The 230,686-nt window shown below is 44.0% G+C and carries 195 protein-coding genes and 7 tRNA genes (1 of these 202 cut by a window edge); 86 read left to right on the plus strand and 116 right to left on the minus strand.

All coding sequences use genetic code 11. From position 1 onward, the window contains the following. Positions 1-342: 342 nt before the first annotated feature. Complete coding sequence (locus LAQ65_RS18365; protein WP_224118475.1) at positions 343-1,896, minus strand: hypothetical protein; 1,554 nt, start codon at positions 1,894-1,896, stop codon at positions 343-345. 205 nt (positions 1,897-2,101) lie between these two features. On the opposite strand from LAQ65_RS18365, the gene LAQ65_RS18370 reads away from it, so the two are divergent. The 13 genes from LAQ65_RS18370 (at position 2,102) to LAQ65_RS18430 (ending at position 22,765) form a co-directional block, all read left to right on the plus strand. Continuing rightward, positions 2,102-3,268, plus strand: coding sequence for a 2-isopropylmalate synthase (locus tag LAQ65_RS18370; RefSeq protein ID WP_224118476.1), 1,167 nt, complete (start codon positions 2,102-2,104; stop codon positions 3,266-3,268). A 14-nt stretch (positions 3,269-3,282) separates the two neighbouring features. Further along, positions 3,283-4,665: an ATP-binding cassette domain-containing protein gene (locus LAQ65_RS18375; RefSeq protein WP_224118477.1), complete on the plus strand. Its 1,383-nt coding sequence runs from the start codon at positions 3,283-3,285 to the stop codon at positions 4,663-4,665. Positions 4,666-4,675: 10 nt separating this feature from the next. After that, positions 4,676-5,791: a 3-isopropylmalate dehydrogenase gene (leuB, locus tag LAQ65_RS18380; protein ID WP_224118478.1), complete on the plus strand. Its 1,116-nt coding sequence runs from the start codon at positions 4,676-4,678 to the stop codon at positions 5,789-5,791. Between the two features lie 257 nt (positions 5,792-6,048). Beyond that, positions 6,049-6,951 carry a branched-chain amino acid transaminase gene (locus tag LAQ65_RS18385; protein ID WP_224118479.1) on the plus strand — a complete coding sequence of 301 codons (903 nt, stop codon included), beginning with the start codon at positions 6,049-6,051 and terminating at the stop codon, positions 6,949-6,951. 3 nt (positions 6,952-6,954) lie between these two features. Further along, the gene (gene ilvD / locus LAQ65_RS18390; protein ID WP_224118480.1) at positions 6,955-8,640 is read left to right on the plus strand and encodes a dihydroxy-acid dehydratase; all 1,686 of its coding nucleotides are present in this window, start codon (positions 6,955-6,957) and stop codon (positions 8,638-8,640) included. Between the two features lie 27 nt (positions 8,641-8,667). After that, positions 8,668-10,422, plus strand: coding sequence for a biosynthetic-type acetolactate synthase large subunit (gene ilvB, locus LAQ65_RS18395; RefSeq protein ID WP_224118481.1), 1,755 nt, complete (start codon positions 8,668-8,670; stop codon positions 10,420-10,422). Between the two features lie 102 nt (positions 10,423-10,524). Next, positions 10,525-11,121 (plus strand): acetolactate synthase small subunit, encoded by a 597-nt coding sequence (ilvN, locus tag LAQ65_RS18400; protein WP_224118482.1) that lies wholly within the window; start codon positions 10,525-10,527, stop codon positions 11,119-11,121. Positions 11,122-11,182: 61 nt separating this feature from the next. Then, positions 11,183-12,241, plus strand: a complete 1,059-nt coding sequence (gene ilvC, locus LAQ65_RS18405) for a ketol-acid reductoisomerase (RefSeq protein WP_224118483.1) — start codon at positions 11,183-11,185, stop codon at positions 12,239-12,241. 83 nt (positions 12,242-12,324) lie between these two features. Next, positions 12,325-13,575 (plus strand): threonine ammonia-lyase, encoded by a 1,251-nt coding sequence (ilvA, locus tag LAQ65_RS18410; protein ID WP_224118484.1) that lies wholly within the window; start codon positions 12,325-12,327, stop codon positions 13,573-13,575. Between the two features lie 106 nt (positions 13,576-13,681). Further along, complete coding sequence (gltB, locus tag LAQ65_RS18415; protein ID WP_224118485.1) at positions 13,682-18,199, plus strand: glutamate synthase large subunit; 4,518 nt, start codon at positions 13,682-13,684, stop codon at positions 18,197-18,199. Positions 18,200-18,257: 58 nt separating this feature from the next. Further along, complete coding sequence (locus LAQ65_RS18420) at positions 18,258-19,760, plus strand: glutamate synthase subunit beta (RefSeq protein ID WP_224118486.1); 1,503 nt, start codon at positions 18,258-18,260, stop codon at positions 19,758-19,760. Positions 19,761-20,126: 366 nt separating this feature from the next. Further along, entirely contained in the window at positions 20,127-21,524 is a 1,398-nt protein-coding gene (locus LAQ65_RS18425) for an ammonium transporter (protein ID WP_224118487.1), read from the plus strand. A gap of 110 nt (positions 21,525-21,634) precedes the next feature. After that, positions 21,635-22,765, plus strand: coding sequence for an outer membrane beta-barrel protein (locus tag LAQ65_RS18430; RefSeq protein ID WP_224118488.1), 1,131 nt, complete (start codon positions 21,635-21,637; stop codon positions 22,763-22,765). A 63-nt stretch (positions 22,766-22,828) separates the two neighbouring features. Here the strand turns inward: LAQ65_RS18430 and LAQ65_RS18435 are convergent, their stop codons facing one another. From LAQ65_RS18435 to LAQ65_RS18450, 4 genes are all read right to left on the minus strand, one after another. Beyond that, entirely contained in the window at positions 22,829-24,985 is a 2,157-nt protein-coding gene (locus tag LAQ65_RS18435) for an FN3 associated domain-containing protein (protein WP_224118489.1), read from the minus strand. A gap of 17 nt (positions 24,986-25,002) precedes the next feature. After that, entirely contained in the window at positions 25,003-26,454 is a 1,452-nt protein-coding gene (locus tag LAQ65_RS18440) for a DUF1501 domain-containing protein (protein ID WP_224118490.1), read from the minus strand. Between the two features lie 27 nt (positions 26,455-26,481). Beyond that, positions 26,482-28,806 carry a PSD1 and planctomycete cytochrome C domain-containing protein gene (locus LAQ65_RS18445; RefSeq protein WP_224118491.1) on the minus strand — a complete coding sequence of 775 codons (2,325 nt, stop codon included), beginning with the start codon at positions 28,804-28,806 and terminating at the stop codon, positions 26,482-26,484. 314 nt (positions 28,807-29,120) lie between these two features. Then, positions 29,121-31,706: a phosphoenolpyruvate carboxylase gene (locus tag LAQ65_RS18450; protein WP_224118492.1), complete on the minus strand. Its 2,586-nt coding sequence runs from the start codon at positions 31,704-31,706 to the stop codon at positions 29,121-29,123. A 329-nt stretch (positions 31,707-32,035) separates the two neighbouring features. On the opposite strand from LAQ65_RS18450, the gene thrA reads away from it, so the two are divergent. The 4 genes from thrA (at position 32,036) to LAQ65_RS18470 (ending at position 37,941) form a co-directional block, all read left to right on the plus strand. Continuing rightward, the gene (gene thrA, locus LAQ65_RS18455) at positions 32,036-34,480 is read left to right on the plus strand and encodes a bifunctional aspartate kinase/homoserine dehydrogenase I (RefSeq protein ID WP_224118493.1); all 2,445 of its coding nucleotides are present in this window, start codon (positions 32,036-32,038) and stop codon (positions 34,478-34,480) included. 11 nt (positions 34,481-34,491) lie between these two features. Next, positions 34,492-35,442: a homoserine kinase gene (locus tag LAQ65_RS18460; RefSeq protein WP_224118494.1), complete on the plus strand. Its 951-nt coding sequence runs from the start codon at positions 34,492-34,494 to the stop codon at positions 35,440-35,442. 35 nt (positions 35,443-35,477) lie between these two features. Continuing rightward, complete coding sequence (gene thrC / locus LAQ65_RS18465) at positions 35,478-36,788, plus strand: threonine synthase (RefSeq protein WP_224118495.1); 1,311 nt, start codon at positions 35,478-35,480, stop codon at positions 36,786-36,788. Between the two features lie 196 nt (positions 36,789-36,984). Beyond that, entirely contained in the window at positions 36,985-37,941 is a 957-nt protein-coding gene (locus tag LAQ65_RS18470; RefSeq protein WP_224118496.1) for a DMT family transporter, read from the plus strand. Here the strand turns inward: LAQ65_RS18470 and LAQ65_RS18475 are convergent. The 14 genes from LAQ65_RS18475 to LAQ65_RS18540 all read right to left on the minus strand — a co-directional run bounded on the left by LAQ65_RS18475 (position 37,927) and on the right by LAQ65_RS18540 (position 55,025). Next, positions 37,927-38,535: an HAD family hydrolase gene (locus LAQ65_RS18475; RefSeq protein ID WP_224118497.1), complete on the minus strand. Its 609-nt coding sequence runs from the start codon at positions 38,533-38,535 to the stop codon at positions 37,927-37,929. The two genes, LAQ65_RS18470 and LAQ65_RS18475, sit on opposite strands and share 15 nt — an antisense overlap. Positions 38,536-38,564: 29 nt before the next feature. Then, complete coding sequence (locus LAQ65_RS18480) at positions 38,565-39,950, minus strand: GHMP family kinase ATP-binding protein (protein ID WP_224118498.1); 1,386 nt, start codon at positions 39,948-39,950, stop codon at positions 38,565-38,567. Positions 39,951-39,959: 9 nt separating this feature from the next. Continuing rightward, positions 39,960-41,150, minus strand: a complete 1,191-nt coding sequence (locus LAQ65_RS18485; protein WP_224118499.1) for a DegT/DnrJ/EryC1/StrS family aminotransferase — start codon at positions 41,148-41,150, stop codon at positions 39,960-39,962. 16 nt (positions 41,151-41,166) lie between these two features. After that, a complete protein-coding gene (locus LAQ65_RS18490) occupies positions 41,167-42,000 on the minus strand; it encodes an SDR family oxidoreductase (RefSeq protein ID WP_262901536.1) in 834 nt (277 codons plus the stop codon). Further along, positions 41,897-42,190 carry a hypothetical protein gene (locus LAQ65_RS18495; protein ID WP_224118994.1) on the minus strand — a complete coding sequence of 98 codons (294 nt, stop codon included), beginning with the start codon at positions 42,188-42,190 and terminating at the stop codon, positions 41,897-41,899. The genes LAQ65_RS18490 and LAQ65_RS18495 overlap by 104 nt, the downstream gene beginning before the upstream one ends. A gap of 110 nt (positions 42,191-42,300) precedes the next feature. Next, positions 42,301-43,194, minus strand: a complete 894-nt coding sequence (locus LAQ65_RS18500) for an OmpA family protein (RefSeq protein WP_224118500.1) — start codon at positions 43,192-43,194, stop codon at positions 42,301-42,303. 74 nt (positions 43,195-43,268) lie between these two features. Continuing rightward, the gene (locus LAQ65_RS18505) at positions 43,269-45,245 is read right to left on the minus strand and encodes a S9 family peptidase (RefSeq protein ID WP_224118501.1); all 1,977 of its coding nucleotides are present in this window, start codon (positions 45,243-45,245) and stop codon (positions 43,269-43,271) included. 109 nt (positions 45,246-45,354) lie between these two features. Further along, positions 45,355-49,158, minus strand: coding sequence for a DNA-directed RNA polymerase subunit beta (gene rpoB / locus LAQ65_RS18510; protein WP_224118502.1), 3,804 nt, complete (start codon positions 49,156-49,158; stop codon positions 45,355-45,357). Between the two features lie 272 nt (positions 49,159-49,430). Then, complete coding sequence (locus tag LAQ65_RS18515) at positions 49,431-50,726, minus strand: ABC transporter permease (RefSeq protein ID WP_224118503.1); 1,296 nt, start codon at positions 50,724-50,726, stop codon at positions 49,431-49,433. 1 nt (position 50,727) lies between these two features. Next, on the minus strand, positions 50,728-51,462 hold the full coding sequence (locus LAQ65_RS18520; protein ID WP_224118504.1) for an ABC transporter ATP-binding protein: 735 nt from the start codon (positions 51,460-51,462) through the stop codon (positions 50,728-50,730). 19 nt (positions 51,463-51,481) lie between these two features. Continuing rightward, a complete protein-coding gene (locus LAQ65_RS18525) occupies positions 51,482-52,483 on the minus strand; it encodes a BtrH N-terminal domain-containing protein (RefSeq protein WP_224118505.1) in 1,002 nt (333 codons plus the stop codon). Positions 52,484-52,501: 18 nt separating this feature from the next. Further along, positions 52,502-52,915, minus strand: coding sequence for a hypothetical protein (locus tag LAQ65_RS18530; RefSeq protein WP_224118506.1), 414 nt, complete (start codon positions 52,913-52,915; stop codon positions 52,502-52,504). Positions 52,916-52,920: 5 nt separating this feature from the next. Further along, on the minus strand, positions 52,921-54,057 hold the full coding sequence (locus LAQ65_RS18535; protein ID WP_224118507.1) for a beta-ketoacyl-ACP synthase III: 1,137 nt from the start codon (positions 54,055-54,057) through the stop codon (positions 52,921-52,923). 44 nt (positions 54,058-54,101) lie between these two features. After that, positions 54,102-55,025 carry a hypothetical protein gene (locus tag LAQ65_RS18540; RefSeq protein ID WP_224118508.1) on the minus strand — a complete coding sequence of 308 codons (924 nt, stop codon included), beginning with the start codon at positions 55,023-55,025 and terminating at the stop codon, positions 54,102-54,104. 129 nt (positions 55,026-55,154) lie between these two features. On the opposite strand from LAQ65_RS18540, the gene LAQ65_RS18545 reads away from it, so the two are divergent. From LAQ65_RS18545 to LAQ65_RS18555, 3 genes are read left to right on the plus strand one after another with little or no spacing between them, the layout of a single operon-like run. Then, a complete protein-coding gene (locus LAQ65_RS18545; RefSeq protein ID WP_224118509.1) occupies positions 55,155-55,412 on the plus strand; it encodes a phosphopantetheine-binding protein in 258 nt (85 codons plus the stop codon). 3 nt (positions 55,413-55,415) lie between these two features. Then, a complete protein-coding gene (locus LAQ65_RS18550) occupies positions 55,416-56,624 on the plus strand; it encodes a beta-ketoacyl-[acyl-carrier-protein] synthase family protein (RefSeq protein WP_224118510.1) in 1,209 nt (402 codons plus the stop codon). Then, positions 56,617-57,687, plus strand: a complete 1,071-nt coding sequence (locus LAQ65_RS18555) for a beta-ketoacyl synthase chain length factor (RefSeq protein WP_224118511.1) — start codon at positions 56,617-56,619, stop codon at positions 57,685-57,687. The genes LAQ65_RS18550 and LAQ65_RS18555 overlap by 8 nt, the downstream gene beginning before the upstream one ends. A 61-nt stretch (positions 57,688-57,748) precedes the next feature. Here LAQ65_RS18555 and rplL read toward each other — a convergent pair whose 3' ends face one another. The 15 genes from rplL to rpsU form a co-directional block, all read right to left on the minus strand. After that, on the minus strand, positions 57,749-58,120 hold the full coding sequence (gene rplL / locus LAQ65_RS18560) for a 50S ribosomal protein L7/L12 (RefSeq protein ID WP_224118512.1): 372 nt from the start codon (positions 58,118-58,120) through the stop codon (positions 57,749-57,751). Positions 58,121-58,226: 106 nt separating this feature from the next. Beyond that, positions 58,227-58,793, minus strand: coding sequence for a 50S ribosomal protein L10 (gene rplJ / locus LAQ65_RS18565; protein ID WP_224118513.1), 567 nt, complete (start codon positions 58,791-58,793; stop codon positions 58,227-58,229). Between the two features lie 45 nt (positions 58,794-58,838). Next, the gene (rplA, locus tag LAQ65_RS18570; protein WP_224118514.1) at positions 58,839-59,531 is read right to left on the minus strand and encodes a 50S ribosomal protein L1; all 693 of its coding nucleotides are present in this window, start codon (positions 59,529-59,531) and stop codon (positions 58,839-58,841) included. A gap of 26 nt (positions 59,532-59,557) precedes the next feature. Further along, entirely contained in the window at positions 59,558-60,001 is a 444-nt protein-coding gene (rplK, locus tag LAQ65_RS18575) for a 50S ribosomal protein L11 (protein ID WP_224118515.1), read from the minus strand. A 193-nt stretch (positions 60,002-60,194) separates the two neighbouring features. Then, complete coding sequence (gene nusG, locus LAQ65_RS18580) at positions 60,195-60,761, minus strand: transcription termination/antitermination protein NusG (RefSeq protein WP_224118516.1); 567 nt, start codon at positions 60,759-60,761, stop codon at positions 60,195-60,197. Next, complete coding sequence (gene secE, locus LAQ65_RS18585; RefSeq protein ID WP_224118517.1) at positions 60,761-60,955, minus strand: preprotein translocase subunit SecE; 195 nt, start codon at positions 60,953-60,955, stop codon at positions 60,761-60,763. Before secE ends, nusG begins: the two co-directional genes overlap by 1 nt. 125 nt (positions 60,956-61,080) lie before the next feature. Further along, a tRNA-Trp gene (locus LAQ65_RS18590) sits at positions 61,081-61,151 on the minus strand. A gap of 88 nt (positions 61,152-61,239) precedes the next feature. Then, on the minus strand, positions 61,240-62,427 hold the full coding sequence (gene tuf, locus LAQ65_RS18595; protein WP_224118518.1) for an elongation factor Tu: 1,188 nt from the start codon (positions 62,425-62,427) through the stop codon (positions 61,240-61,242). Between the two features lie 192 nt (positions 62,428-62,619). Then, positions 62,620-62,691: transfer RNA gene (locus LAQ65_RS18600), tRNA-Thr, on the minus strand. Positions 62,692-62,728: 37 nt separating this feature from the next. Next, positions 62,729-62,801, minus strand: a tRNA-Gly gene (locus tag LAQ65_RS18605). Positions 62,802-62,901: 100 nt separating this feature from the next. After that, positions 62,902-62,984 (minus strand) — tRNA-Tyr (locus LAQ65_RS18610). An 11-nt stretch (positions 62,985-62,995) separates the two neighbouring features. Next, positions 62,996-63,068, minus strand: a tRNA-Thr gene (locus LAQ65_RS18615). Positions 63,069-63,273: 205 nt separating this feature from the next. Next, the gene (locus tag LAQ65_RS18620) at positions 63,274-63,576 is read right to left on the minus strand and encodes an HPF/RaiA family ribosome-associated protein (protein ID WP_224118519.1); all 303 of its coding nucleotides are present in this window, start codon (positions 63,574-63,576) and stop codon (positions 63,274-63,276) included. A 177-nt stretch (positions 63,577-63,753) separates the two neighbouring features. Beyond that, entirely contained in the window at positions 63,754-64,662 is a 909-nt protein-coding gene (locus tag LAQ65_RS18625) for a tyrosine-type recombinase/integrase (RefSeq protein WP_224118520.1), read from the minus strand. A gap of 73 nt (positions 64,663-64,735) precedes the next feature. Then, positions 64,736-64,999, minus strand: a complete 264-nt coding sequence (rpsU, locus tag LAQ65_RS18630; RefSeq protein WP_224118521.1) for a 30S ribosomal protein S21 — start codon at positions 64,997-64,999, stop codon at positions 64,736-64,738. A gap of 73 nt (positions 65,000-65,072) precedes the next feature. Between rpsU and LAQ65_RS18635 the strand changes: the two genes are divergently transcribed. From LAQ65_RS18635 to LAQ65_RS18655, 5 genes are all read left to right on the plus strand, one after another. Further along, on the plus strand, positions 65,073-66,374 hold the full coding sequence (locus LAQ65_RS18635) for a hypothetical protein (protein WP_224118522.1): 1,302 nt from the start codon (positions 65,073-65,075) through the stop codon (positions 66,372-66,374). Positions 66,375-66,409: 35 nt separating this feature from the next. Further along, a complete protein-coding gene (locus LAQ65_RS18640) occupies positions 66,410-67,006 on the plus strand; it encodes a riboflavin synthase (protein WP_224118523.1) in 597 nt (198 codons plus the stop codon). Between the two features lie 66 nt (positions 67,007-67,072). Then, entirely contained in the window at positions 67,073-67,789 is a 717-nt protein-coding gene (locus tag LAQ65_RS18645) for a glycosyltransferase family 2 protein (protein ID WP_224118524.1), read from the plus strand. Continuing rightward, positions 67,786-68,532, plus strand: a complete 747-nt coding sequence (locus LAQ65_RS18650; RefSeq protein ID WP_224118525.1) for a class I SAM-dependent methyltransferase — start codon at positions 67,786-67,788, stop codon at positions 68,530-68,532. Before LAQ65_RS18645 ends, LAQ65_RS18650 begins: the two co-directional genes overlap by 4 nt. A gap of 1 nt (position 68,533) precedes the next feature. Then, complete coding sequence (locus LAQ65_RS18655; RefSeq protein WP_224118526.1) at positions 68,534-70,231, plus strand: LIC_10190 family membrane protein; 1,698 nt, start codon at positions 68,534-68,536, stop codon at positions 70,229-70,231. 1 nt (position 70,232) lies between these two features. Here the strand turns inward: LAQ65_RS18655 and hscA are convergent, their stop codons facing one another. The 3 genes from hscA to LAQ65_RS18670 are packed head-to-tail and all read right to left on the minus strand — an operon-like array spanning position 70,233 to position 78,397. Beyond that, a complete protein-coding gene (gene hscA, locus LAQ65_RS18660; RefSeq protein WP_224118527.1) occupies positions 70,233-72,101 on the minus strand; it encodes a Fe-S protein assembly chaperone HscA in 1,869 nt (622 codons plus the stop codon). A 38-nt stretch (positions 72,102-72,139) separates the two neighbouring features. After that, entirely contained in the window at positions 72,140-77,263 is a 5,124-nt protein-coding gene (gene porU2, locus LAQ65_RS18665) for a putative type IX secretion system sortase PorU2 (protein WP_224118528.1), read from the minus strand. Positions 77,264-77,293: 30 nt separating this feature from the next. Continuing rightward, the gene (locus LAQ65_RS18670) at positions 77,294-78,397 is read right to left on the minus strand and encodes a putative type IX sorting system protein PorV2 (RefSeq protein ID WP_449536202.1); all 1,104 of its coding nucleotides are present in this window, start codon (positions 78,395-78,397) and stop codon (positions 77,294-77,296) included. A 131-nt stretch (positions 78,398-78,528) separates the two neighbouring features. On the opposite strand from LAQ65_RS18670, the gene tyrS reads away from it, so the two are divergent. Beyond that, positions 78,529-79,812: a tyrosine--tRNA ligase gene (tyrS, locus tag LAQ65_RS18675; protein WP_224118530.1), complete on the plus strand. Its 1,284-nt coding sequence runs from the start codon at positions 78,529-78,531 to the stop codon at positions 79,810-79,812. Positions 79,813-79,834: 22 nt separating this feature from the next. Here tyrS and LAQ65_RS18680 read toward each other — a convergent pair whose 3' ends face one another. Next, a complete protein-coding gene (locus LAQ65_RS18680; RefSeq protein WP_224118531.1) occupies positions 79,835-81,136 on the minus strand; it encodes an aminotransferase class V-fold PLP-dependent enzyme in 1,302 nt (433 codons plus the stop codon). A 121-nt stretch (positions 81,137-81,257) separates the two neighbouring features. On the opposite strand from LAQ65_RS18680, the gene LAQ65_RS18685 reads away from it, so the two are divergent. Together LAQ65_RS18685 and LAQ65_RS18690 are read left to right on the plus strand one after the other, a co-directional pair. After that, positions 81,258-81,328, plus strand: a tRNA-Gln gene (locus LAQ65_RS18685). A gap of 44 nt (positions 81,329-81,372) precedes the next feature. Continuing rightward, positions 81,373-81,705 carry an MmcQ/YjbR family DNA-binding protein gene (locus LAQ65_RS18690; protein WP_224118532.1) on the plus strand — a complete coding sequence of 111 codons (333 nt, stop codon included), beginning with the start codon at positions 81,373-81,375 and terminating at the stop codon, positions 81,703-81,705. A 9-nt stretch (positions 81,706-81,714) separates the two neighbouring features. Here the strand turns inward: LAQ65_RS18690 and LAQ65_RS18695 are convergent, their stop codons facing one another. The 8 genes from LAQ65_RS18695 to LAQ65_RS18730 are packed head-to-tail and all read right to left on the minus strand — an operon-like array spanning position 81,715 to position 89,653. Beyond that, the gene (locus LAQ65_RS18695; protein WP_224118533.1) at positions 81,715-82,338 is read right to left on the minus strand and encodes a hypothetical protein; all 624 of its coding nucleotides are present in this window, start codon (positions 82,336-82,338) and stop codon (positions 81,715-81,717) included. A gap of 48 nt (positions 82,339-82,386) precedes the next feature. Then, positions 82,387-83,274 carry a dTDP-4-dehydrorhamnose reductase gene (rfbD, locus tag LAQ65_RS18700; protein ID WP_224118534.1) on the minus strand — a complete coding sequence of 296 codons (888 nt, stop codon included), beginning with the start codon at positions 83,272-83,274 and terminating at the stop codon, positions 82,387-82,389. 4 nt (positions 83,275-83,278) lie between these two features. Continuing rightward, the gene (gene rfbC, locus LAQ65_RS18705; RefSeq protein ID WP_224118535.1) at positions 83,279-83,833 is read right to left on the minus strand and encodes a dTDP-4-dehydrorhamnose 3,5-epimerase; all 555 of its coding nucleotides are present in this window, start codon (positions 83,831-83,833) and stop codon (positions 83,279-83,281) included. Positions 83,834-83,835: 2 nt separating this feature from the next. Beyond that, the gene (gene rfbB / locus LAQ65_RS18710) at positions 83,836-84,900 is read right to left on the minus strand and encodes a dTDP-glucose 4,6-dehydratase (RefSeq protein ID WP_224118536.1); all 1,065 of its coding nucleotides are present in this window, start codon (positions 84,898-84,900) and stop codon (positions 83,836-83,838) included. Continuing rightward, on the minus strand, positions 84,900-86,186 hold the full coding sequence (locus LAQ65_RS18715; RefSeq protein WP_224118537.1) for a nucleotide sugar dehydrogenase: 1,287 nt from the start codon (positions 86,184-86,186) through the stop codon (positions 84,900-84,902). Before LAQ65_RS18715 ends, rfbB begins: the two co-directional genes overlap by 1 nt. Beyond that, the gene (locus LAQ65_RS18720) at positions 86,186-87,169 is read right to left on the minus strand and encodes a UDP-glucuronic acid decarboxylase family protein (protein ID WP_224118538.1); all 984 of its coding nucleotides are present in this window, start codon (positions 87,167-87,169) and stop codon (positions 86,186-86,188) included. The genes LAQ65_RS18715 and LAQ65_RS18720 overlap by 1 nt, the downstream gene beginning before the upstream one ends. A 3-nt stretch (positions 87,170-87,172) precedes the next feature. Then, the gene (locus tag LAQ65_RS18725) at positions 87,173-88,498 is read right to left on the minus strand and encodes a UDP-glucose dehydrogenase family protein (RefSeq protein ID WP_224118539.1); all 1,326 of its coding nucleotides are present in this window, start codon (positions 88,496-88,498) and stop codon (positions 87,173-87,175) included. Between the two features lie 27 nt (positions 88,499-88,525). After that, the gene (locus LAQ65_RS18730) at positions 88,526-89,653 is read right to left on the minus strand and encodes a DegT/DnrJ/EryC1/StrS family aminotransferase (RefSeq protein WP_224118540.1); all 1,128 of its coding nucleotides are present in this window, start codon (positions 89,651-89,653) and stop codon (positions 88,526-88,528) included. Between the two features lie 97 nt (positions 89,654-89,750). Between LAQ65_RS18730 and LAQ65_RS18735 the strand changes: the two genes are divergently transcribed. Next, the gene (locus LAQ65_RS18735) at positions 89,751-91,019 is read left to right on the plus strand and encodes a 3-deoxy-D-manno-octulosonic acid transferase (protein ID WP_224118541.1); all 1,269 of its coding nucleotides are present in this window, start codon (positions 89,751-89,753) and stop codon (positions 91,017-91,019) included. Here LAQ65_RS18735 and LAQ65_RS18740 read toward each other — a convergent pair. Next, the gene (locus LAQ65_RS18740; protein WP_224118542.1) at positions 90,992-91,690 is read right to left on the minus strand and encodes a hypothetical protein; all 699 of its coding nucleotides are present in this window, start codon (positions 91,688-91,690) and stop codon (positions 90,992-90,994) included. The genes LAQ65_RS18735 and LAQ65_RS18740 overlap by 28 nt on opposite strands. 91 nt (positions 91,691-91,781) lie before the next feature. Here LAQ65_RS18740 and LAQ65_RS21230 point away from each other — a divergent pair, with 91 nt between their 5' ends. The 5 genes from LAQ65_RS21230 to LAQ65_RS18765 all read left to right on the plus strand — a co-directional run bounded on the left by LAQ65_RS21230 (position 91,782) and on the right by LAQ65_RS18765 (position 95,239). After that, on the plus strand, positions 91,782-92,072 hold the full coding sequence (locus LAQ65_RS21230) for a hypothetical protein (protein WP_224118543.1): 291 nt from the start codon (positions 91,782-91,784) through the stop codon (positions 92,070-92,072). 113 nt (positions 92,073-92,185) lie between these two features. Next, positions 92,186-92,836, plus strand: a complete 651-nt coding sequence (locus LAQ65_RS18750) for a heme exporter protein CcmB (RefSeq protein WP_224118544.1) — start codon at positions 92,186-92,188, stop codon at positions 92,834-92,836. Positions 92,837-92,879: 43 nt separating this feature from the next. Further along, positions 92,880-93,548, plus strand: coding sequence for a cytochrome c biogenesis protein CcsA (gene ccsA / locus LAQ65_RS18755; protein WP_224118545.1), 669 nt, complete (start codon positions 92,880-92,882; stop codon positions 93,546-93,548). Beyond that, the gene (locus tag LAQ65_RS18760) at positions 93,541-93,768 is read left to right on the plus strand and encodes a CcmD family protein (protein WP_224118546.1); all 228 of its coding nucleotides are present in this window, start codon (positions 93,541-93,543) and stop codon (positions 93,766-93,768) included. The genes ccsA and LAQ65_RS18760 overlap by 8 nt, the downstream gene beginning before the upstream one ends. A gap of 52 nt (positions 93,769-93,820) precedes the next feature. Continuing rightward, positions 93,821-95,239: a Glu/Leu/Phe/Val family dehydrogenase gene (locus tag LAQ65_RS18765; protein WP_224118547.1), complete on the plus strand. Its 1,419-nt coding sequence runs from the start codon at positions 93,821-93,823 to the stop codon at positions 95,237-95,239. Positions 95,240-95,246: 7 nt separating this feature from the next. On the opposite strand, the gene LAQ65_RS18770 is transcribed toward LAQ65_RS18765, so the two are convergent. Continuing rightward, positions 95,247-95,690 carry a type I restriction enzyme HsdR N-terminal domain-containing protein gene (locus tag LAQ65_RS18770; RefSeq protein WP_224118548.1) on the minus strand — a complete coding sequence of 148 codons (444 nt, stop codon included), beginning with the start codon at positions 95,688-95,690 and terminating at the stop codon, positions 95,247-95,249. Between the two features lie 80 nt (positions 95,691-95,770). Here LAQ65_RS18770 and LAQ65_RS18775 point away from each other — a divergent pair, with 80 nt between their 5' ends. The 4 genes from LAQ65_RS18775 (at position 95,771) to LAQ65_RS18790 (ending at position 100,523) form a co-directional block, all read left to right on the plus strand. Continuing rightward, a complete protein-coding gene (locus LAQ65_RS18775) occupies positions 95,771-96,541 on the plus strand; it encodes an AMP nucleosidase (protein WP_224118549.1) in 771 nt (256 codons plus the stop codon). Positions 96,542-96,551: 10 nt separating this feature from the next. Then, on the plus strand, positions 96,552-98,273 hold the full coding sequence (locus tag LAQ65_RS18780; RefSeq protein WP_224118550.1) for an ABC transporter ATP-binding protein: 1,722 nt from the start codon (positions 96,552-96,554) through the stop codon (positions 98,271-98,273). A gap of 149 nt (positions 98,274-98,422) precedes the next feature. Beyond that, positions 98,423-99,472 (plus strand): tRNA preQ1(34) S-adenosylmethionine ribosyltransferase-isomerase QueA, encoded by a 1,050-nt coding sequence (gene queA, locus LAQ65_RS18785; protein WP_224118551.1) that lies wholly within the window; start codon positions 98,423-98,425, stop codon positions 99,470-99,472. A 112-nt stretch (positions 99,473-99,584) separates the two neighbouring features. Next, a complete protein-coding gene (locus LAQ65_RS18790) occupies positions 99,585-100,523 on the plus strand; it encodes an alpha/beta hydrolase (RefSeq protein WP_224118552.1) in 939 nt (312 codons plus the stop codon). A gap of 43 nt (positions 100,524-100,566) precedes the next feature. On the opposite strand, the gene LAQ65_RS18795 is transcribed toward LAQ65_RS18790, so the two are convergent. The 3 genes from LAQ65_RS18795 to LAQ65_RS18805 all read right to left on the minus strand — a co-directional run bounded on the left by LAQ65_RS18795 (position 100,567) and on the right by LAQ65_RS18805 (position 103,510). Continuing rightward, entirely contained in the window at positions 100,567-101,886 is a 1,320-nt protein-coding gene (locus LAQ65_RS18795) for an aspartate kinase (RefSeq protein WP_224118553.1), read from the minus strand. A 51-nt stretch (positions 101,887-101,937) separates the two neighbouring features. Then, a complete protein-coding gene (locus LAQ65_RS18800; protein WP_224118554.1) occupies positions 101,938-103,017 on the minus strand; it encodes an Ldh family oxidoreductase in 1,080 nt (359 codons plus the stop codon). Positions 103,018-103,078: 61 nt separating this feature from the next. Next, entirely contained in the window at positions 103,079-103,510 is a 432-nt protein-coding gene (locus tag LAQ65_RS18805) for a single-stranded DNA-binding protein (protein WP_224118555.1), read from the minus strand. A 183-nt stretch (positions 103,511-103,693) separates the two neighbouring features. On the opposite strand from LAQ65_RS18805, the gene mnmA reads away from it, so the two are divergent. Beyond that, positions 103,694-104,800 (plus strand): tRNA 2-thiouridine(34) synthase MnmA, encoded by a 1,107-nt coding sequence (gene mnmA, locus LAQ65_RS18810; protein ID WP_224118556.1) that lies wholly within the window; start codon positions 103,694-103,696, stop codon positions 104,798-104,800. 13 nt (positions 104,801-104,813) lie between these two features. Next, the gene (locus LAQ65_RS18815; protein WP_224118557.1) at positions 104,814-105,587 is read left to right on the plus strand and encodes a hypothetical protein; all 774 of its coding nucleotides are present in this window, start codon (positions 104,814-104,816) and stop codon (positions 105,585-105,587) included. Here the strand turns inward: LAQ65_RS18815 and LAQ65_RS18820 are convergent. From LAQ65_RS18820 to LAQ65_RS18835, 4 genes are all read right to left on the minus strand, one after another. Further along, the gene (locus LAQ65_RS18820; protein WP_224118558.1) at positions 105,584-107,749 is read right to left on the minus strand and encodes an outer membrane protein assembly factor BamB family protein; all 2,166 of its coding nucleotides are present in this window, start codon (positions 107,747-107,749) and stop codon (positions 105,584-105,586) included. The genes LAQ65_RS18815 and LAQ65_RS18820 overlap by 4 nt on opposite strands. Before the next feature lie 236 nt (positions 107,750-107,985). Then, the gene (locus LAQ65_RS18825; protein ID WP_224118559.1) at positions 107,986-109,152 is read right to left on the minus strand and encodes an RsmB/NOP family class I SAM-dependent RNA methyltransferase; all 1,167 of its coding nucleotides are present in this window, start codon (positions 109,150-109,152) and stop codon (positions 107,986-107,988) included. A gap of 6 nt (positions 109,153-109,158) precedes the next feature. Further along, positions 109,159-110,703, minus strand: a complete 1,545-nt coding sequence (odhB, locus tag LAQ65_RS18830) for a 2-oxoglutarate dehydrogenase complex dihydrolipoyllysine-residue succinyltransferase (protein WP_224118560.1) — start codon at positions 110,701-110,703, stop codon at positions 109,159-109,161. A 56-nt stretch (positions 110,704-110,759) separates the two neighbouring features. Continuing rightward, on the minus strand, positions 110,760-113,504 hold the full coding sequence (locus tag LAQ65_RS18835) for a 2-oxoglutarate dehydrogenase E1 component (protein WP_224118561.1): 2,745 nt from the start codon (positions 113,502-113,504) through the stop codon (positions 110,760-110,762). A gap of 146 nt (positions 113,505-113,650) precedes the next feature. On the opposite strand from LAQ65_RS18835, the gene rpsT reads away from it, so the two are divergent. Beyond that, positions 113,651-113,911, plus strand: coding sequence for a 30S ribosomal protein S20 (gene rpsT / locus LAQ65_RS18840; RefSeq protein ID WP_224118562.1), 261 nt, complete (start codon positions 113,651-113,653; stop codon positions 113,909-113,911). Positions 113,912-114,090: 179 nt separating this feature from the next. Here rpsT and LAQ65_RS18845 read toward each other — a convergent pair whose 3' ends face one another. Next, positions 114,091-114,813, minus strand: coding sequence for a head GIN domain-containing protein (locus LAQ65_RS18845; RefSeq protein WP_224118563.1), 723 nt, complete (start codon positions 114,811-114,813; stop codon positions 114,091-114,093). Positions 114,814-114,908: 95 nt separating this feature from the next. On the opposite strand from LAQ65_RS18845, the gene guaA reads away from it, so the two are divergent. From guaA to LAQ65_RS18865, 4 genes are all read left to right on the plus strand, one after another. After that, the gene (gene guaA / locus LAQ65_RS18850; protein ID WP_224118564.1) at positions 114,909-116,444 is read left to right on the plus strand and encodes a glutamine-hydrolyzing GMP synthase; all 1,536 of its coding nucleotides are present in this window, start codon (positions 114,909-114,911) and stop codon (positions 116,442-116,444) included. Positions 116,445-116,466: 22 nt separating this feature from the next. Further along, a complete protein-coding gene (locus LAQ65_RS18855; RefSeq protein WP_224118565.1) occupies positions 116,467-117,660 on the plus strand; it encodes an amino acid ABC transporter substrate-binding protein in 1,194 nt (397 codons plus the stop codon). Positions 117,661-118,148: 488 nt separating this feature from the next. Next, on the plus strand, positions 118,149-119,594 hold the full coding sequence (locus LAQ65_RS18860) for a c-type cytochrome (protein WP_224118566.1): 1,446 nt from the start codon (positions 118,149-118,151) through the stop codon (positions 119,592-119,594). Positions 119,595-119,610: 16 nt separating this feature from the next. Then, the gene (locus LAQ65_RS18865; RefSeq protein ID WP_224118567.1) at positions 119,611-122,073 is read left to right on the plus strand and encodes a ligase-associated DNA damage response DEXH box helicase; all 2,463 of its coding nucleotides are present in this window, start codon (positions 119,611-119,613) and stop codon (positions 122,071-122,073) included. Here LAQ65_RS18865 and LAQ65_RS18870 read toward each other — a convergent pair whose 3' ends face one another. Then, positions 122,074-122,562 (minus strand): hypothetical protein, encoded by a 489-nt coding sequence (locus LAQ65_RS18870; protein WP_224118568.1) that lies wholly within the window; start codon positions 122,560-122,562, stop codon positions 122,074-122,076. It lies immediately after the preceding gene. 57 nt (positions 122,563-122,619) lie between these two features. On the opposite strand from LAQ65_RS18870, the gene pdeM reads away from it, so the two are divergent. After that, complete coding sequence (gene pdeM, locus LAQ65_RS18875) at positions 122,620-123,279, plus strand: ligase-associated DNA damage response endonuclease PdeM (protein ID WP_224118569.1); 660 nt, start codon at positions 122,620-122,622, stop codon at positions 123,277-123,279. Further along, positions 123,276-124,193: a histone deacetylase family protein gene (locus LAQ65_RS18880; protein ID WP_224118570.1), complete on the plus strand. Its 918-nt coding sequence runs from the start codon at positions 123,276-123,278 to the stop codon at positions 124,191-124,193. Before pdeM ends, LAQ65_RS18880 begins: the two co-directional genes overlap by 4 nt. 87 nt (positions 124,194-124,280) lie before the next feature. Here LAQ65_RS18880 and LAQ65_RS18885 read toward each other — a convergent pair whose 3' ends face one another. Next, positions 124,281-125,030, minus strand: a complete 750-nt coding sequence (locus LAQ65_RS18885; RefSeq protein WP_224118571.1) for an XRE family transcriptional regulator — start codon at positions 125,028-125,030, stop codon at positions 124,281-124,283. A 103-nt stretch (positions 125,031-125,133) separates the two neighbouring features. On the opposite strand from LAQ65_RS18885, the gene surE reads away from it, so the two are divergent. Genes surE through lpxB form a run of 3 tightly spaced genes read left to right on the plus strand, consistent with a single transcriptional unit; the run spans position 125,134 to position 127,358 of the window. Next, complete coding sequence (surE, locus tag LAQ65_RS18890) at positions 125,134-125,922, plus strand: 5'/3'-nucleotidase SurE (RefSeq protein WP_224118572.1); 789 nt, start codon at positions 125,134-125,136, stop codon at positions 125,920-125,922. Continuing rightward, complete coding sequence (locus tag LAQ65_RS18895) at positions 125,922-126,221, plus strand: hypothetical protein (protein ID WP_224118573.1); 300 nt, start codon at positions 125,922-125,924, stop codon at positions 126,219-126,221. Before surE ends, LAQ65_RS18895 begins: the two co-directional genes overlap by 1 nt. A 33-nt stretch (positions 126,222-126,254) precedes the next feature. Then, positions 126,255-127,358, plus strand: a complete 1,104-nt coding sequence (lpxB, locus tag LAQ65_RS18900; protein WP_224118574.1) for a lipid-A-disaccharide synthase — start codon at positions 126,255-126,257, stop codon at positions 127,356-127,358. A 6-nt stretch (positions 127,359-127,364) separates the two neighbouring features. Here the strand turns inward: lpxB and LAQ65_RS18905 are convergent, their stop codons facing one another. Next, positions 127,365-127,538: a DUF6728 family protein gene (locus LAQ65_RS18905; RefSeq protein WP_224118575.1), complete on the minus strand. Its 174-nt coding sequence runs from the start codon at positions 127,536-127,538 to the stop codon at positions 127,365-127,367. Between the two features lie 93 nt (positions 127,539-127,631). Here LAQ65_RS18905 and LAQ65_RS18910 point away from each other — a divergent pair, with 93 nt between their 5' ends. The 4 genes from LAQ65_RS18910 (at position 127,632) to LAQ65_RS18925 (ending at position 129,903) form a co-directional block, all read left to right on the plus strand. Beyond that, entirely contained in the window at positions 127,632-128,099 is a 468-nt protein-coding gene (locus tag LAQ65_RS18910; RefSeq protein WP_224118576.1) for a hypothetical protein, read from the plus strand. A 41-nt stretch (positions 128,100-128,140) separates the two neighbouring features. Beyond that, positions 128,141-128,752 carry a hypothetical protein gene (locus LAQ65_RS18915; protein WP_224118577.1) on the plus strand — a complete coding sequence of 204 codons (612 nt, stop codon included), beginning with the start codon at positions 128,141-128,143 and terminating at the stop codon, positions 128,750-128,752. 119 nt (positions 128,753-128,871) lie between these two features. Next, positions 128,872-129,681 (plus strand): sulfite exporter TauE/SafE family protein, encoded by an 810-nt coding sequence (locus tag LAQ65_RS18920; protein ID WP_224118578.1) that lies wholly within the window; start codon positions 128,872-128,874, stop codon positions 129,679-129,681. Positions 129,682-129,690: 9 nt separating this feature from the next. Beyond that, positions 129,691-129,903: a hypothetical protein gene (locus LAQ65_RS18925; RefSeq protein WP_224118579.1), complete on the plus strand. Its 213-nt coding sequence runs from the start codon at positions 129,691-129,693 to the stop codon at positions 129,901-129,903. On the opposite strand, the gene LAQ65_RS18930 is transcribed toward LAQ65_RS18925, so the two are convergent. Continuing rightward, positions 129,875-131,047, minus strand: a complete 1,173-nt coding sequence (locus tag LAQ65_RS18930; RefSeq protein WP_224118580.1) for a phospholipase D-like domain-containing protein — start codon at positions 131,045-131,047, stop codon at positions 129,875-129,877. The genes LAQ65_RS18925 and LAQ65_RS18930 overlap by 29 nt on opposite strands. Positions 131,048-131,132: 85 nt before the next feature. Between LAQ65_RS18930 and LAQ65_RS18935 the strand changes: the two genes are divergently transcribed. Continuing rightward, complete coding sequence (locus tag LAQ65_RS18935; RefSeq protein WP_224118581.1) at positions 131,133-131,381, plus strand: YtxH domain-containing protein; 249 nt, start codon at positions 131,133-131,135, stop codon at positions 131,379-131,381. A gap of 41 nt (positions 131,382-131,422) precedes the next feature. Here LAQ65_RS18935 and LAQ65_RS18940 read toward each other — a convergent pair whose 3' ends face one another. Then, positions 131,423-132,433 carry a metal-dependent hydrolase gene (locus LAQ65_RS18940; protein ID WP_224118582.1) on the minus strand — a complete coding sequence of 337 codons (1,011 nt, stop codon included), beginning with the start codon at positions 132,431-132,433 and terminating at the stop codon, positions 131,423-131,425. A 140-nt stretch (positions 132,434-132,573) separates the two neighbouring features. Between LAQ65_RS18940 and LAQ65_RS18945 the strand changes: the two genes are divergently transcribed. Continuing rightward, positions 132,574-133,089, plus strand: coding sequence for a 5' nucleotidase, NT5C type (locus LAQ65_RS18945; RefSeq protein WP_224118583.1), 516 nt, complete (start codon positions 132,574-132,576; stop codon positions 133,087-133,089). A gap of 5 nt (positions 133,090-133,094) precedes the next feature. On the opposite strand, the gene LAQ65_RS18950 is transcribed toward LAQ65_RS18945, so the two are convergent. Next, positions 133,095-133,946, minus strand: coding sequence for an endonuclease/exonuclease/phosphatase family protein (locus LAQ65_RS18950; RefSeq protein WP_224118584.1), 852 nt, complete (start codon positions 133,944-133,946; stop codon positions 133,095-133,097). A gap of 109 nt (positions 133,947-134,055) precedes the next feature. On the opposite strand from LAQ65_RS18950, the gene LAQ65_RS18955 reads away from it, so the two are divergent. Together LAQ65_RS18955 and LAQ65_RS18960 are read left to right on the plus strand one after the other, a co-directional pair. Further along, complete coding sequence (locus LAQ65_RS18955; RefSeq protein WP_224118585.1) at positions 134,056-135,003, plus strand: helix-turn-helix transcriptional regulator; 948 nt, start codon at positions 134,056-134,058, stop codon at positions 135,001-135,003. Between the two features lie 67 nt (positions 135,004-135,070). Beyond that, entirely contained in the window at positions 135,071-135,568 is a 498-nt protein-coding gene (locus tag LAQ65_RS18960; RefSeq protein WP_224118586.1) for a DinB family protein, read from the plus strand. Here the strand turns inward: LAQ65_RS18960 and LAQ65_RS18965 are convergent. The 7 genes from LAQ65_RS18965 to LAQ65_RS18995 form a co-directional block, all read right to left on the minus strand. Further along, complete coding sequence (locus LAQ65_RS18965; protein WP_224118587.1) at positions 135,565-136,734, minus strand: Gfo/Idh/MocA family protein; 1,170 nt, start codon at positions 136,732-136,734, stop codon at positions 135,565-135,567. The genes LAQ65_RS18960 and LAQ65_RS18965 overlap by 4 nt on opposite strands. 25 nt (positions 136,735-136,759) lie before the next feature. Next, positions 136,760-138,238: a glucoamylase family protein gene (locus tag LAQ65_RS18970; protein WP_224118588.1), complete on the minus strand. Its 1,479-nt coding sequence runs from the start codon at positions 138,236-138,238 to the stop codon at positions 136,760-136,762. A 61-nt stretch (positions 138,239-138,299) separates the two neighbouring features. Continuing rightward, positions 138,300-138,725 carry a DoxX family membrane protein gene (locus LAQ65_RS18975; protein WP_224118589.1) on the minus strand — a complete coding sequence of 142 codons (426 nt, stop codon included), beginning with the start codon at positions 138,723-138,725 and terminating at the stop codon, positions 138,300-138,302. A 163-nt stretch (positions 138,726-138,888) separates the two neighbouring features. Then, positions 138,889-138,965 (minus strand) — tRNA-Ala (locus LAQ65_RS18980). A gap of 110 nt (positions 138,966-139,075) precedes the next feature. Next, positions 139,076-139,603 (minus strand): YceI family protein, encoded by a 528-nt coding sequence (locus LAQ65_RS18985; RefSeq protein ID WP_224118590.1) that lies wholly within the window; start codon positions 139,601-139,603, stop codon positions 139,076-139,078. Between the two features lie 81 nt (positions 139,604-139,684). Further along, positions 139,685-141,010, minus strand: coding sequence for a citrate (Si)-synthase, eukaryotic (locus tag LAQ65_RS18990; RefSeq protein WP_224118591.1), 1,326 nt, complete (start codon positions 141,008-141,010; stop codon positions 139,685-139,687). 103 nt (positions 141,011-141,113) lie between these two features. Next, on the minus strand, positions 141,114-142,205 hold the full coding sequence (locus LAQ65_RS18995) for an LptF/LptG family permease (RefSeq protein ID WP_224118592.1): 1,092 nt from the start codon (positions 142,203-142,205) through the stop codon (positions 141,114-141,116). Between the two features lie 373 nt (positions 142,206-142,578). Here LAQ65_RS18995 and LAQ65_RS19000 point away from each other — a divergent pair, with 373 nt between their 5' ends. Continuing rightward, positions 142,579-143,013, plus strand: coding sequence for a hypothetical protein (locus LAQ65_RS19000; protein ID WP_224118593.1), 435 nt, complete (start codon positions 142,579-142,581; stop codon positions 143,011-143,013). A 4-nt stretch (positions 143,014-143,017) separates the two neighbouring features. On the opposite strand, the gene tgt is transcribed toward LAQ65_RS19000, so the two are convergent. After that, a complete protein-coding gene (gene tgt / locus LAQ65_RS19005) occupies positions 143,018-144,157 on the minus strand; it encodes a tRNA guanosine(34) transglycosylase Tgt (RefSeq protein ID WP_224118594.1) in 1,140 nt (379 codons plus the stop codon). A 121-nt stretch (positions 144,158-144,278) separates the two neighbouring features. On the opposite strand from tgt, the gene LAQ65_RS19010 reads away from it, so the two are divergent. The 3 genes from LAQ65_RS19010 to LAQ65_RS19020 all read left to right on the plus strand — a co-directional run bounded on the left by LAQ65_RS19010 (position 144,279) and on the right by LAQ65_RS19020 (position 146,752). Continuing rightward, positions 144,279-145,412, plus strand: a complete 1,134-nt coding sequence (locus tag LAQ65_RS19010) for a glycosyltransferase (protein ID WP_224118595.1) — start codon at positions 144,279-144,281, stop codon at positions 145,410-145,412. After that, on the plus strand, positions 145,382-146,032 hold the full coding sequence (rsmG, locus tag LAQ65_RS19015) for a 16S rRNA (guanine(527)-N(7))-methyltransferase RsmG (protein WP_224118596.1): 651 nt from the start codon (positions 145,382-145,384) through the stop codon (positions 146,030-146,032). Before LAQ65_RS19010 ends, rsmG begins: the two co-directional genes overlap by 31 nt. 66 nt (positions 146,033-146,098) lie before the next feature. Then, the gene (locus LAQ65_RS19020; RefSeq protein ID WP_224118597.1) at positions 146,099-146,752 is read left to right on the plus strand and encodes a response regulator; all 654 of its coding nucleotides are present in this window, start codon (positions 146,099-146,101) and stop codon (positions 146,750-146,752) included. A 185-nt stretch (positions 146,753-146,937) separates the two neighbouring features. On the opposite strand, the gene LAQ65_RS19025 is transcribed toward LAQ65_RS19020, so the two are convergent. The 8 genes from LAQ65_RS19025 to LAQ65_RS19060 all read right to left on the minus strand — a co-directional run bounded on the left by LAQ65_RS19025 (position 146,938) and on the right by LAQ65_RS19060 (position 154,162). Beyond that, positions 146,938-148,818, minus strand: a complete 1,881-nt coding sequence (locus LAQ65_RS19025) for a M1 family metallopeptidase (protein ID WP_224118598.1) — start codon at positions 148,816-148,818, stop codon at positions 146,938-146,940. A gap of 127 nt (positions 148,819-148,945) precedes the next feature. Beyond that, entirely contained in the window at positions 148,946-149,599 is a 654-nt protein-coding gene (locus tag LAQ65_RS19030) for an OmpA family protein (protein WP_224118599.1), read from the minus strand. An 18-nt stretch (positions 149,600-149,617) separates the two neighbouring features. Further along, a complete protein-coding gene (locus LAQ65_RS19035; protein WP_224118600.1) occupies positions 149,618-150,457 on the minus strand; it encodes a tetratricopeptide repeat protein in 840 nt (279 codons plus the stop codon). A 139-nt stretch (positions 150,458-150,596) separates the two neighbouring features. Beyond that, a complete protein-coding gene (locus LAQ65_RS19040; protein ID WP_224118601.1) occupies positions 150,597-151,046 on the minus strand; it encodes a PepSY-like domain-containing protein in 450 nt (149 codons plus the stop codon). A gap of 58 nt (positions 151,047-151,104) precedes the next feature. Beyond that, a complete protein-coding gene (rsmI, locus tag LAQ65_RS19045; protein ID WP_224118602.1) occupies positions 151,105-151,806 on the minus strand; it encodes a 16S rRNA (cytidine(1402)-2'-O)-methyltransferase in 702 nt (233 codons plus the stop codon). Positions 151,807-151,835: 29 nt separating this feature from the next. Then, complete coding sequence (purS, locus tag LAQ65_RS19050) at positions 151,836-152,081, minus strand: phosphoribosylformylglycinamidine synthase subunit PurS (protein WP_224118603.1); 246 nt, start codon at positions 152,079-152,081, stop codon at positions 151,836-151,838. After that, complete coding sequence (locus tag LAQ65_RS19055) at positions 152,078-152,842, minus strand: CDP-alcohol phosphatidyltransferase family protein (protein WP_224118604.1); 765 nt, start codon at positions 152,840-152,842, stop codon at positions 152,078-152,080. The genes purS and LAQ65_RS19055 overlap by 4 nt, the downstream gene beginning before the upstream one ends. A gap of 30 nt (positions 152,843-152,872) precedes the next feature. Continuing rightward, on the minus strand, positions 152,873-154,162 hold the full coding sequence (locus LAQ65_RS19060; RefSeq protein ID WP_224118605.1) for an aminopeptidase P family protein: 1,290 nt from the start codon (positions 154,160-154,162) through the stop codon (positions 152,873-152,875). A 297-nt stretch (positions 154,163-154,459) separates the two neighbouring features. On the opposite strand from LAQ65_RS19060, the gene pckA reads away from it, so the two are divergent. Both pckA and LAQ65_RS19070 read left to right on the plus strand, forming a co-directional pair. Then, positions 154,460-156,064 carry a phosphoenolpyruvate carboxykinase (ATP) gene (gene pckA / locus LAQ65_RS19065; RefSeq protein ID WP_224118606.1) on the plus strand — a complete coding sequence of 535 codons (1,605 nt, stop codon included), beginning with the start codon at positions 154,460-154,462 and terminating at the stop codon, positions 156,062-156,064. Between the two features lie 121 nt (positions 156,065-156,185). After that, positions 156,186-156,722, plus strand: coding sequence for a DUF922 domain-containing protein (locus tag LAQ65_RS19070; RefSeq protein WP_224118607.1), 537 nt, complete (start codon positions 156,186-156,188; stop codon positions 156,720-156,722). Between the two features lie 5 nt (positions 156,723-156,727). Here the strand turns inward: LAQ65_RS19070 and LAQ65_RS19075 are convergent, their stop codons facing one another. The 5 genes from LAQ65_RS19075 to trpS all read right to left on the minus strand — a co-directional run bounded on the left by LAQ65_RS19075 (position 156,728) and on the right by trpS (position 162,863). Continuing rightward, entirely contained in the window at positions 156,728-158,896 is a 2,169-nt protein-coding gene (locus LAQ65_RS19075; protein ID WP_224118608.1) for a peptidase domain-containing ABC transporter, read from the minus strand. An 8-nt stretch (positions 158,897-158,904) separates the two neighbouring features. Beyond that, positions 158,905-160,059 (minus strand): HlyD family secretion protein, encoded by a 1,155-nt coding sequence (locus tag LAQ65_RS19080; RefSeq protein ID WP_224118609.1) that lies wholly within the window; start codon positions 160,057-160,059, stop codon positions 158,905-158,907. Positions 160,060-160,557: 498 nt separating this feature from the next. Then, on the minus strand, positions 160,558-160,749 hold the full coding sequence (locus tag LAQ65_RS19085) for a hypothetical protein (protein WP_224118610.1): 192 nt from the start codon (positions 160,747-160,749) through the stop codon (positions 160,558-160,560). Between the two features lie 429 nt (positions 160,750-161,178). Continuing rightward, entirely contained in the window at positions 161,179-161,814 is a 636-nt protein-coding gene (locus LAQ65_RS19090; protein ID WP_224118611.1) for a deoxynucleoside kinase, read from the minus strand. A gap of 41 nt (positions 161,815-161,855) precedes the next feature. Next, positions 161,856-162,863 carry a tryptophan--tRNA ligase gene (trpS, locus tag LAQ65_RS19095; RefSeq protein ID WP_224118612.1) on the minus strand — a complete coding sequence of 336 codons (1,008 nt, stop codon included), beginning with the start codon at positions 162,861-162,863 and terminating at the stop codon, positions 161,856-161,858. 40 nt (positions 162,864-162,903) lie between these two features. Between trpS and gatC the strand changes: the two genes are divergently transcribed. Genes gatC through LAQ65_RS19110 form a run of 3 tightly spaced genes read left to right on the plus strand, consistent with a single transcriptional unit; the run spans position 162,904 to position 164,531 of the window. Continuing rightward, the gene (gene gatC, locus LAQ65_RS19100) at positions 162,904-163,194 is read left to right on the plus strand and encodes an Asp-tRNA(Asn)/Glu-tRNA(Gln) amidotransferase subunit GatC (RefSeq protein WP_224118613.1); all 291 of its coding nucleotides are present in this window, start codon (positions 162,904-162,906) and stop codon (positions 163,192-163,194) included. A 1-nt stretch (position 163,195) separates the two neighbouring features. Next, complete coding sequence (locus LAQ65_RS19105; RefSeq protein ID WP_262901523.1) at positions 163,196-163,909, plus strand: ABC transporter ATP-binding protein; 714 nt, start codon at positions 163,196-163,198, stop codon at positions 163,907-163,909. A 58-nt stretch (positions 163,910-163,967) separates the two neighbouring features. Further along, positions 163,968-164,531 carry a cob(I)yrinic acid a,c-diamide adenosyltransferase gene (locus LAQ65_RS19110; protein WP_224118614.1) on the plus strand — a complete coding sequence of 188 codons (564 nt, stop codon included), beginning with the start codon at positions 163,968-163,970 and terminating at the stop codon, positions 164,529-164,531. Positions 164,532-164,536: 5 nt separating this feature from the next. Here LAQ65_RS19110 and LAQ65_RS19115 read toward each other — a convergent pair whose 3' ends face one another. Further along, on the minus strand, positions 164,537-165,187 hold the full coding sequence (locus tag LAQ65_RS19115) for an ABC transporter ATP-binding protein (RefSeq protein ID WP_224118615.1): 651 nt from the start codon (positions 165,185-165,187) through the stop codon (positions 164,537-164,539). Between the two features lie 125 nt (positions 165,188-165,312). On the opposite strand from LAQ65_RS19115, the gene LAQ65_RS19120 reads away from it, so the two are divergent. Beyond that, a complete protein-coding gene (locus LAQ65_RS19120) occupies positions 165,313-165,534 on the plus strand; it encodes a DUF2795 domain-containing protein (protein ID WP_039131553.1) in 222 nt (73 codons plus the stop codon). 156 nt (positions 165,535-165,690) lie between these two features. On the opposite strand, the gene LAQ65_RS19125 is transcribed toward LAQ65_RS19120, so the two are convergent. The 5 genes from LAQ65_RS19125 to LAQ65_RS19145 form a co-directional block, all read right to left on the minus strand. Next, a complete protein-coding gene (locus LAQ65_RS19125; protein ID WP_224118616.1) occupies positions 165,691-166,506 on the minus strand; it encodes an enoyl-ACP reductase FabI in 816 nt (271 codons plus the stop codon). Between the two features lie 78 nt (positions 166,507-166,584). Next, positions 166,585-168,240 (minus strand): DNA repair protein RecN, encoded by a 1,656-nt coding sequence (gene recN, locus LAQ65_RS19130; RefSeq protein ID WP_224118617.1) that lies wholly within the window; start codon positions 168,238-168,240, stop codon positions 166,585-166,587. Between the two features lie 107 nt (positions 168,241-168,347). Further along, complete coding sequence (locus LAQ65_RS19135; protein WP_224118618.1) at positions 168,348-169,337, minus strand: sterol desaturase family protein; 990 nt, start codon at positions 169,335-169,337, stop codon at positions 168,348-168,350. 160 nt (positions 169,338-169,497) lie between these two features. Next, on the minus strand, positions 169,498-170,253 hold the full coding sequence (locus LAQ65_RS19140; protein WP_224118619.1) for a zinc ribbon domain-containing protein: 756 nt from the start codon (positions 170,251-170,253) through the stop codon (positions 169,498-169,500). Between the two features lie 14 nt (positions 170,254-170,267). Continuing rightward, complete coding sequence (locus LAQ65_RS19145; protein ID WP_224118620.1) at positions 170,268-171,431, minus strand: Nif3-like dinuclear metal center hexameric protein; 1,164 nt, start codon at positions 171,429-171,431, stop codon at positions 170,268-170,270. Between the two features lie 105 nt (positions 171,432-171,536). Between LAQ65_RS19145 and LAQ65_RS19150 the strand changes: the two genes are divergently transcribed. The 6 genes from LAQ65_RS19150 (at position 171,537) to LAQ65_RS19175 (ending at position 179,934) form a co-directional block, all read left to right on the plus strand. Then, entirely contained in the window at positions 171,537-173,069 is a 1,533-nt protein-coding gene (locus tag LAQ65_RS19150) for a carboxypeptidase M32 (protein WP_224118621.1), read from the plus strand. Then, on the plus strand, positions 173,066-173,473 hold the full coding sequence (locus LAQ65_RS19155) for a hypothetical protein (protein WP_224118622.1): 408 nt from the start codon (positions 173,066-173,068) through the stop codon (positions 173,471-173,473). The genes LAQ65_RS19150 and LAQ65_RS19155 overlap by 4 nt, the downstream gene beginning before the upstream one ends. Before the next feature lie 84 nt (positions 173,474-173,557). Beyond that, positions 173,558-177,898, plus strand: coding sequence for a PKD domain-containing protein (locus LAQ65_RS19160; protein ID WP_224118623.1), 4,341 nt, complete (start codon positions 173,558-173,560; stop codon positions 177,896-177,898). Between the two features lie 4 nt (positions 177,899-177,902). Next, positions 177,903-178,937, plus strand: coding sequence for a PorP/SprF family type IX secretion system membrane protein (locus LAQ65_RS19165; RefSeq protein ID WP_224118624.1), 1,035 nt, complete (start codon positions 177,903-177,905; stop codon positions 178,935-178,937). Positions 178,938-178,952: 15 nt separating this feature from the next. Then, positions 178,953-179,483, plus strand: coding sequence for a redoxin domain-containing protein (locus tag LAQ65_RS19170; RefSeq protein ID WP_224118625.1), 531 nt, complete (start codon positions 178,953-178,955; stop codon positions 179,481-179,483). A gap of 127 nt (positions 179,484-179,610) precedes the next feature. Continuing rightward, positions 179,611-179,934, plus strand: a complete 324-nt coding sequence (locus LAQ65_RS19175; protein ID WP_224118626.1) for a T9SS type A sorting domain-containing protein — start codon at positions 179,611-179,613, stop codon at positions 179,932-179,934. Between the two features lie 21 nt (positions 179,935-179,955). On the opposite strand, the gene LAQ65_RS19180 is transcribed toward LAQ65_RS19175, so the two are convergent. Next, a complete protein-coding gene (locus tag LAQ65_RS19180) occupies positions 179,956-181,128 on the minus strand; it encodes a class I SAM-dependent rRNA methyltransferase (RefSeq protein ID WP_224118627.1) in 1,173 nt (390 codons plus the stop codon). Between the two features lie 141 nt (positions 181,129-181,269). Between LAQ65_RS19180 and LAQ65_RS19185 the strand changes: the two genes are divergently transcribed. The 7 genes from LAQ65_RS19185 to LAQ65_RS19215 all read left to right on the plus strand — a co-directional run bounded on the left by LAQ65_RS19185 (position 181,270) and on the right by LAQ65_RS19215 (position 195,454). Continuing rightward, positions 181,270-181,857: a nucleotide exchange factor GrpE gene (locus LAQ65_RS19185; protein WP_224118628.1), complete on the plus strand. Its 588-nt coding sequence runs from the start codon at positions 181,270-181,272 to the stop codon at positions 181,855-181,857. Positions 181,858-181,879: 22 nt separating this feature from the next. After that, a complete protein-coding gene (gene dnaJ, locus LAQ65_RS19190; RefSeq protein WP_224118629.1) occupies positions 181,880-183,040 on the plus strand; it encodes a molecular chaperone DnaJ in 1,161 nt (386 codons plus the stop codon). A gap of 43 nt (positions 183,041-183,083) precedes the next feature. After that, on the plus strand, positions 183,084-183,695 hold the full coding sequence (locus LAQ65_RS19195) for an HD domain-containing protein (RefSeq protein WP_224118630.1): 612 nt from the start codon (positions 183,084-183,086) through the stop codon (positions 183,693-183,695). A gap of 41 nt (positions 183,696-183,736) precedes the next feature. Beyond that, positions 183,737-186,490, plus strand: a complete 2,754-nt coding sequence (locus LAQ65_RS19200) for an MFS transporter (RefSeq protein ID WP_224118631.1) — start codon at positions 183,737-183,739, stop codon at positions 186,488-186,490. 11 nt (positions 186,491-186,501) lie between these two features. Then, positions 186,502-186,957, plus strand: a complete 456-nt coding sequence (locus LAQ65_RS19205; RefSeq protein ID WP_224118632.1) for a Crp/Fnr family transcriptional regulator — start codon at positions 186,502-186,504, stop codon at positions 186,955-186,957. Between the two features lie 2,688 nt (positions 186,958-189,645). Then, a complete protein-coding gene (locus tag LAQ65_RS21235; protein ID WP_394369743.1) occupies positions 189,646-193,392 on the plus strand; it encodes a S8 family serine peptidase in 3,747 nt (1,248 codons plus the stop codon). A 130-nt stretch (positions 193,393-193,522) separates the two neighbouring features. Beyond that, positions 193,523-195,454, plus strand: coding sequence for an adenylate/guanylate cyclase domain-containing protein (locus tag LAQ65_RS19215; RefSeq protein ID WP_224118634.1), 1,932 nt, complete (start codon positions 193,523-193,525; stop codon positions 195,452-195,454). Here LAQ65_RS19215 and LAQ65_RS19220 read toward each other — a convergent pair. The 6 genes from LAQ65_RS19220 to LAQ65_RS19245 form a co-directional block, all read right to left on the minus strand. Then, entirely contained in the window at positions 195,428-197,161 is a 1,734-nt protein-coding gene (locus LAQ65_RS19220) for a vWA domain-containing protein (protein WP_224118635.1), read from the minus strand. The two genes, LAQ65_RS19215 and LAQ65_RS19220, sit on opposite strands and share 27 nt — an antisense overlap. Before the next feature lie 95 nt (positions 197,162-197,256). Next, entirely contained in the window at positions 197,257-197,799 is a 543-nt protein-coding gene (hpt, locus tag LAQ65_RS19225; RefSeq protein ID WP_224118636.1) for a hypoxanthine phosphoribosyltransferase, read from the minus strand. 1 nt (position 197,800) lies between these two features. Then, entirely contained in the window at positions 197,801-198,982 is a 1,182-nt protein-coding gene (locus tag LAQ65_RS19230) for a glucosaminidase domain-containing protein (RefSeq protein ID WP_224118637.1), read from the minus strand. Between the two features lie 5 nt (positions 198,983-198,987). Further along, entirely contained in the window at positions 198,988-199,626 is a 639-nt protein-coding gene (locus tag LAQ65_RS19235) for an O-methyltransferase (protein WP_224118638.1), read from the minus strand. 45 nt (positions 199,627-199,671) lie between these two features. Further along, positions 199,672-200,367, minus strand: coding sequence for an LOG family protein (locus LAQ65_RS19240; protein WP_224118639.1), 696 nt, complete (start codon positions 200,365-200,367; stop codon positions 199,672-199,674). A gap of 101 nt (positions 200,368-200,468) precedes the next feature. Beyond that, positions 200,469-201,923: a sodium:solute symporter gene (locus tag LAQ65_RS19245; protein WP_224118640.1), complete on the minus strand. Its 1,455-nt coding sequence runs from the start codon at positions 201,921-201,923 to the stop codon at positions 200,469-200,471. Between the two features lie 67 nt (positions 201,924-201,990). Here LAQ65_RS19245 and LAQ65_RS19250 point away from each other — a divergent pair, with 67 nt between their 5' ends. Next, complete coding sequence (locus LAQ65_RS19250) at positions 201,991-202,530, plus strand: LOG family protein (protein ID WP_224118641.1); 540 nt, start codon at positions 201,991-201,993, stop codon at positions 202,528-202,530. A gap of 4 nt (positions 202,531-202,534) precedes the next feature. Here LAQ65_RS19250 and LAQ65_RS19255 read toward each other — a convergent pair whose 3' ends face one another. The 11 genes from LAQ65_RS19255 to ygiD form a co-directional block, all read right to left on the minus strand. Then, positions 202,535-203,119, minus strand: a complete 585-nt coding sequence (locus LAQ65_RS19255; RefSeq protein ID WP_224118642.1) for a hypothetical protein — start codon at positions 203,117-203,119, stop codon at positions 202,535-202,537. Between the two features lie 10 nt (positions 203,120-203,129). Then, on the minus strand, positions 203,130-204,668 hold the full coding sequence (locus LAQ65_RS19260; RefSeq protein WP_224118643.1) for an FAD-binding oxidoreductase: 1,539 nt from the start codon (positions 204,666-204,668) through the stop codon (positions 203,130-203,132). Beyond that, positions 204,619-205,662, minus strand: coding sequence for a PorP/SprF family type IX secretion system membrane protein (locus LAQ65_RS19265; protein ID WP_224118644.1), 1,044 nt, complete (start codon positions 205,660-205,662; stop codon positions 204,619-204,621). Before LAQ65_RS19265 ends, LAQ65_RS19260 begins: the two co-directional genes overlap by 50 nt. Positions 205,663-205,679: 17 nt before the next feature. After that, on the minus strand, positions 205,680-209,342 hold the full coding sequence (locus tag LAQ65_RS19270; protein ID WP_224118645.1) for a DUF7948 domain-containing protein: 3,663 nt from the start codon (positions 209,340-209,342) through the stop codon (positions 205,680-205,682). A gap of 47 nt (positions 209,343-209,389) precedes the next feature. Beyond that, on the minus strand, positions 209,390-211,510 hold the full coding sequence (gene recG, locus LAQ65_RS19275) for an ATP-dependent DNA helicase RecG (protein WP_224118646.1): 2,121 nt from the start codon (positions 211,508-211,510) through the stop codon (positions 209,390-209,392). A gap of 32 nt (positions 211,511-211,542) precedes the next feature. Continuing rightward, entirely contained in the window at positions 211,543-212,712 is a 1,170-nt protein-coding gene (locus LAQ65_RS19280; protein WP_224118647.1) for a glycosyltransferase, read from the minus strand. 168 nt (positions 212,713-212,880) lie between these two features. Further along, positions 212,881-214,041: a sugar transferase gene (locus LAQ65_RS19285; protein ID WP_224118648.1), complete on the minus strand. Its 1,161-nt coding sequence runs from the start codon at positions 214,039-214,041 to the stop codon at positions 212,881-212,883. A gap of 31 nt (positions 214,042-214,072) precedes the next feature. Then, the gene (locus LAQ65_RS19290; RefSeq protein WP_224118649.1) at positions 214,073-214,477 is read right to left on the minus strand and encodes a response regulator; all 405 of its coding nucleotides are present in this window, start codon (positions 214,475-214,477) and stop codon (positions 214,073-214,075) included. Between the two features lie 303 nt (positions 214,478-214,780). Further along, the gene (locus LAQ65_RS19295; RefSeq protein ID WP_224118650.1) at positions 214,781-215,974 is read right to left on the minus strand and encodes a glycosyltransferase family 2 protein; all 1,194 of its coding nucleotides are present in this window, start codon (positions 215,972-215,974) and stop codon (positions 214,781-214,783) included. A 34-nt stretch (positions 215,975-216,008) separates the two neighbouring features. Continuing rightward, entirely contained in the window at positions 216,009-216,920 is a 912-nt protein-coding gene (locus LAQ65_RS19300) for an ROK family protein (protein ID WP_224118651.1), read from the minus strand. A 159-nt stretch (positions 216,921-217,079) separates the two neighbouring features. Next, positions 217,080-217,913, minus strand: a complete 834-nt coding sequence (gene ygiD, locus LAQ65_RS19305) for a 4,5-DOPA-extradiol-dioxygenase (protein ID WP_224118652.1) — start codon at positions 217,911-217,913, stop codon at positions 217,080-217,082. 79 nt (positions 217,914-217,992) lie between these two features. Between ygiD and LAQ65_RS19310 the strand changes: the two genes are divergently transcribed. Beyond that, on the plus strand, positions 217,993-218,652 hold the full coding sequence (locus LAQ65_RS19310; RefSeq protein WP_224118653.1) for a class I SAM-dependent methyltransferase: 660 nt from the start codon (positions 217,993-217,995) through the stop codon (positions 218,650-218,652). On the opposite strand, the gene LAQ65_RS19315 is transcribed toward LAQ65_RS19310, so the two are convergent. Further along, positions 218,630-220,036, minus strand: coding sequence for an aminopeptidase P family protein (locus tag LAQ65_RS19315; RefSeq protein ID WP_224118654.1), 1,407 nt, complete (start codon positions 220,034-220,036; stop codon positions 218,630-218,632). The two genes, LAQ65_RS19310 and LAQ65_RS19315, sit on opposite strands and share 23 nt — an antisense overlap. Positions 220,037-220,108: 72 nt before the next feature. Here LAQ65_RS19315 and LAQ65_RS19320 point away from each other — a divergent pair, with 72 nt between their 5' ends. Further along, a complete protein-coding gene (locus tag LAQ65_RS19320) occupies positions 220,109-221,299 on the plus strand; it encodes a DUF3179 domain-containing (seleno)protein (RefSeq protein WP_224118655.1) in 1,191 nt (396 codons plus the stop codon). Between the two features lie 10 nt (positions 221,300-221,309). On the opposite strand, the gene LAQ65_RS19325 is transcribed toward LAQ65_RS19320, so the two are convergent. The 7 genes from LAQ65_RS19325 to LAQ65_RS19355 all read right to left on the minus strand — a co-directional run bounded on the left by LAQ65_RS19325 (position 221,310) and on the right by LAQ65_RS19355 (position 228,491). Continuing rightward, positions 221,310-222,023: an NIPSNAP family protein gene (locus LAQ65_RS19325; RefSeq protein ID WP_224118656.1), complete on the minus strand. Its 714-nt coding sequence runs from the start codon at positions 222,021-222,023 to the stop codon at positions 221,310-221,312. Between the two features lie 18 nt (positions 222,024-222,041). Next, positions 222,042-223,469, minus strand: coding sequence for a sialate O-acetylesterase (locus LAQ65_RS19330; RefSeq protein WP_224118657.1), 1,428 nt, complete (start codon positions 223,467-223,469; stop codon positions 222,042-222,044). 88 nt (positions 223,470-223,557) lie between these two features. Beyond that, complete coding sequence (locus LAQ65_RS19335; protein ID WP_224118658.1) at positions 223,558-223,980, minus strand: hypothetical protein; 423 nt, start codon at positions 223,978-223,980, stop codon at positions 223,558-223,560. 281 nt (positions 223,981-224,261) lie between these two features. Beyond that, complete coding sequence (locus tag LAQ65_RS19340; RefSeq protein WP_224118659.1) at positions 224,262-225,446, minus strand: DUF1624 domain-containing protein; 1,185 nt, start codon at positions 225,444-225,446, stop codon at positions 224,262-224,264. Positions 225,447-225,480: 34 nt separating this feature from the next. Beyond that, the gene (locus LAQ65_RS19345; RefSeq protein WP_224118660.1) at positions 225,481-225,912 is read right to left on the minus strand and encodes a DUF2141 domain-containing protein; all 432 of its coding nucleotides are present in this window, start codon (positions 225,910-225,912) and stop codon (positions 225,481-225,483) included. A gap of 57 nt (positions 225,913-225,969) precedes the next feature. Next, complete coding sequence (locus tag LAQ65_RS19350) at positions 225,970-227,199, minus strand: glycoside hydrolase family 172 protein (RefSeq protein ID WP_224118661.1); 1,230 nt, start codon at positions 227,197-227,199, stop codon at positions 225,970-225,972. Beyond that, the gene (locus tag LAQ65_RS19355; RefSeq protein ID WP_224118662.1) at positions 227,196-228,491 is read right to left on the minus strand and encodes a DUF3472 domain-containing protein; all 1,296 of its coding nucleotides are present in this window, start codon (positions 228,489-228,491) and stop codon (positions 227,196-227,198) included. Before LAQ65_RS19355 ends, LAQ65_RS19350 begins: the two co-directional genes overlap by 4 nt. A 163-nt stretch (positions 228,492-228,654) precedes the next feature. Here LAQ65_RS19355 and LAQ65_RS19360 point away from each other — a divergent pair, with 163 nt between their 5' ends. Together LAQ65_RS19360 and LAQ65_RS21080 are read left to right on the plus strand one after the other, a co-directional pair. Next, a complete protein-coding gene (locus tag LAQ65_RS19360) occupies positions 228,655-230,190 on the plus strand; it encodes a S10 family peptidase (protein ID WP_224118663.1) in 1,536 nt (511 codons plus the stop codon). 15 nt (positions 230,191-230,205) lie between these two features. After that, positions 230,206-230,337 carry a hypothetical protein gene (locus LAQ65_RS21080; RefSeq protein WP_262901525.1) on the plus strand — a complete coding sequence of 44 codons (132 nt, stop codon included), beginning with the start codon at positions 230,206-230,208 and terminating at the stop codon, positions 230,335-230,337. Positions 230,338-230,638: 301 nt separating this feature from the next. On the opposite strand, the gene LAQ65_RS19365 is transcribed toward LAQ65_RS21080, so the two are convergent. Next, positions 230,639-230,686 carry the 3' end of an aldehyde dehydrogenase family protein gene (locus tag LAQ65_RS19365; RefSeq protein WP_224118664.1) on the minus strand. Its footprint extends 1,326 nt past the window's final position, so the window shows 48 of its 1,374 coding nt (coding positions 1,327-1,374); its start codon lies off the right edge, out of view; the stop codon is at positions 230,639-230,641.

A 230,686-nucleotide genomic window follows, 5' to 3' on the forward strand; every position in this document is an offset into this window, starting at 1 on the left:
GCTGTACTGATTGATAATTATTGCATCTTTAGAACATAGATCGGCTGTGTCGGAATAATTATCAATCTGCACAGCGCATTGAAAAATAGAACTTTGAAAAATTGACACAGTTTATTTTACACTCCCCGGATACCTGGATGCCGATTTTTTAATCCAATTCAAGACATGAAAACTAATCCAGGTAGCAAAAACCAATCGAAATTTCCGGACGTGTAACTATGCAGGGAAAGTCGGAAAAGAATACTTTTTAAGAAACCATGATAATCAATCGTTCATTTATGGAATTCACTAAAACTTGGCCACATAGTATTAGCATTTTTACATTTCCAACTACTTTACCCCTCACCCCCTCTTCTTCTTCCCATTCTCACTTTTCCGCCTGATCACCTCCTGCACCGGCACGCCCTCTACCTTACTCTCCAGCCAGGAAATCACATCCAGGTAAGCAAAAGTCCGCGTTTCCCGCGGGTCATTCTCATAGGCTTTGATCTTCTCCAGCAAATGCGCAAAGGCCGCCTTCTCTGATCCTGCAGAAAGCGCCAGGGAATTCCGCAAAAACCGGAACATCTCCTCTTCCACCGGGCTCAGGCTGTTCATCTTCGCCATAAAACGGTACACCGATTTGATCAGGTATTCCAGGATCTCGGTATTGCCCAACTCGTAATGTGCTATCAGGTGCAGCAGCCGCGCGTAACACTGCAGGTCGGTGCGCAAATCCACCTTCCAGTTGATGATCTTCTGCAGATAATCGATCGCACGCTCATTGTCGCCGCTGCCGAAATACAAACAGGCGATCTTATAGTAAAACACCAGCACCCGGTGCCGGTCAAGTTGCAAATGGTATTCTCCCAGCTTCTCTTCCAGGTAGGGGATCAGCTTCAGTCCCTCGGTAAAGGTCCCTTTCAAAAAATGGTGGTTGATCCTTGCCAGTTGCAAGTACACAAAGGCCTGGATCCGGTTGTTATCGTTGGTCTGTACCACCTCGCTCTTCTCCAGCTCCTCGAACAAATGCAGGGTCTTCGAAAAGCCTTCTTCGTTGCGCAGGTCGAAATGCGCACTCAGGAGGTTGTGGATGCCCTTGATGTACTGCAGGGTCTCTACCTTGATCATCTCGGGGTGCTTCTGGAAGATTTCCACCCACTTGCTCGTGTACCGGTAATACATTAAAAAATCCTGGCGGATGAAGGCATACCAGCAATAACTCTGGCTTCGGTACAACTGCTCATAAAATCCGCGCCCCTGCTCCGACTTCTCCGGCAGGTGCTTTTCGAAAAAAGCTTCCAGTTCGGCCTCGTCCTTTTTATTGCGGGCGTGCCCGTGCCTTATATACCAGTCGTACAAGAGCAGGGACAGGTTCGAACTCCGGTTGATCCGATCGATCCGGCTGGCCACTTCCTCGCTCTCCTTTACCAGGGTTGCCGCCCGGTAATCCGAACTGCGGGTGATATGCAGGGCCTCGATTTTCTTCTCGAAAAAGATGGCCTGCATCAAAAAACTGACCTGGTTGTGCTGGCGCGCCAGGTCCTTCAGCTTGTCCAGCAGCTTCAGCGCCTGCAGGTATAGTCCCTTGTTATAGAGTATCCGGGCAAAGCCCAGCTGCTCATGTAACTGGATATCAATGTTTTGTTCATCACGGATCAGCAAAAGGCTCGACAAGATCAGCTTGTACAAATGGGCTTTCAGGTTGGATAACTGCTGTTTTTTGATGCCCGGGGTCTTTTTCAGCAGGTTCGCTTCGTCGTATTCGGTCAGTTTGTCCAGCGCATCAAATAATTCGATCACCTTCAGCTGCTCGGCCGAGGTATTCCGGGTCACATATAGCTTAAAATTCCTCTTTTCACTCTTTTCGAGGCTTTTTACCAATTGGAACAAAGTATCTACTGATCTGTTGGGCATCGTAATTCTTTTGTGCTAAAATCCTTGCCTGCACTGCGTTTCCGGGTTAAAAAACCCTGTTACCCAGTGTAATATACAGGGCATTTTAATTTCCAATCCCCCTATTCCCGGGGTATTTTCGGTTTTGCAGGTCACTGACTATCAAATTTATAGCAAGCAATTGGAAAGTCAGCGGCCTGCTTTTGTATACAAATTCACACACCATATGGATCAAAAAATCTTCATTTTCGACACCACCCTTCGCGACGGCGAACAGGTGCCCGGATGTAAGCTGAACAAAAAGGAAAAGATCGAACTGGCCCTCGAACTTGAGGCCCTTGGCGTTGATATCCTCGAAGCCGGCTTCCCTATCTCCTCACCCGGCGACTTCGATGCCGTACACGAGATCGCTACCCTGCTGAAAAAGACCGTGGTATGCGGACTTAGTCGCGCCGTGCAAAAAGATATCGAAGTAGCTGCTGCGGCCCTGAAACCCGCCGCCCGCAAAAGGATCCATACTGGTATCGGCACTTCCGATTTCCATATCAAAGCCAAGTTTAACTCCACCCGCGAAGAGATCCTGCAGCGTGCCATACAGGCCGTTAAATGGGCGCGCAACTTCACCGACGACGTGGAATTCTACGCCGAAGACGCCGGCCGTACAGATAACGAATACCTGGCACGGGTTGTTGAGGCAGTCATCGCAGCCGGTGCAACCACGGTGAACATCCCCGATACCACCGGTTATTGCCTGCCATACCAATACGGCGAAAAGATCGCCTACCTTATTAATAATGTCCCGAATGTAGATAAGGCCGTGCTGAGCTGCCATTGCCATAACGACCTTGGCCTCGCTACTGCCAATTCCATCGCAGGCATCATCGCCGGTGCCCGCCAGATCGAGTGCACCATCAACGGCCTGGGCGAACGCGCCGGTAACACTTCCCTCGAGGAAGTGGTGATGATTATCAAACAACACGGCCACCTGGGCTTCTTCACCGGCATCAATGCCAAAGAACTGAACCCCATGAGCCGCAAGGTTTCCGATACCATGCGCATGCCCGTGCAGCCGAATAAAGCGATCGTGGGCGCCAACGCTTTCTCGCACTCCTCCGGTATCCACCAGGACGGGTTCCTGAAAGACACGACCACATACGAGATCATCGCCCCCGAAGAAGTGGGTGCTGATAGTTCAAAAATCGTGCTGACTGCCCGCAGCGGCCGGAGCGCACTGGCTTATCGTTTCAAGAACCTGGGCCACGATTTCAACCGCAACGATATCGATTTCCTTTATGAAGAATTCCTGAAAGTGGCCGATACGCAGAAAGAAGTGTACGACGAAGACCTGGAAAAAATGGTGAAAGCCTACCAGGGAAAAGCGATCGCCGTTTAACCAATAATGAAAGCATGACCCCAATCGCTTCCATAGCCCAACAAATCACCCTGCAGCCTGGTAACCACCTGTTGGTTACCGGTCCGTCTGGCAGCGGCAAGACCCTGTTGGCTAAAGCGATCGCCGGTTTGCCCGGTACCGGTAAAAAGATAGTGCTGGTAGAACAGCATTATAATTTTACCAACCGCGCGCATGTTAACCAGTTTTACTACCAGCAGCGTTTCAACAGCATCGATGCCGATGATTCCGCAACCGTGCAGGAAGAGCTCGATGCGCTGGATGCCGATGCTGCGGAAACCGCTACCCTGCTCGATATCTTCGGTATGTCTGCCCGCCGTTCTGCAGCCCTGCTGCACCTTAGCAGCGGCGAGCACAAGCGCTTCCAGCTGATCAAAGCATTCGGGCAGAACCCGCAGGTACTCATTCTCGATGAACCATTCACAGGCATGGATACCCGCAGCCGCGGATTACTGAAAGACTTCATGGCCCAAAAGGCCGCAGCCGGTTGCCAGTTCATCATCATCTGCCCAATGGCAGAATGTCCTTCTTTCATAAACCAGATGCTGTCCCTCAATAAAGGCAGCATTTCGTTTTTTGGCGATATTGAAGCAGGTAAACTCATCAACGTTGATGAAAATCCGAACGGCAGTTTCACCGCACCGGCGCACCTGCAGCCGCTTACAGCGGTTGCTGACACTATTGTCCAGCTGAACGATGCGCATATCCGGTATGGTGAGAAAGTATTACTGGAATCCATAAACTGGACGGTGAAAAATGGTGAACGCTGGTGGCTGAAAGGCGTGAACGGATCAGGTAAATCCACTTTGATCAGCCTGCTCACCGGTGATAACCCCAAAGCCTATGCGAACAACCTGGTATTGTTTGGCAGCAAAAGGGGCAGCGGTGAAAGCATCTGGGATATTAAAAAACAGATTGGTTTTGTATCGCCCGAACTGCAATGGTATTTCGACCGCAACCAGACGGTGTTCAGCGCTGTTGCTTCCGGTTTATTTGATACGATCGGCTTGTTCCGCCAGGTCAATGAAACGCAGCAGGAGCTGGTGATGGGCTGGCTGGAAGCCTTCGGGCTGACTGCAATAAAAGGCCGCCTGCTCAGCATGTTGTCTGCCAGTGAACAAAGGCTCACACTTTTAGCCCGCGCCATGGTGAAGAACCCGCCCCTGCTGATCCTCGACGAACCCTGCCAGGGCCTCGACGACCACCAGCGCGAAGCTTTCGTTAAAATTGTGGACAGGCTCTGCGAAGACCCGAACCGCACCTTAATTTACGTAACCCACTACGAACAGGAATTACCCTACTGCATCAATAAGAAAATCGAACTGCAAAATGGCCAGGCCATTTGCTGCGCTTACCAATCTCAATTAATACCTGCTTAATACCACAACCATGGAAAAAAAGATAGCTGTCATATTAGGAGATGGAATTGGGCCGGAGGTTACGCACCAGGCCATCCGTGTACTGGAATCTGTAGCCATTCACTACAGGCACAAATTTTATTTTGAATATGGACTGATGGGCGCTGATGCCATCGACAAAACTGGCTTCCCCCTGCCCGATGCAACCATCGAGCTTTGCCTGAACAGCGATGCGATCTTATTGGGCACCATCGGCCACCCCAAATACGATACTGACCCAAGCCTTACGGTAAGACCCGAACAGGGTTTGCTGAAGCTGCGCAAGTCATTGCAACTTTTCGCCAATATCCGACCGGTCAGCACATCTGCTGCCTTACATCATTTATCCCCATTGAAAACAAAAGTCCTCGAAGGCGTAGACCTGCTCATCTACCGCGAACTGACAGGCGGGATTTATTTTGGTAATAAATTCCTTTCAGATGATGGCAACCAGGCCTCTGATGATTGCATTTACTCAGCCGCGGAAATTGAAAGAATTGCGCACCTCGCTTTCAAATCCGCGCAGCAAAGAAAGAAAAAACTCACATTGGTAGACAAAGCTAACGTGCTCGAAACCTCGCGCCTCTGGCGCAGGGTGGTGCAGGGCATGGCCTCCCAATACCCTGATGTGAAAGTTGATTTCTTATTTGCAGACAGCGCCGCCATGCAGCTCATTATTTACCCTAAACATTTTGACGTGATCCTCACGGATAACTTGTTTGGCGACATCCTGAGCGACGAAGCCAGCGTCATTACCGGTTCTTTGGGGCTACTGCCATCGGCCTCGATCGGTAATGGCGGTGCTTTGTTTAAGCCCATCCATGGCTCTTTCCCGCAGGCGGCAGGAAAAGATATTGCAAATCCAGTGGGCTCCATATTATCTGCTGCCATGATGCTCGACCATTTCGGCTTAACTACCGAAGCGGCCAAAGTACGCGCATCAGTGCAGTGGACCCTTGAGAATGGATTTGTGACGAAAGATATTGACCCGGTGAATTTTTATTTCACCTCAACCATCGGTGAACTGATCAGCGACCTCGTGCAGGACAAGATCCCCACCGAATTGCATCCTGAGAATATCCAGCTCAGAAAATCGACGATTATTTAAAAAATAATCGGAGTTCTTTTTTTATTGGAATGGCGGCGTTATCTTCGGAGTACAAACGGCCCCCGTGTCAGGAAAAAACCTACATACCATTATTACTTTGATCACAGTCATTATTGTGGTGGTGCTAGTCATTCCTGTCATTCACGGAGGTGCTTATTGTATGTAAAAATCTAAACAACGAATACAAACGGTCCGCCTCCAAAAAAGGCGGACCGTTTTTTTTATGTCAAAATCAAACACCGCAAAAAACAACGACTATGGCACATTATTATGATAAAGACACGATCCTCTACCTCGACGGGGCTTTGGTAAAAGCCAGCGAGGCGAAGATCGACCTGTACAGCCAGACCATGCATTATGGTTATGGTGTGTTCGAAGGCATCCGTTCCTACCGTACGCAAAACGGCGAAACGAGAATCTTCAAGCCGGTGGAACACTATGTACGGCTGGAGCGTTCGGCTAAACTGCTGAACCTGCCTTACACCTATAGTGTGGAAGAACTTATAGAAGCCACTTACCAGGTGCTCGATAAAAATAATTTGCAGGATGCCTATATCCGTCCGCTTGTTTACGCGCCGGCGAACATGAGCTTCGTACCCAATACAGAATCGCATATTACCATCCAGGTATGGAAAATGGAACCCTTCCTGGGTGAAAAGCTGTTGCGCGTAATGAGCTCATCTTACCAAAGGCCCAACCCCAAAGGCTTCCATATTGAAGCAAAGGCCTGCGGGCATTATGTGAATTCCATCCTCGCCAGCCAGGAAGCCAAGGCTAACGGATATGATGAAGCGCTGTTAACCGATATGAACGGGAATATCGCAGAAGGTCCGGGTGCCAATGTATTCTACGAGAAAAACGGCCAGCTGTTTACGCCTTCATTAGGAAATATTTTGCCGGGCATCACCCGTGCTACGGTATTTGAATTAGCAGCCGGACTGGGCATCCAGGTAACAGAAAAAAGGATCACCACTGAAGAACTCAAAACCGCCGATGCGGTCTTCTTCTGTGGCACGGCCGCCGAAGTGATTGGCTGGGATAGCCTTGATGGCAGTGGCTTCGCAAAGAACTGGAACGACTCATTAGGAAGGAAAATCCAGAAAGCCTATATGGCTTTGGTAACAGAAACATCAATAAAAGAAACAATCAACTTAGTATAAGCTATGTCCAACGAACTGAACAAATATTCAAAGACGATTACGCAGGATCCAACACAACCCGCAGCTCAGGCTATGTTTTACGGTATCGGCCTTACTGACGAAGACCTCAAAAAAGCGCAGGTCGGCGTAGTGAGTATGGGTTATGATGGCAACACCTGTAACATGCACCTGAACGACCTGGCCAAAACCATCAAGCAAAGCATCTGGCAGGAGAACCTGGTAGGACTCATCTTCAACACCATCGGCGTGAGTGATGGTATGAGCAATGGTACAGATGGTATGCGTTATTCTTTGGTAAGCCGCGATATCATCGCCGATTCTATTGAAGCTGTTTGCGGGGCGCAGTATTATGATGCCGTAATTGCCGTTCCGGGTTGCGACAAAAACATGCCGGGCTCCATCATGGCGATGGGCAGGCTGAACCGTCCTTCTATTATGGTCTATGGCGGAACCATCGCACCGGGCCATTACAAAGGCCAGGACCTGAATATTGTATCAGCATTCGAAGCACTTGGACAAAAAATTGCCGGGCAGCTCAGCGAAGCCGATTTCAAAGGCATCGTGATGCATTCTTGTCCGGGTGCCGGCGCCTGTGGCGGTATGTACACTGCCAACACCATGTCTTCAGCGATTGAAGCATTAGGCATGAGCCTTCCCTACTCTTCTTCAAACCCAGCCTTAAGTGAAGAAAAACAACAGGAATGCCGTGATGCCGGAAAAGCCATCAAACTGCTGATGGAAAAGAACATCCTGCCAAAGGACATCATGACCCGCAAGGCATTTGAAAATGCGCTGGTAACCATCATGGTGCTCGGCGGATCTACCAACGCGGTATTGCATTTGATCGCGATGGCGAAATCTGTGGATGTGGTATTAACACAGGATGATGTACAGGCCGTGAGTAACCGCATCCCTGTACTCGCCGATTTCAAACCAAGTGGAAAATACCTGATGCAGGACCTGCACGAACATGGCGGGGTTCCATCAGTGATGAAATACTTATTGTCGAAAGGATTGCTGCATGGCGATTGCTTAACCGTAACCGGGAAGACCATTGCAGAAAACCTTGCCAATGTACCCGATCTCGATTTTGAAAAGCAGAAGATCATATATCCTCTTGAACAACCTTTAAAAGCAACCGGTCACCTGCAGATCCTGTACGGAAACCTTGCAGAAAAAGGCAGCGTAGCGAAGATCAGCGGAAAAGAAGGAGAAAGGTTTGTTGGTCCGGCCCGCGTTTTCGATGGCGAGCAGGAACTGATACATGGTATAGAATCAGGCCGCGTGCAGAAAGGTGATGTGGTGGTGATCCGCCAGGTTGGACCGAAAGGCGCTCCGGGAATGCCCGAAATGCTGAAACCAACATCGGCCATCATTGGGGCAGGATTAGGAAAATCCGTAGCACTGATCACAGACGGAAGGTTCAGTGGCGGCACCCATGGCTTCGTCGTCGGACACATCACTCCAGAAGCGTTTGTAGGTGGGACGATAGCGCTTGTGCATGACGGTGATACCATTGAGCTGGATGCCACAAACAACACCATCAACCTTAAGGTGAGTGATGAAGAAATCGCCAGACGCAGGGCCAACTGGAAACAGCCTGCGCTTAAAGCAACAAAAGGAATCCTGTATAAATACGCGATGTCGGTGAAAGACGCGAGCGAAGGCTGCGTAACTGATGAAGCGTAAAATTTTTGACCATCTTATTGAATATATATGAGTACTGTAAAAGAACTGGAAAAGCAACCACAAGCCTCAACGCCAGTGGCACCGGCAGCAACTACATCCATCAGCGGGTCAGTAGCTGTGCTGGAAGCCTTCATCGCAGAAGGTGTGGAAACAATCTTTGGGTATCCTGGCGGCGCCATCATGCCGATCTATGATGCCTTGTACGATTACAACGACAAACTGGAACATATCCTTGTCCGCCACGAACAGGGTGGCATACACGCTGCACAGGGTTATGCCCGTACATCGGGTAAAGTGGGTGTGGTATTTGCCACCAGTGGTCCGGGTGCAACCAACCTGGTAACCGGCCTCGCCGATGCCATGATCGATTCTACGCCACTTGTGTGTGTAACCGGCCAGGTATTCGCGCACCTGCTCGGAACAGATGCTTTCCAGGAAACAGATGTAATCAATATCACCACGCCGGTAACCAAATGGAACTACCAGGTAACTGACGCTACTGAAATTCCGCATGTACTGGCCAAGGCCTTTTACATCGCTGCAAGTGGCAGGCCCGGTCCCGTTCTGATCGATATCACCAAGAACGCGCAGTTGCAGAAATTCGATTATGCGGGTTATCAGAAATGCACGCATATCAGGAGCTACAGGCCCAAGCCCATCATCCGCAGGGAATTCCTGCATGAAGCCGCGAAACTGATCAACAGCGCGCAGAAACCATTTATCTTATTCGGACAGGGTGTTATCCTCGGTCGTGCTGAAAAAGAGTTCAAACAATTTGTAGAAAAATCAGGAATACCTGCAGCCTGGACCATCCTTGGATTAAGTGCATTGCCAACAGACCATCCACTGAATGTAGGCATGCTGGGCATGCATGGCAACTACGGTCCGAATGTTCTCACCAACGAATGTGATGTGCTGATCGCCGTGGGTATGCGCTTTGATGACCGTGTAACCGGCCGCCTCGATAAATATGCAAAGCAGGCGAAGGTGATCCACCTCGATATTGATCCGGCGGAAATAGACAAGAACGTAAAAGCAACGGTACCGGTATGGGGCGATTGTAAAGAGACCCTGCCGATGCTGACCGACCTTATAGAGCAGAAAGTATATCCGCAGTGGCTTGCAAAATTCAATGAATTCAGGAAGCAGGAAGAAGAGATCTGTATCTATCCGGAGATGCATCCGAATGATGAAACGATGAGTATGGCTGAAGTAATTAACCTTCTGAACGAGCTGACCAACGGAGACGCGGTAATGGTTACCGATGTTGGTCAGCATCAGATGGTTACCTGCCGCTATGCAAAGTTCAACCAGTCGAAGAGCAATATCACTTCCGGCGGATTGGGTACGATGGGCTTCGGCTTACCGGCAGCCATCGGCGCGAAATACGGTGCACCCGATCGCACGGTAATCGCAATCATCGGTGATGGTGGTATCCAGATGACCATCCAGGAACTCGGCACCATTATGCAGTTTGGCGCGGCGGTGAAGATCATCATCCTGAACAACCAGTTCTTAGGCATGGTGCGCCAGTGGCAGCAGCTCTTCCACGACAAACGCTATTCATTTGTAAATATAACCAGTCCCGATTATGTCATGGTGGCCAATGGTTACCACATCCCTGCCCAGAAGGTAGAACACCGCGAGCAGCTGAGGAAAGCCCTCACTGATATGCTGGACCACGATGGTGCCTACCTGCTGGAGATCATGGTAGGAAAAGAGAACAATGTGTTCCCCATGGTACCGCAGGGATGCAGTGTGTCGGAGATCCGGCTTAAATAAGTAAGCGGTGAACGGTAAGCAGTAAACGGTGGATCCCCAATGTGCTCACCGCTTACCGTTCACTGCTCACCTAAAAATTAAGAACGTCAAAAACATCAGAACATGACCAAACAAGAATATACGCTCACCGTGTACACCGAGAACCAGATCGGTCTGCTTACCCGTATCGCAATTATATTTTCGCGGCGCAAGATCAACGTGGAGAGTTTGAATACTTCACCGTCGGAGATAGAAAATATCCATCGCTTCAATATTGTGATCAATGAGACTGAAGAAGTGGTGAAGAAACTCTGCCGCCAGATTGAAAAGCAGGTGGAAGTATTGAAAGCCTATTACAGCAGCAATGACGAGATCATCTGGCAGGAGCTGGCACTGTACAAAGTGCCTACACAGGAAGTAGCCGAGAAAATGCAGGTGGAAAGGCTGCTGCGCCAGTATGGTGCAAGAGCTGTGGTGATTCGCAGCGACTATACCGTATTTGAGGCTACGGGTCACCGTGAGGAAACCGATAAGATCCTGGAGATCCTCGGGCCATACGGACTCATTGAATTTGTTCGCAGTGCGCGGGTAGCCATCATCAAAAAGAGCAAAGGCTTCCATGAGAAGTTGCAGCAGTTCGAAGAAAGGCAGCCTGGTGAAGAAGTGATAGAGAATGAGTATTTGGGCGATAAGTCGGCTTCGTCGGTTTTCTCGATGTGAACGGCAAACGGTAAGAAGTAAAATTTTAAAAAATATAAAATCCTTAAATCAATCTACAAAAATGGCAAAGTTAAATTTCGGCGGCGTGGAAGAAAATGTTGTAACTCGTGAAGAGTTCCCGCTCGCAAAAGCACAGCAGGTATTAAAAGATGAGGTAATTGCTGTGATTGGTTACGGCGTTCAGGGTCCGGGCCAGGCATTGAACCAGCGTGATAATGGTATCAACGTAATCGTTGGCCAGCGTAAGAATTCCAAGAGCTGGGATAAAGCCGTAGCAGACGGATTTGTTCCTGGTGTTTCCCTTTTCGATATTGAAGAAGCGTTACAACGCGGTACCATCATTTGTTACCTGCTGAGCGATGCTGCACAGATCGCTTTGTGGCCTACAGTGAAAAAACATTTAACGCCGGGTAAGGCTTTGTATTTCTCCCATGGCTTTGGCATTACATTCAAAGAGCAAACCGGTATCATTCCCCCGGCTGATGTGGATGTATTCCTGGTTGCACCAAAAGGAAGCGGTACCTCACTGCGCCGTATGTTCCTGCAGGGCCGCGGACTGAATAGTTCCTTTGCCATTTTCCAGGATGCAACAGGTAAGGCAAAAGACCGTGTAATCGCCCTCGGTATTGCTGTAGGAAGTGGTTACCTGTTCGAAACAGATTTCAAGAAAGAAGTATTCTCTGACCTGACCGGCGAAAGGGGAACCCTCATGGGTGCTATCCAGGGCATCTTCGCTGCACAATACCAGGTTCTGCGTGATAATGGGCATACCCCAAGTGAAGCATTCAACGAAACCGTTGAAGAACTCACCCAGTCATTGATGCCATTGGTAGCTGAAAATGGTATGGACTGGATGTATGCCAACTGTTCAACTACCGCACAGCGTGGTGCATTGGACTGGTGGAAAAAATTCCGTGATGCAACTGCCCCGGTTTTCAGGGACCTATATAACAGTGTTGCAACCGGCAAGGAATCACAGCGGTCCATCGACCTGAACAGCCAACCCGACTACCGCGAAAAACTGGAAGTGGAACTGAAAGAACTACGTGACAGCGAAATGTGGCAGGCAGGAAAAACTGTACGCAGTCTGCGTCCGGAGAACCAGGCGCCAAAAGGGTAAGCGGAAAGCGGTAAGCCGTAAGCGGGAAGAAACACCTGGCTTACGGCTTCCCCGCTCACCGCTCACCGCTTACCGCTTACTATATGCACTATTCAACCGCAGCTATATTAAACTTCCATCAAGCAGCCCTTCGCCTCAAAAAAGTGGTGAAGAAGACGCCTTTGATGCGAAACCATAACCTGTCGGAACGTTACCAGGCGAATATTTACCTGAAGCGCGAAGACCTGCAGGTGGTGCGGAGCTATAAGCTGCGGGGTGCATACAATATGATGAGTACCCTTCCGCCTGAGCAGCTCAACAATGGCGTGGTATGCGCCAGTGCGGGCAATCATGCGCAGGGATTCGCTTACAGCTGCAACAAGCTGAAAGTGAAAGGCGTGATCTTCATGCCGATCATCACCCCCAACCAGAAAGTGCAGCAGACCCGGATGTTTGGTAAAGACTGGATCGAGATTAAACTGGTGGGTGATACTTTCGACGACTGCGCCATCGCTGCGAAGGCCTATACCGCTGAACGCGGGATGACCTTCATCCCGCCTTTCGATGACGATAAAATCATCGAGGGACAGGGAACAGTTGGCGTTGAAATCCTGGAAGAACTGAGCGATATAGATTATGTGTTTATCCCGGTAGGCGGCGGCGGACTCAGTGCCGGCGTCGGGCAATACCTGAAAACCTATTCGCCAAAAACAAAGATCATTGGTGTGGAGCCGGAAGGTGCCCCATCCATGCTGAAAGCCCTGGAAGCAGGCGCCCCGGTAACCCTTGAAAACATAGAAAGATTCGTAGACGGCGCGGCGGTGAAACGCGTAGGCGATAAAACCTTCCGTATCTGTGCCGAAGTGCTCGACGATATGTTGCTGGTTCCGGAGGGAAAGATCTGCTCTGTAATCCTGAAGCTGTACAACGAAGACGCCATTGTGGTGGAACCCGCAGGCGCTTTATCGATTGCAGCGCTGGACCAGTACGCGGACCAACTAACCGGCAGGAATGTTGTTTGTATTATCAGCGGAAGCAATAACGATATCGACCGGATGCAGGAAATAAAGGAACGGTCCCTGCAATACGAAGGACTAAAGCATTTTTTCCTGATCCGCTTCGCACAGCGTCCCGGCGCCCTGAAGGAATTTGTCAATTTTGTCCTGGGCCCCAACGACGATATCGTCCGATTTGAATACATGCAGAAGCACAACAAAGAAACGGGCCCGGCCCTGGTAGGCATTGAACTGAAGAACCGGGAAGATTATGTTATCCTTTTGAAACATATGCAGCAGTATAATATCAACTACACAGAACTGAATAAAGACGACAATCTTTTCGGCTACCTGGTGTAATTAAAAAGTTATTTGCGTATATTTATAAGCTGCTTGCTGCATATATTAAATTCCATATAGGAAAAGGCATATTTTATTGAATAATTTCTAAACTTCGTACACAACGATGGCAAGCAACCTGGGATTATACGACCCTTCATTTGAACATGACGCCTGTGGCATAGGGTTCGTAGCAAACATCAAAAGCAACAAATCGCACCAGATCATATCTGACGCGCTCACTGTTTTGGAGAACATGGAGCACAGGGGAGCCTGTGGCTGTGAAGCCAATACGGGCGATGGCGCGGGATTGATGATCCAGACTCCCCATGAGTTCTATTTCGACGAATGCGTGAAACTGGGTATCCACCTCCCCGCTTATGGCCGTTATGGGGTTGGTGTGATCTTCTTCCCCCGCGAAATCCGCCTGCGTGAGGAATGCCGCGATATCTTCAACCGTTCCGCCGAGAAACTCGGGCTGGAAGTGCTGGGCTACCGCAAAGTGCCCGTAAACACCGATGGTATCGGCCCGACAGCCCTCAGCGTAGAACCGGAAATGGAGCATGTTTTCGTGGCTTGCCCCGATCACATCACCAATCCCGATGACTTCGAACGCAAGCTATTCATCCTGCGTAACTACGCCAGCCACACCATCGACAACACTGTAAAAAAAGATGCGATCGGCTTTTACATCGCGTCTTTATCCTATAAAACCGTGGTCTACAAAGGCCAGCTGACCAGCAAACAGGTTCGTGGTTATTTCCCCGACCTGGGCGACAAACGCATGGTGAGCGCCTACGGACTGGTCCACTCCCGTTTTGCCACCAACACCTTCCCATCCTGGAAGCTAGCACAGCCCTTCCGGTATATCGCCCATAACGGTGAAATCAATACCCTGCAGGGTAACCTGAACTGGTTGCGAACCAGCGAAAAAGGATTCACCTCCAGCTTTTTCAGCAAGGAAGAAATGGATATGTTATTGCCCATCGTCACCGAAGGACAATCAGATTCAGCCTGCCTGGATAATGTGATCGAATTGCTGACCCTCACTGGCCGCTCCCTGCCCCATGTAATGATGATGCTGATCCCCGAAGCCTGGGATGGCAATGAGCAGATGGACCCGGTGAAAAAAGCTTTTTATGAATTTCACGCAGCGCTTATGGAACCCTGGGACGGCCCTGCTTCAATTTCGTTTACAGATGGCCGTATTATCGGTGCCACACTCGACCGTAACGGACTCCGCCCTTCGCGCTATTGCATAACAACGGATGACCGCGTGATCATGGCCTCTGAAACCGGCGTACTGCCTGTGGATCCGGCTATGATCAAGGAAAAAGGCCGCCTTCAGCCAGGTAAGATGTTTGTGGTAGACATGGAACAGGGCCGCATCATCAGCGACGAAGAACTGAAGCAACAGATCTGCACACAGAAACCATATGCAGAATGGTTGAATAAATACAAGATCAGGCTGGAAGAACTGCCCGAACCAAGGGTATCTTTCACCCACCTTGAACACGACCAGGTATTCAAATACCAGAAAGCATTCGGGTATTCCACCGAAGACCTCGAAAACATCATTGCGCCAATGGCAGCTGATGGTAAGGAACCGATTGGCTCCATGGGAACCGATACCCCGCTGGCCGTATTGAGCGACCAGCCGCAGCACATCAGCAATTACTTCAAGCAATTGTTCGCGCAGGTAACCAACCCGCCGATCGATCCCATCCGCGAAAGACTGGTAATGTCGCTCGCCACATTCGTTGGTAACAACGGTAACCTGTTGCTCGAAGACCCACTGGCAGCTCACTGCCTGGCATTGAAGCACCCGGTGCTAAACAACCACGAACTCGAAAAGATCCGCAGTATTGATACCGGTATCTTCCAGGCTAAGACCTTGCAGACCTATTTCCGTGCTGATGGAAAAGCAGGTTCATTGCAAAAAGCACTGGACCGTCTCTGCCGGTATGCAGTAGACGCAGTCCAGGATGGATTTGAAGTATTGATTTTATCAGACCGTGCGATTGACTCAGACCATGCACCAATCCCTTCTTTACTGGCGGTTGCAGCAGTGCACCACCACCTGATCCGCAAAGGGTTCCGTGGGCAGGTCGGACTGGTTGTTGAAGCCGGCGATGTTTGGGAAGTGCACCATTTCGCCTGCCTTATCGGCTTTGGCGCAACGGCCATCAACCCTTACCTGGCACTGTCTTCCATCCGCGACATGAAGCTGATGGATAAACTGGATTCTCCACTGGATCCTGAGCACCTGAAGAAAAATTATATCAAAGCCGTGAACGAAGGCTTGTTGAAAGTATTCTCTAAAATGGGAATTTCAACCTTGCAATCCTACCAGGGTGCGCAGATATTCGAGATCATCGGTATTAATAAAACCGTTGTCGATAAATATTTCACCGGCGCCACATCGCGCATTGAAGGCATGGGCCTTGATGAGATCGCGAAAGAGGCACTGGCAAAGCACTACCTGGCCTTCAGCAAAAAAGATATCCCGGTAGATCGTTTACCCGTAGGCGGTATATACCAGTGGAAACGCAAAGGGGAATTCCACCTTTTCAATCCACAGACGATCCACCTGTTGCAGTATTCAACCAAAATGAACGACTATGCAACATTCAAGAAATATTCCAAGGTCGTAAACGACCAGTCGGAAAAAGCCTGTACGCTGAGAAGCCAGCTGCAATTTAAGGTCAACCGTTCGCCTGTTTCGATTGACGAAGTGGAACCAGCTACAGAGATCATGAAACGCTTTGCAACAGGCGCCATGAGCTTCGGTTCTATTTCACATGAAGCACACTCCACGCTGGCCATTGCGATGAACCGCATCGGTGCAAAAAGCAATACCGGTGAAGGCGGTGAAGACGAAATGCGTTATACCCCATTACCGAATGGCGATTCCATGCGCAGTGCCATCAAGCAGGTAGCATCCGCACGTTTTGGTGTAACCAGTCATTACCTCACTATGGCCGATGAACTGCAGATCAAAATGGCGCAGGGCGCTAAACCCGGCGAGGGCGGGCAGTTACCCGGACATAAAGTTGACGAATGGATTGGTAAAGTGCGTCACTCCACACCTGGTGTTGGATTGATCTCACCGCCACCCCACCACGATATTTATTCTATTGAAGACCTGGCGCAATTGATCTTCGACCTGAAGAATGCCAACCGTGCCGCAAGGATCAGCGTGAAGCTGGTAAGTAAAGCCGGCGTAGGCACAATTGCTGCAGGTGTTGCCAAAGCCAAGAGCGACGTGATTTTGATCGCGGGCTTTGATGGCGGAACAGGTGCATCACCGGTAAGTTCTATCAAGCACGCCGGGTTACCCTGGGAACTTGGACTGGCAGAATCGCACCAGACCCTGGTGAAAAATAAATTGCGCAGCCGCGTGGTATTGCAGGCCGATGGCCAGATGCGTACCGGCCGCGATATCGCCATCGCCACCTTACTGGGTGCAGAAGAATGGGGTATTGCAACTGCAGCGCTGGTTGTAGAAGGTTGTATCATGATGCGCAAATGCCATATGAATACTTGTCCAGTTGGTGTTGCCACCCAGGACCCGGAATTGCGCAAGCGCTTTACCGGCAATGCCGACCATGTGGTAAACTTCTTCCACTTCATTACGGAAGAACTGCGGGAAATCATGGCTGAGCTTGGCTTTAGGACCATCAATGAAATGGTGGGACAGGTTGAATGCCTGGAGCAGCGCACTGATGTAACGCATTGGAAATACAAGGGACTTGACCTTTCGCCAATATTGTACAAAGAGCCGGCCTCCATGTATACCGGCTTATACAACCGCGAAGAGCAGGATCATTTAATGAGCGAAGTGCTCGACTGGAAACTGCTGGCAGCTGCCAAGCCCGCCATCGATAACCAGTCCAAGGTATTCGCTGCATTCGATGTGAAGAATACCGACCGCACGATAGGAACCATCCTGTCAAACGAAATCTCCAAAGTATACGGGGAAGACGGGTTGCCGGATGATACCATACATTTCAAGTTCACAGGAACAGCCGGACAAAGTTTTGGCGCATTCAATACCAATGGGGTAACCCTTGAGCTGGAAGGCGATGCCAATGACTATTTCGGGAAAGGATTGAGCGGGGCAAAACTCATCGTTTATCCATCACTGAAAGCAGCTTTTGTTCCTGAAGACAATATACTGATCGGTAATACTGCTTTCTATGGCGCAACCTCCGGAACCTCGTATATAAGGGGTAAGGCCGGTGAACGCTTCGCTGTACGTAACTCAGGTGCAACGGCGGTTGTGGAAGGTGTTGGTGACCATGGCTGTGAGTATATGACCGGAGGTAAAGTGGTGATCCTTGGCGATACCGGAAGGAATTTCGCCGCAGGTATGAGTGGTGGTATTGCCTATGTATATGATGTAAAAGGGCAGTTTACCACCAATTGCAATACCGAGATGGTTGATCTAGACCCGGTATGCGATGAAGACATCAATGAACTGCAGGAGATTATCAAGCAGCATTATGAATACACAGGAAGCACTGTGGCACAATTCATCCTGAAAGACTTTGACAACCAGTTACGGAATTTCATCAAAGTGTTCCCGAAAGATTATAAGAAAGTGTTGCAGGAAAGGACGAAGGGTGCGAAGGTGGGGAAGTGAGCGGTAAGCAGTGAGCCGTGAGAACAAAATTTTTAAAACAAAAAACTTGATTTGAGATATGGGTAAGCCAACCGGATTTATGGAATTTACCAGGGAGTTGCCTGGCAAAAGGCCAGTGGCTGAGCGTTTACACGATTACAAAGAATTCGTGCAGCGGTATACCGACCAGCAACTGAACAACCAGGCAGCCAGGTGTATGGACTGCGGGGTACCTTTTTGCCACAATGGATGTCCATTAGGAAATGTGATTCCCGAGTTTAATGATGCTGTATACCGCAAAAACTGGGAAGAAGCGTATGACATATTAAAGTCAACCAACAACTTTCCTGAATTCACCGGGAGGATTTGTCCGGCCCCCTGCGAAACAGCCTGCGTACTGGGTATTAACCAGCCAGCCATTACGATAGAAGAAATCGAAAAGCACATTATTGAGATAGCTTTTGACAAGGGATTGGTGAAAGCGCATAAGCCTAATATGCGCACTGGGAAAAAGGTAGCTGTGATCGGTTCCGGTCCCGCAGGACTTGCAGTTGCTGCGCAACTGAACTATGCCGGTCACCAGGTAACCGTATTTGAGCGAGATGAGAAGCCTGGTGGTTTATTGCGGTATGGCATACCCGATTTTAAGTTAGAGAAATGGGTGATCGACAGAAGGATCGCTTTAATGGAAGAAGAAGGCATTGTGTTCAAGTGCCATGCGAATGTGGGTGTAAATGTGCGGGTGAATGACCTCTTGCGCGAATACCAGGCAATTGTACTGGCGGGCGGATCAACGGTTCCCCGTAACCTCGATATCCCCGGAAGGGAACTGAAAGGCGTGCATTTCGCGATGGATTTCCTGAAACAGCAGAACAAGCGCAATGACCATAAGGATCCGCTGGGCCATGCAGACGTGGAAAGTAATATTTATCATGAACAGCTACTGGCAGGCAAAAAGCATGTAGTAGTTATAGGCGGAGGAGATACCGGCAGCGACTGCGTTGGAACTTCAAACCGCCAGGGAGCACTTTCTGTAACGCAGTTTGAGTTGTTACCCAAGCCGCCGGAAGGCCGTACTCCCTATATGCCTTGGCCAACTTACCCGATGGTGCTGAAAACCTCCACTTCACATGAAGAAGGTTGTGAGCGCGAATGGGCTGTTGCCACAAAGAGTTTCATTGGTGATGAGAATGGCAACCTGAAAGCACTACGCATTGTGAACCTCGAGTGGACCAGCAGTGCAGATGGCCGACCGGCGCAGTTTAAGGAAGTGGAAGGCTCTGAAAAAGAGATCCCCTGCGAATTAGCGTTGTTAGCTATGGGCTTTGTGCATCCGCAGCAGGCAGGTTTACTGGAAGAACTGGGTGTAGAATTAGACGAACGGGGCAATGTAAGGGCCACTGAGAAAGCTTACCAGACGAGCATCCCCAAGATATTTACAGCGGGGGATATGCGCCGCGGGCAGAGCCTTGTCGTTTGGGCCATCAGTGAAGGCCGGGAATGCGCCAGGAAGGTCGACCAGTTCCTTATGGGACAGTCTGTACTCGAAACAAAGGACGCAATGTTGTCTATAGCACTCTAATAGATTATATTTTTTAAACATATCAATAAAAAAAGCAGCTTAAGCTGCTTTTTTTGTTTTACGGCTTGAAAAAATAATATCATGGAATTTCCTGTCCCGTTCGTATACTTTTTTTAATATGACTTAACATGGTTAAAATAGCTTGTGATAAGCTGATATTTAGCAGATTGACAGTCAATATTTTAGGATTTCGTTAAGATTATAAGATTAAATCTGTGATATTAATAGCTCTCACCAGAAACCATTATTAATATTAGTTTTTATTATATGTGAATATTTATGGTATACTCATACTGTTTTTATGTTTATTTTAGGTTAACGATTTCAATTATTGATTTTTTTAATGTTCACTAAAAACAAACAGAAATGAGTAAACTGACAACCAAACAGGTTGCCCCCTTCCTGGTTCTGGCAGGAGTAGCAATTGCCTCTTTATTTATTCCTTCTTTGCCAAACTTCGATGATGGTGGTAAACTGTACAATTCGGCCGACATTGCCTGGATCATTGTGGCTACAGCCCTTGTATTCCTGATGACCCCCGGACTCGCCTTCTTCTATGGAGGAATGGTTCACCGTAAAAATGTGATCTCTACTATGATTAAAAGCGTAGTAGCAGCTGGTGTGGTGAGTATCCTCTGGATTGCAGTAGGCTTTAGCCTTTGTTTTGGTGATTCCATTGGTGGTTTTATCGGCAACCCAACCACATTCGCCTTTTTTAAAGGCGTTAGTTCTGGTGCCCCCTGGAGCCTGGCTCCTACCATTCCCCTCACCCTGTTTGCCTTGTTCCAGCTGATGTTTGCAATAATCACGCCCGGACTGGTAGTAGGTGCTGTTGCAGAAAGGATCCGTTTCACAGCCTATATCCTGTTCATAGCTTTGTTCAGCTTGCTGGTGTATGCACCAATTGCACACTGGACCTGGCATCCTGATGGATTCCTGTTCAAAATGGGGGTTCTGGATTTCGCCGGTGGTACTGTTGTACATATATCTGCCGGTTGTGCCGCCCTTGCTGGTGCACTGGTATTGAAGCGCAGGCAATCACATATTGAAAACAGGGAAATCCCTCCTGCTAATATTCCTTATGTATTGATCGGTACCGGCCTGCTATGGTTTGGCTGGTTTGGTTTTAACGCAGGTTCTGCCCTGGGTGCAAATGCCCTTTCAGTTTCTGCTTTTGCAACAACCAATACTGCCGCTGCTGCTGCTGGTCTAAGTTGGATGTTCTTTGATGTATTGAAAGGTAAAAAACCATCTGTACTTGGATTCTGTATAGGAGCTGTAGTTGGATTGGTTGCTATTACCCCGGCCGCCGGTTTCGTAGCGATCCCTCAAAGTATTTTCATTGGTGTATTTGCTGCAATCGTTTCTAATGTAGCTGTTTACTACAAACAAAAATCTACTTTGGATGATACCCTCGATGTATTCCCTTGCCATGGTGTTGGTGGTATGGTGGGTATGCTGATGACTGGCATTTTCGCTACCAAAGCAGTAAATGGCGCTGGCGCTGATGGCCTGTTCTATGGTAACGCTTCTTTCTTCATTACACAATTAAAAGCGCTGGCAATAGTTGTGTCTTACAGTTTCGTAATGTCTTACGGCATCTTCAAATTCATCAACTTCATCCTGCCACTTCGTGTAACTTCTGAAGAAGAAGAAATGGGTCTTGACGAATCCCAGCACAACGAGAAATATACTCAGGGTACTTTGATCCTGTCCAAGAACGGAAAATTGCATGAAGAAGAAATGCCCGTTACCAGTTTTTAATTCAAATAATGAATGATGCTTATTGAAATAGAAAAAGGTACAGCTGATTGATAAACTTCTGACCAAGTTCATCGCCGTACCCTTTCCCTTAACACTTAAAATGTTCAGCAATGTTACAAAAAATATTTGCAACAGGCATCGCTATAGCCTGTTCAGTCTCGGGATTCGCGCAATCTCCTGATACAGCTTCGCTGATTGCGTCTGCCTCTCAAACCACAGCTGCCCCCTTAGCCCCGGCACCCCCTGAAGACAAGAAACCGTTCCTTACAATTTCCGGTTCCGCGGATGTTTATTACCGCCTGGACTTCAGCAAACAGGCTGCTAATAACAAGACCAGTTTCACCGGTACCCACAACACGTTCGCCCTCGGGATGGCGAGCGTTAAGCTGGAACATAAAACCGATAAACTGGACATGGTTGCTGATCTCGGCTTCGGTCCCCGCGCCAAGGAATTCGCCTATACCGATGAAGGGATTACCCAGGCTATTAAACAATTGTACATCAGCTACTCTGCTACCAACTGGCTGAAATTCACTGCAGGAACCTGGGCTACCCACGTGGGCTACGAACTGCTTGACCCGCAACTGAACCGCAACTACAGCATGTCTTACATGTTTACAAACGGCCCGTTCTCCCATACCGGTGTGAAAGCTGAAATTTCGAAAGGCAAAAGCGGGTTCATGATCGGTGTAGCCAATGCCACCGATTACAGGACTCCGCCAGCCGGGCAAATCAACAAGAAATTCCTGATCGCCCAGTACAGTTTCGCAGCCAGTGATAACCTGAAATTCTACCTGAACTATGTTGGGGGCAAGAACCCGGATACTTCCAAAACCAGCCAGTTTGACCTGGTAGCTACCGCAAAACTGAGCAATGCATTCAGCCTTGGGTTTAATGGTACCGTAAACACTACCCAAACCTGGGATGGCAGCAAAAATGAAAGCGGTAAATCATGGTGGGGTTCTGCGTTATACCTGAACCTTGACCCTAAACCCTGGTTTGGCCTAACACTGCGCACAGAATACTTCAGCGACGAAAAACAAATGAAAATTTATACCGGCACAGATAAAGGGGCCAATGTTTTTGCCACCACCTTATCTGCCAATTTCAAAACCGGTGGGTTCATCTTTATTCCTGAATTCCGTATCGATAATTCAAGCCAGGACATCTTCATAGATGCAAATGGCGCACCTAAAAAGTCTGCCGGCAGTTTCCTGCTCGCAGCAATATATAGCTTCTAATCTCTGTTTCACATATGGCAAGCAATCGTTGAGCGTCCCCTGTTTCTACAGGGGACTATCTTTTTAATTAAGGAACATCTCATCAACCAGCAGCAGGTGTTCATCTTTCTTTTGCTTGTGGGGTTTGGCTATAATTTTAAGGTACGAAACACTATGCGGCTGGAAGGAGCCTTCAACAATTTTCAGGGAAGGTTTCCCGCCTTTTGCGGGAGGGGAAGGTTTGATAGTCAATAGCAGTTTGGCCTGCTTCTCATTTTCACCACCCCAAACTTCTACCAGTGCCGGCGGGTAAATGCCTGTATTTTCTTCAAGCATATAATGCAAGCCTACAGACTTCAGGGTAATGGGTTTGTTAAACAGGGAAACGAGCACCATATCCTTACTCCTTGCACCAGCCCAGTAATTGGCCCATGCAGGATTATTGGCGCCTATCACACCCAGTTTTTTATTAAAAAAGGTATGCGCGCCTTCAGCCTGGTGAACATCATTTAGGGGGAATAATAATTGTACGCTATCCGGTATAAAAGAATTTTTCAGGAAATCAAAAGTGGCGACATCACTGGAATACCATCCTGCTTTAAAAGCTTTTGCCTTGACCGTAGTATTTTTATTGATGACAGTATTACCGTCGAATACCGGGGAATGGATACTGTCCGGCTCTGTACCATCTGTTGTATACCTTATCTGAACACCTTTAATCGGATGCCTTAACTGTACGGCAAGATCCTGGTCAAAAACCATCACAGCATTTTTTACCTGGGGCGGATTAAGCTTGAGCGAATCCTTACCATCGTCCCTGAATCCTTCAATGAACGTAATTTCCTTATTGCCCTGCTTTAATGCTGCAATATCAGTGGAAGCGATCCCGGTGTTCCACAAGGAAATTGTTTTCAGGTTTTTAAAGGCGGCAATCTTTTGTTTCAAACCACTATAGGTAATTTTCGTTCCGGAGAGGGAGAGCGTATGCAGGTGCTTTAAGGGGATAAGGGCATCCAGTGCCTTATCGGTGATATCAGTGAAATTCAAATCAAGCCTGCGCAGGTTTTCAAACTGGCTAACGGATTTAAGGTCTTCATCCTTCACAGGCATTTTATTCAGGTTCAATGCAACAACCTGTTTTTTTATATCACTCATCTCCTCCAGTTGCTTTACCGAGTAGGCGCTCCTGTTGTAAATATTCACATCCAGTCCGGGTGACTCGATGGCAATTGGCGCAATCGTGCGGTAAAAAGTATTCAGCTTTGCAATTGTTTTTTCATCAGCAGCAGAAAAGTCGAATTTTTCCGTACCCTCATCTTCAGGCTTCAGCACAGCAGTGGCCATCAACCGCAATGAATCACCAGCTTCCAGGTCGGTTACTTTTTTATGGAAGTCAGCATCATCCTTTATCCATAATGCAAGCAGGTCAATTTCCTCTTGTGTAAGCTGGGGCTTGCCTGCCGGTGGCATGTGCTTTTTTTCTTCTGGTGAAAGGTGCACGCGTTCCAGCATTAAACTGAGGTCGGGATTGCCGGGCACAAATAACTTACCTGACTTACCGCCTTTAAGCATTGACAAAGAGTCTGTCAATGCCAGTTGTCCTTTTAGTTTATTGGTATTGTGGCAGCCGGTACATTTCTTATCCAAAATAGGCTGGATAACATGCTCGAAAACAATCGCCTTTTCAATGGGTACAACGGGTGCTTTTATATTGGCGATAATAGGTTGCAGGATAAAGTCTTCCCCATGAGATAAAGTTGCGCCGTAGTGCCCGGTCATAATGAGTGCGGAAACCATTACAAAAGCGCATAGCCACGCTGCCGGGGCTTTATACCACTGCTTTTTGCTTACCATGTATATCAAAGAAGCAATATAAAAAATAGCAACACCTGTCCATTTATGCAATACCAGTGTATCGCCTTCATAACCTTCTTCCCTGGAAAGGAATAAACCCATAATAACGGTAATGCCGGAAAGCAATGCACCACCCAGTAAAAACCCCTCTGCATATTGCCGGTAGGGACTTGTTGCATCGCTGCCATAACTGAACCTGAATAGTTCGAATATCATCGCCAGGATAAGGAGCACGATCGGGAAATGCAGCAGGAATGGATGCATCCTGCCTACAGGCTGCAACCAATATGGCAATACCAGTTTGTCTGCAAACAGTACCAGGAATGCGATAAATATATTGAGGACGATCAATAGCTGTTCTGCAAAGAACCTTACTTTCTTATTCATTGAAAATCGGGAAAAAGTTAACTAATAATACCCTTCACCACTTCACCTGAAATATCGGTGAGCCTGTAGCGACGTCCTAAGTGTTTAAATATAAGTTTCTTGTGGTCCAGCCCCAACTGGTTTAAAACAGTTGCCTGGAAATCGTGCACATGCACAGGATCCTTAATAATATTATAGCCCAGCTCATCTGTTTCACCATATACAATTCCTGGCTTTACACCGCCACCTGCCATCCAGATACTAAAGCAGCGAGGATGATGGTCACGCCCATAATTATCCTTCTCCAGCGTGCCCTGGGTATAGCTTGTCCTGCCGAATTCGCCGCCCCATATCACCAGTGTTTCGTCGAGCAGTCCGCGTTGTTTAAGGTCAGTCACCAATGCCGCCGATGCCTGGTCTACATCTTTCGCCTGCTTTGCAATTTCAAAAGGAAGGTTACCATGCTGGTCCCATCCCTGGTGGTAAAGCTGTACAAATCGTACGCCGTTCTCTGATAATTTACGTGCCAGCAAACAGTTGGCTGCAAATGTTCCGGGTACCAGGCATTCAGGTCCGTATAACTTTACAATATCATCCGGCTCTTTGGAAAGGTCCATTACTTCAGGTACAGCCGTTTGCATACGGTAGGCCATTTCATATTGCTTCACCTTTGCTGCTATTTCGGGGTCGCCGAACTCCTGGTAAGAAAGCTCATTCAATTCAGCAATATTATCCAGCATGTCTCGCCTGGCTTTCCGGTCCATACCTTCCTGGTCGCGCAGGTACAATACGGGGTCTTCCCCTTTACTGAACTGCACACCCTGGTGTATGGAATCAAGGAAACCATTGGACCATAATTTAGAATATACGCCCTGGCCATTACCAACGCCGCGGGAAAGCAACACGGTAAAAGCAGGCAGGTTCTTATTTTCATTACCCAGCCCGTAACTGAGCCATGCGCCCATACTAGGCCTGTTGCCCTGCTGCGAACCGGTTTGCAGGAAAGTGAGGGCCGGATCATGGTTGATCGCTTCGGTATACATTGACTTGATGATACAAAGCTCATCAGCAATTTTAGCCGTATAAGGCAAAAGGTCACTTATCCATGCACGTGAGTTACCATATTGTTTGAAATCAACAAAGGAACCTACCAGCGGGAAATGGGCCTGGTTTGCCGTCATACCGGTCAGTCGCTGGTTTCCGCGCACGGAAGGGGGCATTTCCTTGCCGTTCATTTCCCGGAGTTTAGGCTTATAATCAAAAAGCTCCTGTTGTGAAGGCGCACCATTCTGGAACAGGTAAATTACCCGCTTAGCTTTAGGCGCGAAGTGAGGTATTCCCGGCGTTAGTCCTTCTTCTATACCACCATTACTGAACAGGTCCGGCATTAATAATGAGCCTAATGCCAGGCTGCCTACTCCCATACCCATGGTAGAAAGAAAACGTCTCCTGTTCCAACTAAAACCATGTTCTAAAATTTCTTTATCCATCTGGAACGCTTTGGGTTATTGTGTTTATCAGGATTTTGTTATAGTTTCTTCAAGGTTGTAAATGGTTGTGACCACCCGCATAAATGCCGCAAGCTTTTGGGAATCGATGTTTGCGGGGACTGGGTACTCACCTACCGCAAGCATTTTTTCCGCTGTTGGCTGGTCAATGCTTTTTACCTCCTTGTTATAATAATTCGTCAATACTTCCATTTCCTTTGCTACCGGTTTCCTGCAAACGATTAAGCGGAACGCTTTATCAATTTTATCTTTTGTATCAGTTTTCTCCAGTAGCAATTTTGCTGCTAAAACCCGTGATGCTTCCAGCACGGTTGGATCGTTCATCATTACCAATGCCTGCAATGGGGTATTGGTCCTTAACCTTCTTACTTCACACATATCGCGGTTGCTCGCATCAAAAATGACCATCGACGGAGGCGGTACTGTTCTTTTAATTAAGGTGTACATTCCGCGACGGTAAAGCGCCGGGCCATGGTCCTGGGTATAGATAGACAGTAAGCCGCGGCCTGATGTAGCCCCTTCCCACAAACCCGCAGGCTGGTATGGTTTCACACTTGGCCCGCCTATGGTTGGATTCAGTAAGCCACTGCTCGACAATACCAGGTCCCTGATCAGCTCGGCAGCGATGCGGTAACGGGGGCCTCGGGAGAGTAATATATTATCCGGGTCAACTGCGAGCTTTTCTTTCGTAAGGACGGCCGATTGCCTGTAAGTTGCCGAGGTTACCATTTGCTTCACCAGCCTTTTGATATCCCAGTTATGCTCCATGAAATCAACTGCCAGCCAGTCCAGCAATGCAGGATGGGAAGGCAGTTCACCCTGCATACCAAAATCACCCGAAGTTTTCACAATGCCCCTTCCAAAAAATTCCTGCCATAATAGATTCACGTACACCCTTGCAGTAAGGGGATTCTGTTTGTCGAATAACCATTCAGCCAGTCCCAGCCTGTTCTTTGGGTACGCATCATTGAAAGGCAGGATGGCTTTGGGTGTACCCGGCTCCACTTCTTCTGCCGGTGCGTCATATGCACCACGGCGCAGGATATGCGTTTTACGGATAGTATCCTGGTCGCCCATTACAGAAACGATCAGCTTGTTTGTATCAGGCTTATTAATAAACGTGAGGATATTTTTCACATCATTGTTGCTGATCTCTATGAGCGGCTTCTTGGCATAAGTTTCCGGGCCACCGATCACCGATTCAATGCCCACTTCTTTTATGTTATTAAAAAAGGCGAACATCTGGTAATATTCCTTTTGGGAAAAAGGGTCGTATTTGTGGTCATGGCAACGTGCGCATTCCAGTGTAACGCCCAGGAATCCTTTCCCGAACAGGTCATTACGGTCTACCACATACATGGTCCTGTATTCTTCAGGTATCACCCCGCCTTCTTCAGTTATTTTATGGTTCCTGTTAAACCCTGTTGCCAGTAACTGCTCCTTGGTTGCATTGGGAAGCAGGTCACCAGCCAGTTGCCAGGTTACAAAGTCGTTGTAATGCATATTCTCATTGAACGCATGTATCACCCAATCGCGCCATGGCCATTGCGTGCGGTAACCATCATCCTGGTACCCATGTGAGTCGGCATACCTGGCAAGGTCAAGCCAGTGGATTGACATTTTTTCCCCGTAGGCTTTATCTTTCATCAGCTCATCCACCACTTTTTCATAGGCATCCTGGCTTTGGTCCGCCAGGAAGGCATCCATCATTTGCAGGGTGGGTGGTAAACCAGTAAGGTCGAGACTGACACGCTTCAGCAACCTTTCCTTATCCGCTTGTTCATTAGGTGCTAAACCTTTTTGTTCCTGCTTCGCGAGAATAAAATAATCAATTTCATTCCGTGGCCATTTGTCCTGGTTGACCTTTGGCAGCGCAGGTTTTTTGGGCGGGGTGAAAGCCCAGTGCTTTTCATATTTAGCCCCTTGCTGAATCCATTTTTTGATGAGGTCAACTTCACGTTGTGATAATTTCAGATTGGATGCAGGGGGTGGCATCAGGTAGGAAGTATCTTTTGAAGCGATACGCAGGTAGGCTTCTGAGAACTCCGGTTTAAAGGCAACGATAGCGTGGGCATTTGGATTTTCTTTCAGGGCACTGTAAGCACTATCAGCGATATCCATTCTTAGTCCTGCTTCGCGTTTGTTGGCATCGGGACCATGACAGGCCAGGCATTTATCGGAGAGGATGGGCCGTATATCAAAATTATAACTGACCGAATCAGGCAGCGAAGCGGATGCAATTGGGTCTGCCCCTTTGCTTTTACAGGCCTCGGACAAAGTGATGATTAAAATTACCAGAAATACCGGGTAATTTAATTTTCCGGATAACATCATATGGCAGCAATACTTTTACACTTAAACAAAAGAGGCGAAAAAAGTACTGAAAAATAACAGGTTAACCGTCCTGTCCTGTCCTGAGGACATTCCTTATCTTTCAGTGCTTCAGGAATTTACGAAATAAATATTATTGAATCAACCCAATAATTAATAATCAGGCACAATAATTGATGCATACTCCGCATCCAATATCCGATATCAAAAACTGAAAATCCAATATCAGAAAACCATTAGAAATCCACTGGCTGGTACTCTAAAGAAAAAAATAAGTCCCGCAATTGCGGGACCTTTTTTTTATAACATTTAAGGCCTTATGCAGAATTCCTGCCGGCATTGATAATACCAAATGAACACCGCATCACCAGTTTTTCATACGTCGCTTTCAAAGCTGAAGTAGCTGCCGAAGCATTTCCATTTTCCATATCACGGACTTTGGCAATGGCATATTGCTGAATTGTGGTGAGGGGCAATACAATCCTTTCACGCATTGACACCGACAATTGCTCAACAGGGTAATCGGCCATCAATTCATTCTTGCCCGACAGTAAAAACAAATACTTGCGGGTCAGTTCATACTCGCGGTAGATCATGTTCCAGATCTCACCGAATGAAGGATGCGTGCTCAGGTGAATCGTCAGCGGGAAATAACATTTCAGCATGGCCATCTCGCAGTTATCAATAAGCGTCCGGAAAAACAGGGACTGCTGGTACATTTCTTTCACCTGCTTCCATTCCCCCCTTTGCTCCGCCTTTTGTAAAGCGGTTCCGACCCCGTAGTAACCGGGTACATTCTGTTTTAACTGGCTCCAGGCGCCTACAAACGGTATAGCCCGCAGTTCTTTCAAACTTAACCGCGACGCAGTTCCTCTTTTAGCCGGGCGTGAACCGATATTGGTTTCGGCATAGAAACGCACCGGGCTGGCATGCGTCAGGTAATCAACAAACATGGGGTGTTCCTTCAGTTGCACATAAGATGAGAACCCGTCTTTTGCGAGGTGCTGCAGCAATTCCTGTTGTTCTTTTTCGAGCGTTGGCTTTTCAGGGTGTTTCAGGAAGCCACTTAGTCCCGCGTTCAGCAACTGTTCCATATTATATTGGGCTGCATCGATAGTGCCGAAATTTGAGCTGATGGTTTGTCCCTGCACTGTTAACTGGATCTCCTTGCCCGACACATCATTACCCATGGAAGCATAAAACTTCTGGGTCTTGCCGCCACCTCTTGCAGGGGGACCACCGCGGCCATCAAAGAACAGTACATCGATACCATATTTCACTGACAGGCTGGTGAGCATTTGCTTTGCGTGCAGGATGCTGTAGTTCGCCATCAGGTAACCCCCATCTTTTGTACCATCGGAAAAGCCAAGCATAATAGTCTGGCGGTTTCCCCGGTGCTGCAGGTGTTGGCGGTAAACCGGCATACTATATAATTTCTCCATGATATCACCTGCGCGGTTCAGGTCATCAATGGTTTCAAAAAGCGGAACGATATCAATAGTGAGTTTATCTTTTTTCCAACCCGATAACAGGAATAAGCCAAATACTTCCATCACATTCAGGGCGCTGTTGCACTGGCTGATAATATAACGGTAACAACCTGTCTCCCCGTTCTTCTGCTGGATTTTTTCAATCGCCTTAACGGTTTCGATAGTATCAGCATGAAGCGGGTCAGTTAAAGCAGCGGTTGATTCCAGCGGCAGCAGTGTGGCCAGCACATTCATTTTCCCAACTTCATCCAGGTGGTCATATTCCTTGGGCAAGGCCACTGCATTTGCAGCAAGCACTTTATACAAAGCCGCATGCACGGAACTATCCTGGCGTACATCCAGGGATGCATAAAACAACCCGAATGCAGTCATTTTCTGGATCAGATTATCAACTATACCGGCGAATAAGCCATTGTGCTGGTATACGAGGGTATCACGGATCTGTTTCAACTGCCTGATCATATCGGGGGCGGAAAGGTTTTGCTGGATATCTTCCCCGAAAACTTCATTGTATAACAATTTCTCGAGGTTGGCGATCAGCTGGTCGGTCTCCTTGAAAGTAAGCCTGCGTTTGAGCCTGCGCACATCCAGGTAATAAGATTTCACGATGCTGCTCCTGAGTGCCGCAGCTACCTGCAAGGTGGTGGAAGCTGTTACAAAAGGATTGCCATCACGGTCACCGCCTGGCCAGAAACCCATTTGCAGCAAAGGCTTTTCGCTGTGCAGCCAGGGTTTCAGTTCATTATCGGTATATGTGAGTATGCGACCAACAGCAGGATAAAACACATTATCCAGATACCACACCAGGCTCATGGCTTCATCGAAAGGTGTGGGTTTTTGTTTTTTGAAGAAAGGCGTCTTACCCAGCTGCTGCAGGTAGGTATTCACCAGGCTGGTATTGTTTTCCTGCAGGGCCTTAGATAAATCGTGGATAATACCCAATACTGACCCCGGGTAAAACTGGGTAGGATGAGCCGTTAAAACCATCCGCACGCAAAATGCCTCATCTTTTTCAGGGGGCGGAATTGGCCCCGATTGTTGTAAAAACCCTTTCAGTTGTTTTAAGGTACCTGGTCCTGATAAATCATTGATCTTACTGAATGCGGCATCTTCCAGCGCATCAAATAAAACCACCTGCCTTTCGACATACTGGACAAAACGGAACAACAAATCAGTTTGTTCCTGTTCCAGCCGATAACTGGTATGGCTGGCGAAAAATTCATCCATGATCTGCACCGGGCTCTTCTTTTTCTTATAACCCTCCTCGCAAACATTCAGCAACATAGACAGCAATATACCCGTCTTCTCAACGCGGTGAAAAGGCAAAGACGTGAACAAACTATTGTACAGCTGAAATTTTAAGGCAACCTCACTTTTAAATTGTTGCAGGGCTGCCGGGTCCATACTAGGCATGATTCGTTGTTGGTTTATTGTCAAACAGTGTGTGGCAGCAATCGGGCCATGAATATAAGAAATCAGCGCCAAAGAGCGGCCCTGCAGGCCATATCCGGAAAAAAATAAAAAACTAACGATTGTTATTTATCGGATGCTTTGTAATTTCAACCCTCGAAAAAAAAGTAGTGGCTAACCATTTTACATATATTTCCCCCGTTCCACCCGTTGTCTCTACATCGGCTACAACCACTATTACCACTACAACAACCCGTTAGGGTTGTACATTTCCATATCACCATTGGGCCTTTGGCTATTTATTCAACTTCATCATTTTCAGAACTTTTTATATGCAGGTATTAAAATTTGGCGGTACATCAGTAGGCAGTCCCGAAGCAATTACCCAGGTCATTGATATCGTTACCCCGAAAAGCAGGATTGAGCCCATTATTATCGTGGTTTCAGCATTTGGCGGCACAACGGATGCCCTATTGCAATGCGGCGCACTGGCTGCCAGCGGCGATGAACAATACAAAGAACAGGTGAACAATATTACTTCCCGGCACCTGAATGCCGTGAAGCAACTGATTCCGGTGCAACAGCAGAGCAGTATGCTCAGTGCGGTTAAGAAATTGTGTAACGAGGTGGAAGACCTCTGTAATGGTATCTTCCTGCTTGGGGAAACCACGGCTCGCACCAAGGATAAACTGGTGAGCTATGGTGAACTGATCTCTTCCCAGGTGATCGCAGCAGCTTTCAAAGCCCGGGGCGAAGAAGTAGCCTGGTGGGACAGCCGCAAAATGATCCGCACTGATTCCGGCTTTGGTAATGCAGTGGTGGATTTCAACACTACCCGCAGTAATTTTTCACAGGAGCTGGCAACATTAAAAAATGCCATTGTTGTGATGCCCGGGTTTATAGCCGCTGACGCCACAGGCACTACTACTACCCTCGGACGTGGCGGATCTGATTACACTGCTGCCATCGCTGCAGCATGTGTGGATGCCAGTGCCCTGGAAATCTGGACCGACGTAAGCGGCATGATGACTGCAGACCCGCGCTGGGTACCCAATGCTAAAGTGATCCCACAGATCTCTTACCAGGAGGCCATGGAGCTTTCACACTTCGGCGCGAAAGTGATCTACCCGCCAACCATCCAGCCGGTGATGAATAAAAATATCCCGGTATGGATCAAGAATACATTTGCACCAAATGATGCAGGCACGGTTATTAAAAATGACAGCTACCAGAACGGGAATCCCATCAGGGGCATTTCCAGCATCAACCATCTCGCCTTACTGAGCCTCGAAGGCAGCGGTATGATAGGCGTTCCCGGCTTTTCCCGACGCCTGTTTGAAGCGCTTTCTTCCAGGAAGATCAATGTGATCCTCATCACCCAGGGTTCTTCCGAGCACTCAATTTGCGTTGGAGTAGAGGCCGTTTCGGCTGACCTGGCAAAACTTGCTGTTGACGCGGCTTTCGAGCCGGAAATCAGCCTGCAGAAAGTGGAGCCGCTGATCGTGGAGAAAGACCTTTCCATTGTCGCCCTTGTGGGTGAACAGATGAAAAGCCATCCTGGCATAAGTGGTAAAATGTTTGGCGCACTGGGTCGCAACGGAGTGAATGTCCGGGCCATTGCCCAGGGTTCTTCCGAAAGGAATATTTCTGCGGTTATATCTACCCGTGATGTGCGCAAAGCCATCAACTTATTACACGAAGAATTTTTTGAATCCACCTATAAACAGATCAATTTATTCATTACTGGCGTGGGCAATGTTGGCAGCCGCCTGTTGCAGCAACTGGCCCAGCAACAACAATATTTATTGCAGCACAGCAGGCTGCAGTTGCGGGTAGTCGGACTCGCCAACAGCAAGAAATTCCTGATCAATGAGGAAGGGATTAACCTGGCTGACTGGAAAGCTTCGATGGACAAAGCATCTGAAGGAAACGTTCACCAGTTTATTGATGGTGCTATACAGCGTAACCTCCGGAATTCCGTATTTGTAGATGTCACAGCCAGTGCTGAAGTTGCCGGCGTATATGGCAAACTGTTAGAAAAAAGTATTGCGGTTGTGGCTTGCAATAAAATCGCATGTTCATCGCCGTATGCCAGATACCGTTCGCTGAAAGATAAAGCACATGAATTCAATACCACATTTTTATATGAAACAAATGTTGGCGCGGCACTGCCCATTATCGGCACACTTAACGACCTGTTGAAAAGTGGCGACCGGATCCACCGGATTGAAGCAGTACTGAGTGGTACCCTGAATTTTGTGTTCAATAATTACAACGGCAGCCGGCCATTTGCAGAAGTTGTGAGGCAGGCACAGGATGAAGGCTATACAGAACCTGATCCCCGCCTCGACCTTAGCGGCATTGATGTAATGCGTAAAATCATGATCCTGGCCAGGGAAGCTGGTGAAACCCTGGAAATGGAATCCATAGAAAATACCAGCTTCATGCCTGAATCCTGCATGCAGGGTTCAGTGGAAAATTTCTATGCGGAAATGGCCCGCCACGAAGAGCATTTCAGGGCCATCTATGATGCCGCCGCAGACAATGGCTGCAAACTGAAATTTGTGGCCACCTTTGATAATGGCAAAGCGAAAGTGGGACTGCAGCAGATTGCGCCGGGCCACGATTTGTACCACCTGTATGGCAAAGACAATATCGTGTTGTTCCAGACAGACCGCTACCCACAACAACCGCTGGTGATCAAAGGTGCCGGGGCGGGTGCAGAAGTCACTGCCTCGGGTGTATTTGCTGATATCCTCAGAGCCACTTTAAATTAAACGTTCCCAAAATGAATACTATTAACCCTGCAGCAATTATATACGGACATACTATCCAGGTGGAATGCCCGGCAACTGTAGCCAACCTGGTTTGCGGATTTGATATTCTCGGCATGGCCCTGAACCATCCGCAGGATATTATGGAAATGACCCTAACGGATAAACCCGGTATAAGGATCACGCATACCGATGGATATGACCTGCCTTCAGACCCGGCGCAGAATGTGGCAGGTGCAGCATTGCTTGACCTGTTACAGGCTGCGGATATTTCCATTGGCATTGACCTGTCGATCACCAAAATGATCAAACCCGGCAGTGGGCTGGGTTCCAGCGCAGCCAGTTCCGCAGGCGCGGTGGTAGCAGCCAACCACTTGCTCGGCAATCCATTTTCCAAGGAAGACCTGGTGCGTTTTGCCATGGCCGGGGAAAAAGTAGCCAGCGGTGTAAAGCATGCCGATAATATTACGCCCTGTATCCTTGGAGGCGTAACCCTGATCCGGTCCATTTTCCCTTTGGATATTGTTCAGTTGTCAGCACCACAGATGTATGTAACGGTTGTGCATCCGCAAATTGAAGTGCGCACCTCAGATGCGCGGCAGATCCTGCGCAAGGAAGTATTGCTGAAAGACGCCATTAAGCAATGGGGAAATATCGCCGGACTCGTAGCAGGATTCCTGAAAAATGATTACGGGCTGATCAGTCGTTCCCTGGAAGATGTGATCATCGAACCGGTGCGCAGCATGCTGATTCCCGGTTTCGATGAGGTTAAGTCAAGAAGCAAGGAAGCCGGCGCATTAGGTGGTGGCATCAGTGGCTCGGGGCCTTCTATCTTTATGCTCAGCCAGCATGCCGATACCGCCGAAACCATTGCCACCATTATGCAGGAAATCTACACAAGTCTCGGTATAGATTTCAAAACCTATGTCACAACCCTGAACAACCAGGGTGTAAAAATTTTATAACCATTTCTCACCGTTTACCGTTTACCGCTTACGACATGAACTACTACAGCCTCAACCAACAGTCACCAATAACCGACTTCAGGAACGCCACCATACTCGGGCAGGCGCCGGATGGCGGATTATATTTTCCTGAAACGGTCCCGGTGCTTAACCGGGAATGGATCCGCAACCTTAAAAATATATCGCGCGAAGCGATTGCCTATGAAGTGATCAGGCCCTATGTGGGGGATACAATACCGGAAGACAAACTGCGCACTATTGTTCAGGAGACAATTGACTTCCCGATACCGCTGAAAAAAATCAATGACAGCATTTATTCGCTGGAATTATTCCACGGACCAACCCTTGCTTTTAAAGATATCGGCGCCCGGTTCATGAGCCGCTGCCTGGGTTATTTCGCGCGTGAGGGAAGTAGGCGTGTAACGGTACTGGTAGCCACTTCCGGCGATACCGGTGGTGCGGTGGCCAGTGGATTCCACAATGTGGAAGGAGTTGATGTGGTGATCCTCTACCCTTCCGGCAAAGTGAGTTCAGTGCAGGAAAAACAGCTCACAACATTTGGCGATAATATCCATGCGCTGGAAGTGGAGGGCAACTTTGATGATTGCCAGAAAATGGTGAAGCAGGTATTCACTGATAAAGAATTGACCTCAAAAATGTTTCTCACTTCAGCCAACTCGATCAATGTGGCGCGCTGGTTGCCGCAGCAGTTTTATTATTTCTTCGCGCTGCAGCAATGGCCTTTCGCCGAAGCGCCGGTTTTCAGTGTGCCGAGTGGTAATTTCGGTAATATCTGTGCAGGCCTTATGGCCTGGAAATCGGGACTGCCGGTGAAGCATTTCATTGCAGCCTGCAATGCCAATGATGTGGTGGTGAAGTTCCTGGAAACAGATCATTATACACCACAAAAAGCAGTGCCTACGATTTCCAATGCCATGGATGTAGGTAATCCCAGCAATTTCATCCGCATCCTTGAAATTTTCAATCGCCAATCCGGTGAAATGAAAAAAGTATTGTCTGCCAACACCACTACAGATGATCGTACAAAAGCATTGATAAAGGAAGTATACAAAAAGAACCATTACCTTCTCGACCCACATGGCGCCGTAGGTTTTGATGCCCTGGACCATTATTTGCAAAAGTACCCTAACGATAAAGGCATTGTTTTGGAAACAGCTCATCCCATTAAATTCCTGGATGTAGTTGAGCCACTGATAGGGGAAAATATCCCCATTCCGGCAGCCATTGCAGATACTTTGAATAAAGAACAAAAAGCTACTGTCTTAAAAAATGAATATTCAGTATTAAAAAGTTATTTATTGAAAATCGCCAACAGTAATTTATAGAATTTTTTATACTATAACTGGATTTACAAAAGTTGCAAAATTGTCTGCTTTTCATGTTAAAAATGAAGGGATGAATTATAGTGAAAAGATTTTGGGCATTAAAAACAGAGGCTGCTAAATGAAAATTATATTGAACAAAAAAATCCTATTTTTAAATTCAATGAGTCCTTTCTCAATGATTTAAAAATCAATACAAATGCGGAAGTCCTTTGTTTCATGGAGTGCGTTGTTGGCTTGTAACCTGATGTGGTCACTGCAATTTACCTGTATAAAACTAACACAAGATCAAATAGGTCCATTCAGTACTGTCTTTATTCCGATGCTGCTGGCCACATTGTTTATGGTTCCATTCGCTTATAAACATGCCAAGGCTAATAAAAACAGGAAACTCGGAGATTTAAAAGGATTTGCAATACTTGCATTAATCGGTCAGTTTCCGGCACAGGTCATGATGACAATTGGCACTCAGCAATCTACTGCGAGCAATGCAGCGATCATTAATCTAACCATGCCGGTAATATCAGCGCTACTGGCTGTAATCTATCTAAAAGAAAAGATGAGCAAAGGCCGCTGGATAAGTTTTGTTATTGCGGTTTCAGGTGTTATACTCTGCTCGCTTAATGATATCTCCAATGCAAATTTCAGCATCCAATTCATGATAGGAAATGCGCTAATTTTTATGGGTGTGCTTGGCAGTGGATTTTATAATACTTATTGCAAGAAAATAGCGGATAAGTATACAGAAATAGAAATGCTATTTTATACTTACATCTTTATGGTTATTCTCCTGTTTCCGTTTGTTCTATATAATGAAGGATCCACTTTTAGAAATATACCTTTATTTACAACAAATACATGGATAGGGCTTTCACTACTAACCGTATTTCACAATTTCTTATCAATGATCCTGTTTTTTATTGCATTAAAAAAACTGGAAGCTATTCAGGTTGCCCTTTCAAATTTTTTAATCACTTTTTTTGGATTGCCCATTGCAGCAATATGGCTTCATGAAGAACTCAGTTTCCTGTCAATTGCAGGCGGTATATTGATATTAATAAGTACACTTGCCATAACAATCTGGGAATACAAACAAGTTTCTGCTGAACAGCGGGTTATAGATACGCAGAATCAGCAAGGGCTAATAATCAACTAATTTGTCCAACAGGCTACCAATAGGGTCAAGCCTGATGGTTTGTAACCCCATGCTTTTTGCAGCAAGGATATTAGCCTCATTATCGTCAATGAATAAACTTTCTTCTGCCTTTAAACCGGATATATCTAAAGTTTTCAGGAAAATTTCAATATCAGGTTTCATTAAACCCATTTCATAAGAAAGAAAAGGAATTTCAAAAAGCCCTAAAAAATCATGGCCTGCTGAAAGTGCCCTTTTGCTTACCTCCCTGATGTGGATAGCGTTGGTATTGCTTAGTAAAAAAATGCGATAATTACTTTTCAATTCCCTGATACGGTCCAGTCTTTCTTGCGGCATATCAAGCAATAGTTTACACCAGGCTGTATCTATCTGATCATCGGTAAGTTCGGAGCCAAAATTTTCACGGATAGAATTACGGAACCTAATATCATCTATATCTCCTTTTTCTAAAGCATTATAATAGCCTTTGGTTTGGAAAAAATCAGCTACTTCTTTTGAAGACAGGTTCGCAAGTTCAGCAAATGCATGATATGTTTGTGGGATATCAATATCAATAATCACATTGCCCATATCAAAAATAATGTTCCTTATCATTGGTTGAATGTATGTTTAGGATTAAGCATTTACAAAATCACTATTCCAAATGCATCTGCACCATCAGAGCTCCCTTCAAAAAGATAGGGTTCGCCAAAACCCGCTTTGGAATAAGTTGTAAAAATTTTCTTTACCGTTTCACCGGCATTTTTATCCGCCAATACTGCTACTGTGCCTCCTGCTCCGCCGCCAGTTATTTTTGCGCCATAAATACCTTTAGCCACCCCCTCATTTTTAAAAAGGGTTACCAGGTAATCTGTAGCTTTTGCGCCTAGTCCACATTCTGTATAAGCATAATGCGATTGATACATCAATTCCCCCATCAAAATAAATGACCGCTCAGAAGGTATTATGGAAGCTCCCCTTGATAATTCTGTAAACAATTGCACACGCCAATTTTCCTCCACGGCATATTTTGTGTTAGCTTTTACATTGTATATCACATCCTCTTTGAGAGGAGAATATGGATCAACGTGAATCAGGTTTTTTTTGAGATATTCACTTTTATGTATTTTTTCCGGAAGTAAGTTTTCGTATTTCTCATAAAAATCAGACCGGCGCATATTGGCCAGATAACCATTCCATACCGGATCAGTATACCGTCGAATCTCACCCGAAATATCTTCAGTTACAGCGATCCCTTCAAAATCACAAATCATTTTATAACCCATGAAAGCCGCGGCGCGAGCCGCTTCATAGGCTATGCCTGAGACCTGGTGGCTTACACCGGAATCAATGCCCCAAATCGCAAGTTCTTTCGGTAATGCTATTAATGGTTCTGGGTTACAGGGCTGACAAACCAATGGCATCATTTGTCCTTTTTTTCCGGTAGTGACCGCTATCTGGTCCATAATACCACAGGCAGATTCTGCAATAACATTTTCTACCCATTGACAGGCAATAGCTAAATCAATTCCAGAAAGATCAATTCCATAAGCAGCTGCAGATGCTTTCATTACCGCTATTTCAATGGCTGCAGATGAACTTACCCCTTTGTTTAATGGAACATTAGAATCCATGTAGAGCTGTATACCTGTAGATATCTCATATTTCTTTTTAAGGTAATAAAAAACACCTATAACATATGCTGTCCAACGTATTGAAGGTGATCGGTTCACAAGCAGCCGAACTGTATCCACATCTGACAATTCTTCCAGTGGTATCGTTATATCACCCTGCCAACCAGCATCATTAGCTGTTTTATTTTTTAATACTAACCGGCTATCTTTTCGCAATTGAGCCGCAGCATACGTAGCTTCTCTGATAGTAGATTCAAATACCAGCCCCCCGGTATAATCATCATTACCACCCATTACATCCAGTCTTCCTGGTGCCCGTGATATATATATGGGAAGATCGGGCATGAAAACCACACCTTCCTGTTTAAGGGATCTAACAGTTTCTTCAAAATGCATGATAGGAATTTAGGAGCGTACCGCTTTTATACTTTTAACAAGATAGGCCAACGCTTCTTCAGTCTGGCGTGGATTAATCGGCAATGTCACCATTTCTTCACCCAATTTTTCAGCATTCGGGAATTGCCCTTTTTTATATCCCCTGTTTTTAAACGCAGTGGAATAATGCAATGGAATATAATTAAATCCAACCTTAATACCGTATTTGTGCAGCATATCGTAGATAAAATCCTCTTTGTTCATTCCAAATTCTTTCTCATTAATCATCACCGGATAAAGATGAAAAACATGTTTGTTATAAGTACGAACAGTTGGCAATGTAAGGCCAGGAACATCTTTAAGTCCATGCGTAATGTAGGCTGCATTATTTATGCGTAGCTGATTGAGTTGATCAATCTTTTTCAGTTGTTCAATTCCCACAGCTGCCTGAATATCAGTCATGCGGAAATTATATCCGCAGTCATCAAAATCCTGCCACCAGAATTTTTTACCTACTGGAAATTTGTCTTCATCCAGCTTACAGTACTTGGTGCTTTTACCATGCACCCTTGTGCAATGTGAACGATACAGAGCAATTTTTTCAAATACCGCGGCATCATTGGTAATGATAATACCACCTTCACCCAATGTTGAAATATTTTTCTGTTCGTGAAAACTAAAACATCCAATCTTGCCAATGCTGCCTGCTTTGCGGCCTTTATATTCTGCCCCAATGGCATGGGCGGCATCTTCAACAACAACAATATTATGCTTATCTGTGATCGTCATAATTTCATCCATATCACAGGCCTGACCATAGAGATGTACCGGGATTACAGCTTTTGTATTATTTGAAATCTTATCTTCCAATTGGTTGGGATCAAGATTATAGGTAACCGGATCAATGTCAACAAAATCCACCTCTGCTCCAAGAGTTACCGGTGCAGCTGCACTGGCTATCCAGGTTACCGGTGAAGTGATTACCCGATCACCAGGTTTAATACCGGCTCCAATCATGGATAGAAATAAAGCGGCAGTACCATTACTAACAACTCTTGCATATTTAACGCCTGCATATTCTGCATACATTTTTTCAAACAATAAACATTCTTCCCCGCTTGTAGGAGCATTATTACGCAATACTCTTAAAACGGCATCTTCTTCTTCTTTCCCGTAAATTGTTCCAAACTTAATTTCGAGATCAAATTTAATATTGCTCATGGGTTGATTGTGCTGATTAAAAATTCATAGTTAATGCTAATCCATCAGCCAGGGACAACATGGGTGTTGACAATACCTTTCTGGCTTTTGAATTATCAAGGGAAACATCATTAGGTCTTGGTGCCCTTCCTGCCATTTTAGATGAGTCGGTCTTAACAATAAGTTCTTCTGATAAACCCAATGCGTCTGCAATTTGTTTTGCCATTTCAAATCTGTTAATACGGGTATTACCCGCCAAATGAATAAGGCCACCAAAATCGTTACCTGCAAGTTCAATCAAGGCATTCCCAAGTGTTATAACATCAATGGGAGTACGAATTTCATTTTCAGGAAATTTCACCTGTTCGCCATTCTTCAATTTTGAAATAGTATCTGCCAAAAAAGAATTTCCTCTTCCCAAAACAGGTAAACCCATTACGAGAGAAAGCCTTGCAACAACGTTTCTACTACCCGCTGACAATACTTCCTGTTCTGACTTTATTTTAGTTGATGCATAAAAATTAACCGGGTGTGGTATATCAGTTTCAGTGTAGTAACCTTTGCTGCCATCAAAAACTGTATCTGTTGAGCAAAAAATCAACCTGGCACCTTCATTTTTGCATATAGCACAAAGATGAGCAGTAATACCTGTATTAACCTGTTCAGCGATATCTTTATTAATCTCACAGTAATCAATATTTGCCATTGCTGCAGTATGAATAACAACGTCGGGCTTAATACTTTGTAATAATCCAGGTAATTTTTCCCTATCCAGCATATCGAGCTTGTGATAAACAATATTGTTCCCCCTGGGAATTTCTTTTGTCCTGGATAAACCATGTACCTGCCAATGAGAGGGGCAATTTGCCAATATACTCCCTGCAACAAATCCATTTGACCCCGTAACCAGTAGTTTCATAACTAAATAATCTGAAATATGTATCGCTACCTTGAAAAATAAAGATAGCAAATGTAACTTTTTCAAATTGTACCCGGGCATTTGCAATTTCATTTTCTGCATGCCCCCAATTAATTGTTCCCCTCGTTGAAGCGCCTGGCATTGCAGGCGCTTTATTAAAAGAAAAAGCAGCAACCCTTATTACTAATGAGTATGCTGCTCTGAAGGACTATTTATTATTGGGTAATTGAGAACCGTTTACCGTTAATGGCCTTATTTTTTCGCTGCTGGTTCCAGGAGTTTAAAAAACTGGTCGAGTTCCGGCAAAATAATAATTCTTGTCCTGCGGTTCAGGGCCCTTCCTTCCTTAGTATTATTATCCACTAAAGGCCTGTACTCACTGCGGCCTGCAGCTGATATTTTTGCCGGGGTCATTCCGTAGTCTTTTTGCAGGATCCTGACAACGGAAGTTGCGCGTTTCACGCTAAGGTCCCAGTTATCCAGCAATACATCCCTGTGGTAAGGAACATTATCGGTATGGCCTTCCACCATAAACTCAATATCAGGCTGATTTTTCAATACCATTGCCACTTTTCCCAATACCGCTTTTGCTTTGTCGGTAACTGTATAACTTCCGCTTTTAAATAACAGCTTGTCAGAAATATCAATATATACAACCCCCTTATCAACTTTTATATTGATGTCTTTATCATCCATGTTACCAATAGCACCTTTCAGGTTCATCACCAGTGCCATATTCAGCGAATCCTTGTAAGCCATTTGCTGCTGCAGTGTCTGGATATAAGCATCTTTTGCACCAATGTTTTCCATCGATTGTTTTATGCTTTCAGACTGCTGTTTGCTGATAACCGACATACTCTCTAATTGAGACAATGCCTGGGTACTATTTTCTTTCAGGAATGCATTCTGGCTCTGAAGGTCTTCTATCCGCTTGTTCAGTAACCCGTTTTCATTTTCAAGCGAGGCTTTTTGGCTGGTCAGGGTTGCTTTATCTGAATTACAGGTCGAGAGGGAAGATTCAAGTGATTTAGCCCTGCTTTCGGAATCTGTATACTGTGATTGCAGAGTTTTGTATTTTTTACTGCTGACACAGGAGATCAGCATGAAAGGAAGGACCATTGCTACAATAATGTTTCGGGTTTTCATCTTGTTTATTTTGATGTTAACGTATAGATACCGTTTATTGCAGTGGCTCTTTGTAAAGTTAACTCTTTTCCCGTCTATTTCAAATACTTATCAAACCAGGCAATATGCCGCTTATAGCGATCCACCAGGTAACTCGGTACAACAATACCGTGGTTCTGCCCCGGATAGATGATCAGCTCAGTTGGAACACCCAGTGTTTTCAAGGCCTGGTACATTTGTTCTGCGCCGATCACAGGAACATTGAAATCATTCTGGCTTGCCATAAAAAGGGTCGGTGTTTTTATACGATCTGCCTTCAAAAACGGATAGGACAAGGCCAGCCATTTTTCTGTATTCTTCCAGGGATAGCCCAATTCCTTTTCATATTGTGAGATATACTGGTCACTACCATACATGCTTAGTTGCAGTGAACTACCTGCACCACTTACAGCTGCTTTAAACCGCTGGTCGGTAGCAATAGTATAATTAGTGGTGATCCCGCCGTAACTCCATCCCGCCAGTCCCATCCGGTTTCCATCCACTACCCCTGAGGCTATCAGGTAGTCTGCAGCACCCAGTACATCCATCACTTCCTTATTTCCCCAATCGCTGTAAATGGCTTTGGTATAAGCCACACCCCGGCCACTGCTACCCCGGTAATTGACGGCGGCAACAGCATAACCAGCCGATGCATAAACCAGGCGGGTCATATCAAATTCATATTCATCCTGGTCTACCGGTCCTCCGTGTATAAAAATGACCAGGGGTAATTTTGTGTTTGCGGCAGTATTAGCAGGGCGATACAATATGCCACCCACTATGGTACCATCCTTGCTTTTACTCCGGAACCCTTCAACCTTTGGCAGTGCCAGGGGCGCCAGGAAGGAATCCTGCACATTGGTGAGTTTTCTCTGTTGCGTTCCTTCGATAGCATATATTTCTCCCGGTGTAATTGGGGTACTCATCACCGTTACCCAGCCGTTTTTTGCCTTATTGGTTTCAAGTGTATTAAAACTTTTTTCACCCGTAACAAGTCGTGTCATTTTTCCGGAAGCCGCATCAAAAGCAACAACCTGCCCCTCCCGGTCATCCTGCATAAGGGCAGCAATCTGCTTACCATCACTGCTCCACCTGAAATTCTTTACCGGCCTGTCAATCTGAGCCGACAAAATCCTTACTTCCCCACCTGCTGCAGGGACCAGTGCCAGCTGGGTTTGTCCATACATGGTAAATGTTTCATCGCTGCTGCTTTGGGAATAGGCGATCAATTTGCCATCCGGGCTCCATACGGGATGCATATCTTCACCGGCCCATTTGGTAAGCTGCATGGGAACCGCACCGGCTTTTGCTTCCATTACAAATATGTCGGTGTTGTCATTTTTATCCGGCATTTCAGTGCGGTTACTTACAAAAGCAATACGGTTGCCATCGGGTGAAAACACAGCCTGTGTCTCATTATAAATACCCCTGGTGAGTGTATCGAGCTTTTTGGTAGCAAGCGTGTACACATAGAGGTGAGTAGCGGTGCTATCCAGGTAACCCTGGTAGTCTTTCTTGAATTGGTAACGGTCTATCACATAGGGCTTCCTGATTTTTGTAGCTGAGGTATCTGCGTAATTAAGGTCCTTAATACTCAGCAATAATTGCTGGCCATTGGGCGACCAGTCGTAATCATCAATCTCACCTTTTATATTGGTCAGCTTTTTGGCTTCGCCACCTCTTCTATCCAACAGGTATAACTGGCTTTGTTTGTCATCGCCACGTGTAGCTATAAACGAAATATATTTCCCATCCGGACTAAAATGCGCATTGCCCTCACTGCCCGGGTCAAAGGTTAATTGCACCTGTTCCTTGCCATCCCAGCTGACCATCCACAAATCAGTGGACGATTTGTCTTTGGCACTGTCTACAGAGCTCAGGTCGTACACAACCCATTTACCATCGGGTGAAACCTTTGGGGATGAAGGTTGTTGCAGTCGGTAAACATCAGAAGGGGAAATCGGGCGTTTGGCCTGCGCCGAAGCAAGCAATACCATACCAGCGGCGAATACCGTCAGGAAAAAAGACTTCATAAATGAAAGAGTGTGTTTGCAGTTAAGGTTATAATTAAAGATAACAAAAAAGCCACCCGGATGTTCTCCGGATGGCTTTACAATTATGATCGGCCCGAAGGCGTAAGCATTAATCAAATTTCAGGTCTAGACCTAAACCCCTCAATTCGTGGATCAACACGTTGAAAGATTCCGGAACACCTGCTTTTGGAATATTGTCGCCTTTAACGATGGCCTCATAGGTCTTAGCGCGACCAATGATATCATCAGACTTAATAGTGAGCAATTCCTGCAGGATATTAGATGCACCATATGCTTCCAGTGCCCAAACCTCCATCTCACCGAAACGCTGTCCACCGAACTGGGCTTTACCACCCAGGGGTTGTTGCGTAATGAGGGAGTATGGTCCGATTGAACGGGCGTGCATTTTGTCATCAACCATGTGGTGCAGTTTGATCATGTAAATGATACCCACTGTAGCCTTCTGGTGGAAACGATCGCCGGTTTCACCATCATAAAGATGCGTGTGACCCATCATCGGAATACCAGCCTGTGTGCAATAGTTTTCAATTTCTTCTGTAGTGGCGCCATCAAAAATCGGGGTAGCGAATTTAACGCCCAGTTTCTCACCGCACCAGCCAAGTACTGTTTCATAGATCTGGCCGAGGTTCATACGGCTTGGTACCCCAAGTGGGTTCAGCACGATATCAACTGGTTCGCCATTTTCCAGGAAAGGCATGTCTTCAGCACGAACGATTTTCGCAACGATACCTTTGTTACCGTGACGGCCCGCCATTTTATCACCCACTTTCAGCTTACGCTTAACTGCGAGGTAAACTTTTGCCAGTTTCAATACACCTGCCGGTAATTCATCTCCAATAGAGATATTGAATTTCTCGCGCTTATAGCGACCCAGTTCTTCGTTGTATTTGATGCTAAAGTTGTGCAGCAGAACATTGATCTGGCTATCGACTTTCTCATCACCTGTCCATCCCAATGGATTGATGTTCAGGTAATCGAGTCCGGCAAGGTTTTTAGCTGTGAACTTCGCGCCTTTACCGATCTGCATTTCACCAAAGTTGTTGCTAACGCCAGCTGATGGTCTTTCCTTCAGCAGGGTTTGCAGTTTACTCAGGAGAACTTCCTGCAGGTCAGATTCGTTCTTCTCGTGTACTTTCTCTACTTTCTCCAGGGCTGCCTTTTCGCGAACTTTGGTATTCTTATCTTTCTTTGCACGCTGGAACAGTTTCTTATCGATCACCACACCTTCCACACCATTCGGTGCTTTCAGGGAAGCATCTTTAGCATCACCGGCTTTATCACCGAAGATGGCACGAAGCAGTTTCTCTTCAGGAGTAGGATCGCTTTCACCTTTTGGTGTGATCTTACCAATAAGGATATCCCCTTCCTTTACATGAGCCCCTACGCGAATAATACCATTCTCATCGAGGTCTTTTGTTGCTTCTTCAGAAACGTTTGGAATATCCGGTGTCAGTTCTTCTTCACCAAGTTTGGTATCGCGCACTTCCAGTTCATATTCAGAAATATGTATAGAAGTGAAGAGGTCTTCACGAACAACTTTTTCGTTGATCACGATAGCATCCTCAAAGTTGTAGCCTTTCCATGGCATGAAGGCCACTTTCAGGTTACGACCAAGCGCTACCTCACCACCTTGTACCGCATAACCTTCTGTAAGGAATTCGCCTTCTTTCACATGCTGGCCTTTCTTAACGGCAGGCTTCAGTGTGATAGAGGTTTCCTGGTTGGTTTTCTGGTATTTGGTGAGCTTATAAATGATCAGGTCTTCTTCAAAACTTACCAGGCGTTGCTGTTCGTTGCGTTCGTAACGGATATGGATTTCATTACCGTCAACATATTCTACAACACCATCTCCTTCAGCAAGGATCTGCACACGTGCATCACGGGCAGCTTTGGCTTCAAGGCCGGTACCAACGAAAGGCACCTGTGGTTTGATCAGCGGTACAGCCTGGCGTTGCATGTTTGATCCCATCAGCGCGCGGTTGGCATCATCATGCTCCAGGAACGGAATCAATGATGCACTCAATCCAACAATCTGGTTAGGAGCAACGTCCATATATTCAACATCTGCCCTATCGAGGATCGGGAAGTCACCGGTTTCGCGGCTTACTACTTTTTCCTCCATAAATTCACCCTTTTCACTTAATGGTGAGTTGGCCTGGGCGATCTTGGCGCTATCTTCTTCTTCAGCACTCAGGAAGGTGAGTTCCTTCATGTTTACTTTACCATTCTCAACTTTGCGGTAAGGTGTTTCAATAAAGCCCATCTCATTGATCTTCGCGTGTACGCAAAGGGTAGAGATCAGACCAATGTTCGGACCTTCCGGGGTTTCAATGGTACAAAGGCGACCATAATGGGAATAGTGTACGTCACGTACTTCAAACCCTGCACGCTCACGGCTCAAACCACCTGGTCCGAGTGCAGAAATACGACGCTTGTGCGTGATTTCAGACAAGGGGTTGGTTTGGTCGAGGAACTGTGACAACTGGCTCGTTCCGAAGAAAGAGTTGATCACAGATGAAAGTGTACGGGCATTGATAAGGTCAACCGGTGTGAAGACCTCGTTATCACGTACGTTCATCCTTTCACGGATAGTACGCGCCATACGGGCCAATCCAACACCGAATTGTGCATACAACTGCTCACCCACGGTACGAACCCGACGGTTGCTCAGGTGATCGATATCATCGATCTCTGCTTTCGCGTTGGTAAGGCGTACCAGGTATTTAATGATTTCAATAATGTCTTCCTTCGTTAATACCTTATGATCCAGGGGATAATTCAGGTTCAGTTTGCGGTTAATCTTATAACGGCCAACTTCACCTAGGTCATAACGCTTATCAGAGAAGAACAGTTTGTCGATGATTCCGCGGGCGGTTTCATCATCGGGTGCATCAGCACCACGCAACTGGCGGTAGATGTGCTGAACTGCTTCCAGTTCACTGTTCGAAGTATCTTTATTCAGGGTATTGTAGATGATTGCATAATCACCACCAACGTCTTCACGCTGCAGGAAAATGCTTTTCACATCCATGTCAACCACCATGTCAATGGCTTCTTCATCAAGGATGGTATCACGCTCCAATACCACTTCATTCCTTTCGATGGAAACAACTTCCCCGGTATCTTCATCCACGAAATCTTCTACCCATGTCCTTAATACGCGGGCAGCGAGTTTCTTACCAAGGAATTTCTCCAGTGCTTTCTTTTCACCCTTCACTTCGTCGGCCATGCCGAAAAGTTCCAGGATGTCTTTATCTGTTTCAAAGCCGATGGAACGCAATAATGTCGTTACAGGGAACTTTTTCTTACGGTCAATGTAGGCATACATCACGTTGTTGATGTCTGTCGCAAATTCCATCCATGCACCTTTGAAAGGGATCACACGGGCAGAATAGATCTTGGTACCATTCGGGTGAATGGACTGTCCAAAGAACACACCGGGTGAACGGTGTAACTGCGATACCACAACACGCTCAGCGCCATTGATCACGAAAGTACCACGGGGGGTCATGTATGGGATATTTCCCAAAAACACGTCCTGTACAATAGTCTGGAAATCAACGTGCTCTTCGTCATTACAACTCAGGCGCAGTTTTGCTTTCAGGGGAACAGCATAAGTAAGACCACGTTCCATACACTCTTCGATCGTATAACGGGGAGGATCAATGAAATAATCAAGGAACTCCAATACGAAAATGTTGCGGGTATCGGTGATCGGGAAGTTTTCCTTGAACACCTTGAACAAACCTTCGTTGTTACGTTTGTCGGGAGTAGTTTCTAATTGGAAGAAGTCTTTAAACGATTGAATCTGCACTTCCAGCAGGTCAGGAGCTTCAGCGAGGTGTTTGATCTTACCAAAGTTGATCCTGGTGTTCTGTTTAGTTGAAGACATATGTATTTTAAACCGGTTTTAAAGCTTTTTAATAAACGTCGACAGTATATATCCGTTGGGTAAATAGGTCCCCAGTGCGCTGATTGTAAGGAAGTTACATAAAAATGGCCATTTCATAACCTCCCCAGATAATTAGCCGAACATATTAAAACGGACGGCAAAGGTAGGGATTTGGGGAGATAAGAACAAGAAATTTTGTGGTGTGAATAGTGAATTGTGAATGGTAAATAGGAGGAGCCTGCACATTTAACATTCACAATTCACCATTCACCCTACTGCTGCCTCCCGCTCTCCACCAGGCCGGCAATGGTTACAAAAACCGCCGAAAAGCCTAAAAGGATAGCAAGGTTGGTCCAGACCGCCGGAAGCCCGCCATTACGGAGGAAAATGGTATTGATAGCATCAAGGGCCCAGTGTAGGGGCGAAACTTTGGCCAGTTGCTGCAACCCGGCGGGTAAGATTTCCACAGGAACCCAGATTCCGCCAATGGCTGACAATATCACAATGGATATTGCCCCGAATGGCAGGGCCTGGTTAGGGGTTTGGAACAGGGCGCCAATACAAACCCCATAAGCTGTTGCAGTAATGGCAATGACCATGGCAGTCACCAAAAGTGTCAGCGGGGCCTGGCCCATATACAAATGCGGTAGACCCAGTTTCGGCAAAATGGCCCAGCCTGCCAGCAGCATACCGTAAAACTGGGCAACGCCCAGCAATACATAAAAAGACAACCTGCCAAACAGGATGGAAAAATAGGAACCGGGTATCAGCCTGATCCGCATCAGGCTCCCCTCTTCGCGCTCCCTGATCGTATTCCCGGCAATGGGTATGATGATAAAAAACAGTCCGAATATGGCCCAGGCCGGTACATTATGCTGTACCGAATTGGTGTTCAGGTTCACTTTGCTCTGCCGGTCGGCAGAAAATTCTTTAATACTGACTGCCTGCATTTTTTGCTGCAGGTCAAATTCAGGCGATGGACTGCTGTCGCCACCGGCGCTATTCATTCGGTCCGACAGGCGGCCCATGATCATCTCAGCCTGCACTTTGGTCAGCTGCTTATCCAGTGCGTTCAACAGTGAAAGTTTCATGGCCTGTTTGGTGACCGGGTCAAAATATATCTCCAGGTTGGCGGAACGCGTTTCACGCTCGGGCAATTTGCCGGCCGCCCCTAATCTTTTACCCATATCATTGGCTACCTGGTTGGCGCTGTTCACGACTTCGGCAGTAATGCCTTCCGGAACGATAATGGCGATTTTGAAAGTGCCGGATTGTACCAGTTCCCTGGCCTTGATTTCATCCAATGGTTTGTTCTCATAACTGCTCACCAGCCTGAATTGCGGGATGGACATAAGTCCATCTTTCATTTTCTCGGCAAGCCGGCCATTATCCTTATTTACCCAAAGCACATCAAACCTGATATCCTGGTATTCCCTGAAGGGTGCGTCCTGAATCAAAGCCATGATAATGGTTAGGACCAGGGGCATCAAAAATAATAACGCCACTCCCGCCAGGTCTTTCCGGAACAGGCGGAACTCATTGATCAGTGTGGCGATAATCTTGCGCATATTAATCTCTTACGGTATAACCGGTAAGGTGAAGGAATACCTGTTCAAGGCTGCTGCACTGGTTCTTTTCCATCAGTTCTGCCGGATTGCCTTTCACCACAAGTTTACCATGGTCTATGATGGCTATTTCATTACAGAGCTGCTGGGCTTCCTCCAAAAGGTGCGAAGTATATAAAATCGAGTGACCCTGCCCGTGATATTCCTTCAGGAATTGCAGGATCATGTTCCGCGACTGCACATCAACACCGGCTGTCGGCTCATCCAGTATAAGCAACCGGGGTTCGTGCAACAGGGCTGCTATAATATTGGCCCGCCTTTTCATGCCGCCGGAAAAATGGCGGATTGCTTTATGCGCACTTTTCTCCAATCCGAACAGGTGCAGGTAGCGGCCTGTTTTCTGCCTGATGGCTGCATTCGTTAACCCGTATAATTTACCTATGTATTCCAGGTTCTCTGTGACCGTTAAGGTGGGATAGAGCGCAATGGATTGGGGGACTACGCCGATTCTTTTTTTTATCTCTTCCTTGTCTTCTGCGATATCATAGCCCAGAACTTTTACACTGCCGCTATCGGCTTTCACCAATCCGCATAAGATAGAAATGGTTGTCGTTTTACCGGCACCGTTAGGTCCGAGTAAACCGGCAATAATATTTCCCGGGAAATCGATGGTCAAACCGCTTAAGGAAGGCTCTGAGGCCTGGCGGTAAGTTTTATACAATTGGCTGATCGCTAACATAAGGCAGTGGACTGCACGCTTACAGTAGTTTTTTTAACCGGGTAAAGAAGTCTTTTTCTTTTGCAGAAATTGCGATGAGCATATCACCGAGTTCATTGTAAGAGGACCGGTTACCCGATCTGTCTTTCATAACCCTTGCAGCAGCATAAGCAAAATTCCTCCACTCGTCGCCAATCTTCGTCATTTCTGCTGACATAGCCAATAATGCATCATTTTTAGTGATGACTGCAGCTTCCTGCAAAAAGGCCGCATATAAGAAACGGAATCCTGCGCCGCCGGTCCCGATCTCTTCCTGCATCCTGATGATATTACCGGTAAACAATGCTGCCCTCCGGGCATCGAGTTTCTGCGGATAAGTTTTTATCCGCCTGCCTAAGAAGGCAATACCCCTGTACCCAAAAAATGGCGGTGGTGACTGCAGCATGAAAAAACAGGTTTTCTTCATCCCGCTGACAATTGCGGCTGACAGGTCTTTTTTGCCGGATGCCTTCACGGGGTAATACATTTTACCGTTTGGGGCTGGGAACCCTTTCGCGAAACGGGCTTTCTCCAGGTCTTCTGCGGAAAGCCTTGTAGCAGTTTCCATTACAGGGTCGCTGATCAGGTATTCATTGTTTTCCTTGCCATAGGCAATTAAGTTGTGCCCATTAAAATGAAAGCGAAATGCCGGTGGAAAATAACTCAGGTAATACACGCTCGATTGCATGCCAACGGGTTTATTCGCTGCAAGTGCATCATCAAGAGCAGCCATTCCTTTTTCGGGTGAAGAAAAGGAGTCCACCTTCATGGTTATGCCCAGCTCCTTACAAACCCTTTTGAAAATATAACCGGGCCAGATCCTGAATGTGGTACCTGGTACACCGTTCACTTTTATAAAAGGAAGGTGCCCGAAAAACAAACCTGCACCGATGCCGAAAATCAGTGGTTCGGTTAACTCAATGCCGTAATGTCGAAGCAGGCTAAGGGTTACACCACTTTCACAGTGTGCAGATTGCTGGTGGCTAAAATTCTCAATTTTCATTGTGGGTAACCGGTTGCATTATTGCTGTCCGGGAAAATGCTCGAGGTCTTCAACTGGTATGTTGAAAACGGAAGCATATTGCTGCAATTTTTTTTTGGATAATTTCTTAAACGAAGCGGGCTGGAGGTGGCGTTTGACAAAAAACTTCCAGATGCCTACATACTGCGCAAGCGTTGACAAGTCCATTAAACTTTTCTCCATGTAATAAGCAATCGGGCTCAGTTCCCCGGAGATTACTTTTTTGCGGGTTTGTTCAATTTTATCATCAATATCATCCCAGGCCTGGCTCATTGCCAGGTTTTCAGCATCCCAGCCGGCATACTTGGTGGTTTCATATTTACCGCTTTGGTCAGTTACATACAAAACCTTCACCAGGCTGTTGTCCTGGCCATGAATGATTTTCCTGTCTTGCGGAACTTCGTCTTTATTCATAGTAATTAAACTACAGTAAAGTGTGCATATATATAAGAAAATCTCGCACTTTCCGGTATCATCACCAAAAGAGTATCCCCTTTTTTCAGTTTGCCTCCATTGAACATTTCTTCCAGCATCAGGAAAGGGGAAACACTGCCTACATTTCCTACCCGGGTCAGGTTAGTAAACCATTTTTCAGAAGGTACGGGTAGCCCTATTTTTTCCTGTTCTTTCATGATGATATCACGGAAATATTCTGAAGACAAATGCGGAAGGTACCAGGTGATGCCTTCAACAGTCAGCTTATGTTTCTCAAATACTTCTTTCATGAACAATCCGCCCATTGGCACAATTTTCACTCCCAGTAATCGGGTATCCTGCTTGAAAGAAAAAATACTCTGGTTGCCCCACTCTTCAGGAGTAAACTCGGGGAAACCGGTAAGTGTACCATTCGGATTGCGGATTGCGCCTGAATACATACAGGTGGGCAGTTCATTTGCATATGACTTGATATCTATGAAATCAACCCGCAGGGAAAGGCCTTCTTTATTTGGTGCATTTTGCACCAATGCCGCCCCGGCCCCATCGCTCAGCATCCAGCGCATGAAGTCTTTTTCAAAGGCGATGATAGGGTTGGACTCCAGCTCTTTCAGTTTTTCCGCTTCAGCATCAAACTTATCATGGCGAAGCCAGGTAGATACTTTTTCAGAAGCAAATGCTACCGCGTTATTAATGTCGCCGTTCTTTACAGAAAGGAAGGCATATTTCAAGGCCTGGAAACCCGAAGCGCAGGAACTGCTGAGGGAAGCAATTTCAATGGGCGGGCAGCCAAGCTCACCATGCACCATAGCAGTATGGCTTGGCAACAACTGTTCAGGCGACATAGTGCCGCCTGTTAATAATTCAATATCATTTTTAGTAATAATGTCATCAAATAATCCTTCGATAGCCTTTGCAGCAAGCTGTGCATTGGTATGGGTACTTTTTCCATTTTTATCAATGGCATAATAACGGGAAGTGATCTTATTATTTCCAAGGATTTTCAGTCTTGCGCGCGAAGGTTTGCCATCCACCATTCCCAGGTAAAGTTCTATATCATCATTACTAACCGGATCATTGGGTAAAAACTTTGACAACCTGTTTACATACACATCTCCCATAATTGGTTCAAATTTGGATTCTTCTGCAATATTAAATAGTCATTTCAGATAACCCCACTTTCATAGCGAATACCTTTAAAATAATTTAGCTGCCGGCGGAATGTCTTCTTCTTAAACAAGCTGATAAGCCTTGCAGTTAATCCGGATATGGGGGAAAGAACAAAGATTCCTGTCAGCAATAATCTTTTAAAGAGTTTTACGCGGGGCATCCTTGCAGGATTTCCCCTTTCCCCTTTTTCACGGATATAAGTAGCGAATTTCCTGAAATTGGTAATTGCTCTTTTTTCAAGTACGATAAGGGTTGGCTTTAGATGCACTGCGCCCGAATCGAGCAGTTTTTGCTGCAAATTATCAAATTGGCCGGTTTTAAGTGCATCCAGTATAATTGGGCCGAAACGGCTGGCGCCTTCGATATCACGTGTTTGTACACCAGCTTCTGGCAGCAGGCCTTTTGCCTCTTTCCGCCCGGTGAAAGTCCACCGTATTATTGTAAACAGGCTGATTAAATTGTGGTTGGTATCGGCCAGGACGATATTGCCTACATGCCGGGCCCCGATTTTTTGCAAAGCACCTTTTACTTTTTCCTGGGCATTGAGCCACATATTACGAGAGCCGACAACAGTAATGACCGGTTTACCCGAAAGTACTGCTGCATAGCTGCTTTGCAGGAAGCTGGATGTTGGGATGGATGGCGATAAAAACCAGGGCTGGTACCCAAATATTACCAGGTCATAGGTTTTATCAGGAATTTGCAGGGGTTTTAATTCAACCGGAATTTCCTTTACACACTCGGGCATAGCATCAAAGAATTGCTCTGAGGTCCAGGGAAAAGGAAAATCCTGCACCGGTTTATATTCAACTGTGGTTATCTCGGCTTCATTTGAAACAAGTTTCAGCATATTCCGGATAATATCACTTAATTGCCCGCTTTGTGTATAATAAATAACTAAAATATTCTTCGATGCCATAGATCATTATATAACTGCCCAAGTTAAATAATTCCATGGTTTCCCCCCATCCATTACATTTTTTTTTCCTGCAGGGCACGCTAATACTAAATATGGCTATTTTTGAGAACATTAATCAAAACGCCTTGAATGGAAGATTTTAAACGTGCTTTGAAACTGCAGATAATTGAAGCACTTAGCCTGCAGGGTATGCAACCTGAAGAGATAGACGATGATGCACCCCTGTTTGGCGACGGACTTGGTTTAGACAGTATAGATTCCCTTGAAATGATTGTATTACTGGAACGCAATTATGGAATTAAAATAGAGGATCCGCGCGAAGGTCGCCGTGTATTTGAATCAATACAGGTAATGGCAGATTATATCCAGGCCAACAGAAAAAAATAAGACATGCGCAGCGTGTATGTGACTGGTATGGGAATTATTTCCGCCTTGGGAATTGGCGTAACTGAAAACCGGTCTGCGTTATTAGCCATGCAATCCGGCATTTCGCATTCGAGCCACCTGAACAGTCTACTGAAAGACAAATTGCCGGCAGCAGAGATAAAAGAAGATACTGCGACCTTACATAATTTACTCAGGTACCCTGGTCAATTATTTCCCAACCGGTTGGTCAGTATGGCCGCACTAGCTATGGAAGAGGCGCTCGGTGAAACTGCATATCAACCAGGAATGGGTAAAATGGGTTTCATCAACGCAACATCTGTTGGTGGCATGGCCGATGTTGAAGACCATTACACTGAATTGGTCGATCCTTCAAAAAGCGAAGCAGCTATTAACCTGCTTGGTGATACACTCGATTGCGGACACTGCACAGAGGAACTAGCCCGGCATTTTCACCTGGCCAGGTTTATCGGAACCGTCAGTACTGCCTGTTCTTCTTCAGCTAACGCGCTGATGTATGGCGCCCGGCTGATCAGGAACGGAGTATTGGATGGTGCAATTTGTGGTGGCGCAGATACCCTCACCCGCTTTACCCTGAACGGCTTTAACAGCCTTAAAAATATTGACAGGAACCCATGCAAACCATTTGATGCCAACAGGAACGGACTTAATCTTGGTGAAGGTGCGGCTTACCTGGTTTTGGAATCAGAAGAAATGATGTACGCATCGGGTCGGAAACCGCTTGCGGTATTCAGCGGATTCTGCAATTACAATGAAGCCTTTCACCCGACATCACCATCACCCGAAGGAGAAGGCGCCTACCGGGCCATGAAAGGTGCCATTGAAATCGCCCAATTAAAAACCAGTGATATTTCCTACATCAATGCACATGGTACAGCTACCATCAACAATGATATTGCTGAAGCTATAGCCATGAAAAAATTGTTTGGGGAAAATATGCCTGCGTTCAGTTCTACAAAATGTTATACGGGTCATACCCTGGCAGCCGCGGGAGCCATTGAAGCCATATTTTCAGTATTCAATATCCGGCATAATGAGTTGTACCCGGTTTTAAATTTTGAAACACCAATGCCTGAGATAAAGCTATTACCCCTGACGGCAGTAAAAGAGCATACCTCAATTGAACATGTGTTAAGTAATTCATTTGGATTTGGCGGCAATAATGCCAGCCTCTTATTCAGTAAATATGCTTAGCCCGGTTTATATACGATCTGCCCGTGCGATCTGCGCACAAGACACCTTCGGCAATAATGATTTGCCCGGGGAACTGACGGAAGCAACAGGCAACAGTTTACATTACCTGCACCCGGATTACAGTAAATATTTTACGATCATGCAGCTGAGGCGAATGAGCCGTGTAACACGCACGGGCCTTGTTGCGGCAATTGAGAGTCTTGCTGATGCCGGCATAAAAAAACCTGAAGCAATCATCACAGGAACCGGTAAGGGCAGCATTTATGATACCGAAAAATTCATCCAGAATATCCTCGAATTCCATGAAGGCACATTAAATCCCACCCCGTTTATCCAGTCAACTTATAATTCATTAAACGGATTAATAGGATTGCAATACGGTGCAAGTTGTTACAATACAACTTATGTCCATCGTGGATTTTCGCTGGAGCTGGCCCTTACCGATGCAATGATGCTTTTACAGGAAGGGGAAATTGAACAGGCACTTGTAGGATGTTTTGAAGAGATATCCCCGGAACATTATATCATTAAGCAAAAACTGGGTGCATGGAAAAAGGAACCGGTTTCCTGCAGGGAATTGATTGCGTCAAAAACTACAGGCAGTATAGCCGGCGAGGGTACATTCTTTTTTGTAGTACAAAAAAACAAAGCGGGTGCGCTGGCAAAACTGAGTGGATTACGGATGTTATTTGAGCCAACAGTTGCTGCAGTTTTAGATGAACTGACCAGCCTGTTAAAGGAGCACCACCTGCGAAGGGAAGATATTGACCTGGTTATACTGGGATATAACGGGGATGTGCGGCATAATCATTACTACGATGCAGTATTGGCTGCCAGTGATACCAGCACTTGCATACAATGCTTTAAACCTGCCTGCGGGGAATTTGACACTGCGGTTGGTTTTGCAGTATGGATGGCAGCTTGGGCAGCCCAACGCCAACAGGTTTTTCCCAGCCTTACCATCAGGCCCGCAATGAAGGGTCCCATAAAAAATATAATCATCTACAATCATTACCAGGCAAAGGACCATGTGCTTTACCTGCTGCAGCAGACAGAAGATTAAGATCCAGGACACAAAAAAAGCCGCAATAAAATTGCGGCTTAATTATTCAGGTTGAACAGGATTAGTTGATTTCTACATCAGCACCTGCTTCTTTCAGTTTGTTAGCGATATCATCAGCTTCTGCTTTAGATACACCTTCTTTAACTGCTTTAGGAGCACCGTCAACTAGTTCTTTAGCTTCTTTCAGTCCAAGACCAGTAAGGTCTTTAACGATTTTCACTACGTTCAGTTTAGAAGCACCACCGCTTTTCAGGATTACATTGAAAGCAGTTTTTTCTTCTACAACAGCTGCGCCAGCGCCTTCTGCTGCTACTACTACTGCAGCTGCAGCAGGTTCGATACCGTACTCGGATTTCAGAAAATCAGCCAGTTCCTGTACTTCTTTTACAGTGAGGCTTACCAGTTGTTCAGCTAATACTTTTACGTCTGCCATGGTTTAAAATTTTTACCGTCTTCACAGCCTGTTGCTCCGACGGCAGGTTTTAAAAAAATTCTAAAATACACCCCTTCAGGCAGGGGAATTATTTGTTGTTAAAAAATTATTCTGCAGGTGCAGCAGGTGCTTCCGGAGCAGCTGGTGCTTCAGGTGCTGGTGCAGCTTCTGCAACAACATCCGCTTTTTTACCTTTTTCGAGCAAAGCAGCGATAACGCGCTGTGCAGGAGCTTGCAACAGGCCAATAACCTCACCAATGAGTTCATTTTTGGTTTTGATTTTGGTCAGGGCTTTCAGTTGGTCATCGCCGATATATACATCTCCGTTGATAAAAGCTGCCTTCAATACCGGACGTTCAGTCTTACTTGACGTACGGAATGAAGTGATGATCATCGCCGGATCTTTGGGATTTTCACTGAATAACAATGCAGTTACATTGTTCAGTGCTTCATAAACACCGCTGTATTTTTCAGCGTCCAGTGATTCCAGTGCCTTTTTGATCAGGGTGTTCTTAGCTACTTTCATTTCCACCTGCTTATCAAAGCAATGGCCACGAAGCTTAGTCACCTGTGCAACGGTAAGGCTTTCTGTATCGGTGATATAAAAATTATTGTATTGAGAGAACTTGCTTTTCAGCAGTTCAATCACTTCTTGTTTTTGATCTTTAGTCATACCGCAAAATTTATTTCTGCCTCTTAAAGGAGAACGGTTTGTAAATTAGTGAATGAATGTTTTGGTGTCGATGATGATACCCGGACTCATTGTGCTGGCCATGCTAACGCCTTTCAGGTAAGTACCTTTGGCAGTAGCTGGTTTCAGTTTAATGATAGCGTTGATCAGCTCCTGGCTGTTCTCGGCAATTTTATCCGGACCAAAACTTACGCGACCGATGGAAGCGTGAACGATACCTGCTTTATCAACCTTGAAAGCAATTTTACCGCCTTTCACTTCATTAACTGCGCCAGCAACATCGTTGGTAACTGTACCGGTCTTAGGGTTCGGCATCAGGTTACGTGGTCCGAGTACTTTACCCAGTTTACCGATTTTCGGCATCACTGAAGGCGTAGCGATGATTACATCGATATCCGTCCAGCCGCTTTCAATCTTCTGGATAAACTCATCTAAACCAACCAGGTCAGCACCTGCTGCTTTAGCATCGTTCTCTTTATCTGGGGTACAAAGTACAAGTACACGTTTTGTTTTACCTGTACCATGCGGAAGGGTAACTGTACCGCGAACAGCCTGGTCGGCTTTCTTCGGGTCAACACCCAAGCGGATATGCAGGTCAACAGAAGCATCGAACTTTGCGATATTCACTTCCTTCACGAGTGAAGAAGCTTCTTTCAGTGAATAAATTTTATTGGAATCAACCTTAGGGTTAACTGCTTTTCTTTTTTTAGTGATAGCCATTGCTCAAAAGTTTTTGTGTTTCACAATTAATTTTCCCATGGAGCAACACCATCAACAGTGATGCCCATGCTACGTGCTGTACCGGCTACCATTTTCATGGCACTTTCCACGGTGAAGCAGTTCAGGTCAGGCATTTTATCCTTCGCAATTGCTTCTACCTGGGCCCAGGTAACTTTTCCAACTTTTGAACGGTTAGGCTCTTTAGAACCACTCTGCAGTTTAGCAGCTTCCAGTAATTGAACAGAAGCGGGAGGGGTCTTAATAATAAAGTCAAATGACTTGTCGGAGTACACTGTAATTAATACAGGCAGTACTTTCCCCATTTTGTCCTGGGTTCTTGCATTGAACTGCTTGCAGAACTCCATAATGTTCACGCCCTTAGAACCGAGGGCTGGACCGATGGGGGGTGCAGGGTTGGCTTGTCCGCCTTTACACTGCAACTTTACGAAACCGGAGATTTCTTTTGCCATTGTAATATGTTTTTTTGGTGATAGCGCCTTTCTCAAATAAACTGTAAGTAATTGACTAACAGCTTCTAAGGATTGGCTCCCAAATCCAATTCGAAAAAAGAACTAATGATTGGGGACGCAAAGTTAAGCAAATAACCAGATTTGACAAATAAAAAAGCCACCATCAGGTGGCTTTTTCTGGTATTATGATCAATCAGGATAGTTTCTCTACCTGCATATAATTAAGTTCAACCGGTGTAGACCTACCGAAGATCTTAACAGTGACTTTCAGTTTTTTCTTCTCGTCGTTCACTTCTTCGATAATACCGTTGAAGTCATTGAATGGACCTTCAATGATCTTAATGGTTTCTCCGACGATGAATGGTTCGCTCATGCTCATACCTCCTGCTTCGCTCATCTCGTCCATTTTACCCAGCATCTTGTTCACTTCTGCCTTACGGAGAGCAATAGGGTTTTCCTTTCCAAGGAAATGGATTACATTACTGGTATTCTTGATGGTATCGCGCAGGTCATCACTCAATTTTCCTTCAACGATTTCGATCATTACATAGCCAGGGTAATAGTTACGTTCGCGCATTACTTTTTTACCGTTCTGCACTTTATATACTTTTTCCACCGGAAGAAAGACCTGCCTAACCACTTCACTCCATCCACCGCGGCTGATTTCCTTATCCAGGTATTCTTTGACCTTACGTTCCTTGCCGCTTACGACACGCAGCACATACCATTTGGTCTCTTGTTGGTTAACGATTTCTTCCATTATGCAAAGAATGAATAGATGAGTTTCAATAAAGAATTTGAAGCGAAGTCCATCAGCCAAACGATCAGGGTGATCAGCAGCGATGCTACCAATACAATAATGGTAGATTGTTGCAGTTGAATCCAGGTAGGCCAGGTCACTTTTTCAACCAGCTCCTTATAAGACTCGCTGAAGTATGAAGTTATTTTATTCATTCAAAAAAATTTTATGGCTCGGTTTCAGGATACCAGATTATGAATATAAGTTAACAGAAACAAAAGAACTCAATAAGCCGGAGACTTATTGAGCCGCTGCAAAGTAATGAATTACTGTCAACTTGCACGGGCAACAGGATTCGAACCCGTATCAAAGGTTTTGGAGACCTCTATTCTACCATTGAACTATGCCCGTAAAATGAAAGTCAAAAGTAAAAATTCAAAAGTAAAGAGGGGTTTAACCTCTTTTACTTTCAAATTTTTACTTTGTATTATGCTGAAAATTACTTCAGGATTTCAGTTACCTGTCCGGCACCTACGGTACGGCCACCTTCGCGGATAGCGAATTTCAGACCTTTTTCCATAGCAATCGGTTGAATCAGGGTAACTTTCAGGTTGGTGTTATCACCAGGCATCACCATTTCAGTTCCTTCAGCAAGTGTACACTCACCAGTTACGTCAGTTGTACGGAAGTAGAACTGAGGGCGATACTTGTTAAAGAACGGAGTGTGACGGCCACCTTCTTCTTTGCTCAGTACGTATACTTCACCACGGAATTCAGTGTGCGGGGTAATTGAACCTGGCTTACAGATTACCATACCACGACGGATTTGTGATTTTTCAATACCGCGGAGCAGCAGACCGGCGTTATCCCCAGCTTCACCTTCATCCAACAGTTTTTTGAACATCTCAACACCGGTAACGGTAGAAGTCATGGCAGCTGGCATAAGACCTACGATCTCAACACCTTCACCAACTTTAATACGACCGCGCTCGATACGACCGGTAGCAACAGTACCACGACCTGTGATAGAGAATACATCCTCTACAGACATCAGGAATGGCATATCAACCGGGCGAGGAGGCAATGGAATATAGCTGTCAACAGCTTCCATCAGCTCATCGATTTTCTTAACCCACTTTTCTTCTCCAGCCAATGCGCCGGTAGCAGAACCCTGGATGATTGGGGTATTGTCACCATCGAATCCATAAGAACTCAACAGGTCACGGATTTCCATTTCAACCAGTTCCAGCAATTCAGGATCATCAACCAGGTCAACTTTATTCATGAATACAACGATCTGAGGTACACCTACCTGGCGGGCCAGTAGGATGTGCTCTTTCGTTTGAGGCATTGGACCATCGGTAGCAGCCACAACCAGGATCGCGCCGTCCATCTGAGCAGCACCGGTAATCATGTTCTTCACATAATCAGCGTGACCAGGACAGTCAACGTGAGCATAGTGACGGTTAGCTGTCTGATATTCAACGTGTGCAGTATTAATAGTGATACCACGCTCTTTTTCTTCGGGCGCACCATCAATTTCATCATACTTCTTCGCTGTAGCCAATCCTTTAGCTGCAAGGATAGAAGTAATAGCTGCTGTCAAGGTGGTTTTACCATGATCAACGTGGCCAATAGTACCTACGTTAACGTGGGGCTTTTCCCTCTTAAAGGTCTCTTTTGCCATTTTATTTGTTTTTAAGTTGTCTTTTAAAATTGGAAGTCCCGAGGGCCTTCATATAATTTTGTGCCTGCAAAGATACAGAATAGCAACCGCATAGCCTGCCTGGCACATTTCAACATTTTGATTCAACTGACCCCCGAAAAATTGCTACACTTCACAAAGCATATAAGAACAGTTCGGTTTTCAGCTCTTAAGAGCCGTTAGTGAGAATCGAACTCACGACCTCTTCCCTACCAAGGAAGTGCTCTACCACTGAGCTACAACGGCGTAAAAACGGTTAGTTGTGGTCGCAAACTAAAATCTGAGCGGAAGACGAGTCTCGAACTCGCAACCTATAGCTTGGAAGGCTATCGCTCTACCAATTGAGCTACTTCCGCTTATTGTTTTCCTTGTCAACACCTGAAAAACTAAATGCACTCCCGGGAATGCTGTAAAGAACTTTTGCCTCCGCCCTTGCATTTACAAGGATTGGAAACGTGGGCAGGAGAGGATTCGAACCTCTGAAGTCGAAAGACAGCGGATTTACAGTCCGCCCCATTTGGCCGCTCTGGAACCTGCCCTATTTTACGAGAGCCACTTGTCGGAATCGAACCAACGACCTACTGATTACAAATCAGTTGCTCTACCAGCTGAGCTAAAGTGGCGCATAAAAAAACAGAAAAGAACTACCCCTTTTTTGATTCGGGATGGCAAAGGTAAAAGAATTTAAGAAATACAAAAATTTTGAAAACCTTTTTTTTAAAAAAACAGGAGAACACAGGCCAGGCAAGCATTTCCACAGAAAAATAGGCACAAAAAAAAAGGTGTCTGACTCTTTTTGGGGGTCAGACACCTTTTTGGGGGCTTTTTTTATACCGCGTATTGTTTTTGTTTTTTACGTTTAATCTGGTTTACCAGGGAATCAAGCGCACAGTCAAATGACTCTTCAAATGATTTAGAACTTGCTTTAACAAAGAAATCGTGTTTCGGCACGTGCACCCTGATCTCCGCTACCTTGTCTTTAATGTTATGCACTACATTGTCTAATTTCAAATAAACATCCACTTTAATAATCCGTTCATGAAATGTTTCCAGTTTGCTTAATTTGTTGGTAACATACTCCACGAGTTTTACATCTGCATCAAAGTGTACAGTTTGAATGTTAACGTTCATAGCAATCACGTTTTTACGAGTGAACAATAAATAAAAGAGCTTTCTGAATATTTTTGTTATCCATTGGCTATTGGTTCTGTTGCTATGAAGATAATATAATGATCCCCATTTTCCAAGAATGCCTGCTTATTTTTTTTATTTCACAAACCATTCACATACAACAAATTAGATTAATGTTTAGCCCTTGGGGTGAGCCTTTTTGTGGACTTCCTTCAGTTTGCCGATAGTTGTATGCGTATACACCTGTGTTGCAGCTAAACTGGCATGCCCCAGCAGTTCTTTTACAGCATTCAGTTCCGCACCGTTATTGAGTAAATGGGTGGCAAAACTGTGTCGCAGGATATGCGGGCTCCGTTTACTCAGGGTAGTGAAATTGCCCAGGTAGCCTTTTACAATGCGGTATACATATTGGGCATAAAGGGGTTTCCCCTTTTCGGTAAGCAGGACATGATTGGTATCATATGTTTCCCATTGCGTCGCCTTCATGGCTTCATATTTCCTGATTTCCTCCAGCAAATCCTCCTGCACGGGAACAACTCTCTCCTTATTGCCTTTCCCCAGCACCTTAATGGAGCGCGTATAGGTGCTCACCTGACTTTTCTTCAGGGTAACAAGTTCAGTCAATCGCATACCAGTCTGGTAAAACAGGCGCAAAATAAGAGACGTAGTCAGGCCTTTCCAGCCATCTCCAAATGAACTGCCGTCAAATAACATCGCTGCCTGCCGTTCTTCCACATACACCGGCAGTTTCTTACCGGCTTTTGGCGCCGCCAGGTTGTTTACAGGCGAAACCCTGATCACCCCTTTTTTCAATAAATATTTATAAAATGAACGTAGTGAAGATAATTTCCTGCTGATGGTACGTGGTGATACCCCGGCGCTTCCCTCCCTTTGTGCCGAAAGCCAGCTGCGCACCATAGCTGTACTGGCCAATTCAAATTTATTAAGCTCATATTCCCTGGAGAGATAAACAGAAAACTGCAGCAGGTCATCGTTGTAAGCCCTGACAGTGTGGTCGGAATACCTTTTTTCAAAACGGAGGTATTGCAGGAAATCGAGCAGCAGGCGGTCTTCTGGTAGTTGCATAGAAAAGGGATAGCAGCAAAGCTACTACTTTGCTGCTATCCCATAACACTATGAAAAACAGAATTAACTGTTATTATTCGAACTTTCCGGTAGCGAGTTGTTGCTTATAAACTGCTTTCAACACTTGTGCACGACGTTTAATAGACGGCTTGGTGAATGATTGACGCTCTCTCAGTTGCAACAGCACTTTAGCCTTCTCAAATTTCTTTTTGTACTTCTTGAGGGCCTTGTCGATGTTTTCACAATCTTTTGAATCGATGATCAGCATGGTAATATACCTCCTTTGGTAATTTTTTGGACGGCAAAGATAGGAAAGAATACATTTTATCCAAATCATTTTTCTTTCTGCAATTGCGGGTAGCCTATATTTGCTGACTGCCTGATTGTATATGAGAAAATTATGTACTTATTTGATTATCATCTTGTTGGCTAATGTTTCTTTCCTTTTTAGCCCAAGGGAATTTCCGGCAGATGCTATTCATAAATGGGGAGATTTTTATATCCGGCTCAACCAGAAAATGGGCGTTCGTGTAAACGGAGACGCATTTGCCTTCGTTTCCCTGGCCATTAAACCCTCCATTTTAACTGAAAAAAACCAGCTCCGGCAATCAAGGCCAGGCTATATTTTTGCGGGAAACCTGCTGGGATCTGTTATTTATGGTTGCACCTACCCTTTCCGTGATAAACTGGAAAAGTTCTTCCAGGCCAGGATTGCTGATAAATATCCCACGAAAGAAAAAGAAAAAATAGCGCGCTGGTTTGCATTTTACAGCGCTTTTGTACTTCTCAACATTGTCGTTCTCGTTATTTCATTATCCCTTTTTGATAGCCTTGTTACCCATTTCATCGGACCCTGGAAAGTTGGTTCTATCCGATACCTGTTCCTCTTCCTGTTGGTTGACAACCCGGTCACTAAACTTTTCTTCTGGTCACCCCACGTGCAGGTTTTTAATATCCTTACACCATTGTTGTTGTTGTATGCGGGAATGCAGGTATCTAAATACGCAGGCAATAAGTTGCGGTTATTCCTGCTATGCGGGGCCTCTGGCATTTTGCTGCTTTTCTATGGTTCCTTTTTAATGTTATGTCCTGTTTTGCTTTTCGGATACTGGAACTACCTGAGACTTACAAACCAGTCCTATAGGTGGCAACAGGCTTTTACCCTATTCATAATGACTTTCTGCTTTGCATTGCCTGTGATTTTATGGATAGGTTATTTAAAATTGCATGGCGTTCCATTTTACAGTGCAGAAGTGGCAGAATACCGGCAATTTATATGGATAGCAGACAGTTTACAACAATCAGCAGGGGACTTTTTTTCCGCTTTGTATACCAACAGTATATTATTTATGCAAAGCATGGGTAGCCTGCTGGTGCCTGCATTCTTCCTTGTATCTGCAATTTTATATTGCAGTATCAATATAGGTACGACATCCTTACATACTATCAGTGCTAAACTCTCCCGTCAAGCTGCACAGCAAATGGCTTTCACCTTTGGTACCTGCCTGCTTTTTTTCTGGTTGCTGGGCTATTACGCCGATCGTCTGGCCCTAAGCTTTGCACCCCTTATTTATTTTCTGGCTGCGCTTTATTTAAACTCTAGTAATCCTGGCTGGCAATTCACCCTCTTTTTATGGATACTGGCCCTGGTATGGCATGTATTGCTAATTTTCGGCAACCCTACCTATTTTAGCCCGGGATATTTCAACTAAATGGTTCATGCTTTATTAACTGTTAATTTGCGCTTATGTTTACCGGAATAATAGAAGCCATTGGAAGGATCGAGAAAATAGAAAAGGATGGAACAAATGCCATCTTCTGGATCAGCTCCCCTATTGCACATGAATTGAAGATAGACCAGAGTGTTTCGCATAATGGTGTGTGTTTAACTATAGATGCTCTTGAAGAAGAAAGGTCAAGGGTTACTGCCATTGCTGAAACCCTGCAAAAAACTAACCTGGAATCCTGGAAAGTCGGCGACAAGGTTAACCTTGAACGCTGCATGCTTCTGAACGGACGCCTTGACGGACACATAGTTCAGGGGCATGTGGATTGCAGGGCAACCTGTATTGCTAAAAGGGATCGCCAGGGCAGCTGGGAATTCAGGTTCAGGTTCCCCGAAGAATTTGCTGCTTTCGTTATCGAAAAAGGATCCATCAGTATCAATGGGACAAGCCTGACCATTTTTGATGTTTCCGAAAATGAATTTACTGTGGCCATCATTCCTTATACCTATACCCATACCACTTTCAGTGACACAGAGGAAGGCACACTGGTAAACATAGAATTTGATCTTATCGGGAAATATGTAAACCGAATAGCCCAGGTAAAAGGCATGCAGTAAGCGGGTAACCCTTCTGCACTATAGCATACAATCAAAAAGAATTAAATTACCCGCCAAATAGCCGTTTTGAAAAAATTCAGTATTCTAATCCCCTGTTACAACGAAGAAAAATTAATTGCCAGGGTATTGGATAATATTATTGCAGTAAAGCTTGATCATGATCTTGAAAAAGAGATTATCGTTGTTGACGACGGCTCGACAGATGGCACCCAAATTGCCATAACTGCTTACCTGGAAAAAAATCCGGGAGCACCAGTTACCTCAATACGACACGCCAAAAATGCAGGTAAGGGCGCGGCTGTGCAAACCGCCCTTGCTGCAGCTTCAGGTGAAATTGTGATTATCCAGGATTCAGACCTTGAATATTCCCCGAAAGATTATAATAAACTTCTTCAGCCTGTTATTGACGGCCATGCAGATGTTGTATATGGATCAAGGTTTATAGGTGCAGGCCCCCACAGGGTTTTGTTTTTTTTCCATACAATAGGTAATAAGTTCCTCACCTTCCTGTCTAACCTGTTTTCGCAACTGAACCTTACTGATATGGAAACCGGTTATAAACTCTTCCGTGCTGATATGCTAAAACAAATCAGCTTAAAGGAAAAAGGATTCGGATTTGAACCGGAGGTAACAGCAAAAATCAGCCGTATAAAACAAATCAGGATCTACGAAGTGGGCATTGCTTACTATGGCCGCACTTATGACGAAGGCAAGAAAATTAAATGGACTGATGGTGTGTATACTATCTACTGTATTTTCAAGTATAATATATTCCCGAAATGATTATGCCCGATAAAATCATTTCCCAGAATGACCCGGTTGGCGCCAGCACGCTGATGGTCATTGCTTCGGCAAAAAAATTCAACCGATGGATGTATGCAGTCATCAAGCCTTATATTACCGGCCGCGTTCTGGAAATTGGCAGTGGTATCGGCAATATCTCTTCTTATTTACTGACCGATAATCAACAGGTTACCTTATCAGACCTTAACTCTGATTATTGTTCCCACCTGAAAACCCGTTTTGCGGATAACCCATCACTGGAAGATGTTCTTAGCCTTGACCTTGTTGCACCCGATTTTGCCACAAGCAACGCCCACCTGCTTGAAAAATTTAACACCATTGTATTATTGAATGTAATTGAACATATTGAAGACCACGAAAGGGCAATCCGTAATGCAGGAAGCCTGCTTGTGGCCAATGGGCGATTGATCCTGCTGGCCCCTGCCTATCCATTTTTATTTACCGCCATCGATGCCGGGCTCGGCCACTTCAGGAGGTATACCAAAAGTACCATGAGGTCTTTACTCCGGGAAAACGGGTTTAACATAAAGCATTGGCTATTTTTCAATTTTACCGGCATTGCCGGCTGGTTTGTCTTTGGCAAAATTTTAAGCAGGAAAGCTTTGGAATCCGGGGAAATGACCATCTACGAGGCACTGGTCCCCCTGAATAAAGCAATTGATCGGGTGACACATAAAATAGCCGGACTTTCCATCATCTTCATCGGTGAAAAGAAAGGGTAACATGATACAGATAATCATAGCAATTCTTTACATCAGTCTTATTTCCTGGGCATGGGGATCCCTTGCCCTTTCAGTAATAAATTCACTACTGCAGGAAAAATACACGAACAGTTTTCCCATTATCAGCCTGTTCGGCCTTTCCCTGATTGGTATCCTTGCACAGATTCTTTCCGTTTTCTTTGCCATGGGTGGCTGGCCAATACAAGTGTTTTTGGTCCTGCCACTGTTCATATTGTTTTTAAAAAACCACGATACTTTAACAAGCCTGAAAACGGTTCTTTTGACAACCTTCAGGGAACTGGATCTTATCGGAATTTTATTCCTTTTAAGCAGTATTATTTTTATCCTGGTTGTTGGTTCCTGGTTTATCATCCATCCCGACACGCTGGGTTACCATGCACCGATTATTGCCTGGAACCTTAAATATCCATTAGTACCGGGCATTGCCAATATTAACGGCAGGCTGGGACTCCAAAGCAGCTGGTTTATTTTATGTGCCCTGTTTCAATTTGATTTTACCGGAACAAGTGCCCTTACCTTTATTAATTCAACCGTACTAAGCTGGTTTGTATTATACTTGTCTGTATCGCTAAGCAGAATGATTAAGACGGGAAAAGCAACTGCACATTTACTACTGTGGCTTGCCCTTTGCCTTGCCAGTTTTGGCGTTAGCACAATGGTTTACCTGGCCGCTTCATCCGCCAATCCGGATTTCATAATTTGCATTTTCTTATGGACAAGTTTTTACCTGCTGCTAACAGGTGAACCCAACCCACCACCTGCCAGTAAAACTATAATGGCCCTTATTTTACTTGCATTTTCCGCATCACTGAAACTATCGGCCTTACCAGTTTTATTGTTAGTTCCGTTTTTCTATTTCCTGCTACCTGCAATGGCTGTGCGTAAAAGGATACTACTACTGGTAGTCATCCCGGTTCTGTCTATTTTACCTTTCCTGTTTCGCAATATCATTGTATCGGGATACCCTTTATTTCCATCCGGTTATTTCGATTTTTTTCACCCCGACTGGAAACTTAGCCAGTCCCTGGCCCATGAAATTGATGAATACATCACGGCCTATGCGCGGGTAGGAAATGTAACAATAGCGGACTATTCACCGGCAATGGGACTATCAGTTGGTGAATGGTTGCCTATCTGGTGGCAACAATATGCACTTGCAGAAAAACTTTTTATTATAGCGGCTTTGCTGGCAACACTGGTGAACCTGATTTTCTTAAAGAAACTGCTTTCACAAAAAAACAAACCTTTTATTTGGATAGTACTGGTTTGTTTTATCTGTTGTGTATTGCTCACTGTCAAAGCGCCTGCCCCAAGATTTTCACAGGCATTCCTGGTGCCGGTTATTTTATCGGCCATATATCTTGCATCTGAAAAATTCCCGCTTCTACAACTATCGGTGATGCTGGGTAAAATAGCCCTTGCAGCGATATTCCTGGTTATCATCAGTTATGATGGTTATCGCCTGCACCGGTATTTTGATACTAAGAATATCTGGCAACCGTACGGTGTACTGCCAACAAAGCTAACCACCTCCAAATGCCAGGGAATGACCATCTACCTTCCTGATGGTCCAAATGGTTGCGGGCTTTCAACTGTGCCCTGCGCCAATAACGATTGCATCACCTTTTATCCAAGGGGAATTTCTGTAAAGGAGGGATTTCGCCCAAAACCGCAATAGCTTAAAAATTATCGGTAATATTCTTTCCGCTAATAGCTCTCTGGATAGCCAGGTCCATCAGCCTTTCAGCATATGGTTTCGACAATTCATTCAACAATTCAATCTGGGCTTGTATCTGGTCTTTTGTGCCTGATTCAACGAGTGCAGAAAGCTTTTCAATAGCATCAGCAGTATTAGTCATTTCATCTGCCGTTAAATGTATCTTATTCTTTTCTACAAAAGTTGCAGTAGAATCAATTAATTGCCTGGCTTCCGTTTGTGCTTCAACCAATGCCCTTGTGGCGATATCTTCCTTTGCATGTAGGATCGAATCCATAAGCATGGTTTCCACTTCTTCATCGGTCAGCCCATATTGTGGCTTAACTTGAATAACCTGTTCCACTCCGCTTCGTAACTCTTTTGCTTTAACCACTAATATTCCGTCCGCATTGATCATAAAACTCAATTCCACTTTTGGCAACCCGGCAGGCATAGCCGGAATACCCGTGAGATCAAAAGAAGCAAGTTTGCGATTATCTTTTACAAGATCCCTTTCGCCCTGGTAAACGGCTATCTTAATACCGCTTTGTCCGTCTTTTTGTGTAGTATATTGTCGCGCAACCCGTGTGGGGATTTTTGAATTCCTGGGTATCAGCACATCCATTAAACCACCCATAGTTTCAACGCCGAGGGAAAGTGGTGTAATATCGAGGAGCAGGAAATCTTTATTGTTACCTGCCAGTATATCGGCCTGTACTGCTGCTCCCAGGGCTACAACTTCATCGGGATCCAATTCAGCATGTACGGGTTTACCAAAAAACCTGCTGACCTCCTGTTTTACCAGGTTAACCCTTGTTGATCCGCCAACCATAACTATTTCCTGGATACCTGCAACGCTAAATCCTGCGTCTTTCAATGCATTTTCACAGGCAACTAAAGTTTTTTTAACCAGCGGCTGAATCAGCTTTTCGAATTCAGCAGCAGTGATCTGTAATTGATAATCGTCAACATTACTAATGTAAACATCCTGCTTCCCAAGGTGTTTTTTCGCCTCTTCGGCTTTGAGGCGCAACTGTTGCATCAATTCTTTATTACTATTCAACTGTTCAGAAGATATATCATGCTCTTTCATCCAGTTCTGCACAATTTCCCTGTCGAAGTCATCACCGCCAAGGTAAGTATCGCCATTTGTGGAAAGCACTTCAAAAATACCATTGCTGATCCGAAGGATGGAAATATCAAATGTCCCACCCCCCAAATCATAAACTGCAATTACCTTTTCCTCATCGCCCTTAACACCTAACCCATAAGCAAGGCTTGCCGCTGTTGGTTCATTTATGATTCTAAGTACATCCAGGCCAGCCAGCTTTCCCGCATCGCGGGTTGCCTGCCGTTGCGCATCATTAAAATAGGCGGGTACAGTAATCACAGCTTTTGAAACTGGTGTTTTCAGGATATGCTCTGCACGCGATTTTAGTTCCCGCAAAATGAAAGCAGACAATTCAATAGGGGAATAGAATTTATCCCCAACCTGGATTTTTACCAGGCTGTCTGTATTGTCATCGATGACTTTGTAGGTAAAAAAAGAAGCATTGTTCCTGATATCATCGTATGATTTACCCATCAGGCGCTTTGCCGAAAAAATAGTATTTGCCGGGTCATTGACCAGGAATTTCCTGGCCTCGTCGCCTACGGTTACGTCACCATGTTCCCCAAAATGTATGATGGAGGGAACCAGGGAGGAACTATTGTGTTCTTTCAGTGCAACCGGTTTTTTGCTTTCAGGATGAATGATTGCTACAAGGCTGTTGGTAGTTCCAAGGTCAATGCCCACTATCATTTCTTCCTGCTGTAAACTGCCTGTTGCTATATTGATGCCGATCTTTGCCATTGAGTTTTTTTCATTTGTAACCGCCGCAAAGATAACAATTAGCGCATCAGGTACATTTTTCCATATCCACCGGTAAAATACTTGTCCGTATTGTCCCTTTCCGACTTGAATTTGTCCATTTTTTTACCATTCAGCATAGAAATCACCCGGTATAGGTATACCCCATTTCCAAGACGCTGTCCAAACTGGTCTGTTCCATCCCATTTAAACTCGGTAATATTCCGGCCAATATGCAGCGGCCCCAATTCATCGCCGGTTATTTCACGGACTACCTTACCTGTTACCGTCAGTATCTGTATTTTAATATTGTTTGGGATTTCACTACCGGTTATGGTAAATACAAAGGCTGTTGACGTGGTAAATGGATTCGGGTAATTCAGCAGGTTTGAGATCATTGGTTTGTTAATCACCAGGAAATTGATATTGTAATCAATTTTACCGGCAATATTATTGCTGGCATCCTTTCCGTTTACAGACAATTCATAATTATCAATTCCATCTTCCCTGTATGTCTTCAGGAAGGAAGGCCTGAAATCAATGGTAGCCGTGTTATCTGATGCATTCATTGCCGGAGTAAACCGTACGGTATCGTTATCATATCTGTATGATTTAACAGATCCATCGGGGAATTTCACCCTTACCCGCATCAAGGAAGTGTCTTTCAGTAAAAGGAATTTAGATTCATCTTTCAGCCTGATCTGGATCCAGGGCCTTGCGGACACAATATCGCCACTTAATATATGGGTACCATCAAAAGTAACGTCTAATACAGGGTTCGTTTTATCGTATCGTACATACAAGTTGCGGAACAGGAAATTGTTGAAATGGTATTGTTCCGGCTGATGGTTATCGGGATTGAATTCAACGTACAAAGTATTCAGTCCGGGATAATTTTTTGTGTCGATACTATACCTGAAAATAATGGTATCGCCGCTAATCAATGGTTTTAATAAGCCCTGTGGCAATACATGCGGAACGTTATTGTGATCGGTCAAAATCAATTTCATTTTCAGGCTGTCAAAAGCAACATGACTAACATTCTTGAAGGCGATGCCAAAATTCACTATTTCACCCAACTCGACGGTATCGCGGGTTGTAAAGAAGAGGTTTGGTGCAAGCGCCCCTTCAGGAACCGGATCATAAATAAGCCGCCAATAGTCGAGCTGGTAAGGAGTAAGTGTAATGGTATCCTTATTATCCATCCTGAGTTTCAGGTTTGGATAAACAGTTGCGTCAATGTCAGAAATATCGACCCTTTTTTCATTCATTGCAACATCCCTTAAAATTTTTTCTGTTCCGTCATTCATAACACCGATAATGGAAATATTCACAACATCATTCACGGGTTGGTCAAGGGAACGGCCAGCCCAGCGCATTTCATGCCACTGTTTAGCAGGGCCAAATACAGGTGATGTAATAGTTCCATTAGATTGTGGTGTTGTGCAGAACACACTAAAAGCTATTTTATCATAGGCATCTACAGTAAATTTGCTTACAGGAGTAAAACTGGTTGGAGAGTTTTTCCTGAAAATAAATGCCCATCCCCTTGGCCTGTTGGCACTATCAATATCTTTAAAACCCTGGTTGAATAACCGGTGATATAGCGAATTGTTGGATCCGAATACTGCCGTATCTGCACGCCAAACATCAGGGTAGGTATTGCCTGCCGGATCGGGATTGCCATTGTTCCTTACCACCACATAAGACCCGTCGGGAATGATGTCCAGAAAGTCCATTGCTTTTTTGCGCCAATCCCTGGTGTTAATCGGGTATTCAAAATTACTTTCCCGGCCTCCGCCGCAAACAGACCGGTAACTGCCATACAATCCGGTTGGTCCCGAAAAATCATTCGGCCACAATTTGAAAGTGTTTTTATCGAGCACATGGAAAATGAGTTCATCATAAAGGCAACCAGCTCCAGTTGGACCTTCATCATTAGGATTGATGGTAAAATCGGCCTGTTCACCTGATGCCGTCGGATAGGTAGCCTGCCGGATAAAGAGGTCATTCTGTTTATTAGTGAATTCCCAAACCCTGGAAGAAGAATCGATGAACACATGGTTTGTAACAGAATTTTTATGTTGATAAAAATGCGACTGGTTAAACCCTTCCTGTTTTATATTCCTGAAAAGAAAAGATGCCTTACCCCACACATATGGCGAATCCGGATTTGGCACCATAGCAGTGCGCCAATAATACACAGTGCTATCCACAAAACTCATTTGCGGAGTAAATTCAAGTACACCACCTACAGAAGATAAATTTACTGCCTTTTTAAGTGACGAATTAAATAAGGCAGTAGTGTCAATTTCTAAAACATATTGTTTTGTTTTATTAAATGGATCAGCTGTTGATGCAAAAAACTTTTGTGCCGGATCGGATACGATCGCATAGTTATAAGGGAAAATAGGTGTAGCCCCATCCTGATATATGTAACAGGATTTTATTACTGAATTATTATTTTCATCGGTTTCATCTATCTGTCCAACACCATCCAGCACAATACTTATTTTATTTAGCCCTTTATCAGTTGTAGCAACAATGGGCAGTACGAAAGACAGGGAATCAACGTATTTGAACGGGGGGCGTTTCTGGCTGAATATAGTGACTATTGTACCATCCGGACGAGTCCTTTTCACATCAACCTGAACGGAATCGTTGGTAGATTTGCCCATATTATAATACCGAAATTTTACCAGGAAATTCTGGTCAGCCACTGAAATAAAAGAGGGGTCCACAAGCACAAGGGGTTCTTCAATAATATAGTCTGGCTTTTGCTGAAAATTCATTACTAGTGCAGGGTCGCCATGCAGGTTTATCTGTTCGGCATGGGTCCTTGCAAGGAAATCAAACTGGCCGTAATTATTAAGCATTTCCGCCAAAGCATCTTCAGTTAATTTAGCAATTGAAGCACCATAATCGGTTTTTCCCATTTTAGTGTAGAATGCACGCAGGTAAACATCCAGGTAGGAAGTAATTCCAAAATGGGTACTGGCAATAAATGCAATGCTTCCCCTTTGCCTGGTAAGTGTAAATTTTTCAGACAAGGTTTGTAATTCGTTAAAGCGTTGCAGGTTATACCTGAACAAATCACCAGCGTAACAACCATTTACTGAAAACACCGGGTACTTCCCATGGTTATTATAGGTTTCCGGATTTTCAATACTGAATTCCAGGGTAGTGGCACTGGAGTGACCAAAATAGGTGAGCATACTCATGCCATCTTCAAATTTGGAACGGATTAGCTGTGCGCTGGATTGATCGCCACCAGGATCAGAAATCGACTTGCAGATCTCTGTAACATTTGCCCCTACCAAAGTATCTTCTGCAAGGATTTTGTAGGTCGACATATAGTTACAAAGCTGGGTTCCCAAAAGTGCATTTGTGGCGCCTGTTACTTCCAGGATATTTTTCATCCAAAGCCTGCCGGCAGTTGTATTGGGGGCAGATTGCTGAACCTGTTCATATTCCTTCACTTTTTCGAGGTAGTCTTCTACTTCAGTGGCACTTACTGCGGAAAGGCGACCAATCTCCGTAACCGCTACTGCACTTGTTGAGGATACCGAAGCCAGCATATTGTCAGAACCTGGATAACCAAAAGTAGGCACCAGGTTCAATTCATCTAAACGGGGCTGTTCTTCATAAGTAGGAATATCCCAGTTGGTGACATACTTATATTCCGAATAGTTTACGCCCTTCCCTATTAAAAAGACTTTGGATACAGGCTGTGAAAAGGAAGCCCTTGCAAAACGGATGAAATTTTTCACTGCAAGGGGATGTCCCTTGATACCAAATGCGAACTGGTCGGTAAGCTCATTAATATCGTACACCTTACTATTGTAAGAACCACCGGCGGTTGAGCTCCTATACAAGCGATAGGCTTCAACGGGATTAGCACCGCCACTGCCATTATACAATTTCGGATTGGAAATAATCAGGTAATTCCCCTGGACAGCATTGTTGGCATAATTTGTAAAAGTCCGCGGGGTTAATGAATTCACTTGGGCAACAAATCCTGCCTGCGGGTTAACCAACACCATTTTCCGCTGAGTTGCTGAACCTTTTAAAACAAATCGAAGTACTCCGGCAAGGGCTATGTTGGCTACATATCTTTCCCTTGTTTCCAGATCATATAAAACAGGGGTGGATCCGGCCGAATTGAAATTTTTTATTTCGAGGTAATATCCTTGTGTGCGGGCTTCCAGTTCAAAATAAAACTGGCTGGAATTATTGAAATCAAACTCACGGGGGTAGATCAAATCATAATAAGACAACACGAAATGGTCGGTATAGTTCTCAGTGGGTGTAGGTGGGGGTTGCACATTCGTAAATGAAACAGTAACAGTACCTGAAGCCAAACTTGCTGAAGGAAAACTGACTGTAGAAACCAGGTCGTCAAAATAGTTCATGGCAGTATCCTGCAAAACAGTTCCGTTAAGTGATAATTTTATCCTTCTTGGCTTTACTGTTTTTCCAAATGCACCAAAATTAATAATTGCATTAGGACCACCTGTTACCGCTTTCAGGTTATTAAGAGTTTCCGAACGCGTTTCTCTTTCATTGATATCCCAGCTGCTCCAAAATTCTCCCTTATCATAGGAAGAGGAATACACATATTCATCGAGGTCAGCTGCAAAGCCAGGATTTTGCTGTTCCTTAAACCGATTACCCGTTTTGTACAGGAAATAGGGTTCAACCGGTATTGTATTCCCATTCACGTCATTAACAACATCAGCATATCGTTTATTGGGCGAAGTAGCTTCAACCGTTAAAAAATAGATTGCTGTATCAGAATGCAGGTTATAGTTAGTTACGTGCTGGTATTCCGGCCTGCGGTACAAAGGCCGGTCTGGTTCACCGTCATTGGCCCTGCCCCAAAATTCAAGATAACCTCCTGCTGGCAGCATACCACTCGACACTGAAGTATAAAGAGGTACTTCCACCCCATTGCGATATAACCTGAATTGTTCAACCGGTGTTGAACCCAGGCCATTTTGTTGCAGGAGAGCTTGCCCAATCTGGTATAAGCTATCCTTTCCTACCTTAAATTTAAAATAGGTGTTATTATAATTGATCCATTCATTATTGAAAGGTTGTGAAATAGCCTCAACACTAAAGGCCATAAACGCCAGCAGCAAAAAAGTTAATCTCCTGATTTTCATTCTAGGGTTGTTTCTCATACACTCAACTGCTTACTTTTTTTTATTTTTTTTCACCAGGTCCAGCTTAATAGAAAATACATGCGTATATAATGGGTTTGATTGGTTAGCCAGGTTGGTGAAAGCATAATCTATGGATACATTCTGCAATTTAAAACCTGCACCGATAGCAGGCTGGTAAATCCAGACCTTCTTTTTATAGGTGCTGTCTGCGTCTTCCAGTACCTTTTGGAAATTATTAATACCCGCCCTTACGAAAAATACATTTTTCACTGAAGCTTCCAACCCGATTTTTGGATCGATGCTCACAGCAGAGGAACTGACCACGGTATTCCTTCGACCATCGAAAGTAAAGTCGAGGTTAGCCTCGGCCAGCAGGTTCACCGATTTACTCAGCCTGAAATTATAGGAAGCACCGCCTATCAGTTTTGGAGCTGTTAACTCAGTTGATTTTACAGGGATATCATTCTGCGTTACATAAAAAACTTCACGCATTTTATCGTTGATACTGTAAGACCAGGCATTAAAAGTGGTGGTAACATCACGGGCAACTACACCTAGTTGCAAACGCTTATTGATGTATTGTACCCCCGCATCAAAACCGAATCCCCAGGCAGTGGCAAAATCGCCGGCCTTACGGTGGATCACTTTAGCATTAAATCCGAGGTTCAGCTTTTTTCCCTCGCCTTTCATTTTAAGTTGCTGGGCATAGGAAAAGAGAAAGGCGTAATCTGCGGAAGAAAAAGTAGTGATATTATCAAAATTGATACTCCCATCAGGTTGCACCAGGAAAACCGTATTGGGGATATCATCCACGGCAAAACGCAGCATGGAGAGGCCAATCGTTCTTTTACCGTCTTTCAGTGGAATAGCGACATTGGCGTAATCGTATTTCCCGATCCCCGCGAAATACTCTGCGTGCATAAAGCCAACCTGCGGCTGGTCCTTAACCTGCACCAGGGCTGCCGGGTTCCAGTAGCCTGCAGTTCCATCCGCTACTGAAGCCACCTGGGCAGAACCCATGGCCAATCCCCTCGACCCGGCACCAATATTTAAAAATTCATTGGAATATTTTCGGAATTGGGCCATCAGTAAAGACGGAAAAAGGAAAAAAAGAAAGATCAGCCACTTGATCATGCTATTCATTGCGTCAACTTTCAGGATAAGCAAAATGATGGTAATGAACACTAACGCTTGGCGCTGCCCTATATTGCACGCTACGAGTGCGCGTTTATTGCCTTAGTTTTGCTGCAAATTGCAGCGTTTTTATGAATTTAATTGAAGAATTACGTTGGAGGGGCATGTTACAGGATATTATGCCCGGAACAGAAGAACAGCTAAAAAAGGAAATGACCTCGGCTTATATCGGTTTTGACCCTACGGCAGACAGTCTGCATATAGGAAGCCTCGTACCAATTCTACTTCTTGTACATCTCCAGAAAGCCGGCCATAAGCCATTCGCCCTGGTTGGCGGCGCTACCGGAATGGTTGGAGACCCCAGTTTTAAGTCCGAGGAGAGAAAAATGCTCGATGAAGCTACATTACAGCACAATCTAAAGGGAATCAGTGCCCAATTGAGCAGGTTCCTCAATTTTGATCCCACCCTGCCCAATGCTGCAGAAATGGTCAATAATTATGACTGGTTCAGGAATATCAGTTTCCTTGATTTTATCCGCGATACCGGCAAACATATAACAGTAAATTATATGATGTCTAAGGATAGTGTACGGAAAAGGATCGAGGGAGATAGTGGCATCAGCTTTACCGAATTTACTTACCAACTGATCCAGGGATATGATTTTTACTGGTTATATACCCATAAGAACTGCAAGTTGCAAATGGGCGGTAGTGACCAGTGGGGTAATATTACCACCGGCACTGAATTGATCCGACGGATGGCTGGCGGTGAAGCTTTTGCCTTTACCTGCCCGTTGCTGACCAAAGCAGATGGTGGAAAATTCGGGAAAACAGAAAAAGGAAATGTCTGGCTTGATCCGTCTAAAACCTCGCCTTACCAGTTTTACCAGTTTTGGTTGAATGCTACAGATGAAGATGCGGTAAAATGGATCAGGATATTTACTTTTCTATCGAAGGACGAAATAGAGGCACTGGCTACAGAACACCAGGCGGCCCCACATACCAGGACCCTCCAGAAAAAACTGGCCGGGGAAATTACCAGCCTGGTCCATGGCCGGGAGGAGTATGAATTTGCGGTTAAAGCCTCAGAAATATTATTTGGCAACGCAACAACTGAACTGCTGCAAAGCCTTTCCGAACCACAGTTATTACAAGCCCTTGATGGAGTTCCTACCCACCATTATCCCCGGCAAACTTTTGAAGAGGGGACCGATATTGTCAGCTTCCTCGCTGAAACAGGTATTTTTCCCAGCAAAGGTGAAGCGCGCAAAATGGTGCAAAGCGGAGGGATAAGCCTGAACAAGACCAAAGTGGAAGCTATTGATGCCAAGGTAAGCGCTACACCTCTTTTAAAGGATCGCTACCTGCTGGTACAAAAAGGGAAGAAACATTATTTCCTGGTAAAAGTGGAATGATTTAAACCATTCTAATTTCGGCCTAGAATTTTTTAACGGTAAAATCTTTAATTCCTTCCACCAGGATATCGAGCTGTTGGGGAGTGGTATATACATGGGGTGTTATCCTGACACCTTTAATGTTTTCCCACTCAATACCAACCGTATGTATCTTATATTTATTAAAAAGGTGGTTCTCCAGGTCGGCCGGTTTTTTGTCCTTTACTGATACTAACCCTATAGCGCAACCGAATCCTTTTTTCATGGAAGTTCCCAGTGTAACGCCTGGAATATCTTTCACCTGGTTCATCCAGTAATTTTTAAGGTAAAGCAGCCTTTGCTCTTTTCTTTCTGCTCCGATCATCTGGTGGAATTCGATGGCTTTCCCTGTAGCCTGTTCAATAAAAAATGGTCTTGTCCCAAGGCTTTCGAATTTCCGGATATCGGCACTGTGAGCATCTCCTGAAGCAAAGAAGGGAAAAATGGGCGCAATCTTTTCCTTTTTAACATACAGCAAACCGCTGCCGATGCAGGCGCTTAGCCACTTGTGCAGGCTGGTTCCAAAATAATCGGCACCTAATTCGGGAATAGTAAATTTGAAATGGGCAAAACTATGGGCGCCATCTACCAGCACATCAATACCGCGGGCATGGGCTGCATCGGCTATAGCCCTGACCGGCAAAATCTGGCCATTCCAGTTTATGATATGGGTAATGTGTACAACCTTGGTTTTGTCGGTAAAGGCTTTGGTATACTGGCCTACCAGGTAACTGTTATCTTCAGAAGGGAGTTCAAGGTTAATCCAAACAAGCTTTATACCATCGCGCAGCTCCCGCTGTTTCCAGGCATTGATCATATTCGGGTAATCCTGTTTACTCAGAACCACTTCATCACCCGCTTTTAAAGGCAGTCCAAATATGACCGTTTCAAGCGCTTCAGATGCATTTCTCTGGATAGCGATCTCTTCAGTATCGCATCCTGCCACCTGGGCAAGGTTACGGCGCAGGGGTTCGCGTCCCTGGTCCAAAATCCGCCACATATAATAACTCGGTCCCTCATTACAGAGGTCAAGGTACTTTTTCATGGCTTCCTGCACAACCCTTGGAGAGGGGCTGACGCCACCATTATTAAGGTTGATCAATGACGGAGAAACAGTATATGATTGCTGTACCGCATACCAGAAATCTTCTTCACCGGCCAGTTCATCAGCTGAAAATAGTTGAAAGCGATCCAGGTTTCTTTCCAGTTCGCGGCTCCAGACAGGGGTTGTAACAGCGGCCAACAGGGAACCCAGGCCCAATTTACCCATACCAGTTAAAAACTTTCTTCTTCCTGATGTTGACATGGTGCAGATTTTTGTTAAAACTAATATCTATTACTGACATGAACTATACTGTTGTTTTTTTCAGAAATTTTTGGCAGTAATGGCCCTGCCCATTATTTTTGCACTCCCAATTGGGAAGGATTGGCCTATAGTATAATGGTAGTACGACAGATTTTGGTTCTGTTTGTCTAGGTTCGAATCCTGGTAGGCCAACAAAAAAGCCGTAACTGATAAAAGTTGCGGCTTTTTCTTTTAGTATGAATATCGAAAGCTTTCAGCAATTTTGCCTTTCCCTGCCTGAAGTGACGGAAGAATTTCCTTTTGGTGAAGACACCCTTGTTTTTAAAGTAAGGGGCAAGATGTTTGCACTGACCAACCTGGAACTTTTTGAAAGTATCAACCTGAAATGTAATCCGGATGAAGCGGTGGAATTAAGGGAGAGATACCCGTCCGTAACACCCGGGTATCATATGAATAAGAAGCACTGGAATACCATCATAATTGATAACACAATCAGTGATACCATGCTCTATAAATGGATACGGGATTCCTACGATCTTGTATTGGCAGGGATGCCTAAACGAAAATAAAAGAAATCATCAGTGTATTTCCGCAAAGACCGCAGAAAGCCATTCATTGTATAAACCGGCTTCTTCTTTTATGGCTGTTGCACAGATTTCCTTCCAATCCGGTGATAACTTTTGCAGTTGCTTTTCCATTGAAGCAAGGTGCTGTTGCTCTTCGGCAATAATATTATTTACACTGATGGTGCTGTTGTATTTTTTCAATGCAGCCTGGTATAAAGGGTATAATTCATCAGCCCTGACTTCAATTGCATAAGTTACCAGCAGGTATGCCGCATATTTCAAATCATGCCCACTGAACCCAAAGCGTTGTTTCAGGTACCTGCAAATCCGCGTATCGAGCAAATGAAGATACCTTGAACTGATTACCGGTGCCATAATAAAGGGGGCCTCATAAGTCGGACAAAGGTCTTTACCCAGCTTTTTCAATTGCTTTTTGAGAAACCAGGCATGCCGGGCTTCTTCAGCCGCATGCTTCAGGATATCTTCCGGCACAAAAACTGGATGTTCACATTGCTTGATCTTCCGGGCCCCTGCATTTTCAAGCATCGAAAGGGTATTCAACCAACGGGCATGAAGTGATGGCTTTTGTAATATGGTTTCCAGGCTTTGATTCAATTGGTCATTCATGACTGGCATGTATTGCATTTTTGCTATTCAAACTATTTACTGCTATCCAAAATAAATTCATCCAGCCAGGTATTGTTGCAGTTGAAGGATACAGTGTTGCAGGCTATCTTTCCAGGGGAGAACAGGCAGTGAGAATGTTTCCCTGATCTTATGGGTATTCAATACACTGTAAGCCGGTCGCCGCGCTGGTGTGGGGTATGCGGTGGTTGGAATGGGATGAACCACACAGGGACTGTGTACCAGATCGCGTATGGCTACCGCAAAATCATACCAACTTATAATTCCCTTATTCGTATAATGATAAATTCCCCCAAATTCCCGCGAATGCGGTTGTAATTCCAGGAAAACAATAATATCCAATATTGCTTTTGCCAGGTCGGCTGCGTAAGTTGGGCATCCAAACTGGTCACTCACCACATTCAGTTCTTTTCGTTCACCCATTAAACGGATCATTGTCTTCACGAAATTATTACCAAAGGCAGAATAGACCCAGGATGTCCTGATAATAATTGAATCAGGGGCCAAAGACAAGGCCTGCTCTTCTCCTCTTAATTTAGACAAGCCATAGGCACCAAGGGGTTTTACAGGAGCATCTTCAGTAATTGGCACATTTGCTGAACCATCAAAAACATAATCTGTAGAAATATGCAGGAGCCGGCAATTGTGCCTTGTTGCTGCGCCTGCCAGGAAACCAACGGCTGTGCCGTTCACAAGCATTGCTTTTTCTGGCTCGGATTCAGCTTTGTCAACTGCCGTATAAGCTGCGCAATTAATACAATAATCAGGTTGGTAAGTGGCAAAATATTGTTCAACAGCAGCAGCATCTTCTATGGGCAATTCCCTACTGTCAGTAAAATGGAACTTAAAACGGGTATACAATGCAGACAATTGCTGCAACTCACTGCCCAACTGGCCACCAGCCCCGGTTACAAGGATTTTTTTCATTTGGCTAAAAACTAAATGAATGTTGTTCTTCAGCAAACAGCGGATAATGCCTGTCTTTGTCTGAAAGCACCATTTTATCTGCAGGGACCTTCCAGTCAATGTTCAGTGCCGGATCATTAAACAATATGCCCCCTTCACTCTCCTTATGGTAGAAAATATCACATTTATATAAGACTTCTGCAGTTTCACTTAATACTGAATATCCATGGGCAAATCCTTTTGGAACCAGTAATTGCAATTTATTTGTTGCCGACAATTCAATAGTATAAACCCGTCCATAGGTTGGCGAACCCTTTCTGCAATCCACCACCACATCAAGAATAACCCCTTCCAGGGTCCTGATCAATTTCGTTTGTGCATAAGGGTCATTCTGGAAATGCAATCCCCTGACTACTCCGTAGCCAGACCTGGCCTGGTTATCCTGTACAAAAACATAATCGATGCCATGCGATTTGAAAAAAGCAGCATTATATGATTCAAAAAAATACCCCCGGTCATCGCCAAATACCCGCGGTTCATAAATTAATAATCCCGGAAAACCGGTTTCAGTAAACGCCATAATTATCGTTGATCGTAGAGTGCCTCATAATAATTTTTATAATCGCCGCTGGTTACATGATTAATCCAGTCTTCATTTGACAGGTACCAGTCAACGGTTTTTTCCAGTCCTTCCTCAAACTGAAGGGATGGCTTCCAGCCAAGTTCCCTGTTCAGTTTTGTAGCATCAATTGCATACCTCAGGTCATGTCCCGGACGATCGGTAACATAGGTTATCAGCCTGGCTGATTCACCCGGTTCCCTTTGCAGTTTTTTATCCATAATTGCACACAACAGGTGAACCAGGTCAATATTTTTCCATTCATTGAACCCACCAACATTGTACTTCTCCCCTTCTCTTCCATTGTGGTAAATCACATCAATAGCCCTCGCATGATCGTCAACCCACAACCAATCACGAACATTCTCACCTTTGCCATAAACAGGCAAAGGTTTTTGGTTTTTGATATTATTGATCATTAAGGGGATCAGTTTTTCGGGAAAATGATGGGATCCGTAATTATTAGAACAATTACTTATCACCACTGGTAAATGATAGGTGTGGTGGTAAGCCATCACAAAATGATCACTGGATGCTTTTGAGGCCGAATACGGGGAACGCGGATCATAAGGCGTTTCTTCGGTGAAGAACCCCTGCTCACCGAGAGAACCATACACTTCATCAGTTGAAACATGGTAAAACCGCTTGCCTTCATATTGTCCGTTCCATGATTTCCTGGCTACATTCAGCAGGTTCACAGTACCCAATACGTTTGTACGAACGAATTGCAGTGGATCAAGGATACTGCGGTCTACATGGCTTTCAGCAGCCAGGTGAATTACCCCTTCAAATACATATTTGGTGAATAATTCCTGCATCCGGCCTTCATCGGTAATATCCCCTTTTTCAAAAACATAATTCGGCGCAGACTCAATGTCTTTAAGGTTTTCAAGGTTACCGGCATACGTCAGCGCATCCAGGTTAACAATATTGTATGCCGGGTATTTGTTTACAAAAAGCCGGACAACATGTGAGCCAATGAAACCGGCGCCACCTGTTATTAAAATAGTTTTTGAGAAATTATTCATTACAAACTCCAGTATACACGTGATTTAATCTTGCCTTTGTATATTCCTTTCAAATCCACAACTACACCATGGTTCCTTGTTATGCCGGCAAAATACGCATCGTCAAGATTGCGGTATGGTTCATGTGGCACCGTAATAATTACTGCATCATAATCTTTTCCACCATGACGCGTTAATTGCAGTCCGTATTCCTCTTTTACCTCAGCATGTTCTGCATATGGATCTTCAACATCCACATGAATATTAAACGCACGCAATTCCTCTACGGTATCAACAATTTTAGAGTTGCGGATATCACTTACATTCTCCTTAAAGGTTACGCCCTTCACCAGTACCCGTGGGTTATCTGAATTGCGTAATACATACTTAATGATTTTCCTGGCCAGGTACTTAGCCATATCATCATTAATATACCTGCTTGCTGCAATTACCCTCGACTGGTATCCAAGCGAAGCAGCTTTATGCGTCAGGTAATATGGGTCAACACCAATGCAATGACCGCCAACCAGCCCGGGTTGAAACTTCAGGAAATTCCATTTGGTTCCGGCGGCTTCGATAACATCATAAGTATTAATTCCCATGCGGTCAAAAATGAGTGACAATTCATTCATCAATGCAATATTCATATCGCGCTGGGTATTCTCCACAATTTTACTGGCTTCGGCTACCTTGATGGATGGCGCGCGGTGTACACCCGCATCTACAACCAGTTCATAGGTTTGGGCGATTTCTTCTGCAGCCTCTGCGTCACTGCCGGAAGCCACTTTAACAACAGTTCTTAAAGTATTTTTTTTATCCCCGGGGTTGATCCTCTCCGGAGAATAGCCAAGTTTAAAATCGATGCCCAGTTTCAGTCCGGATACTTTTTCAAGTATGGGCAGGCAATCTTCTTCAGTGCAACCCGGATAAGTGGTGGATTCATAAACTACATAATCACCCGGTTTCAGCACTTTTCCCACTGTCGTTGATGAGCCAACAAGCGGTTTCAGATCTGGTACATTATACTTATCAACCGGAGTTGGCACGGCTACAATGTAAAATTTAGCTGTACGCAATACTTCCAGGTCATCTGTAAATTCAATATCCCTGCCTTTGAACTCTTCGGCGGCTACCTCTTTACTCGGATCAATGGCATTGCGCATCATTTCCACCCGGTGAGTGTTGATATCAAATCCAATGACAGATAGTTTTTTGGCGAACTCAAGGGCGAGTGGCAATCCAACATACCCTAAACCAATAACGGCGAGTTTTTCTTTTTTTTCGGTAAGGTCCTGGTAAATTTTCATTAGTGTATGCTTTTAAATTCCTTGGGTTGTTTATAAAGTTCTTCGTGGGGAAGGGATTTAAAATACTCATAGGTAATACGGACACCCTCAGACCTGCTGACCTTAGGTTCCCAACCAAGGAGTGTTCTGGCCCTGGTGATATCGGGCTTGCGCTGCCGTGGATCATCCGTTGGCAAAGGTTTATAAACAATCTGTTGGGCTGTGCCTGTTAGCTTGATTATCTCTTCCGCAAATTCTTTCAGGGATATTTCATCAGGGTTACCAATATTCACGGGATAGGCATAATCACTCATCAGTAACCGGTAAATTCCATCCACCAGGTCATCCACATAGCAAAATGACCTTGTTTGTGAACCATCACCAAAAACCGTAAGGTCTTCGCCTCTTAATGCCTGGCCGATAAATGCCGGTAAAGCACGACCGTCATTCAACCGCATCCTTGGACCATAGGTGTTAAATATCCGCACAATACGGGTTTCCAGCTGGTGAAAAGTATGGTAGGCCATGGTGATCGATTCCATAAACCTTTTTGATTCATCATAAACGCCCCTTGGACCAACGGGATTTACATTTCCCCAATAGTCTTCGGTTTGCGGATGTACCAACGGATCCCCATACACTTCCGAAGTTGAAGCCACCAGCATCCGGGCATTTTTTGCCTTAGCCAGCCCAAGGCAATTATGTGTTCCCAACGCGCCAACCTTAAGGGTCTGGATCGGGATTTTCAGGTAATCAATCGGACTGGCCGGGGAAGCAAAATGGAGTATATAATGCAATTCGCCCGGCACATGTATGAACTTACTTACATCATGATGGTAAAATTCAAACTGTTCAAGCTTAAACAAATGTTCAATGTTTCGCAGGTCACCGGTAATCAGGTTGTCCATGCCAATCACGTGAAAGCCTTCCTTGATAAAGCGATCACATAAATGCGAGCCAAGAAAACCGGCAGCACCTGTTATAAGTACGCGTTTTGCAGCCATTCTTTAGTTATTTCTTGTTTGGGTAACCGGTTTACGACCTATGCTTTCATAATGAAATCCCAATTCAGCAATGGCCTTAACATCAAACAGATTCCTCCCATCAAATATTGTTTTAGATTTCATTTGGGTAACAATTTTCAGGAAATCCGGGGTCCTGAATTCATTCCATTCAGTGGCAATGATCAGGGCATCAGCTCCAGCAAGCGCATCATACTGGTTTTCTGCAAACTGAATTTTCCCGTTATACAATTGCTGTACATTTTTCATGGCTTCCGGATCGAACGCAGTTACAGTGGCACCTGCCCCCAGTAACTCGTCGATAATGTATAAGGCGGGAGCTTCGCGGATATCGTCCGTATTGGGTTTGAAAGCCAGTCCCCATACAGCAAAATGCCTGCCCTTCAGGTTACCCTTAAAAAAGTCTTTTATTTTGGGAACCAGGTGCAATTTCTGGATTTCATTCACTTTCATAACAGCACTCAGAATCTGGAAATCATAATTTGCTTCTGTGGATGATTTCACCAGTGCCTGAACATCTTTTGGAAAACAACTGCCGCCATAACCTATCCCCGGGAAAAGGAATCTTTTGCCAATACGGTCATCACTGCCAATGCCCAATCTCACCATATCAACGTCAGCATCGAGGCGCTCGCACAATTGTGCGATTTCATTCATGAAAGAGATTTTGGTTGCCAGGAAAGAATTGGCTGCATACTTGGTGAGTTCTGCAGACCGTTCATCCATATATATAACAGGATTTCCAGACCTTACAAAAGGCGCATATAGTTCACCCATCAGTTTCCGGGCCCTTTCAGAAGTTACACCTATGACAACGCGATCGGGTTTCATGAAATCATCAACGGCAACCCCTTCCCGCAGAAACTCGGGATTGGAAACCACATCAAATTCCCCGGAATAATTTTTAGCAACGGCCTGCCTTACCCTTTCAGCTGTACCAACGGGAACAGTACTTTTATCTACCAATACTTTATAGTCGGTCAGCAATTTGCCTATATCTTCCGCAACACCCAATACATATTTTAAATCTGCAGAACCATCTTCACCGGGAGGTGTAGGTAATGCGAGGAATACAATTTTGGCGTCATTGATGCCTTCAGCAAGGTTAGTGGTAAACTTCAACCGCCCTTCTTTCAAATTACGCAGGAAAAGTTTTTCAAGCCCGGGCTCATAAATGGTTATTTCACCATTGCTCAACTTGTCAACCTTTTTCTGATCGATATCAACACAGGTAACTTCATTACCTGTTTCTGCAAAGCAAGTGCCTGTAACAAGGCCTACATATCCGGTTCCTACAACTGCAATTTTCATGTGGTATTACGACTTGGTTTATGGTAGTTATTTTACGTATTCAAGCACTTTCGAAGTAATGTAATTCAGCTGCTCCTGGTCCAGTTCAGTGTGCATTGGCAGGGATATAACTCTTTCTGTAAGCCAGTCTGTAACGGGTAATACATAAGATGCGGCTCCGGACGCTGCAAACATTTGCTGCCGGTGTGCCGGAACAGGATAATAAATCATGGAAGGCACCTGGTTATCGGCCAGGAATTGGTTCAGTCCATCCCGGTCTACCCCTTCGAGTTGTAAAGTATACTGGTGAAAAACATGCTTATTGTTTGCAGCACGGAAAGGCACTGCAATTTTCGGATTGCCCGCAAAAGCGTTGTCATAAAAATCAGCTGCTTTCCGGCGGGCGTTAATATAAGCATCGAGCCTTGGTAACTTTATATTCAGTACGGCTGCCTGGATGCTGTCAAGCCTGCTGTTACAGCCAACGATATCGTGGTAATACTTTTTACTCTGGCCATGGTTGGCAACCTTTTTCATTTTATCGGCGAGGGCATCGTCATTAGTACAAATAGCACCGCCATCGCCATAACATCCCAGGTTTTTTGAAGGGAAAAATGATGTACAGCCAATAGTGCCTATGCTTCCTGTTTTTTGTTTGCGGCCGTCGCTAAAACAGAAGTCACTGCCGATTGCCTGTGCATTATCTTCAATAACTGCAAGTGAATATTTTTTCGCTATGGCCATTATTGCTTCCATATCTGCCGCCTGTCCGTATAAATGAACAGGAACAATTGCCTTTGTTTTCGGGGTGATGGCTTTTTCTATAGCAACAGGGTCAATACAAAATGTTTTCGGATCAACATCAACAAAAACCGGTTTCAGTTTTAGCAGGGCCACCACTTCGGTTGTTGCGATATAGGTAAACGAGGGCGAAATCACTTCATCGCCGGGCTGCAGGTCTAGTGCCATCATGGCAATCTGCAGGGCATCGGTACCATTAGCACAAGGGATCACATGTTTCACACCAAGATAGGCCGCCAATCCGGCGGCGAAATCCTGCACAGCTTTTCCATTAATAAAAGATGCATTATCTATTACTTCATGAATAGCAGCATCTACTTCCTGCTTAATTTGCAGGTATTGCTGCTTAAGGTCTACCATTTGAATTGGCCGCATAATTCTTACCTTCTTTTTAAATGCGCACAAAAATAGCAAAATATAGGTAGGGTGAAAGTTTGAATTTAGTTTTGCACCACAATAACAATTTGATTTCGTGAGCCTTTTACTATATAATTTATTCCTTTTAGTGTATCGGTCAGCCCTCCACCTGGCTGCAATTTTCAATCCTAAAGCCCGCCTTTGGGTAGATGGCCGCAAGAATTGGCAAAATGCCCTGAAAGTGGCGCTGGGCAAGAAAACCGGCCCAATAGTCTGGATGCATTGCGCTTCATTGGGTGAGTTTGAACAAGGGCGGCCATTGCTGGAGTTCATCCGGTCAATTTACCCGGGCCATACTATCCTGGTAACCTTTTTTTCACCTTCAGGCTATGAGATCAGGAAAAACTACCCCGGGGCTGATATCACCTGCTATTTACCGCTGGACGGGGCCAGGACTGCCCGGAAATTCATCGAAATGGTTCAACCCGTCCTGGTGTTGTGGATCCGTTATGAATTCTGGTATTACTACCTCCACCGCCTGAAGGCCTTGAAAGTACCGGTATTGCTGGTATCCGGACTATTCCGGGGAACAGAGCCGTTTTTTCACTGGTACGGAAAGCTGCACCGTTATATGTTATCCTGTTTTACCCACCTTTTCGTACAGAATGAGGATTCTGTGGAAAAATTGCGAAAAATTGGCTCTTATTCTGTATCCGTAAGCGGTGATACCCGCTACGACAGGGTTTCAGCAATTGCTGCCCAGTTTGAACCCTTGCCCCTGATAGAACAGTTTATCAATGGGAAAAAGGCTATTGTGGCCGGTAGTACCTGGCCTGAAGATGAAGAGGAACTGGACCATTTTGCCAATTCAAACCAGAAACTCCGGTTTATCATTGCCCCGCATGAAATTGGTGAAATGCACCTAAAAGAAATTGAGCAGCTATTTGCGCATTCCATACGGTATTCTCATTGGGTAAAAAATCCGGTTGCAATGCCGGAAGGTCCTGATACCCCTAATGTGCTGATCATAGACAATATCGGGATGCTGGCCAAATTGTACTATTATGCCAGTGTGGCCTATATTGGGGGCGGTTTTGGGGGCGATGGCCTTCACAATATCCTGGAGGCGGCGGTGTATGGGGTACCTGTAATATATGGTCCCGTTTATGAAAAATTCCCGGAAGCGGTAGACCTGATTGCTGCGGGCGGTTCTTTTACTGTTGAAAGTGCACTGGAACTGGAAGTAAAACTTACTGAATTGCTGGAAGATGAAAAAGTTCATGCGGAAGCCGCAAGGGCAGCATCTGATTTTGTAAAAAGCCGCAAAGGTGCAACAGCATTGATTTCAAACTATATTCAGGAAAACCGTCTTATCACCAATTGACAAAAATGGTGGACAGCCTCTTTTGAGTCATCCCAGGCGAGTTTAAGTTTAAGTTCCCTTTCTATCCAGTATTCTGCTTCCTGCAATACATTAAAAGAATTGATGGTTTTGATGCTTCTTTCATACATCACCTCATCACCCCTGAATAGTTCATTAACGAATACAAAACGATCGTTCACGCCAATTGCCTTTTTCAGGTCACGTAGTGGTTCACGGGTAAGGGTTTCACCCAATTCTATTGAAGATTGTTTCAACTTTTCATTCAGTGATGCACCGTTCTGGTGGCTGATTACTTCATTGATTTCCCGTATGTCTTTTTGGTGGGCAAGGGTAGGTATCTGCTGCATCAGGTTATGTAACCAATCAGTTTGTTTCTTTGCTATTTCCGGTTCAGTTTCCGGAACAGCTTCATCCTGAATAGTCTTTGGCAGCTTTGTGTTAACTTCTGTTTTCGCAGCAACAGGTTCAGCAGGAATAGGCTGTTCCGCATGCCTGTGAGCACTCGGCATTACGACAGCAACTTTTGTGCTTACGGTCCGGTTAACAAGGGGAAGAACATGGGCCGATAATTCGGCCTCCAGCAACTGAGCCGTAAGCAGGAGTGATGCTGCATCAGCCTGCTGATTTAGTTGTTCCTGCAACTTATTAATCAGCGCTTTTACTCTTTCCATACGATATGGTACTTTTGGGTTAGTATTGGATTTCATAAAGTTATAACAAAAACTAACGAAAAAAAGGTTTGTCTCAGACTACCAATTATTTATGTTTATAAAACCAGCTCTATATGTCAGCCGTCATGTTTGGTTAGTTGTTATTCGGAGACCCCTATTTTCCGGTAAAACCGAAGAACTGATCCCTTGCCTACAGCGGGTAAAAAAAGCCAATCTGAAGGTTGGTATCTTCAGGCAGGTACCAGATGTACGCTTTAGCAAGAAAAATATTGTGTCACACGATGAAATAGCCGTTCAATCCTCCACAAATGACAATTCACAAGACATTTTAATTACCAACTTGCATGCCATTTGCGTAAAATGTGGAAATATTGCCTATTAAAGCTAACCGAAATCGGCCATGCAATACCAGTTTTTACCCGGAGAAACCACGTCTTATCTGCCACTAAATGAAAAATTCTATTACGATAAAGATTAGTTAATAATATTGCTGACTTGAAATACATCCTCGCTTTATTTAAAAAAGACCTGTTGCTGGAATTCCGGCACCAATACACATTTTATGGAATTGTGCTGTATGTGGCCAGTACCATCTTTGTACTTTACCTGGCCATGGGACAACCTGAAAGCCAGGTGTGGAATGGACTTTTCTGGATGATACAGCTCTTTGTTTGCGTTAATGCCGTGGCCAAAAGTTTTCTCCAGGAAAGCCGGGGCAGGCTTTTGTACTTTTATTCTATTGCCGGGTCAAGGGACTTCATCCTGTCCAAATTACTCTTCAACGCCCTTTTGATGGCATTATTAAGTATTGTTGGCTGGTTATTATTCAGCCTTCTGCTGGGTAACCCGGTACAAAATGGCTGGCGGTTTATGGGAGTGGCTGTTTTTGGCGGTTTCGGGCTGAGCCTTGTATTTACTTTTTTATCCGCCATTGCTGCCCGGGCCCAGCAGAATGCGGCATTAATGGCCATCCTTGGATTCCCGCTTATTATTCCACAGCTATTGCTGATGATGAAACTGTCCAATACCGCATTTAGTTCTGTATTCCAGGAAAGCCTTACCCAAATTGTTTTACTGCTGGCAGGGCTCGATTTCCTCGTTATCGTATTGGCAGTCATTTTATTTCCCTTTCTCTGGAAAGACTGAAACCAACCCAAATACCCTAATTTTGCCCCACTTATTTCATCCTATGCGACTATCATGGTGGAAAATACTTTGTGTCGTTTTGCTGCTGATCGTATCCACCGCCGGGTTTCTCGGGGGTGTTCCAGCAAAACCAATCCTGAATGAAACCATCCGCAACCTGTATTTCCATGTTGCCATGTGGTTTGGAATGATGATCTTCTTTGGGGTTTCTGTTGTCAACTCAGTAAGGTACCTGCGTACCGGCAATATGCGTTATGACACCTATGCTGTGGAATATGCCAATAGCGGTATCCTGTTTGGCCTGCTTGGACTGGTTACCGGCATGATCTGGGCCAATTATACCTGGGGAAAAGCCTGGAGCAACGACCCTAAACAAATCGGGGCAGTAATTGCCATCTTAATCTATTTTGCTTACCAGGTATTGCGGAACTCAATGATCGATATTGATAAGAGGGCCCGTATCGGTGCCGTGTATAACATCTTCGCCTTTGCCATGTTATTTCCAACAATCTGGATCATACCACGTTTGGTAGAAAGCCTTCACCCCGGTGGCATGGGCAATCCCGCATTAAATACCAATGATATTGATGCCAGGATGCGCATGTTGTTTTATCCGGCTGCTGTGCCTGGCTGGACCTTACTAGGTGTTTGGATTACATCACTTAGGATTCGCCTGAAATTACTTGAAGAACAAAAACTGAATAATGCGTAAAATAATTGCTGCTTTGGGTGCTATGAGCCTTGTGTTATTTTTTAATCTGGCTGCACTAGCTCAGACAACAATGCCCGACGAACCGGTTCAAATGGCAGATGGGATGCGCTCTAACGGAAAAATTTATGTAGTGGTGGCTGTTGTCATTACCATTCTTGCCGGACTTTTCGCTTACCTTATCAGCCTCGATAAGAAAATCAGCAGGCTGGAGAATAAGTAAACTTTGCGATTGCTTAAACACATATAAAAAACACATTTCAAAAACCTAACACATGTCTGGACATCAAGAGTACAGCTTCTTTGGAGCAGTAGAACAGAGTTTTGATAAGGCAGCCAAGTTTACAAACTGGGACCTTGGAATCCTGGAACAGATCAAACAATGTAACTCAGTTTACCGCATGCATTTCCCTGTGAAAATCGGTGATAAAATAGAGGTGATAAAGGCCTATCGTGTGCAGCACTCCCACCACAAAACTCCCTGTAAAGGGGGTATCCGTTTTTCAACTTCGGTTAACCTCGATGAAGTGATGGCACTGGCCGCGCTGATGACCTACAAATGCGCTATTGTAAACGTTCCTTTTGGTGGTGCGAAAGGGGGCATTTCCATCGACCCGAAAAAATACACTGCTTATGAACTGGAAAAAATTACCCGCCGTTACACACATGAACTGATTAAGAAAAACTTTATTGGTCCGGGTACCGACGTACCTGCTCCCGATTATGGAACCGGCGAACGCGAAATGGCCTGGATTCTCGATACTTACATGAGCATGAAGCCCGGTGAAATTGATGCATTGGGTTGTGTTACCGGAAAACCTGTAACACAAGGTGGTGTACGGGGCCGCAGGGAAGCGACAGGATTGGGCGTTTTTTATGGTATCCGCGAAGTTTGCGCAATGCCAGATATCATGCAGAAATTAGGACTGGCAATGGGCGTTGCTGGCAAATCTGTAGTAGTACAGGGCCTGGGAAATGTAGGCTATCATGCCGCAAAATATTTCAGGGAAGGTGGCGCTAAAGTGATTGCAATAGCAGAATATGAAGGCGCTATTACAAATGCAGCCGGATTAAATGAAGAAGAGGTATTCCAGCACCGAAAGAAAACAGGATCCATCCTGAATTTCCCGGGTGCAACCAACCTTGCATCATCCAATGATGCCCTGGAAATGGCTTGTGATATCCTTATTCCTGCAGCATTGGAAAATGTTGTAAACGGGGATAATGCACCAAGGGTAAAAGCAAAAATAATCGGAGAAGCCGCGAACGGGCCACTGACGCCGGAAGCTGATGAAATACTGGCTGCAAAAGGCGTCCTGGTTGTTCCGGATATGTACCTGAATGCCGGCGGTGTAACCGTATCATATTTCGAATGGCTAAAAAATCTTAGCCATGTCCGTTATGGCAGGTTGGAAAAACGCTTTACAGAGAACCAGAATAAAGATATTATCAACCAGATTGAAGGGCTGACTGGTAAAAAAGTTGATGATAATGCGAAAGAAAAAATTGAACACGGTGCTGATGAGGTAGACCTGGTATACTCCGGACTGGAAGAAACAATGATAAATGCAACACGTGAAATCATTGATTGCTGGAAGAAAAATCCGGCTATCCCTGATATGCGCACAGCAGCATATGTTGTAGCCATAAATAAGGTTGCAACGAGCTATAATGAATTAGGCATATTCCCATAGCGGAACCCTACAATTCTTTCCACACCGGCAGTTCCTGGATTGGCTCCAGCCTGCCGGTTTTTTTTTCAAAAAAATAGGTTTTAGTACCATTGGTAACAACAATGAAACGGACAGGAATTGCAATATTATAGCGCAATACCTGGTGTACAACTGCATCATTGATGGCAACATCCATAGACTTACATTCCACCATCAGCCATGGTTGGTGCTGGTAATCATAAACCAGTATATCAAACCGCTTGGTCAATTCACCAATTTTCAACTCCTTCTCAATTGCTATTAAAGTGGCTGGATATTTTTTTTCCTGCAGCAGGTATTGCAAAAAATTCTGGCGCACCCATTCTTCCGGGGTAAACGCCACCCACTTTTTGCGGGTCTCATCAAATATCTGGCGCTTACCATTTTGTTCACGCCAGCGAAACGGGAAATCAGGAAATTCCAGGGAAATCATGCACCAAAGCTAAACTTCGAAACCCGGATAACAATTATTGCCATACCCGTATTATTGGAATTGAATCGTAAATTAGGACTATGAAAACCAAAGAAGAGATCGTTGAAAACTGGCTACCCCGTTATACAGGGCAGCCTTTGGAGGCATTTGGTAAATATATCCTGCTCACGAATTTCAGCAATTACGTTGCCTGGTTTGCTCAATGGCATAATGTGGAGGTGATAGGCACAGACAGACCCATGCAATGCGCTACAGCTAATAATATTACCATCATCAATTTCGGCATGGGCAGTCCCACAGCTGCTACCGTGATGGACCTGCTCTCGGCCATTGAACCCAAAGCTGTATTATTCCTTGGCAAATGCGGTGGACTAAAAAAAACCAATAAAGTCGGCGACCTGATATTGCCTATTGCCGCCATCCGCGGCGAAGGAACTTCCAATGATTACTTCCCACCCGAAGTGCCTGCCTTACCTGCATTCGCCCTGCAAAAAGCAGTCTCTACAACTATCCGTGATCTTGGAGTAGACTACTGGACAGGAACCGTGTATACTACTAACAGAAGGGTTTGGGAACATGACGAACACTTCAAGGAATACCTGAAAAAAATAAGGGCTTATGCCATCGATATGGAAACCGCCACTATTTTCTCAGTAGGTTTCTATAATAAAATCCCTACCGGCGCATTACTTCTGGTAAGTGACTCACCCATGATACCTGAAGGTGTAAAGACGGAAGAAAGTGATAAAATAGTAACCAGCGAATACGTGGAACGGCATATAAGGATCGGTGTGGATTCCCTGATGCAACTGATAAACGAGGGACTAACGGTAAAGCACCTTCGCTTTTAATATCCTTCTTTTGCAACAACCCTTACTAACCATACAAGACCTGACCGTTGATTTCAACCAGGGGGAAAAGCGCACCAGGGCTATAGACAATATAACGTTTACAGTTAACCGTGGTGAGATTGTCGCCATTGTCGGGGAATCCGGTTCAGGAAAGTCGGTAACATCCTTGTCGCTTTTGCAATTGCTGCCCCAAAAAATAACAAACTTCCCTTCAGGCAAATTGCTTTTCAGTGAAGACGGTAAAACCACTATAAACTTACTAACCCTTTCAGGGCCTGCCCTCAGGAATATCCGTGGGTCTGCTATTTCGATGATCTTCCAGGAACCCATGACCTCCCTGAACCCGGTTTTTACCTGTGGCAACCAGGTGATTGAAGCAATCAGGGCGCACCAGGAAATTTCCACTTCACAGGCCAGGGAACAGTGCCTTGACTTATTCCGTAAAGTGCGGTTACCCGATCCCGAAAGAATTATGAAATGTTATCCGCACGAAATCAGCGGCGGCCAGAAACAAAGGGTGATGATTGCTATGGCCATTTCCTGCGATCCAGCATTGCTGATTGCTGATGAACCAACAACCGCACTGGATGTTACAGTCCAGAAGAGTATACTGGAGTTGCTGGCTAGCTTGCAGGCACAAACGAATATGGGATTGATCTTTATTTCCCATGACCTTGGGGTAGTAAAAGATATTGCACACAGAGTGGTGGTGATGTACAGGGGGAAAATTGTAGAGCAAAACACCACTGAAGCCATTTTCAATCATCCCGCACACCCATATACAAAGGCACTCCTCGCCTGCCGGCCGATACTTCATCCCAGAGGAAGGAGGCTTCCGGTTGTGAGTGATTTCTGGCAGCCTGGTAACAATTTTTCTGAGCAGGTAATTGCACCAGCCATACAGTCGGTGCAAAAAAACTATTCCGGCAGCACACCGTTACTGCAAATTGATGCGCTTAAAGTATGGTTTCCCACCGGCCGGAATTTTTTTGGCAGGCCTGCCACGTTTACCAAAGCGGTAGATGGCATTAGTTTTAATGTACTGGAAGGGGAAACGCTGGGTGTGGTTGGCGAATCTGGTTGCGGGAAAACAACCCTGGGCAGGGCCTTGCTGCGGTTGATACCGGTAACCGGCGGACAAATACTGCACAGGGGAAAGGACCTGCTATCACTAAAAGGTCGATCCCTGCAAAAATTGCGCAAAGACATCCAGATTGTATTCCAGGATCCTTATGCTTCACTCAACCCAAGGATTACAGTTGGAGAAGCAATCAAAGAAGCCATGCAAGTGCATGGCATTGGTGCAAATAGCCGGGAAAGAAAAGAAAAAGTAGTGGAGCTGCTTGAAAAAGTTAACCTGCAGGCTGATCATTTTAACCGCTTCCCGCATACATTCAGCGGCGGCCAGCGCCAAAGGATCGGAATTGCCCGGGCACTGGCCCTGAATCCTGGTTTTATTGTTTTTGATGAAAGCGTCAGCGCTTTGGATGTAAGTGTGCAGGCCCAGGTGCTGAACCTCATCAATGACCTGAAAGCTGAATTTGGTTTTACCGCACTATTTATATCCCATGACCTGGGCGTAGTGCGTTATATCAGCGACCGCATTTTAGTAATGCAATCGGGCCGTATGGCCGAAATAGGACCTGCAGAATCCGTTTTTTCCCATCCGCAGTCTGACTATACCAAAAACCTGCTGGATTCTATACCTGGAAACCAGGGTGTCGGAATATGAAGGAAATTCCTTACCTTTGCACCCGTTTAACATCATGCCGTAACATGATTACAAACCCGGTGCCGTAAGACCGGGCTGTACAGACACCCCGTTTTTTGATTCTCCAGGTTTGTGTCGTGTGGCTGATGGTTGCAAAAACCATTTTATACATGAAGCTATCACAGTTTAAGTTCGACCTCCCCCTCAACCTTATTGCCCAGCACCCTGCGAAAAAAAGAGAAGACAGCCGAATGATGGTTGTCCATCGGAAAACAGGACAAATTGAGAACAAGAATTTCCGCGACATTTTAGAGTACTTTGATGACAAGGATGTATTTGTTGTGAATAACACCAAGGTATTCCCTGCACGCATGTATGGCCGTAAGGAAAAAACTGGTGCCAAAATTGAAGTTTTCCTGCTTCGCGAACTCAATAAGCCCAATCGGCTTTGGGATGTTATCGTAGACCCGGCCCGTAAAATAAGGGTTGGTAACAAATTATATTTCGGTGAAAACGATGAATTGGTTGCGGAAGTGATAGACAATACTACCAGTCGCGGCCGTACCATCCGTTTCCTTTGGGAAGGCACCGACGATGAGTTCCGCCAGATGCTCGAATTTTTGGGCGAAACACCCCTTCCAAAATATATCAAGCGCAAACCCGATGAAGAAGACAAAGAGCGTTACCAGACTGTTTATGCCAAACATGAAGGAGCTGTAGCTGCACCAACAGCCGGACTCCATTTCAGTCGTGAACTGATCAAGCGCCTTGAAATTAAGGGTATCCGTTTCGCAGAAGTTACCCTGCATACCGGGTTGGGCACATTCCGTCCAATTGAAGTTGAAGATCTCAGCAAACATAAAATGGATGCAGAATATTACCAGATCCAGGACACTGCCTGCCAGATCGTAAATAAAGCAAAGACAGGCGGACACCGCATCTGTTCTATAGGAACAACAACCATGCGCGCAATTGAATCTTCTTTCACTGCAGAAAAATTATTGAAACCATCTGAAGGCTGGACGAACCACTTTATCCATCCGCCTTACCAGTTTTCAATTGCAGATGCGCTGGTAACAAATTTCCACCTGCCAAAAACAAGCTTACTGATTATGACCTGTGCTTTTGCAGGTTATGACCTGGCAATGGAAGCTTACAAAAAAGCGATCAAAGACAAGTATCGTTTCTTCAGTTATGGCGATGCCATGCTGGTGATCTAAATAATCAGTGTATACAGTTTTATCCTGTAAACAATCCTGGCTTTAAGTGTTTATTCACATAAAACACGAATTGCCAGGATTTTTTTTTACCGGTTAAGTGCTATTTTGTAGCATGAAAAAGCGAATTCTTTTTGTGGCACTATCCTTTCTTTCCCTCTGCAGCGTGCATGCCCAGGATATAATACCATTATATCCTGCTGATTCTGTTCCCAACAGTAAGCCCTCAGAGGTATTGGAGAAAACGGAAAAAGCGGGGAATGGGAATATGCTTACTTCAGGTGTAACCCAACCAACGCTGAAAGTTTTTCTTCCGCCTGCAGATAAAGCAAACGGCACTGCAGTGATTATTTGTCCGGGTGGCGGCTATTTTGTGCTGGCTGCTGATCATGAAGGTGATGCTGTGGCCAGGGTTTTTAACCAGTGGGGGGTTACCGCTTTCGTTTTGAAATATCGCCTCCCTTCAGCCGAGACAATGCCTGATCCTACAATTGGGCCTTTACAAGATGCCCAACGGGCGATACAAATGGTACGGGAGAAAGCCAAACTATGGCAGATTGATCCCAAACAAATCGGCATCATGGGCTTCAGTGCAGGCGGTCACCTTGCCGGAAGCGCAGCAGTTCATTTCGACCAGGCTTTTATCGCTAACCCGCTGAAAACATCGCTGCGGCCCGATTTTGTCATACTGGCTTACCCGGTGATCAGTTTCAATGATGATATTGGCCATAAAGGGAGCCGTGAGAAGTTATTAGGAAAGGAACCAGCTGCTGATAAAGTGAAATTTTTCTCTCTCGAAACACAAGTCACCAAAAAAACGCCACCTGTCTTTTTAATGCACGCCAAAGACGACAGGGGAGTTAAGGTAGAAAATACCCTGGTATTCGCTGATGCCCTGGAGAAAGCCCATGTAAAGCATGATGTCTACCTCTATGAAAAAGGCGGTCATGGCTTTGGACTTAAAAACCCAACCAGCGACGTCGATTGGATGAAATACGTGAAAGAATGGATGTTTGGGATGGACCTTATCCTAAAGCGGACTTCAAAGTTTTAGGATAAGTGTCTGACACCTTCAGACAGGTATCAGACACTTAAGATTACAAATTAAATAGTCCCCTGTTCAGCAACTGAAGCGTTTCAACCTTGAAGGCAGAAGGGATCAGCAGAGAAACGTTATGCCGGCTTCCGCCATAACTTACCATTCGCACAGGCACAGGTCTCAGGCAGTCGAAAAGGCGGCTCAGGATATCTTTGGTCTGTGCAATATCATTGCCAACGATAGAAACAATGGTTTGGTCAGTGTCGACTTCCACAGTACCAAATGGTTCCAGTTCCTTGATTATATGGTTCAGGAATAAAGGATTATCAATGGTTACCGAAACGGCAACTTCAGATGTAGTGATCATATCAATTGGCGTGCGGTATTTTTCAAACACTTCAAAAATCTTGCGCAGGAAGCCATAAGCAAGTAACATCCGGCTACTCTTTATATTGATAGCAATGATGCCGTCTTTCGCAGCAACTGCTTTCACACCTACAGAACCAGCTTCCTGGGTAATTACGGTACCGGTGGCTTCAGGCTGCATGGTATTCAGCAGTTTCACCGGAACCTTTTCCTGCTGTGCCGGCCAGATGCAGGTAGGGTGAAGTATCTTGGCCCCGAAATAGGCAAGCTCGGCGGCTTCTTCAAAACTCAGTTGTTCTATCGGCACGGTGCGGTCCACAACACGCGGATCGTTGTTGTGCATTCCATCGATATCAGTCCAGATCTCACAGACTGTACAATTGGCCGCAGCTGCCACTAACGATGCCGTATAATCGCTTCCGCCGCGTTTTAAATTATCCACTTCACCACGCGCGTTGCGGCAAATGTAACCCTGTGTAATAAACAGGTCAATTCCAGGATGCGCTGCTAAAACCGGCATCAGTTTCTGGCGTATGGCTTCCACATGCGGTTCGTCGTTGGCATCAATGCTCATGAACTCCAGGGCAGGCAGTAATACATGTTTTATACCCTGCTCTTCGAGATATACAGAGAATAATTTGGTACTCATCAACTCACCCTGGGCCAGTATATCTTTATTCAGTGCTTCGTTAAAGGAAATCTTGGTGATGATATTCAGGAATTCAAAATGCTCGGCCAAAATACCATTTGCTTTTGCGCGGGTAGCATCCTGGTGCAACAAGGAATTTACAAAGTCGTGGTAATGCGCTTCCAGTTTATCGACGATCTTTTTTGCCTCATCCTTCTCTCCTTTTGATAACGCATCACCGATTGAAACAAGTGTATTGGTGGTGCCACTCAGTGCGCTCAAAACTACAATTTTGGGTTCCTGATCTTTTGTAATCAACTGTGCCACCTGGTGCATCCGTTCTGGTTTTCCGACCGACGTGCCACCGAACTTCATTACTTTCATCGCTACTGTTTATTTTTTTGTTTGGTTTTTGCGGATGCGAATTTACTGCATTCAGAATGGAATTGAGAATCGTTCCCCCAGCAATTTCAGGTCAGCTACAACGGGCCCCAATAATGGTATGCCTGATTCCCTGCGTTCCCTTTCCAATTCAAGTTCCGGTTCACCCGGAACAATTACCCTTTCCGCACCTTCTACCGTCTTTGCCGATTTGAAACGCTGTATCCAATTGTCCATATGCTGTTTAAAATCCTCCGCAGGCCTGAAAGCATCAATACGCATCGCCCCAAAAAAATGGCCAATTCCCTTTCCAGGCATACCGGTGGGCATCGGTACATAGGCCGGGAATGGGGGTACCCATGGGCCATAATTTGCCCCGCTCAATATGGCGGAAAAAATATCTACGATCGCCCCGAGCGCATAACCCTTGTGGCTGCCATGTTCCCTGTCGCCACCTAATGGCAGCAGGGCACCGCCATTTTTCAACGCATGGGCATCGGTAGTGGATGCGCCAACCGCATCCTGGATCCAGCCGACCGGTGCGGCTTCTTTTTTCCGTTGCAGGATCTCAAGTTTCCCATTGGCAGCAGTAGTGGTGGCCATATCAGCCACAAAAGCAGCTTCCTCACCGGCAGGAATGGCTACGCAAATTGGATTGGTGCCCAGCAGCCTTTCCACCGAAAAGGTTGGTGCCACAAGGGCACTGGCATTCGTCATGCTGATACCAATCATGTCATGCTCCAGGGCCATCATGGCGTGCCAGGCAGCAATACCATAATGGTTGCTGTTCTGGACACTCACCCAGCCCGTACCCACCTGCCGGGCCTTATCGATGGCCACCTGCATGGCAAAGGGCGCCACTACAAGGCCAAGTCCGGCATCTCCATCCACAACAGCGGTAGAAGGCGTTTCATGGATGATTTTTAATTGGGGTTCCGCATTTACCCTTTTTGCTTCCCAAAGCCGTACATAACCACTCAGCCGGGCAATGCCATGGGAATCGATACCGCGCAGATCTGCGCTCAACAAAACTTTGGCAGCCGTTGTAGCATCTTTTTCGGGACAGCCAATCTGCAAAAACACCCGGCGGGTAAATTCCGATAACTGGTCAAGGGTATATACATCTGAGGCCATAGTTCATTTTTGGGCATAAAAAGAGGCTGCCTGAAAGACAGCCCCTTGTACATTCAGTGATTTAAAAGGGCAAATCATCGTTGGCAGCTTCCATTGCAGGGGCTGGTACTGTATTGGTATTGCCATAATTCGCTGCTGAAGCAGGTTGTCCAAAGCCGGCACCACCTGCATTTTCTGTGCGGGTTCCCAGCAATTGCACACTTTGCACCCGCAAGGATAACGAAGCACCTGTGCTGCCATCGGTTTTTGGATAAGTGCGCACTTCAGGAGTTCCTTCCACATATACCTGGGTTCCCTTTTTCAGGTAGGGCGCAATAGCGGTACGATCAGACCAATACGCACAATCCACCCAAATGGTCCTTTCCTGCTGGTTGCCCTGGGCATCTTTATACCTTTCAGTATGCGCCACCGTAAAATTCATCACTGTCCTGCCATTCACATTGTTGGTCACGCAATCCCTGCCGAGATTGCCGATTACCTGAAGCTTGATCATAACGTTAAAATTTAGCTACGTAAATAAATTATTGTCTGGCAATTTACACCCACAATCGTGCTGTAAATACCGTTCTTTAACCCTTGTGTATAACTTTTCGTAACCTCTCACTACCCGTCATCTTGTTTGCATATACAACCATCTTTCAAATCCTTCGTATATTTGCCGACTTAACTGGAATCTATGAGCCGAAAAGGGAAAGTACTGGTTGCTATGAGCGGGGGTATTGACAGTACCGTTACCGCCCTGATGCTGAACCAGGAGGGATATGAAGTGGTGGGCATCACCATGAAAACCTGGGATTATGCCACATCCGGAACCAGTAAAAAGGAAACAGGATGCTGCAACCTTGAGTCTTTCAATGATGCCCGCATGGCTGCTGTGCAACATGGCTTCCCGCATTTCGTGCTTGATATCCGGGAAGAATTCGGCGATTTCGTGATCGATAATTTCGTGGAAGAATACCTGGCCGGCCGCACCCCAAATCCATGCGTGATGTGCAATACACATATCAAATGGCGGGCTCTCCTGAAACGCGCCGATGCCCTTGATTGCGAATTTATCGCTACCGGCCATTATGGCATCATCAACCAGCATACGAATGGCAGGTATTTTATCAGCAAAGGGGTTGATGAAACCAAAGACCAGAGTTATGTTTTATGGGGATTGCAGCAGGACCTGCTGAGCAGGACCATGCTTCCTTTAGGCCAATACCGCAAGACCGAGATCCGCCAGATGGCGCATGATTTCGGCTATCCTGAACTTGCCAAAAAAGCCGAGAGTTATGAAATTTGTTTCGTGCCCGATAACGATTACCGCGGTTTTCTGAAGAAAAAAGTCGACGGACTGGAAGATCGGGTTATGGGTGGGGCTTTTGTAGATAAGCATGGTAAAATATTGGGCAAGCACAAAGGCTATCCATTTTACACCATCGGCCAACGTAAGGGTCTCGATATCGCCCTTGGCCGCCCCGTATTCGTAACCGGCATTGATCCCGATACCAATACGGTTGTATTGGGTGATGAAGAAGACCTGAACCGTTCTGAAACTGTAGTGAGCAGGATCAACTGGATCAAATACGACGGCATAACTGATGGTATGGAAGCAACAACGAAAATTCGTTATAAAGACAAAGGAAGTTTATCTACTTTGCACCATCATGAAAATGGTGTTACCGTAAAATTTTTCGACGATGTTAAAGGCATCGCACCCGGACAAAGCGCTGTTTTTTATGAAGGGAATGATGTGATTGGCGGGGGTATTATCCAACGCAATATTACAGGCTATTAATCGTTACTTCGCTATGCAAAAATCGATCGGATTCTTCCTTGTGGTGCTGGTGTTGATGGGGATGAGTTCCTGTGGTAAAGAATCCGTGACCATGGAAGATGGAACCCTCGAAGCATATTTTAACCTGCAGCCTGGAAAATATACCATTTACCAACTTGACTCACTGGTGAAAGTCCCCTTAAATGATACCGCATTCACGACCAGGAGTTACCAGGCCAAAGATCTTGTAGACACCCTGATTACCGATAACCTGGGGCATCCAAGCTGGCGGATATTCCGCTACCTGCGACCGCTCGACAGCAACAATGAATCTGACTGGGAACCCAGCGATACTTATTACATCACCCTTTCAAGATCGGATGTGGAAGTGGTGGAGAATAACCTTCGATTCCAGAAAATGATTTACCCCATTAAGGAAAATGTTTACTGGTATGGTAATACCCATATCAATACCACTCCGGGTGGACCACTTGATTACCTCGATGCCTGGGAATATTCCTACTCCCAGGTGGGCGGCTCTTATGCACCTTTTGAAACGCCTGTTGAAAATACCGTTACCGTGCTGCAAACTGACATAGGATCAGGATTTGCAGATAATTACAATCCTATTGATATAGACCAGGACGCTTATCGTACCTATAGTGTTGAAGTATATGCGAAAAATATTGGCCTGATTTATAAAAACCTGGTTTACTGGAACTACCTGGCGCGAACCCCTGGTCCGCCGTATCCCTACGGGTATAAGAATGGCGGTGGCATCACATTACGGATGATCAGCCACAATTAAGGCAAGGCAAAAGCAACATAGCTATCCCCTGATTTTGTTTTCAGTTTTCCACCCCCGCAGGCGATTACAATATATTGTTTGCCATTAACCGAGTAAACAGCCGGCGTTGCAAATCCCGATGCAGGCAGGCCATACTCCCAAAGCAATTTCCCGGTGCGCTTATTAAATGCACGCATCTTAGCATCTTTTGTTGCCGCAATGAATACGAGTCCACCTGCAGTAACAACCGGACCACCATAATTTTCCGTGCCGGTCCCGATCCCTTTTGCTTTCAATTCAGGTTCTGACCCGAGTGGAATTTTCCAGGCAATTTCACCTGTGTTTAAGTCAATGGCATTTAGCGTACCCCAGGGCGGACGGATAGCAGGCAAACCATTTTTAGCCAGGAACTTATTATACCCTGTACCGGTATAAGGGAGGTTTAGAAAGCTATCTATTACAACAGGGGTTAAGAATTTATTGGCCTGCTCCGCTTTATTCTCCAGGATAAAAGAAGCTACGGCTTTGCGTTCTTCCTCATTTAATTGTTTGAAGGCGGGCATCATGCGGCGGCCTCCCTGCAACAATTCAGTGAACTGCTGGTAATTGTAATTTTTGGGCACATTGGTTAAAGCAGGATAATTACCTCCACCTTCGCGGTTCGGGCCATGGCAATTCATGCAGTTCTGCCTGTAAATACGTTTACCGGCATCAAGCCATGTTTCGTGTTCCGCAATTTTCTCTGCATCCACCATGGTAAGTACCCATGCCATTTCATTTGCGTTCACGTATAATAATCCTGTTACCGGATCAAAAGCAGGTCCACCCCACTCCGCGCCCCCATCATAACCCGGAAAAATAATGGTGCCCTTTTTGGAAGGCGTGTTGAACATATGCCCTGTGCTGAGCGACGCCAGTACTTTTTTCAGGGATTCCTGTTCCTCTTCGGATAAGAGGTCGTTAATATCATCCGCAGATAAAGATTGCCTGACCAGCGGTGCAGGCTTTATTGGCCGGGGTTGCGTAGGCCAGGGCTTTTCACCCGCCAGGTCGGTAGCAGTGGGCACAGGCACCTCTTCAACCGGGAAAAGCGGTTCGCCTGTTAACCGGTCGAGTAAGAAAATATACCCGGTTTTCGTGGGCTGTGCAACTGCTTCGGTCTTTTTTCCTTTATGCATCACTGTTACAAGAGCCGGCGCTGCAGGAAGGTCGCGGTCCCACAGGTCGTGGCGCACAGTTTGAAAATGCCAGATGTGCTTTCCTGTGGCTGCGTCGAGCGCAAGAAGGCAATTTGCAAACAGGTTAGCGCCTTTTCTCTTCCCGCCATAAAAATCATAGGATGCCGATCCAACGGGAACAAACAGTATGCCTTTTGTTTCATCAAGCGTGAAACCAGTCCAGCAATTTGCTCCACCTATATGTTTCCATGCTTCGGGGTCCTCCCAGGTTTCGTAACCTGGTTCCCCTGGCTGTGGAATAGTATGGAAGATCCATTCTTGTTTTCCAGAGTGAACATTGTAAGCACGGATATGTCCGGGTGCTGCATTCGGCCCTTCATCCACCCTGGATCCGATTATGATCAGGTCTTTATAAATAATACCGGGGGAAGTGTACGTAATATATAAGTCTTTTACATCGCGTCCAAGGCCATCATGCAGGTCGAGTTTGCCTTTTTGCCCAAATGCAGTATCAGGCTTCCCGGTCTTTGCGTCAACGGAGTGCAGGTAAGGACCGGCGGTAAAAAAGATACGCTGGTCAGTACCGTTTGAATAGTAGGTAATACCACGGATATTGTTCATAACAAAAAATCCGGCATCGCCACCAGGTTCGCCTGAAGGGTTGAAAGTCCAGATGGGCGTACCTTTTCCCGCATCAATCGCAAATACTTTTTGTTGAGGTGTAGTGCCGTATAATACACCATTGATGATAATCGGGTTGCATTGGATTTGGGAAAAATGAGCCGCATCTGCATCACCGGTATGGTATGTCCAGGCTATTTCCAGTTGTTGTACATTACTGGTATCAACCTGCGAGAGATCTGAATAACGCGTGCCTTCTTTGGAACCGCCATAAATTTCCCACCCTTTTGAACTTGTTGATGCAGGGGTTGATTCCTTACAGGATGGCATAGCCGCAAACATCCCAAAAACCAACAATAGGTTCCAGGCCAAAATGTTTTTCATCAGGTAATTTAAAAATTATTTTTCGGGGAATTTCAATTCACCCAGGAATGAGTTCAAGGAAAATATCCTTCATTTACTTCCCATGGTTTTGCGATCAGGAAACTGGTTGTGGGTAAGAAGGGCAGCATTGCCAGAAACATCCGGCCTGGTTCTATATATTATATAGATAAACAGGGAGCGATAAATCAGAAAGGGAATTCAGAGCAATCATTGTTGGTCAATCACCGGTTAATTACTCATGGTTTATGCAGCAGTGCCACGAACATGGTGTCGGCATGGTCTTCAACACCATCAATAATGTGTTGCCTTATCAATTGGAGAGAATTATCCTGGAGCAGGAAAGCAATATTCCCTTCATTTTCCTCGCGGAAAACTGAACAGGTTATGTACAAAAAGTACCCGCCGGGTAAAAGCTTTTTTAGGGCGTTACCGGCTATTTTTCGTTGCAGGGCACTGAAGGTGGAAATGGAAGCGGGATCAAAGCAGGTTAACTGTTCAGGGGTTCGCGACCAGGTTCCGCTGCCGCTGCAGGGCACATCGGCAATGATGAAATCCTGTTGTGGAATGGATGCTTCCTGCTCCGAAAGGTCAACTGCAAAACGGTGGTAATTTTTGATCCCGGCGTACCGGAACCGTTCGGTAAGGTTATGCAAAATTGAAGTGCGCTTATCCGTTACTGTTAAGGAGGCTGAAGGGAATTTATCGATCGCCATAATACTTTTTCCACCGCTTGCCGCACAGGCGTCCCATATCCTGAAAGGGTCCTTTTTAACAAGTGCCGGTGATAATAATTCAAACAATTCACCCACTTTTTGTGAACTAAGGTCCTGTATCACAACTTGTTTATTCAACACAAAATGTTCTTCCACCTTAAATCCATTGGGCAGCCGGATACTATTTTCACCTACCAGTTTATATTCGATCCATTTAGATTCAAGCACGTTAATAACGGCATTCTTATGGCCGGGCCTTATCCTGATAAACAAATCGGGCTGGTGCAAATGGGAGAGTGAAAAAGAACCGGCATCAATGCCTGCACTTAAAGCATCCGTCCAGGGAAATATAGCCAGTTCATGTTCACCGCATCCTGCAAGCAAACATTTTTCTGCCAGCGGCAAAATGGCTTTTTCATTCCAATCTGGTTTCAGCGCTCCCAACAAAGGATTGGGTGTATCGGAACATAAAAACAACCCGGTCAGCATGCGTTGCTCAGGTGGCCACTGTTGCAGGGTGTGGCCCATGCGAAACCAGCAGTAACACAATTGCAATATTTGTTTGCGATCGCGCGAACCGTGTTTTTTATGTGCGCTGAAATAGGTTTTTGAATAATGAACAAAAGGCATGTCACCCTTATAGGATTGAACCAGTTGAAGGGCTGTCTGAACGTGTGCTGCGGCAAACATGGTAAGTTAAACTTCCAGTAAGGTCTTCACCGGATCTTTACCGAATAACAATAATTCAGGGGCTTCCAGCAGTTCTTTTACGCGTACCAAAAAACTTACCGATTCACGGCCGTCAATAATACGGTGATCATAACTCAGTGCCAGGTACATCATTTGTTTGACAACTACCTGTCCGTTTACTGCCATGGGACGTTCCTGTATTTTATGCATGCCCAGGATGGCAGACTGAGGAATATTGATAATCGGAGTACTCATCAGTGACCCGAACACACCACCATTGGTGATAGTGAAAGTTCCACCCTGCATTTCATCCATAGACAGCTTATTGTCGCGGGCCTTGCCAGCCAGTTCAACCACTTTCTTCTCAATGCCTGCCATACTAAGGCTTTCGGCATTCCTGATTACAGGAACTACCAGGCCTTTAGGTGCAGATACTGCAATGGATACATCGCAATAATCGTGATAGATGATGGAATCACCATCGATATAAGCATTTACGGCAGGCCATTCCTGCAGTGCATAGCAAACTGCTTTGGTAAAAAAGCTCATAAAGCCCAGGTTAACACCGTGGATCTCTTTGAACTTGTCTTTGTATTTCGCGCGGATCGCCATAATCGGGCCCATATCTACTTCATTAAAAGTAGTGAGCATGGCTGTTGTGTTCTTTGCTTCTACAAGGCGGCGTGATACTGTTTTGCGAAGGTTGCTCATCTTCTCACGCTTCTCATTGCGGGTGAACATTTCAGCGCCTGGTTTGCGACCCGGGTTATTCAGGGCATCAAGCACATCACTCTTCATGATCTTTCCTCCGGTACCTGTTGCAGTAACTGATTTGGGATCGAGTTTTTTATCAGCGATGATCGCTGCGGCAACGGGACTTGCTTTCAAATCACCCGGTGTTGCTGTTACCGGTGCATTCGCTGCAGCAGGCTGGGCTATAGTTGCTGCAGGTGCCGGAGCACTAACAATTACCGGTACCGGTATATCGGAATTGATGCTGGCAAGCACTGCGCCAATTTTCAACACCTCACCCTCTTTAGCCACCCGGGAAATTTGTCCGGCTATTTCAGCATTCAATTCAAAAGTGGCTTTCTCACTTTCCAGTTCGCAAATCACGTCATCCAGTTGCACTAAATCACCATCTTTCTTTAACCATTTAACCAGGGTAACTTCTGATATAGATTCACCAACAACCGGAACCTTAACTTCAATAATACCTTTCCCGGCCGCTTTTGCCGGGATTGCTTCAATTTCAAATTCAACAACAGGTGCTGCATTTACAGGCACCGCAGCAGGAGCTGCGCCGGCAGGGGCTGCAGCTTTATCGTCAATCGTTGCCACCACATCACCAATTTTCAGCGTATCTCCCTCGGCAGCCTTAGTGCTTAATACACCGGCCTGCTCAGCATTCAATTCAAAAGTTGCTTTCTCGCTTTCAAGTTCTGCGATCACTTCATCACGCTGAACATAGGCGCCATCCGGTTTTAACCATTTTACAAGGGTTACTTCTGTAATAGACTCCCCAACTGTTGGAACTTTTATATCAATCATACAAAATAATTCAAGAATCAAAATTTATACCTGCAAAATTCACGAAAGGTCATTCCCTAAATAGTAAAGGCCGTATCAATAATTTCTGCCTGCTCCTGTGCATGGACTTTCGCATAGCCTGTAGCGGTAGATGCACTCGGCTGGCGACTGATCACACCAAAATTTATAGATGGCAGGTTCATTTTCAGGAATGACGCAGCACCCATATTAAGGGGCTCTTCCTGCACCCAGAACCAGGTAGCTTTATTGTATTTATGGTAAAGGGCATCCAATTGTTTTTGTGGCAAAGGATACAATTGTTCCACTCTTATGACCGCCACGTCTTTAGCCTGGTCTTTCTGCTGGCGGGCAGCCAGGTCAAAATATACTTTTCCGCTACAGAACAGCACTTTCTTCACGCTTGCCCCATCCTTTACAAATGAATCGTCAATCACTTCCTTAAATGCACCTTGTGTAAACTCATCTTTTAAAGAATAGGATTCCGGCAAACGAAGGTTGGCTTTCGGGGAAAAATTGATCATTGGTTTGCGGAATGGCCAGGCCAGTTGCCTGCGCAGTGCGTGGAAGAAATTTGCTGCAGTGGTAATATTGGTCACCACCATATTCTGCTCGGCACATAATTGCAAATACCTTTCCATCCGGGCTGAACTGTGTTCAGGTCCCTGTCCTTCGTATCCGTGTGGCAACAGCATTACCACCCCATTCATCCGGTTCCATTTCTGTTCACCGGCTGCGATGAACTGGTCGATCATGGTTTGCGCACCATTGGAAAAATCTCCGAACTGGGCTTCCCACAGCACAAGGCCGTTGGGATTAGCCATCGCATAACCATACTCAAACCCGAGTACACCATATTCACTCAGCAGGGAATTATATATCCTGAATTTCCCGGTTGCCCCTTCAATACGGCTCAGCCGGTTGTAGGCCTGGTCTGTTTCCTCATCCCTTAATACTGCATGGCGGTGACTGAAGGTTCCGCGCTTAACATCCTGTCCACTCATCCTGACATCCTTACCATCCAACAGCAGGCTGGCATAGGCCATCAGTTCACCTGTTGCCCAGTCGAGCTTTGCTTCTTCCCGGAATAGCTTCAGTTTGTCCTGCAGGATTTTCTCCACTTTTTTCAGTGGTTTGAAATCAGCAGGCCATTGCATGATACTATTAAATAATTTATCAAAATCAGCCGCGCTGATCGCTGTTTCCGGCGAGTGGTCAAAATCGTTTTCGGTAGAACGCCGCAGGCTTTTCCAGGCCAGTTCCGGCGGTTGGTATTTATAAGGCAGCGGGTTTTGCTTGATCTCATCCAGCCTTTCCTGCAGGTCGGCCCAGAATTTCTTTTCCATATCCTGCGCCATTTGCCTGGCATCAGCTTCCCCATTTTCCAACAGGTAACGCGTATATACTTCCCTGGGGTTTTGGTGCTTTTCGATCAGGCTATACAAATGGGGTTGGGTAAACTTCGGATCGTCGCCTTCATTGTGGCCGTGGCGGCGATAACAAACCATATCAATGAAAATATCTGAATTAAATTCCTGGCGGTAGCGGGTCGCTATCTCTACGCATTTAATTACGGCTTCTGCATCATCGCCATTTACGTGGAAAACAGGCGCCTGGACAGTTGCAGCCAGCGACGTACAATAATCGGAGCTGCGGGCGTCTTCAAAATCCGTGGTAAACCCGATCTGGTTATTGATCACAAAATGGATCGTTCCACCAGTATAATAACCTTCCAGGTTGCTCATCTGCAATACTTCGTATACTATACCCTGTCCGGCTATTGACGCATCTCCATGAATCAGTATCGGTAATATTTTATCGTATTCACTTTCGTACAGAACATCCGCCTTGGCACGTGCGAACCCGATAACAACCGGGTCTACAGCTTCAAGGTGTGAAGGGTTGGGTGTAAGTTTAAGGTGCATGGTTTTCCCTTCAGGGGTTGTAATATCACTACCATATCCCATATGGTATTTCACATCCCCGCTACCCATGGTCTGGTCCATTACCTGGGTGCCTTCAAACTCACTGAAAATATTCTCATAGGTTTTACCCATGATATTGGCGAGGATATTCAGCCTTCCCCGGTGGGCCATGCCTATAACAACTTCCTGCACATCCAGGGCACCGGCAGTGTTAATAATCGCATCCAGGGCTGCAATGGTAGTTTCGCCGCCTTCCAGGGAAAACCTTTTCTGCCCTACATATTTGGTGTGGAGGAATTTTTCAAAAATTACGCCCTGGTTCAGTTTTTCCAGGATACGCTTCCTTTTTTCGATCGGCATCGGCTGGCCAAATTCCTTTTCCATGGCATTGGTAAGGAAATCAACTTTTTTCTGGTTGCTGATGTATTTGAATTCGATACCTACATGGTTCGCATAGGATTTCTCCAGGTGGTCCAGGATATTCCTCAGGGAAGTAGTACCCAGGCCAAGCCTTGTGCCGGCATAAAATTGCTTGTCGAGGTCTGCCTCGGTGAATCCAAAAAATTCCAGGTCCAGGTTGGCGCCCCGGTCCTTGCGTGGGCGAATAGGATTGGTGCGGGCCAGTAAATGGCCTTTATTGCGGTAACCAAGGATCAGGCGGTAGGCACTGATTTCCTTTTTAATATCGAGGTCAGCAGGCAACCCGGCGCCGGTAGCGGCGGCTTGTCCATTGGGGGCAACATGCCCTACGGCAAAATCAAAACCTTCAAAAAATTTCCGGTATTCTGGGTCAACGCTGGCAGGATCTTTCACAAAATCCTGATACAGAGCTTCTATGGCAGCCGGGGACGAGTTGGTGATGTATGAGAAATCCTTCATATGGATAGTCTGAAAATGGGTATGCAAATATCGGGAAATAACGGAGAAATCCGGTTTATGGTCTCTGGATTATGCCTGTAAAAAAGAAAGATTTATTTGGATATTGATCAACTAGGGTTTACCTTTGCCGTCCTAAATTTTGAAGAATGGCAAATCATAAGGCTACCAAAAAAGATATGCGCCAGGCAGAAAAGCGCCGCGATAGAAACCGTTATTACGGTAAAACTACCCGTAACGCAATCCGTGACCTGCGGACAATTGAAGAGAAGAAAGCCGTAGATGAGAAAATGCCCGATGTATTATCTATGATCGATAAGCTGGCCAAGCGTGGAGTTATCCATAAGAACAAGGCAGCTAACCTGAAGAGCAAGCTTGCAAAGCGTGCGAACAAGTTAGCCGTAGCTTAATAGTCTGATTATCAACGCATTTGATCTTATATAGGGTCCTGTCTTTTGACAGGCCCCTTTTTTGTTTGTATCCTACTGAAGATCAATAGTTGGGTTAATTATGTGGCATAATCAGCCATAGGCCCAACCGAGGCAGGATATCCCCTGCCCCCCATCGTAATCCGTAATGACGGAACTGGTCAGTCTAATTTATGGAGGTTACCACTACCCTTTATATCTGTTTTTAGCGCAGGGTTGCCTTTGTACCCAACATCGCCACTTCCTTTCACAGATACTTCAAGTGATTTGCTGGCATTTACCGTTGCATTGCCGCTGCCGTTTATGTCTATGGTTACGGTTTCAGCTTTAAGGTCTTCTGCCGTAAGGTCACCGCTGCCGGCCGTTTCCAGCGATACTGTGCGGGTTTCACCGGTTAACTTGATATTACCGCTGCCAAAGCTTTTGGCAATTACCTCAGGCACCTGGACCTGGAGGGTAATATCACCGCTGCCCCGTGTTCCGATGGTTAAGGAATTACTATCGGCAAGCAGGGTTTCGCTGGTAATATTTCCAGAACCATTTGACCACACTTCCTCAAATTCAGGCGAGGTTACCACAATTTTGATATCGCGTTTCGGATCAAGGCGAAAGCCTTCCTGGGTGCGGATTACCAGCGTATTGTTATCGATTTGGGTTTCGATATGCGGTGCAATATTTTCTTCAGCCTCAATCACCACTTCATGGGCCGGACCGGTTTTCAGGATAATATCAAAGGAGCCTTTTTGCTCAACCTTCCGGAAATCACCCGGATTCCTGGTGTCAGTTGTCATATTGCCATTTCCATGGATGCGTTTACCCATACCAAAACGACAGGAAACCAGGGTAAAGCCCAGTAATGCAAAAAGAAGAATTACGATTCTCATATCTTGAGGTTTTATGGAAAATTAAAAATATATCCTATCAGACTACCTAACCCAAAAAAAGGTTACTATTCAGGAAATTATATCTTTGCGCCACCATGACAGAAAAGATCCTCATTTTAGATTTTGGCTCCCAATATACACAATTGATAGCCAGGGCTGTTCGCGAAGCCAATGTGTATTGTGAAATTATCCCCTACCACAAGTCATTTGAGTTTGAACCCGGACTAAAAGGCATTATTCTTTCAGGATCACCTTTTTCTGTGAATGATGAGAATGCCCCCGAAGTGAATATCCATTCGTTTATCAAAAACCTTCCTGTTCTGGGGGTGTGCTATGGCGCCCAGTTGACGGCAAAACAATTTGGCGGTAAAGTTGAAAAAAGTAATAAACGGGAATACGGCAGGGCCTATATGCAGGCGAAAAAAGAAGATGTGCTGCTGAAAGGGATGATGCCCAATTCGCAGGTATGGATGAGCCATGCTGATTCCATCAAGGAGTTGCCCACTGGTTTCGAATTGCTGGCTGATACCGATTCCATCCCCGTTGCCGCGTTCAAAAAAACCGGCACTGAAGAAATATTATACGGTGTCCAGTTTCACCCCGAAGTATACCATTCTATTGAGGGCAAAAAACTGATCCATAATTTCCTGGTAGATATCTGCGGATGCGCCCAGGATTGGACCCCTGCGCATTTTATTACAGATACTGTTGAAGCGCTGAAAAAACAGATCGGCAACCGCAAGGTTATCATGGCCCTGAGTGGCGGGGTGGACAGCACAGTTGCCGCAACCCTTATCCATAAGGCTATAGGCGATAACCTGCATGGCATATTTGTAGACAATGGGGTACTGCGCAAAGGCGAATTTGAGCAGGTGCTGAAAACCTACAAAGACAACCTTCACCTGAATGTAAAAGGCATTGATGCAAAAGCCACTTTCTATCGCGAACTGGAAGGCAAAACAGATCCGGAAGCCAAAAGGAAAGTGATCGGTAAATTATTCATCGATTGCTTCCAGGAAGAAGCCAAAAAGATAGCAGGCATTGAAATGCTGGGCCAGGGAACTATCTATCCTGATGTTATTGAAAGCGTTTCTGTACACGGGCCTTCGGTGACGATAAAATCACACCATAATGTAGGCGGACTTCCGGAAGAAATGCACCTTGGGCTTGTTGAACCACTTCGCTATTTATTTAAGGATGAAGTAAGAAAAGTTGGAAGGGAACTTGGAATACCAGCGGAACTGATCGACAGGCACCCATTCCCCGGACCCGGACTGGCGATCCGCATTTTGGGTGAAATCACAGAAGAAAAAGTTAAACTGCTGCAGGAAGCTGATTACAGGTATACGACCGGGTTAAAAGAACATAACCTGTATAATACTGTATGGCAGGCAGGCGCTATCCTGCTGCCAGTAAAGAGTGTGGGGGTTATGGGAGATGAAAGGACTTACGAATATACGGTGGCGTTAAGGGCAGTAACTTCAGTTGATGGCATGACCGCCGACTGGGCTCACCTGCCTTATGATTTTTTGGCATATATTTCGAATGAGATCATCAACAATGTGAGAGGAATAAACCGGGTGGTTTACGATATCAGCAGCAAACCACCGGCAACGATTGAATGGGAATAACCCGACAAACCCTGTTTCCAATATGAGATTCATTATTCGTTTTTTCCTGATAGCAGGTATCCTGCTAATAAGTGCCAGGCAATCTCTTTTTGCGCAACAGGGTAATACTACCGCCGGTCAAAAGTCCGTCATTTCCGTTTTATTGCCCCTTTACCTGGACTCGGCATTTGATGCAACTGGTCAATACCGCTATGGTAAGCAGTTTCCAAAATACATGTTGCCAGGGCTGGAGTTTTATGAAGGTGCGCAACTAGCCATAGACAGCCTGAAAAAAGAAAATGTATCCCTGGATATCCATATCATAGATACCCGCTCCGGCAAATCCATCAATGAAATAATTGCGCTTCCCGAAGTGCAGCAATCCAGCCTTGTATTGGGCTTTGTGTCCAACAATGAAATCAGGCCACTGGCAACATTTGCCAACAGCAAACAGGTTCCATTTATAAACGTGAATTTGCCAAACGATGGCGGGGTTACCAACAATCCCTATATGGTCATCCTGAACAGCAGCCTGGCTACACACTGCGAAGGCATTTATAAATTCCTGCAAAGAAATTACAGCACAGGACGGATTGTTGTATTCCGGAAAGCCGGTGCCCAGGAGGATCGCCTGAAGGGTTATTTGACTGAGGTTGAAAAATCAACTATGGGCACTTCGCTCAAACTGAAATATGTAACCTTACCGGCAGATTTTAAACCAGAAGACCTTACCCCCTTTCTCGACAGTTTGAAAATCACTTTATGTGTAGCAGGAAGCCTGGATGAGCAATTTGCACGCAACCTTTGCACACAGCTGGCGGAAATCAACAAAAATTACCCGGTACAGGTAATGGGTATGCCAACCTGGGATGGCATACGAGAATTTGACCGGAAGGAATACAAAGACCTTGATATATTTTATAGTACACCTTTCAACCCGGTCCGGACTGACGCCCTAAGCGAAATGATCAATACCTATTTTAAGGATAACTTGTATGCAAGACCAAGCGATATGGTTTTCAGGGGCTATGAGTCAATGTACCGGTTTGGGAAATTACTCCGGGAATTAGGTCCCAATTTCGCCTCCGGAATCGGGGAAAAAAAGTACAAAGTCTTCACCGATTTCGATATACAGCCTGTGCTGCTGGATAAGCAAAAACAACAACTCGACTACTTTGAGAACAAGAAATTGTATATTATTAAAAAAGTAAACGGCGTAGTATCTACAGTTTTTTAACCGATTTTAAAATTAGCTCAACAAGTGTTCCTCAACCTGTGAATCAATGCTGAGAAATACCTGTTTATTGGGATTTTTTCCCAGGTTCTTTCAACCGGACGTAGTTATTGAGCCAATATTTACTAAAATGAGTCCATTATTAGTAATATGAGCCCATTATTCCTGGGTCTGAGCCCATTATTTCCCAAAAACGAGCCCATTACGACCTACTGCCCGATACAATAAACAGTCCTGTTTGCTTAGCTCCTGTGCACCTGAAAGCTGCAGAACTGGTGGCTGGTAAGGAATTCCTTTAATTAGCTTGCCGTCATTTTGCCGTTATCTTGCCGTAATTCTCAGCAGTATCTCTATACTATCTCATAACTATCTAAAGGTTATGACCATAACCTGTGCAGGTTTCCCTGGCCCATCGGACTATCCAGGCCGGAGAGGAAAAGCAAAATTTGCAGGAATCCGGTAGAAACGAAGCCCATTGCTAAACAGTCAAAATGATATGGCCACCCAATGCTTTATCTTTATCGGGAGGAGAAAGAAATATGGCAATGAAATACCGTCTGTTATCCGCATTGGTTATTATAGCACTGGCGTCCATTCATTTCATCGGCAGGCAGGTTACCAAATATGACCCGGGAAAACCTGTACCCATACCGAAAACAGCACAGAGAACCGGCAATGCGGCCAAGGGATATACTTACCTGACTACGGGGGATTATGTAAAAGGGGGCCTACCCCTTGAAATATTCCAGATGGGTAAGTTAAAAGAGCAAAACAACTACCTGCATCGTTCAGGCACCAACGAAACTATTCCCTATAATTTTACCGCAATAACCGCTTCCAACGGGGTGCAACTGGTAGCACCCAATTGCCTGCAATGCCATGCCCAGTTATTCAACGATTCACTGGTTATCGGTATGGGCAACAGCCTGATGGACTTTACAGCAGGCGACCAGTTGAATGCCAAAAACATGGGCTTGCTGGCCAACCTGCTCAAAGCAAATTCCCCGGCTAAGTATGAAGCAGCCCGGAATTTCATACAGGTAACCGGCACTATCAGTCCCTACCTTAAAACAGCAGTACGCGGTGTAAATGCCGCCGACCGCCTTGCTGCTGTACTGGTTGCCCACCGCGACCCGCTAACCCTGCAATGGCGTGATTCCGCCAGCATGCCGATACCCGACGAAGTAATCCCCAGTGATGTTCCGGCCTGGTGGCTATTGAAGAAAAAGAACGCCATGTTCTACAATGGTTTCGGGAGAGGTGATTTCGGCAGGTTCCTGATGGCTTCTAACCTGCTAACCGTTTCAGACAGCAGTGAGGCGGCAGAAGTAGATAAAAAAATCAGTGATGTACTTGCCTACCTGTATACCCTGGAACCTCCAAAATATCCCGAAAAGATCAACACGAAACTTGCCCGCAAAGGCGAATCCGTTTTTATAGACAATTGCAGTAAATGCCATGGCAAATATGGTGCTGGCGGGGAATATCCCAACCTGCTGGTACCCGCTGCTATCATCAAAACCGATTCGGCTTTATACAGCAGCAATTACCAGAACCCTCAATTCGTGAACTGGTTCAACAACAGTTGGTTTTCCCTGGGTGACCATCCCGCCCAACTGGTTCCTTATTCAGGATATATAGCACCGCCACTGGATGGCATCTGGTGCACTGCGCCATATTTGCACAATGGCTCTGTGCCCACTCTTGAAGCATTACTGAACAGTAAAACCAGGCCAACCTACTGGTCGCGCGATTACCCCAAACCTGCGTATAATTATACAGCTGTGGGTTGGGAATATAAAATCCATGATACTCCGGCAGGTAATACCGTATACAATACAACGCTAAAGGGATACGGCAACTACGGCCATTATTTTGGCGATAAATTATCAGCGCCGGAAAGAGAAGCAGTAATTGAATACCTCAAAACCCTTTAACACAAAGAAAATCCCTTTGAACCTGCATGCCTCCATAGGTTACAAAATGATACGCCAATGGCTATCCGAAAAGGGGTTTTCGCCATTCGCTTTCCAGGAAGAAACCTGGGAAGCCATTGCCAATGGGGAAAGCGGTCTTGTAAACGCTCCAACCGGTTTTGGAAAAACCTTTTCTGTTTTCCTTGGCGCCCTGATAAACTTCATCAATGATAACCCGAAGGATTATGCGAAACAATCGAAAAACGGGTTACAGTTGTTATGGGTCACCCCTCTGCGTGCGCTGGCAAAAGATATTGGCCGTGCCATGGAAGAAGTTCTTGCCGAAACCGGCATACAATGGCAGGTTGGCATTAGAAATGGCGACACCCCCGTTGCAGAAAGGCAGAGGCAAAAAAGACATATGCCTGAAGTGCTGATCATAACTCCTGAAAGCCTGCACCTGCTGCTGGCCCAGAAAGGTTATAAAGAAAACCTGCAAACACTGAGAATTATTGCTGTTGATGAATGGCATGAACTGCTGGGCAGCAAACGGGGAGTACAAGTGGAACTGGCCATTTCGCATATCGTTCCCCTGTTGACCAACAAAAGGTTTTCCCTTTTTGCCATATCCGCAACCATCGGCAACCTGCTGCAGGCTAAGGAAGTTCTGCTGGCGCCAATTGGCACTGAAGGCAGGATAATTACGGCCAAAGTGCATAAGCCCATGGAGGTAAAATCCATCTTTCCCGATGAGATTGAAAAATATCCCTGGTCGGGACACCTCGGACTAAAACTGGTTGATAAAATTATACCCATCATCCGGCAAAGCACCACCACCCTGGTATTCATCAATACCCGGGGCATGACCGAAAGATGGTACCAGGCCATACTGCAGGCTGCTCCAGAACTGGCCGGGGCTATTGCGCTGCACCATGGCAGCATAGAACAGGACCTGCGTGTTTGGGTGGAAGAAGCCCTGCACAGTGCAAAGCTAAAAGCTGTTGTGTGCACGGCAAGCCTCGACCTTGGAGTAGATTTTCGTCCGGTAGAAACCGTTATACAGGTGGGGTCGCCCAAAGGTGTTGCACGCTTCCTGCAAAGGGCAGGCAGAAGCGGCCACCAGCCAGGCGCAACCAGCCGCATTTATTTTTTACCCACACATTCACTTGAACTGGTCGAGGCTGCTGCATTACAACAAGCTATTGATGAAGGTATAATTGAATCAAGAGAGCCGATGCTTTTGTGCTTCGATGTACTGGTACAATGGCTCTGTACCCTTGCTGTTTCAGATGGATTTACTGCAACTGAATTGCTGCAGGAAATTAAATCAACCTATTGCTTCAGAGAAATGTCCATGGAGGAATGGCAACAGATTGTACAATTTGTAACCTCAGGTGGTAAAGCCCTGCAGCAATATGATGACTTCAGGAAAGTGGACCTGCAGGATGGTATCTACCGGATCACGGGCAGAAGGATGGCCATGCGCCACCGCATGCATATCGGCACCATCGTAAGCGATGCGATGCTGAAAGTTAAATTCATATCGGGTGGGTATATCGGGGTTATTGAGGAATATTTCATTTCGCGCCTTTTACCTGGCGATGTCTTTACCCTTGCAGGTAAAAACCTTGAACTGGTGATGATCAAGGATATGACCGTATTGGTCAGGAAATCATCGGCAAAAAAATCAATCGTTCCCAGTTGGAATGGCGGAAGAATGCCCTTATCAGCCAACCTGGGCCATTTGCTTCGCCAGCAGTTCAACGATGCCGGAAATCCACTGCCCGGCAGGCCGGAACTTGTTTTACTGAAGCCTTTATTTGACCTTCAGGCTGCCATCAGCCATGTGCCCCGCGCCAATGAATTGCTTATCGAGCAAATTGAAACCAAAGACGGGTTTCACCTTTTTGTCTACCCTTTCGAAGGAAGGCTGGTGCATGAAGCCATGGCAGCCATCCTGGCTTACCGCATCAGCAAAATAAGGCCTATCACTTTTTCCTTTGCGATGAATGATTATGGATTTGAATTACTAAGTGACCAGCCCATCCCGGTAGATGACAGCAATGTGTATGAATTATTTTCTACTGATAACCTGTTTACAGATATCCAGCGAAGTGTAAATAGCACGGAGATGGCCAGGCGAAAATTCAGGGATATATCGGTAATCGGCGGATTGGTATTCCAGGGTTACCCGGGTGAACATAAAAAGGCAAGGCATTTACAATCCAGCGCCTCACTGCTTTTCAATGTTTTTCAGCAATACGATCCGGATAACCTGCTGATGCGGCAGGCATTCCAGGAAGTATTTGCACAGCAAATGGAAGAAACCAGGCTAAGGGATATGCTGGAAAGGATCCAGCAAAGCCATATCGTACTCATGTTTCCTGACCAATTGACGCCATTCTGTTTCCCGGTTAAAGTGGATAGCATGAGGGAAAACCTGTCCTCCGAACAACTGGAAGACAGGATAAAAAAAATGCAGTTACAATTGTCGAAATAACTATTTCAGGTATTTCACCTGCGTAGAATACAAAATGATAAATAATAAAGGGAATAACAGCATCCAGCCTGCATTTCCTGCAAACCCAATACCGACCAGTATTATACTGCCGACAGTTGGCAGCAATTCACCGATCAGCCACAAATAATAACCATTCTTCTGCAATTTCCGCATCTGTATAGCGCCAAATAAACAAAGCACCATACCAGCAAGCATTATAACAAATAAGGGGATCCTGTTTTCATAAGCAAGGCGCGCATTCTCCAGTGCCTCAGGACCGGCAAATTTTTTCAGGAACGAAGGCATTTGATCAAGCTGGCCGCTGCTTTGTAACTCTTCTAATTTATCGAGGTTCTTTCTGCCGTTAATGATATTTAATGTCCCAAATATTAGTTCAAGACCGCAGCCAATAAAAGTGAGAATAGTCAGAACATTCAAAAGCGAAGGCAATTTATGCTCTTCCTTTTCAAATGGGTTTTGTACAGACATATGAGTTGGTTTGGTGATTATACTATTTAAAAATAATCCTTTTAGATTTGTAACTGAATGAAGCCACCCTTTTCTTTTTCCATCGCCAAACAACAACTCTGGCTATCACCCATGAAAGCGGTTTTCTGGGAAGAATCAAAATCACTGATCCTGTCTGACCTGCATTTTGGAAAAACAGGGCATTTCAGGAAAGCCGGCATCGCAGTTCCGCAACATATTTACCGGAATGACCTGCAGAGACTGTTTGAACTGGTTCAATATTTCCAGCCTAAAAAGTTGATAATAGTGGGTGATTTTTTTCATTCGGAGATGAATAAGGAAGCTGATCTATTTGCGAAATGGCGCAATGACCTTCCACACCTCGCCATTGAACTAATCAGGGGAAATCATGATATCCTAAATGATGAATGGTATAGCCAAAATGACATAGGCCTGCATGAATCAACCTACCAGGAAGGTCCATTTTGCTTTATCCACGAATCACCGCAGGATGTAGAAACAGAAGAAGGCTTATACTACTTATCCGGACATATACACCCTGGCGTAAGGATCCACGGGGCAGGTCGCCAGTCGCTCCGGGTCCCCTGCTTCTATTTTGACCAGCAATTTGCCATACTGCCGGCATTCAGCGAATTCACCGGAATGGCAATAATAGAACCATCCAGGGCAGCCCGTGTTTTTGCTATTGCCAACCAGGAGATACTTACCCTGCAATGAACCCATCAGCACTTTATATTGCCTACGATCCTGTTTATGCACATCCATTGCCCGCAGGCCATCGGTTTCCCATGTTGAAATATGAGTTGATTCCGGGGCAACTGATCTATGAAGGAATTATCAGTGAACAAAATTTAAATACCCCCGATCCCTGCAGCGAAGAAATAATTTTAATGACGCATACGCCTGCATACCTGCAAAAACTATCGGAGCAAACGTTAAGTGCAAAAGAGCAAAGGCATATCGGATTTCCGCAATCACCGGAATTAACCCGCAGGGAATTCATAATAACCCAGGGAACAATTAATTGCAGCCTTCACGCTTTGCAACATGGCATTGCCTTAAATGTGGCAGGCGGTACACATCATGCATTTGCTGACCATGGAGAAGGATTTTGTTTACTGAATGATTTTGCTGTAGCTGCTAATTATTTGTTGCACCACCAATTGGCCCGGCAGATTTTAATTATCGACCTTGATGTGCACCAGGGTAATGGAACTGCAGCCATTTTTAAAGATAATCCTGCGGTATTTACATTCAGTATGCATGGCAGGCACAATTATCCTTTTCACAAAGAAAGTTCCGACCTGGATATACCACTTGAAGATGGAACTGACTCTGCAACCTATCTCGGTTTATTACAAGATCATTTACCCGGATTGACCAGGCAGGTTCAACCCGATTTTGCCTTCTACCTGTCGGGAGTGGATATACTCTCAACCGATGCATTCGGTAAATTAAAAGTGAGTATGGATGCCTGCAGGGAAAGGGATCATTTCGTATTAAAATTACTTAAGGATGCAAACATTCCCTGCGCGGTATCCATGGGTGGGGGCTATTCACCTGATGTGCGCGATATTGTTACAGCCCATGTAAATACTTTTAAAGAAGCAGCATCTATTTACCAGCAATAAACAGCCGGGTATGATCGGGCTAATAAAAAAACCCCGCCGAAGCGGGGCCCATACTAACCCATAGTACTAAAAACAACCATCTTATAATTAATTCATCTTTTTCTTTAGGGTACTAACCTGTTCCTGCAGGTTGGTGACAATGGATGCCAACTGGTTCACGTCCCAGCGTTGCTGCTGGTTAGCGCGGGTGATGACCATCTGTGCCTGCCACACTTCAACAATATCATTGGCATCAACCTGGTATGGCTGGTATACCGGGTTATCGCTGACAAGGGTAAGTTTTTGTTTGGTTTTCGGACTTTTCATTACCCGTTTGTAAACGATGCCTTCCTGGCGTGATACCAGGATATAGGTATTACTGTTTTTCAATCCTTCCAGGTCTTCCACTTTCTCCCCTACGATAACAGATCCACTGGGTGTAGGCAGCATGGAATCGCCAATAATTTCAAATGCACGGTATTGCCCCGGGGCCAGCATAGGGAGTGTAAATGTATTCAACTCGTCAATAAACTCGGGATCAGCATAACCGGCAAGATAACCTGCAGCGGCCTTTACCGGAACGAACTGGATAACCATAGGCTCGGCTGCCAGTTTTTGGGCCCTCCTCTTGGCAATATAACTACCCTTGGTTTCGCCAAGGTCCTTCAAAAACAATTCATCAAGGCTTACCTTGAAAATTTCGCTCACCAATTCCAAAACTTCCAGCCTGGGCTCTGCCCTTTCTTCCTCGTAAGCCCCCAATAAGGACCGTTTAATTTTGATCCTGGCAGCAAAATCTTCCTGGGTCCATCCACGCAGTTTGCGCAGGTATTTTAGGTTTTTTCCGGCAAATGACATGCTAACTGATTTAGCGCAAACTTACTAAAATTTTTGTCATTACAAAATAATTAGCAAAAAAATGCTGCAATCCGACTACGAAGATTTCATAACTTGACCCCTTATGGCCACAACAAAAAAAATCAAGGAAAAACCGGTTATCCTGGTAACAAATGATGACGGGATAACTGCCCCGGGTATCCGAAACCTGGTTGATGCGGTAAAAGACCTGGGCAAAGTAGTGGTAGTAGCACCCGACAAAGCCCAGTCTGGCATGGGACACGCCATCACTATAGGAACGCCTTTACGCCTTCACCACGTTAAGTATTTTGATGATATCGAGGCTTACTCCTGCTCAGGAACTCCGGTAGACTGCGTAAAACTGGCAGTTGACAAGGTGCTGCACCGGAAGCCGGATATCTGCCTAAGTGGCATCAACCATGGTGCCAACCATTCCATTAATGTGATCTATTCGGGAACTATGTCGGCTGCAGTGGAAGCTGCCATTGAAAGCATCCCATCCATTGGCTTTTCCCTGCTGGATTACAGCATTGAAGCTGATTTTACTGCCGCAGGCATTTATGCCCGCAAGATCACAGAAATGGTTTTGCGGAAAAAAATGGACAAACACCTGATCCTGAATGTAAATATCCCGGCTGTTCCGCACGAACATATCCAGGGGATAAAAATATGCCGCCAGGCTTATGCGAAATACCAGGAAGATTTCCTGGAACGGCTGGACCCTACCGGACGCAGGTATTACTGGCTAACAGGCGAGTTCCTGAATTTCGACAAAGGAAAAGATACCGACGTTTGGGCCCTGCATAATAATTATGTTAGCGTGGTTCCTGTACAATTTGATCTCACCAATTACGTTCTTAAAGCCAAGTTGGAAAAAAGCTGGAAACAATAATGTTTAAAAAAGATAACACGCGCGTCGGCCTTTTACTTGGATTACTTGGCCCAATAGTCGGACTATTCCTTTATTATTTTGCCGCATTCTATACCCGCAATGTTGGTTTTACAGAGTTTCTCGGTTACATGAAGCAATATAAATCACTGCTGACTGGTGTAAGCAGTATTTCACTAATTGCCAATGCAATCCTCTTTACCGTTTTCATCAACGGCAGGAAAGACAGGATCGCAAAAGGTATTTTTATTGCCACCCTTTTATACGGCATTACCGTATTGCTGATCAAGGTAATTGCATAAAGGAAGAAATATCTGGCCCTTATCTTTGCTTCCATGAAATATTATATCATCGCAGGAGAGGCAAGTGGCGACCTGCATGGCAGTAACCTGATCAGGGAATTAAAGCAAAGGGACCATTCGGCCGACATACGTTGCTGGGGCGGCGACCTGATGCAGGCGGCCGGCGCTGAACTGGTAAAACATTATGCCGAACTGGCCTTCATGGGATTTATTGAAGTAGCTGCAAACCTGCGCACCATTTTCAGGAATATTGATTTTTGTAAAGAAGATATCACCCGGTTCAAGCCCGATGCCATTATTTTCATAGACTACCCGGGCTTCAATCTTAGGATTGCCGGCTGGGCAAAAGAAAAGGGATTTAGAACGATCTACTATATTTCTCCCCAGGTTTGGGCATGGAAAGAAAACCGTGTTAAAACCATAAAAAAAGCGGTGGATAAAATGCTGGTCATTCTCCCTTTTGAAAAAGACTTTTATAAAAAATGGCAATACCCCGTAGAATATGTTGGCCATCCACTGGTGGAAGTCATAGAAACATTTAAAGCAGAACATTCCCATATCCGGAAAGATGACCGGACCATCGCATTATTGCCAGGCAGCAGGAAACAGGAAATCTTAAAGAAACTACCAGTGATGCTTGAAGTCAGTAAAGCATTTCCCGATTATCATTTTGTAGTGGCCAAAGCACCAGGGCAACCTGATGATTTTTATGCGCCGCTGCTAGCCCCTTATCCCAATCTTTCTTCAGTGCGGAACGACACCTATACTTTACTGATGCGTGCAAGGGCAGCCCTGGTAACTTCGGGTACTGCTACCCTGGAAACAGCGCTTTTTGGTGTTCCGGAAGTAGTTTGTTATAAAGGCAGTAAAATTTCATACCTCATCGCCCGCAGGCTGATCAAGGTAAAATATATTTCGCTGGTAAACCTGATCATGGACCGGCCCATTGTAAAGGAATTGATACAGGATGAGCTGACACCTTCAAACCTGAGGAAAGAACTGTCCGGCCTTTTAGCGGAGGGCCAATACCGGAGCCGCATCGAAAATGATTACAGCGAACTGAAAGCGGTGTTGCAGGAAGGCGGGAATGCTTCAGCCCATGCTGCTGAAAGCATCTGGAAATTTATGCAGGGCTGAGGAAGACTAGCTATGCCTGAAAAAAACCAGGCGTACCAGCAAAAAAATCAGGGCGCCGAGAAACATAAAAATGGAGATCCGGTTGATGCCATGCATATAGCCTATCCATTTTGTTTTAGGCGTATTCGGATCACGCTTTTTAATGTATAAATATTCTGCCAATTGCCGCAAGACACCCATAGTAGCATGTTTTATAAAATAACAAAACTATGTATTTATTGGTTCAGCACTTTGCAATAAACATCTGATGCTGCGATTTATTAAGTTTGCAGGATGAAAACATCCTATATCTTATTGGCTTTCTGTCTTTTCTGCGGAATAATGGAAACGCAGGCACAAAAATCTTCCGGAACTGATTATACCAATGCCATTGGCATAAAAGTCTGGGATGGTGCCGGAGTAACCTTTAAACATTTTCTTACTGAAAAAAATGCCCTTGAAGGAATCGCCTATTTCTGGAATGGGGGAATCAGGCTTACCGGTTTATATGAATGGCATTTCCCATTGGGATCTGAACCCGGTCTCCGTTGGTTTGTTGGTCCGGGTGCGCATCTTGGCTTTTATGATAACACCCATGGTGATGGGGCTTTTATCGGCATTGATGGAATTATAGGCGTTGAATACAATTTCAGGAATATACCCCTGAATACTTCATTAGACTGGCAGCCGGCAGTTGAATTTGGCAATGACCGGGGATTTTATGGAAGTTGGGGCGGATTGGCTGTGCGTTATAGGTTTTAAGGCATTACCTTCAACTGCTTATCTTTAAAAAAAAACTTGACATGAGAATCAGACTTTGGTTATTTGCTGTGCTATTTGGAGGATTTATCACCAGCTGCGGAACTTCACAACCAGCGGCAGGTACTGAAAGCTATATAGCGCCCGGTTACAAAAAGCAGAAATACAGTAATATCCTGATTCTGGGGACCATGAAAGATATTGTAGGCCGTAAAAAAGCCGAAACCGCCCTTGCCGACCTGATGAACAGAAGCGGATATAAAGGAACTGCCACTTATAACACTTTTTCACTGGCTGATATTCATAGCAAGGAAGAACTGAAGGCTGTTATTGAACCTTTGAAATTTGATGGCATTATCGTCCTGGAATATATGGGTGCATCAACACAAATAAGCGACAAAACAACATTATCTTCTACTACTCCCCTTACCTCCTGGAATTTCTTTGATTTATACACAAGTCCGGCATACGATTTCAATTACGAAACAACGACCCAGAAACAGGGTCGGGTACTGGCTTCATTTTATACCCGTGAAAAGTATGAAAAGCAATGGAGTTCCGGAATCCAGCTGAGCATGAACGATGGTTTGGAAATGGCTACGGAAAAGCTTGCAGGTACTGTTTTGGCAAGGATGATGAGGGATAAAATCCTTTAGCCAATTGTATCAATAAGGAATCCCTCCTGCTGAAAACTGCTATAAATTCCTGCTTTGGGTGATAGAAATCACCAAATAAGCATATACTATGCATCAGTTTTGCCACCAAATTAAAGTGCATGGAAATTTTCGGTTACCTGGCTTCATTAATTATCGGCTTATCGTTGGGCCTTATAGGTGGTGGAGGTTCAATTTTAACAGTTCCGGTATTGGTATACCTTTTCCAGGTTAACCCGGTAATTGCTACTGCATATTCTTTATTTGTGGTTGGTGCAACCAGCCTTGTCGGTGCCATTCCGAAATACCGGCAGGGGGATGTTGATCTTCGCACGGCATTGATATTTGGTATTCCCTCAATAACAGCGGTATTCTCTATCCGAAAATTTGTTGTACCTGCTATTCCCCAGGAACTATTTACAGTGGGCGGCTTTGTTGTAACAAAGTCCATCTTCATGATGCTCCTGTTCGCCATGTTAATGATCGCTGCTGCTATTATAATGCTGAAAAACAATACAGTTACTGCAGATAACCAGGAGAATGGAAATAAATCCAATACAACCCTGGTAGCTTTGCAGGGAGCCATGGAAGGCAGCATAACCGGACTGGTTGGTGCAGGTGGCGGGTTCCTGATTATACCAGTACTGGTTTTATTCAGCAAACTGCCCATGAAAAAAGCTGTGGGTACATCACTGCTGATTATTGCCGTAAAATCATTGATCGGATTTACAGGTGACCTTGGCCACACAGTAATTGATTGGCATTTATTATTAACCGTTAGTGCCCTTGCGATCGGGGGAATCTTCATTGGCAATCGCTTCAGTAAAAAAGTACCTGCAGAAAAATTAAAAAAGGGATTCGGCTGGTTTGTATTGGTAATGGGTATATATATTATAATCCATGAACTTTTCCTGAGTAATGGAGTACATTAAAATACTATTATGAAAAAGATTGATCCGGTATGGCTGCACCGCATTATCCGGTTTGGGGGAGGGATAGCCCTTATTGTTGTAGCAACACAATTTAAAGATGCATGGGCTCTATATGGTTTCGGGGCAATTATGTTCATTACCGGGTTTGTGCGGCCCAAAAGATGTCTTGGCGAATGCAGCACGGAAGCAGGTTCTATTTATGCTGGCGAAAATAAAAAGTAAACAGGTAAAACATTAACCTGATAGTATCGTAACAGGTTTTTTGCCAAAACCTTTCCAGGAAATTATAGTGTTGCTGCCATTCCATATCGGTAATAGGCAGGGAATCCTGTTCCATAACACCAAGCAGTTGCTGGTGAACTGATTTACCAAAACCGGCGTCCAATATATCGAGGTTCAGTTCAATACTGGCATAGGCGCTCAGGAAGTTCACATTATAAGAGCCGACAGTTGTTAGTATCCCATCTGCACAACTTATTTTCCCGTGTAAAATATTTTTCTGGTACTCATAAATTTTAATATTCCGGTCAAGCATCCAGCGGTATAAATACCGTTCGGCATGCTTAGCCATACTTATATCGGATTTCCCCGCAGTAATCACTGAAATACTTACCCCACGCTTAGCGGCTGCATCAAGGTTTTTCCTGATTTGCCGACCGGGTAAAAAATAGCTCGACATGATGACCACCTCCTTCTCGGCTTTTTTCAACATTAGGAGGTAGCTGGCTGAAATCTCTGATTTACGCCGAACCCAGTCTTCCCGCCGAACCCTTACCAGGCATTCTTCCTTCACATTTGCCGGCTGGGGTACCAGAAAAACACGTTGCCACTTTTTCTTTCCCCAGCCCGACTTATTCCAAATTACCTGGCAAACATAATATAGCTTGCCTGCGGCTTCTCCCCTGGTAAATACGGCCCAATCCAGCCATGCCTGCCTGCCATGAAGGTCATTATACCGGTTTCCGATATTAATACCACCAACCAGCGATTCTATACCATCGGCAACTACAATTTTATGGTGCAGGCGACGGCCAAAATAATAATACCTGCTCCTCAAAAATGGCTCAAACCACCTGAAATGAATACCCGAAGCCCTGATTTCCTCAATTTTCCTGCGGGAAAAATTCTGGGAGGCATATCCATCCAGTAAAAGAAATACTGTTACACCCCTTTTTGCGGCTGCGAGAAGTTCCACCAGGACGCTCCGGCCTGTTTCATCATCATCGAAAATATACATCTGCATATGGATGGAATGGCTGGCTTTCCGCAGTAGTTCCACCAGGCAGTCAAAATAATCTTTCCCACCCCGGATAAGCTTTACCTGGTTGTGCGTAGTATATCCTTCCCTCGGAAAATTTAAAGACATGACAACAGTAATATAACGAAATCTTGGTATTGTATTTGGTACCTTTGATATGTAAATGTATTCCTTCAAATTAAACCTATAGGTTATGACAAACACAAACAAACTAATAGCCGCTATGGCTGCTGGTGTAGCAATTGGAAGTCTGCTGGGCATTTTATTTGCACCAGACAAAGGAGAGAATACCCGCAAGAAAATTGTAGACAACGGGAAGAAATTATCTGACACATTAAAAGACAGGATGAACGAAGGAAAAAATAAACTGTCCGGACTTAGGGATAATATTCGTGGAAGGGTGGATTCACTCAAAGAAACAGTGGAAGAATTTGCCTCCTAAAACTTTTAAAAAGCCTTTCGCTATAACAGCCAAAGGCTTTTTTAATTGCCCCCGATTCTTTGGATCAGAGACAAGGCAACCTCCTTATCCCATTTTGCGAAACGCCCGCGCTGCACAACCAGCTTATTATCATTGGGGTGTTGCAAAAAATAATGAAATACAAATTTTTCCCGCGGATCCTTCCAGCCAATAATTTGGCCGAACCGGAGGTCATTGAAGACAAGGCTGTCGCCCCATTTTTCAACTGTATAAAACTGCTGTGAAAACCTGACCAGGCGCTGCAGGTCTTCGTGATTGGCCATCGGTTTTAATAAGCTGTCATTCCGGGGGAAAAAATTAAAGGTCATTTGCTTTTCGCGGTCAAATAATGACCTGAACCCCACGTAGTAACCGCTGTCATTTCCACTGACTACATACCAAAGCCAATTGTTCAGCGGTGCGGGAGTGGTAAAATACCTTTCAGAAGGAATATGCTGGCTGGCCAGAATTTTACGCACATCGCGATCAATAGTTATTTTATTTATAGTGCAATAACACAAATAAAATGCGGGTAATAATATGCCGAAACGGTACCAGAATTTACGCCTGGGACTAAAAATCGGGATTAAAAACAACACTGCTGCAGCGATACCCGGCCAGAGAGAAAAAAATGGATCGGCAACATATATTGCATTAAAAGAAAACCGCTGGTGACTAAAGGGTTCGAGCCAACCAGTACCGTAATTATTGAAACCATCCAGGAAAATATGCACCAGCATTTCGAAGCCGAAAAACAGCAGCCATTTTTTCATGGCAATATCATGCGGCCTGTGGACCCTGTCGGCGGTAAGGGACATTACAGGCGTCATTATAGCAATAAATAAAATGGAATGTGTAAAGCCCCTATGGGCAAGTAATTCCTGGGCAACAGGCATCCAGCCACCTGCAATAAAATCAATATCAGGCAGGCTTTGAGCAAGCGCTCCCCATAACAAAGCTTTCTTCCCAATTTTCTTATCGAAAAAAACTTCGCCGATACAGGCACCGAGGGCGATATGTGTTATAGAATCCATTTAAATGGCAGCAGTACTGTAAGTAAAATATACTACAAATCTACCAGTTGAAAGCAGGAAAATATCGCATCAATAACCTTCCTGAATAATTATATTCGTGGCCCGGAAATATACTGGCAGCTAATTTAATTAGTGAAAAAATGAAGAAGATCGCATTAGATATGGATGGTGTTCTGGCCGATGAGTTTGGCCAGTTCAGTCAATTTTATGAAAAAGAAAAAGGCATCCGGATTACAATAGAAGAAGCCCGGGGCAAAAGATTATCAGAAGCATTTCCAGGTGCGGCAAACTACATACAATCCCCTGGATTTTTCAGGACTGCACCGGTCATCACTGGTAGCCGTGAGGTTGTTGAAAAACTTTACAGGGCCTATGACCTTTTTATAGTTTCCGCTGCAGTCGAATACCCGCACAGCTTAACCGAAAAGCTGGAGTGGCTGAAGGAACATTTCCCCTTTATCGCCTGGCAAAAGATCGTTTTCTGCGGTTCAAAAAATATTATAGGAGCCGATATCATGATTGATGATAATTTCAAAAACCTGGATCCTTTTGCCGGACAAACAATCTTATTTAACCAGCCTCATAACCATTTTGCCGATGCAGGGCGGCACCACCGGGTTACCCATTGGCATGAGATAGAGTCATTGTTATTGTAAGTATATTATTTCTTCTGAATGATGAAATCGGCAACCACCGGCAAATGGTCGGAAGGATATTTCCGGTTATAGCTATCCGTCAGTGTTGCAAATTTCTTCACTTTTATCCTGGGATCTTTAGCTGTAAAAATATAGTCAATACAGCCTTTAGGCTGTTCTGAAAAGGCAAAATCGTTCCAGGTATCTACAGCTCCATATACTATTTCACTGGCATTCCTCGCATTTTGCATTCTTTCAGACAGGTACATGGCAGGTGCTTCGTTGGGTCTGCTGTTGAAATCACCCATTAAAAATACCGGCAGTTTTTTCACATTATTGAGTGCGGTCATTTTATCCCATATCAACCTGGCCGATTGTAACCTGGCTTCTGCACCAATATGGTCAAAATGCGTATTAAATACATAGAACTGCAGGCCTGTTTTAATATCTTCAAATAATCCATAGGTGCAGATTCGCTCCTGGTCAGCATCCCACCCCCTTAAGCCTATACTGTCAGGGAAGGGAGACAACCAGAAAGTATGCTGGGTAATAACCCGGAAAGCCCGGGTATTGTATAAAATACAGGCATATTCACCTTCCTTTTTACCGTCTAACCGGGCAACACCTACCATACCATAGCCTGGCAATTTCGATAATACATATTCCAATTGGTGGTTCAGCAATTCCTGGGTCCCGATAAAATCAGGAGCGTGATACTGCAATAACCCCGTTAAGGCATCACGACGGATTTCCCAGCGGTTGTCACCATCATCAGGGTTGTCATACCGCATATTATAACTCATCAGCCTAATGTGCAATTGTGCCTCAGTTTTTACAATCATCATAATTCCAATAAAAACAAGGATTAATTTTTTCATACAATTATTAAATGATAAATGTATTGTAATACGCCCAAACTTTCAAGGAAGGAACCGCAACTATTTATTATTCAATCTTTGGCATAATTTACGATTACAAAATGTTGCAATGAATCGAATTGATCGTGTAACGGCCATATTGATACAACTCCAGTCAAAAAAAGTGGTAAAAGCCAAGGAGATCGCTGACCGGTTTTCCATCAGTCTGCGTACTGTTTATCGTGATGTAAAAACATTGGAAGAAGCAGGTATTCCAATTATTGGTGAAGCCGGTATTGGCTATAGTATTATGGAGGGATACAGGCTTCCGCCAGTGATGTTCAATAAAGAAGAAGCCATCGCATTCCTTACTGCGGAAAAAATGGTGGAAAAACTTACAGATCCGGCTTCCAGAGGGCATTTCCAATCAGCTATGTTTAAGATAAAAGCAGTATTACGCAGCAGTGAAAAGGACCTGCTTGATGATATAGACAGCCATATTGAAGTGTTGGAAAACCCATACCTGCCAACCCAGCAACAGAACCAAAGTCATTTGCAAACCATCCTTAAAAGTATTGCAGGGAAAGTTGTTTTGGACATTGGATATTACGCCAACCAATCGCAGCAATACACCAACCGGGAGGTTGAACCCGTAGGAATTTTTTTCCAGGGGAATTACTGGTACCTGGTTGCTTACTGCAGGCTCCGCAATGACTACCGAAATTTCCGGACTGACCGGATTAGTTATATCAAACCAACTTCCAAAACTTTTAATAAAAAACATCCTTCCCTCCAATCATTCCTTTCCAAAACCGGCAAGGAAAAAGACTTGTTTACCATCATTATAAAAGTAGAAAAACAGGTACTTCCCTATTTCGGCGAACAGAAATATTACAATGGTTTTGTTTCCCAAAGGGAGGTGGATGGAAAAATGGAAATGACTTTCCTGGCAGCTTCCTTAAGGGGGTTCGGGAAATTCTATTTATTATTTGCCGAATATGCAGAAATTATCAGTCCGGCTGGACTAAAAGACATTATCCGCCAAAACATTGCCGAAATTTCAAAAAAATTACCATAATATTATTCCTGTTGACATAGGGCTGTCACTCTCCGGTACTTACTTTGTATAAGAAACACAAAACACCATGAAACAGCTATCATTATTCCTGAAGGAACTAAACAATGAGGCAATAACCACCAGGAAAATGTTGTCTATTATCCCCAACGACAAATATGACTGGAAGCCACATCCCAAAAGCATGACCATCAGGCAGCTAGCCACCCATATTGCGGAACTGCCAACATGGATTGGCATGGCGCTCAATACCGATGGACTCGATTTTGCAACAATGGAATATAAGCCAACGGAAATAAATGATACCAAAAGTTTGCTGGAATTGTTTGAAAAAAGCCTGCGGGACGGACAGCATCAATTGTCTAACGGAAAAGAAGAAAGTTTAGACCAGCCCTGGACATTGCGCAATGGCGCACAGATTTACAGTACCGATCCGAGAGCTGATGTAATCCGCATGGCTTTATCACAGATCATTCACCACCGCGCCCAACTGGGTGTTTACCTGAGACTGCTGGATATTCCAATTCCAGGATCTTATGGGCCAAGTGCAGATGACGCCGGTTTTTAAACCATTGGCCAGGGGAACTTGCTTTGCAGCCTGATCTTCATGCCGGATGCCGATGATTTCCTGGCGGCTTCAATTATTTCAAGCACATGCAAAGCATGTTCTACATTAATACGGGGTTCAATTCCCTTCACTATACTTTCCCCTGTAACCCTTGCGCCTTCCTGCCATTCGTATCCACCTTTTTCGGTACACAACAATTGAGGCGGTTCTGTCCAAGATGTATCCAGGACAACACCATTGGTCTCCCAATCGTAACCAATCAGCCGCATATTACCTTTATCGCCATAAACCTGGATGGAATGAAGCTGTTGGCCGGCAGCTTCATGTCCATGCGGATCAAAATAATTAAATCCACACATCACATGGCTAATAACCCCCTTATCATGTTCTAACAAAATATGGGCATTATCTTCTGCTTCAACTTTTATCTTTCCTTTATCATCAACTGTGCGTTCGGGGTTCACAATACTGGTCATGGCCATAACAGACTTTGCCGGCCCGAGCAAGCCTGTAAGTGTAGCCATATTATACACACCCAGGTCGGGCATACTTCCGCCACCCTTTTCGTAAAAAAAAGCCGACCAGGTTGGGCCGGTATGCCCGTATTGCCCATGTGCGCTGGCAATCCTGCCCAGTTTGCCTTCCTGGATAGTTTTACTCATAAAGGCGAACTGCGGACTATTAACCACCGCGGGGGCACCCCACAAACGAAGGTTTTTACTTTTGGCCATTTCTAAAAGGGCTTTCCCTTCTGCATAGGTGTTGGCCATAGGCTTTTCACTCCAAACATGCCTGCCTGCCAGCAAAGCCTTTTTATTCAGTTCACCATGAACCTGCATATTGGTAAGAGTAACCATCATATCGAAAGGAACTCCTTTTAACAGTTCATCAATATTGGGATAAGTGGCAGCATTTACCTTGTACTGGGCATTTTGCGCCAAAGCCCGTTCATATTTTATATCACATAAACTCACTACTTCAATGAGGGGGGACGACAGCAATTGAGGCAGGTAGCGGTTACTCACACTACCACAGCCGATAACGGCAACTTTCAATTTTTTATCCGGTAAAATACCGGCCCAGCCTTCCAGTGAACTCACTAATAATGCAGCTCCTGCCAAAGCAGTTTGCTTTAGGAACTGTTCCCTTGAAATTGTTGCAGGCATCTTATGAAGTTTATATATTTTCTGATTATTGCATCATCGGTGAAGAAAAACCCAACCGCTTCAACCCATTCCGGATATCAGGAATCTGCATAAATAATTTCCAAAGCAAGCCAGACCGGTAATTTTCAATCATCACTACAATAGGACCCTGGTCAATAGCCAAATGGCTTTTTGCATACCAGTTGTGGTGAATACTAAATCCATCAACAAACCCATACTTACTCCAGATTTTATCCCCCAATCCGTAATAAAAATACCGCAGTGCTTCTAAACTTTCTTTCGGTGTATAAGGCATTGAAGAGATTGCTGCGGTGGGTTGGATAACGCCAAAATCTGTATCGGGACTGTGCGCTACATAACCTTTGTAACTGTCACCAGCAGTAAGTCCCCAGCATTTTTCACTATATCCTTTATACTTCTTCGGATTCTCAATACAATATGCCCGGTTAATGAGTGTATGGTTCCTGCCCTGTTCAAAATAGTCTATGCCCAGGCTGTCTTTTAAACCTGTGGGATTGATACCCATAAATGTATATTGTTCAAAAAACAGGGGTCCTCCTTTTTCATAATTTCCGAGCGGCAATTTTATACCATAATATTCCTTTCCATTCAGAAAACCGTTACTCCCAACCCAGGTCCCGTTATAAACCTCTTTGGAGATAGGATGGCCTGGCGAAGATGCTGCCATGATATAGGTAATCAAACATTCATCCCAGCCCCAAACGGGAAAGTTCATATCAAAGTCATTATTGGGACTCCAGTGCCAATACAATTTATTCTCCCCTTTTGTATGCCAGTTCCAGTTAGCTGCGCCCCACATCTGGTCAATCCGCTTCCGTAAATATTTTTCGCGGGGATCATCTTTTTTAAAATATTCCCTGGCACATAAAAAGCCCATTAACAGGTATGATGTCTCAACGATATCGGCACCATCATCAAGGCGATCGAACTTAATAGTCTTGCCGGTTTTCCCATTCATAAAATGCGGATAAATACCATGATAACAATCGGCATTGATGAGAAAATCTGCGATTTTTATCAATCGCCTTACAGCAGTATCACGGCCAATCCATCCACGTTCCACGGCAACAATTGTGCTCATGATACCGAAACCTGTACCACCGATTGCACCGGCATCAGGGCCAAATGGTGTGGTACTGAAATTGGGTTCATCCCAGGCTTCATTAATATAATCCCAGTAATGCTCAGCCAGAACAGTATTGCTTCTTTCCAACGCAAGTCCGCTAACCGGGTGCGCACCATGCCAGAAGAAACGGAAGGTTTGCTTTTGTACCGCACTCAACAGCTGGTCATCATTCAGGCCTTTGATAATACCTGAGGGTGCAATACTGTCGGGACCGTCACCATATTTACCTTTGGATAAGGCAATGGTTTGAGCAAAAGATTGTCCCAAAAAAAGGGAAAGGGTAAAAAGAACCACCCATTTTTTGGGGATTGATTTTATTCGACATAACGGGTCATAAATAACAGCATCATTTGGCATAGCTAAATCGCTTGTTATTCTAAGTTATGGTTAATTTAAAACCCTTGTATCATTGAGCCATTTACTGCTCTTTTTTTGGCCAAATCACAAGGGCTGCACAAATGATGATAATGTTTTTCATTATGTACTGGCCAACCAGGGTAAATCCATAAGGAGCATACTTAAAAGAAAGGTCAGGAAAAAACAATAAGGGAGTGAAGGTGCAAGCCATGTGGAGAAATAAACTGGCCAGGGCAATGCGTACCCATTTTCCGAAAATAAGCATCAGGCCTACTGCAGATTCCCAGGTCGCAAGTAAAAGTATATTTACCGGTTGGGGAACGATATGGAATGTTAGCTTATTAATGGTATTAATGGCTAGATCTTCAGCAGGACTAAATCCCGGAAAGAATTTGAGGGCGCCAAACCAGAAATAGATAATACCAATGCTGATACGGAGCAGGTCGAGATACCTGCGATTAACTGAAATAGTGGCCACAGCGTTCACGGCTTTTGTTTTGGTTAAAAAGACTAAAATAACCGATAGGCTAAAGGAAAAGATTGATAAACATCAGCCTGAAGAATGATTAGAATTAACCTTTTTAAACGTACAGGTCTAATTTCCACCATAAAAAAAGGGTCCCAGCTTTCACTGAAACCCTCTACAGTAATGGTGGAGAATATCGGAGTCGAACCGACGACCTCTTGCATGCCATGCAAGCGCTCTAGCCAGCTGAGCTAATTCCCCGAGAAATAAGAACTACCCCGTTTGGGGATGGCAAATATAGAACGATGAACCTAATGAACAAAATAAAACCCGCCTGCTAAGGCGGGTTTATGGTTTATTCAAGGTAATTATTATCCTTTTTTATGCAATTCAACATTCATGTGAAGTTTCACTTCATCAGCCACAACTATTCCACCCGCCTCTGTAACTGCGCTCCAGGTAAGCCCGAAGTCCTGGCGGTTGATTTTTCCGTTTAATTCAAATCCAGCAACGGTATTACCATAAAAATCGACCTGGGTGCCTCCAAATTCAACCTGCAATTCAACCGGCTTAGTTGTGCCACGGATGGTCAAGTCACCAGTCACATTAAAAAGATTTCCGGTTTTGCAAACTATCGACTTCGATACAAAAGTTAATTTGGGATGGCCAGCAGCGTCAAAGAAATCTGCTGATTTCAGGTGCCCGTCGCGCTGCTCCTGACCAGTTGTAATGCTGTCGATATCAGCTGAAAAATTAATTTTCGCATCGCTGAAATCTGCCTTTTCTGCTTCCACCGTTCCTTCAAAGCTATTGAACTTACCGGAAACAGTTGATATAACAAGGTGTTTCACCTTGAAAGTGATCTCAGAGTGACTGGGATCTATTTGCCATATTGCCATATTATAAATTTTAAGTAAAGTTAATGTTCCAACATCAAAATACCAAATTAAAATCCGGGTTGCCCCGGAATTTAACAATTTCTATTCGCCCCAGATCTCATCTTCTCCCTTAAGCCATTTCTTTACTAATTGGGTAGTAACAGACTTTGGCCTTTCAATCGGGAAGTTAAGGGCGCGATCCCAAATCAGGCTGGCCATTACACCCAATGCGCGGCTAACAGCAAAAAGAACAGTATAAAATTCATATTCTGTCATGCCATAATGTACAAGCAGGGCGCCGCTATGGGCATCCACATTTGGCCAGGGGTTCTTTATTTTACCCAGGCTTTTCAGGATAGGGGGTACCGTTTCGTATACGTTCCAAACCGTTAAACACAAGGGATCATCCGGCATATGTTTTTTCCCAAATTCCATCTGTGCCGTAAAGCGGGGGTCAGTTTTTCTCAATACAGCATGACCGTAACCCGGAACCACTTTTCCTGCTGATAAGGTTTCCTGGACATATTTCGCAATCTGCTCACTGGTGGGCACATCTGTTCCCAACTGTTCGCGCATTTCATATATCCATTTGATCACTTCCTGGTTGGCCAGTCCATGCAGCGGACCAGCCAGTCCATTCATACCCGCAGCGAAACTAAGGTAAGGGTCACTGAGTGCAGACCCTACAAGGTGGGTCGTATGAGCTGAAACATTACCACCCTCATGGTCGGCATGGATGGTCATATATAAGCGCATTAACTCCTTAAATCCTTCATCTTCATAACCCAGCATATGGGCAAAATTCCCAGCCCAGTCGAGCAGGCCATTCGGCTGTATGTGCTCGTTATTCTTGTATTTGCGCCGATATACATAAGCAGCGATACGTGGAAGCCTTGAAATGAGGTCCATCGCATCATCAAAAGCAAATTCCCAGTAATCCTTCTTATTCATTCCCTTCGCATATTCCTTCGTGAAGTTGCTTTCAGTTTGCAAAGCCATGACCCCAACCACAAACATAGTCATCGGGTGTGTGCTTAAAGGCAGTGCATCTATGGTATTAAAAACATGGGTAGGGACGTGAGAACGGCGTTGCCATTTTGCAGTCATTTCATTCACGTCGTGCTCAGTAGGCAAATCATCAAATAACATCAGGTGAAAAAGGCCCTCAGGCAAAGGCTCGCTTCCGCCTTTAGCTTTTGGCAGGCTAACCTGCAATTCCGGGATAGTATAGCCCCTGAACCTGATACCTTCGTATGCATCGAGCAGGGAAGTTTCTGAAACCAGGCCGGTTATTCCCCGCATACCCTGGTACACCTGTGCGAGCGTAACTTCTCCGATCGTTTTACTGCCATGCTCTTTTAATAATTCCCTGATTTCGGCTGCCGCCGCATCAGCTTTTTCTTTGAATTTTTCTTTGTAAGCTCCCATGAAAAACAATTTATATGTAATCAGCCGTAAGTAGTAGCAAAATGACTATAACCAATAAAATTAGCTATTGTGAATGGTACAACAAATAATATTTGCCTGATGTTTACTTAGGTGCTTTTTTATATAACCAAAATGCAACAAGGACAAAAATGACATTGGGAAGCCATGCTGCCAGTAAGGGAGGGAAATCGCCTTTAGTGGAAAAAACGGTTGAGAATTTATCCATTACAACAAACATTGCTGCTGATACCAGGCCAACTGCCATATGCAATCCGCTACCTCCGCGGGTTTTACGGGCAGCCACAAAAACCCCCATAAGCGTAAGGATAATAACCGAAACCGGTGTTGCAAACCTCCTGTAAAGCTCAACTTTATATGCATTAAGGCCTTCAGTACCCCGCTGTTCTTCCAATTTGATGAACTCATATAGCTCGGGAGTGGTGAATTTGTCCTTCATATATTCATCCCGCCTGAGTTCATTGGGTTTAAGGTTTAGGTCAAGTATCAGGGATTTGTGTTTTTCAACAGTTTCATTAAGGCCATCGATTTTACGCTCTATGGCATTATCGATCCGCCATTTTTTGGTTGCAGTATCCCAGCGGATATAGTCAGAACGCAGGTTATAAAATACTTTATTGCCCTTGATCCTTTCCAGGAAAAATGAAGAAGCAGATTTATTCAGGGTATCATAGTATTTTATGCCCACAAACGTATTCGTATCTACCCTGAAATAAAAATCGCGACTGCCACCCATACCCGCATAATAGGAATTGTTTTTATCAATATACTGGGTTTTGAAATTGCTGTGAATTTCATTGGCCTTAGGAATAATGAATGCATTAGCATAGGCCATAATACTGCCTAATAAAACAGCGCCGGCAAGATATGGCCGCAACATCCTGTTATAAGGTATTCCTGAAGCCAGGATAGCTATAGTTTCAGACCGGCCCGCCATTTTTGAAGTAAAAAATATTACTGCTATATAAACGATCAGCGGGAATATCATGGAAATGATAAAAGGAATAAACCCGAAATAATACTTAGTTATGATGCCCATTAAGGAAAGTCCGGATTTTACAAAATCGTCGGTCTTTTCACTTGTATCTATGACCACCGCAATTACCGTGATGGCAAGGATGGAGAAGATGAAGGTGACCATAAATTTTTTGAAAATGTACCAGTCGAGGATCTTCATTAATGGACGTTTGCGGCGACCAAAGCTAGTTGAATTTTGGTTAAGGAAAATTCAATACAGCAATAGAACCAGGCAAATAAAGTGTTTCATTTGCAAGCGAATCTATTTATATTAGATAAACCTTATTCCTTAAAATGGGGAAATTCCTTTTTTTCCTGGTTTGCTTTGCCCTGAAAGGGCAATTTGCAGCTGCACAAAATTTACCAATTCTACCTTCCAAACAAGATATTGGGTCTACTAATTATACCGGGAAACCGATTATGTTCTGGGGCGTCAGCCAGAATCACTCACCTGGATAATAACTATCAAAACTTTATTAAAATTGGATCTGACAAATAACAGTACAATTTTATTTACTCCTAAAACATCATTTATGAAATTTATCCTTTTTATTGCAATACTGGTTATTACAATGCCCGTTGTACGAGCCCAGAAAAAGGCACCATTACCAGGCCAGACCAATGAAGAACTTGCCCAGTACTACCGCGACCTGGGTCATAAAAGAACCAATACAGGTGGCCTGCTTGCTGTTGGGGGATGTGCTGCAGCTATTGCAGGAATTGTCTTATATGAAAATTCCTTATCTGATGATACTTTGGAAGGCACTGTAAATAATTTCCTTGGAGGATATTTTTTAATGAGTGCGGGCTCTGCTGCTACCATAGTAGGCATTACACTGATCATCCGTGGGGCAGCCTATCAAAAACAAGCCCGTGTGGTACTTGAAAACCAACCCGTTCATGCGTACCGCTTAGGTACACCCTCACGGATGCCGGCAATCGGAGTAAGGATTAACCTGGGGCGATAACGGGTCAAAGCCTGGTTTTTAACACCGGCACCAGTTCGTTTTTCCAGCTATTAAAATCACCGGTAAGGATATGCGCACGTGCTTCTTTAACAAGCCACAAATAGAAAGCCAGGTTGTGTACGCTGGCAATAGTTAAACCAAGTATTTCTTTTGCCTTCACCAGGTGCCTCAGGTAGGCCTTGGTGTAATAATTGCTGAAACCGCAATCAATCCCATTATCAATTGGTGAAAAATCTTTCTCCCATTTTTTATTGTCAATATTCATTATACCCTTGCTGGTAAACAGCATTGCATTCCTGCCATTCCGGGTTGGCATTACACAATCGAACATATCCACACCAAGGCTGATATTTTCCAATATGTTCCAGGGTGTTCCCACACCCATCAGGTAGCGGGGTTTGCTGGCGGGAAGGTTTTCACAACACAAAGCAGTTAATTCATACATCATTTCTTCAGGCTCCCCAACACTCAGCCCACCAATGGCATTGCCCGCCGCGCCTTTATCTGCAATGAATTCGCAGGAAGCTTTCCGTAAGTCTGCATAAGTACTTCCCTGAACAATAGGAAACAGGTTTTGGGTATAGCCATATTTATCGGGCGTTTCTGAAATCCTTCGTATACACCTGTCGAGCCACCTGTGCGTAAGGTCCATCGACTTTTTCGCATAAGTATATTCGCTGGGGTAAGGTGGGCATTCATCAAATGCCATTATGATATCTGCACCGATTACACGCTGTATATCCATTACATTTTCGGGTGTAAAAAGATGCTTTGATCCGTCAATATGCGATTGAAACAACGCCCCTTCTTCTGTCAGTTTCCGGTTGCCGGCCAGTGAAAAAACCTGGTATCCGCCACTATCGGTAAGTATTGGCTTGTTCCAACCCATGAACTGATGCAAGCCCCCCGCTGCTTCAAGAACCTCCTGCCCGGGTCGTAAATACAAATGATAGGTATTCCCCAAAATAACCTGCGCATTTACTTCCTCCCTGAGTTGTTGCTGAGAAACCGCCTTTACGCTACCCACTGTGCCCACAGGCATAAAAATTGGCGTTTGGATTTCACCGTGATCTGTGGTAAGCAGGCCGGCCCTGGCTTTGGAAGCAGTATCATAGCCTTCCAGTTTGAATTGAATTGCAGACATGGCGGCAAAGTTAAGCACCCGGTTTATCCCCACCTGTGAAATCTTTATTCCATATGTATCTTCCAGCTGCCTTATTTTCGCCGTTGGCTGGATAATAACCCTGGCCGAACCCTAGACTTTTATGGATTTACAGCAGATTACCCTGAACTGGAGGTTGATTACATTTGTCGTTTTTTGTGCTATCACCTTAATTCAATTGATTTACTATTGGGGCGTATTCAGCAGGCTTGCTTTTTACAAGCAAAAGCCCCGCGAAGTATCCCAGCAGCACCCTGTTTCTGTAGTTATTTGTGCCCGCGATGAAGCTGCCAACCTAGCCAGGAACCTACCAGGTGTACTGTTTCAGCAATACCCCAGTACACATGAAGTGATAGTGGTGAACCATAATAGCCAGGATGATACACGGTACCTGCTGGAAGAATTTAAAAAGACTTTTAAAGGCCTTGAAATTGTAAACCTCGAACACGAAGCAAAGGGTATCCCCGGTAAAAAATACCCGCTGTCTATGGGTATCCGCGAAGCACACTACGAAATATTGCTGCTAACCGATGCCGATTGCGTTCCGGCATCGGAACACTGGATTTACCAGATGCAGGATGCTTATGAACCCGGAGTTGAAATTGTATTGGGTTATGGTGCATACCAAAAGCGACCCGGATTACTGAACAAACTGATCCGTTTTGAAACATTTCATACAGCAATGCAATACCTGTCTTTTGCTTTAGCAGGATTACCCTATATGGGTGTAGGCCGTAACCTTTCTTATAAAAGGCAATTATTCCTGGAGAATAAGGGCTTTTCTTCCATCAACCATTTGCCAGGAGGAGACGATGATCTATTTATCCATAAAATAGCCACTAAAAATAATACCAGGGTGGTGATTAATCCAGATGCCTTTACCCTTTCAGAAGCCAAGCAAAAATTTGGCGACTGGTTCAGGCAAAAAGGCAGGCACTACAGCACCGGAAAATATTACAGTGGTAAATTCAAATTCTTATTGGGACTTTATTCTATTACCCAGTTCCTCTTTTACCCTTCCTTAGTATTTAGCGCATTATATTTTAACTGGCAACTCAGCCTAAGCGTGTTCATACTTCGTTTTATTACACAAGGGCTGCTTTCCTATAAATGCATGGAGCGGCTCCAGGAAAAAGACCTCTGGCCCTGGTGGTGGTTGCTGGATATCTGGATGTTCTTTTATTATTGCATCTTTGCACCAGCATTATGGAAAAAGCCACGCCAAACCTGGGTTTGATAGAAAAGTATTTTGCAGATTTCACTCCTGAGCAATTGGAACAGTTCGGGGCCCTTGGGCCATTGTATGCCGACTGGAACAGCAAAATAAATGTCATCTCCCGTAAGGATATAAATCAACTGTACAAGAATCACATATTACATTCCTTAGCAATAGCAGCCGCATTCCCTTTCCCTCCGGGCAGTACAGTAATTGATATCGGAACAGGTGGCGGATTTCCAGGTATTCCCCTTGCCATATTTTACCCGGAAATTGAATTCCTGCTGGTGGATAGTATCAATAAGAAACTGACGGTTGTAAAAGAAATTTCAAGGGCCATAGGATTGACCAATGTAACCACCAGGCATACGCGGGTGGAAGATATAAAAGACCAAAAGTTTCATTACGCGGTATCCAGGGCTGTTGCGCCACTGGCGGATCTTTGGCGCTGGAGCCGGCCGTTACTTCTGAAAAGGGCTTCAGAAGGAGAATATACTGCATCCGGCCTCATCTGCCTGAAGGGCGGCGACCTGGCCAGGGAAATTGCCGAAAGTGGGGTTAAGCCCAGGATACTGGAGGTCCATGATCTTTTCCAGGAAGATTATTTTCTTGAGAAATACCTCCTTTACGTTCATCGCTGATTAAGTAGGGGCAGCCCTACCAGAAAGTTGTATTGCAATGGCCTGGTAAAATCTCATCTTTGTTATATGGCGATATCTGTATGTATTGTAGATGATACCAGCGACATCAGGCTGGCCCTTGAGGAGATTATCCGCTTATCGGATGAATTTAAAGTATTAGGAAGCTTTGAAAGCGGGGAAGATGCGCTGATAAAAATACCATTGCTTCAACCGAATGTGGTTTTAATGGATATAAACCTTGGGGGCATGAGTGGCATTGAGTGCGTCCGGCGACTAAAGCCCGCGAACAAAGATATTTTATTCATGATGTGCACTGTTTATGAAGAGGATGAAAAAATATTTGAAGCGCTTAATGCAGGAGCCAATGGTTATATCCTGAAAAAAACATCGCCAGCCAAATTGCTTGAAGCCATAAGAGAATTAAATGAGGGTGGTGCCCCCATGAGTGCGCAAATAGCCAGGAAAGTTGTGGCTGTTTTCCAGCAAAAAACAACTTCACAAGGTGCTGAATTATCGGGCTATACTACCGGTAACCTCAAGACCCTATCTAACCGGGAAATGGAAATCCTGGTATTGCTATCAAAGGGGATGCTTTATAAAGAAATTGCCGCCCAATTATTTATTAGCCAGGAAACAGTACGTAAGCATGTTTACCATATGTACGAAAAACTTCACGTAAATAATCGTATAGAAGCCGTTAATAAATACTTTGGTCGCTAAAATACCCACTTAATGGTATATAAAGCTTGTAATTGGTAGGTATATTTGGGATGTTTTTGGGATGCCCAAATATTGTTAATCATTAACCTTACCAGACTGATTCCGCAGCCCCTAATTTTAAGCCTTGTCATAAAACAGTAAAGCCGCTCCTTAAATGAAACGGCTTTACTGATTTCAGGCTTTACTTACCAGGTAAGAACCAGCGTATTGTCTTTTTTATTGGTATCAGCCATTCTTCCTGTAGGATCTATCTCCACTTTAACTATTTCCTGCAGTTTTCTTTTTGTACTGATTTCATAGGTTAAATGTGTCCATTTCCATGACTCGTAAACCTTCCTGGTCATACTGCTATCTTCAGAAGGCTTTTCGCCAAACATCAGGTACATAGGTACATAGTGCATTTCCTTACTGCCATCCTTAAACGTAAGTTGTACATCAACTGGCATGGGCATTTTACCAGTCCGCTTTAACCGGATATTTGTGCTGCCACCCTGTTCGTATAAACTATCAATACCATAATCAATGGTTTTGGTTGTATTTACCCAATACTCCCTATACCAGTCGAGTTTCATTCCGCTTCTCTTTTCGGCCACCCTGATGAAATCATTTACATTAGGATGTTTGTATCTCCAGGTATTATAATAATCCTGCAATATCATATCACGAACGTCGGCACCGACAATATAGCCCAGTTGTTCAAGGAAGATTTCCCCTTTTGAATAAGCGGCAATACTGTAAGCAAAATTTGATTCAAAATGATCCGCATGAGTGGTCATTGGCTCTTCCCTTCCACTGTTTACCAATGCGAAATAACCGTTGTATGCATCAGCATGGATATTTCCTGCAGGAGAAGATTTATCTCCGTTCAGTGTGGCATAATACCGGCTAACCACACTTTCACCATATGAGGTAAATCCTTCATCCATCCAGGCGTAAAGGCTTTCATTGGTACCCATCAGCATCTGGTACCAGGTATGCATCCATTCATGAAAGGCTGTACCCAGGCTCGGGCTATTGATTAGTGTAGCCATAGGATATTCCATGCCACCATCACCACCATGGATAAACGAATATTGCTTATAAGGGTATTTCCCGAATTTTTTTTCAATGAACGGTAAAACCTGCACTGCAGCATCGGCAACTTTTGTCCAGGCTTCATCATTAGCCGGATCATTCTCTTTGTAATTGTAGAGCACATGAATGGTAGGACCACCGGCTACCTGCCTAACAATATGTTTAAATTCGGGATCAGCGGCCCAGACAAAATCGTGTACTTCAGGAGCAATGAAATGCCAGCTTAGATTATTTCCATCCGGCATTTTGGGTGTTGTTCCAGGGGCTTCATAACCATGCCCGATTGCCTGCGGATTCTGCAGGTATCCGCTTCCCCCAAGGGTATAGTTTTTATCTATAGAAATGGTCACATCAAAATCCCCCCAGACTCCGTAAAATTCACGGGCAACATAAGGTGTGGGATGCCAGCCCTCATAATCATACTCACACAGCTTAGGATACCATTGGCTCATAGAGTAGCGGACCCCTGTCATAGGGTTGTCGCGGCCTGAACGCCTTACCTGTAATGGAACCTGTGCTTCAAAGTCCATTTTGAATACAACTTTACTATGCGGCATTATCGGCCTGGTGAGTTTTACTTCCAGGATTGTCTCCAGCACATTGAATGGTTGAGGCACTCCATTCATCGTAAGGGATTTTATTTTCTGGTAACCAATTTCATCAGGTTTCAGGTTTAGAATACGGTCGCGAACGCGACCATCCCAATCGGCCCTTTTACCTATAATCACTTTACCCAGTTCCCGGCTACGGGTATCCATCATACTGTTAGGCTGAAAAGCGTTCCAGTAAAGGTGGTAAAAGACTTTATACAAAGTATCCGGTGAATTATTGGTGTATTCGAGTTGTTGTTTGCCGGTAAACCTGTTTGTAGTAACATCCATTTTAATATCCATCTTATACTTCACCCGCTGCTGCCACCTATCGGGTTGCGCTGTGCAATTCAAAACCATTCCGCCGAGCAGAAAAAATAACCAGAAAGTCTTACTATTCATATACGTGGGGATTGATAAAATGATGGGTAAATTTCAGGAAAAATGCCGGATGTATAGTGTAAAAAAATACCAGCCGTATAAGCCGGCTGGTATTAGAATTTTATCTGCTATGATTTAACCCTGCCGTTTATTGCAGCTTACCTTCGGTAGCATCTTTTTTCATCTGGTCATTGGCATAAACACCCAGTTCAACCCTTCTGTTCTTTGCCCTGTTTGCTTCACTGTCATTGGGATATTTCGGTTGGGATTCACCGTAACCTTTCTCTGTGATCCTTTTTGGATCTACACCTTTTGAAATAAGGAAGGCAGTTACTGAATGGGCCCTCTTTTCAGATAAGGCCTGGTTATATTCATCTTTCCCCGTATCATCCGTATGCCCCTCAATTAAGATATTAGTATCGGGATATTTATTGAAAACACCGGCAGCACTGGCCAGGTCACCTTCATAGGATGAATTCAATTCAAATGAATTTAACTTAAACAAGAGGCCTGATTCAAATGTCATATTAATACCTTCCCCAACCCGCTGCACCTCTGCTGTTGGAACTGCCTGCTGGAGTTCCTTAGCCTGCTGGTCCATTTTTTTGCCGATCAGGTTACCGGCAGTGCCGCCAATAGCTGCCCCGATTAAAATTCCCCAGATACTGCCATGGGAAACAGCAGCGCCGATCAATGCACCCCCGGTGGCGCCTGCCACTGTTCCTTTCTGCTGCTTGTTCATTGTTTTACAACCAGATATTACGATAGCAATGGCCAATACAGCTATTATTATTTTTTTCATGTTTTTTATTTTGGGTCTTTATTTACAGACTAACGCGGCGAACATATCCTTATTCATATCCTTCCAGCCGAGATCGAGTGCTTTCTTCAGGTCGGTACAGACAAGTTCCTTTTCGGATGCCGTCATTTTAGCCCTAAGTTCCTGAGCATTAGTGGTATGGTATTTATTTTCCATCATTTTCAGCCTGGCTTCACTTCGGGCAATATACATTTCCAAATCAGTTTTACCCAGGGATACCCCTTTGTCATACTGAATGAACGCTTCTTCAAATTTTTTCCTGGCAACAAGCATATCCCCTTTCTGGACATAAAAACCGGGATTGGCTGGATCCAATGCAATGGCTTTTTCCAGGTAATATGCTGCACTATCCGGTTTGCCCAGCTGGCGGTCATACATTGCCGCCATCAATGCATAATTTGAAGCCCTTGCTTTTTTATCCTGGTTTTTTTCGGTGAGTTGTATAATCTTATCCAGGGATGCTTTAGATGCATCATATTGCCCGAGTTTGTTCTGGGCCACACCCATTTGAAAATATGCTGCAAGACTTTTATTCTTTGTTACTTTAAGTGCTTCATTGCTCGCCGTTATGGCTTCTTCATATTTACCCAGGCCATTCAGGGCTTCAGCCAAACCAACTGAAGAAGCCTCTTTTCCGTCTTTGGTTTTACAGCTGCTTTTCATTTTGGTAAAGGTTTCATAAGCCTGCTGGTAATTCCTGGCTTTTAATTCCTCCTTTCCTTTGGCATTCTGGGCCTTACAATCTTTACCCATGGTAAAAGTCTGGCTGGCTAAAGGGAGTGAAATCAGGAGAACACCAATACAAAGACAAACGGTTCTGCCGAACAAAAACTTAGTCATAGTGATAGAATATAACTTGTTTAATAAAGCCATTTACTAATCAAAGCAATTAACCAGTCAAAAAGTAATTGTAATAGGAATGAGGATATTACTAATTTACGCACTTACTTAAGACAATCAATAAATATTTACCGGGGACCTAGAGGGTTAGTTTATCCTTAATAAGCCGGCCATTCTGGCCGAAAGTGAGGTCACGTTTATTAATATCTGATTTTCGTACCAAAAGCCGGTATTCAAAGTGGTCATCAGGATAGATCAGTTGGTAATAGGTTTCAACTTCCCAGTCGGCATATTTACTTTTTTCCAGGCCTTCATTCACTTCTTCAGGCAGGCTGTCTTTTTCAATTGTTCTTTGTGAACCAGCCCAGGTACCGTCATTCTTAAACGTGGCTTCATACTGTTCACCTTTCAATTGGAAATTTACTGTATAATGGGAGAGCTTATCTTTCCATTCCACGCTTTCTGCATTCCGGTACTTATATTTAAATGCATCTGTAACAACAGCAGGGATTTTCCTAACCTGGGCAAAGGATTGTTGCTGAAATGCTCCAAGTACAACCAAGCTTACTAATACAACCAAAGATTTCATAGTCTATTAATTTATTCTTCGCAAATATCTATACCAAGCTGATAAAAAAATCACAAAATCAGGATTCCAGTCCGGCGACAACAATAACAATTTCCCCTTTTACGGTTTTGCTGCTGAAATAATCGGCAACTTCTTTCAGAGTTCCACGCCTGGTTTCCTCAAAAAGCTTGGTGAGCTCACGGCTTACACTGCATAATCTGCCGGCACCAAAATATCCTGCGAATTCTTCCAGCGTTTTCACCAATCGTAAAGGAGATTCATAGAAAACCATAGTTCGTTCTTCAAAGGCAAGTTTTTTCAACAGGGTTTGCCTTCCTTTTTTGGGGGGGATAAATCCTTCAAAGCAAAACCTGTTAATGGGCAAGCCACTATTCACCAGGGCAGGAACAAAAGCCGTTGCACCAGGCAGGCATTCAACCTTGACGCCGTTCCTGATACATTCACGAACCAGAAGGAAAGCCGGATCTGATATACCTGGTGTACCTGCATCCGTTAACACAGCCATTGTTTTGCCGGCCACCAGTTGATCTACCAGGTGTTGCAAAACCTTGTGTTCATTATGCTGATGGTAAGGGGTTAAGGGTTTCTGTATCTGGAAATGATTCAAGAGCCTGGATGAAGTCCTTGTATCTTCTGCCAGGATTACATCAACAGAACGCAGGATATCAAGCCCCCTTAAGGTCATGTCCTGCAAATTTCCAATTGGGGAAGGTACCAGGTACAACATAATGAAGGTGGACAATTCCCTGCAGGAGAGCATATCCACTGCAGGTGTACCATGCCGTTAAATTAGTTGATGTTGATTTCGTACTGCTCCATTACCGGGTTGGCCAACAGTTTTTTTGCGGCTTCTTCCGCAATGGATTTAGCTTCATCAGCAGAAGCTGCTTCAACCTGGAGGGTAATATTTTTACCAATCCGCACATCCTGGATCGCCTGGAGGCCCAGGTTTCCCAAGCCACCCATTACGGCTTTACCCTGGGGATCAAGAAGTTCTTTTAAGGGCATCACTTTTACCTGTACAGAGAAGGTCATTCTTTTCGGTTTTTGAGGGCCAAAGATACAATAATGTAGGCAAGGAAAACGACTGGCATAGCTGCCCATTTCAAAGTTATTGCGGTAATTATGGCAATGGCGAGCAACAATAGCTTGGGCAGGTTATTCTTTATCGTAAAGTCCTTGAACTTCAGGGCCATAATTGGAAGAGTACTCACCATCAGGTAACTAAGCAAGGCTATTACAGCATATAAAAACCATTTATTCAGGAGCAGGTTAACCATTTGTTCACTGCTGGTATGCCAGTAAATTAATGGCAATGAGGCAATAACCAATCCCACGGCGGGGACAGGAACACCTTTAAAACCAAAAGCCTGGCTATCATCAATATTGAACCGGGCCAGGCGGTAGGCTGCGGCGCAGGGAACCAGCACTGCCGGCATTAACCAGAGTACGGAAGTGTCGAGCCCATTTTCTTCACGGGCAAAACTGAGCCTTAGGAACTGGTAAAAGATTAATCCAGGCGCTACTCCAAAACTGACCACATCTGCCAGGGAATCGAGTTCTTTACCCATGGAACTGGTGGCTTTCATAAGACGGGCTACAAATCCGTCAAGAAAATCAACCACTGCTGCAATTGCAATATATAAAGAAGCCAGCCAGATTTTTTCGGGCAGGTCTACCAGGTATTCACCTGCAGCGCCATTACCTGTAGTAATACCATTCTGTAATATAACAACTATGGCCATGAAGCCAAATACGAGGTTAAGGAGGGTAAAGAGATTGGGAATTTGTTTCATTTGTTCGCTCAGGCGTTATGGTTAGCAATTTTATTTTTTCATCAGTTTTTCAATCTCCTCTGCCGTAATCGGGATTTTTGCCATCAGGTCTTTATTACCGGTTTTTGTGATCCAAACATTATTTTCAATCCTGATGCCCATTTTCTCCGCCTCGATATAGATGCCCGGTTCAACAGTAAAAACCATCCCCGGCAGAATTGGCTCAGTCCTGGTGCCAAGGTCATGCACATCAATACCCAGATGGTGCGAAATGCCATGATAGAGATATTTCCTGTAAGCCCTGTTGTCGGGGTCTTCATTTTTGACATCTTCTTTTTTCAGGAGGCCGATTTTCAGGAATTGACGCGTTGCCTCCTCACCTACTTTATCGGTGTAATCTACAATACTGATACCCGGTTTCAAAATGCCCTTGGCGAAATTATGCATGGCCAGGCAGGCATTGTACACTTCTTTCTGCCGTTTGGAAAATTTACCACTCACAGGAACTGTTCTTGTAAGATCTGCACAATACCCACCATATTCAGCGCCAAAATCCATAAGCACCAATTCACCCTCTTTACATTCCTGGTTATTATTAATATAATGTAGGGTACGAGCGCGGTCGCCGCTGGCAATAATACTGCCATAAGCAGGGCCGGTTGCGCGATTCCGGAGGAACTCATGCCATATCTCTGCTTCAATTTCATATTCCATTACCCCGGGCTTAATAAATCCCAGCAGCCGGCGAAATGTTTTTTCAGTTATATCAATGGCCTGTTGCAGTACACCCACTTCCAGTGCCGATTTTACGGCACGCAACTTTTTCAGTATCGGGGCACTACGTTTATACTGGTGCAATGGAAATTTATTACGCATTTCCCAAGCATACCGGTAATCCCTTACTGCTACCTGGTTTGACTTGCGGTCATTTTCATTAGTATTCAGGTAAATGTTTTCCGCCAGGTGGATCATTGGCTGCAAAAGCCCTTCAAGGCTATCCAGCCAAACGATAGTGGAAATGCCCGATATTGCCGAGGCCTCTTCGCGGCGCAGTCTTCTCCCGTCCCATTTTTCCTTAAGTTCGTTGGGACGAACCAAAACAAGTATTTCGCGGTACCGGGGATCTGGATTAGCAGGGAAAAGAATCAGCATACTGTCTTCCTGTTCAATTCCGGTTAGCCAGTACAGATCTGCATTTTGCTTAAACTTATAAATAGCATCACCATTAGTTGGCAATTCATCATTGCTGTTAAAAATGGCTATGGAATTGGGGGCCATCTCCAGTACAAACTGTTTTCGATGTTCCGTAAAAAGACGTTTATCTAGCGGTAAATATTTCATGCCTCTTCATTTCAGGAGACAAATTAAGGCAATATGCATAACAAAGAGACCAAAACCAGTAATTCGGCTATCCAGGAAAAAGTGGAATTTTTAAAAAATTCAGGAAACAAAAAAATAGGCAGGCTTCAAACTAACGATCGTTAGTTTGAAGCCTGCCAGAAATCCCAAGGTATTCTTTTGATATCATTTAATGATATATACAATATTTTAGAAATAATCTATGGTGTATTATGTACACATTGCTATGACCCATTGAATTCAGCACATAGTTTTGTGGCAACAAACGATTGTTGCAATATGTCAATACCGACAATTTTAATCCCTACTGATCAGTTAGTGTCAATGGGTTTGAAAACTTCTAAAAATGTACATTACCAGTTATCCCCGGAAGAATTAGTGCAGGACACCCTCAGGATGGGTGAAGGCGTTTTAAATGACTCAGGCGCCCTGGTAATACACACTGGTGAATTTACAGGCCGCAGCCCAAAAGACAAATTCCTGGTGAAAGATGAGATTACGAGGGATGCTGTACATTGGAATGAATTCAACCTTCCCCTGGAGGAAAAGTACTTTTTCATCATCAGGAAGAAAATAAACGAATACCTGGCCAAATGCCCCGAGATTTGGGTTCGCGATGCTTATGCATGCGCAAATATGAGATACCGGCATAATATCAGGGTGGTTAATGAAAAACCCTGGCACAACCTGTTTGCTTACAACATGTTTTTACGGCCAACCGAAGATGAGCTGGAAAATTTCCATCCCGATTGGACGATCTTATCAGCCCCCGGACTTTTACTTGACCCGGTTGAAAGCGGCACCAGGCAGCATAATGCCGCGGTAATTTCATTCAAATACAAAACTATACTTATTGCTGGTACCGGCTATACGGGTGAAATCAAAAAAGCCATATTCACCATCCTGAATTTCATTTTACCCAAGCAGCAGAATGTGCTTAGTATGCACTGTGCTGCAAATATGGGCAGCGAAGGTGAGACAGCTTTGTTTTTTGGGTTAAGCGGTACAGGAAAAACAACCCTTAGTGCAGATCCAAAACGGAAACTGATCGGAGATGATGAGCATGGCTGGGCAGATGATAATATTTTCAATTTTGAAGGTGGCTGTTATGCCAAATGCATAAACCTTACTGAAGAAAAAGAACCGGACATTTTCCGAGCCATCAGGCCAGGGTCTTTGGTTGAAAACACTCATTTTTACGAGGGTACAAATACCATCAATTTTGAAAATGGCGGTGTAACCGAAAACACCCGTGCTTCCTACCCTTTATATCATATCAGTAATGCCCAGGAGCCTTCAATAGGCCATATTCCAGAAAATATATTTTTCCTTACCTGCGATGCCTATGGAGTGTTACCCCCAATTTCAAGGCTTAATCCCGCGCAGGCAATGTATCAGTTCATTTCGGGGTATACTGCAAAAGTTGCAGGGACGGAGGCGGGAGTGACAGAGCCCAAATCAACTTTCAGCGCATGTTTTGGTGCGCCATTCCTTCCCTTACATCCGGGCCGGTATGCAGAAATGCTCGGTGAAAAGTTGAGAAAACACCATGTAAAAGTCTGGCTTGTCAATACTGGATGGACAGGCGGCCCTTATGGCATTGGCCATCGTATGAAACTTAGTTTTACCCGTTCAATGATCACAGCCGCGCTGGAGGGTAAACTTGATGGAGTTGCCTTTGAAAAACATCCTGTATTCGGCATGGAATTACCACAAAGTTGCCCTGGTGTTCCAACGTATCTTCTAAATCCCCGGAATACCTGGGCAGAAAAAACAGCTTACGATTTAAATGTGCGGAAACTGGCGAAACAGTTTATTGATAATTTTGAAAAATACGCATCCGGGGTACCAGCATATATTTTGGCAGCAGGTCCTCTGGTTTAGCCTCAAATATTTCGGTCTCAACGTTGCTTGCTGTCCGCCCCGATCCCGGGGCGGATTTTTAGCAATATTTTGCACCAAGGAAAACCGCATAGGTGGTAATTTTGTAATGCATTATTTAATTATGTTGTTATTTTCGTTCCTATTTCTGTTGTTACAAAATTTTCCTTCGTTTACCCACGCTGAAAAAGATAGCATTAACTGGCGTAGCAGGAGGGAACTAAACTGGACTGACTTTAAAGCAACACCTGTTGAATCAGCACCAAATGCCGCACTTACCAGTACATCAATTTTGCTCAATTACACCTATGACAAAAAATCGTTGAGCTTCCAGTTGAAATGTGTTTTCCATCCTGAAAAATCCTGGGTACGTGTTAATACGCCGCAAATTTTAGCACATGAACAGGGCCATTTTGATATCTCACAACTATTTACACGGAAATTGTTTAAATCTTTAAGTGAATATAATTTCAAACCCGGCAGCGTTGACAAAGATGTTAAAACAATCTACCAGCAAGTTGCTACTGAACAATCTGCCTACCAGGAATTGTATGACCAGGAAACGAATTATTCCCGAAACAAAGAGGTACAATTAAGCTGGCAGGAAAAAATTGAAACAGAATTGCGTGCAGCTGAAAAATATGCTACATATCCTGAATAATAATTTCAGGCATATAGCTTTTCCTGAGGGGATTTCCAAAGTGAGGCATAATAAACAGAATATTCCATAAGGTATTCGTGAGTACCTGAATTGAGCAGTTTTCCATTTTTCAAAACATGAATCGTGTCACACCAGCGAATAGTTGAAAGTCGGTGTGCAATAATTATTACTGTCTTTCCTGCGGCCTTCAATTGCCCAATCAATTCCTGGATTTTTTGCTCACTAAAAGGATCCAGATGAGCTGTTGCTTCATCCATAACAAAAACTTCAGGCCTGCGATACAAGGCCCTGGCAATAGCAAGTTTTTGCCGTTGTCCGCCAGAAAGGCTTGCACCATTTTCACCTAGCCTGCAAAAGTACCCGTCAGTTAATTGTTCAATAAATGTTTCTGCACCCACTGCTTTACAAACTTCAATAATCCTTTCCATATCTGGACAAGGATCGCCAATAGCAATGTTTTCCGCAATCGTACCTGAAAAAAGATCAACCTGTTGCGGCACCACCCCAATCTTAGCCCTGAGGCTTTCTCTGCTAAAATGTTGCAGCGGAATTTTTCCAATGGTTATCTGTCCTTCCTTAACCGGATAAAGATGCTGCAAGAGACTAAGAATAGTAGATTTTCCACATCCGCTTTCACCAGCAATAGCCGTCATCTCTCCTTTTTTAAAACATAGTGACAAATTTTCAAACACATTTTTCCTGGTACCATATCTGAAGGATACTGAACTAAAAGTTATGTCTCCCAGGTTTTCGGGCATAAGTTGAATAACAGGGCCAGTATTGCGATTTTCACAGTCAAGATCAATTATCTCAAATAAGCGATCAGCGGCTATCAATGCATCCTGCACACTTTTCCCTGAAATAATAAGTGCGGATGCAGGGCCGGTAAAGTACCCGATCAGTGAATAAAAAGACAATAATTCACCAGGAGTAAGTTCACGCTGCATAACATACCAACCACCTGCCCATAAAACAGAAATTGTCAATAACCTGTTTAAAAACTCTGTTGTTGTCCCGGCATATAAGTTATAGAGACCAGTTTTGTATGAGGAATTCATAAAGCAGAAAAAACTTGACTCTGTTTTATCTACCATATATTGTTCCAATCCCATGCATTTTACAGTGGATGCAGATTGAAGGCTCTCTACCAGGTTTGCCTCCAGGTCAGCCGACTGTTCCATCAGTCTTCTCTGCCATTTCCGATTAATTTCAACCGTCAGGTAATGCAGGAAAAAATATACCGGAAATATGGCAAGAACAATTATGGCAAGTTTCCAGTAATAAAAGCATAACAGAACCACTGAGAATAAAACTATAAGTGCGTGCAACATTATCCCCAGAACAATATCATTTATAAAAAACCTGATCTTGATAGCATCATTCACCCTGCTTATGATTTCACCAACCCGCATGGTGTCAAAAAACATTTGTGGAAGTTTAAAAAGGTGCCGGTAATATCCCGTTATTAAGCGGGCATCTATTAGCTGTCCAGTTTTAAACCCAATGATATTACGAATAACACCGATTATAGTTTGTACAAATAAGATTAATACCATAAATATTCCAAGCAAATGAAGTAATGATGAATTATCCTGTTGAATTACATCATCCATAAGTTTTTGTAAAAAAATCGCTGTTGAGAAACCGAGAATCGTATAAACAACAGCACCCAGGAATGCCATAAACATTTGAACCCGATAGGGTCTTGCTAAAAGTAAAAACCTCGAAAAAGCAGAAGCCGGATGTTGTTCTGCATTAAAATTCACCTTAGGCGAAAACATGATAAGCACGCCTGACCATTTTTTTATAAAATCATCATTGCTTTGTGAATGAAATCTTCCATCTGCAGGATCCATGAAACATATCCTTTTCTTTCCGGCCTTTGTTAGCACGATATAGTGATGCAGTCCGGATGGCAGCACTACATGGGCAATTGCAGGTAAGGGAACCAAGGGCAGGCTATCAGCCTTACCCCTTGCACCCTTAGCCTGCAGGCCACATGCTTCAGCTGCCTGAATGATGCCTAATAAATTTGTGCCCCGCTGGTCTGTTCCTGCTTCCAGCCTGATTTTACTTATTGGCACAGTACTGCCATAATAACCCAGAATAGAAGCCAGGCAGGCGGCACCACAATCTGTTAAGTCCCGTTGCTTAAATGCAGAAACTTTTTTCATGAAATAAATTAAACAGTTACAATTGGTTCCAACCAATTGTGCAGGTTATCAAAAAATAGTTGCCAGATAGTTCTTTTGGTAATAATGAACCTGGCTTGAATGGTCATACCTTTCTTCAGATAAGCTTTATACCCATTTTTCAGGGCGAGTGATTGCTGTTTTATGGAACATCGGACTTTAAAAACGGGGTGATCATTAATATTGGTAAAATCCTGGTCAAGATATAGGATGGCGCCTGATACGGTACCAAATTGTTTATGATCAAAAGCATCTACCCTGAAACTTACAGGCTGCCCTTTTTTAAGAAAACCTATATCTGCCGAACCTACCAGGCATTCGGCTACCAGGGAATCTTCAGGCGATATAGCACACAGGACATCTCCGGATTGCACGAAAGCCTGGGAATATTGTTCCCGGATTCCACTAACAATACCGGAAACCGGAGCTATCAAAAGCATCCGCTTTTTTGCAGTATTCAATTCTATGTTTTTCTGTTCAATTAATTGCAGCTCTTCTACAATTTGCTGGCGATCGCGGTTCCAGGCAGCAAAACGTTCATGCCAGAATGCCTTAAGATTGCTTGCCTTTTGCAGGTAAGTAGTTTCCTGCATTGAAAACTCTGCCGGAGCAATTACCTTTTCCGATACAAGTTTCCTTGCTACTTCATATTCCCGGGAAGCCTGCTCATAAAGGATATTTTTTTCCTCAAGAAGTTGAATAAACTGCGACAATTGCTCCTGGTAAACCGCCGTTTTCAGGTTAAGTGATTCCCCTGCAATTGGTATTTTCAACTTTAATAGTAAGTCAAGGTCTGCCAGCAGGGCCAGATTTAAATTTTTCTCTGCAAGGATGCTGGCAGCAATTTCATGGTTACCTTCATCTTTTAATATGGCAATATAATCGCCTTTCTTCACCATTTGGCCTTCTGTTACAAGTATTGAATCCAGCAAACCACTAATGGCAGTTTTGACTGCGGTCCTTTCTTTTGCAGGCCTTATGATTCCCCCGGACTTCACAGCCACATCAAGTTTTACCCACCAGGTTGTGGCCAGCATTGCGAAAATCAAAATTATTAAACTCAGGTAAAGTTGCCGGATCGCACGGGGAAGTTTGCCAGATAAAACTTGTTGTTGAAGGAAAATCGGGTCTTCATTCTCCAACATAATAAATTATAGATTTAGGATTAATATTAAACAATTCAAATAAGTTTGGATACCTGCTACAACCCAGAATGCTTTATGAAGTGAATCGTTGTTATACCCTTTTGTATTGAAAACCAACGTTAACAGAAGGCCAACAATTGAGGCTCCAGGCATATAGCGTGGATTAATTTTTATACTACAACAATTACAACGGAAGCCAGCAAAGCAGACCACCCGGTGCTATTTATTTTTAAAAGCAAATGAAGCAGCAGGAACTGAAAAAAGGATTTTAAATGTTTGTCCCAATAGCGCTACAGGAAACTAATCAATCATTAGTTCACTATATTATTCAGTCCCTTTTAAAATTTAAAAAACAGTAAGGATAGAGACCGCCGACCCAAATACTAACACAAAAACATACAGTAGCACTGTTTTTTTGTTTTATTAATATCAAATTCCTGGCACAGGCAATCCTACTTCATCAGTTCTTCAAATAACTGCTTCATTTTGGGGTGCTATTTACTTTTTCAGGTTAGCTGGTAATGAGGCCTGATATTCCATAGATGTTGTACAAAATTCATAAATAGACTTTGCTGTTGCCCCAACAAAAAAGGCGAATTGATCCAACAGGCTTCCATCCCCTGTACCACCACCACTAATATTTTCCAATTCTTCCATAGAAAGCATCTGCATGTTTGAATTAATATTCATAAAATAAATTTGAGGTGAATAATTATTTTTCAATATCACAGCCATTTACATGGCCTTTTAAATTTCATTGTAATGGTCAATTGCGAAATCATTATTTCTCATCCAGGTAAAACCTGAAGGTATTGGTAATGCTTAACCGCTATTGATCAATTCCATATCACTTGATTACAGTTTAATGAATCCCTGCACACTCATTTCAAAATTTTTCATACTGTGTAGATTTAATTTTTAATGTATTTGTCTTTTCCCAATGGCCATTAGGGGGCATATAATACAAAACTCCCTTTATGCATGCTTTTTAAAAATCATATCGCTAAGCTAAAAACTTAAAATCAGGTATGGTAGCGTGTTTTAACGGTTTCTACAGCATAAAAAAAGCCGCTCAAAGAGCGGCCATTTTTGTATTTCAGAAACGACTATTTTAAAAAATCAGAAGAGCCCATATAATTGTGCATCAACTTTCCTGATGATGTCACCAAGGTCTTCTTCCTTTTCAGCAAACTTATTCTTATCAACATTAATTACCAGGAGCGGGCCTTCCTTATATGTATCAATCCATTTATTATAAAAGTCGTTTAGTCTTTTCAGGTAGTCGAGTCGGATATTCTCTTCGTATTCCCTGCCTCTTTTCTGGATTTGCCCCACTAATGTTGGCACAGAAGCCTGTAAGTAAATAAGAAGGTCGGGCGGCTGCACCATCGATCTAAGTGTTTGGAAGAAGAGAAAATAATTATCGAAATCGCGTTTGCTCATCAACTGCATTTCATGCAGGTTAGGTGCGAAAATATGCGCGTCTTCATAAATTGTACGGTCCTGGATAACAGTTTCGGTTCCACGGTGTATATCCAGTATTTGATTTAGCCTGTTATTCAGAAAATAGATCTGCAGGTTAAAACTCCACCTGGGCATGTCTTCGTAAAAATCGTTCAGGTAGGGATTGTGATCAACATCTTCAAATTGCGGAATCCACTTATAGTGTTTACTCAGCATTTCTGTTAACGTAGTCTTTCCTGCGCCGATATTTCCGGCAACAGCAATATGCTTTGGTTTTTTTCCTTTGGCCATAATAGGTGCCTGCGAATACACAGGATGTTCAATATAGGAAATTAATAGTATTTCAACCCCATCACTTCTCTCACTTTTTCCATTGTTTCAGCTGCGCTTTTCCTTGCCTTTTCTGCGCCTAATTCCATAACACGACGAAGATAGACTTCATCATTTCTAATTGCTTCAGTTTTTTCGCGAATGGGGGCCACAAAATTCACCATATCTTCTGCAAGCTGCTTTTTCATATCACCATAACGGATCACAGCCTGGTTATAATCATTTTCATACCTGGCTATCACCTCTGGTGCACTTACCAGCTTCATGAGGCCAAAAATGTTCGCAATATAATCGGGCATTGGCGTATTTGGGGTAGTTGGACCCGCGTCGGTCTTTGCCTTCATTACCTTTTTCCGGATTGTTTCATCGTCATCCGCCAGGAAAATAGTTGCATTCTGGTTTTCGCTTTTACTCATTTTTCCTGATCCATCCAATCCTGGTACTTTAACCAGATCCTCACCAAAATTAAACGCATATGGTTCAGGAAATACTTCCCCGTAGCGATGGTTGAAGCGATTAGCAAAATTTCGGCTCATTTCGAGGTGTTGCTCCTGATCTTTCCCTACGGGAACATAGCTTGCGCGCTGCAACAATATATCTGCAGCCATCAGTACTGGATAAGTTAGTAGTCCGGCGTTAACGTTTTCCGGATGTTGCCGTACTTTATCTTTAAACGTGGTGGTTTTTTCCAATTCACCTTTATATGCCAGCATGTTGAGATACAGATACAGTTCAGCCGTTTCAAAAACATGGCTTTGGCAATAAAGTGCCACTTTTTCCGGGTCCAGCCCGCAGGCGATATTTTCAGCCAAAACCCTATGGACATTCGGTTTCAGCTCCTTTGTGTCCGGATGGGTGGTAAGGGTATGTATATCGGCCACCATAAAAAAACAGTCATATTCCTCCTGCATACGCACGTAATTGCGTATTGCCCCGAAATAATTGCCCAGGTGCAAAAAACCAGTACTCCTGATTCCGCTCATTACTCGTCCTTTTTTTCTATTTTCCATAGCGTGGCGAAGATAAGAAGCTTATTTTTGTTGATAGCATATGGAACTGACCAAAGAAATAATTGACCAACTGGCTAATTTGGCCCGTCTCGAGTTTAAAGAAGCTGATACTATCCAGATTAAGGATGACCTGGCAAAAATGATCTCATTCGTTGAGAAATTACAGGAAATTGACACTGAAGGTGTTGAGCCCATGTTACACATGACCGACCAAATGGATGTTGTCAGAAACGATGAGTTGAAAGGTTCCATGGACAGGGTTGATGCAATTGCCCTTGCACCTGATGCCGATTCGCAATATTTCTTCGTCCCAAAAGTGATTAAAAAATAATATGACACAACCGATTATTTACCTGGATTCAATTGAAAAGAGTTACTACATGGGAAAGCAGGCTATACCTGTTTTAAAAGGTATTACCCTGGATATTTTCAAGAATGAATATGTAGCACTAATGGGGCCGTCAGGTTCAGGAAAAAGCACCCTGATGAATATTCTCGGCTGCCTTGATTCACCAACATCCGGCAAATACATACTTAATGGCCAGGACGTAAGTACTATGGAAGACGATGAACTAGCCACAGTACGGAATAAGGAAATCGGTTTTGTATTTCAACAATTCAACCTGCTACCCAGGCTATCAGCTGCAGAAAATGTTGCACTTCCCCTTGTTTACGCCGGGGTTACCAAAAAGATACGCCGTGAAATGGCACTGGCAGTGCTGGATAAAGTTGGATTGGCAGACAGAAGCCATCACAGGCCGAATGAGTTAAGTGGAGGACAATGCCAGCGTGTAGCTATTGCGCGTGCCTTGGTGAATAATCCTTCAATTATCCTGGCAGATGAACCAACCGGCAACCTCGACTCTAAAACCTCAACAGAAATCATGGATATTTTTGGAAAGATCCAGTCATCCGGAAATACTGTAGTACTGGTAACCCATGAAGAGGATATTGCCAACCATGCGCACCGGATTGTCCGTTTACGTGATGGATTGATAGAAACCGATAAACGAAATGCGCATCCTTCGCTTATCCTGGCTCACTAGGAAAAGTATTTCACAACATTCCCGGATTTATTTTGTTGCAATTCGAACTATTGGCACCATGGCGCTTAAGATATATACCAAAACCGGAGATACCGGTAGCACTTGTTTAATTGGAGGCACAAAAGTTCCCAAAAGCCATATCCGTATTGAAACATATGGAACAGTTGATGAATTGAATTCTTATATCGGTTTTTGCTGTGATCAGTTAAGCGACGGGAAGTCAAAAAATATCCTGAAAGAAATTCAAGACCGTCTCTTCACTATCGGCTCTTCGCTGGCTTGTGATCCTGACCGGGAACCACTGATGAAAATTCCCGACCTGATAGAACCCGACGTGGATTTGCTGGAAAACGAAATGGACCAGATGAATGAATCGCTTCCCCGGATGAAAAACTTTATCCTTCCCGGCGGTCATCCCTCCGTATCTGCCCTGCATATTGCACGCTGCGTATGCCGTCGTGCAGAAAGGCTTTGTGTGCATATGCAGCAGGAAAATGTATTTGTTGCCCCTTTGGTGATCAAATACCTGAACAGGTTGAGCGACTACCTGTTTGTATTATCGCGGTATACAGGTCATTTGCTGGGCGTAAAAGAAATCTCCTGGAAGCCAAGGGTCAGCTAAGCCCCTCAGATCATTTTTCCATCTTTCATATGCAAGATGCGGTCGCTCATTTGGGCAAGTTCTTCATTATGCGTCACAATGAGGAAGGTTTGTTTAAACTCATTCCTCAACTGGAAAAAAAGTTCATGCATTTCACGAGCGGTTATTGAATCGAGATTGCCGGTCGGCTCATCAGCAAAAACAATCCTTGGCTCATTGATCAGTGCACGGGCAACAGCAACTCTTTGCTGCTCGCCCCCCGATAAAGCCTGTGGTTTATTCTCCATTCTTTGTTCCAGTCCGAGGTGCTGTAACAATTTACGAGCCCTTTCTTCCACGCCCCCCCTGGACTTGCCAGCAATCCATCCTGGAATACAAACATTTTCCAGGGCTGTGAATTCTGGCAGCAGGTGGTGAAACTGGAAAACAAAACCAATATACTGGTTTCGGAAAGCCGCCAACTGGCGGTCGCTTAATCCGGTTATGGCAGTATTATTCAGGGATATTTGCCCCTGGTCGGGTTTGTCAAGGGTGCCCAAAATATGAAGTAATGTGCTTTTGCCGGCTCCAGATGAACCCACAATACTAACAATTTCACCCGCCTGGATATCGATATCCACGCCTTTCAGCACCTTTACGGTACCATACTGTTTATAAATGTTTCTGGCCTGAAGCATTAAATAATTGTGTTAAATCAGGTAATAAACCGCATACGAAGCAGCAATATTAAGCGTTGTAAGCGAAAGGATTTGGAAATTTCGTATTAACACATACATTTGCCGGAAATTTAAAACCTGTACTGATGTTCTGGACTCTTGAATTGGCATCCTACCTGGAAGACGCACCATGGCCTGCGACAAAGGACGAACTGATCGACTACGCAATCCGTAGCGGTGCTCCTATAGAAGTGGTTGAAAACCTGCAGGAGCTTGAAGATGAGGGCGAAATTTATGAAGGAATTGATGATATCTGGCCCGATTACCCATCCCAGGAAGACTTTTTCTTTAATGAGGATGAGTATTAGAGGGTAAACAGTTAGCTGTAAGCTGTAAACGGTTTGACACCGTGACTGCTATCAACCCAATCATGTTGAAATACTTTTATTTTAAAAAGCTACTGATAACCAGTAGCTTTTTTGATAGCACCACTGCTGAATGCTTATAGCCAGGGCAACCTCTCTTCAATCTACCCCCAGCTTCGACATCACCTCCATACTCACGCCTGTTGTAGAATATCCGCCATCATGGTAGAGATTTTGCATGGTGACCATCCTGGTAAGGTCTGAAAATAGTGTTATACAGTAATTCGCACAATCTTCTGCCGTTGCATTACCCAATGGGGCAATGGCATTGGCATAATCATAGAAATCCCCAAAGCCTTTGATGCCTGTACCAGCAGTTGTTTTTGTAGGAGATTGGGAAATCGTGTTCACCCGGACTTTCTTGGCTAATCCATAATGATAACCAAAACTGCGTGCTATTGATTCCAGCATAGCTTTGATATCTGCCATATCAGTATAAAATGGATAAACCCTTTGCGCAGCCATATAGGTAAGGGCAACGATACTTCCCCATTCATTAATGGCATCAAGCCTTTTTGCCACACTCATCATTTTATGGAAAGACAGTGCAGACACATCAATACCTTTCTGGAAATAATCATAATTCGATTCAGTGTACGGGATATTTTTCCGGATATTAACACTCATACCTATAGAGTGTAATACAAAATCAATTTTACCACCCAATACTTCCTGGGATTTGGAAAAGAGGTTTTCCAGTTCATCAATACTGGTAGCATCTGCCCCAATTATCTCCGACCCGGTTTTCTCTGCCAGCTTTTTAATTTCACCCATACGCATCGCTATTGGTGCGTTGGTCAACACAAAAGTGGCACCTTCTTCATGGGCTTTTTCAGCAACTTTCCAGGCAATTGAATGTTCATCCAGCGCTCCTGTAATGATTCCACGTTTACCTTTCAATAGATTATACGCCATAATGAATAAATTAATTCTTTGGAAATATTAAGCCCCAAATCTACAATCTTCAGCCTAATATTTAAGGTGTTACTTAGTTTAGTTCATCACCATTTCCCGGGCATTCTCAAGGGCAGCCGGTGTTGGCTTTTCACCACTCAGCATTTGTGCAATAGCCACTATTCGTTCTTCCTGGTCAAGCACCCGGATATTAGTGGAAATGGATTTTCCCCGGGCTTCTTTATAAACAAAAAGGTGAAGATCTGCCTTTCCGGCAATCTGTGGTTGGTGTGTAATACAAATCACCTGCCTTGCTGCAGCAAGTTCTTTCATTATGAGCCCAACCTGGCGGCTGGCCTCACCCGAAATTCCAGAATCGATTTCGTCAAATATCAGGGTCGGTAAATCCATTTTACCAGCTACCAAAGATTTAATGCACAACATAAGGCGACTCAACTCCCCCCCACTGGCCACTTTGCGTATTGGCGCATATTGATTGCTTTTATTAGCATCAAAAAGAAAATCAATTGCGTCAGCCCCATTAATACCCGGAACTGCATCTTCAATCTGAACTTTAAGCCTGGCATTGGGCATGCCGACTCTTGCCAGTAAGATATTGACTTGTTTTTCAAATGGAGCCAATTGTTTCTTCCTTGCAGCGCTAAGCATTTGAGAAAGTTCAAGCACAATTTTCGAGGCGGCTGCTGTTTCTTTTTCAAGGCGGGCTATCGTTTCATCAAGTTGCTCTACCGCTTCCAGTTTACCTGACAAATCTTCCATGATCTGCAGCAACTGCTGCGTAGTTTGCACATTGTGCTTTTTCAATAATTTGTACCCTGTATTTAGCCTTTCGTTCAATTGCTCGATGCGGCCTGTATCATGCCCGATCTGGTCGCCTAATGCCGATGCTTCACCGGCAATATCATTTAATTCAACATATGCAGCCTGCATCCGATCGCGGATCTCTGCCACTTTTGTGTGTTGCTGGCTATATTGCTGTAATTGGTGGATCAATTGCCTGATAACCTGTAAAACCGGAACTTCCTGACCTTTCAACTGTTCAAAAACGTTGGCAAGTGCTGCTTTAATACCCTCGGCATTCGACAGGAGTTTCAATTCTGCATCAATATCTTCAAGCTCATTGCTTTTAAGTGCAGCTTCATCCAGCTCATTGAACAGGAACTGGTGATAATCAAACTCGCGATTTTCCTGATTTTTTCGATCAATTAATATCGTTAGTTGCTTTTGCAATTCCTGCCAATTGCGGAAGGCCTTGCGGTATTTAATGAGTGCACTATCATTACCAGCCATTGCGTCTATGACTGAAAGCTGGAAACCGGTTTCACCAAGTGAAAGTGTATCAAACTGCCGGTGAAGGTCAACCAGCTGCTGGGATAATTGCTGCAACTGGTTAAGGGTTACCGGCGTATCATTTACGAAAGCCCTTGACTTTCCAGTCACGCTGATTTCCCGCCTGATTAATAGTTCATCGCTCACCTCAAGGTCGTTCTCGGTTAAAAACCGAACCACCGAAGATTTGTTGTTGGTCTGGAAAAGGCCTTCAACAAAGCATTTTTTTTCTTTATTCAGCACTACATTGATATCGGCCCTGTCGCCTAAAATCAGCGAAAGTGCGCCCATAAGTATGGACTTTCCCGCACCCGTTTCTCCGGTTATAATATTAAGGGAACCGTCAAACCGGATAACCAGTTCATCGATGATAGCGTAATTTTGTATATGCAGTTCCTTCAACATGGTTATAAATGATGAGGCAATTTATGCAATTGAAAAGGAACTGCTGACAAGGTGGATAAAATCCGTGTAAAAACGTGGCGGGAAAAAGCCGATACTATTAAACCCGCTTACAACTTCCCGCTCTCTAAAAACTCCCTTCTAACCATTTTCGCCGTCTTATGGCCGCCTGTATGGCTCCAGCCCGGTGGCATTAAAATATACAGCAATTTATTCTTTAGCCCAGGTGCCCGGGCAATATCCTTTACCAGCGCAACAAATTCACCAAAATAGACATCCCCGAAATTCTGTGGATTCATTTCCCTCGTAATACCGTATTCAGGAGGAAGTTCCCTTCGTTCGTGCTGAAGGGTTCCCAACACCTTGTCCCAAATGTTAAGAAGGTTACAGAAATTGGTATCCATATACAACGGATTACGGGCATGGTGAACACGGTGGTGCGAAGGAGTAAGTATAATTTTTTCCAGGAAACCCAGTCGACCGTCTTTTAAAATATTTTCCCCAACATGTATGAACGCACCCCAGGTACCATCAATGAACATGATAAAAAATAAGAGGGGCGGGTTCACGCCTAACAGCAAACAAATAGTGGTCCGGATCAGGTCTGCATATGCCCCTTCAAGAAAAAAATGTGCGAATGTTACAGAGAGATTCATCGTTTCAGGTGCATGGTGCGTGGAATGAATGCACCAGAACAACCGGACTTTATGCCCAAGAAAATGGTAAATAAAGTGCGAGAATTCCCAAACAACATAGCCATAAATAAACCAATACCAGGTAAAGCTTGTATTAATTAGTCCGTGTTTCTCAAAAAGGCCAATGCAGAAACCAACAACACCAATGGAAACAAACCTGGAAACAAACCGATTGAATATGTAAATTAAAAATGGAACTTTGTAATCTTCAATTTTGAATCTCTTATACAATAACGCGCGCGTAATTTCAATTAAAAGAATCAACGGAATTAATGGACCGATTGCATCAAGAATGCCATCAAAAGTATACAGGCTACTATAATCACCGGATTTAAACATCTCTACCCAATGATCAATACCCAGGAAAGCGGTCAATTCTTCGAATATAATATCAAGTACGTTCATAAAACTGTTATGGGAATGACTTAAAACAACAATATAAAAACTTTTTCAGATGCTACGCAGATAGTCGGCCCAATCATTCAACTAAAATAAAAAAGCTACCGTTTAACGGTAGCTACTTCTATAAATTTCGGGGGCTCTCCAATTTGTTATTGAATATTCACTATTTCACTTCCACGCCATCATTCAATTCATTATCCACCAGGATACGACCGCAGTTTTCACAAACAATGATCTTTTTGCGCTGTTTGATTTCGCTTTGGCGTTGCGGGGGAATTGCATTAAAACATCCGCCACAGGCATCACGAACTACCGGAACAACAGACAAGCCATTGCGGTAATTGGTGCGGATGCGGTCATAAGAATGCAATAACCTGGGATCAACTTTCTCGCGTGCCTCGGCAGCCAGCTTATTGAAATGCTTTTCTTCGGCCTCAGTAGTGGCGATAATTTTCTCCAGTTCTTCTTTCTTGTGTTTCAAAACGCCATCTTTGGTAGCGATGGTCTTTTTAGCTTTTTCAAGCCCAACGACTTTGTCCTGGATTTCCTCCAGGGCGTCTTTAATATGCTTTTCAGCCAGCTTAACTTCAAGCTGCTGCATTTCAATTTCTTTGGTAATGGCTTCAAATTCACGGCTGTTCTTCACATTCGTGCTTTGCTTCTCATATTTCTTGATCAGGGCTTCTGCTTCTTTAATAGCTTCCTTCTTCTGGTTGATAAACTCATTAATACCATTGATTTCTTCTTCAATGCGCGTCTGACGGGCATTCAAACCAAGGATCTCATCTTCAAGGTCACTTACTTCGATCGGCAATTCTCCTTTCAAAATCTGGAATTCATCGATCTTGGATTCGATCTTTTGTAGTGTTACCAGTGAAACCAGTTTTTCTTCAACCGAAAAGTCTTTAACAGTTGCCATATTTGTTTTTGAAATTAGATATAATAATTCACCGGGTTCGTCAACACCCCCGTTTTGAAGACGGCAAAGGTAGGAAATTTTTTCGCCAAAATATCATATAGCAGGTCTACTGTAAATTGCTCACTTTCAAAATGGCCAACATCTGCAATTAACAGGCTGCCATTGGCGTCGAAATATTCATGGTACTTCATGTCGGCAGTAATATATGCATCAACCTTCAACTGTAAAGCCCTGGAAACCATAAAACTACCTGCGCCGCCACAAAGCGCAACCTTTTTTACAGGCCTGCCCAATAAAGGGCTATGCTTTACTACGGGAACTTTAAAAATTGATTTCAGCAGTTCCAGGAAGTCATTTTCGGCCATTTCTTCGGGCAGGTTGCCACAAATACCTGATCCAACCCGAGGGTGTTCATTGGTCAGCTGTACCAGGTCGAAGGCCACTTCTTCATAGGGGTGGCTTTGTTTGAGTGCCCGAACCAGGGCAGTCTCAAGGTAGGCAGGGTAAATGAGTTCCAGACGTATTTCGGATGCATTATGCCGTACACCATAGGTGCCGGAAAATGGCATCGTGCCTTCCCCGGGTTTGAAAGTGCCCCTGCCCTGCGCTTCAAAACTGCATTCACTATACTGTCCAATCTGACCACCACCTGCAGCAAACAAAGCATCCCGGACCGCATCAAGATGGCCATCGGGCACAAAACAGTACATTTTTTTTAGCATGCCGGCTTTGGGCAATAGTACTGCCTGATTTACCAGGCCGAGCAGGCTTGCAATTTTCCCATTTACACCTTCCATTACATTATCGAGGTTGGTATGGATGGCAAAAATGGCCACATTATTCTTAATGGCCCTGATGAGGGTTTTTTCCACATAGTTTTTACCCGTGATCTTTTTTAATCCGGAAAAAACAATAGGATGATGGGCTACCACCAGGTTACACCCCTTCATGACGGCTTCTTCAATTACCGCTTCTGTTGCATCGAGGGCAACGACAACGCCGGAGCACTGCCATATGGCTTCTCCACATAATAATCCCGCATTATCATAGGATTCCTGGTAACTGCCCGGAGCAAAGCGTTCTAATTCCTGTATGATCTGGCTGATTTGCATGATATAAAGATAATTTGTCCCGGCCCAATTATTAATAACTTTAATACCTCTCAATACAGCAGGCATTCCATCCAGATAAAATAGAAAAAACCAGTGCGGGCTTCCGGACATGAAGGACACATTACCAATACACATTAGATTCGTTAGATTGCAGCTCGAACTGTTTATCCTATGGGTCAAATCTCCTCTACCACAACTTTATACGAGCAATATGTTGCCGAATTACAGCAGATTGCTGATATCCGCTATGCAGTTGCTTTATTGCAATGGGACCAGGAAACCTATATGCCGCCTTCAGGCGCAGATTTCAGGTCCAGGCAAATAGCCACGCTAAGCGAACTAGCACATATAAGATTTACGCAGGATTCTTTTGGGAAGTTGATTAAAACTTTGGGGCAACGAAATGATTTGAGCGACGACCAGGCCTGTAATATTGCTTTAAGCAGTTATGATTTTGATCAGCAGGTAAAGCTTCCTCCTGCTTTTGTGCGGAAATCAAGTGAAACAACATCCAGATCTTTTCATGCATGGATGGATGCCAGGAAAGCAAATAGTTTTAAGCCCTTTAGTCCGATGCTGGAGGAGTTGGTTGGGTTGAAAAAACAGGAAGCTGACCTACTGGGCTATTCCGGGAACCCTTATAATGCCTTACTCAACCAATATGAACGTGGCTGTACAACCGATCTCCTTGATACAGCATTTAGCCAGTTATTACCTCCTTTGCAGGCTTTATTGCAAATGATAAGTACGTGCGACCAGGTAGATGACCAATTGCCCAGGCAATATTTCCCCGAAGTTGACCAGTGGCAGTTTGGAATGGATGTTTTACAAAAAATGGGGTTTGATATGAAAGCTGGCCGGCAGGATAGGTCGGAACACCCTTTCACGATTAATTTCAACAGCCGGGATGTTCGCATTACAACCAGAATTGATGAGCAGGACCTGGGCAATATGACCTGGAGCACCATTCACGAACTTGGGCATGCACTTTATGAACAGGGCTTGCCAGAATCCCAATATGGACTTCCTTTAGGTGAATTTGCTTCTTTAGGCATCCATGAATCGCAAAGCAGGTTATGGGAAAATAATGTAGGTCGCAGTATGGCATGGACGCATTATTTTTTACCCGTTTTGAAACAATATTTCCCTGGTCAGCTTGGCAATACCAGTGAAGAACATTTTTACCGGGCCATAAACCGGGTAAAACCTTCACTTATCCGAACTGAAGCGGACGAATTAACCTACCATTTTCATGTTATAATCCGGTATGAGATTGAAAAGTCCTTAATTGAAGGAAGCCTCGCAGTCAAAGAAATACCAGATTGCTGGCGGGAGAAATACAGAAAATACCTGGGTATTGAAGTCCCGGATGAAAGGTCAGGATGTTTGCAGGATATACACTGGAGTCATGGCAGTTTTGGTTATTTTCCTACATACAGTATGGGTAGCCTTTATGCCGCTCAGTTTTATAGCGCCGCTGAAAAAGATATTCCTGGCCTGGAAGATCAACTTAAGTCAGGTAATTTTAATATTTTATTAAATTGGCTTAGGAAAAATATACATATTAACGGAAGGCGATATACGAGCGAGGAGTTATGCCAGAAAATTACAGGGGAAGGAATAAACATCCGGCACTTTATGCAATATGTCACAAATAAATATCGTTTCATTTACGCTTTTCAAATGGAGGAGGTCGCATCATGAGAAAATTGTTCTGGATAGCCATAACAATCTGCCTGGCTGGAGCTTGCAAAAAAGCAGTAGAAGACGCGAAAATGAATTACATACTGGATGCAATGACCAATGGGCAATGGTATGTTTATTCTTTTCAGGAGGGAGATTCCAGCCTGACAAAACCATTTGCGCCTTACACTTTTCAATTTTACCGGGATGGTAAAGTGAGTGGCTTCACGTCAACCACCGAAGACAAAGGAACCTGGGTAGGTGATCCAACAGCAATGACGATTAGTTCTGATTTCCCCGATGCCGCCGACCCTGTTAAAAAATTGAATGCCCTTTGGAAAGTGACCGATAGTGCCCTTGATTATGTAAAGGCTGAAACCACCATTTCGGGGGTAAAAAGCCAGTTGTACCTGAAGAAGAAGTAAAGTTGATGATTCATTTTTGCACCTGTACCGTCCGAACAACCCTTTGAAAACAAGTTGCTTTTCTGAAAAACAAAAACCGACTTGTTGAGAACAAATCATATTATCCTTGTCCTAGTCCTGCTTTTTATGGGTGGGAAATCCCTTTTTGCCCAAAAGCCAACTGCGGATTTTACTGCCAGTAAAACTTCAGGGTGCGCTCCCTTAAGCGTTGTTTTTACAGATAAATCAACTAATAAACCAACTTCATGGAACTGGAAATTTGGCACTAACCAACTCGATCAACGCCAAAACCCTACTGTTACGTTCAACCAGCCAGGTACATATACGGTCAGACTGGTCGTAAGCAATAGCTCTGGAAGCGATGATGAAATAAAGACCAATTATATAACTGTTTACCCATCTGCCACAGTAAATTTCAAAGCCAGTACCAATATTAGTTGTAGTCCGGCATCGATTAAATTTACAGACCTTTCAACTGTTCCTTCTGGCAATATTGTGGGCTGGACATGGGATTTCGGAGATGGTACTGCTGTAGACCACAACCAAAACCCTACTCATTCTTTTACCAGCCTTGGGTATTATAATGTTTCCCTGACCGTTAAAACCTCTGCTGGATGCGAAGTGACAGGTGCCAGAACCCGGTTTATACGTATTATTAATGGGGTTACACCAAATTTTGATTTTACCCGGACCAACGATTGTGCTGCACCAGTAGCCGTAACTTTTATTAACCAAACAACAGGCCCCGGAACACTGGTCCATAAATGGAGCCTCGGCAACGGTGATAACCAAACAATTAAGAACCCTTCCACTATCTATAATGCCTTAGGTACCTATACCGTAAAACTTGAAACAACTAGTAGTTATGGCTGCTCAGGAAGCATTTCAAAACCGATTACTTTCAGCGGAAATAATACCAGTTTTACAGGTCCCGACAGTACCTGCCCGGGTAACCCGGTTACCCTCATCAATAAAGGCTCACCTACACCTACGAAAGTGTTATGGGATTTTGGGGATAGCACCAGTTCATCTGATTTAAATCCGGTGAAAGTATATAATACACCGGGCACTTATACGATCAAACTAACCAATCAGTATGCAGAGTGCACAGGAGTTTTTACTAAGAAAATCAAAATAACGAATCCACCTGTAATCGATTTTACAGCCACTAACCCCCTGGGCTGTACCACACCGCATACTGTAAATTTCAAGAACCTTACCCCCGGCGCCAGCAATATCCTCTGGGATTTTGGAGATGGAAGTACTTCAAACCTGCCTGACCCCCAGCACACTTATACCAGTGAAGGAAATTTCAATGTTTCATTGACAGTTACCACAGCAAATGGCTGTCCGAGTACATTGACCAAAAATTTATTTGTCAAAATTGCAAAACCTGGTACCATTAATTTTTCAGGTTTACCTGCAGAAGGTTGTATGCCATTAACTATAAATCCATCTGCGTTTATTAATACCATTGATGGTGTAGCAAGTTATGCCTGGGATTTTGGCGTAGCCGGTGGAACCGGATCGGGTGTTAGTCCAAGTTTCACCTATACCACTGCCGGCACCTTTGATGTAAGTGTAAAGATTACCACCAATGGCGGATGCGTTCAAAATTACACACTGGCCAAAGCAGTGAAAACGGGTACAAAACCAACAGTGAATTTCTCGACAGGAACAGACACCACCTGCGCGGGCGATACCGTTTACTTCAAATCGACTTCGACGCCTGCGGACAAGTGGTTGTGGGATTTTGGAGATAAAGGTGTAGCCAGTAATGAAAATCCGGCACATCTGTACCAGGATACCGGTAAAATGACTGTTACTTTAATCGCATTTAATAATGGATGTGCTGATACACTCACAAAACCAGACCTTTTATATACTATTGCGCCGGTAGCGAAATTTGACCCTGTTTATAATTGTGCGAATCCGTTAAGCGTAACTTTTACAAACTCCTCCATAACTGATCCCAAGCATGGTACAACCACTTACTTCTGGGATCTTGGCAATGGTCAAACATCAGCAGCTTTCCAGCCACCACCGACAATTTATCCTGCCTTCGGCACTTATAACGTAACCCTTAAAGTAAAGGATAATCTTTGTGAATACACCAAAACACAAACCATCACTGTCCTTAAGCTATTACCAGACATCACGATTAATAAACCAACCTTTTGTCGTGGAGAAATATTTACGCTGACGGCGACTAATGTAGACCTGTCACAAGTAAAGCGATATACCTGGAAAATCGGATCAGCAACTGGCAGTGACGGAGGTTCAACTTTTGATTCAAGTATACTTGTCAAAGGTGCATATGATGTTACGCTAACCCTGGAAGATATTCATGGTTGTATCTCCAGTATAAAAAAATCAGGGTTTATAAAAATTGTAGGCTCCGATGCAGATTTTTCAGTGACTAATAACGGAGGTTGCCTGAATAGTAAAATAACCTTAACTGACCTTTCTACACCTTCCGGAACAATCACAAATTGGAAATTTGATTATGGTGATGGGAAATCCGAATCTTTTACAGCTGCACCATTCGTTCATAGCTATGATAAAGTAGGAACCTATGATATTAAATTAACGACAACAGATAATTTCGGTTGTATTGACACAATTACAAAAACCGCAATTGCCACCATCACTAAGCCCGCAGTTAATTTTGGCGCCAGGGATACCGTTTATTGCCCTAATCTTAATTTACAATTCATTGATAGCACAATTGGAACTAACCTTAGTTATGCCTGGGATTTCGGGGATGGCAAAAGTTCTACAGGCAAAGATCCTTTGCATACGTATGCCGGGCCTGATTCTGTCTACTCAGTTAAATTGATTGTTACTGATAAGTTTGGTTGCATTGATTCATTAGAGCGTTTAAAATATATCAGGGTGGTTGCACCTAAACCATTATTCAGCATCTTCGACTCTGCTTCAATTTGCCCGCCGCTTGAAACAAAATTCTTTTCCGATGCAAAAGACTACGATTCCCTGTATTGGGATTTCGGTGATGGCAACACATCCACACTTCCAAACACCAGTAACTTCTATAACACTTATGGCCGGTATACTGCCAAATTGTATACACGTGGTTATGGCGGCTGCATAGATTCGGCATCTGCAATTGTTAACCTGTATAATCCTTTCACGTACCTTAATTTCACTTTTGGACCGAAAGAGGCGTGCAATGAAATCACAACAACATTCAATGGCACCCCTCCACCAGGAACAAAATTCAGATTAATATTCGGGGACGGATCAATTGACAGTTCACAAACCCTGCCTATATCACATACATACAAAAGACCCAATTATTATACGCCTTACGTCGAACTAACTGATAGCCTGAATTGCCTGGTTGCTGTTGGAAACAGCCAAAAGGTTCTGGTAAAAGGCGTATACCCGCTTTTCGATATGGATAAGAAAAAGTTCTGTGATACTGGTTCTGTACAAATGACTGATTATAGTATTGGAAATGATAGCATAACAAACCGGCTCTGGGATTTTGGGGATGGTACAACCAGTGACCTTGAAAATCCGATAAAATATTATAAAGAGCCGGGAACTTACCTGGTAAGCCAGAAAATCACAACCATAACAGGTTGCTTCAACTCTTATACAGACACTGTAAGGGTTTACCTTACACCCGTTCCGATTATACTCGGGCCAAACGAAATTTGTATCAATAATTCGATCCAACTTAATGCCACAACCCAGGTAGCCGATACGGTAACCAACTGGCGATGGACCTATGGAAATGGTGCCTCATCAACAAATGCATCTATTACTAATCGTTATACTGTAGCTGGTCCGCAAAATGTAACATTAACCGCTACCAATACCCTGGGCTGCTCCAATGATACAGCTAGTATTATAACAGTCTGGCCATTACCTGTAATTACCAATGAGCCTGAAGTGGTTATTCCGGTTGGAACGGGCATTAATCTGCCCATTACCTATAGCAGCAATGTTTCCACCTGGACATGGACACCACCAACTTCCCTGAGTTGTACAAACTGTGCCGTACCATATTCAAACCCCCGGTTTACCACAACATATAAAATTGCAGTAATCGACTCCAATGGTTGCCGGGCTAACAGCAGCATGGTAGTCAGGGTGATCTGCGTTGATAAAAATTATTTTATACCGAATACTTTCAGTCCGAATAATGATGGCCAGAACGATGTATTCTACCCAAGGGGAAATGGGGTTGACAGAATACAGTCGATGCGTATTTTTAATCGCTGGGGAGAACTGGTTTTTGAACGGAAGAATTTCCCCGCCAACACGCCTTCTGAAGGCTGGAATGGCCAATACAAGGGAGCACCGGCACAGTCTGATACTTATGTTTATATAGTTGAGGTGATTTGCGACAACGCACAGATAGTGCCACTTAAAGGTAATGTTACCCTGATCCGATAGCAACATGAAGAAAACCAAAATCCATATTATCACCCTGCTGCTTTTAGCACTTACAACCCAATTTAATGGGTTTGCGCAGGATATCCATTTCTCCCAATTCTATGAAGCGCCTTTACTTCGCAATCCATCCTTAGCGGGAATTTTTACTGGTGATATAAGGGCGCAGCTTGTTTACCGGGATCAATGGAATAGTTTTACCAATGCCTATAAGAGTGGCTCATTCAACGCAGAATATAAGATGCCTGTAGGGCATAGTGACGACTTCATTACTGCAGGAATCCAGATGCTATACGACAAGGCAGGCACGGTTTCCTTAACGTCAACCCATATTTTGCCTGCAGTAAACTACCATAAAGCTTTGAGCAGTGAAAGGAATATGTACCTGTCGGTAGGCTTTATGGGTGGTATAGTGCAAAAAAGTATAGACCGTTCAAAAGTAACAACAGACAACCAGTTTACTGGTGGCGCCTATAACCCTTCGATAGCCGATGGAGAATCATTTGCCAATGCCAATTACATGTATGCTGATGCAAGTGTTGGTACAAGTTTCAATACTTCCTTCGGCTCCGAAAATACAAATAACCTATTTTTCGGAATTGGTTATCATCACCTAAACAGGCCGTCAAACTCCTTTTATCGCAATGCAAATGAAGCTTTACATCCGAAATGGGTATATTCTGCAGGTGTCCGTTTTGATGTAAACGAACAGGCATTTTTTAACCTGCAGGCAGATTATTCCAAACAGGGAACAGCAACTGAAATTATTGGTGGGGCTTTGTATGGATACAAAATAGGGAGCCCAGATGTACCTGATTATATTTTATATGCAGGCGCATTTTTAAGGATGAAAGATGCTCTTATTCCTGTAATTAAAATTGATTATCACCCATTTGCCATAGGAATTAGTTATGATGTAAATGTTTCTCAGCTGAAAACAGCCAGCCAGGGCAGAGGCGGGTTTGAGTTGTCTGTTACCTATATTGGTTTCCTTGACAGGGAAAGTTCTTCAAAATTCAAGATCTTCTGCCCCAGGTTCTAAGCAGAAATCCAGGCCTTGAAAATATATCAACCTTTTTTTGCTGTTGTTGTTAATGTTGCCAAACGAAACATCAATATGAAAGTAGAAGTTGGCCAAAAAGCCCCTGAATTCAGTTTGTTTGATTCTGAAAAAACAAAGGTTAGCCTTAGTGACTATAAAGGGAAGAATGTGGTAATACTGTTTTTTCCACAAGCGTTTACCAGTGTATGTACAACAGAACTATGTAATGTAAGGGACAATATTTCCCAGTATAATAATACAAATGCCCAGGTTTTTGGAATCAGTGTGGATTCTATTTTCACATTGGCCAGGTTCAAGGATGATCAGAAATTAAATTTCCCCTTGCTAAGTGATTTCAATAAAGAAGCGTCGGCAGCCTATTATTCATTAATAAATGATTTCGTATTCGATATGAAAGGGGTTTCCAAAAGGGCAGCATTTGTTATTGATAAAGAGGGAGTTGTGCAATATGCCGAGGTTTTGGATAAGGTGACAGACCTCCCCGATTTCGATGCAATACAGCAAACACTGCAACGCCTGAACTAAAATATTTGTTAGAATTTGACCGGAGTGGTAAGTATTTTACTACCCCGGTTTATTTTCCCCGGGGGCATTGTAACTTTGGAGAAAATGGAATATCTTGTCGAGGTGCTCCTATAACCTGAAATTGCCCATGAGGATATTTTTTACATTATCCATATTACTGCTTTTTTCCATACAGGGGATGTCCCAGTCCGGCCTGCAGGAAACGGCTGTAGTAAAATTTTATCCAAATCCGGCTGTATCACAAATCACCTTTGACTTTCCAAAAACTTTTGACAAATCCTACACTTTCCAGATTTACAATTTCCTGGGCAAAAAAGTGTTTGAGCAAAAAAATCTGAACCCTAAGACTACCGTTGAACTGACCCAATATTTCAGGGGCATATACATATTCCAATTGCGTGACAAGACCGGCAAAATTGTTCAAACCGGAAGGTTCCAGGTATCTCGTTAATTCAAATCTTTTATCATTTTTCTATAGGACCTGGACAATTAAAAATTTCAGGTAATGTGTGTTCTCCTGGCCCCATATTATCGGATGGTCACTCGCCTGTGTTTGAAAAACAACCTGCCGGAGGGTCCGTTTGGCATCTTTGGCTGCCATTTCAATTATTTCCAGGAATAATTCCGGCTGAACAAGATTGGTGCATGAAGTAGTTACCAGGAAGCCGCCAGGTTTTATTAGTTTCATCCCCCTAAGGTTAATTTCTTTGTACCCGGTAATCGCCTTTTGGATATTTTCACGGCTCTTGGTAAATGCCGGCGGGTCTAACATAACCACATCATATTGCCGGCCTTCTTTTGACCAAAGTTTTAGCACATCAAAAGCATTTACGGCCTGGAAAACGCATTTATCAGACAATCCATTCAGCGCTGCATTTTTATTGGCCTGCTCAACTGCTGTAGCAGAAATATCGAGGCCCAGTACAGATTTTGCACCATAATGCGCAGCATGGATTTCAAAAGTACCAGTATACGTAAATGCGCCAAGTACGTCGCCCCCTTTTACTATATGCTGTATTGCACGTCGGTTATCCTGCTGGTCCAGGAAGTAACCGGTCTTTTGCCCATTTTCAACGTCTACTATAAATTTCAATCCATTTTCATGTATAAGGATTTGCGTATCAAACGGCTCAGATAAAAATCCTTTAATTTGGGGCAGCCCTTCCAGTTCCCGTACCGGAACATCATTCCTTTCATAAATACCCTTGGGTTTGAAGATTGCCTGCAATGCCTTTACTATTGCAGGTTTCCAGATATCCATGCCAAGGGCCAGGGTTTGCAGCACAAAATAATCATTGAATTTATCAATGATCAGGGCAGGAAGGAAATCTGCTTCCCCAAAAACCAGGCGGCAGTTTTCAGTATAACCCAATTGCTGGCGGTATTTCCAGGCTGTATTAATTTTATTAAAGAAGAAATCTTCATTAATTATCTCACCCTTATTACGGGTTAAAAGGCGTACAAAAATTAATGATTTCGGGTTGGCATAGCCCCTACCAATGAATTTTCCATCATGGGTAAGCAGTTCTACGATATCCCCGCCCGACAATGGGCCTACAGTCTTATCAACCTCATTGGCGAAGACCCAGGGATGGCCATTTTCGATTCTGCGACTGATTTTCTTCTTCAGGTAAACTTGTGTCATGCCGGCAAAGTTAGGGGAAGAGCAGACCCTTTAAATAAGACAAATTGTCCAGATACCCGGGATGGCAAAAAAATTGCCACATAGTATACAACCTTAAAGTAAGCAATGCTGGCATGCGTTTGCCATAAGAAACCATCAAAAATGGCAAAATGTGCTAGGTTTGCTGCCAATTTGTTCGTTATGGAAGAAAAAAATATAAAAGACACAGAAGATTTTGACATCAATGCAGACAGTGATGTTCCTGGTACCAGCCACCTGAATGACCCGGTTAAAGAGATTAGCGATGTGGAAAGGCTTGAAGCAGAACTGGCCGAAATGAAGGACAAATACCTTCGCCAGTTTGCTGAATTTGACAATTTTCGGAAAAGGACGGCCAAAGAGCGGCTGGAACTGATCCAAACTGCGGGGAAAGAAGTAATTGTTCAACTGTTGGAAGTACTGGATGACGCTGATCGTGCCCAAAAACAGATGGACAATAGTACCGACGTAAATGCTTTAAGGGAAGGCGTTCAGCTGGTTTTCAATAAGTTCAGGAATATTCTGAATGCAAAGGGCCTGAAGCCCATGGAAAGCATTGGCAGTGAATTCGACGCAGACCGGCACGAAGCAATAACGGAAATCCCGGCACCAACAGAAAACATGCGGGGAAAAGTAATTGATGAAGTGGAAAAAGGTTATTTCCTGAATGATAAAATTATTCGTTTCGCGAAAGTGGTAGTTGGAAAATAAACAGCATCTGAACCAAAAAGAAATGTCAACAAAAAGAGATTATTACGAAATATTAGGGGTTGCCAAAACAGCTACAGCGGAAGAAATCAAGAAAGCCTACCGCAAAGTAGCTATGCAATTCCACCCCGACCGTAACCCCGGTGATAAATCAGCAGAAGAAAAATTCAAGGAAGCAGCAGAAGCCTATGAAATATTAAGCGATGCCGATAAAAGGGCGCAATATGACCGGTACGGGCATGCAGGATTGGGCAACAGCGGTCGTGGATTTAGTGGAAGCGGAAATATGGAGGACATATTCAGCCAGTTCGGGGATATTTTCGGGGACGATATTTTCGGTTCTTTTTTTGGGGGAGGTACATCCGGCGGACGTGGTGGACAAAGGGCAAGAGGGGCACGCGGAAGCAACCTAAGGGTGAAACTGAAACTCAATTTTGAAGAAATCGCAAAAGGGGTTACAAAAAATATTAAGGTAAAAAAACATGTTGCCTGTGCAACCTGCTCCGGAAGCGGCGCAAAAGACAAAGGCAGCATACAGAGCTGTGGTACCTGTGGCGGTAGTGGCCAGGTGCGGAAGGTAACCAATACATTCCTTGGCCAAATGCAAACAGTTACTACTTGTCCCACTTGTAACGGTGAGGGTACAACGATAACAGCCAAATGCGGAAGCTGTAAAGGGGAAGGACGGGTTTATGGTGAAGAAACTGTGACCATCGACATCCCTGCCGGCGTCCAGGAAGGAATGCAGCTTAATGTAAGTGGCCGGGGAAATGCCGGTGAGCGAGGCGGACCAGCGGGTGACCTTATCGTTTTGATTGAAGAAGAACAACACAAAGAATTACAGCGCGATGGCCTGAACGTCGCCTATGACCTGCATATATCAATACCAGATGCTGTTTTTGGCAGCCAGGTAGAGGTGCCCACCATCGATGGCCGGGCCAAAATAAAAATTCCGGCTGGCACCCAAAGTGGAAAAATATTCCGCTTAAAAGGAAAAGGATTCCCTGCTGTAAACAGCTATGAAAAAGGTGACCAGTTGATCCATATCAACGTCTGGACACCGCAGCATTTGAGCAGTGAAGAGAAGGCTATAATGGAAAAATTACAGCATTCACAAAACTTCCAGCCAAACCCGGATAAGAACGAGCGAAGTTTTTTTGATAAAGTAAGAGAAATTTTCTCGTGATAGGCCAGCCGCAAAATAACTCCTATATTTAAAGTAGTAATTTATGCGGCATATGAATGAAACGGGTTTTATAGCCATAGAAAAGGCAATTATCCAACGATTGACATCAGGTTTAGATCCAAGATTAACGTACCACAATCTTGCACATACCCTCGATGTTTTAGACCAGGCACTAAGGATTGCTGTTGCAGAAAAAATCACTGATCCAAGGCAGTTGATGCTTATAAGGATCGCGGCATTATTTCATGATACCGGCTTTTTGTTTGTTTACAAAGGACATGAAGCCACCTCATGTGAAATTATGCAGGAAGCAGTGACCGGCTCTTCATTAACGACTGGTGAAATTGACCAGATTAATGGAATGATCATGGCTACAAAGATTCCTCAAAGCCCTACCTGCCTGATGGAAGAAATCATCTGTGATGCAGACCTTGATTATTTGGGGAGGGATGATTTTTCTTTAATAAGCAACAACCTGAAGCAGGAGTTCCTGGAATATGGGGTTATTAAAAATGAACTGGATTGGGACCCTCTCCAGATTTCTTTTTTTGAAAAACACCAGTATTTCACCCAGAGTTCCAAACTAATCCGTGCGCCGAAAAAATCAGAGCACCTTGCCAAATTAAAAGAGCAACAAGCCCGGATTTCCAAATAACAAGGGAAACGGGATCAATAATTTTAAATAGCTTATTGCGCATGAAACCCAACCATATTTGGTTGAAAATTTTTAATGTACACACCCATGAATGGGATGTTGTCAAGAAATTATTCTGGCTTCAGTTTTTTCAGGGCGCTGGTATCTCATTTTTTTTCACAGCAGAATTCACCCGGTTCCTCCATAAGTATCCCGCAGAAAAATTGCCCTGGGTTATGGTTATTTCTTCCTTCCTGCTTTGGGGCGCTGGATTTGTATATGCAAAATTTGAGCACAAAATTCCATTCAAAAAATTCAACCTTGGACTTACCCTCATGATGGCCAGCAGTATTTTACTGGTCATATTGGGAGACAACTATTTCACACAAGACTGGATTTACTATATAAGTTTATCCTGGTTTTATGTATTATATCTTTTAAACAACCTGGAATTCTGGGGCATCGCGGCCCAGCTATTCGATATGCGCCAAAGCAAAAGGCTTTTTGGTGTGATTAGCGCCGGAGATATTCCAGCAAAGTTTATCGGCTATACTTTGGCATATAGTGTGGTTAAATATACAGGCTTAAATAACCTGTTGCTAATCGGTTTTTTTTGTATGCTTTGCTCCATTCCTTTCTTACTTAGTATTGCAAGGAAAGAGGAAAAAATATTCAACCATGATCATGGGCATAAGAAAGTGTACCATGCAGAAAAGAAATCCATCAGGATCCTGGTAAATAACTTCTTCAACAACAAAATAATTTTTCGTATCGCCCTGATTTCCTTCCTGGCATCGGCTTGTATCCTGATTGTAACTTATGGATTTTATGCCAAAGTAAAAGAGGCATACCACGATGATGAATCGCTGGCTTCTTTCATTGCATTATATAATACCGGCTTAGCGGTTGCTGCTTTGATTACGAAAACCGTTTTCACAGGAAGACTGACTTCAAACCTGGGGGTCAGGCAATCTTTATTTATAACCCCAATAGCCATGGTGCTATTGGTTTTCACAGTAATTTTCAGCGTTTCCCAAACGTCAAACGAAATGACAATATTTTATTTTTTCGGGGGCATTTATATTGCAATTGACGTATTACGGGCAGCCATCAACGCGCCGGTTCTTTTAACAGTTATGCAACCTTTGCCAACCCATGAGCGATTAAGGGCCCATAATATTGTTAAGGGCATAATGGATCCCTTCGCAACTTTATTTTGCGGTATATTTTTACTAGTGTTGTTTCATATCCAAAAAGAAGTCAACCTTATAACTCTTTGTTATGTATTATTGGTTCTTGCCGCTTTCTGGATCATTGGCATTATAAGGGTAAACAATGTATATGTAAATATGCTGGTAAAAACCATCAGCAGCCGGTTTTTCAGCCAGGAAGAATTTATATTGAATGATGCGGAGACAATTCAAAAAATCAAGGAAAAAATCGGTATGGGAACTTACCCCGAAGTATTGAGCATATTGCAGATGATCAGTACAAAACAGAACCCTTTATCATCAGAATTACTCACAAGTTTCCTGCACCACCCTTCAGAGGAAGTTAGATTAGAAGCGATAAAACTGATAGGAAGCAAACAAGTCAATAGCCTTAAGGAAGAATTAAATTCTATGCTTTTAGAAGGTTCGCCCGTTTCTGTAAAAAAAGAAGCTATAAAAACAATCTGCAGGCTTGCCGAAAGTACACCCGTTTTACATGCCTACCTGCATAACCCTGATCCCGGATTAAAGCAAGCAGCAATTATTGGTATGCTAAGTAACCATCGGGCGGCAACAAAACTTACGGCAGAAATAGAATTACAACAATTATTGCGCAGTCCCATAGCGGCAGAGCGGGAAATCGCCCTTACGATTCTGGAAGAGGTTAAAGATGAATATGACCATCCCGACCATGAACTTTTAATTGAAAGTGATGACCCTGTTATTCGACATAAAGCCATTATTGCAATCGGGAAGGGAGCGCTTGATCAAAGCCTCGAGGTTTTATTAAAACAAATAGGCAAGGATGATAAGGCAGTATTTAAAGCTTTGCAACAGGCGGGGCAAAAGGCTATTCCTCATATCAGGAAGGCTTTATCCGGAAATAAGTTCAGTGATACAAAAAGACAGCAACTAATTAGTTCATGTGGTAAAATCGGTGGGACTAATGCACATGAGCTGCTGGTCCATTTATTGAAAACAACACCGGCAGCATCATCAGAAATCATCAAAGCATTATACCGAAGTAAATATGTGGCTGGTAATGAAATACGACCTTTTTTCGAAGAACTGGCCCGGGCATATTTAAAATATGCTGTTGAATTGTTGCACATGCAAAAAGCATTACCAACTGATGATTTTCCTTCCCAACTCATTTACAATGCAGTAAATTTAGAGTTGCAGGAAATCAGGGAATTACTATTGGGACTTTTCTCCTTCCTGTATGACAGGGAGCAGATCAGGAAGGTCCGGAGGGGATTGGATGCCAACCAGAAAGAAAGTATAGCCAACGCTATGGAAATAATTGAACTGACTGTAAGAAAGGATATTGGCCGGTATTTCAACATTCTGTATGAAAACATTCCAATTGACCGGAAATGCGATGATTTGAAGTTTCTGAACACAGATATTCATTACCAGCAAACAAGCCAGGTATTGGGGCGCATATTATCGGAGCAACCTATCTTTTACCAGGATTGGACCAAAGCATGTTCAATGTATATCTCGAAGAAATACGGACTAACAGTTGATATCAGGTTATTTGATAAATACCTTGAAGCAGACAACCAGATTCTTCAGGAAACTGCCCGGTATGCCTGTGCGTAAAAAAAACGATTATGAATATTTCTTCCAGTGACAGACTCTTGTTAGTTGAGAAAGTATTGATCCTCAAATCATTAACCATATTCAGGGATACACCTGAAAATATCCTGGCCGACCTGGCACCACTAATGCAGGAGGAGGAATATGAAAAAAACACCTTACTGTTTAAAGAAGGGGATACGGGTGATTGCATGTTTATTATACGCAGTGGTGAGGTCAGGATCCACAAAGGGAATACCATACTGGCAGTATTAAGGGATAAAGAGGTATTCGGCGAATTATCGCTGCTGGATGCCGAAACCCGGTCTGCCAGTGCCACCTGCCAGACAGATTGTATTTTATTCCGCATAGACCAGGAACCATTTTATGAACTTATCGAGTCGAGACCGGAAGTAGCCAGGGGCTTTATCAAAATCCTTTGCCAGCGGTTAAGGGCCCAGAATGAGCGGGCGGTTTCCTCAAACAGGTAGGGTATTTTTCCCGCTCACTTGCATATAAATAATTTTATACTTAACTTTCCCGAATTAAGTACCTTACTCTCTTATCCACTCCTATTAATGCTCGTTTAGTCTAATTCCCCATGGAGCATCAATTTCTAAAAGGATAAATTCCATTTGTACACTATTGTTGCATAAGTTCTAACATGATTTGTCCACCCTGATTCCCGGAAACTACCCGAAAATCACGTTGGTGGCTTTTAAGTGGTAGGTTTTGCAGCAGCTTATTAATGTTTAACCATGAGAAAATATTTACGCTATTGGGTAAAGCTTATTTCGCTATACCTTGTTTTCCAGACGACCTTATCCACTTCCGCTTCAGCACAAACTAATTTAAACCGTGCTGACTTTGTATTGTTTGGGGATACCGTGCAAATAAGTTCATCCAATACATTAACAGGTCCTGGTTCTGTTGGTAGTAAAAAATTGATCAGTACATCTGGCAATCTGCAATTTGGAAAGAACCTTAATAGTGGAGGTAAGATAGTTCTCGCGAATGGAAATATTATTCCAGGAATAACTACTGCCGCGAATATTGTGGTGCCGGCATTCACAGGAAATATTCTTCAAAGCGGTTCCTCTGCCAGCTTTGGTGGCGATATCATTGTAAATGGTAATATCAATATATCTGGTGCAACTGTTGCATCAACTGCCAAAGTTATACAACCTATCGGGGCGACCTATACAGGCCCCGCAATTCCGGCAGCCAATAAGGTTGTGTTAACCAACCAAATGCCTACCCTTCCCACAATGCCTTCACCTGCAAACATTGACCTTACAGGTATTACAAATGATATTAAGAACAATGCAACCCTAACGCCCGGGACAAAATACAGGGATATAATCTTGTCTGGTAACAAAACGATTACTTTTAATGGTCCTGGGGTGTATACAATTAACTCCTTTACCCTTACCAATTCCAATAGTTTCGTTTTTAATTTTAATGGTACTACAACCGGAAAATTTATTATCCTGGTTAAGGGTAATATGATTCTCGACAAAATTGCAACCAGTTTCACGAATGGACCAACAGGTAGTACAAACACAACTATAGCAACCCGCATCTATACTGAAGTACAGGGTAACGGCGGAACCAGCCGCACCAGTTTTCAAATTTCAAATGGTTCCAGTTCATCAGTGTCTAAATACCTTGGTACTGTGTGGGCACCAAATGGAAATATAAGTATCGGTTCTGGCACTGGAAATTCAAATTTAACTGGTGCATTTTGGAGCGGAAAACAAGTTGTCATCAATAGCGGAGCAAACATAACTTACTCCCCGCTGGCTTCCGATTGTGTATCACCAACAGCTTTGATCAATGGCGGTGCAGCTACTGCAGATATAGGATGTACGGTGAATTCCATTCAACTCAGTGGAACAACCAATATTTCAAATCCAACCTATAGCTGGACTACAACCAAAGGAAATATTGTTTCCGGACAGGGAACGCCAACCATAACAGTTTCTACGGCGGGAAAATACACCCTCGTCGTAAGCAATTCAGATGGATGTACTGCTACCGACGACATAACCGTAACATCCTGTGTGAATGGTGCAGTTGATGGTAACCCCTTTAAGGTAGATAGTGTAGTAGATGCTGTGTTGACGCAATTGGTGACCTATAACTATACGAGTCAACAAAAAATAGATTTATTCATATTTGACCCTTCAGATCCGACAAGGGTCTTGATTGAAGCCATTTTGCAGGATAGTAGTATTACCAATGCCACGAATTATTTAGTTACACATGGGTTCAATCAATCGGGCATTTCAAACAATCCTGGTTACTATATTATCACTGGTTTTTATACCATCAGCCAATTATTAGAGTTGAACCAGCACCCGGATTTATTTAAATATATCAGGTCCGTAACGCCCCCAATAACCTTTGCGAGCACCTCCGGAGGGTTGTATAGAACTGGTGGTGACAGTACAATGGGCACCCGTTCTGCCAGGGCAGGATATGGCATTACGGGCTCTACATACAAGGCAAAAGACGGCACTGCGAAAGCCATAAAAATCGGGGTCATTTCAGACAGCTACAATAAAAAAGGAGCGGCTGCAACTGATGTATCCAATGGCGACCTGCCAGCGGATGTCGACCTGGGCCTGGGTGATTATCCCTTTGCTGGAAATATGTCAGATGAAGGCCGCGCTATGATGCAAATCGTATATGAAGAAGCTCCGGGCGCTAAGTTGGCCTTCAGGACCGGTTTTGTTTCAGAAGGCGATATGGCTGAAGGCATCCGGCAGCTGAGGGATAGAGGCTGCGATATTATAGTGGATGATATTACTTATGCATCTTCCCCATTCTTCAAAGACGGACTGGTAACCAAAGCGATCCAGGAAGTAACTAAAGACAGTGTTTTGTATTTTACTTCTGCTGGTAATTTTGGAAATAAAGCATACGAAAATAAGTTCTCCCCAAGCCTTTCAAATGGCAAAGCGATTCCACTACCAAGCGGTGATACATTGCAAAGACTGCAGGTTAACTATGCAGGTAGTTATATTCTTGTATTACAGTGGAATGATGATTTTTATTCGGCGAATTACGGTGGAGTTACCAACACTGGCGCAAAATTCGATGTAGATATTTTCCTGACTGATTATACCGGGAAAAACATCCTCGGGTATAACCGCATTAATACCGGTTCTGATCCAATGGAAATCCTTCCATTCTCGGTAACAAATCCCACTACTGTTTACCTTAAGGTGGTAAAGGCAGGTGGGCCTTTAACTGGTGCTGATGTTGCCTATAAATATATCCTTTTTAAAGGAAGCGGGTCAATTTTGGATTCCCCTAATCCTAATCCTTCCACTATTATTGGTCATGCCAATGCAAAAGAAGCAATTACCGTTGGAGCAGTTCAATATAACCTGACCCCTGCCTATGGAGTAGCAGCCAATCTTATGAAGGCAGAGCCCTTCTCTTCCTGGGGTGGGCCAACCAATGGCATTGATAATTTAAAGCCAGACATTTCTGCACCGGATGGCGTAAATACCAGTGTAACCCTGGGTGACAGGCCTTTGCTCGATATTAACGGTAATCCTTACACGGACCAGGAATTAACCGCTGGCGTAACACCACACTATTTCTTTGGAACCTCGGCAGCTGCCCCGCATGCTGCAGGAATGGCTGCATTACTACTGGAAGCCAGGTACAGACTGAACCCCAGCAAGCCAGCATTTGGGTACATGGCCATGCGCGATACGCTGAAGAAAACAGCCACCAATATCGTTTATACCGGTGAAGATCCCATTAGCGGCTTTGATTATAAGAGCGGCGCAGGCTTATTGAATGCCTATAAAGCCTTATTAACGGAAGGTAATCCTACACCAATTATTACACAGGTAACTGCAACACAGACGTCGAGCGGTTCAACTGTAATTAATGTTGTTGTGGATGGCAACTACCTGACAACATCTACTTACATAAGCGTTGATGGTTCACCTGTACCAACAACAGTTGATCTGGCTACCAAAACACTCTCGGCAGAAATAGCACCATTTACCGGAAACCCAGCGATAAAAGTATGTAGCCCCTCCACCAGTGAATTGGGTATTGATGGACAATGTTCCAACAGTCTTAATATCCTGGATGCCAACAGGACCAAAATTACCCTCAGGGCTAAATCTTATACCAAGAAATATGGTGAGGCATTGCCAGTATTAGATTATGATTTGTTAATAGGCAGCGATACAATACCAGTAGACAGGACACAGCCACTTCCTGGCGGATTAACACTGGCAGGATTGGGATTGGTTAAGCCAGGACTTAATGGTGCACCCGACACTGCTACCGTTCATGTTACAACTGCAGCAACCAGTACAAGTGACGCGGGTAATGCACAGGCCATTAAAGTCACTGTAGATGGATTTTCCCCGGCAATTCCCTTACAATACGCAGAATTGTATAATTATGTTTTCCTTGATGGTGGCTTAAGCATTGAAAAATTGCATATCAATATTAAACCCAAAGACCAGACCATTACTTATGGCAATGAGATCGATCCGGTGAAATTCGAATACACCACACCAGGTACGACTAACCTTGACTCTACTGTACTGGATTCGATCATTGCAGAACATAACCGCTATATCGCCGATGGATATGCGCTGGTTCGTGGTTTTGATGAATCCCAACTTCCGGGATCCAACCTGGCCATGATGATTACCGAAACCGGCCTTCAGAACGCTAATGGTGGTGCAACCAGGGCGAACGGTGGTGTAACCAGGGCCAATGTTGTGGATATATCTGCAGATGCCCTCAATTATTTCCTGCAAAACAGGCTAACCAATGGCGGGGTAACCAGGGCAAATGGCATACCATTTGACAATGCAGCAACAAGGGCCAATGGTGGCGTTACCAGGGCTAATGGCGGAGTTACACGGGCCAATACTGTGGTATATGCTGATGCCATCATCAATGGTTTTGTAGTCGTAAGTTCCAATGGCGGAGTTACACGTGCCAACGTTTCAGGTGGTAACCCCAATGCTGCTGCTAATGGCGGGGTAACAAGGGCCAATGGTGGCGTGACAAGGGCTAACTATATTACATTTACGGCCAATGGTGGTGTAACTCGGGCTAATGTGGTCATGAATAGTGATCCTTCAGCAACTCCATACGGATTTGCAGACATCTCTGTAGACGCCACTAACTCAGTTTCAGTTAGTGCACTTTCTAACAGCCTCATCCAAAACGGAGTGTTAACAAACAGCGGAAGTGATCCTGTACCACTGGTGAATAGTAATTTATTCTCGGCAAATTCCAATTCCAATGTTGCCGTATTGCTCGATGATGATGATATCACAAAAGGATATGTAGAAGGCTATATTTCCATTAACATGGTCACTGGCTTAACAGTTACTACTGCAGGCCACCCGCATAAAATAGTACCAGGAGCATATTTGCCAGTAAGCGCCAATTATGACATAACCTATGGAACAGGGGATCTTACAGTAACTGGAGCACCAATGACGGTGACCGCAAATAACATAAATGCAAAATATAAGGACACTATTAATTTCAAGGCAACTGTTACAGGTTATGTTTATAACCCTGAAACTGATGCCTTGGATGACAGTACTGTATTCGCCGGTGGTATCAACTTTGGGGTGAGCCAGGTAGTGAATTCTGTTATAGTACCTTATGCAGGTCCGGTTTATCCTGTAGGCACCTATACGATTACCCCATTGTTTACACAACCAGCCAATTATAGTGTAAATCCGCCACAGGGAACGAATGGCACTTTAACCATTAACAAAGCCGACCAGACAATTACTGTTGTTACTGCATCTCCGGCAAGCGCCAATTATGGAACCAGCTTTACTGTTGCAGCAACAGCCAGTTCAGGATTACCGGTAACGTATACCAGCGCTGCGCCACTTTCAAATACTGGTGCCACTTACACTATGACCAGTGGAATTGATACAGGCAGGGTAAGGTATAACCAGGCGGGTGATGGTAATTTTAACCCGGCACAGGAAATAGTAGCTAAAGTAATTGCCGGCAAAGCTGATCTCACGATCAACATGAACCAGTCTATTTATTACTTTAGCCAGGGTGGATCACTACCTGCCTTTAGTTCTACAGTTAGTTCACTGGTACCACCTGATGCTATTAGTGACAATACTTATGTAACAACTTCGGGTATAGCTATCAATTCAAATATGGCTGCAGGCCAGTATAGTGTAATCAGGAATGTAACGACAGCCAACCTGGCCAAACTCAATTACTATAACCTGACCAACAATTCAGCCACCCTGTATGTAAACCCATCGGGTGGAAATACAAAATCTGTCAGGCCAACACTGATCTGTATTGAACAACTTGCCGTACCAGTGAATGGCATGACCTACAGGGCAAGGTATTCTTACCAGAATTCCAATTCCGTTCCTGTTTATGTTCCATTGGGATCGGATAATTATATCATCCTTTCACCTGGGGCAACTTACAATGGAAATCCACCGGAAGTATTCCTGCCTGGAACTTATGAATTTTACATCTATTTCAATGGAGTTAAGATTACCTGGTATCTTGCAAGCATAGACAAGAACAAAAAGACAGCATCGACTAGTGATGCCAGTTCAACATCCAGTAAGTGCACCAGTGGCAATTCAGCTAATTTAAGTGCTATGAATTCCGGAATGGATATAGTGCTGAGGGAAACCATTTATCCAAACCCGGCTACCAATGGCCAGGTTTACATTGAAGGAGATTTCAGCAAGGTTTCAAAGGAAGATATCATAGTTGTAGATGCGATTGGTCGACAGGTAAGGCCGGCAGAAATACTGAAACTGTCACCAAGGAAGATGAGGATTGGAATAAGTAACCTGGCAAACAGTCAGTATTACATTATGGTTAATTTACCAAGCGGACGTAAAACATTCAAGTTTATTAAACAATAAAAAGAAAAATGAGCAAAAGAAAAAATGAGGGCCTGGGCCCTCATTTTTTCTTTTGTACGAATTGAATTATTTTTAATCAAAGTATTCCAGCATGAGCAGGCTTAGCGGTATTTATTTTATATTATTTATAATGTCAGGGCTAATGGTTCATGCACAGGATAACCAGGTGGACAGCCTTAAAAAAATACTTTTATACCAAAAAGAAGATACAAACAGGGTCAAAATACTCAACCAACTTTCCTCACTAACCATCAAAACGCCTGAAGCTATAGAATTCGCTAAAGAAGCAGTGTCTTTATCGGAAAAAATAAGCTACCCAAAAGGCAAGGCGCTTGGACTTAAAAACCTTGGTCTTTATTATTTCCTAAAGAGTGATTATATACACGCTGAAGAATACTGGAAGCCGGCACTCCAGGAGTATTCATCGTTGAAGGATGAATCAGGCAAAGCCAACATACTAAACAACTTTGGTTCCATCAATTTCCAGCAGGGAAACTCCTCCCGGGCCATGGAATATTTCATGCATTCCCTGGAATCCGCCCAAAAAGCAAATGATACCGTAAGAATCGCTACCGCACTCAATAATGTGGGCATAATCTACATGGCTAAGCCAAATACTTTTGACCTCGCCATTGATTACCTGAATAAAGCCCTCCATATAGCACAACTGATTAATGATAAGCCAGAAATGGGTGTTTCATATGTTAATCTGGGAGAAATCTATTATGATAAAAGGGAGGATTCTGCCTCCTTTTACAACTTATTCAAGGCAACCGAGGTATTCGATCCCACAGACGAGCTCTTACCCTATGCGCTGAATTTTATAGGGAAATTATACCTTCGGAAAGGCCAGAAAGACCTTGCACTCAACTACCTCGAGGAAGCTTTGAAAAAATCCACTGAGATCGGCAACAAATTGTATATGGCCCAATCACTGAATATAATTGCCCAATTTTATGAGGACCAGGATATGCATGATAAGGCAACTGTATATTTTGACAAAGCCCGCATGCTGGCTGCTGAAATAAAAGCCGGGGAAGAATTAAAAAAAGCCTATTCTGGTTTATCCTTAACTTTCTCTGCTAAAAATGATTTCCGTAATGCCTATAAATACAGTAACCTTTCTGCGCTGCTTGCCGATTCGCTGTTTAAGTTTGCGGCAGACAGTGCGCAATTAAAATATACGGTAGGACTGAAGGAAAAACAAATTGACATCCTTAATAAAGAGAAAGACCTGAAAGACCTTGATATAAAACGACAAAAAATCCAAAAGAATGGGCTAATGGCGGGTCTGGGCTTAATTTTCATTATTGTCGGCATATTATACCGCGACTACCGCAATAAAGTAAAAACAAACACCTTATTAGACCACCAGAAAGCCGAAATCGAAGGCTTGCTGCTGAATATATTGCCAGCAGAAGTTGCACATGAGTTACAAACAGAGGGCCAGGCAACACCTAAATATTTTGATCACGCAGCTGTATTATTTACGGATTTCAAAGGCTTTACAAAGTTGGCTGATGTATTGTCTCCACAGGAACTTGTTGCAGAATTGAATGATTGCTTTATGGCTTTTGATGATATTATTGAAAAACACAAACTGGAGAAAATCAAAACAATTGGAGATTCTTATATGTGCGCTGGTGGCATTCCGACACCTGATCCTGCTGCTACCATGAATATGATTGAAGCCAGTTTTGATATTATAGAATACCTCAAGAACTGGAATGCAAAAAGAATTGAAAAGGGACTTGCACCCTGGGAACTTCGTATTGGTATCCATGTTGGCCCTCTTGTTGCCGGAGTAGTTGGAAAGAAAAAATATGCCTATGACATTTGGGGTAGTACAGTAAATATCGCCAGCAGGATGGAAAGCGCCGGAGAGCCGGGCCAGGTAAACGTTTCATCCAGTGTTTATGATATTATCAAACATCGGTATCACTGTAAATACAGGGGAAAAATTTCAGCCAAAAATATCGGGGAAATAGATATGTACTTTGTAGAAAATCAAAAAATCAGGCAGGAAGACCTGGTATTATTTGAAGATGTTTCTGAGTCTTGATGATTTACCTTTATAATATATCTTTTTAGCCTTTTCAAGTAAAACCAAAAATTCTCCCTGCAAATAATTGTCCGGCTGAATAATAGGCTGTACAATATTTTGAACATCGTTCCACCCTGCCTGTTTCGTAAATCTTGATTCTTTCAACAAGGAACCAAACAATGTAATTCCGGCTGCAAAACGGTAAGCATCAGGCAGGGATGAAAATTTTGCAGGGTTTGCCTGCGTAGAAAGATAATAATTAAGGCGTTTAGTGTCGTTGGGCAATCTGCAGGTTAATTCAATATCCGCCAGCTTAGCAGAGGAATCCTGCCCTTCTTCAGGAAGCTCAATTTCAAAAATAGCCATCAATGTATGACCTGATCCAACTTCCCCGCCTTCCAGTACACTGGAGGAATCGGAAATCGCCGTAACCTTATTATCAAATCCTATCAGCCGGTAATTTTTCACGGCATCAGCATTGAATTTAACATGCAGGAGGGCATCATCAGCAACGGCATACATAGTTTGGGTAAGTTCTTTAACCAGGACCTTCTCTGCCTCTTTTTCATCATCAAGATAAGCAAAATTCCCGTTGCCCTTTTTAGCCAGCACCTCCAGTTTGGAGTCTTTGTAATTGCCCATACCAACTCCAAGGCAGGTAAGATAAATTCCCAATTGTTTTTGTGATGATATCAGGCGATCCAGGCCTTCTTCACTGGTTTGCCCAACATTAAAATCACCATCTGTTGCCAGAATTACACGATTATTGCCATTGGGAATAAACTTGCTTTGAGCCAATCTATAAGCAGAGCGAATTCCAGACTCTCCCTCTGTAGCCCCCCCCGCTTCTAATTCTTCAATAGCTTTGTGGATCTTGACCTTTTCAGCCCCGGAGGTTGGTGGCAGCCAAACGCCAACGGTACCACCATAAACGACAATAGATACAGTATCAATTGCACGAAGGTTATTCACCATCAGTTTAAATGCCGATTTCAGCAAGGGAAGCCGGTTTGGCATGTCCATAGAGCCTGATACATCGATCAGGAAAACAAGATTACTGGGTGGTATATTTTCAAGGTTCAGTTTCTTTGCACTTGCCTTAATGAAGAACAATTGATTTTTAGGATTCCATGGGCATTCTGAAAGCCTTGTTTCCATTTTAAATACAGCACCGGGTTCAGGTTCTTCGTAATTAAGGTCAAAATAATTCAACATTTCCTCAATCCTCACTGCATCAGGTGGAACAGTATTGCCCATATTCAGGAACCGCCTTATATTGCTATAAGATGCTTTATCTGTATTCACTGCAAAATCAGTAGCAGGGAATTTTCCTGCTGCCATGAAATCGTTTTCCCGAAGGGTACTATAAGTTTCACCAGTAAGTACACGACTTGTCTTTTCTTCTCCTTTTAAGTCGCGGGTCACTGACATCAGGCGCATTTCCTGGTTATTCCCTTTTCGGATTGTCGGTTTTAAAGTGATACTATTTTCCTTCCGGGAATCAATTGCAACAGTTTGGGATTTAAAACCTTCGAGGTCAAGTGTTGCCGTATCAATAATCTGGGAAGATGTAATGCCAAACCCACCAGTAGTTCCGGAATAATAAATATAGCCGGTAGAATGCAACATCATCCTTACATTCGGCAAAGGTTTTTGGGTTTCATCCTTAATTTCTCCGCGAAGGTAATATTGGGCCCTGGTTGAAATACCAGCCAATACCAACATTAATATGGCTACTGCAGTTTTCAGGAGGGGGTCGTTTCAGGCAGAAAGTTACCTATTTATCTATTGATAGTCAAGTAAATGCCTTGCAGAATTTTCTATTGCTCTTCTTTAAGCCTGTATATGTCTGCAAGATTCCGGCCCAAACCATCGTAATCGAGCCCGTAACCAACTACAAATTTGTCGGGGATAGAAAATCCAAGGTATTTTATTGGTATCGTGTATTCAGTGGCTTCCGGCTTGTTCAGTAAAGCGACTAATTCAAGAGATGCAGGGTGCTGGTGCCTCAGCTGTGGCAGGAAGGCATTTAATGTTTTCCCGGTGTCGACAATGTCTTCAATAATGACCACATGCCTGTTGTGTATATCTATATCCAGGCCAATCGCAGTTACTACCTGCCCGGTTGACTTTGTGCCTTTATAAGATGCCAATTTTATAAAGCTGATTTCTGCTTCAATGGGTAAATTTTTAAAAAGGTCTGCGGCAAACATGAACGACCCATTTAAAATAGCAATAAACAATGGCCGCTTGTCCTGGTAATCTTCGCAAAGTGAAGCTCCTAACCGATGTATTGCCTTATCAATTTCAGCTGCGGTTAAATAAGGTTCAAAAACCTTATCCTTCACTTTAATGGTTGACATATCAGTTAGTGTAGATGATTAATTCCTGGCCGGTTTTCAGGCTTGCATTGGAAAGTTTATTCCACTCCCGGATTTTTTCTGGACTCACCCCATATTTACGACCGATCCCGAAAAGGGTTTCTTTGTTTTGAACAATATGCCTCGTAAAAGTTGGTGTTGCTTCAATCTGGGCCGTTGCTGAATATGTAGTATCCACTGTTGGTGCGGCTCCTGCCAGTAAGGGTCTTGCCGGAGATTTGTCTTTGAGGAATATTCTTTCCCCCACAGCCGGCGTCATACCAACTTCGAGGTGATTCAGCTCAAGAATACTTTCATAGCGGATACCTTCCGCCTGAGCTATATCATAAAGGGTTTCTTCCTGTTGTACATAGTGGAAAAGATTTGCCCCTGTTTTTCTTTTCCGTTGCAGGTAAATCAATTGGTCCTCTGCCAGAATATCTCCTTCCCCCTGGGTCATATCATTAAATTCGAGCAGCCTTGCAAGGGAAAGGTCGTGCGCATTAGCAACAGACAACAAAGATGTTCCTCCTTTTACAAATACGACCCGGGTCTCATTGATCTGGAAAACGCCATCAGGATACGCTACCACAGGAGTAAGGACTTCTGCCTTATTAATGACTGAAGGAGTTCCTGAATTGGCCATATCTTCCGGAACCGGGAGTTTACCCATGGCAATCAACGTATACTGCTGCAGGTTATATGTTTCAATCAGGTTCACCAGGATCTGCGAATATTTGATATTAGTGGCGTAGCCGGCTTTCTTTAAGCCATAAGCCCATCCTTTATAATCGGTTGGTGCAAGACGGAACAGGAATGCATACCTGTCGCTGCTCCGCAGGAAATCGGAATGGTCGCGATAGGAATCAATGGCTGATGGGTAGCTACGAAAACATTCTCCACTGGCATCATCATCGTGGTATACTTTATCACCGGACCAGCCCGATTTGCATTTGATACCGAAATGATTATTCGATTTCAAAACCAGGTCACTACGCCCGGCTTCAGTTTCATGGATTCCTTGTGCCAGCTTTATTGAAGCAGGCACACCTGTCCGTTGCATTTCTTCAATAGCCAGTTGCCGGTAAGCGTTTATATATTCAATTACAGCAGCAGATTGCTGGCCAAACGCAAAATTGGTCAATCCAACAAAAAATGTAACTATATAAAAAAGTGAACGAAGCATTTCCATTATTTTTTTTGCACCAATAAAAGGCCATCCCGAAGGGTTACCAGAACTTTTTCAACCCGGTCATCTTTTTCAACAAACTCGTTAAATGCCTGGATTGCTTTAGCATTTTTCCCCTTCAGGGAAGCGGCCAGCACTTCACCATGAAATAAAACATTGTCAGCAATAATCAAACCACCCTTCCTTAACCGGGGCAACACGAGCCCATAGTAATTCAGATAAGCAGTTTTATCAGCATCTATGAAAACCAGGTCCCATTCAAAGGGCAACCCTGGTATTATTTGTGAAGCCTCGCCTTCATGCAAAATTAGTTGTTGAGAATTCGGCGAAAGGTTAAAATTTTTCCTGGCGGTAGCTGCATCGGCAGGTCTTAATTCAATAGTATGTAACTGTCCGTTTGCAGATAAGCCTTCGGCCAGGCATAATGCACTATATCCTGTAAAACTGCCGATTTCAAGAATATAATCAGGCTTCATTAACCGACTGACCATTGCAAGGAACCTCCCTTGCAAATGGCCGCTAAGCATATGGTAGTGCGGATGTTCTACCTTTGTTTCGGCTGCAATAGCCTTCAGCAACTCCGGTTCGGGTGAACTGAAGCGCTCAGCATATTCAGTAACTGCAGCTTTAATTAGATCCAATGACAAAAAAATTTCAGGCAAAATTAGGGCTTCTTTGCCAATCAACTAGAAATTGGGTTGCAGGGGATGCTTGCTGTAAAAATGCAATACATGTTCTGCTACCTCATCGGCTGTATCAACGACTTTCAATAGATCGAGGTCATCAGTAGATATATATTCTTCGGTTAACATTGTTTTTTGCAACCACTGCATCAGCCCGGTCCAATATTCCCTTCCTACAAGAATCAGTGGAACCTGCAGCATTTTACCAGTTTGGATAAGGGTAGCCACTTCAAAGAACTCATCCATGGTGCCAAATCCGCCTGGCATCATTACAAATCCCTGGGAATACTTGGTAAACATTGTTTTACGTACAAAGAAATATTCAAAATTGAGATTGGCATCACGGTCAATATATGGATTGGCATGTTGTTCAAAAGGGAGTTCAATATTTAAACCGACTGATTTACCAGCACCCAATTGTGCACCCTTATTTGCTGCTTCCATTATACCCGGACCGCCACCGGAAATAATACCAAACCCTTCTTCTGCCAGCCTCTTGGAAATATCAACAGTTAACTCATATGCATTATGGCCGGGCTGGGTGCGGGCCGAACCAAAAATGGAAATGCATGGTCCGAGCTTGGCAAGGGCTTCAAAACCATCCACAAACTCAGCCATTATTTTAAATATCTGCCAGCTTGAATGCGCTTTTGATTCACTCCAACGCCTTTGTTTTGTCATCCGGATCGTATCGTTCATAGTCTTCGTTTTAAGGTTAGGAGACAACGATGCCACCCATTGCTACCATGGATGGCATCGTAGTAATACAATAATATGAACGTAAAATCTCCCTTATTAGTTTATGAAACGGCCTGTTTTTTTGAAATGATTAACAGCCCCAGGAAAGTGAGTAACCCGTTGATTAATAGCAGTTCAATCCCAATCTGGAAGCCGCCTAACCAGCCAGCAGAATACTTACTAATTATAAAACACAAAAATGGTGACAGTAAACAAACGAAGGTTACAGCAAAGTTGTCGGGAAATTGCTTTTTTGTGAGGATGCCAAAAGAGAATAATCCCAATAATGGGCCATAAGTATAACCTGCCAGGTCAAGAATAATACTTATTATGGATTTGTTATTGATCCATTTAAATACCAGGATAGAAATCATGAATATAACAGTGAAGGTCAGGTGTACAATCATGCGGGTCCTTTTCTGCTGTTTATCGGTGAGCCCAGGATTCCGCCTGATGCCCAGGATATCAATACAGAAAGATGATGTAAGTGCAGTCAGGGCGCCATCCGCACTTGGGAACAAAGCAGAAATAAGCGCGATGATGAATATTATGGATACCGCAGGAGGCAGGAAATTCATAGAGACTGTCGGAAAAAGGTCGTCGCCTTTTACTGCCATGCCATTCTGCTCTGCGAATATGTATAATAATCCGCCCAGTAACAGGAAAAGGAAATTCACAAATACAAGAACCACGCTAAACGATAGGATATTTTTCTGGGAATCCTTTAACCTTTTTACACTGATATTCTTCTGCATCATTTCCTGGTCCAGTCCGGTCATTGCAATAGTTATGCAGGCACCTCCGATTATCTGCTTCAGAAAAAACCCTTTACTGTTAAAGTCGGTATTGAAGATTTTTGTGTACCCTTTAACTGACAATGCATCCATTGCACCAGAAAAACCAAAACCCAGGTGGTTCATTGTATAGAGTACACATACTACAAGGCCTAGCAACATGAAACTGGTTTGGAGTGTATCAGTATATACAATTGTTTTTACGCCCCCTTCGAAAGTATAGAGTAATATCATCAGTAAAATGACCAGGGCAGTTATGAAGAAAGGGACGCCCAGCCTGTCCAGGATAAATAACTGCATTACATTGATCACCAGGTAAAGTCTGGCTGTAGCACCAACAGTTCTGGAAATTATAAAAAATAGTGCACCTGTTTTATAGGCCGCAAATCCGAATCTTTGCTGAAGGTAATTGTAAATGGAAGTAAGGTTCAACCGGTAATAAAGCGGAAGCAATACGAAAGCAATTACCAGGTAGCCCAAAAAATAACCAAATACTACCTGCATGTAACCAAATGCATTTACTGCAACCGTACCCGGAACAGATACAAATGTTACACCACTTAATGATGTACCAATCATGCCGAATGCCACTAGTATCCAATTGGAATTTTTATTACCGATAAAAAAGCTATCATTATTGGCATTACGGGAAGTGAACCAGGCCACTGCCAGTAATATCAAAAAATAGGCAATTACAATGGAGAAAAGCAGTGTTGGAGACATGCCGCTATGTTTTTTCTAAAATAGCTACAAATTAATGATCATTACTATTACTTTAGCAGATTAATATATGAACATCAAGGCTATAGCAGTTTTTTGCGGATCGCAGGCAGGAGCCAACCCTATATTCACACAACATACAACTGAACTGGGCAGGTTTATTGCCATGTTAAACATCAAACTTGTTTATGGCGGTGGGAAAAAAGGGCTGATGGGTACAATTGCAGATGCAGTTTTACAAAATGGCGGGGAAGTAATGGGTGTAATCCCAAAAATCCTTACAGAATGGGAACAACAACACGAAGGACTAACAGAACTGGCGGTGGTAGCGGATATGCATAGTCGAAAACGAATGATTTATGAAATGAGCGATGCTGCTATAGTACTGCCTGGCGGATTTGGCACCCTTGATGAACTATTTGAAATGCTGACATGGAATCAGTTGAAGATACATGACAAAAAAGTATATATCCTTAATTCATGCGGGTATTATAGCGGCCTGATTCAATTCCTGCGAAATGCAGAAAAGGAAAACTTCCTTTATGACGCAATAGACTCAAGGATCATTATTTGCAATAACCCGGTTGAGTTATTCAATAAAATACACTAATCCATTACAGGCCAACATTTACTCCCACGCTGAAAAATACATTACTACCATAGGGGGTTCCTGGATTAGTTCCGGTACCCATCTTATTAAGCAGGTCATATTGGGCCATAATTACAAATCCACCCGACCTGCCCATGGGTATTATTCCCCCTGCACCCAATAAAAGAGAAGGTATTATAGTACCATTTAACGAGCTCTTGGAACCGCCATAGCTGTAGCTGCCCCAGATATAATTCATTTCAGGTTGCAGCTGCGCAAATAATTGTGGTATCGGATAAACTCTTCCAAAAACATTCATTCCGGCCACTCCCTGCTCCCAAGTTTCCCCATAGGAGTTTTTTTGACTTGAATAAATAGCATTAATACCAACACCGGCAGCAAAATACCTATTGAACATGTATCCAGCCTGTGGCGAAACATTTATGAGTGTATAGGTGCCAAAAGCCAACCCAAAACTACCGCCGACAAAGAGCCGGCTTTTGTCAAATCCTTTTTTGACAGGCTCTTCCTGATTACCCTGGCTGTCTTGTGCAAAAGCGCCTGTAACTACAACAGCAAGTAGGGAAAAGGTTATAATTATTCTTTTCATTAAAAGGTATTTAAGCATCAAATATTTTTCCCGCATTTAAAATATTATGGGGATCGAAAATTTTTTTTATTCCACGCATTAGTCGAAACAGGGTATCATCCAGGACGATATCCATAAACCTCTTTTGCACCAATCCTATGCCATGCTCTCCGCTGATGGTTCCACCCAGCCGGTACACAAGTTCAAACAATGCCCGTAAACCTAATTGCATATTAACATTATCCTGACTATTTAATGTTCCCTCCTGCTTTATCCTGATATGGAGGTTTCCATCGCCGGCATGTCCGTAACAAACGGCATTAAAGCCATACTTGTTGCCCAGGTCCTTAACTCCCCTGATTAGGGCGGGCAATTCAGCCCTTGGCACCACTGTATCTTCTTCGATGGTGTAACCGGCAATTTTAACCGCTTCTGCTACCCTTCGCCGCAATTTCCATAGTTCTGCCTTCTGTTGTGAATCGTCTGCAAAAAACACTTCCCCGCAATTGTACCGGGTGAGTAATTCAGCAATTGCTTCCATTTCGGCCATTAAGGTATCGGGATGGTTTCCATCAACTTCTATAATGAGCTGTGCTGCAGTATCAGGAGTAAGAGGAACTACTGTACTGTCTACAAAATCACTAACAATTATGAGGGCATCAATTTCAACTAATTCAAGTCCGCTTGGCGTAAATCCTGCCCTGAATATGGCACTAACTGCTTCACAGGCGTTCTCAAGTGAGGCAAAAGGCACCAGCATCAGCAGGTCGTGCCTGGGGTGGGAGATTAGTTTAAGCACAATTTTAGTAACAATTCCCAATGTTCCTTCGCTGCCTACCAATAATTGCGTCAGGTTATAACCGGTAGAATTTTTTAACACATTTGCCCCGGTCCAGATAATTTCCCCTGTAGGCAAAACCAGTTCGAGGTTCAAAACATAATCCCTTACCACACCATATTTTACCGCTTTGGGGCCGCCACTGTTCTCTGCAATATTTCCGCCTATAAAACAGGATCCGCGACTACTTGGGTCGGGTGGGTAAAACAATCCTTTCTCCTTTACCGCCATTTGTAATACCTCGGTAATTACACCTGGTTCAGTGATTACCTGGCCATTTCGCTCATCAATTTCCAAAATTGAAGAAAACCTTTCCATCGACAACAGGACACCGCCCAGTTGGGGCAAAGCGCCACCACTTAAGCCTGTCCCGGCCCCCCTTGGTGTTACAGGAATATAATGCTCATGGCAAAGCCGAAGGATGGCACTGATTTCTTTGGGCGTGCGGGGTTTAACTATGACTTCTGGTGAAAAAAATAAGTGTTCCGTTTCATCATGGCCATATTTCAGGAACGATTCTGTATCAGTAAATACAAAATCCGGACCTACAATCTGCTGCAGCTGCCGCAAATGTTCTTCAGTTAACCTGCCTTTTTCGGGTATCAATTCCATAGCTGCTAAGAACGTTAGTTGCAAAAATCGGATAATTCGGGAAATCGTGAATTTACGGAAGGAAAGCCAGTTAAAACTTAGGGCAAAGTGACTGCCGCTGGTAGGCATTGTATTCTTCATAATACCCATTCTTCACCAGAGAAAATTCAATTGCACCTTGCGAGTTATTATACTTAGTCAATGATGAATTGGTGACATCATAGGTAAATGTCATCCTGAAGTTCTTCCATTGAAAACCTATTAAAGGAATAAAGGATTCATTGGAGCGATAGTAAATACCACCTATTACCTGGGTTTCGCCGTCTCCGCTAAGATTATAATTGGCACTTGCTCCAAGCAAAAATTCAGATGCTTTTGATTGGTTAGTATAGTATGCCATGGGGCTAAGGATAACCAGGTCATTCATTTTCATACTGGCATTCAGGAATCCTATATAGCGCGGCGCAAGCCGGTTGTCAAATCCTGCATCGGTAAAAAAGGTTTCCTTGGGCTGGTTGATATGGTGTACCGAAAATCCGGCATTCACATATAATTTATCCGTGGGGAAATAAGCATAGTTCAATCCGGCCTGGATATCAGCATAACTTGTACTTGTAGAATTAAAATAGACGGAAGTTGGCACGCCTGCATCAAAAAACCCGGTAGACTCGTTGAACTGATCCGGAAATTTCAACCTGGTTGGGTCAATCCGTTTATTGGCCCATCCAATATTAAACCCTGCAGAAAGCAAGCTTGCATATCCCAGCATCTGGTGATAAGCAATAGAACCGTAAATTTTTGTTGAAGTGAGGTTTCCGCTTCCGGCTGCATCCCTGAGAATTACACCACCCAATCCAATCCAGCCGTTCTCAATCCGGTTACGAAACACTTGCGCATCACCCCATATACTCACAGTTTTATAAGGCACATCCATTACACTAACCCACTGGCTGCGGTAATTTGCCCCAATCCGGTAATCAGCATCGGGAATGAACCCCGTATTAGCAGGATTAGTAGTTAACGGTGAATTGAAAAATTGAGAAAAGTGAAGATCCTGCGCTTTTACCGATGCAGAAAAATAGCCCGATAATAAAACTATCATCATTAATCGCCGCTTTATCTTATTGCTCTTCATTTCCTGATTATTTAGGATTACCGGATTAATGTTATATCTCCCTTTTTCGTTGTTCGGGTGCCATCTGTAAATTCAACATCAAGGACATAGGCATATACATCCATTGGTTGTACAACTCCGTTATATTTTCCATCCCAGCCTGATTTCATGTTATCTGATTCAAACACTTTCTGACCCAACCGGTTAAAAATCATAAACCTCATTTTTCCGATTGCAAATCCCCTTACAAATATTACATTATTAGGGGCTGGACCAAGAGGGGTAAATGCATTAGGAAGATCTACCCTTGGTGAAACTATAGCATCCACAGGCAGGCAAAGGGTATCAATACATCCAGATACATTCACTGCCACCAGGCAGGCATCGTAACGGCCCGTTTTATTGTATTGGTGGTCAATTGGTGCACGGGAAGCAGTTTCCTTTGTTTCATTATCACCAAAACTCCACAGGAAGTTGATGGCATCTGCTGATGAAGTATTTGTAAATGTAGTTGGTGTATTTTCTAATGGAGTAACCGGTGCAAAACTAAACCCGGCAGTTGGCGCACCCTGAACCAGGACATCCCTGAATGTGGAATCAACAATGTTACAGCTATTTGGGTCTGTTACAGTTAGTTTGACCCTGAATTTTCCAGCAGTACTAAATACTTTAACCGGTTCTTTATCGGTGGAAGACGTACCATCACCAAAATCCCATAAATAGGTTTGTCCACCTATAGAAGTGTTTGTAATAATTGCATTATAAGGCACACAGCCATTGGGCAGTTCAAACTGCGCCTTAACTAGTGGACTGAGGTTAAATTCTTTTACAATTGAATCTCCTGAATTACAGTAGACGGTATCATTTAAAATCAGCCTGACCTGGTAAGAGCCTGCTGACAAATAGGAATGATTAACACTGGTAAGACCGCCAACTTGCCTTGAACCATCACCAAAGTCCCAGATAAAAGAAGTATTTGAAAATGGTTTGGCTGGCGGTGGAACTGACAGGTTATCGAACCTGAAGGACAAGGATTCGCAAGGTGGTAATTTCGTAGCACTGAAATCGAGCTTAGCTTCATCAGCTCGAACCCTGATATTAATAAAAGCAGTATCGCTGATATTACAAGTACTTGAATCAATTGCTATAAGCCTTACACGATAGGTGCCAACTGCGTTATACACATGAGGTACTTCAAAATTTGTGGTGGCCAAATCCGGACTACCATCTCCAAAATTCCAGATATAGCTTTTCGCGTTTTGAACGGTATCTACCAATTTAACAGTTAATGGCACACAACCGGATGTGTCACGCACACCATTTATATAGGCTGACGCACCGGCACCAACACCTGCAAAATTAAAAGAGATCTTCAGTGCAGCGAGGTTGCATTCAGCACCATTACCTGTTCCATCGGCTCCTGAATATCCATTAGAACAGCACCATGCCCCAGGTGTTACGGGAAAACGGGGCCTTTGTGTGCCTAATGCCTGGCTAAAACAATTGGCACACATCGCCTGGTAAATAACACCATTTTGGTCGAAACGGCTTGTTCCTCCATCAACATGCTCTGAGAAATTGCCATTCTGCCCAAAATAGGTTGCATATAAAAGAGCAGAAGCATCTTTCTTGATTACGATAAAATAGAAGTCATGGTTGTCAGTAGTTTTCTTCAGGGCATCAGAGGTAATCTCCATTCCAGAAGTACCCTGCATAGGATAATTAGCGAGGTTTGATGCGCCCCAGCCAGATACATAAATATTCTGGCAACGGTCTACCAGGAATGCAACGGGCGAAATATTCGGAGTAGAACCAGCTGTCCCAAAAGTAGTTGTGTACTGCCAGCCTGAAAGGTCGAGTTTAAGTTTTCCAATAAAATTTTTCGCCCCGTCAACACCGTAAACGGCATTTTTTCTTGTCCAGGGGCCATAAGTTACGCCCATTACATAAGGATCGCCTAAGCGGTCGAACTCAAAGCCCAAAATAGCGTCTTTTTCAGTAGTTCCAATATATGTTGATTTTTTAAGCACGGTTCCATCGTTTGAAAAAACCGCGATAAACCCATCTGTTTCACCGCCAATATAATTTGGTCCAATTGTTCCAGTTTTATTACCCGGGAAATCATTACTTTTTGTAGACCCGCAAACCCATATATCACCATTAAAATCGTTAACGCCTAATACAAATCCAGCATCCAGGTCTTTTCCGCCAAAATAAGTGGACATCAGTATTGTAGACAAAGTAGGTGTTGCTTTTATCAGAACACCAGATTGCAAATCTGTACTTCCAGTCAGTGATTTGAAGGGCGCATTTGGGGTAACATAAAAATCTGCCGATTGTGTGCAGGATGCAAGGTAAATATTATCGTTTTTATCCAGGATGACTTCACTGCGGGCATCATCTCCATAAAAATTTAGTAACCCGTTTGGAGATCCTCCATGGCTGTCGCCGGTATTAATACCGTCGTTTCCTTGTCCGCCGATAACCACGGAGCCAACTAATGCTGTTCCAGTGGCGTTAAGTTCGGTAATTACGATATCCCACCCTCTTCTGTTGCCAAAAGATTGTAATGCTGGATAATCAGAAGAAGAAGTACGTCCTGCAATAATCAGGTTGCCTTTTGAATTAACAATAAGGCTGTGGGGCTGATCAGAGTATCCCCCTCCAACATAGGTAGCATAAACTCTTTGGGTTCCGTTAGGATTAAACTTCATGATACCCATATTAAAGGGCTCAGAACCCCCTGAAGCACTATATGTAGTTTGAAATGCACCAGGTGAAACAGGGAAGCCATTGCCGAAAACTATACCCCCGGTATACATAGTACCATCGCCGCCATAGGTTGCGGTGTAGCCCCAGTTGTCGGATTTGCTTCCGGTAAATGAAGCGAAAATCAGGGTTGGGTCAATGATAACGGTTGCCTTGGGGTCGTAGCTTTCCAAAGCGAACCGTACGGTATTACCTTTCAATTGGTATTTCGCACCAATAACAGTTCTTCCTTTGTCCGATAGTTGGTAGGTATAGGGTTGCATTTCACGGACTTCCCCAACACTAGTTTTGATAACAAGTTCACCTTTTCTCAAAGAAAGTTTTTCAATGCCTTCATACCGCATCACGATTTTGCCGGGGTCTCCACCTGGATTTATAATGTATTCGTATTTAACCCAGCCTTCGTCGGTAAAGTAACGGATATCAATATTAGGATATACGTTTTTATAAGTAACAGTATTGAATATACGACAACCTCCCGCCCATTTTGCTGGATCATTACCCAGGAAATAGTTATTATACCCCGGTTGCGGTTTTGACCCTTCTATTTCCGGCGACTCATTTGCACCTTCAAGTTCCATATTATAAGCATGCGAGCGGATAGTAAGGTCATTAGTTTTCCCGGGCACCTTCGCAACAGTATTAGCAGAAGCCATGCCATCTGCCCCCTGGCGACGGGAATTTGACTGCTGATCGGGCGCATGGCCATGAGCAAGTTCAGATAACTGCAATAAATCGGCGGAATTATGCTGCAGGATAGTAAAACCAGTTTTCCGGAGGAAAAATGCACCATTGCCTAACTCACCCATATAGGTAACACGCTTATCCCACTGTCCTTTGTTTTCAACAAATTCAAGTGCATTTGTATTCTTTTGGGCAAAGGCCGGCAAAGAAATTAGGGCGATTAGGAATATGTGGATATGCTTTAACAAGGTCATTGAATTTACATCAATAAAATGAATAATACCAGCGACTTAACCTATGAAATTTTACTCCAGGCCTGTTTGCCTTTCTGGGCATGAAGAAACGCTTTTAATGGCAGATTCTCAAGCGACGAAAGTGTAGGGTCAGCTTCAGAAATTGCCAGGGCTAGTTGCTTTGCCGCATCCAGCCAGTGTTTATCCTGAACTATATTGGCCAGTTTAAAATTCAATAAACCACTCTGCCTTGTGCCCTCAATATCGCCCGGGCCGCGCAATTCAAGGTCTTTTTCTGCAATCAAAAATCCATCATTTGTTGCACACATTATCTTTAACCGCTCCCGGGCCTCATTGTTTAATTGCATACCTGTTAATAATATGCAAAAACTCTTTTCACTTCCTCTACCAACCCTTCCCCTTAATTGGTGCAATTGTGATAAACCGAATTTCTCTGCACTTTCAATGACCATTACACTTGCGTTAGGAACATTCACGCCGACTTCAATAACAGTTGTAGAAACCATGATCTGAGTATCGTGCTTCACGAATCGTTGCATATTGGTTTCCTTCACTTCCGGTGCCTGTTTTCCATGAACCATGCTGATATAATACCGCGGTTCCGGAAAAAACGCTTTTACATTTTCATAACCGCGCATCAGGTTTTCCAGGTCAAGCTTTTCAGATTCTTCAATTAATGGGAAAATAATATAGACTTGCCTGCCTTTGTCTATTTCTGAACGTAAAAAATCCATTACGGTTGCCCTCGCGTATTCAAACCGGTGAACTGTTGTTATAGGTATCCGGCCCGGGGGCATTTCGTCGATAATACTATAATCGAGATCGCCATAAGCTGTCATCGCCAGTGTCCTGGGAATAGGTGTTGCTGTCATCACCAGAATATGGGGTGGAATAACTGCCTTTTTCCATAGCCTGGCCCTTTGCTCCACGCCAAAACGGTGCTGTTCATCTATAATGGCAAGGCCGAGATGATGAAATTGCACTTTATCTTCCAACAGCGCATGGGTACCGATCAAAAGGTCAATTTCACCTTCAACCAGGTCTTTTAGAATTTTTCTGCGTGCCGCGGTTTTCACCGAGCCGGTTAACAATTCAACCCGAACAGGCAATTCCTTCAATAAAGTTGTGATGCCCTGGTAATGCTGGTTGGCCAGGATTTCAGTGGGTGCAAGGAGGCAACTCTGGAATCCGTTATCTGCAGCAAGCAACATAGATAATAAGGCGACCATGGTTTTTCCGCTACCCACATCACCCTGCAAAAGGCGGTTCATCTGGCGGCCCTGTGCCATATCAGATCTGATCTCCCTGAGCACTCTTTTTTGTGCACCGGTTAAGTCAAATGGAAGGTAATTATGATAAAAAGTATTGAACAGGTTCCCCACCTGGGCAAAAACTACTCCATTCGAATAGCGATGTCTTTGCAACCTTATGAGGGAAAGACGCAGTTGTGCAATGAATAATTCTTCGAATTTGAGACGGTCCATGGCAGCCTGGTGTTGTTGCCCGGAAGAGGGAAAATGGATTTGCTGGTATGCATCAAACCTGGAAGGGAATCGAAACTGCTGTAAAATATTTGATGGCAGGTTTTCTGGCAGGTCACGTTCTTTGAGGGCAGACAATAAGCTGTATGTCAGTTTGCCGATTTGCCTGCCACCAAGAGATTTCGCCTTTAATTTTTCTGTACTTGGATAAACAGGTTCCAGGAAGGCTTTACCATTAATCTTTTCCGGGGTATAAATTTCCATTTCGGGATGGGTGATCTGGGGCATCCCATTAAAATATCCTGCCTTCCCATATACCAGGTAAACCTGTCCGACCTGCAATATTTTTTGTACCCAGCTGATACCCTGGAACCAAACCAGTTCCAGTTCGCCGCTGGCATCCTTCAAGGTCGCCACAAGCCTTTTACCCCGGTTTTCACCCATTATGGAAAAACCTGTTATCGTACCGGCAACTTGCAAATAATCGGATGAAGGATGCACAGAACTGATCGGACTGACCTTTGTTTTGTCAACATGCCTGAAGGGAAAATGGTCTAGAAGATCCTTAAAAGTGAATATCTGCAGTTCTTTCCTGAGGAGGTCCGCGCGGAATGGACCAACACCTTTCAGGTATTCAATGGAACTTGATAATATGGTAGCGTCGAAGCTGATCGGCGGCAATTTACCACAAAAATAAGTGCAGTAACCGATTCTTACTGATCATTCATTCCTGTATAGGATTTGGGGGTGTGCAGGAATTCCTTTCTTCCTTTCCTGATGCGCAAAAGCGCTTTAATCATTGTAACCATTAACATAGGCAGGCTAACCAGGGCTTTACCGGTTTGCAAGGAATAGTATCGCGATGGAATGGCAATAGCCAGGGTAAGCATAAAGAACAATAACAAGCTTAGCCACCAACCGGGTAAAGGAAAGAAAAATGCCCAACCGGTAAGATACCGTATGATTACCAAAAAAACTATGGCAGAAAAAACCACCAGGTAAAGTGAACGGGGTAGCAATAGGTTTTGAATGAGTTTATTATAATACTGGGCATCCTTTCGGATACCTTTCATGTCGGGTTCCATAAAACGCCTGACCTGGTACCATTGGGCTTCCATCCAGCGAACCCTTTGTTTTTCAAATACATCGTGGCTGGCCACCTTTTCATCCAATACCCATGCATCTGGAATATAATGCAGTTTAATGCCACGTTTTAGTAATTGCATATCTATTTCGCGGTCTTCACCTGGATTATCAAGAATGGGTTTCCAGGTAAAAATAGATTGGATCAATTTGGTTTCAAAGGCCATACCAGAACCTGAAGGGGCGGCAGAAAATCCAAGCGACTGCTGCCCGAGGCGAAAAAGATGGTTATTTATCTCTTCGCTGATTGCATCCAGAAGGGCAATACTTGTTTGGTCATTTTTTGCAGTGCGATGGCATTGCATGGCTAAATAACCGGCCTGATAATAATTATTGACCAACCTAAGGCAACCGGATTTCATAATATTATCTGCATCCAGAATCATCACTACATCGTATTTTCCATTTGGCAAGCTTTGTAATGCAGCATGAACTGACTTAGCTTTCATGTGAGCAGAAACCTCGAGTACTTTAATCCCCATTTTTCTTAATATGGCCACAGTTTGGGGTAGCAGGGAGTCTGCAATAACAGTAACATCAAAAAAGCCGGCTGGATAATTGTGATTTAATGCCTCCGAAGCGGTTTGTACAATGATATGGTCGTCGCGGTAAGAAGGAATCAGGATAGCAAAACTGGCAAATTTGTCAGTTTCCGGAGGTGCTTCTTCCTGGTGCATCATTCCGGCAATGGCTACCACCAGCAAGTAAGTTATACTGCAGAACAAGTAAATGAACAGCACAAGGCCGACTATATAAATAAAATTAACCACGAGTTGGGAAAATAGGGAAAAATCAAAGTATAACCAATGAACATTTGTTTTTTTTCGACAAAATATATAATATCGGATACCAATAGTCGAAAAGCCGGCTTCGGGCCGGCTTTTCTAAAATATTTACAGGGTAAAGTATTAAACGTTTGATTTTTGGATCAGGGCGGGCGGCGTATGCGCAATAATCCAAAGGTCAAAAAGAAAATTCTGCTTTTTGGAATAGGTGATATCCAATTTTATTCTTTCCTCATCAGACATGTAATGCCTGTCTTTTTTACGGATCTGCCAGAGTCCGGTAATGCCTGCTGGTGCCATAAAACGTTCAGCCCATTCATCAGTAGTTAGCATGGCTGCTTCGTATAATGGCAGTGGCCGATTTCCCACCAGCGACATATCACCCAGTAACACATTAAAAAACTGGGGCAATTCGTCCAGACTCGAATTCCTTAAGAATTTTCCAATGCGGGTTGCCCTGGGGTCATCGGACACTTTAAAGAAAACCCGGCATTTTTCTTCATCATACTCACTAAATTGTTTTAGCTGGTCAACCTTTTTATCGGCATCGCATTGCATTGTGCGAAATTTATAAAAATTGAATACCCTGTATCCTCTGCCAGCTCTTTTAGAGATATAAAAAACAGGCCCTTTGCTTTCCAATTTAATTGCAAGTGCAATAAGCACCATAATTGGGCTCATTAAAATGATACCAATTAATGATACCAGGATATCAAATGCCCTGCGACCCACTCCCAATTTGCTATTTTTCCTGACACGCTCGATCATCCTGATGGTTTCCTGCGTTTTTGAAAATTTCTTTTGCTTTACCTTTTCAAGGAAGTTGATCCGGTTCAGGAGCTTGTTATCAACCTTGCGGGTATCGATAACGTCATCGAATATACGCATGAGCAATCCCGGATCTGCCGGGTCGGTAGTACTATTGACCTTATCCATAATCACCGGAATTCCCCGGAACTTTTCCCCAGTGGTGAGGAAAGCATTCAGTTCTGCTACAGCAGAAAGTTCAATTGCACTGTCAATTATAAAGACATTTGGGATAGCCTTTTGCTGTTGGTCAATTCTTTTAAGGATATTGAGTGCTTTAGAAATATTTTCTGCAGCATACCCTCCATCAAAAAGATTTACCAGGTAATCTATGCTACGGGTATTCTTTCCAATATAGAAAAACTCCCGCGAATGAATCTGAACGACAGGTGCAATATTAGGCTCACGATATACGGAATACCGTTTATAAGAAGAAGTCTGGGGAGAGGAAGATGTTAATGGTAAAATTGGTTCCATTCAGGTAAGGTTTAAAGTTTTCAGGGTTGCCTTATACAGCTTTAAGCATTTTATCACTTTTGACTGCAGGCATATTTACCAGTGCTTCAAGTTTCTTCTTAAGATCAATAGGATTGAATGGCTTATGGAAATAAGCATCCACATTATAATTTGCACTAAGTGAAGCAAGTTCACCTTCAGGTTGCTCAGAAATAACAATGAGGGGGATATGCTTATACAGCCCACTGGTTTTCAGGTGTTCTACCAGTTCCCAAGGCTCAGTATCCGGCAAATTGGGATCCATAACAATGGCTGCCGGTAACTCAGTTTGCGCAATCCAGTACATAGCATCTGCAGCCTCAGCAGCAGTGATAGTAGTGAATTGGTCGTGAAGCACAGTCTGTAATAAAAACCTGATAGCTTTGCTTTCAGTTATCACAAGTATCTTTCTTTTCATCCTTGAATAATTAAGTTTTAAAAACTCAATTTTTCAATAGGAAAATCGATTGGAACGGTTAGGTCTTCAAGGGGTATATGAAAAAACAAATATATCCTTCGGAATCAACTTATCCGAAATAATTCAACTTCAATAAAGGTGTTCTTAGGATTTATGGCCAGCCAGCATCAGGTGCTTATCAAAGGATTTGAATGAAAGTTTCCTGCTATAAAAGTAATACTAATTTCCATTTAAAGAAATGATCTGCAATAAATATTTCTACTTAGGCAAAAACTACCGGTTTGCCTTGGTAAAGATTCCATTTCAGTCGTTAACAGGAAAGGGTATGCGTTCTGATTTTTCCCATATCCCTGACTGTTTACCACTTAAAAACCTGCTATAGCCAAGAAATACCGCCCAATTCATGAATAAAAAATAATATGGTATAAATACGATCGGCCACTTCGTATTGTTCCGGGCACCTAACCAGCCAATACCTGCAGAAAAGTAAAAAACTGTTTGAGCCAGCAAGGTAACCCTATACCATACGCTGGCATCATTTACTACCAGAAAGAGGTTTACGGCTAACAAAATCGGAAGAAGAGCTGGGGCAAGCGTCCAGCGTAGTACCCGGTGGGAAAAATATTGAAAAGTCAGTAAAGGGTGTTTTTTAAATCGCATCAATCCAGGAAGGCGACTCATAGCCTGGAATCCTCCGGCTGCTATTCTTATTTTCCTGGTCTGTTCTTCGCTTATAGATAAAGATCCCCTTTCAAGAGCCAGGGCCCCTGGTTCATAGGCCACCTTGAACCCTTTTGCGCAAATACGTAAAGACAATACAAAATCATCAAGTATGGTATCGGGTTCGAGTGGCTGGAAAAGTTCACGCTTAAAGGAAAACAATTCCCCAGCCGCGCCAACCAGTGTTCCAACAAGGGCATCGTTCTTCTTTAAGAAAGACTCGTATTTCCAATAAAGCCCTTCTCCCTGCTCGCCCAAACCCGAGTTTTCTGCTACCAGTAGTTTTTTTTCACCTGAAACTGCCCCAATCCGCGGGTTTTTAAAATGACTAACCAATAGCCGGATACTATCGCTGCTAAGTAAAGTATTTGCATCTGTCAGCACTACCAAAGGGGTAGTTATAGATTCCATAGCTTTGTTGATCGCAACTGCTTTACCCAGCCTGACAGGCTCATGGACGAGGTGAACCTGCGGAAATGCCCGGGCTATATCGGGACTTCCGTCGGTTGACCCATCGGTAATAACGAAAACGGTGCATAAGCGTCTGGGGTAATTTAACTCGAGGCTATTCCGGATTTTCGCCCCAATTACACCGGCTTCATTATAAGCGGGGATTAAAATCGTCACTGCGGGTAATGAAGCGTCATTTTCAACTGAAAGCGCCGATTTTTTCCGCTTGAAAATTGCCCAAACCCACATAAGGATGCCATACCCCACATAGGTATAGAAAATGACCAGTAAACTGATCCAATACAATAGGGTGGCCACAACTGACATGTTGTATCTATAATAAAAGCACCTTAAATGGCGGTCAGGCTACCAGGGCAGCTGCACCAAAAACTCCTGCACTGTCACCCAGCATAGGTTTAACCACAGGCACATCAAGCCGGTTATTGAATATATAATGGGCTAATGATTTTATGCCAGCTGTATAGATAGAATCGATATTTCCTACTCCCCCTCCTACTATTATTACATCGGGATCGAGCAGGTTGGTAATTATCGATACTGCTTTGCCAAAGAAATGATGCAGGCGATCGATAGTAAGCCGGGCGGCAGCATTTTCGACTAACTGTGCAGCTTCAACAATCTCACGGAGATTTAATTCTATTCCACTGGTTTGTTTAAAATACCGTTGCAGTGAGGGACCGCTAAGGATCGTTTCTACACAACCACTTTTACCACAATAACAAGGCCCACCGGAAGCATCAAGGAAAATATGTCCCCATTCACCGGCAATTCCCTGTTTTCCATTCCATACTTTACCATCAATTACAATTCCACCCCCAACTCCTGATCCCATAATTATACCAAATACCATCCTGGCATCAGGAAACTGCTTCTTTACAATTCCCCAATGAGTTTCTGCCAGAGCGAAACAATTGGCATCGTTGGCCAGTTCTACAGGAATACCGAGGGCTTGCTCAAGGTCTTTTTTCAGAGGCTGGCCGTTCAATGCAGTACTATTGCAGTTTTTCATGGTTTGCAATATCGGGTCCAAAACACCCGGAGTTCCAAAGCCGATTGATGCCGGTTGTAACCCCGACGTGGCTTTCATTTCATTCACAAGTTTTACGATCTGTGAAATTATATGCCCGTAGCCTTTATGCGCCTCTGTATGTACGCGGGTTCTTAAAATGGGTTCAGGATTCTGCAATGTTGGCATGATAACGCCCTCAATTTTAGTCCCGCCCAGGTCAATTCCCCATAATGGTTGTTCCATATCTTTCCGTTTATTATCTAATATAATTATTCCCTGTATTAGAATCATTAAAAGCAATTAATAGCTATTTTAGGACTAGTCAGGGGTGAAGCTAGGATAAAGCTAGGATAAAGCTAGGATGAAGCTAGGATAGAGCAAGGATTTTCAGTTGCCCCATTTTTATCCAATGCGAACTGATGTCATGGTCAGCGACCCACCAACAGCACGATCATTGAAAAAAGCTATCGGCTCGCTTTTTTGTTGGAGACCCAGGATATACAGTAGCGGGTAATAATGATCCGGGGTGGGTATTGCCAATAAAGCCTCCTTGCCCATGGCGGAATAATTAACCAGCAAATCGTGTGTACCCGCACTGATAAGCCGTTTGAATTCCTCATTAATATGTAATGCCCAATCATATCCGTATTCCGGTTCACCGAGTTTATCCCAGGCTACCATGCGCAGGTTATGTACCATATTGCCGCTACCGATAATCAGGACTCCTTTTTTACGTAAGGCAGATATCTCCCTGGCGAGTTCATAATGGTAGCGGGCTTCTTTTCCATAATCAATGCTCAATTGCAATACCGGTATATTAGCGTCAGGAAACATGTGGCGTACTACTGTCCAGGTACCATGGTCTAATCCCCATTCATGGTCAAGACCCACTGAAACAGTTTTTACCATTTGCACAGTATCGATGGCTAGTTGGGGATCACCCGGTGCCGGGTATTGCACTTTAAATAATTCATCGGGAAATCCACCAAAATCATGGATGGTCCGGGGATGCTCCATGGCTGTTATATGTGTTCCCCGGGTTAACCAATGCGCTGATACAACCAGCACGGCCTTAGGTATAGGAATTGAATTGGCCATTGCAGTCCAGGTTTTACTAAATTCATTTTCTTCAATTCCGTTCATGGGTGATCCGTGACCAATGAAAAGAACAGGCATGGTAAAACCCTCTGCCGGCAAACTCCTGGAGAACTGGTTAAAAGCCGAAAGATTACTCATAGGATAAAGGTACAAAAGCTCACTCCACTTGCATATTAGGTAACAATTAAAAAGATTACTCATCTTTGGTACTTCCCATATGGCATTACAACTATCACTGCAAACTCTGCAAATTGGAAAGACTTCTGTTTCTCTGCTTGTGCCAGATGACCAATCTGTTCTGGAAGAATACAGGAAGCGCTTCCTTGAAAACAATCAAACACCATTTCCATACTGGGCAAAAATCTGGCCTGCATCAATCGCATTATCTGTTTTCCTCGACAAAAACCCGGCTTACTATGCGGGCAGTCAGGTAATGGAATTAGCCGCAGGATTGGGTCTCCCATCACTGGTCGCAGCCCGGAAGGCGGCAAATGTCAACTGCACAGATTACATGCAAGAAGCGGTTACGGTAATACAGCAATCAGCACAATATAACAGACTTACAAACCTGCAATCCAGTGTATTGGATTGGAATGTCATACCCTCAGAAAAAAAGGCGGATGTGATTTTATTGAGTGATATCAACTACGACCCTGAAGATTTCAAGCAATTGGACAGGCTTGTCAGGACATTCCTCCACCTTAATATGACCGTAATATTAAGTACCCCACAGCGACTAATGGCTAAACCATTTATTTCAGGATTAATGGAATATTCCAGCCATCAGGAAAGCATTCCGGTGTTACAAAATAGCGAAGAAATTTTCATCAGTGTACTGGTATTAAAATCAATTTCTACGCATATTGGTCCCGGATAGATTCAATTTCCCTTGCTGAATCCGGCAGGTATTTGCCAAGCCTGTGGTAACCTTCGGTAGTAACCAGGAAATTATTTTCAATCCGGATCCCACCAAAATTGCGGTACTTTTCCAGCGCGCCATAATTAATAAACCCTGAAAGTTTTTTTTCTGCTTTCCATCTGTCAATAAGTTCCGGGATCATATAAATACCCGGCTCAACTGTAAGAATAAACCCGGGTTCAAGGGCTTTGCCCAGCCGCAATGATTTCCAGCCAAAATCCGTTCTTTTTTTAAGCTGGTCAGTGTACCCGACATATTCTTCCCCAAGATCTTCCATATCGTGCACATCCAGTCCCATCATATGGCCCAGTCCGCATTGAAAAAATAAAGTATGCACTCCTTCCCGGACAGCCTCAGCAGGATCACCCTTTACAAGGCCAATTTCTTTCAGTCCAGCCACCAGGGCTTCAGCAGCTTTAGCATGTATATCTATGAACTGAACGCCAGGTTGCAGCAATGCCGTAGCCCTTTCCAGTGAATTAAGGACTATATCATATACTTCACGCTGCTGTGTAGAAAATTGACGTCCGACCGGGAAAGTCCGGGTAAGGTCGCCTGCATAATGCATGTTTTGTTCAGCCCCTGCATCAACCAGTACCATATTCCCTTCTGATAAGGTATTCCCGTAAAAATGATTGTGTAAAGTCTGCCCGTTTATTGTAAGAATGACGGGGTAAGATAATTGTCCGCCGGCGGCATGGGCAATTTCCTGCACTTTAGCCACAAGCTCATATTCTTTCATACCGATTGCTGCTTTATGCATCGCTGTAAAATGCATATCGGCGCTAATGGAAACAGCCTGTTCGATAGCTTCAATTTCTATACTTTCCTTTATGGACCGTTGTTTAACAACGGCTTTGATTAATTCTACCGAATGGTGTGTTTTGATAGCAGAAACCGGCAACTGCAGCCATTCTGATAATTTCAACAGATTTTCGGGTCGATAAGGAGGCAGGAAATGGACTTTTTTTCCAACAGATGTTGCATGGATAATTTGCCTGCCGAATTCAGCGTAAGGCTTAGTTTGATTAACACCAACTTCCGCGGCCATTTCTTTGAGCGTGGGCAGCGGTCCGGTCCAGACAATATCATCTAAGGTGAGTTCATTCCCGAAAATTATTTCAGCACCGGTATCCGCATCAATGATGGCCCCCAGGCCAGGCGTATCCAGTCCAAAATAATATAAAAAACTGCTATCCTGGCGAAAGTGATAACAATTGTCTTTATAATTCATGCCAGACTCTTCGTTACCCATCAGCACTATGAGTCCTGATCCTACGAGTTCTTTTAAAACCTTCCTCCTGATTGTATATACTGATTGCGGGAAAAGGGAAAAATACATGATGAAGTATTGAATGGATAAAATTATTGTTCCCCGAAATTAGTAGCTTCCGGTTAATTAATTCAAATCGTTATGTATCGATTAGGTTTAGGCATAGTCCTGCTAATATTGGTGCTTTTAGAAGCAGCCGGAGTTTATTTTATCATGCCATTCCCCGGAAGCCAGCAGCAGAACAGTATTCCTGTGGCTTACTGGCTGCATAACAATACCAATTGGATCAGGGGAATGCTACTGTTAGTGACTGCATTTTTATCCTTTCAAATTTTTAAAGCAGCAACCAAAAGACAAAAAATCTGGACGGTACTGGGCATAGTATTTTACATCTTCATTTTCTACATGATCAATTTTCAGATGCAGGCCGATAAAATGTTTCACCAGCCATCGAACCTTATTTTGGCTGATGTTACTAAAAATAAAGTGGCAGGAGAAAAACTGGTTTTGGGTGTATCGTTAAATGGTATTGCCAAAGCATATCCTATCCAATACATTGGATACCATCACCAGGTCAGGGACAGCCTGGGAAATACACCAATAATGGTAACTTATTGTACGGTTTGCAGAACTGGAAGAGTATTCAGTCCGGTTGTTCAAGGACAGGTTGAAAATTTCCGTTTAGTAGGCATGGATCATTTCAATGCGATGTTTGAAGATGCCCGTACAAAAAGCTGGTGGCGGCAGGCCACTGGCGAAGCTGTTGAAGGTCCGCTTAAAGGGAATAGCCTCGTTGAGATTCCAAGCCAGCAGATGAGATTAAGTGCCTGGCTGCGAATGTATCCAAACTCAATGGTTATGCAGCCTGACAAGGATTTTATTGAGGAATATGGCAATATGGTAAATTATGAAACGGGGCTTGGGAAAAGCGAGCTAACCAGGCGCGACTCTTTATCCTGGAAAGAAAAATCATGGATATTAGGCATCAGGTCCGCGACTGCAGCAAAGGCTTATGACTGGAATGAACTGGTGAAAAAGCGAATGATCACTGATAGTATCCAAGACTTACCAGTGTTACTGGTATTAGAAAAAGATTCGGTCACCTTCCATGGATGGGACCGAACCGTTCATGGTAAAGCAATGGACTTCAAGTGGTCGGGTATTCCTGATCAAATGACAGACCTTCAAACCAATTCAACCTGGAATATGGATGGCTGGTGTATTGACGGGGCATTAAAAGGCGCTTTCCTGAACAGGATACCTGTCTACCAGGAATTCTGGCATTCCTGGAGAACTTTTCATCCCAAAACCACGCAGTACAAAAGTGAATAGTTTTTAAGGCCTAGTAGTCTGAATATGCAGTAGAGTGCATCAGGATAATATCTGCCTTGGAAACATTGCCCTGGTATTCAGGTTTACCAGATAATGTTTTCCATTCAGCATCATCACTAAATGTTTTCCAGTGTTCATCCCTTGCTTTCATCGAGTTGAAACTGGTCATATACATCAGGTTAGGCATCCGGCTGCCGGATATAACATCAGCATAAAAAACAGCGTTGAATCCGAGTCTTTCGAAAAGGGGTACTTCACCACCTTCATTAAACATTTGCACTTTATTCTGGTATAATTTTTCTGTTGCCGATTCATAGCTACGCAATTCATATACAAAATCGGTTTTGCTGCCAGACAATTTGGGTAAAGTCATTTGCGGTGCAAGGCGAAATGCTTCCAGTATAATAGATTCCATCCTGCTATATTCGGGTGCAGCATCTTTTGGCAGATGACTCCTTACTGAATAAAGGTCCTGCCAGTTTTTGTAAGGAACCAGCATGTACAATTTTTTGTCTGCTGCAGTATCGTTGGCGATAGGCTTAAAGACACCAATATTGGCACAACCCAATTTATGCAGAGCAGGAATTAGTGTTTTGGAAAGATATGTATCAAGCTGGCTTTCCTGTTCGGCTGTATTGAAGTGATATACTGATATCTGGTAGATCTGCTTCCCTTGGGCCTGCATCATAACGATGAGGCATAACATGGTGATTAACTTTTTCATATGTGCAATTTCTGATTTTTAATTTACCGGTGATTGATCAACTTTCCAATCGTCTGTCCTGAAAGGGACAACCGGCAACCCTTCTAAGCTCGAAACATTGCCTATTGTTGTATTTCCGAAACCATACCGTACATGGTAAGGAGTTTTTACCTCCGGGCAGGTAACAGTAATAACATCCTTTTCCACTTTAGCTTTTGCAGGGAACCAGGCTTCCTGTTCGCCGCTAACAAAAAATCCTGTGGCTTCATTGCCATTAATTATCAGGCCATTAGGTGCATTTGTAAACCGAAGGATTATTTTATCGTTGGAAAGTGCAGCCGAAATTAATTCAGGGCTTTTATAGGCAATACCAGAAACTCCATATGTTTCAGACAATGCCCAATTAGCCAACCTCTCACCAACTGGCCGCTTACGAGACGGATGTATATTAGTAACAGAATCTACCAGGTCTGTAATTACAACCATCCCAGTTTTAGGATAGGTCATACTTAGCGCTTGCTGTTCCTGCAATAGGGCACCAACGTTCTTTTGCCCATACGCATAAGGAGCGATCTGCACATAATAAAATGGGATTTCCTTTTTAAATGCTTTCCTCCAGGATTCAATCATTTTTGTAAATAATTGCTGATAGGTCGCGTTTGTTGAAGTATTACTTTCGCCCTGGTACCAGATGGCGCCGGCAATATTGTAATTAGTTAAGGGGTAAATCATCCCATTAAAGGTCTGCCCGGGTCCGTTAGGCCACCATGGGACGGATTGCAGTTTTGAGGCTGCGCCCTTCAACATAGGATCGTGGTTAACTACTTCTTCAGGGGTCCAGGGTTCTGCAGCAGTCCCCCCCCAGCTTGCATTAATCAGTCCAATAGGCACGTCAAGGTCATTGCTGAGCTTTTTACCAAAGAAATACCCCACTGAACTAAATGATTTTAATGTATTTGAGTCACAAATGGCCCAATTGGCTTTAACATCATCCTGGGGATAAACTGCACCTGTTTTGGGTACCTGGAAAAAACGGATTTTTTTATTATAAGCGGTTGGAAAATCAGTCGCAATATCCGAAGTGCCATTATTATAACTCCACTCCATATTGGACTGCCCTGAACATATCCAAACTTCACCGATCATTACATCTGAAAGGGTAATCGTTGTTCTTCCTTTAATTGTTACTGTATAAGGACCACCTGCTTTTGGTGTATTGACCATCAGTTTCCATACAGCCATATTGCCGGCTACTGCAGAATCAGTATGATTGTTCCAGCTTGTGGTTACATAAATTTTCTCAGCCGGACCAGCCCAGCCCCAAATGTTAACAGATTCATTTTGCTGCAGTACCATTCCAGAAGATATGATGGCGGGAAGGCGCAATTGCGCCAGTGATTGCAGGGTGGAAAAAAGAAACAGGGTTGCGAAAAAGAAATACCCTGAAAAAACGGAATATCTTTTCATACAAATAAAATTAAGGCTTTCCATTCAGGAAAGCCTCAATTTTATGAATTTAAAAGATCTGGAAAACCGCTTAAAAGCAATTCAGACTTTATAATTTTTCAACTACAAAACCGGTAATAACCTGTTGGGTCTCACTGATTTCAAAAGTTTCAGTCTGGCTTACTTTTTTTGTAGCTACAGTCAAAGTGATGTGCATGGGCTCTAAACCACCGTTAGCAAACTGAAAACGCTTTACAATTTTCTTGCTGCTGAAATTACCTGAGTAAAGAACAGTACCATCATTGTCTGTCAAAGTTACTTTGTAGTCTTCGGCAGCATCATTATCCAGGCTGATTTCGAGTACAGGTTGCTGGTTTACTGAGCCAACATATTTTACTTCAACCGGAATAATACCATTTTCATTGCCTGATATTACATTGTTCGCATTTGCTGTTCCAGTGCTTAATATAAGCGCTGTAGCGATGGCTGCCAATGATAACATAGATTTCATTTTTGTGTTTACGCACTTCATAACATTCAATTTAAAAATTAACGATTCAATAAACTTCTTGCAGGCGGCAATCGTGATTTATAAGATGGGTGGGCAACCGCTTATTTGATGAAAATTCCAGAAGGGACTTATCGGGAGAATTTTGTTTGTCATCAAATACTAATGCAAACTTAAGGTGTGTTTTTGGTCTTTGCAATACAAGATTCTCATACTTCTTTGATTGCAAAACTGTAAATTAAATCATAAATTACTTGCTGGCATTGCGTTTCAGGGAATAATACTAATGAAGCCCAAACTTCATTTCAGAGGTAAGACAACCACCATTTCCGGCTGGCTTTCTTATATTGGCTAAACCATTTACAGGGAAAGTATAAACTTAAGACAACCAGTATCCAGATTAAATAAACTATCGGCAAATCATATCCGAAGTCAGCCGGCCTGAAGAAAAAAGGAAGATTCGGATCTACGATCTGGCTGGTTGTATGCCCGGTTGCGAAAAAAAAGATTACCAGCAGTGCATGAATGCCGAAAAAATGCAACACATAATAAAAAAATGGGACCTGGCCGTATGCTGTAATAAAACGGGCAGGTGCATTTTGACTTTTCTCCAGAAAAGAGAGCGCCAATAATCCGGGGCCAAGTGTCATACAGAGATATACCAGGGAAGGCGGGTATTTGCTGGCATTGAGAAAAGACAAAAAACTCCTGATACCGCCAGGATAGGTTTTCCAATGGGAAGGATCACCATATTGGTTAACAACCCGAAGGAAAACAAAAAGCACAATCAGTGCAATCCCTGCCTGAAATAAAATAAGCCTTCTTTTCGCAGCCGGAAAGTCCGGGTTATAAAAATATCCACATACATAACCCATGAACATTACTCCGGTCCAGGGCAAAACAGCATACAAAGCAAAAATAAAATGATTGCCCCCTAATGGAATTATGGTTCCGAATGCGGTGAAGAATATCCTCCAAAGCGCAGCAGGAACACCTGTTTGCGGAAGGGGGATATAGTCAAGAATATTATGCCCAAAAAATAACAATGCCCCAATAAAGAGAACCAATTTATATGAAATCCGACTGCAAAGTCCTAAAAGGATCATACTCCAGCCAATAACCCAGATAACCTGGAATATCAATACATTATAAAATGGATTAAAAGTAATGATAAAGGTCATCCCCACCAGTTCTACTGCCAGCAACCAAAAGCCTCTTTTAACCATAAAGATTGCCGCTTCAGCCTTTGTTTTATTACGCCTTGAGAGACTGGCTGAAATGCCCGATAAAAAAACAAAAACAGGCGCACAGAAATGTGTAATCCAGCGGGTAAAAAATAGAGGTACAGAAGTTGTTGCCGGGTCCAGCGGATCAGCCGTCATCGCAGTAATGTGAAAGAAATCCCTAACGTGATCAAGGGCCATGACGATCATCACGAATCCCCTCAATATATCAATGGAATGAATTCTGGATGTAGCAGTAGTGGCCATCACTACTAATATAATAAAATTACTTCCTTTGTATTTATTTTACTTTTATAAAAATCGTGCCTGGTTTGCCGTTAAGGGTGAAACTGGCCTCCTTAAAAGTAGCAGAACGGGTAGCGGGTATGATATTATTTGAGAAGCCATAATCTTCTTTGGGAATGCCCAGAAAATTTTTATCTAATTCGCCATTTTCATTTTCATCCAGGAAAACGACTATTGCATAAACGCCTGGATCTACATTAGGAAAAATAACCGAGACTTCATCCTTATCCTTAACCGCAACTATTTTCTTAAACACGGCATAGTTAGCATCCATGTAAGTTTTCTCATTATTATACCATCCGATATAAACATTTCCTTTTTTCTTATCAAGATTACTAACAATTACTGTTTGATCCCCTGCCTGTGCGGTTGCCGGAGCAGGAGAATTAATCAGTAGAATAAGCAACAATCTGAAATACCAGGACATAAAATTGGTTTAATGTATTGCACTAACAAAATGCCCCGGTTTTAGTTCTGTAAATATTTAATGGTTGTTCTTCAGGTTTGCAATCCTTACTGAAACTGGTGATAAAGCGGGCAAATCATTAACAGGCTGATCAAGATAAAAATAGGCGGTAGACGAAAAATCATCTGACCGGTAAAAATTAGTCCAGCCATCAATAGCGTTACTGTCGTCGAGGTTAACCAGGCTGTCCTTTTTATAATAAGGATAAAAGCCCTGTTCATTTGCTGTACTGACTGGAAGCAAAGGCGCGCCAGATCTTAGGTAAGCAGCCACATTCTTTTTGGTATCGCCCCCGATCGCCTGTATAGTCACCCGGCAATTTGACTGGAAAAATACGGGATCAGGAATATGATAACGGTAAAAAGCCCATTGTTTCAGGGAATCATCGCTAACCGAACAACCAGAATATTGTTGAATAAATTTACCCTGTCCCCAGCCTGTACCTATATAATCTTCTGTGCCTGTTCCATTTAAGGTTGGTAAGGAAGTATCGCCATCCAGGTAAATTTTCACTTCGCCTTCACCAAACCAGGAATTTCCATAACGGGGGTTCGCATTGACCCCAATATTTACGCCCAAAAAACGCCCCTTGCCATTCAGGTTTGGAAGCAGTTCATAATCTTCTGCCAGCATTGTTGCAGTATCCCTTCTCCAGAAGGCATGGAAATACATTGCTTGTGCGTCGAGCTCTTTTACAAGGCTGTAATCCACATCAAAAAATAACAGGTTCAAAGTTTTTGCGGACTCATTAGTGACTACAATTTTTGCGGATTTTTTAAATGGCATAGGAATAAAACAATTGAATGACCGACCTTCGGGGCTGGCAAAAATGGCATTTTGAAAGCTGGTGGTCCTTCCTAAACCGATCCCAAAAAAATCACCCAGGGGCACGGATACAGCTGGCTTTTCAGCATTATCCCAAAACATATCAATTCTCAGTGCGCGCAACATTTCGGGGGACCTGTCATCAATTGTCATCCATATCCTGTGGATGATGCCCATTTCCTGTATGTCCAAAAGGGTTAGCGATTTTCCTGCCGGAACAGGATCGAAAGCATGGCCTTTGGCGTGGTTGTTTTCCTGTCCCCCTGCACCTTTAACACCATTCCTATTTTCCGGGCTACTCCAGCGGGAGGAATAATTATCATTGAATGTATAAAGCTCAGCAGATTGTATAGGTGCATTATTCCTGTTTGTGCATGAAATAAATAAGCAGCAGGCAATATAGATACTCGCTATTTTTTTCACTGATTTTCTTTAATGAGAAGGTAAACAGATTCGGGTAAACTACCATGGGCCGAACGTGTAAAGATTTGATTAATAGGTGTAAAATCATTGAAAAAGCCACAATTCCGCAATTGGAAAATATCATTATTCACAGCCCCTGAATAATCCATGCGATAGCCGGCCCTGGCAGTATTATCCGCTGTGAAACGGGCCTTTAACAATTCGGTCCACCTACCCTTGTCATCACAAATCCATTGGTTGCCAAAAAAAACAAGTCGAGATTGATTGCCGGTTTGGGGGATAAAATTTTCAAGGAAAGAATGCAGATGCCTTAAACCGCCTGGTGATTTTGGTCGATCGAATGAAGCAATCAATTGCCACTTTTTTATTTCAGGAAAATAAAAATAGGCACTATACACAGTATGTTGCTGCAATAACGATTTTGCCCTGATTAAAAATTGATAGGTGTGGCCTGCAACCCAGTTATACCTCAGGAAACTTTGCCCGCCTGATCCTTCATTCCCGAATTCACCTGTTTGTACTGCTTCCCCTTTTTGTAGCAACCTGATCCGAAGGCTATCAGGAATTGTTTTAGGATCGTCGGTTTGGTAAGGGCTCCAAACGGAAAATAAAATTCTTCTTTCGGTACTGCTGTTTACCTGGATACCAAAATAGCCATCCCCAAATCCATTCGCCATAAAATAGGAACCCAGTTTATCTTCACCAACAGGAACTGTAAGTTCATTATAGAACCACTCAACCCGGGTACTATCATCAACAGGGTAATTAAGGTGTACAGATGGCCCCCGCCTACCCCAATAGTAAAAATTTCCGTCATTATTTTTCACGAAACTGGTTTGATCATTGACAGCGGAACCTGCTATGGAATAATTTTTAATCGCTGCGAAATATCTCCCGGTTTTTCCAAGACCCTTTATAACAATTTTAATATATCCTGTATCCTTGATTGTCCAGGACCCCGCATCATACCATTTTAATCCACCAGCTTCTATTGAAATGATTTTTGATTGACCACAGATCAATACCTGAAGGATTGACCCTTTGTCTGAACTGGCCTCCACAGACAATTTCAGCCCCCCTTTACGGTTAATCCGTAAATAGGTAGTAAAGGTATCCGAAGCTGATACCCAGTTCTCAATTCCATTGTTTGTCACCTGCAAAGATTCCGACTCGCTGGCATTAGTAAATGTATTACCGCCCACCGGCAGAATAATTTGGGCAGTGGCAAGGTTAACAGTAAAGCCCAGTAAAAGAACCAGTGATGCAATTAGCTTTGGTACTTGAGTTGTCATTTATAAGGTAGTAAGGAATTTGAAAATACCTAAATTCTTAATGTCCCTAAAAATAGTCAGGGGCAGCATAATATGAACAGGCAACCGTTTGCGCGTTTCAGTTATTATTTACTAAGTTTGATCCTGCCTTATTTGCAGCTGTTAATACGCATAATTCATTTTCATGAAATCAACAACCCTGGTTATCCTTGCCCTTGGAATTTTATATTTCACAGGTAATGCACAACAGAAAAAAAATCCGGAAAACACAGTCCCTCCCAGGGAGGTAGTCCAGGCAAGCGGCAACCAGGTATTCAACCCCGATTCTTTTGTAACGAGTTTGCACGAGGTTACAATAAAAGGACAGAAAGTTCCTTACAAAGCTACAGCAGGAACAATGCCTGTATGGGATGAGGATGGCAAGACTATAGCCGGGTTATTTTACACGTTCTACGAAAGAACAGATATAAAAGACCGGGAGTTGAGGCCATTGGTTATTTCATTCAATGGAGGGCCGGGATCAGCTTCTGTATGGATGCACCTGGCTTATACCGGACCGCGTATCCTTAAAATTGATGACGAAGGATATCCTGTGCAGCCCTATGGTTTTAAAGATAACCCCAATTCTATACTGGATATTGCAGACATAGTTTATATAGATCCGGTAAATACTGGATTTTCCAGGATCACCAATAAGGAAACACCCAAAACTAAATTCTTTGGTGTAAATGCAGACATCAAATACCTGGCGGAATGGATCAACAGTTTTGTATCGAGAGTAAACCGATGGGCGTCTCCCAAATACCTGATTGGAGAAAGCTATGGAACAACAAGGGTATCCGGACTGGCGCGGGAGTTACAGGAGGCACAATGGATGTACCTGAATGGCGTTGTACTGGTATCACCAACTGATTTGGGTATAGAACGCGGAGTAGCGACTGACGCAGCATTAAGGCTCCCTTATTTCGCAGCAACAGCCTGGTACCATAAGATGCTGGTACCGGAACTTCAGCAAAAAGACCTCACTGAAATGTTACCGGAAGTTGAACAATTCACAATGAATGAATTAATACCTGCCATGAATAAGGGAAGCCAGTTGGAAGAAGCTGAGAGAACTGCTATCGTGGCAAAAATGGCAAGGTATTCAGGCTTGTCTGAAAAAGTAATCCTGCAGCACAACCTGAATATTGCGCCAGATTTTTTCTGGAAGGAACTCTTGCGGGAAAAAGGCAATACCATTGGCCGGCTTGATTCGAGGTACCTGGGAATTGATAAAATGGCTGCCGGGGAAACAGTTGATTATAATGCAGAATTAAATTCATGGCTGCATGCATTTACACCTCCAATCAATATGTACCTGCGGGAAGAATTAAAATACAAAACAGATTTAAAATACAACATGTTCGGACCAGTGCATCCCTGGGATGATACCAACAACCATACTGCAGAAGACCTCCGAAAAGCCATGGCAGAAAATCCATATTTGCATGTACTGGTACAATCCGGTTACTATGATGGAGCCTGCGATTATTTCAATGCAAAGTACAATATGTGGCAGATGGATCCGGGCGGAAAATTAAAAAACAGGTTAAGCTGGGAAGGATACAGAAGCGGCCATATGATGTACCTGCGTAAAGAAGACCTGGTAAGCAGCAATGAACATTTGCGGCAGTTTATACTAAGATCCTTGCCCAAAGCAGGCCAGCCAGCCAAATACTAAAAAAACATCGCAGGAATGTTGATAAAATTTGTAATTAAAGCAGCATATGCAGGCAAACAGGCCTGGTATGAAAAGCCCATGACTGTTAAAGAAAATGGATGCCGCGGGATAATTGATACCCTTCATAGCCGGAATATGGCGGACTGAAGGGTTCTGGTCCCTGAGACGCAATACATCATGAATATTTAGCCCCGTGGCAGCAGGCCAGGCAAATGGATGATGATGCCATGGCCATTATGCATGGTAAAGCAGTAATAGCACCCGGTGAGGAAGGCCTTAAGGATATTAGGATCGTTGAAGCTATAAAACATTTGCTGCAACAGGACAAAAGGCCCTTTTATAAAATATCAGCTTCCCTTGCAATTCCTGGAATATCTGGATGACTCGGTCTGGGGGTGATCGTTTTCATAATAGAATCCTTCTGTTCCTGATAGGAACCTATAATCACTTAACCGCGCAAATGCCATGCTTTAGGTTGAACAAATGCACGTATCCC

Origin of the sequence: Flavihumibacter profundi, assembly GCF_020076305.1 — a bacterium.
Lineage (GTDB): Bacteria > Bacteroidota > Bacteroidia > Chitinophagales > Chitinophagaceae > Flavihumibacter > Flavihumibacter profundi.

Bases quoted from the DNA above. Each gene is read 5' to 3' on its own strand.
- LAQ65_RS19290 (WP_224118649.1), bottom strand. From the start codon at position 214,477: ATGAAAAGAAAGATACTTGTGATAACTGAAAGCAAAGCTATCAGGTTT.
- tuf (WP_224118518.1), bottom strand. From the start codon at position 62,427: ATGGCAAAAGAGACCTTTAAGAGGGAAAAGCCCCACGTTAACGTAGGT.
- LAQ65_RS18760 (WP_224118546.1), top strand. From the start codon at position 93,541: ATGCGTAAAATAATTGCTGCTTTGGGTGCTATGAGCCTTGTGTTATTT.
- LAQ65_RS19195 (WP_224118630.1), top strand. From the start codon at position 183,084: ATGCGGCATATGAATGAAACGGGTTTTATAGCCATAGAAAAGGCAATT.
- ilvB (WP_224118481.1), top strand. From the start codon at position 8,668: ATGAGTACTGTAAAAGAACTGGAAAAGCAACCACAAGCCTCAACGCCA.
- LAQ65_RS18955 (WP_224118585.1), top strand. From the start codon at position 134,056: ATGAATCGAATTGATCGTGTAACGGCCATATTGATACAACTCCAGTCA.
- LAQ65_RS19205 (WP_224118632.1), top strand. From the start codon at position 186,502: ATGAATATTTCTTCCAGTGACAGACTCTTGTTAGTTGAGAAAGTATTG.
- LAQ65_RS18995 (WP_224118592.1), bottom strand. From the start codon at position 142,205: ATGAAGATCCTCGACTGGTACATTTTCAAAAAATTTATGGTCACCTTC.
- ygiD (WP_224118652.1), bottom strand. From the start codon at position 217,913: ATGAGTAATCTTTCGGCTTTTAACCAGTTCTCCAGGAGTTTGCCGGCA.
- LAQ65_RS19025 (WP_224118598.1), bottom strand. From the start codon at position 148,818: ATGAATAGTAAGACTTTCTGGTTATTTTTTCTGCTCGGCGGAATGGTT.
- LAQ65_RS18845 (WP_224118563.1), bottom strand. From the start codon at position 114,813: ATGAGAATCGTAATTCTTCTTTTTGCATTACTGGGCTTTACCCTGGTT.
- LAQ65_RS19155 (WP_224118622.1), top strand. From the start codon at position 173,066: ATGAGAAAATTGTTCTGGATAGCCATAACAATCTGCCTGGCTGGAGCT.
- LAQ65_RS19125 (WP_224118616.1), bottom strand. From the start codon at position 166,506: ATGGCGTATAATCTATTGAAAGGTAAACGTGGAATCATTACAGGAGCG.
- LAQ65_RS18960 (WP_224118586.1), top strand. From the start codon at position 135,071: ATGAAACAGCTATCATTATTCCTGAAGGAACTAAACAATGAGGCAATA.
- LAQ65_RS18515 (WP_224118503.1), bottom strand. From the start codon at position 50,726: ATGCGCAAGATTATCGCCACACTGATCAATGAGTTCCGCCTGTTCCGG.
- LAQ65_RS18835 (WP_224118561.1), bottom strand. From the start codon at position 113,504: ATGAAGGATTTCTCATACATCACCAACTCGTCCCCGGCTGCCATAGAA.
- mnmA (WP_224118556.1), top strand. From the start codon at position 103,694: ATGAGCCGAAAAGGGAAAGTACTGGTTGCTATGAGCGGGGGTATTGAC.
- LAQ65_RS19165 (WP_224118624.1), top strand. From the start codon at position 177,903: ATGAAGAAAACCAAAATCCATATTATCACCCTGCTGCTTTTAGCACTT.
- ilvC (WP_224118483.1), top strand. From the start codon at position 11,183: ATGGCAAAGTTAAATTTCGGCGGCGTGGAAGAAAATGTTGTAACTCGT.
- LAQ65_RS19030 (WP_224118599.1), bottom strand. From the start codon at position 149,599: ATGAAAAAAATAATAATAGCTGTATTGGCCATTGCTATCGTAATATCT.
- LAQ65_RS18435 (WP_224118489.1), bottom strand. From the start codon at position 24,985: ATGAATAAGAAAGTAAGGTTCTTTGCAGAACAGCTATTGATCGTCCTC.
- LAQ65_RS19020 (WP_224118597.1), top strand. From the start codon at position 146,099: ATGGCGATATCTGTATGTATTGTAGATGATACCAGCGACATCAGGCTG.
- LAQ65_RS18385 (WP_224118479.1), top strand. From the start codon at position 6,049: ATGGCACATTATTATGATAAAGACACGATCCTCTACCTCGACGGGGCT.
- LAQ65_RS18420 (WP_224118486.1), top strand. From the start codon at position 18,258: ATGGGTAAGCCAACCGGATTTATGGAATTTACCAGGGAGTTGCCTGGC.
- thrA (WP_224118493.1), top strand. From the start codon at position 32,036: ATGCAGGTATTAAAATTTGGCGGTACATCAGTAGGCAGTCCCGAAGCA.
- thrC (WP_224118495.1), top strand. From the start codon at position 35,478: ATGAACTACTACAGCCTCAACCAACAGTCACCAATAACCGACTTCAGG.
- queA (WP_224118551.1), top strand. From the start codon at position 98,423: ATGAAGCTATCACAGTTTAAGTTCGACCTCCCCCTCAACCTTATTGCC.
- rpsU (WP_224118521.1), bottom strand. From the start codon at position 64,999: ATGATTTGGATAAAATGTATTCTTTCCTATCTTTGCCGTCCAAAAAAT.
- LAQ65_RS19115 (WP_224118615.1), bottom strand. From the start codon at position 165,187: ATGCTTCAGGCCAGAAACATTTATAAACAGTATGGTACCGTAAAGGTG.
- hscA (WP_224118527.1), bottom strand. From the start codon at position 72,101: ATGGCAAAGATCGGCATCAATATAGCAACAGGCAGTTTACAGCAGGAA.
- LAQ65_RS19010 (WP_224118595.1), top strand. From the start codon at position 144,279: ATGGATTTACAGCAGATTACCCTGAACTGGAGGTTGATTACATTTGTC.
- LAQ65_RS18495 (WP_224118994.1), bottom strand. From the start codon at position 42,190: ATGCCAGGCGCTTCAACGAGGGGAACAATTAATTGGGGGCATGCAGAA.
- nusG (WP_224118516.1), bottom strand. From the start codon at position 60,761: ATGGAAGAAATCGTTAACCAACAAGAGACCAAATGGTATGTGCTGCGT.
- LAQ65_RS19295 (WP_224118650.1), bottom strand. From the start codon at position 215,974: ATGTCAGTTGTGGCCACCCTATTGTATTGGATCAGTTTACTGGTCATT.
- LAQ65_RS19185 (WP_224118628.1), top strand. From the start codon at position 181,270: ATGGCAAAATGTGCTAGGTTTGCTGCCAATTTGTTCGTTATGGAAGAA.
- LAQ65_RS19150 (WP_224118621.1), top strand. From the start codon at position 171,537: ATGGGTCAAATCTCCTCTACCACAACTTTATACGAGCAATATGTTGCC.
- trpS (WP_224118612.1), bottom strand. From the start codon at position 162,863: ATGGAAAATAGAAAAAAAGGACGAGTAATGAGCGGAATCAGGAGTACT.
- gatC (WP_224118613.1), top strand. From the start codon at position 162,904: ATGGAACTGACCAAAGAAATAATTGACCAACTGGCTAATTTGGCCCGT.
- LAQ65_RS18990 (WP_224118591.1), bottom strand. From the start codon at position 141,010: ATGGGAGCTTACAAAGAAAAATTCAAAGAAAAAGCTGATGCGGCGGCA.
- rsmG (WP_224118596.1), top strand. From the start codon at position 145,382: ATGGAAAAAGCCACGCCAAACCTGGGTTTGATAGAAAAGTATTTTGCA.
- LAQ65_RS19070 (WP_224118607.1), top strand. From the start codon at position 156,186: ATGTTGTTATTTTCGTTCCTATTTCTGTTGTTACAAAATTTTCCTTCG.
- LAQ65_RS18365 (WP_224118475.1), bottom strand. From the start codon at position 1,896: ATGCCCAACAGATCAGTAGATACTTTGTTCCAATTGGTAAAAAGCCTC.
- LAQ65_RS18940 (WP_224118582.1), bottom strand. From the start codon at position 132,433: ATGGATTCTATAACACATATCGCCCTCGGTGCCTGTATCGGCGAAGTT.
- rfbC (WP_224118535.1), bottom strand. From the start codon at position 83,833: ATGGCGTTTACTGAAACCGGTTTTCCGGGATTATTAATTTATGAACCG.
- LAQ65_RS18915 (WP_224118577.1), top strand. From the start codon at position 128,141: ATGAGAATCAGACTTTGGTTATTTGCTGTGCTATTTGGAGGATTTATC.
- LAQ65_RS18970 (WP_224118588.1), bottom strand. From the start codon at position 138,238: ATGCCAAATGATGCTGTTATTTATGACCCGTTATGTCGAATAAAATCA.
- LAQ65_RS18905 (WP_224118575.1), bottom strand. From the start codon at position 127,538: ATGGGTGTCTTGCGGCAATTGGCAGAATATTTATACATTAAAAAGCGT.
- LAQ65_RS19180 (WP_224118627.1), bottom strand. From the start codon at position 181,128: ATGACACAAGTTTACCTGAAGAAGAAAATCAGTCGCAGAATCGAAAAT.
- LAQ65_RS18820 (WP_224118558.1), bottom strand. From the start codon at position 107,749: ATGAAAAACATTTTGGCCTGGAACCTATTGTTGGTTTTTGGGATGTTT.
- LAQ65_RS18640 (WP_224118523.1), top strand. From the start codon at position 66,410: ATGTTTACCGGAATAATAGAAGCCATTGGAAGGATCGAGAAAATAGAA.
- LAQ65_RS18795 (WP_224118553.1), bottom strand. From the start codon at position 101,886: ATGAAAGTAATGAAGTTCGGTGGCACGTCGGTCGGAAAACCAGAACGG.
- LAQ65_RS18470 (WP_224118496.1), top strand. From the start codon at position 36,985: ATGCGGAAGTCCTTTGTTTCATGGAGTGCGTTGTTGGCTTGTAACCTG.
- LAQ65_RS18460 (WP_224118494.1), top strand. From the start codon at position 34,492: ATGAATACTATTAACCCTGCAGCAATTATATACGGACATACTATCCAG.
- rplA (WP_224118514.1), bottom strand. From the start codon at position 59,531: ATGGCTATCACTAAAAAAAGAAAAGCAGTTAACCCTAAGGTTGATTCC.
- LAQ65_RS18950 (WP_224118584.1), bottom strand. From the start codon at position 133,946: ATGAAAAAATTAATCCTTGTTTTTATTGGAATTATGATGATTGTAAAA.
- LAQ65_RS19285 (WP_224118648.1), bottom strand. From the start codon at position 214,041: ATGGAACCAATTTTACCATTAACATCTTCCTCTCCCCAGACTTCTTCT.
- LAQ65_RS18480 (WP_224118498.1), bottom strand. From the start codon at position 39,950: ATGCATTTTGAAGAAACTGTTAGATCCCTTAAACAGGAAGGTGTGGTT.
- LAQ65_RS18725 (WP_224118539.1), bottom strand. From the start codon at position 88,498: ATGAAAATTGCAGTTGTAGGAACCGGATATGTAGGCCTTGTTACAGGC.
- LAQ65_RS18540 (WP_224118508.1), bottom strand. From the start codon at position 55,025: ATGGCATCGAAGAATATTTTAGTTATTTATTATACACAAAGCGGGCAA.
- LAQ65_RS18775 (WP_224118549.1), top strand. From the start codon at position 95,771: ATGAAAACCAAAGAAGAGATCGTTGAAAACTGGCTACCCCGTTATACA.
- gltB (WP_224118485.1), top strand. From the start codon at position 13,682: ATGGCAAGCAACCTGGGATTATACGACCCTTCATTTGAACATGACGCC.
- LAQ65_RS19140 (WP_224118619.1), bottom strand. From the start codon at position 170,253: ATGGCAACTGTTAAAGACTTTTCGGTTGAAGAAAAACTGGTTTCACTG.
- LAQ65_RS18555 (WP_224118511.1), top strand. From the start codon at position 56,617: ATGCTTAGCCCGGTTTATATACGATCTGCCCGTGCGATCTGCGCACAA.
- hpt (WP_224118636.1), bottom strand. From the start codon at position 197,799: ATGTCAACCATTAAAGTGAAGGATAAGGTTTTTGAACCTTATTTAACC.
- LAQ65_RS21230 (WP_224118543.1), top strand. From the start codon at position 91,782: ATGTTTATAAAACCAGCTCTATATGTCAGCCGTCATGTTTGGTTAGTT.
- LAQ65_RS18880 (WP_224118570.1), top strand. From the start codon at position 123,276: ATGAACCCATCAGCACTTTATATTGCCTACGATCCTGTTTATGCACAT.
- LAQ65_RS18425 (WP_224118487.1), top strand. From the start codon at position 20,127: ATGAGTAAACTGACAACCAAACAGGTTGCCCCCTTCCTGGTTCTGGCA.
- LAQ65_RS19265 (WP_224118644.1), bottom strand. From the start codon at position 205,662: ATGAAGAGCAATAAGATAAAGCGGCGATTAATGATGATAGTTTTATTA.
- LAQ65_RS19250 (WP_224118641.1), top strand. From the start codon at position 201,991: ATGAACATCAAGGCTATAGCAGTTTTTTGCGGATCGCAGGCAGGAGCC.
- LAQ65_RS18375 (WP_224118477.1), top strand. From the start codon at position 3,283: ATGACCCCAATCGCTTCCATAGCCCAACAAATCACCCTGCAGCCTGGT.
- LAQ65_RS18910 (WP_224118576.1), top strand. From the start codon at position 127,632: ATGAAAACATCCTATATCTTATTGGCTTTCTGTCTTTTCTGCGGAATA.
- LAQ65_RS19340 (WP_224118659.1), bottom strand. From the start codon at position 225,446: ATGGCCACTACTGCTACATCCAGAATTCATTCCATTGATATATTGAGG.
- rplL (WP_224118512.1), bottom strand. From the start codon at position 58,120: ATGGCAGACGTAAAAGTATTAGCTGAACAACTGGTAAGCCTCACTGTA.
- ilvD (WP_224118480.1), top strand. From the start codon at position 6,955: ATGTCCAACGAACTGAACAAATATTCAAAGACGATTACGCAGGATCCA.
- LAQ65_RS18855 (WP_224118565.1), top strand. From the start codon at position 116,467: ATGAGATTCATTATTCGTTTTTTCCTGATAGCAGGTATCCTGCTAATA.
- LAQ65_RS19315 (WP_224118654.1), bottom strand. From the start codon at position 220,036: ATGTATTTTTCCCTTTTCCCGCAATCAGTATATACAATCAGGAGGAAG.
- LAQ65_RS18670 (WP_449536202.1), bottom strand. From the start codon at position 78,397: ATGATCAAGTGGCTGATCTTTCTTTTTTTCCTTTTTCCGTCTTTACTG.
- LAQ65_RS18505 (WP_224118501.1), bottom strand. From the start codon at position 45,245: ATGAAGTCTTTTTTCCTGACGGTATTCGCCGCTGGTATGGTATTGCTT.
- LAQ65_RS18805 (WP_224118555.1), bottom strand. From the start codon at position 103,510: ATGATCAAGCTTCAGGTAATCGGCAATCTCGGCAGGGATTGCGTGACC.
- rfbD (WP_224118534.1), bottom strand. From the start codon at position 83,274: ATGAAAAAAATCCTTGTAACCGGGGCTGGTGGCCAGTTGGGCAGTGAG.
- LAQ65_RS19075 (WP_224118608.1), bottom strand. From the start codon at position 158,896: ATGAAAAAAGTTTCTGCATTTAAGCAACGGGACTTAACAGATTGTGGT.
- LAQ65_RS19325 (WP_224118656.1), bottom strand. From the start codon at position 222,023: ATGAAAAAGTTAATCACCATGTTATGCCTCATCGTTATGATGCAGGCC.
- LAQ65_RS18450 (WP_224118492.1), bottom strand. From the start codon at position 31,706: ATGCCTAGTATGGACCCGGCAGCCCTGCAACAATTTAAAAGTGAGGTT.
- LAQ65_RS18715 (WP_224118537.1), bottom strand. From the start codon at position 86,186: ATGAAAATTTACCAGGACCTTACCGAAAAAAAAGAAAAACTCGCCGTT.
- LAQ65_RS18620 (WP_224118519.1), bottom strand. From the start codon at position 63,576: ATGAACGTTAACATTCAAACTGTACACTTTGATGCAGATGTAAAACTC.
- LAQ65_RS19055 (WP_224118604.1), bottom strand. From the start codon at position 152,842: ATGAAACAAATTCCCAATCTCTTTACCCTCCTTAACCTCGTATTTGGC.
- LAQ65_RS18485 (WP_224118499.1), bottom strand. From the start codon at position 41,150: ATGAGCAATATTAAATTTGATCTCGAAATTAAGTTTGGAACAATTTAC.
- LAQ65_RS19215 (WP_224118634.1), top strand. From the start codon at position 193,523: ATGTCAGGGCTAATGGTTCATGCACAGGATAACCAGGTGGACAGCCTT.
- pckA (WP_224118606.1), top strand. From the start codon at position 154,460: ATGTCAATACCGACAATTTTAATCCCTACTGATCAGTTAGTGTCAATG.
- LAQ65_RS19345 (WP_224118660.1), bottom strand. From the start codon at position 225,912: ATGTCCTGGTATTTCAGATTGTTGCTTATTCTACTGATTAATTCTCCT.
- tyrS (WP_224118530.1), top strand. From the start codon at position 78,529: ATGAATTTAATTGAAGAATTACGTTGGAGGGGCATGTTACAGGATATT.
- LAQ65_RS18530 (WP_224118506.1), bottom strand. From the start codon at position 52,915: ATGAATAAAGACGAAGTTCCGCAAGACAGGAAAATCATTCATGGCCAG.
- LAQ65_RS18625 (WP_224118520.1), bottom strand. From the start codon at position 64,662: ATGCAACTACCAGAAGACCGCCTGCTGCTCGATTTCCTGCAATACCTC.
- LAQ65_RS19135 (WP_224118618.1), bottom strand. From the start codon at position 169,337: ATGAACGTACTTGATATTATATTCGAAGAATTGACCGCTTTCCTGGGT.
- LAQ65_RS18765 (WP_224118547.1), top strand. From the start codon at position 93,821: ATGTCTGGACATCAAGAGTACAGCTTCTTTGGAGCAGTAGAACAGAGT.
- LAQ65_RS19310 (WP_224118653.1), top strand. From the start codon at position 217,993: ATGGCATTACAACTATCACTGCAAACTCTGCAAATTGGAAAGACTTCT.
- dnaJ (WP_224118629.1), top strand. From the start codon at position 181,880: ATGTCAACAAAAAGAGATTATTACGAAATATTAGGGGTTGCCAAAACA.
- LAQ65_RS18535 (WP_224118507.1), bottom strand. From the start codon at position 54,057: ATGGGAGATGTGTATGTAAACAGGTTGTCAAAGTTTTTACCCAATGAT.
- LAQ65_RS19220 (WP_224118635.1), bottom strand. From the start codon at position 197,161: ATGTTGGTATTGGCTGGTATTTCAACCAGGGCCCAATATTACCTTCGC.
- LAQ65_RS19120 (WP_039131553.1), top strand. From the start codon at position 165,313: ATGTTCTGGACTCTTGAATTGGCATCCTACCTGGAAGACGCACCATGG.
- LAQ65_RS21080 (WP_262901525.1), top strand. From the start codon at position 230,206: ATGTTGATAAAATTTGTAATTAAAGCAGCATATGCAGGCAAACAGGCC.
- LAQ65_RS19260 (WP_224118643.1), bottom strand. From the start codon at position 204,668: ATGAAGAATACAATGCCTACCAGCGGCAGTCACTTTGCCCTAAGTTTT.
- LAQ65_RS18430 (WP_224118488.1), top strand. From the start codon at position 21,635: ATGTTACAAAAAATATTTGCAACAGGCATCGCTATAGCCTGTTCAGTC.
- LAQ65_RS19040 (WP_224118601.1), bottom strand. From the start codon at position 151,046: ATGAAATCTTTGGTTGTATTAGTAAGCTTGGTTGTACTTGGAGCATTT.
- LAQ65_RS19330 (WP_224118657.1), bottom strand. From the start codon at position 223,469: ATGAAAAGATATTCCGTTTTTTCAGGGTATTTCTTTTTCGCAACCCTG.
- porU2 (WP_224118528.1), bottom strand. From the start codon at position 77,263: ATGAAAATCAGGAGATTAACTTTTTTGCTGCTGGCGTTTATGGCCTTT.
- LAQ65_RS18370 (WP_224118476.1), top strand. From the start codon at position 2,102: ATGGATCAAAAAATCTTCATTTTCGACACCACCCTTCGCGACGGCGAA.
- rpsT (WP_224118562.1), top strand. From the start codon at position 113,651: ATGGCAAATCATAAGGCTACCAAAAAAGATATGCGCCAGGCAGAAAAG.
- LAQ65_RS19200 (WP_224118631.1), top strand. From the start codon at position 183,737: ATGAAACCCAACCATATTTGGTTGAAAATTTTTAATGTACACACCCAT.
- LAQ65_RS18770 (WP_224118548.1), bottom strand. From the start codon at position 95,690: ATGATTTCCCTGGAATTTCCTGATTTCCCGTTTCGCTGGCGTGAACAA.
- LAQ65_RS18825 (WP_224118559.1), bottom strand. From the start codon at position 109,152: ATGTTTGCCGCAGCACACGTTCAGACAGCCCTTCAACTGGTTCAATCC.
- LAQ65_RS18945 (WP_224118583.1), top strand. From the start codon at position 132,574: ATGAAGAAGATCGCATTAGATATGGATGGTGTTCTGGCCGATGAGTTT.
- rpoB (WP_224118502.1), bottom strand. From the start codon at position 49,158: ATGTCTTCAACTAAACAGAACACCAGGATCAACTTTGGTAAGATCAAA.
- LAQ65_RS18790 (WP_224118552.1), top strand. From the start codon at position 99,585: ATGAAAAAGCGAATTCTTTTTGTGGCACTATCCTTTCTTTCCCTCTGC.
- LAQ65_RS19035 (WP_224118600.1), bottom strand. From the start codon at position 150,457: ATGACTAAGTTTTTGTTCGGCAGAACCGTTTGTCTTTGTATTGGTGTT.
- rsmI (WP_224118602.1), bottom strand. From the start codon at position 151,806: ATGCTCTCCTGCAGGGAATTGTCCACCTTCATTATGTTGTACCTGGTA.
- LAQ65_RS19085 (WP_224118610.1), bottom strand. From the start codon at position 160,749: ATGAATATTAATTCAAACATGCAGATGCTTTCTATGGAAGAATTGGAA.
- LAQ65_RS19000 (WP_224118593.1), top strand. From the start codon at position 142,579: ATGAAATTTATCCTTTTTATTGCAATACTGGTTATTACAATGCCCGTT.
- ilvN (WP_224118482.1), top strand. From the start codon at position 10,525: ATGACCAAACAAGAATATACGCTCACCGTGTACACCGAGAACCAGATC.
- LAQ65_RS18985 (WP_224118590.1), bottom strand. From the start codon at position 139,603: ATGGCAATATGGCAAATAGATCCCAGTCACTCTGAGATCACTTTCAAG.
- recN (WP_224118617.1), bottom strand. From the start codon at position 168,240: ATGTTGAAGGAACTGCATATACAAAATTACGCTATCATCGATGAACTG.
- LAQ65_RS18440 (WP_224118490.1), bottom strand. From the start codon at position 26,454: ATGGATAAAGAAATTTTAGAACATGGTTTTAGTTGGAACAGGAGACGT.
- LAQ65_RS19360 (WP_224118663.1), top strand. From the start codon at position 228,655: ATGAAATCAACAACCCTGGTTATCCTTGCCCTTGGAATTTTATATTTC.
- LAQ65_RS19320 (WP_224118655.1), top strand. From the start codon at position 220,109: ATGTATCGATTAGGTTTAGGCATAGTCCTGCTAATATTGGTGCTTTTA.
- LAQ65_RS19110 (WP_224118614.1), top strand. From the start codon at position 163,968: ATGGCGCTTAAGATATATACCAAAACCGGAGATACCGGTAGCACTTGT.
- LAQ65_RS18680 (WP_224118531.1), bottom strand. From the start codon at position 81,136: ATGTCAACATCAGGAAGAAGAAAGTTTTTAACTGGTATGGGTAAATTG.
- LAQ65_RS18475 (WP_224118497.1), bottom strand. From the start codon at position 38,535: ATGATAAGGAACATTATTTTTGATATGGGCAATGTGATTATTGATATT.
- rplK (WP_224118515.1), bottom strand. From the start codon at position 60,001: ATGGCAAAAGAAATCTCCGGTTTCGTAAAGTTGCAGTGTAAAGGCGGA.
- LAQ65_RS19080 (WP_224118609.1), bottom strand. From the start codon at position 160,059: ATGTTGGAGAATGAAGACCCGATTTTCCTTCAACAACAAGTTTTATCT.
- LAQ65_RS18520 (WP_224118504.1), bottom strand. From the start codon at position 51,462: ATGTTAGCGATCAGCCAATTGTATAAAACTTACCGCCAGGCCTCAGAG.
- LAQ65_RS18740 (WP_224118542.1), bottom strand. From the start codon at position 91,690: ATGGAAAGAGTAAAAGCGCTGATTAATAAGTTGCAGGAACAACTAAAT.
- LAQ65_RS19175 (WP_224118626.1), top strand. From the start codon at position 179,611: ATGAGGATATTTTTTACATTATCCATATTACTGCTTTTTTCCATACAG.
- LAQ65_RS18815 (WP_224118557.1), top strand. From the start codon at position 104,814: ATGCAAAAATCGATCGGATTCTTCCTTGTGGTGCTGGTGTTGATGGGG.
- LAQ65_RS18935 (WP_224118581.1), top strand. From the start codon at position 131,133: ATGACAAACACAAACAAACTAATAGCCGCTATGGCTGCTGGTGTAGCA.
- LAQ65_RS18870 (WP_224118568.1), bottom strand. From the start codon at position 122,562: ATGTCTGTACAAAACCCATTTGAAAAGGAAGAGCATAAATTGCCTTCG.
- LAQ65_RS19335 (WP_224118658.1), bottom strand. From the start codon at position 223,980: ATGAAGTGCGTAAACACAAAAATGAAATCTATGTTATCATTGGCAGCC.
- pdeM (WP_224118569.1), top strand. From the start codon at position 122,620: ATGAAGCCACCCTTTTCTTTTTCCATCGCCAAACAACAACTCTGGCTA.
- guaA (WP_224118564.1), top strand. From the start codon at position 114,909: ATGACAGAAAAGATCCTCATTTTAGATTTTGGCTCCCAATATACACAA.
- LAQ65_RS18695 (WP_224118533.1), bottom strand. From the start codon at position 82,338: ATGCCAGTCATGAATGACCAATTGAATCAAAGCCTGGAAACCATATTA.
- LAQ65_RS19090 (WP_224118611.1), bottom strand. From the start codon at position 161,814: ATGGCCAAAGGAAAAAAACCAAAGCATATTGCTGTTGCCGGAAATATC.
- surE (WP_224118572.1), top strand. From the start codon at position 125,134: ATGGCCACAACAAAAAAAATCAAGGAAAAACCGGTTATCCTGGTAACA.
- LAQ65_RS18655 (WP_224118526.1), top strand. From the start codon at position 68,534: ATGATACAGATAATCATAGCAATTCTTTACATCAGTCTTATTTCCTGG.
- LAQ65_RS19060 (WP_224118605.1), bottom strand. From the start codon at position 154,162: ATGAAATATTTACCGCTAGATAAACGTCTTTTTACGGAACATCGAAAA.
- LAQ65_RS18500 (WP_224118500.1), bottom strand. From the start codon at position 43,194: ATGAAAACCCGAAACATTATTGTAGCAATGGTCCTTCCTTTCATGCTG.
- ilvA (WP_224118484.1), top strand. From the start codon at position 12,325: ATGCACTATTCAACCGCAGCTATATTAAACTTCCATCAAGCAGCCCTT.
- LAQ65_RS18525 (WP_224118505.1), bottom strand. From the start codon at position 52,483: ATGAAAATTGAGAATTTTAGCCACCAGCAATCTGCACACTGTGAAAGT.
- LAQ65_RS18650 (WP_224118525.1), top strand. From the start codon at position 67,786: ATGATTATGCCCGATAAAATCATTTCCCAGAATGACCCGGTTGGCGCC.
- LAQ65_RS18690 (WP_224118532.1), top strand. From the start codon at position 81,373: ATGAATATCGAAAGCTTTCAGCAATTTTGCCTTTCCCTGCCTGAAGTG.
- LAQ65_RS18965 (WP_224118587.1), bottom strand. From the start codon at position 136,734: ATGCCTGCAACAATTTCAAGGGAACAGTTCCTAAAGCAAACTGCTTTG.
- LAQ65_RS18930 (WP_224118580.1), bottom strand. From the start codon at position 131,047: ATGTCTTTAAATTTTCCGAGGGAAGGATATACTACGCACAACCAGGTA.
- tgt (WP_224118594.1), bottom strand. From the start codon at position 144,157: ATGTCTGCAATTCAATTCAAACTGGAAGGCTATGATACTGCTTCCAAA.
- LAQ65_RS18885 (WP_224118571.1), bottom strand. From the start codon at position 125,030: ATGTCATTTGCCGGAAAAAACCTAAAATACCTGCGCAAACTGCGTGGA.
- LAQ65_RS19145 (WP_224118620.1), bottom strand. From the start codon at position 171,431: ATGCCTGCTGTATTGAGAGGTATTAAAGTTATTAATAATTGGGCCGGG.
- leuB (WP_224118478.1), top strand. From the start codon at position 4,676: ATGGAAAAAAAGATAGCTGTCATATTAGGAGATGGAATTGGGCCGGAG.
- rfbB (WP_224118536.1), bottom strand. From the start codon at position 84,900: ATGAATAATTTCTCAAAAACTATTTTAATAACAGGTGGCGCCGGTTTC.
- odhB (WP_224118560.1), bottom strand. From the start codon at position 110,703: ATGATTGATATAAAAGTTCCAACAGTTGGGGAGTCTATTACAGAAGTA.
- LAQ65_RS19255 (WP_224118642.1), bottom strand. From the start codon at position 203,119: ATGAAAAGAATAATTATAACCTTTTCCCTACTTGCTGTTGTAGTTACA.
- secE (WP_224118517.1), bottom strand. From the start codon at position 60,955: ATGAATAAAATAACTTCATACTTCAGCGAGTCTTATAAGGAGCTGGTT.
- LAQ65_RS18895 (WP_224118573.1), top strand. From the start codon at position 125,922: ATGTTTAAAAAAGATAACACGCGCGTCGGCCTTTTACTTGGATTACTT.
- purS (WP_224118603.1), bottom strand. From the start codon at position 152,081: ATGACCTTCTCTGTACAGGTAAAAGTGATGCCCTTAAAAGAACTTCTT.
- LAQ65_RS18550 (WP_224118510.1), top strand. From the start codon at position 55,416: ATGCGCAGCGTGTATGTGACTGGTATGGGAATTATTTCCGCCTTGGGA.
- LAQ65_RS18860 (WP_224118566.1), top strand. From the start codon at position 118,149: ATGATATGGCCACCCAATGCTTTATCTTTATCGGGAGGAGAAAGAAAT.
- LAQ65_RS18720 (WP_224118538.1), bottom strand. From the start codon at position 87,169: ATGGCTGCAAAACGCGTACTTATAACAGGTGCTGCCGGTTTTCTTGGC.
- LAQ65_RS19300 (WP_224118651.1), bottom strand. From the start codon at position 216,920: ATGGAACAACCATTATGGGGAATTGACCTGGGCGGGACTAAAATTGAG.
- LAQ65_RS18445 (WP_224118491.1), bottom strand. From the start codon at position 28,806: ATGATGTTATCCGGAAAATTAAATTACCCGGTATTTCTGGTAATTTTA.
- LAQ65_RS19355 (WP_224118662.1), bottom strand. From the start codon at position 228,491: ATGACAACTCAAGTACCAAAGCTAATTGCATCACTGGTTCTTTTACTG.
- LAQ65_RS18730 (WP_224118540.1), bottom strand. From the start codon at position 89,653: ATGCGGCCAATTCAAATGGTAGACCTTAAGCAGCAATACCTGCAAATT.
- LAQ65_RS19230 (WP_224118637.1), bottom strand. From the start codon at position 198,982: ATGCTTCGTTCACTTTTTTATATAGTTACATTTTTTGTTGGATTGACC.
- LAQ65_RS18800 (WP_224118554.1), bottom strand. From the start codon at position 103,017: ATGGCCTCAGATGTATATACCCTTGACCAGTTATCGGAATTTACCCGC.
- LAQ65_RS19245 (WP_224118640.1), bottom strand. From the start codon at position 201,923: ATGTCTCCAACACTGCTTTTCTCCATTGTAATTGCCTATTTTTTGATA.
- LAQ65_RS19240 (WP_224118639.1), bottom strand. From the start codon at position 200,367: ATGAACGATACGATCCGGATGACAAAACAAAGGCGTTGGAGTGAATCA.
- LAQ65_RS18925 (WP_224118579.1), top strand. From the start codon at position 129,691: ATGAAAAAGATTGATCCGGTATGGCTGCACCGCATTATCCGGTTTGGG.
- LAQ65_RS18920 (WP_224118578.1), top strand. From the start codon at position 128,872: ATGGAAATTTTCGGTTACCTGGCTTCATTAATTATCGGCTTATCGTTG.
- lpxB (WP_224118574.1), top strand. From the start codon at position 126,255: ATGAAATATTATATCATCGCAGGAGAGGCAAGTGGCGACCTGCATGGC.
- rplJ (WP_224118513.1), bottom strand. From the start codon at position 58,793: ATGACTAAAGATCAAAAACAAGAAGTGATTGAACTGCTGAAAAGCAAG.
- LAQ65_RS18545 (WP_224118509.1), top strand. From the start codon at position 55,155: ATGGAAGATTTTAAACGTGCTTTGAAACTGCAGATAATTGAAGCACTT.
- LAQ65_RS21235 (WP_394369743.1), top strand. From the start codon at position 189,646: ATGGAAATCCTTCCATTCTCGGTAACAAATCCCACTACTGTTTACCTT.
- ccsA (WP_224118545.1), top strand. From the start codon at position 92,880: ATGCGACTATCATGGTGGAAAATACTTTGTGTCGTTTTGCTGCTGATC.
- LAQ65_RS19105 (WP_262901523.1), top strand. From the start codon at position 163,196: ATGACACAACCGATTATTTACCTGGATTCAATTGAAAAGAGTTACTAC.